The 224344-nt window shown below is 69.6% G+C and carries 212 protein-coding genes, 1 tRNA gene, 2 pseudogenes and 1 riboswitch; of the genes and pseudogenes, 108 read left to right on the plus strand and 107 right to left on the minus strand.

What is annotated here, in order from left to right:
• Positions 1-516 precede the first annotated feature (516 nt).
• The 3 genes from AB0C30_RS06125 to AB0C30_RS06135 all read left to right on the plus strand — a co-directional run bounded on the left by AB0C30_RS06125 (position 517) and on the right by AB0C30_RS06135 (position 4688).
• Entirely contained in the window at positions 517-786 is a 270-nt protein-coding gene (locus AB0C30_RS06125; RefSeq protein ID WP_357940155.1) for a LysM peptidoglycan-binding domain-containing protein, read from the plus strand.
• A 612-nt stretch (positions 787-1398) separates the two neighbouring features.
• Entirely contained in the window at positions 1399-1854 is a 456-nt protein-coding gene (gene nrdR / locus AB0C30_RS06130) for a transcriptional regulator NrdR (RefSeq protein WP_214636146.1), read from the plus strand.
• Positions 1851-4688: a vitamin B12-dependent ribonucleotide reductase gene (locus tag AB0C30_RS06135; protein ID WP_357940157.1), complete on the plus strand. Its 2838-nt coding sequence runs from the start codon at positions 1851-1853 to the stop codon at positions 4686-4688. The genes nrdR and AB0C30_RS06135 overlap by 4 nt, the downstream gene beginning before the upstream one ends.
• Positions 4689-4941: 253 nt before the next feature.
• Here AB0C30_RS06135 and AB0C30_RS06140 read toward each other — a convergent pair whose 3' ends face one another.
• The 3 genes from AB0C30_RS06140 to AB0C30_RS06150 are packed head-to-tail and all read right to left on the minus strand — an operon-like array spanning position 4942 to position 7346.
• Positions 4942-5778, minus strand: a complete 837-nt coding sequence (locus AB0C30_RS06140) for an SDR family NAD(P)-dependent oxidoreductase (RefSeq protein ID WP_357940159.1) — start codon at positions 5776-5778, stop codon at positions 4942-4944.
• On the minus strand, positions 5775-6611 hold the full coding sequence (locus tag AB0C30_RS06145; protein ID WP_357940161.1) for an NAD(P)H-binding protein: 837 nt from the start codon (positions 6609-6611) through the stop codon (positions 5775-5777). The genes AB0C30_RS06140 and AB0C30_RS06145 overlap by 4 nt, the downstream gene beginning before the upstream one ends.
• A 6-nt stretch (positions 6612-6617) precedes the next feature.
• Positions 6618-7346 (minus strand): SDR family NAD(P)-dependent oxidoreductase, encoded by a 729-nt coding sequence (locus AB0C30_RS06150; protein WP_357940163.1) that lies wholly within the window; start codon positions 7344-7346, stop codon positions 6618-6620.
• 75 nt (positions 7347-7421) lie between these two features.
• On the opposite strand from AB0C30_RS06150, the gene AB0C30_RS06155 reads away from it, so the two are divergent.
• Both AB0C30_RS06155 and AB0C30_RS06160 read left to right on the plus strand, forming a co-directional pair.
• Positions 7422-8312, plus strand: coding sequence for a LysR family transcriptional regulator (locus AB0C30_RS06155; protein WP_357940165.1), 891 nt, complete (start codon positions 7422-7424; stop codon positions 8310-8312).
• A 707-nt stretch (positions 8313-9019) separates the two neighbouring features.
• Positions 9020-9499 (plus strand): cupin domain-containing protein, encoded by a 480-nt coding sequence (locus AB0C30_RS06160; RefSeq protein ID WP_357940167.1) that lies wholly within the window; start codon positions 9020-9022, stop codon positions 9497-9499.
• A 29-nt stretch (positions 9500-9528) separates the two neighbouring features.
• On the opposite strand, the gene AB0C30_RS06165 is transcribed toward AB0C30_RS06160, so the two are convergent.
• The 5 genes from AB0C30_RS06165 to AB0C30_RS06185 all read right to left on the minus strand — a co-directional run bounded on the left by AB0C30_RS06165 (position 9529) and on the right by AB0C30_RS06185 (position 17215).
• Positions 9529-12183: a LuxR C-terminal-related transcriptional regulator gene (locus AB0C30_RS06165; protein ID WP_357940169.1), complete on the minus strand. Its 2655-nt coding sequence runs from the start codon at positions 12181-12183 to the stop codon at positions 9529-9531.
• 335 nt (positions 12184-12518) lie between these two features.
• Entirely contained in the window at positions 12519-13139 is a 621-nt protein-coding gene (locus AB0C30_RS06170) for a GAF domain-containing protein (protein ID WP_357940171.1), read from the minus strand.
• Positions 13129-14001 carry a S8 family serine peptidase gene (locus AB0C30_RS06175; RefSeq protein ID WP_357940173.1) on the minus strand — a complete coding sequence of 291 codons (873 nt, stop codon included), beginning with the start codon at positions 13999-14001 and terminating at the stop codon, positions 13129-13131. Before AB0C30_RS06175 ends, AB0C30_RS06170 begins: the two co-directional genes overlap by 11 nt.
• Complete coding sequence (locus AB0C30_RS06180; RefSeq protein WP_357940175.1) at positions 13998-17018, minus strand: AAA family ATPase; 3021 nt, start codon at positions 17016-17018, stop codon at positions 13998-14000. The genes AB0C30_RS06175 and AB0C30_RS06180 overlap by 4 nt, the downstream gene beginning before the upstream one ends.
• Complete coding sequence (locus tag AB0C30_RS06185) at positions 17015-17215, minus strand: aroma-sacti cluster domain-containing protein (protein WP_357940177.1); 201 nt, start codon at positions 17213-17215, stop codon at positions 17015-17017. Before AB0C30_RS06185 ends, AB0C30_RS06180 begins: the two co-directional genes overlap by 4 nt.
• A gap of 182 nt (positions 17216-17397) precedes the next feature.
• Here AB0C30_RS06185 and AB0C30_RS06190 point away from each other — a divergent pair, with 182 nt between their 5' ends.
• The 4 genes from AB0C30_RS06190 to AB0C30_RS06205 all read left to right on the plus strand — a co-directional run bounded on the left by AB0C30_RS06190 (position 17398) and on the right by AB0C30_RS06205 (position 20927).
• Positions 17398-17679, plus strand: a complete 282-nt coding sequence (locus tag AB0C30_RS06190) for a StsA-related sactipeptide RiPP (RefSeq protein ID WP_357940179.1) — start codon at positions 17398-17400, stop codon at positions 17677-17679.
• Positions 17680-17766: 87 nt separating this feature from the next.
• On the plus strand, positions 17767-19209 hold the full coding sequence (gene stsB, locus AB0C30_RS06195) for a StsB family radical SAM/SPASM domain sactipeptide maturase (protein WP_357940181.1): 1443 nt from the start codon (positions 17767-17769) through the stop codon (positions 19207-19209).
• Positions 19210-19221: 12 nt separating this feature from the next.
• Entirely contained in the window at positions 19222-19500 is a 279-nt protein-coding gene (locus AB0C30_RS06200; protein WP_225288903.1) for a PqqD family protein, read from the plus strand.
• On the plus strand, positions 19497-20927 hold the full coding sequence (locus AB0C30_RS06205) for an FAD-dependent oxidoreductase (RefSeq protein ID WP_357940183.1): 1431 nt from the start codon (positions 19497-19499) through the stop codon (positions 20925-20927). Before AB0C30_RS06200 ends, AB0C30_RS06205 begins: the two co-directional genes overlap by 4 nt.
• Here the strand turns inward: AB0C30_RS06205 and AB0C30_RS06210 are convergent.
• The 7 genes from AB0C30_RS06210 to AB0C30_RS06240 all read right to left on the minus strand — a co-directional run bounded on the left by AB0C30_RS06210 (position 20887) and on the right by AB0C30_RS06240 (position 28287).
• The gene (locus AB0C30_RS06210; RefSeq protein ID WP_357940185.1) at positions 20887-21606 is read right to left on the minus strand and encodes a response regulator transcription factor; all 720 of its coding nucleotides are present in this window, start codon (positions 21604-21606) and stop codon (positions 20887-20889) included. The genes AB0C30_RS06205 and AB0C30_RS06210 overlap by 41 nt on opposite strands.
• A gap of 190 nt (positions 21607-21796) precedes the next feature.
• A complete protein-coding gene (locus tag AB0C30_RS06215) occupies positions 21797-22813 on the minus strand; it encodes a methyltransferase (protein ID WP_357940187.1) in 1017 nt (338 codons plus the stop codon).
• Positions 22810-24024: a cytochrome P450 gene (locus AB0C30_RS06220; protein WP_357940189.1), complete on the minus strand. Its 1215-nt coding sequence runs from the start codon at positions 24022-24024 to the stop codon at positions 22810-22812. Before AB0C30_RS06220 ends, AB0C30_RS06215 begins: the two co-directional genes overlap by 4 nt.
• A complete protein-coding gene (locus AB0C30_RS06225; RefSeq protein ID WP_357940191.1) occupies positions 24021-25334 on the minus strand; it encodes a TfuA-like protein in 1314 nt (437 codons plus the stop codon). The genes AB0C30_RS06220 and AB0C30_RS06225 overlap by 4 nt, the downstream gene beginning before the upstream one ends.
• Positions 25334-26491: a YcaO-like family protein gene (locus AB0C30_RS06230; protein WP_357940193.1), complete on the minus strand. Its 1158-nt coding sequence runs from the start codon at positions 26489-26491 to the stop codon at positions 25334-25336. The genes AB0C30_RS06225 and AB0C30_RS06230 overlap by 1 nt, the downstream gene beginning before the upstream one ends.
• Before the next feature lie 21 nt (positions 26492-26512).
• Complete coding sequence (locus AB0C30_RS06235; RefSeq protein ID WP_357648416.1) at positions 26513-27325, minus strand: ABC transporter permease; 813 nt, start codon at positions 27323-27325, stop codon at positions 26513-26515.
• A gap of 20 nt (positions 27326-27345) precedes the next feature.
• On the minus strand, positions 27346-28287 hold the full coding sequence (locus AB0C30_RS06240) for an ABC transporter ATP-binding protein (protein ID WP_357940195.1): 942 nt from the start codon (positions 28285-28287) through the stop codon (positions 27346-27348).
• Positions 28288-28475: 188 nt separating this feature from the next.
• Between AB0C30_RS06240 and AB0C30_RS06245 the strand changes: the two genes are divergently transcribed.
• Positions 28476-30323, plus strand: coding sequence for a BTAD domain-containing putative transcriptional regulator (locus AB0C30_RS06245; protein ID WP_357940197.1), 1848 nt, complete (start codon positions 28476-28478; stop codon positions 30321-30323).
• Positions 30324-30435: 112 nt separating this feature from the next.
• Entirely contained in the window at positions 30436-30687 is a 252-nt protein-coding gene (locus tag AB0C30_RS06250) for a LuxR C-terminal-related transcriptional regulator (RefSeq protein WP_357940199.1), read from the plus strand.
• Between the two features lie 34 nt (positions 30688-30721).
• Here AB0C30_RS06250 and AB0C30_RS06255 read toward each other — a convergent pair whose 3' ends face one another.
• The gene (locus AB0C30_RS06255) at positions 30722-31084 is read right to left on the minus strand and encodes a nuclear transport factor 2 family protein (protein WP_357940201.1); all 363 of its coding nucleotides are present in this window, start codon (positions 31082-31084) and stop codon (positions 30722-30724) included.
• Positions 31085-31206: 122 nt separating this feature from the next.
• Between AB0C30_RS06255 and AB0C30_RS06260 the strand changes: the two genes are divergently transcribed.
• A complete protein-coding gene (locus AB0C30_RS06260; protein ID WP_357941464.1) occupies positions 31207-31566 on the plus strand; it encodes a GNAT family N-acetyltransferase in 360 nt (119 codons plus the stop codon).
• Between the two features lie 25 nt (positions 31567-31591).
• Here the strand turns inward: AB0C30_RS06260 and AB0C30_RS06265 are convergent, their stop codons facing one another.
• Complete coding sequence (locus AB0C30_RS06265) at positions 31592-32191, minus strand: C40 family peptidase (RefSeq protein ID WP_357940203.1); 600 nt, start codon at positions 32189-32191, stop codon at positions 31592-31594.
• Between the two features lie 3 nt (positions 32192-32194).
• Positions 32195-32331, minus strand: a riboswitch (cyclic di-AMP (ydaO/yuaA leader).
• Positions 32332-32442: 111 nt separating this feature from the next.
• On the opposite strand from AB0C30_RS06265, the gene AB0C30_RS06270 reads away from it, so the two are divergent.
• Positions 32443-33216 (plus strand): helix-turn-helix transcriptional regulator, encoded by a 774-nt coding sequence (locus tag AB0C30_RS06270; protein ID WP_357940205.1) that lies wholly within the window; start codon positions 32443-32445, stop codon positions 33214-33216.
• A gap of 18 nt (positions 33217-33234) precedes the next feature.
• Here the strand turns inward: AB0C30_RS06270 and AB0C30_RS06275 are convergent, their stop codons facing one another.
• A complete protein-coding gene (locus AB0C30_RS06275) occupies positions 33235-33876 on the minus strand; it encodes an NAD(P)H-binding protein (RefSeq protein WP_357940207.1) in 642 nt (213 codons plus the stop codon).
• Between the two features lie 58 nt (positions 33877-33934).
• A complete protein-coding gene (locus tag AB0C30_RS06280) occupies positions 33935-34861 on the minus strand; it encodes an EamA family transporter (protein ID WP_357940209.1) in 927 nt (308 codons plus the stop codon).
• 42 nt (positions 34862-34903) lie between these two features.
• Here AB0C30_RS06280 and AB0C30_RS06285 point away from each other — a divergent pair, with 42 nt between their 5' ends.
• Entirely contained in the window at positions 34904-35398 is a 495-nt protein-coding gene (locus tag AB0C30_RS06285) for a MarR family transcriptional regulator (protein WP_357940211.1), read from the plus strand.
• A gap of 97 nt (positions 35399-35495) precedes the next feature.
• On the opposite strand, the gene AB0C30_RS06290 is transcribed toward AB0C30_RS06285, so the two are convergent.
• Positions 35496-36323: a maleylpyruvate isomerase family mycothiol-dependent enzyme gene (locus AB0C30_RS06290; RefSeq protein ID WP_357940213.1), complete on the minus strand. Its 828-nt coding sequence runs from the start codon at positions 36321-36323 to the stop codon at positions 35496-35498.
• 537 nt (positions 36324-36860) lie between these two features.
• Here AB0C30_RS06290 and AB0C30_RS06295 point away from each other — a divergent pair.
• The gene (locus AB0C30_RS06295) at positions 36861-38273 is read left to right on the plus strand and encodes an MFS transporter (protein ID WP_357940215.1); all 1413 of its coding nucleotides are present in this window, start codon (positions 36861-36863) and stop codon (positions 38271-38273) included.
• On the opposite strand, the gene AB0C30_RS06300 is transcribed toward AB0C30_RS06295, so the two are convergent.
• Positions 38215-38706 carry a TIGR03618 family F420-dependent PPOX class oxidoreductase gene (locus AB0C30_RS06300; protein WP_357940217.1) on the minus strand — a complete coding sequence of 164 codons (492 nt, stop codon included), beginning with the start codon at positions 38704-38706 and terminating at the stop codon, positions 38215-38217. The genes AB0C30_RS06295 and AB0C30_RS06300 overlap by 59 nt on opposite strands.
• Positions 38707-38828: 122 nt before the next feature.
• On the opposite strand from AB0C30_RS06300, the gene AB0C30_RS06305 reads away from it, so the two are divergent.
• Together AB0C30_RS06305 and AB0C30_RS06310 are read left to right on the plus strand one after the other, a co-directional pair.
• Positions 38829-40028: an amidohydrolase gene (locus tag AB0C30_RS06305; protein WP_357940219.1), complete on the plus strand. Its 1200-nt coding sequence runs from the start codon at positions 38829-38831 to the stop codon at positions 40026-40028.
• Positions 40029-40108: 80 nt separating this feature from the next.
• Positions 40109-41206: a PrsW family intramembrane metalloprotease gene (locus AB0C30_RS06310; protein WP_357940221.1), complete on the plus strand. Its 1098-nt coding sequence runs from the start codon at positions 40109-40111 to the stop codon at positions 41204-41206.
• Between the two features lie 26 nt (positions 41207-41232).
• Here the strand turns inward: AB0C30_RS06310 and AB0C30_RS06315 are convergent, their stop codons facing one another.
• Positions 41233-42585 (minus strand): MFS transporter, encoded by a 1353-nt coding sequence (locus tag AB0C30_RS06315; protein WP_357940223.1) that lies wholly within the window; start codon positions 42583-42585, stop codon positions 41233-41235.
• Positions 42586-42630: 45 nt separating this feature from the next.
• On the opposite strand from AB0C30_RS06315, the gene AB0C30_RS06320 reads away from it, so the two are divergent.
• Both AB0C30_RS06320 and AB0C30_RS06325 read left to right on the plus strand, forming a co-directional pair.
• The gene (locus AB0C30_RS06320) at positions 42631-43149 is read left to right on the plus strand and encodes a helix-turn-helix domain-containing protein (RefSeq protein WP_357940225.1); all 519 of its coding nucleotides are present in this window, start codon (positions 42631-42633) and stop codon (positions 43147-43149) included.
• Between the two features lie 32 nt (positions 43150-43181).
• Positions 43182-43802 carry a pyridoxamine 5'-phosphate oxidase family protein gene (locus AB0C30_RS06325; protein ID WP_357940227.1) on the plus strand — a complete coding sequence of 207 codons (621 nt, stop codon included), beginning with the start codon at positions 43182-43184 and terminating at the stop codon, positions 43800-43802.
• 10 nt (positions 43803-43812) lie between these two features.
• Here AB0C30_RS06325 and AB0C30_RS06330 read toward each other — a convergent pair whose 3' ends face one another.
• The 3 genes from AB0C30_RS06330 to AB0C30_RS06340 all read right to left on the minus strand — a co-directional run bounded on the left by AB0C30_RS06330 (position 43813) and on the right by AB0C30_RS06340 (position 45482).
• Entirely contained in the window at positions 43813-43989 is a 177-nt protein-coding gene (locus tag AB0C30_RS06330; protein WP_357940229.1) for a hypothetical protein, read from the minus strand.
• Between the two features lie 347 nt (positions 43990-44336).
• Positions 44337-44780: a carboxymuconolactone decarboxylase family protein gene (locus AB0C30_RS06335; RefSeq protein WP_357940232.1), complete on the minus strand. Its 444-nt coding sequence runs from the start codon at positions 44778-44780 to the stop codon at positions 44337-44339.
• A gap of 216 nt (positions 44781-44996) precedes the next feature.
• Complete coding sequence (locus AB0C30_RS06340; protein ID WP_357940234.1) at positions 44997-45482, minus strand: hypothetical protein; 486 nt, start codon at positions 45480-45482, stop codon at positions 44997-44999.
• An 81-nt stretch (positions 45483-45563) separates the two neighbouring features.
• Between AB0C30_RS06340 and AB0C30_RS06345 the strand changes: the two genes are divergently transcribed.
• From AB0C30_RS06345 to sthA, 3 genes are read left to right on the plus strand one after another with little or no spacing between them, the layout of a single operon-like run.
• The gene (locus tag AB0C30_RS06345) at positions 45564-46694 is read left to right on the plus strand and encodes an MFS transporter (RefSeq protein WP_357940237.1); all 1131 of its coding nucleotides are present in this window, start codon (positions 45564-45566) and stop codon (positions 46692-46694) included.
• A gap of 27 nt (positions 46695-46721) precedes the next feature.
• Positions 46722-46970 carry a hypothetical protein gene (locus AB0C30_RS06350; protein ID WP_357940239.1) on the plus strand — a complete coding sequence of 83 codons (249 nt, stop codon included), beginning with the start codon at positions 46722-46724 and terminating at the stop codon, positions 46968-46970.
• A gap of 18 nt (positions 46971-46988) precedes the next feature.
• The gene (sthA, locus tag AB0C30_RS06355) at positions 46989-48401 is read left to right on the plus strand and encodes a Si-specific NAD(P)(+) transhydrogenase (RefSeq protein ID WP_357940241.1); all 1413 of its coding nucleotides are present in this window, start codon (positions 46989-46991) and stop codon (positions 48399-48401) included.
• A gap of 25 nt (positions 48402-48426) precedes the next feature.
• On the opposite strand, the gene AB0C30_RS06360 is transcribed toward sthA, so the two are convergent.
• Positions 48427-49185, minus strand: coding sequence for a DoxX family protein (locus AB0C30_RS06360; protein ID WP_357940243.1), 759 nt, complete (start codon positions 49183-49185; stop codon positions 48427-48429).
• A 35-nt stretch (positions 49186-49220) separates the two neighbouring features.
• Positions 49221-50750, minus strand: a complete 1530-nt coding sequence (locus AB0C30_RS06365; RefSeq protein ID WP_357940245.1) for an MFS transporter — start codon at positions 50748-50750, stop codon at positions 49221-49223.
• 177 nt (positions 50751-50927) lie between these two features.
• Between AB0C30_RS06365 and AB0C30_RS06370 the strand changes: the two genes are divergently transcribed.
• The 7 genes from AB0C30_RS06370 (at position 50928) to AB0C30_RS06400 (ending at position 61692) form a co-directional block, all read left to right on the plus strand.
• Positions 50928-52658, plus strand: a complete 1731-nt coding sequence (locus AB0C30_RS06370; protein WP_357940247.1) for a BTAD domain-containing putative transcriptional regulator — start codon at positions 50928-50930, stop codon at positions 52656-52658.
• Between the two features lie 15 nt (positions 52659-52673).
• The gene (locus AB0C30_RS06375; protein WP_357940248.1) at positions 52674-53570 is read left to right on the plus strand and encodes a haloalkane dehalogenase; all 897 of its coding nucleotides are present in this window, start codon (positions 52674-52676) and stop codon (positions 53568-53570) included.
• Positions 53571-53634: 64 nt separating this feature from the next.
• The gene (locus AB0C30_RS06380; RefSeq protein WP_357940251.1) at positions 53635-55977 is read left to right on the plus strand and encodes an AAA family ATPase; all 2343 of its coding nucleotides are present in this window, start codon (positions 53635-53637) and stop codon (positions 55975-55977) included.
• 112 nt (positions 55978-56089) lie between these two features.
• Positions 56090-57076 carry an ABC transporter permease gene (locus AB0C30_RS06385; protein ID WP_357940253.1) on the plus strand — a complete coding sequence of 329 codons (987 nt, stop codon included), beginning with the start codon at positions 56090-56092 and terminating at the stop codon, positions 57074-57076.
• The gene (locus AB0C30_RS06390; protein WP_357940255.1) at positions 57073-57951 is read left to right on the plus strand and encodes an ABC transporter permease; all 879 of its coding nucleotides are present in this window, start codon (positions 57073-57075) and stop codon (positions 57949-57951) included. Before AB0C30_RS06385 ends, AB0C30_RS06390 begins: the two co-directional genes overlap by 4 nt.
• Positions 57948-59972, plus strand: a complete 2025-nt coding sequence (locus tag AB0C30_RS06395; protein ID WP_357940257.1) for an ABC transporter ATP-binding protein — start codon at positions 57948-57950, stop codon at positions 59970-59972. The genes AB0C30_RS06390 and AB0C30_RS06395 overlap by 4 nt, the downstream gene beginning before the upstream one ends.
• Positions 59973-59994: 22 nt before the next feature.
• Positions 59995-61692, plus strand: a complete 1698-nt coding sequence (locus tag AB0C30_RS06400) for an ABC transporter family substrate-binding protein (protein WP_357940260.1) — start codon at positions 59995-59997, stop codon at positions 61690-61692.
• Between the two features lie 28 nt (positions 61693-61720).
• Here the strand turns inward: AB0C30_RS06400 and AB0C30_RS06405 are convergent, their stop codons facing one another.
• The 4 genes from AB0C30_RS06405 to AB0C30_RS06420 are packed head-to-tail and all read right to left on the minus strand — an operon-like array spanning position 61721 to position 67695.
• Positions 61721-62857, minus strand: a complete 1137-nt coding sequence (locus AB0C30_RS06405; RefSeq protein WP_357940262.1) for a substrate-binding domain-containing protein — start codon at positions 62855-62857, stop codon at positions 61721-61723.
• Between the two features lie 10 nt (positions 62858-62867).
• Positions 62868-63959: an ABC transporter permease gene (locus AB0C30_RS06410; RefSeq protein WP_357940264.1), complete on the minus strand. Its 1092-nt coding sequence runs from the start codon at positions 63957-63959 to the stop codon at positions 62868-62870.
• A complete protein-coding gene (locus AB0C30_RS06415) occupies positions 63956-65425 on the minus strand; it encodes a sugar ABC transporter ATP-binding protein (RefSeq protein ID WP_357940266.1) in 1470 nt (489 codons plus the stop codon). Before AB0C30_RS06415 ends, AB0C30_RS06410 begins: the two co-directional genes overlap by 4 nt.
• A gap of 59 nt (positions 65426-65484) precedes the next feature.
• Positions 65485-67695: a LuxR C-terminal-related transcriptional regulator gene (locus tag AB0C30_RS06420; protein WP_357940268.1), complete on the minus strand. Its 2211-nt coding sequence runs from the start codon at positions 67693-67695 to the stop codon at positions 65485-65487.
• Between the two features lie 357 nt (positions 67696-68052).
• Between AB0C30_RS06420 and AB0C30_RS06425 the strand changes: the two genes are divergently transcribed.
• Positions 68053-68247, plus strand: coding sequence for a DUF5999 family protein (locus AB0C30_RS06425; RefSeq protein WP_357940270.1), 195 nt, complete (start codon positions 68053-68055; stop codon positions 68245-68247).
• The gene (locus tag AB0C30_RS06430; RefSeq protein WP_357940272.1) at positions 68244-68840 is read left to right on the plus strand and encodes an ATP-binding protein; all 597 of its coding nucleotides are present in this window, start codon (positions 68244-68246) and stop codon (positions 68838-68840) included. Before AB0C30_RS06425 ends, AB0C30_RS06430 begins: the two co-directional genes overlap by 4 nt.
• On the opposite strand, the gene AB0C30_RS06435 is transcribed toward AB0C30_RS06430, so the two are convergent.
• On the minus strand, positions 68803-70854 hold the full coding sequence (locus AB0C30_RS06435; RefSeq protein WP_357940274.1) for an AAA family ATPase: 2052 nt from the start codon (positions 70852-70854) through the stop codon (positions 68803-68805). The two genes, AB0C30_RS06430 and AB0C30_RS06435, sit on opposite strands and share 38 nt — an antisense overlap.
• A gap of 251 nt (positions 70855-71105) precedes the next feature.
• Between AB0C30_RS06435 and AB0C30_RS06440 the strand changes: the two genes are divergently transcribed.
• Together AB0C30_RS06440 and AB0C30_RS06445 are read left to right on the plus strand one after the other, a co-directional pair.
• Positions 71106-72314: a crosslink repair DNA glycosylase YcaQ family protein gene (locus AB0C30_RS06440; RefSeq protein ID WP_357940276.1), complete on the plus strand. Its 1209-nt coding sequence runs from the start codon at positions 71106-71108 to the stop codon at positions 72312-72314.
• 282 nt (positions 72315-72596) lie between these two features.
• Positions 72597-73445: a PhzF family phenazine biosynthesis protein gene (locus AB0C30_RS06445; RefSeq protein WP_357940278.1), complete on the plus strand. Its 849-nt coding sequence runs from the start codon at positions 72597-72599 to the stop codon at positions 73443-73445.
• Here the strand turns inward: AB0C30_RS06445 and AB0C30_RS06450 are convergent.
• The 5 genes from AB0C30_RS06450 to AB0C30_RS06470 form a co-directional block, all read right to left on the minus strand.
• On the minus strand, positions 73414-74529 hold the full coding sequence (locus AB0C30_RS06450; protein WP_357940280.1) for a biotin-dependent carboxyltransferase family protein: 1116 nt from the start codon (positions 74527-74529) through the stop codon (positions 73414-73416). The genes AB0C30_RS06445 and AB0C30_RS06450 overlap by 32 nt on opposite strands.
• Positions 74526-75170 carry an allophanate hydrolase subunit 1 gene (locus AB0C30_RS06455; protein WP_357940282.1) on the minus strand — a complete coding sequence of 215 codons (645 nt, stop codon included), beginning with the start codon at positions 75168-75170 and terminating at the stop codon, positions 74526-74528. The genes AB0C30_RS06450 and AB0C30_RS06455 overlap by 4 nt, the downstream gene beginning before the upstream one ends.
• Before the next feature lie 5 nt (positions 75171-75175).
• Positions 75176-75931 (minus strand): 5-oxoprolinase subunit PxpA, encoded by a 756-nt coding sequence (locus AB0C30_RS06460; RefSeq protein WP_357940284.1) that lies wholly within the window; start codon positions 75929-75931, stop codon positions 75176-75178.
• A gap of 121 nt (positions 75932-76052) precedes the next feature.
• The gene (locus AB0C30_RS06465; protein ID WP_357941466.1) at positions 76053-77585 is read right to left on the minus strand and encodes a hypothetical protein; all 1533 of its coding nucleotides are present in this window, start codon (positions 77583-77585) and stop codon (positions 76053-76055) included.
• A gap of 123 nt (positions 77586-77708) precedes the next feature.
• The gene (locus AB0C30_RS06470; RefSeq protein ID WP_225288959.1) at positions 77709-77933 is read right to left on the minus strand and encodes a hypothetical protein; all 225 of its coding nucleotides are present in this window, start codon (positions 77931-77933) and stop codon (positions 77709-77711) included.
• A 155-nt stretch (positions 77934-78088) separates the two neighbouring features.
• Here AB0C30_RS06470 and AB0C30_RS06475 point away from each other — a divergent pair, with 155 nt between their 5' ends.
• The 3 genes from AB0C30_RS06475 to AB0C30_RS06485 all read left to right on the plus strand — a co-directional run bounded on the left by AB0C30_RS06475 (position 78089) and on the right by AB0C30_RS06485 (position 82835).
• Positions 78089-78658 (plus strand): HhH-GPD-type base excision DNA repair protein, encoded by a 570-nt coding sequence (locus AB0C30_RS06475; RefSeq protein ID WP_357940286.1) that lies wholly within the window; start codon positions 78089-78091, stop codon positions 78656-78658.
• 194 nt (positions 78659-78852) lie between these two features.
• Entirely contained in the window at positions 78853-80946 is a 2094-nt protein-coding gene (locus AB0C30_RS06480; RefSeq protein WP_357940288.1) for a SpoIIE family protein phosphatase, read from the plus strand.
• Positions 80947-81188: 242 nt separating this feature from the next.
• Positions 81189-82835 carry an RNA polymerase sigma factor gene (locus AB0C30_RS06485; protein ID WP_357940290.1) on the plus strand — a complete coding sequence of 549 codons (1647 nt, stop codon included), beginning with the start codon at positions 81189-81191 and terminating at the stop codon, positions 82833-82835.
• Between the two features lie 58 nt (positions 82836-82893).
• Here the strand turns inward: AB0C30_RS06485 and AB0C30_RS06490 are convergent, their stop codons facing one another.
• Positions 82894-83358 (minus strand): MarR family transcriptional regulator, encoded by a 465-nt coding sequence (locus AB0C30_RS06490; protein ID WP_357940292.1) that lies wholly within the window; start codon positions 83356-83358, stop codon positions 82894-82896.
• A gap of 93 nt (positions 83359-83451) precedes the next feature.
• Between AB0C30_RS06490 and AB0C30_RS06495 the strand changes: the two genes are divergently transcribed.
• Together AB0C30_RS06495 and AB0C30_RS06500 are read left to right on the plus strand one after the other, a co-directional pair.
• Positions 83452-84858: an MFS transporter gene (locus AB0C30_RS06495; protein WP_357940294.1), complete on the plus strand. Its 1407-nt coding sequence runs from the start codon at positions 83452-83454 to the stop codon at positions 84856-84858.
• A gap of 87 nt (positions 84859-84945) precedes the next feature.
• Complete coding sequence (locus tag AB0C30_RS06500; protein WP_357940296.1) at positions 84946-85767, plus strand: NAD(P)H-binding protein; 822 nt, start codon at positions 84946-84948, stop codon at positions 85765-85767.
• On the opposite strand, the gene AB0C30_RS06505 is transcribed toward AB0C30_RS06500, so the two are convergent.
• A complete protein-coding gene (locus AB0C30_RS06505) occupies positions 85757-86491 on the minus strand; it encodes a peroxide stress protein YaaA (RefSeq protein ID WP_357940298.1) in 735 nt (244 codons plus the stop codon). The genes AB0C30_RS06500 and AB0C30_RS06505 overlap by 11 nt on opposite strands.
• Positions 86492-86642: 151 nt before the next feature.
• Here AB0C30_RS06505 and AB0C30_RS06510 point away from each other — a divergent pair, with 151 nt between their 5' ends.
• Positions 86643-87338 carry a GNAT family N-acetyltransferase gene (locus AB0C30_RS06510; RefSeq protein WP_357940300.1) on the plus strand — a complete coding sequence of 232 codons (696 nt, stop codon included), beginning with the start codon at positions 86643-86645 and terminating at the stop codon, positions 87336-87338.
• A 97-nt stretch (positions 87339-87435) separates the two neighbouring features.
• Here the strand turns inward: AB0C30_RS06510 and AB0C30_RS06515 are convergent, their stop codons facing one another.
• A complete protein-coding gene (locus AB0C30_RS06515) occupies positions 87436-87666 on the minus strand; it encodes a hypothetical protein (protein ID WP_357940303.1) in 231 nt (76 codons plus the stop codon).
• Between the two features lie 274 nt (positions 87667-87940).
• Between AB0C30_RS06515 and AB0C30_RS06520 the strand changes: the two genes are divergently transcribed.
• Positions 87941-90007: a DNA topoisomerase IV subunit B gene (locus AB0C30_RS06520; RefSeq protein WP_357940305.1), complete on the plus strand. Its 2067-nt coding sequence runs from the start codon at positions 87941-87943 to the stop codon at positions 90005-90007.
• A 383-nt stretch (positions 90008-90390) separates the two neighbouring features.
• Here the strand turns inward: AB0C30_RS06520 and AB0C30_RS06525 are convergent, their stop codons facing one another.
• Positions 90391-91137 carry a TetR/AcrR family transcriptional regulator gene (locus tag AB0C30_RS06525; RefSeq protein WP_357940307.1) on the minus strand — a complete coding sequence of 249 codons (747 nt, stop codon included), beginning with the start codon at positions 91135-91137 and terminating at the stop codon, positions 90391-90393.
• 83 nt (positions 91138-91220) lie between these two features.
• Here AB0C30_RS06525 and AB0C30_RS06530 point away from each other — a divergent pair, with 83 nt between their 5' ends.
• Positions 91221-92024 (plus strand): SDR family NAD(P)-dependent oxidoreductase, encoded by an 804-nt coding sequence (locus tag AB0C30_RS06530; RefSeq protein ID WP_357940309.1) that lies wholly within the window; start codon positions 91221-91223, stop codon positions 92022-92024.
• Between the two features lie 649 nt (positions 92025-92673).
• Here AB0C30_RS06530 and AB0C30_RS06535 read toward each other — a convergent pair.
• Positions 92674-93048, minus strand: a complete 375-nt coding sequence (locus tag AB0C30_RS06535) for an ester cyclase (protein WP_357940311.1) — start codon at positions 93046-93048, stop codon at positions 92674-92676.
• A gap of 108 nt (positions 93049-93156) precedes the next feature.
• Between AB0C30_RS06535 and AB0C30_RS06540 the strand changes: the two genes are divergently transcribed.
• Positions 93157-93603: a MarR family transcriptional regulator gene (locus AB0C30_RS06540; protein ID WP_357940313.1), complete on the plus strand. Its 447-nt coding sequence runs from the start codon at positions 93157-93159 to the stop codon at positions 93601-93603.
• Between the two features lie 134 nt (positions 93604-93737).
• Here the strand turns inward: AB0C30_RS06540 and AB0C30_RS06545 are convergent, their stop codons facing one another.
• A complete protein-coding gene (locus tag AB0C30_RS06545; RefSeq protein ID WP_357940315.1) occupies positions 93738-95120 on the minus strand; it encodes a DNRLRE domain-containing protein in 1383 nt (460 codons plus the stop codon).
• A 290-nt stretch (positions 95121-95410) separates the two neighbouring features.
• Positions 95411-95908: a carbonic anhydrase gene (locus tag AB0C30_RS06550; RefSeq protein WP_357940317.1), complete on the minus strand. Its 498-nt coding sequence runs from the start codon at positions 95906-95908 to the stop codon at positions 95411-95413.
• A 153-nt stretch (positions 95909-96061) separates the two neighbouring features.
• On the opposite strand from AB0C30_RS06550, the gene AB0C30_RS06555 reads away from it, so the two are divergent.
• Complete coding sequence (locus AB0C30_RS06555; RefSeq protein ID WP_357940319.1) at positions 96062-96373, plus strand: hypothetical protein; 312 nt, start codon at positions 96062-96064, stop codon at positions 96371-96373.
• Positions 96374-96467: 94 nt separating this feature from the next.
• Here the strand turns inward: AB0C30_RS06555 and AB0C30_RS06560 are convergent, their stop codons facing one another.
• Positions 96468-97031, minus strand: coding sequence for a thioredoxin family protein (locus tag AB0C30_RS06560; RefSeq protein WP_357940321.1), 564 nt, complete (start codon positions 97029-97031; stop codon positions 96468-96470).
• Positions 97032-97103: 72 nt separating this feature from the next.
• Here AB0C30_RS06560 and AB0C30_RS06565 point away from each other — a divergent pair, with 72 nt between their 5' ends.
• Positions 97104-97481 carry a VOC family protein gene (locus AB0C30_RS06565; RefSeq protein WP_357940323.1) on the plus strand — a complete coding sequence of 126 codons (378 nt, stop codon included), beginning with the start codon at positions 97104-97106 and terminating at the stop codon, positions 97479-97481.
• A gap of 73 nt (positions 97482-97554) precedes the next feature.
• On the opposite strand, the gene AB0C30_RS06570 is transcribed toward AB0C30_RS06565, so the two are convergent.
• Positions 97555-100602 (minus strand): glycoside hydrolase family 3 N-terminal domain-containing protein, encoded by a 3048-nt coding sequence (locus AB0C30_RS06570; protein WP_357940325.1) that lies wholly within the window; start codon positions 100600-100602, stop codon positions 97555-97557.
• Positions 100603-100727: 125 nt separating this feature from the next.
• Complete coding sequence (locus AB0C30_RS06575) at positions 100728-103229, minus strand: DNA topoisomerase IV subunit A (protein WP_357940327.1); 2502 nt, start codon at positions 103227-103229, stop codon at positions 100728-100730.
• 127 nt (positions 103230-103356) lie between these two features.
• Between AB0C30_RS06575 and AB0C30_RS06580 the strand changes: the two genes are divergently transcribed.
• Both AB0C30_RS06580 and AB0C30_RS06585 read left to right on the plus strand, forming a co-directional pair.
• Complete coding sequence (locus tag AB0C30_RS06580; protein WP_357940329.1) at positions 103357-104172, plus strand: TauD/TfdA family dioxygenase; 816 nt, start codon at positions 103357-103359, stop codon at positions 104170-104172.
• A gap of 261 nt (positions 104173-104433) precedes the next feature.
• Positions 104434-106521 (plus strand): RecQ family ATP-dependent DNA helicase, encoded by a 2088-nt coding sequence (locus AB0C30_RS06585; RefSeq protein WP_357940331.1) that lies wholly within the window; start codon positions 104434-104436, stop codon positions 106519-106521.
• On the opposite strand, the gene AB0C30_RS06590 is transcribed toward AB0C30_RS06585, so the two are convergent.
• Entirely contained in the window at positions 106514-109291 is a 2778-nt protein-coding gene (locus tag AB0C30_RS06590; RefSeq protein WP_357940333.1) for an ABC transporter substrate-binding protein, read from the minus strand. The two genes, AB0C30_RS06585 and AB0C30_RS06590, sit on opposite strands and share 8 nt — an antisense overlap.
• 86 nt (positions 109292-109377) lie before the next feature.
• The gene (locus tag AB0C30_RS06595) at positions 109378-110268 is read right to left on the minus strand and encodes a sugar kinase (RefSeq protein ID WP_357940335.1); all 891 of its coding nucleotides are present in this window, start codon (positions 110266-110268) and stop codon (positions 109378-109380) included.
• A 169-nt stretch (positions 110269-110437) separates the two neighbouring features.
• On the opposite strand from AB0C30_RS06595, the gene AB0C30_RS06600 reads away from it, so the two are divergent.
• The gene (locus tag AB0C30_RS06600) at positions 110438-113203 is read left to right on the plus strand and encodes a GNAT family N-acetyltransferase (protein WP_357940337.1); all 2766 of its coding nucleotides are present in this window, start codon (positions 110438-110440) and stop codon (positions 113201-113203) included.
• 96 nt (positions 113204-113299) lie between these two features.
• Here the strand turns inward: AB0C30_RS06600 and AB0C30_RS06605 are convergent, their stop codons facing one another.
• Positions 113300-114268, minus strand: coding sequence for a C39 family peptidase (locus AB0C30_RS06605; RefSeq protein ID WP_357940339.1), 969 nt, complete (start codon positions 114266-114268; stop codon positions 113300-113302).
• A gap of 43 nt (positions 114269-114311) precedes the next feature.
• Positions 114312-116786: a hypothetical protein gene (locus tag AB0C30_RS06610; protein ID WP_357940341.1), complete on the minus strand. Its 2475-nt coding sequence runs from the start codon at positions 116784-116786 to the stop codon at positions 114312-114314.
• A 550-nt stretch (positions 116787-117336) separates the two neighbouring features.
• On the opposite strand from AB0C30_RS06610, the gene AB0C30_RS06615 reads away from it, so the two are divergent.
• The 3 genes from AB0C30_RS06615 to AB0C30_RS06625 all read left to right on the plus strand — a co-directional run bounded on the left by AB0C30_RS06615 (position 117337) and on the right by AB0C30_RS06625 (position 120631).
• Positions 117337-117927 (plus strand): DUF5998 family protein, encoded by a 591-nt coding sequence (locus AB0C30_RS06615; protein WP_225288990.1) that lies wholly within the window; start codon positions 117337-117339, stop codon positions 117925-117927.
• Positions 117928-118659: 732 nt separating this feature from the next.
• A complete protein-coding gene (locus tag AB0C30_RS06620; protein ID WP_357940343.1) occupies positions 118660-119787 on the plus strand; it encodes an alkaline phosphatase family protein in 1128 nt (375 codons plus the stop codon).
• Between the two features lie 31 nt (positions 119788-119818).
• The gene (locus tag AB0C30_RS06625) at positions 119819-120631 is read left to right on the plus strand and encodes a sulfurtransferase (protein ID WP_357940345.1); all 813 of its coding nucleotides are present in this window, start codon (positions 119819-119821) and stop codon (positions 120629-120631) included.
• Here the strand turns inward: AB0C30_RS06625 and AB0C30_RS06630 are convergent.
• From AB0C30_RS06630 to AB0C30_RS06645, 4 genes are all read right to left on the minus strand, one after another.
• Entirely contained in the window at positions 120571-123300 is a 2730-nt protein-coding gene (locus AB0C30_RS06630) for a CHAT domain-containing tetratricopeptide repeat protein (RefSeq protein WP_357940347.1), read from the minus strand. The genes AB0C30_RS06625 and AB0C30_RS06630 overlap by 61 nt on opposite strands.
• A 70-nt stretch (positions 123301-123370) precedes the next feature.
• Positions 123371-123817: a hypothetical protein gene (locus tag AB0C30_RS06635; RefSeq protein ID WP_225288994.1), complete on the minus strand. Its 447-nt coding sequence runs from the start codon at positions 123815-123817 to the stop codon at positions 123371-123373.
• The gene (locus AB0C30_RS06640; RefSeq protein WP_357940349.1) at positions 123814-124350 is read right to left on the minus strand and encodes a sigma-70 family RNA polymerase sigma factor; all 537 of its coding nucleotides are present in this window, start codon (positions 124348-124350) and stop codon (positions 123814-123816) included. Before AB0C30_RS06640 ends, AB0C30_RS06635 begins: the two co-directional genes overlap by 4 nt.
• 74 nt (positions 124351-124424) lie before the next feature.
• Positions 124425-125438 (minus strand): S8/S53 family peptidase, encoded by a 1014-nt coding sequence (locus AB0C30_RS06645; protein WP_357940351.1) that lies wholly within the window; start codon positions 125436-125438, stop codon positions 124425-124427.
• 175 nt (positions 125439-125613) lie between these two features.
• Between AB0C30_RS06645 and AB0C30_RS06650 the strand changes: the two genes are divergently transcribed.
• A complete protein-coding gene (locus AB0C30_RS06650; protein WP_357940353.1) occupies positions 125614-126108 on the plus strand; it encodes a DUF3145 domain-containing protein in 495 nt (164 codons plus the stop codon).
• A gap of 200 nt (positions 126109-126308) precedes the next feature.
• On the opposite strand, the gene AB0C30_RS06655 is transcribed toward AB0C30_RS06650, so the two are convergent.
• From AB0C30_RS06655 to AB0C30_RS06695, 9 genes are all read right to left on the minus strand, one after another.
• Positions 126309-127733 carry a carboxyl transferase domain-containing protein gene (locus AB0C30_RS06655; RefSeq protein WP_357940355.1) on the minus strand — a complete coding sequence of 475 codons (1425 nt, stop codon included), beginning with the start codon at positions 127731-127733 and terminating at the stop codon, positions 126309-126311.
• A complete protein-coding gene (fabF, locus tag AB0C30_RS06660; protein WP_357940357.1) occupies positions 127734-128966 on the minus strand; it encodes a beta-ketoacyl-ACP synthase II in 1233 nt (410 codons plus the stop codon).
• Positions 128967-129002: 36 nt separating this feature from the next.
• The gene (locus tag AB0C30_RS06665) at positions 129003-129242 is read right to left on the minus strand and encodes an acyl carrier protein (RefSeq protein WP_357648573.1); all 240 of its coding nucleotides are present in this window, start codon (positions 129240-129242) and stop codon (positions 129003-129005) included.
• 87 nt (positions 129243-129329) lie between these two features.
• Positions 129330-130286, minus strand: a complete 957-nt coding sequence (locus AB0C30_RS06670; protein WP_357940359.1) for a beta-ketoacyl-ACP synthase III — start codon at positions 130284-130286, stop codon at positions 129330-129332.
• Complete coding sequence (locus tag AB0C30_RS06675; RefSeq protein ID WP_357940361.1) at positions 130283-131179, minus strand: ACP S-malonyltransferase; 897 nt, start codon at positions 131177-131179, stop codon at positions 130283-130285. Before AB0C30_RS06675 ends, AB0C30_RS06670 begins: the two co-directional genes overlap by 4 nt.
• Positions 131180-131282: 103 nt before the next feature.
• Positions 131283-132407: a helix-turn-helix domain-containing protein gene (locus tag AB0C30_RS06680; protein WP_357941468.1), complete on the minus strand. Its 1125-nt coding sequence runs from the start codon at positions 132405-132407 to the stop codon at positions 131283-131285.
• 119 nt (positions 132408-132526) lie between these two features.
• Positions 132527-132958, minus strand: a complete 432-nt coding sequence (locus tag AB0C30_RS06685; protein WP_225289003.1) for a DUF350 domain-containing protein — start codon at positions 132956-132958, stop codon at positions 132527-132529.
• Positions 132955-134103, minus strand: coding sequence for a glutathionylspermidine synthase family protein (locus AB0C30_RS06690; protein WP_357940363.1), 1149 nt, complete (start codon positions 134101-134103; stop codon positions 132955-132957). Before AB0C30_RS06690 ends, AB0C30_RS06685 begins: the two co-directional genes overlap by 4 nt.
• A gap of 2 nt (positions 134104-134105) precedes the next feature.
• Complete coding sequence (locus AB0C30_RS06695; protein WP_357940365.1) at positions 134106-134519, minus strand: hypothetical protein; 414 nt, start codon at positions 134517-134519, stop codon at positions 134106-134108.
• 92 nt (positions 134520-134611) lie between these two features.
• Here AB0C30_RS06695 and AB0C30_RS06700 point away from each other — a divergent pair, with 92 nt between their 5' ends.
• The 3 genes from AB0C30_RS06700 to AB0C30_RS06710 all read left to right on the plus strand — a co-directional run bounded on the left by AB0C30_RS06700 (position 134612) and on the right by AB0C30_RS06710 (position 136947).
• Positions 134612-135631: a PHP domain-containing protein gene (locus AB0C30_RS06700; RefSeq protein WP_357940367.1), complete on the plus strand. Its 1020-nt coding sequence runs from the start codon at positions 134612-134614 to the stop codon at positions 135629-135631.
• Between the two features lie 150 nt (positions 135632-135781).
• Positions 135782-136510 (plus strand): YafY family protein, encoded by a 729-nt coding sequence (locus AB0C30_RS06705; protein ID WP_357940369.1) that lies wholly within the window; start codon positions 135782-135784, stop codon positions 136508-136510.
• A 77-nt stretch (positions 136511-136587) separates the two neighbouring features.
• Positions 136588-136947: a VOC family protein gene (locus AB0C30_RS06710; RefSeq protein ID WP_357940372.1), complete on the plus strand. Its 360-nt coding sequence runs from the start codon at positions 136588-136590 to the stop codon at positions 136945-136947.
• Between the two features lie 197 nt (positions 136948-137144).
• On the opposite strand, the gene AB0C30_RS06715 is transcribed toward AB0C30_RS06710, so the two are convergent.
• The 3 genes from AB0C30_RS06715 to aceE all read right to left on the minus strand — a co-directional run bounded on the left by AB0C30_RS06715 (position 137145) and on the right by aceE (position 142301).
• A complete protein-coding gene (locus AB0C30_RS06715; protein ID WP_357940374.1) occupies positions 137145-137888 on the minus strand; it encodes a maleylpyruvate isomerase family mycothiol-dependent enzyme in 744 nt (247 codons plus the stop codon).
• A gap of 15 nt (positions 137889-137903) precedes the next feature.
• Positions 137904-139406 (minus strand): alpha/beta hydrolase, encoded by a 1503-nt coding sequence (locus tag AB0C30_RS06720; protein ID WP_357940376.1) that lies wholly within the window; start codon positions 139404-139406, stop codon positions 137904-137906.
• Between the two features lie 147 nt (positions 139407-139553).
• Positions 139554-142301 (minus strand): pyruvate dehydrogenase (acetyl-transferring), homodimeric type, encoded by a 2748-nt coding sequence (gene aceE / locus AB0C30_RS06725; RefSeq protein WP_357940378.1) that lies wholly within the window; start codon positions 142299-142301, stop codon positions 139554-139556.
• A gap of 500 nt (positions 142302-142801) precedes the next feature.
• Here aceE and AB0C30_RS06730 point away from each other — a divergent pair, with 500 nt between their 5' ends.
• The 7 genes from AB0C30_RS06730 (at position 142802) to AB0C30_RS06760 (ending at position 145936) form a co-directional block, all read left to right on the plus strand.
• Positions 142802-142984: a DUF1918 domain-containing protein gene (locus tag AB0C30_RS06730; RefSeq protein ID WP_357940380.1), complete on the plus strand. Its 183-nt coding sequence runs from the start codon at positions 142802-142804 to the stop codon at positions 142982-142984.
• 9 nt (positions 142985-142993) lie between these two features.
• A complete protein-coding gene (locus tag AB0C30_RS06735) occupies positions 142994-143401 on the plus strand; it encodes a secondary thiamine-phosphate synthase enzyme YjbQ (RefSeq protein WP_357940382.1) in 408 nt (135 codons plus the stop codon).
• Positions 143402-143518: 117 nt separating this feature from the next.
• The gene (locus AB0C30_RS06740) at positions 143519-143947 is read left to right on the plus strand and encodes a DUF3052 domain-containing protein (protein WP_357940384.1); all 429 of its coding nucleotides are present in this window, start codon (positions 143519-143521) and stop codon (positions 143945-143947) included.
• A 37-nt stretch (positions 143948-143984) separates the two neighbouring features.
• Entirely contained in the window at positions 143985-144446 is a 462-nt protein-coding gene (locus tag AB0C30_RS06745; RefSeq protein ID WP_357940386.1) for a peroxiredoxin, read from the plus strand.
• Positions 144447-144457: 11 nt separating this feature from the next.
• The gene (locus AB0C30_RS06750) at positions 144458-144784 is read left to right on the plus strand and encodes a hypothetical protein (RefSeq protein WP_357940388.1); all 327 of its coding nucleotides are present in this window, start codon (positions 144458-144460) and stop codon (positions 144782-144784) included.
• A gap of 121 nt (positions 144785-144905) precedes the next feature.
• Positions 144906-145847 (plus strand): ROK family protein, encoded by a 942-nt coding sequence (locus AB0C30_RS06755; RefSeq protein ID WP_357941469.1) that lies wholly within the window; start codon positions 144906-144908, stop codon positions 145845-145847.
• A gap of 17 nt (positions 145848-145864) precedes the next feature.
• Positions 145865-145936, plus strand: a tRNA-Val gene (locus AB0C30_RS06760).
• A gap of 253 nt (positions 145937-146189) precedes the next feature.
• Here the strand turns inward: AB0C30_RS06760 and AB0C30_RS06765 are convergent.
• From AB0C30_RS06765 to AB0C30_RS06775, 3 genes are all read right to left on the minus strand, one after another.
• On the minus strand, positions 146190-146504 hold the full coding sequence (locus tag AB0C30_RS06765) for a hypothetical protein (protein ID WP_357940390.1): 315 nt from the start codon (positions 146502-146504) through the stop codon (positions 146190-146192).
• A gap of 249 nt (positions 146505-146753) precedes the next feature.
• Positions 146754-147005 (minus strand): hypothetical protein, encoded by a 252-nt coding sequence (locus tag AB0C30_RS06770; protein WP_357940392.1) that lies wholly within the window; start codon positions 147003-147005, stop codon positions 146754-146756.
• Positions 146983-147174 carry a hypothetical protein gene (locus tag AB0C30_RS06775; protein WP_357940393.1) on the minus strand — a complete coding sequence of 64 codons (192 nt, stop codon included), beginning with the start codon at positions 147172-147174 and terminating at the stop codon, positions 146983-146985. The genes AB0C30_RS06770 and AB0C30_RS06775 overlap by 23 nt, the downstream gene beginning before the upstream one ends.
• A gap of 164 nt (positions 147175-147338) precedes the next feature.
• Here AB0C30_RS06775 and AB0C30_RS06780 point away from each other — a divergent pair, with 164 nt between their 5' ends.
• The gene (locus AB0C30_RS06780) at positions 147339-147734 is read left to right on the plus strand and encodes a hypothetical protein (RefSeq protein WP_357940395.1); all 396 of its coding nucleotides are present in this window, start codon (positions 147339-147341) and stop codon (positions 147732-147734) included.
• An 8-nt stretch (positions 147735-147742) separates the two neighbouring features.
• Here AB0C30_RS06780 and AB0C30_RS06785 read toward each other — a convergent pair whose 3' ends face one another.
• From AB0C30_RS06785 to AB0C30_RS06795, 3 genes are read right to left on the minus strand one after another with little or no spacing between them, the layout of a single operon-like run.
• Positions 147743-148723, minus strand: coding sequence for a GntR family transcriptional regulator (locus tag AB0C30_RS06785; protein ID WP_357940398.1), 981 nt, complete (start codon positions 148721-148723; stop codon positions 147743-147745).
• Positions 148723-148869 carry a hypothetical protein gene (locus AB0C30_RS06790; protein ID WP_357940400.1) on the minus strand — a complete coding sequence of 49 codons (147 nt, stop codon included), beginning with the start codon at positions 148867-148869 and terminating at the stop codon, positions 148723-148725. Before AB0C30_RS06790 ends, AB0C30_RS06785 begins: the two co-directional genes overlap by 1 nt.
• Positions 148856-148996 carry a hypothetical protein gene (locus tag AB0C30_RS06795; protein ID WP_357940402.1) on the minus strand — a complete coding sequence of 47 codons (141 nt, stop codon included), beginning with the start codon at positions 148994-148996 and terminating at the stop codon, positions 148856-148858. Before AB0C30_RS06795 ends, AB0C30_RS06790 begins: the two co-directional genes overlap by 14 nt.
• A gap of 623 nt (positions 148997-149619) precedes the next feature.
• On the opposite strand from AB0C30_RS06795, the gene AB0C30_RS06800 reads away from it, so the two are divergent.
• Together AB0C30_RS06800 and AB0C30_RS06805 are read left to right on the plus strand one after the other, a co-directional pair.
• Complete coding sequence (locus AB0C30_RS06800; protein ID WP_357940404.1) at positions 149620-150630, plus strand: XRE family transcriptional regulator; 1011 nt, start codon at positions 149620-149622, stop codon at positions 150628-150630.
• Between the two features lie 271 nt (positions 150631-150901).
• Positions 150902-151645 (plus strand): DUF6193 family natural product biosynthesis protein, encoded by a 744-nt coding sequence (locus AB0C30_RS06805; RefSeq protein ID WP_357940406.1) that lies wholly within the window; start codon positions 150902-150904, stop codon positions 151643-151645.
• A 452-nt stretch (positions 151646-152097) separates the two neighbouring features.
• Here AB0C30_RS06805 and AB0C30_RS06810 read toward each other — a convergent pair whose 3' ends face one another.
• On the minus strand, positions 152098-152226 hold the full coding sequence (locus tag AB0C30_RS06810; RefSeq protein ID WP_357940408.1) for a hypothetical protein: 129 nt from the start codon (positions 152224-152226) through the stop codon (positions 152098-152100).
• Positions 152227-152501: 275 nt separating this feature from the next.
• Between AB0C30_RS06810 and AB0C30_RS06815 the strand changes: the two genes are divergently transcribed.
• A complete protein-coding gene (locus AB0C30_RS06815; RefSeq protein WP_357940410.1) occupies positions 152502-152795 on the plus strand; it encodes a hypothetical protein in 294 nt (97 codons plus the stop codon).
• A gap of 46 nt (positions 152796-152841) precedes the next feature.
• Here the strand turns inward: AB0C30_RS06815 and AB0C30_RS06820 are convergent, their stop codons facing one another.
• The 4 genes from AB0C30_RS06820 to AB0C30_RS06835 all read right to left on the minus strand — a co-directional run bounded on the left by AB0C30_RS06820 (position 152842) and on the right by AB0C30_RS06835 (position 157525).
• Positions 152842-153006: a transposase gene (locus AB0C30_RS06820; protein WP_357940412.1), complete on the minus strand. Its 165-nt coding sequence runs from the start codon at positions 153004-153006 to the stop codon at positions 152842-152844.
• A gap of 135 nt (positions 153007-153141) precedes the next feature.
• Complete coding sequence (locus AB0C30_RS06825; protein WP_357940414.1) at positions 153142-154596, minus strand: multicopper oxidase domain-containing protein; 1455 nt, start codon at positions 154594-154596, stop codon at positions 153142-153144.
• Between the two features lie 1044 nt (positions 154597-155640).
• Positions 155641-156519 (minus strand): potassium channel family protein, encoded by an 879-nt coding sequence (locus AB0C30_RS06830; protein WP_357940416.1) that lies wholly within the window; start codon positions 156517-156519, stop codon positions 155641-155643.
• A 277-nt stretch (positions 156520-156796) separates the two neighbouring features.
• Positions 156797-157525: a LysR family substrate-binding domain-containing protein gene (locus AB0C30_RS06835; RefSeq protein ID WP_357940418.1), complete on the minus strand. Its 729-nt coding sequence runs from the start codon at positions 157523-157525 to the stop codon at positions 156797-156799.
• A 55-nt stretch (positions 157526-157580) separates the two neighbouring features.
• Here AB0C30_RS06835 and AB0C30_RS06840 point away from each other — a divergent pair, with 55 nt between their 5' ends.
• On the plus strand, positions 157581-157952 hold the full coding sequence (locus AB0C30_RS06840; RefSeq protein WP_357940420.1) for a DUF5997 family protein: 372 nt from the start codon (positions 157581-157583) through the stop codon (positions 157950-157952).
• Between the two features lie 80 nt (positions 157953-158032).
• A complete protein-coding gene (locus AB0C30_RS06845) occupies positions 158033-158857 on the plus strand; it encodes a sugar nucleotide-binding protein (protein ID WP_357940422.1) in 825 nt (274 codons plus the stop codon).
• Between the two features lie 50 nt (positions 158858-158907).
• On the opposite strand, the gene AB0C30_RS06850 is transcribed toward AB0C30_RS06845, so the two are convergent.
• Positions 158908-159273 carry a hypothetical protein gene (locus AB0C30_RS06850; protein ID WP_357940424.1) on the minus strand — a complete coding sequence of 122 codons (366 nt, stop codon included), beginning with the start codon at positions 159271-159273 and terminating at the stop codon, positions 158908-158910.
• 538 nt (positions 159274-159811) lie between these two features.
• On the opposite strand from AB0C30_RS06850, the pseudogene AB0C30_RS06855 reads away from it, so the two are divergent.
• From AB0C30_RS06855 to AB0C30_RS06880, 6 genes and pseudogenes are all read left to right on the plus strand, one after another.
• Positions 159812-160108, plus strand: a pseudogene (locus AB0C30_RS06855) (transposase); the annotation flags it as partial.
• Between the two features lie 190 nt (positions 160109-160298).
• Positions 160299-160463 carry a hypothetical protein gene (locus AB0C30_RS06860; protein WP_357940426.1) on the plus strand — a complete coding sequence of 55 codons (165 nt, stop codon included), beginning with the start codon at positions 160299-160301 and terminating at the stop codon, positions 160461-160463.
• Positions 160464-160630: 167 nt separating this feature from the next.
• Positions 160631-160912, plus strand: coding sequence for a hypothetical protein (locus AB0C30_RS06865; protein ID WP_357940428.1), 282 nt, complete (start codon positions 160631-160633; stop codon positions 160910-160912).
• Positions 160909-161202 carry a hypothetical protein gene (locus AB0C30_RS06870; RefSeq protein WP_357940430.1) on the plus strand — a complete coding sequence of 98 codons (294 nt, stop codon included), beginning with the start codon at positions 160909-160911 and terminating at the stop codon, positions 161200-161202. The genes AB0C30_RS06865 and AB0C30_RS06870 overlap by 4 nt, the downstream gene beginning before the upstream one ends.
• Positions 161199-162089, plus strand: a complete 891-nt coding sequence (locus AB0C30_RS06875; RefSeq protein WP_357940432.1) for a hypothetical protein — start codon at positions 161199-161201, stop codon at positions 162087-162089. Before AB0C30_RS06870 ends, AB0C30_RS06875 begins: the two co-directional genes overlap by 4 nt.
• A gap of 78 nt (positions 162090-162167) precedes the next feature.
• Positions 162168-162293, plus strand: a complete 126-nt coding sequence (locus AB0C30_RS06880) for a hypothetical protein (protein ID WP_357940434.1) — start codon at positions 162168-162170, stop codon at positions 162291-162293.
• A 55-nt stretch (positions 162294-162348) separates the two neighbouring features.
• Here AB0C30_RS06880 and AB0C30_RS06885 read toward each other — a convergent pair whose 3' ends face one another.
• Positions 162349-164637 (minus strand): hypothetical protein, encoded by a 2289-nt coding sequence (locus AB0C30_RS06885; RefSeq protein WP_357940436.1) that lies wholly within the window; start codon positions 164635-164637, stop codon positions 162349-162351.
• A 171-nt stretch (positions 164638-164808) separates the two neighbouring features.
• Here AB0C30_RS06885 and AB0C30_RS06890 point away from each other — a divergent pair, with 171 nt between their 5' ends.
• The 9 genes from AB0C30_RS06890 (at position 164809) to AB0C30_RS06930 (ending at position 174604) form a co-directional block, all read left to right on the plus strand.
• Entirely contained in the window at positions 164809-166188 is a 1380-nt protein-coding gene (locus AB0C30_RS06890) for an extracellular solute-binding protein (RefSeq protein WP_357940438.1), read from the plus strand.
• On the plus strand, positions 166185-167051 hold the full coding sequence (locus AB0C30_RS06895) for a sugar ABC transporter permease (RefSeq protein ID WP_357940440.1): 867 nt from the start codon (positions 166185-166187) through the stop codon (positions 167049-167051). The genes AB0C30_RS06890 and AB0C30_RS06895 overlap by 4 nt, the downstream gene beginning before the upstream one ends.
• 5 nt (positions 167052-167056) lie before the next feature.
• On the plus strand, positions 167057-167896 hold the full coding sequence (locus AB0C30_RS06900) for a carbohydrate ABC transporter permease (RefSeq protein ID WP_357940442.1): 840 nt from the start codon (positions 167057-167059) through the stop codon (positions 167894-167896).
• A complete protein-coding gene (locus AB0C30_RS06905) occupies positions 167893-168738 on the plus strand; it encodes an NAD(P)-dependent oxidoreductase (RefSeq protein WP_357940444.1) in 846 nt (281 codons plus the stop codon). The genes AB0C30_RS06900 and AB0C30_RS06905 overlap by 4 nt, the downstream gene beginning before the upstream one ends.
• Before the next feature lie 5 nt (positions 168739-168743).
• Positions 168744-169994: an enolase C-terminal domain-like protein gene (locus AB0C30_RS06910; RefSeq protein WP_357940446.1), complete on the plus strand. Its 1251-nt coding sequence runs from the start codon at positions 168744-168746 to the stop codon at positions 169992-169994.
• A 25-nt stretch (positions 169995-170019) separates the two neighbouring features.
• Positions 170020-171045 carry a LacI family DNA-binding transcriptional regulator gene (locus AB0C30_RS06915; RefSeq protein ID WP_357940448.1) on the plus strand — a complete coding sequence of 342 codons (1026 nt, stop codon included), beginning with the start codon at positions 170020-170022 and terminating at the stop codon, positions 171043-171045.
• Positions 171046-171066: 21 nt separating this feature from the next.
• Positions 171067-172668 (plus strand): FAD-dependent oxidoreductase, encoded by a 1602-nt coding sequence (locus tag AB0C30_RS06920; protein ID WP_357940450.1) that lies wholly within the window; start codon positions 171067-171069, stop codon positions 172666-172668.
• A 152-nt stretch (positions 172669-172820) separates the two neighbouring features.
• Positions 172821-173408 carry a restriction endonuclease gene (locus tag AB0C30_RS06925; protein ID WP_357940452.1) on the plus strand — a complete coding sequence of 196 codons (588 nt, stop codon included), beginning with the start codon at positions 172821-172823 and terminating at the stop codon, positions 173406-173408.
• Between the two features lie 182 nt (positions 173409-173590).
• Complete coding sequence (locus AB0C30_RS06930) at positions 173591-174604, plus strand: M23 family metallopeptidase (RefSeq protein WP_357940454.1); 1014 nt, start codon at positions 173591-173593, stop codon at positions 174602-174604.
• A gap of 96 nt (positions 174605-174700) precedes the next feature.
• Here the strand turns inward: AB0C30_RS06930 and AB0C30_RS06935 are convergent, their stop codons facing one another.
• Positions 174701-175105 carry a PASTA domain-containing protein gene (locus tag AB0C30_RS06935; RefSeq protein ID WP_357940456.1) on the minus strand — a complete coding sequence of 135 codons (405 nt, stop codon included), beginning with the start codon at positions 175103-175105 and terminating at the stop codon, positions 174701-174703.
• A 171-nt stretch (positions 175106-175276) separates the two neighbouring features.
• Complete coding sequence (locus tag AB0C30_RS06940; RefSeq protein ID WP_357941471.1) at positions 175277-175543, minus strand: winged helix-turn-helix domain-containing protein; 267 nt, start codon at positions 175541-175543, stop codon at positions 175277-175279.
• A 140-nt stretch (positions 175544-175683) separates the two neighbouring features.
• Between AB0C30_RS06940 and AB0C30_RS06945 the strand changes: the two genes are divergently transcribed.
• From AB0C30_RS06945 to AB0C30_RS06960, 4 genes are all read left to right on the plus strand, one after another.
• Positions 175684-175857, plus strand: a complete 174-nt coding sequence (locus AB0C30_RS06945) for a hypothetical protein (RefSeq protein WP_357940458.1) — start codon at positions 175684-175686, stop codon at positions 175855-175857.
• A gap of 50 nt (positions 175858-175907) precedes the next feature.
• Complete coding sequence (locus AB0C30_RS06950) at positions 175908-176192, plus strand: hypothetical protein (RefSeq protein ID WP_357940460.1); 285 nt, start codon at positions 175908-175910, stop codon at positions 176190-176192.
• A gap of 63 nt (positions 176193-176255) precedes the next feature.
• Positions 176256-176741, plus strand: a complete 486-nt coding sequence (locus AB0C30_RS06955) for a SigE family RNA polymerase sigma factor (RefSeq protein WP_357940462.1) — start codon at positions 176256-176258, stop codon at positions 176739-176741.
• Positions 176738-177826, plus strand: coding sequence for a hypothetical protein (locus AB0C30_RS06960; RefSeq protein WP_357940464.1), 1089 nt, complete (start codon positions 176738-176740; stop codon positions 177824-177826). The genes AB0C30_RS06955 and AB0C30_RS06960 overlap by 4 nt, the downstream gene beginning before the upstream one ends.
• A 36-nt stretch (positions 177827-177862) precedes the next feature.
• On the opposite strand, the gene AB0C30_RS06965 is transcribed toward AB0C30_RS06960, so the two are convergent.
• The 5 genes from AB0C30_RS06965 to AB0C30_RS06985 all read right to left on the minus strand — a co-directional run bounded on the left by AB0C30_RS06965 (position 177863) and on the right by AB0C30_RS06985 (position 185843).
• On the minus strand, positions 177863-178288 hold the full coding sequence (locus tag AB0C30_RS06965) for a DUF4440 domain-containing protein (RefSeq protein WP_357940466.1): 426 nt from the start codon (positions 178286-178288) through the stop codon (positions 177863-177865).
• A gap of 220 nt (positions 178289-178508) precedes the next feature.
• Entirely contained in the window at positions 178509-178820 is a 312-nt protein-coding gene (locus AB0C30_RS06970; protein ID WP_357940468.1) for a hypothetical protein, read from the minus strand.
• A 289-nt stretch (positions 178821-179109) separates the two neighbouring features.
• Entirely contained in the window at positions 179110-179601 is a 492-nt protein-coding gene (locus AB0C30_RS06975; RefSeq protein ID WP_357940469.1) for a hypothetical protein, read from the minus strand.
• A 38-nt stretch (positions 179602-179639) separates the two neighbouring features.
• Positions 179640-183416 carry a S8 family serine peptidase gene (locus AB0C30_RS06980; RefSeq protein WP_357940471.1) on the minus strand — a complete coding sequence of 1259 codons (3777 nt, stop codon included), beginning with the start codon at positions 183414-183416 and terminating at the stop codon, positions 179640-179642.
• Positions 183417-183605: 189 nt separating this feature from the next.
• Positions 183606-185843, minus strand: a complete 2238-nt coding sequence (locus tag AB0C30_RS06985; protein ID WP_357940473.1) for a glycosyl hydrolase family 28 protein — start codon at positions 185841-185843, stop codon at positions 183606-183608.
• A 260-nt stretch (positions 185844-186103) separates the two neighbouring features.
• Here AB0C30_RS06985 and AB0C30_RS06990 point away from each other — a divergent pair, with 260 nt between their 5' ends.
• Positions 186104-186589: a GNAT family N-acetyltransferase gene (locus AB0C30_RS06990; protein WP_357940475.1), complete on the plus strand. Its 486-nt coding sequence runs from the start codon at positions 186104-186106 to the stop codon at positions 186587-186589.
• 150 nt (positions 186590-186739) lie between these two features.
• Here AB0C30_RS06990 and AB0C30_RS06995 read toward each other — a convergent pair whose 3' ends face one another.
• On the minus strand, positions 186740-187036 hold the full coding sequence (locus AB0C30_RS06995; protein ID WP_357940477.1) for a hypothetical protein: 297 nt from the start codon (positions 187034-187036) through the stop codon (positions 186740-186742).
• Positions 187037-187174: 138 nt separating this feature from the next.
• Between AB0C30_RS06995 and AB0C30_RS07000 the strand changes: the two genes are divergently transcribed.
• On the plus strand, positions 187175-187384 hold the full coding sequence (locus AB0C30_RS07000) for a hypothetical protein (protein ID WP_357940479.1): 210 nt from the start codon (positions 187175-187177) through the stop codon (positions 187382-187384).
• Between the two features lie 369 nt (positions 187385-187753).
• Positions 187754-188086: a YnfA family protein gene (locus AB0C30_RS07005; RefSeq protein WP_357940481.1), complete on the plus strand. Its 333-nt coding sequence runs from the start codon at positions 187754-187756 to the stop codon at positions 188084-188086.
• Positions 188087-188257: 171 nt separating this feature from the next.
• Here the strand turns inward: AB0C30_RS07005 and AB0C30_RS07010 are convergent, their stop codons facing one another.
• The 12 genes from AB0C30_RS07010 to AB0C30_RS07065 form a co-directional block, all read right to left on the minus strand.
• Positions 188258-189358 carry a hypothetical protein gene (locus tag AB0C30_RS07010; protein ID WP_357940483.1) on the minus strand — a complete coding sequence of 367 codons (1101 nt, stop codon included), beginning with the start codon at positions 189356-189358 and terminating at the stop codon, positions 188258-188260.
• Between the two features lie 2 nt (positions 189359-189360).
• Positions 189361-190353: an alpha/beta hydrolase gene (locus AB0C30_RS07015; RefSeq protein ID WP_357940485.1), complete on the minus strand. Its 993-nt coding sequence runs from the start codon at positions 190351-190353 to the stop codon at positions 189361-189363.
• Positions 190354-190376: 23 nt separating this feature from the next.
• Entirely contained in the window at positions 190377-191396 is a 1020-nt protein-coding gene (locus tag AB0C30_RS07020) for a ferritin-like protein (RefSeq protein WP_357940487.1), read from the minus strand.
• Between the two features lie 133 nt (positions 191397-191529).
• Positions 191530-191817 carry a cupin domain-containing protein gene (locus AB0C30_RS07025; protein WP_357940489.1) on the minus strand — a complete coding sequence of 96 codons (288 nt, stop codon included), beginning with the start codon at positions 191815-191817 and terminating at the stop codon, positions 191530-191532.
• A 9-nt stretch (positions 191818-191826) separates the two neighbouring features.
• Positions 191827-192579, minus strand: coding sequence for an SDR family oxidoreductase (locus tag AB0C30_RS07030; protein ID WP_357940491.1), 753 nt, complete (start codon positions 192577-192579; stop codon positions 191827-191829).
• Between the two features lie 72 nt (positions 192580-192651).
• Positions 192652-192879, minus strand: a complete 228-nt coding sequence (locus AB0C30_RS07035) for a helix-turn-helix transcriptional regulator (RefSeq protein ID WP_357940493.1) — start codon at positions 192877-192879, stop codon at positions 192652-192654.
• A 164-nt stretch (positions 192880-193043) separates the two neighbouring features.
• Positions 193044-193682 (minus strand): hypothetical protein, encoded by a 639-nt coding sequence (locus AB0C30_RS07040; RefSeq protein WP_357940495.1) that lies wholly within the window; start codon positions 193680-193682, stop codon positions 193044-193046.
• Positions 193683-193761: 79 nt separating this feature from the next.
• Entirely contained in the window at positions 193762-194676 is a 915-nt protein-coding gene (locus AB0C30_RS07045; protein ID WP_357940498.1) for an RNA polymerase sigma-70 factor, read from the minus strand.
• 42 nt (positions 194677-194718) lie between these two features.
• Positions 194719-195435, minus strand: coding sequence for an alpha/beta hydrolase (locus AB0C30_RS07050; RefSeq protein ID WP_357940500.1), 717 nt, complete (start codon positions 195433-195435; stop codon positions 194719-194721).
• Positions 195436-195455: 20 nt separating this feature from the next.
• Positions 195456-197102: a ferritin-like domain-containing protein gene (locus tag AB0C30_RS07055; protein ID WP_357940502.1), complete on the minus strand. Its 1647-nt coding sequence runs from the start codon at positions 197100-197102 to the stop codon at positions 195456-195458.
• Positions 197095-197325 (minus strand): hypothetical protein, encoded by a 231-nt coding sequence (locus tag AB0C30_RS07060; RefSeq protein WP_357940504.1) that lies wholly within the window; start codon positions 197323-197325, stop codon positions 197095-197097. Before AB0C30_RS07060 ends, AB0C30_RS07055 begins: the two co-directional genes overlap by 8 nt.
• Positions 197259-197897, minus strand: coding sequence for a hypothetical protein (locus AB0C30_RS07065; RefSeq protein WP_357940506.1), 639 nt, complete (start codon positions 197895-197897; stop codon positions 197259-197261). Before AB0C30_RS07065 ends, AB0C30_RS07060 begins: the two co-directional genes overlap by 67 nt.
• A gap of 115 nt (positions 197898-198012) precedes the next feature.
• On the opposite strand from AB0C30_RS07065, the gene AB0C30_RS07070 reads away from it, so the two are divergent.
• From AB0C30_RS07070 to AB0C30_RS07080, 3 genes and pseudogenes are all read left to right on the plus strand, one after another.
• Positions 198013-198921 carry a hypothetical protein gene (locus tag AB0C30_RS07070; RefSeq protein WP_357940508.1) on the plus strand — a complete coding sequence of 303 codons (909 nt, stop codon included), beginning with the start codon at positions 198013-198015 and terminating at the stop codon, positions 198919-198921.
• Between the two features lie 32 nt (positions 198922-198953).
• Positions 198954-199691, plus strand: a pseudogene (locus AB0C30_RS07075) (SDR family NAD(P)-dependent oxidoreductase).
• Between the two features lie 679 nt (positions 199692-200370).
• The gene (locus AB0C30_RS07080) at positions 200371-200793 is read left to right on the plus strand and encodes an antibiotic biosynthesis monooxygenase family protein (protein ID WP_225289055.1); all 423 of its coding nucleotides are present in this window, start codon (positions 200371-200373) and stop codon (positions 200791-200793) included.
• Between the two features lie 193 nt (positions 200794-200986).
• Here AB0C30_RS07080 and AB0C30_RS07085 read toward each other — a convergent pair whose 3' ends face one another.
• Positions 200987-201460, minus strand: a complete 474-nt coding sequence (locus AB0C30_RS07085) for a MarR family transcriptional regulator (RefSeq protein ID WP_357940510.1) — start codon at positions 201458-201460, stop codon at positions 200987-200989.
• Between the two features lie 93 nt (positions 201461-201553).
• Between AB0C30_RS07085 and AB0C30_RS07090 the strand changes: the two genes are divergently transcribed.
• The 6 genes from AB0C30_RS07090 to AB0C30_RS07115 all read left to right on the plus strand — a co-directional run bounded on the left by AB0C30_RS07090 (position 201554) and on the right by AB0C30_RS07115 (position 206636).
• Positions 201554-202522 (plus strand): NmrA/HSCARG family protein, encoded by a 969-nt coding sequence (locus AB0C30_RS07090; protein WP_357940512.1) that lies wholly within the window; start codon positions 201554-201556, stop codon positions 202520-202522.
• 143 nt (positions 202523-202665) lie between these two features.
• Positions 202666-203100, plus strand: coding sequence for a cupin domain-containing protein (locus AB0C30_RS07095; RefSeq protein ID WP_357940514.1), 435 nt, complete (start codon positions 202666-202668; stop codon positions 203098-203100).
• A 423-nt stretch (positions 203101-203523) separates the two neighbouring features.
• On the plus strand, positions 203524-203994 hold the full coding sequence (locus tag AB0C30_RS07100) for a carboxymuconolactone decarboxylase family protein (protein WP_357940516.1): 471 nt from the start codon (positions 203524-203526) through the stop codon (positions 203992-203994).
• 67 nt (positions 203995-204061) lie between these two features.
• Positions 204062-204538 (plus strand): alpha/beta fold hydrolase, encoded by a 477-nt coding sequence (locus tag AB0C30_RS07105; RefSeq protein WP_357940518.1) that lies wholly within the window; start codon positions 204062-204064, stop codon positions 204536-204538.
• Positions 204535-206067 (plus strand): MFS transporter, encoded by a 1533-nt coding sequence (locus tag AB0C30_RS07110; RefSeq protein WP_357940520.1) that lies wholly within the window; start codon positions 204535-204537, stop codon positions 206065-206067. Before AB0C30_RS07105 ends, AB0C30_RS07110 begins: the two co-directional genes overlap by 4 nt.
• A gap of 74 nt (positions 206068-206141) precedes the next feature.
• Entirely contained in the window at positions 206142-206636 is a 495-nt protein-coding gene (locus tag AB0C30_RS07115) for a cupin domain-containing protein (protein ID WP_357940522.1), read from the plus strand.
• An 81-nt stretch (positions 206637-206717) separates the two neighbouring features.
• On the opposite strand, the gene AB0C30_RS07120 is transcribed toward AB0C30_RS07115, so the two are convergent.
• Genes AB0C30_RS07120 through AB0C30_RS07130 form a run of 3 tightly spaced genes read right to left on the minus strand, consistent with a single transcriptional unit; the run spans position 206718 to position 209124 of the window.
• On the minus strand, positions 206718-208205 hold the full coding sequence (locus AB0C30_RS07120) for a sigma-70 family RNA polymerase sigma factor (protein WP_357940524.1): 1488 nt from the start codon (positions 208203-208205) through the stop codon (positions 206718-206720).
• On the minus strand, positions 208202-208540 hold the full coding sequence (locus AB0C30_RS07125) for a YciI family protein (RefSeq protein WP_357940526.1): 339 nt from the start codon (positions 208538-208540) through the stop codon (positions 208202-208204). The genes AB0C30_RS07120 and AB0C30_RS07125 overlap by 4 nt, the downstream gene beginning before the upstream one ends.
• A complete protein-coding gene (locus AB0C30_RS07130) occupies positions 208537-209124 on the minus strand; it encodes a dihydrofolate reductase family protein (protein WP_357940528.1) in 588 nt (195 codons plus the stop codon). The genes AB0C30_RS07125 and AB0C30_RS07130 overlap by 4 nt, the downstream gene beginning before the upstream one ends.
• Before the next feature lie 231 nt (positions 209125-209355).
• On the opposite strand from AB0C30_RS07130, the gene AB0C30_RS07135 reads away from it, so the two are divergent.
• The 8 genes from AB0C30_RS07135 to nirD all read left to right on the plus strand — a co-directional run bounded on the left by AB0C30_RS07135 (position 209356) and on the right by nirD (position 221245).
• Positions 209356-209916: a helix-turn-helix domain-containing protein gene (locus tag AB0C30_RS07135; RefSeq protein ID WP_357940530.1), complete on the plus strand. Its 561-nt coding sequence runs from the start codon at positions 209356-209358 to the stop codon at positions 209914-209916.
• On the plus strand, positions 209913-211229 hold the full coding sequence (locus tag AB0C30_RS07140) for an MFS transporter (protein WP_357940532.1): 1317 nt from the start codon (positions 209913-209915) through the stop codon (positions 211227-211229). The genes AB0C30_RS07135 and AB0C30_RS07140 overlap by 4 nt, the downstream gene beginning before the upstream one ends.
• Positions 211230-211481: 252 nt before the next feature.
• Entirely contained in the window at positions 211482-213575 is a 2094-nt protein-coding gene (gene ligA / locus AB0C30_RS07145; RefSeq protein WP_357940534.1) for an NAD-dependent DNA ligase LigA, read from the plus strand.
• A gap of 184 nt (positions 213576-213759) precedes the next feature.
• Complete coding sequence (locus AB0C30_RS07150) at positions 213760-215070, plus strand: MFS transporter (RefSeq protein WP_357940536.1); 1311 nt, start codon at positions 213760-213762, stop codon at positions 215068-215070.
• Complete coding sequence (locus AB0C30_RS07155; protein ID WP_357940538.1) at positions 215063-217099, plus strand: molybdopterin-dependent oxidoreductase; 2037 nt, start codon at positions 215063-215065, stop codon at positions 217097-217099. The genes AB0C30_RS07150 and AB0C30_RS07155 overlap by 8 nt, the downstream gene beginning before the upstream one ends.
• Positions 217096-218490, plus strand: a complete 1395-nt coding sequence (locus tag AB0C30_RS07160; protein ID WP_357940540.1) for an FAD-dependent oxidoreductase — start codon at positions 217096-217098, stop codon at positions 218488-218490. Before AB0C30_RS07155 ends, AB0C30_RS07160 begins: the two co-directional genes overlap by 4 nt.
• A complete protein-coding gene (gene nirB / locus AB0C30_RS07165) occupies positions 218487-220919 on the plus strand; it encodes a nitrite reductase large subunit NirB (RefSeq protein WP_357940542.1) in 2433 nt (810 codons plus the stop codon). Before AB0C30_RS07160 ends, nirB begins: the two co-directional genes overlap by 4 nt.
• Entirely contained in the window at positions 220916-221245 is a 330-nt protein-coding gene (nirD, locus tag AB0C30_RS07170; RefSeq protein WP_225289070.1) for a nitrite reductase small subunit NirD, read from the plus strand. Before nirB ends, nirD begins: the two co-directional genes overlap by 4 nt.
• An 18-nt stretch (positions 221246-221263) precedes the next feature.
• Here the strand turns inward: nirD and AB0C30_RS07175 are convergent, their stop codons facing one another.
• Positions 221264-221434, minus strand: a complete 171-nt coding sequence (locus AB0C30_RS07175) for a hypothetical protein (protein WP_357940544.1) — start codon at positions 221432-221434, stop codon at positions 221264-221266.
• A 194-nt stretch (positions 221435-221628) separates the two neighbouring features.
• On the opposite strand from AB0C30_RS07175, the gene AB0C30_RS07180 reads away from it, so the two are divergent.
• Positions 221629-222207, plus strand: coding sequence for a nuclear transport factor 2 family protein (locus AB0C30_RS07180; protein ID WP_357940546.1), 579 nt, complete (start codon positions 221629-221631; stop codon positions 222205-222207).
• Between the two features lie 88 nt (positions 222208-222295).
• On the plus strand, positions 222296-222679 hold the full coding sequence (locus AB0C30_RS07185; RefSeq protein ID WP_357940548.1) for a methyltransferase domain-containing protein: 384 nt from the start codon (positions 222296-222298) through the stop codon (positions 222677-222679).
• An 82-nt stretch (positions 222680-222761) separates the two neighbouring features.
• On the opposite strand, the gene AB0C30_RS07190 is transcribed toward AB0C30_RS07185, so the two are convergent.
• The gene (locus tag AB0C30_RS07190; protein WP_357940550.1) at positions 222762-223421 is read right to left on the minus strand and encodes a FadR/GntR family transcriptional regulator; all 660 of its coding nucleotides are present in this window, start codon (positions 223419-223421) and stop codon (positions 222762-222764) included.
• Positions 223422-223502: 81 nt separating this feature from the next.
• The gene (locus AB0C30_RS07195) at positions 223503-224162 is read right to left on the minus strand and encodes an excalibur calcium-binding domain-containing protein (protein ID WP_357940552.1); all 660 of its coding nucleotides are present in this window, start codon (positions 224160-224162) and stop codon (positions 223503-223505) included.
• Positions 224163-224344: the final 182 nt, after the last annotated feature.

Raw genomic sequence — 224344 nt, forward strand, 5'->3', positions numbered from 1 at the left:
CTGCGCGATGCGGGCGTTCGGCCCGGTGAGGCAGGAAGCCGGCCCGGGGGCCGGTCCAGTGAAAAGAGTGGCCGGTCCGAGGGTCGGTCTCGTGAGGCGGAGGGCCGGTCCGAGCTTCGGTCTGGGGAGGCTGCGGTCCGGTCGGAGGGGCGGTCGCGTCGGGTGGGTGGCCGGTCCGAAGGCCGGTCTCAGGAATCTGGTGGCCGGTCCGAGCTTCGGTCTGGGGAGGCTGTGGTCCCCTCGGAGGGGCGGGCGCGTCGGGCGGGTGGTCGGTCCGGTGTGCGGTCTCGGGGTGTCGGTGGGCGTGTCGGGGGTCGGGCTCGGGAAACGGCTGGTCGTTCCGGTGGCCGGGCCCGTGAGGTGACGGGCTCGTACGCACGCCGTCCCCGGCGTAAGGGCGGCCTGCCCGCTGATCGGACCCGCCTCTCCAGGAGGCAGGCCGGCGTCACTCGACGGGGGCGGCGTAATCCTCCCGTACGGCTCACGCGACGGGGGCGGGCCGTACTGGTGATGGCCATGGCTTTGCTGTCCCTGGGCGGTTTCTGGCTCGGCACCCGCGCGGTCAGCCAGGCGTCCGCGGCACCCGCCGTACCGAGTCACGCGGGTCTGCCCTGGGTGACCGTCCACGAGGGGGACACGCTCTGGACGATCGCCGACGCGATGGCTCCCGACGAGGGCGACCCCGGAGCGGTCGTGACCGAGATCAAGCGGCTGAACGGCCTGCCCAGCTCGCTCATCCGCCCCGGCAGCCGCCTGTACGTCCCGAGCGCCCACGCCGTGCCGTAAGCCCCGAATACCCCTAATCGGTGCCGTGCCGCGCCGCGCCGTGCGATCCCGTGCCGTGCCGCGCCGCCCGGTGTCAGTGCCGTAACCGTGTGATGCTCTGTGATGTCGTTCCGTGTCGGGTGGTGCCGTTCCGTTGCGTGGCGTTTAGTCCCGAAACGGTCCGTCCCGACCGGTGGCCGTATAGCCGTACAGTCCGTCCTCCACCGGTGAGCGATACGGTCCGTCCCCAACCCGAAGCGCGGAGACGAGCGCGTACGGATGTGCCGTACGAGATGCCTGTGAGCCGTGTTCACCCACGTGAGACCGGCCAACCAACGTGACCAGCGAGGCGAGGAACACACCCCCACCGGCCGGCGTTGACGACGACACGCCCGAGCCGGACCAAGGCGGCTGCGCTGATCAGCGACTTCGGCGGCAAGCCCCCGTCCAACTTGCGTTCATGGTCGCTCGCTTCTACGGTTGGACCACAACATCTAGTAGTTACACCGATGTAGTTCACCACAAATTGTGTTTCTCTGACCGCACCATGGCGAGCCGTGGGGCGTGCGCGAGCGTACGCAGAAGAGTGCTTTACGCCTGTGGTGACCACACGGTCGAGGAGGGCGAGCAAACGTGCACTGTCCGTTCTGTCGTCATCCCGACACGCGGGTCATCGACAGCCGCTCGACAGAGGACGGCGCGGCCATTCGGCGCCGCCGTACCTGTCCGGAATGCGGGCGCCGGTTCACCACGCAGGAGACCGTACTGCTGATGGTGAGCAAGCGCAGCGGAGTAACGGAGCCGTTTTCGCGGGACAAGGTCGTCGCGGGCGTGCGACGGGCCTGCCAGGGCAGGCCGGTGAGCGAGGATTCGCTGGCTCAATTGGGCCAGCGCGTCGAGGAGGCCATCCGGGCCAAGGGTGCCGCTGAGCTCCCCTCCAACGAGGTGGGGCTGGCGATCCTGGGCCCGTTGCGGGAGTTGGACGAGGTGGCCTACTTGCGATTCGCATCGGTATATCGCGGTTTCGAGAGCCTGGCGGACTTCGAGGCCGAGATCGAACAGTTGAAGGCGGAGAAGGGGGAGTCATGACGGAGACGGCCAGCGGTTCAGTCGCGCGCGGAGGTAAGCGTCCGCGTAAAGGGCTCAAGATGAAGCGCATCTTCACCAAGCCCGGTGTGCACCCATATGACGACATCAAGTGGGAGCGCCGCGACGTCGTCATGACCAATTGGCGCGACGGCTCGATCAATTTCGAGCAGCGGGGCGTCGAGTTTCCCGAATTCTGGTCGGTCAACGCCGCCAACATCGTCACGACCAAATACTTCCGCGGCGCCGTGGGCACCCCGCAGCGCGAGTGGAGCCTGAAGCAGCTGGTCGACCGGGTCGTCGGCGTCTACACCAAGACCGCGGTGGAGCACGGCTACTTCGCCACCGACGAGGATGCCGAGATCTTCGACCATGAGTTGAAGCACGCGCTGACGCACCAGGTGTTCGCGTTCAACTCGCCGGTGTGGTTCAACGTGGGCACCGCGAGCCCGCAGCAGGTGAGCGCCTGCTTCATCTTGGCCGTGGACGACACGATGGAGTCGATCCTCGACTGGTACAAGGAAGAGGGCGTGATCTTCAAGGGCGGCTCGGGCTCGGGGGTCAACCTGTCCCGCATCCGCTCCTCGAAGGAGCTCCTGTCCAGCGGCGGTACGGCCAGCGGGCCGGTCTCGTTCATGCGCGGCGCCGACGCGAGCGCGGGCACCATCAAGTCCGGCGGCGCCACCCGCCGGGCGGCCAAGATGGTCGTGCTCGACGTCGACCACCCCGACATCGTGGAGTTCGTCGAGACCAAGGCCCGCGAGGAGGACAAGGTCCGCGCGCTGCGCGACGCCGGGTTCGACATGGACCTGGGCGGCAAGGACATCGTCTCGGTCCAATACCAGAACGCCAACAACTCGGTGCGCGTCTCCGAGGAGTTCATGCACGCGGTCGAGAAGGGTGACGACTTCGCCCTGCGCGGCCGCCTGACCGGCGAGGTGATCGAGAAGGTCGACGCGCGGGAGCTGTTCCGCAAGATGGCCAAGGCCGCCTGGGAGTGCGCCGACCCCGGCGTCCAGTACGACGACACGATCAACGACTGGCACACCACCCCGGAGACCGGGCGCATCACCGCCAGCAACCCCTGCAGCGAGTACGTCCACCTCGACAACTCCTCCTGCAACCTGGCCAGCATCAACCTGCTGAAGTTCCTGAAGGACGACGACACCTTCGACGTCGCGAACTTCGTCAAGCTGACCGAGCTGATCATCACGGCCATGGACGTGTCGATCACGTTCGCCGACTTCCCGACCGAGAAGATCGGCGAGACCACCCGCGCCTACCGCCAGCTCGGCATCGGCTACGCGAACCTGGGCGCGCTGCTCATGGCCACCGGCCACGCGTACGACTCCGACGGCGGCCGCGCGGTCGCCGGGGCGATCACGTCGCTGATGACCGGTGTGTCCTACCGGCGCAGCGCCGAGCTGGCCGGGGTCGTCGGCCCGTACGACGGCTATGCCCGCAACGCCGAGCCGCACAAGCGGATCATGCGCAAGCACGCCGCCGCCAACGACGACCTGCGCACGGTCGGCTCGATGGACGCCAAGATCCACGCCGAGGCGTCCCGTCAGTGGTCGGAGTGCCTCAAGGTCGGCGAGAAGAACGGCTACCGCAACGCGCAGGCCAGCCTGCTCGCGCCCACCGGCACCATCGGCCTGATGATGGACTGCGACACCACCGGCATCGAGCCCGACCTGGCGCTGGTCAAGTTCAAGAAGCTCGTCGGCGGCGGCTCTATGCAGATCGTCAACCAGACGATCCCGCGCGCCCTCAAGCAGCTCAACTACCAGCAGGAGCAGATCGAGGCCATCGTCGAGTACATCGCCGAGCACGGCCACGTCGTCGACGCCCCCGGCCTGCGCAGGGAGCACTACGAGGTGTTCGACTGCGCGATGGGCGAGCGGGCCATCGCCCCGATGGGTCACGTCCGCATGATGGCCGCCGCGCAGCCGTTCCTGTCCGGCGCGATCTCCAAGACGGTCAACCTGCCGGAGTCGGCCACGATCGACGACATCGAGCAGGTCTACATGGAGGGCTGGAAGCTCGGCCTCAAGGCGCTGGCGGTCTACCGCGACAACTGCAAGGTCGGCCAGCCGCTGTCGGCCGGCGGCAGCAAGAAGGAAGCCGAGAAGGCCGACAAGGCGGCCGAGGTCGCCGAGCCTGAGGTCAGGGTCATCGAGGTCAACCGGCCCACCAGGCGCCGGATGCCCAACCAGCGGCCGAGCATGACCACCCGCTTCACGGTCGGCGGCGCCAAGGGCTACATGACCGCCTCGTCCTACCCCGACGATGGGCTCGGCGAGGTCTTCCTGAAGATGTCCAAGCAGGGTTCGACGCTGGCGGGCGTCATGGACGCCTTCTCGGTGGCGATCTCGATAGGGCTCCAGTACGGCGTGCCGCTCGAGACGTACATGAGCAAGTTCGTCAACATGCGCTTCGAGCCCGCCGGGATGACGGACGACCCCGACATCCGGATGGCCACCTCGGTGATGGACTACATCTTCCGCCGCCTGGCCCTCGACCACCTGCCCTACGACGAGCGGGCGGCGCTGGGCATCTTCTCGGCGGCCGAGCGCGCCGCGCAGCAGCGCGGTGAGGACCCGGCCGCGCTCCAGGAGGCGGTCGACCGTGAGGCGCTCGCCCAGTCGGCGCCGATCGAGGCGAAGCAGGAGGCCGAGCAGGAGGCGAAGCCGGAGCCGGTGCAGGAGTTCACGCTGGAGAACCACCAGCGCATCACCGCCGACGCCCCGCTCTGCATGACCTGCGGCACCAAGATGCGCCCGGCGGGCAGCTGCTACGTCTGCGAGGGCTGCGGCTCGACCAGCGGCTGCAGCTAGAAGAGTCGCGGCGGATGTGACAACTGGGCAAGCGCTCAGCTGGTTCCGTGTTGGTCGTCGGTATGGCGGCTGATATGGCGAGCGCCTGGCCTTGTGTAAGGCCAGGCGCTCGGCGTGATCAGGAAGCTGATGTTCCTGCTCGTGTCAGAACCTGCATGACCTCAGCTTCCGGGTCGCAACGCGAGCGACTCGGAGTGAGGTGAGGGTGCTGAAGAAGGGGTCAGGAAATCGTTCATGGCCCCCTTCGACGAGCTCAGGGATTTCCCTGTGCCTCAAGCGAGAGCTCCTGCCAGTCGGCCCAAGTCTTGAGCCTGTCGGCATAAGCCTGCTGGAGCATCGGATAGAAGCCCACCCCGAACATGACGCGCAGCGGCGGCTTCTCGGAATCGACCAGTTTGAGGAGCGCCTGGGCGGCGGCGGCAGGGTCGCCGGCCGGTTGCTTTCCGGCCATAGCGCCGAGTCGTTGACGGAGCTCCGTATAAGCCGGATCAGGCTGAGCCACGAAACCGTTGTTGAGCGGGTCAGGATTCTTACCGGCCCGGGTCGCGAAGCCGCCGGGCTCGATAATGGTCACCTTGATCCCGAATTCGGCGACTTCGCCGGCGAGGGCCTCGTTCAATCCCTCAAGGGCCCACTTGGACGCGTGGTAGGCCCCGCCGAGCGGCATGGCGATGACCCCGGCGGCCGAGGAGAGCTGGATGATGTGCCCTGAGCCCTGTTCGCGAAGGTAGGGCAGAGCGGCCTGGACGACCCAGACGGCGCCGAACAGGTTCGTCTCCATCTGGTTGCGCAGCTGCTGCTCGGTCAGTTCTTCGACCGCGCCGATCTGGGCGTAACCGGCGTTGTTCACGATGACGTCGAGCCGCCCGAAGTGCGCATGTGCCCGCTTGACGCTCTCGAAGACGGCGGCCCGATCGGTGACGTCGAGCTCCAGCGGAAGCAGCGCATCGCCGTAGGTGGTGATCAGGTCATCGAAGCCCGCGATGCTTCGGGCGGTCGCGACCACCTGGTCGCCCCGGGACAGAGCGGCCTCGACGAATTCACGGCCCAGGCCGCGGGAGGAACCGGTGATGAACCAAATCTTGCTCATGAGGTCTCTCCAAAGGCAGCTGCGTTGTCGCGGGCCCAGTCGGCGAAGGTGAGCGCCGACCGGCCGAGCAGATCGTCGACGGTCGTGGTGGTGGGGCCGGGGCGGTCGGCATAGTCAGCCAGTGAGCCCAGCAGGCGGGCGGGGACCTCCTCTGGCAGGCCCTGGGCGAGCATCGCCCGCCGTACCTGCCCGGCGGGGAGCTCGACGAAGGACAGCTCCCGGCCGAGAGCGGCGCCGAGCAGACGCACCTTCTCGAACTGGTTCAGTGACTGCGGGCCGGTCAACGTGTGGACAGCGCCGGCATGGAGGCCACGCAGAGCCTGTACGGCTACCGCGGCGATGTCGGATTCGTGGATCGGGGAGGTGACGGCGTGGCCATAGGCGCCGCGCACCACGTCACCGTCCCGCAGCTGCGGAGCCCAGGCCAAGGCGTTGGCGGCGAAGTCGGCCAGGCGCAGGATGGTCCAGTCCAGGCCGGAACCGGTGACGAGGTCCTCGGCGAGCTTGAACTGGGCGGCGAAGCGGGCCTCACCCGCCGGATACTGCACAGTGGTGGCCGACAGGAGCACCGCTCGCCGTACACCCCGCTCGACCGCGAGCCTCAGCAGTTCGCCGAGGCCGGGGCCGGTGGCGCGCGGGCTGATCTGGATCGCTTCCACACCCTCCAACTCGGCCTCGATCCACTGGGGGTGGAACAGGTCGCCGCTGACGGGCCGCACGTCGTCGGGGAGCAGGGCCCCGCGCGTGGTGGCGGCGACGGTCGCGCCCTCCTGGAGCAGCAAGTTCATCACGGAGCGGCCGACGACGCCGTTGGCTCCGGTGAGCAGGATCATGGCTGGTCACCAGCCCACGACGCCGAGGCGGTCGATGAAGATCCCGGTCGGCCCGTCAGCGCCCAGCGTCGCGAGCCGGATGAACGGGTCGGTGCCCTCGGTGACGGTCAACTGGCCCATGTGATTGTTCATATCGGTGGCGGCGAACTTGTGGTTGGCGACCTCGCCCGGGGTGAGGGCGTTGAACTTGATGTCAGGATGCGCCTGGGCGTATCTGAGAGTGACCATGTTCAGGGCCGCCTTGGATGAGCTGTAGGCGAGCTCGTGGAGCTGTGTCCCTGGTTGCGCCGGGTCGCTCTGCACCGCGAAAGAGCCGATGGCGCTGGACACCATGACCACCCGCGGATTGTCCGACGCCCGTAGCAGGGGGAGGAAGGCGTTGGTGACCCTGATGGGCCCGTACACGTTGGTGTCATAGACGGAATGGATCTCCTCGATCGTGGTGTCGGCGGGCTTGGCCGCCTTGCCGGGCGCACCCGCGTTGTTGATCAGGACGTCCAACCGGTCGGTGTGCTCGCTGACGAGCCGGACGGCGTCCGCCACCGATGCGTCGCAGGTCACGTCGAGCGGGACCAGGACCACGTTCACGCCATCGATGGCCAGCTTCTCGGCCGCTGTCCGTCCACGACCCTCATCGCGCGAGCCGAGGAAGACCGTCCAACCCTGCTCGCCGAGCCGCCGGGCGGCTTCCAGGCCGAGGCCCTTGTTGGCTCCGGTGATAAGTGCTTTCGTCATGGATCCAGCATCGAGCCAGGTCAAAGGCGGAACAATGTAAGCTTCATTGGGCGATCAATAACATAGGGATTATTTGTGGAGCTAAGGGATATCGAGATCTTCTTGACGCTGGCTGAAGAGCTCCACTTCGGCCGCACCGCCGAACGACTCCACGTTTCCCAGGCCCGGGTCAGCCAGGCCATCAGCAAACAGGAACGGCGCCTGGGCGTGGCATTGTTCGACCGCACCAGCAGGCGCGTGGCCCTGACCTCGGTCGGCAGGCGCCTCGTTGAGGACCTGCAGCAGGCCCTCGACCTCCTCCGCGCAGGGCTCGCGCGCGCCGAGGCCGCGGGGCTGGGCGCGGGGCTGAGCCTACGTGTGGGCGTCTTCGGTTACGCCGGACATGTTCTCGAACCCCTCATCGCTGCGTTCCGCGCCCGTCATCCTGGCGTTGACGTCCAGTTCGGCGAGGTCAACGGCGTCGACCCGTTCAAGGCCGTACGTAGCGGAGACCACGATGTGAACGTGCTGTGGCTGCCCGTCATCGAAGCGGACCTCACCGTCGGACCCGTCCTGTACACCGGGCGCCGCGTGCTGGCGGTGGCGGCCGACCATCCGCTGGTCGAGCGCGGTCACGCGACCCTGGAGGACCTGGCCGACAACCACGTCATCGACTTCGGGGCGGACGCTCCCGAGTATTGGGTGGCGTCCATGATTCCGATGCGCACACCGTCGGGGCGCCGGATTCCGCGCGGGCCGATCGCGCGGACCTTCCACGAGATCGTCTCCCTGGTCTCTTCCGGGCGGTGCGTCCAGCCGATCGGCGAGATCGCTGCCCGCTATGGCAGCCCTCCGGGGATGGTCTTCTTGCCCATGCCCGACGCGCCCGTTCTCCAGTGGGCCATGACGTGGCGCACCACCGCCGACAGTCCCATCATCCGGGCGCTGGCCCAGACCGCCGCCGACCTCGGGCCGATCGTGTTGTGATCAGAGGCCGCCGTCGCGTCGGAGGGTGCCGACGGCGCCGGCCGAGCACCCAGGCCCGATCCCCGGCAAGATCCTGGGCGTGCACGTGGTCAAGGATCTGGACTTGGTTCCAGATCCCTCTCGACGAGTTCGGGCGGGCGGCGGGAACCTGCTGACCCGTCGCACCAACGACTCGGGCCGAGTACCTGACCGCCCACGATGCTATGGTCCGGCCATGGCTCAACAGCGATCAACGGGACCGACCGGCTTCAAGTAGCGCGCCAGGAAATACCTGGCGGTGCTACCCAGGGAGCCTCATGTCCCGCACTGCCCATCACATCGCTCGTCCGGTTCACGGCGGGGGAGCCCCATGGCGATCGGTGGCGATAGTTGATCTCCGTTACAGTGCCGCATGCCTGCGACAGGCACGGCAGGCCGGTCGTCGGCCACGTCCGATGTCCCTCCGCCACAAGGTCGACGTCTACTCCTGGGCCAGGGCCGATCTCCGAGATCGGTGGGTATCAGAGTGGGCCGACATCGAGGAGCGCCGGGCACGCCAACGCCTGCGTCTCAGGCTCGAAGCCATCCGTCAGATGATCAACGCCACAAGCGGTGACTCCCTGGCCATCGATGATCTTGAAGTCCACCCGGCGCGACACCGTCGCAACGCCATCTGGCTGTACTGATCACGGAATACCGCACTCATCAGAGAGAGGCTTCGATGCGCCATGACCTATCCACCACCGACCTATGACGGTGACGCCGGCGAGCTGAGCGCGACGTACCGGCGCCCGGATGCCGTGCCGGAGCTGATCTACCCGAGCGGTAACACGGTGCACTACCTGGCGACCGGCGCGTCGACCAACGGACAGTTCGGGCTGTACCGCTGGGAAATGGGACCGGAGCCCAGTGGCCCCGCGGCGCACTTCCATCGGTCGATCTCCGAGTCGTTCTACATCCTGTCCGGCAGCGTGCGTATCTACGACGGGCGGCGCTGGATCGACACGACGCCGGGCGATTACGTGCATGTCCCGGAGGGTGGCGTACACGCCTTTCGTAATGAGTCGGGGGCGCCGGCGTCGATGCTGCTGCATTTCGCGCCGGGCGCGCCACGAGAGGGCTACTTCGAGGGGCTGCTGACCCTGGCGGGCAAGAGCGAGGAGGAGAGGGCGGAGTTCTTCCGCGAGCACGACACGTACTGGCTATGAATTCGACGAGCCCGACAACAGGCCCGCATTCAGCAGGTGTCACCCTGGGGGAGATCCTCGTCCTCGGCGTCCGGCTGGCCCAGCACCTGCGCGAGTGCGTCGCGCCCGGACACCCCGAGCTTGGCGTACACCCGGCCCAGATGGTTGTTGACGGTTCGGAGCGAGAGGCCGAGGCGGTCGGCGACGGCGCGGCTGGGCAATCCCGCCGCGGTCAGCTTCGCCACCTGCAGCTCTCGAGGAGTCAACGACACATCGAGAGTCCCCGTCAGGTCCGTCAGCGGTGTGCGGGCGCCGTCGCACTCGGTGAGCAGCTCACGGGCGAACACGAGCGCGGCCTTGGCCGCCGTACGCCGGCGCGCCCCGGCATGCAGCCGGTGGGCTGTCGCGGCCGCCTCCGCTGCGGGCAGCAGGTGGCCGAGGCGATGGAGCCGCTCGGCCGCCTCCGCGAGCAGGTGGGCGTCGTCCGTGGCCAGCGCGGTGGCCATCGTGGCGAAGGCCGCCGTCGCGGGTGCGGCGGTGTTCCTGGCGAGTTGGTGCAGCCTGTCGCACACCTCTTTCGCGGCGCCGAACCGCGCGGCGTCGAACAACGCCAGGGCCTCGATCATCGGCACTCCGGCCTTGCCCGCGGTCTTCGCGGCCCCGAGGGCGTGGCCGGCGGCGCTGGAGAGATCGAGCGCGGCGGCGGCGACCCAGGCGCGGTCGCGCTCGATCCAGGCGTCGAAGAGCGCACCTCGTGGTGGGGGGCTGGCGTCCGTTCGGCAGAGCCACGCGTCCGCCTGGACGGTGTCTCCCGCCATCGCGTACGCGCCGGCCAGCTCGGCCAGGTAGACAGCCGGTAATCGCAGCGGATCGTGTTCGCCGAGTAATACGATCGCCTCGCGCAGCGCCTGCTGGGCCGGCTTCACGCGTCCCTGAGCCTTCGCCACGAAGCCACGTACGATCGCCCACATGCCGACCATGGGTGCCGCCTGCCGCGTCTCGACGGCTTCTCGATAGGCGAGGTCCACGGCCTTGGCCGCGGTGGTGAGAGCGCCCGCGAGCGCCAGGGCGACGCATCTGGCGGCGCCGACCTGAGCCTCTGTCCACGGCGAGGCGACCTCCAGACCGGTGGCGCTCGCTCGTTCGACGAGGCGGATGTCTCCCATGAGACCCGCGGCGAGCACGACCGCCGTGGCCGCCCGTGCCGTCGCCTCCGCCGGCAGCCGGGGTCCCGGCCGGGTGAGCAGCGCCGTACCGATGGCGAGAGATCCCGCGACGTGTCCCTCGATCAGCATCGTCCAGGCCCGCACTGCCTCCGCCGCCCGCTCGCCGGTCGGGTTCCCCTGGGCCGGTGCGGCTTCGTGCTGCCAGTATTCGATCTTCTCCCTGACTATCGCCCGCCGGTCGGCGCGTTCTTCGTTGTCGCATTCCCCCGGATCAGGGAGTACGCCGGCCGCGTCGGCGAAGCGGCCCTGCAACGCCAGCACCTCGGCCAGGGTCAGGTTCGCGTCCACCCCGCCGTCGGCGGCACCGGCCGCAGTGGCCAGCCGCTCGGCGACCTCGAGCTCCAACCGTTCGGCGGCGCGTTCGGCGGCGGCCAGCAACTCCTGGCCGGAGGAGCCGAGGCCCGCGGTGCGCCGCCACATGACCAGCTCGAACGCGTCGTCCGCGCGACGGCGTGGCGAGGCGGCCAGGGACCCGGCCAGTCGCGCCCAGATCTCGTGCGCTCGGGCGCGTGGCATGCGTGCCCGGATGACCTCCCCGTACGCGGGTATCGTGAGGCGCGCCTGGTGCCGCGCTCCGGAGGGTTCGACCACCACCAGCCCCTGCCGTTCGGCCCGCACCACGGCGGAGTGCCCGGTGAGCTCCTCGAGCACGGGCTGGCCGAGCGGCTCCTTACAGGCGAGCACCTCGAGTACGGCCAGTACGGCCGGATCGTCGACCTGCATCTGCGCCTCGATCAGATCACCGAGCCGGCCGGTTATCCGCAGCTCGCCACTCAGATGCCAGAGGCCGTCGCGGCGCAGCAGCGCGGATCCCTCCAGCGCGGACTGCGCGAGTTCGCGCAGCACGAGCGGGTTGCCGGCGGACAGCCGACGGAACGTGTGCCGCGTGACGGCGTCCAGCGGACCGCCCAGGCCGCGCTCAAGCAGGGTGTCCACCTCGCTGTCGCTCAGCGGCCGCAGCTCGACGCGGCGGGCCACCCCTTCCTTCCATAACGCCGTCATCACGTCGGGTGCCGTGTGCCCCTGCCGTACGGTGAGCAGCACGAAGGTCCTTGTGTGTACGGCGAGCTGGTACACCAGCGCGGCCGAGACGTCGTCGAGCAGATGGGTGTCGTCCACGACGAACACGGGCCGCTTCCCGGTGGGAACGCTGAAACGTTCCACGATCTGGCCGAAGATGTGCGCGGTGACGGGCTCCGCGGCGTCGTGTGGGAGCGCGAGATGCAGCAATGATCCCAAGGGGATCGCCCCGGCGGCACGGGTCCCCGTCGCCCAGGCAGTCGGGTGACCCGCCGCCGCGAGCCGCGCGACCGCCTCCTTGGCCAGGCGCGTCCGGCCCACTCCCGGCGGTCCCACGATCACCACGCCGCCGACGTCCGCCTGCCTCGCCGCTGACAGGACCGTGCGCAGCGCGGCGGCGCGCCCGACGAGTGGCCAAAGGTTCCCGGGGCGTCCGTCGTGCGGATGGCTGTCTGCCATGTCGTCCCTTCCGGATGTCGTCACACTGCGACGTCGTGCCCTGACCGGAGATGCCCCCAGCGGCGACTCTCATGCCGCGTCCCCCGCCCGAAACTCAGGCAGGTCCTTGATCTTCTCCACGTGAAGCGTGCTCCCCTTTGGCGCCCTTCAAACAGGCTTGGCCGGGCGGTGACCGCGCGTCACGGTGTCCGGACGCGCCAATAGCCACCCGCTTGAGGCCGCTCAGTCCCAAAGGGCCTAAAGGGGTGGTCCGGAAGGCGCGGCGAGCGCCCGCGGAAGAGAACGGAACGGCGCCCCGCGACGGCGGAGGGGTCCGTTACGGTGCGAGGGCTCCGTTACGGTGCGAGGAGTTCGTCGGCGATGGCGAGCAGGCGTACGACTGCCGCGTCCGACGACCGGTCCCTGCCCCGCAGCCTCTCGCCGATCCGCCGCAGCAGCGCGTTCGGGTCGGCGAGAGGCTCCCGGCCATCACTCCGCCGCACGCGGAGCAGGAGTTCCAGGGCGCAGGCGGCCTGCGTGGCGAACATCCCCAGGAGCTCCATGTCGTCCAGATCGCTGCGGGAGGCCGTGCGATCCAGCACCTCCAGAACGCCCACGCATTCCTCGAACCGGATGAGCGGTGCCGCCATGATGGTCCGCGGGACGTAACCGGTGGATTCCGCGGCGTCCTGGGCGAACTGCGTCACGGCCGACACATCATCCGCGACCATCGGCTGCCCGCTCGCCGCGACCCAGCCGGCGATCCCGGTTCCTGCCGGAAAGTGGCTCCCGACCAGCTCTTTCTCGCCTTCGCCCGAGACGGCTTCGAAGACCAGGTCACCGGTGTCGGGGTCCACGAGGAAGATGGAGGCGGCGGCGGCGCCGAACATGTGGCGGGCCACCTCGACGATCGACTGCAGCAGCCTGCGTTCGGTGCCGTCCAGGGAATCGGGAGAGTCAGGGAAGTCAGCGGACATGGGGCTCTCCGTTCTGCGTCATGGTGTTGTCCGCGGCCAGGTAGAGGACCGTCTTGAGCTGGAACGGCGTCAGCCACGGATGCTTGCCCAGGATGAGCGCGCAGATGCCGGTGATGTGCGGCGCCGCGAAGCTGTTGCCGGTGCTGCGGATCTCCCGGCCGCCGGGCCAGGCGACCGGCACCCTGACCCCTCGCGCGAGGAACTCCGCGGGGGGCGCGGGGTTGTAGTAGTACGTCATCGGGTCCGCCTCGTCGTGGCTGGCCACCGAGACGACCGAGGAGAACGTCCACGGGTAGCTGAGCACCGGCATGTTGTGCGCCGCGGCGACCAGGAGGCAACGCCGGAAGTACGCGCGGTCGGCGAGCTCGTGCAGGGATTCGCGCAGACCCGACCTCGTGCTGGAAAGACTGAGATTGACCAGGTCATAACCCTGGTCGATGGCCCAGCGCAGCCCGGTCACCAGGGCGTCACCGGTGCCGGACTTCCCGTCGGTGAGCGCGCGTACGGAGGTGATCGCCGCTCCGGGAGCGACCGACCTGATCACTCCGGCGCAGGCCGTGCCGTGCCCGGCCGGGTCGACGGGAGCGCACTCGGCGACGGTTAGTCTGCCCTCGTCCCCGCTGACGACCTCGACCGACCGGTCAAGGCCGCCGATCTTGGGATGGTCGCCCGCCACGCCCGTGTCCACGACGCACACGCGTACTCCGGTGCCGTCGGACCCACCCCATGCCCACTCCCTGGTCACCCCCGCCAGCGGGCTGATTTGGAAGGGCTCCGGGGGCTGCCGCGTGGTGGCCAGACCCCACGCGGGCACACCGGGGAAGTGCGCGCGCTGGTTCCGGCGCCAGGGCGGCGTGCTCATCGCAGTCCCTTCATCCAGTCGCGGACGCGCCGCGCCGACAGGGTCGCGCCCTTGCTCAGGTACGCGTCGAGCGCGCGCCGGGCGGGTTCGGCCGGGTCGTGGCCGGCGGCCCGCCGGATCCGGGCGATCTCGACCAGGACGTCCCCTCGAAGACAAGGGTCGTCGGTCGATTCGAGCAGCGCCGCCGCACGGTCCGCGGCGCTCATCGCGTCCGCGTGCTCCCCGTCGAACGAGGCGATCGCGCCTCTCATCGCGAGGGCCGTGAGCTCGCCGCGCAGCTGCGGCGGCCCCGCGTCGCCGCGCGCCAGTTCCGCGGCCGCCTGCCGGACGTCTCCCTGCCGGAGGGTCTCCCGCGCCGCGTAGATCTCCAAGGTGACGGCGGGCCCCCCATGGCCTGCCGTACGAAGCGCGGCGGCGGCCCGGCTGAACAGCTCCCTCGCGTCCTGATGGTTGCCGTCCAGGGATTCCACCAGCCCCCGCACCTGGACGACGGCGACCGCCGAGAGGCCGAGGTGCAACTCCTCCGCGTACTGGCCGGCCGTGTCGAGCGACTCACGGGCGCCACCGAGGTCGCCGGCGAGGGCGAGCAGGCGGGCCCTGGTGACGAGCACCGGCACCAGCAGAGCGCGATCACCGGCGAACCGGGCCAGCAGGTCGGCGCAGAGCGCGAGCCCTTCGGGCACCGGGGTGGGCGACCATTGCACCAGTTCGCACAGCCCGCCGAGCAGCCGGTCCTCCTCGTAGCGGTCGCCCATCGGCCGGGCCAGCGCGAGCCCGTCACGCAGCGCGCGGTCGGCGGCGCCGAACCGGCCTTCCTGGATGTGAACCAGGGCTTGGAGCTGGTGGAAGCGGCACCAGCTCAGGTCGTCTCTGGGGTCGAGCGCCAGCCGTACGCGAAGGGGTTCGAGCTCCGGCGCGCGGGCGCCCGAGCGCAGGGCGAGGACCTCCCGCTGGATCACGCAGGTGAGCTGGGTTCGCGGGTCTTCCGGCAGCAGCTCCTCCGCACGGTCCAGGGCCGCGGCCGCCGCGGCGGCCTCTCCCCGTGCCAGCTCGGCGTCGCTGATGCGGACGGCCAGCGACCGGTGCTCGTCCCTGCCCGGGGGCAGCATCTCCCGGCCCTGCTCCAGCAGTGCGATCGCCGCGGGCAGGTCTCTGCGGTGCAACGCCTGGCCGCCGTCCCTGATGAGCTGGTCCGCGGCCCGGCCGGTCAGCTCGGGCAGGAGCGGGTCGCCGGGGCGTACCTGCCGGGTGAGGCGGCAGGCCGCCAGGAGGTGCCGGCTGACGTCTCCGGACGCCGGTCCGAGGAAGGGAGCCTGCTCCGAGGCGTCGCCGGCCCGGTCGCCGAACCAGTCGGCCAGCCTTCGGTGCCAGTCCGCCCGCACCTCCTTGCTCGTCAGCGCGTACACGGTCTCCCGGGTGAGGGTCTGCGCGAACTCGTACGCTCCCGGCAGCGCGCCACGCCGGATGAGGCGCTCGCGCCGCAACCGGCTCAGCGGAGCGGCCGTCATGGCGGGCTCGCCGTCGAAGAGGACCTCCAGCTGTTCCACCGAGAAGGAGTGCCCGATGGTCGCGGCCCGTTCGAGCACCTGGCGCTCGGCCGCGTCCAGCCGATCCAGCCGGGCCCCGAGCAGCGCCTGGATGGTGGGCGGGAGGGAGGCGGCGCCCTCGGCGAGGGTCTCCAGCATCAGCTCGGCGAAGAGCGGGTTGCCGTCCGAGCCGTGGATCACCCGCTGGTACGTGCCGTCGTCGTCGTGGGCGACGACGTCCGCCCGCCCGGCGCGGAGCTCGGCGACGAGCCGGGCCATGTGCGGCGGGCTCATCGGGCCGAGCTCCAGCGCCATGGCGCAGGTCATGCCCCCTCCCCAGGAGGGGCGGGCCTCGTAGAGCTCGGGCCGGGCGACGCAGACGAGGAGGACGGGCACGTCGGCGAGCCACGCCGAGCAGTCCTCGATCAGGTCGAGGAGGGTCGGCTCGGCCCACTGCAGGTTGTCCAGCACCACCACGAGCGGCCGGCGCTGGGCGAGCACCTCGAACAGCGACCGTACGGCCTGCGCGATCTCCGCGACCCCGGGAGTGTCGTCCTGGTACTCCGCGTCACCGCGGCACGCCAGCCCGCGCAGCGCCCGCTCACCTTCCGTGCCCACGGCCTCGGCGATGGTGGGCCAGTCGCCGTTGAGGGCTTCGAGCATCTCCGTGATGGGCCGGTACGTGGCGCCGATGCCGTAGGACGGGCACCGGCCGGCGAGCACGGTCACGTCCTCGGGCAGGTTCGTCAGAAACTCCCTGACGAGCCGGGACTTGCCGATGCCCGGAACACCGAGCAGGGTGGCCATGCAGCACTGCCGCCCGCGTACGACGCGGTCATGGAAACGCGTCAGCTGCTGCAGCTCCTCGGTCCGGCCGATCAACGGGACCGTGTCGGTCTCCGGCGCGCCGCGATCGGGCTCCACGGTGATGAGCCGCCACGCCCGTACCGGATCTCTCTTGCCCTTGAGCGTGAGCGGGGGGACGCCGTCCAGCAGCGCGTGCCGCCTGACCAGGCGGGCCACGTCGTCGCTCAGGAGGATCTCGCCGCCGCCCGCCGCGGACTGCAGCCGGCTCGCGGTGTTGACCGTGTCACCGATCACCCGCACGTTCGAGCCGGACCCGTCGGCGACCATCACCTCGCCGAAGGCGATGCCGCAATGGGCGTCCAGCCGGACTCCGTGGGTGGGGGCTATCTCGGCGCTGAGCCGGTGCACGGCCGTCATCGCCGCGTCCGCGGCCAGGACGGCCCGCAGCGCGTCGTCCTCCCGGCTGACCGGGACGCCGAACACCGCCATGATCGCGTCGCCGATGTACTTCTCCACGGCGCCGCCGTGCTCGAAGATCTCCGTCCGGCACGCGGCGTAGTAGCGGTCGAGGATGCGCAGGAGCAGTTCGGGGTCGAGACGCTCGGCGAGCTCCGTCGACCCCACGATGTCGATGAACAGGACCACGACGTTACGGCGGGTGGGTCGCGGGTCCCTGTCGCTCATACGAGCTTGAGCTCCTGTCCTTCCACCTCGCCGGCGTGGTCGTCCAGACGCTTCTTGATCGAGTTCAGTACGGCGACCTCGGTCTCCGTGAGCGAGGCGAACACGGTTCGCTGCCGCTCATCGAGCAGGTCGATGGGATGCCCGCCCGCCCGCAGCGTGGCCAGCGCGTCGAACCCGCCCGATCCGGTTGCGTTCATGAACCACAAGCCTGAAACGGCTCATCAGGGTTCGCAAGAGATCAGGACACCCACATTCGTGTGGTCTTCGCTCTGCCTGGTGAAAGGCGTTTAGCCCACATTTGTGGGGTTGTGTCGCCTCCGCATCGCCAGCCGATACTCGACCTGCAACGCGTCCCCCCTTAAGACGGAGAGGTGAAGGCATGGCCTTCGATCCGAAGGAAGCCCTGCGCGAAGCCGGCGTCCTGAACGACCCGATCGCCGCGGAAGTCGAGGCGGCGTTCGCCACCTTGACCAAAGAGGAAACCGACCTGCTCATCTCGCTGAAGGACAAGCTTCCCGCCGCACTGCCCGTCGTCATGGCGGGTGGCCAGTGGGCCACGCCCGAGGTCGAGGTGCACAACGAGTCCCCCGAAGCGTCGTGCCTGTGCGGAGCCTGGTCCGGATCCGGGTCCGGGTCCACCCCGACCAAGCCGAACCCCTAGTCCGACGGCCCACGGGTGCGGCCCCGGTCACCTGTCGCCGGACAAGGCCGGGGCCGCGCCTGCCGCTGAGAGCGTGAAGGGAACTGGATGTCTGGGAAGCTGGCCCGGAACCACGCGTTGTTCTACGTACCAGAAGACCTTACCTACTTCGTGCACGCCGGTAATCATCTGGTCGTCAACCCGCATTCCGGCGGTCGGTGTGTCCTCGATTCGCGTGAGTTCGGCGTCCTGCGAGCCTTGACCCGGCCCTACGCGCGGCTCGAAGAGACCGACGAGACCGATCGGGTCCTCGCCAAACTCATTCTGAGCTGGATCGTCTACTACAACGGCAACCATCCGCGGATCAAGCTGAAGGAGCCGCCGCTCCGCATGGCGTACTACGCCATCACCGACGGTTGCAACCTTCGCTGCCCCTACTGTTACGCGTCCTCGGAGAAGTGCCTGCCCGGTGAGCTCAACACCGAGGAGTCGCTCAGCCTGGTCTCCCAGATCGCCGACTTCGGCGCCTCCACCATAGTCTTCACCGGTGGCGAGCCCATGCTCAGGAAAGACCTGTTCCAGATCGTGGAGCATGCCAACCGCAGCGGCCTGACGTCGAACATCATCACCAACGCCACCATGATCAGGACGCCCGCCATGGCGGAGCGGTTCGCCGAGCTGTTCGGCAACGTCACGGTGAGCGTCGACGGCGGCACGGCCGAGACGCACGACCGCACGCGGGGCGCCGGCTCCTTCGCCAAGACCCACCAGGCCCTGCGACTGCTCAACGACGCGGGCGTCGTGCCGATGATCAACCATATCGTCACCTCGGAGAACGTCGAGGAGCTCGAAGGCTTCGCCTCGTTCATGGAGGGGATCGAGGTGAACAGCATCCGGCTGATGTACCACAACAACCTGGGCCGGGGAGAGAGCGACGAGTACGACTTCGGCTGGGACGACCATCTGAGGATCCAGCAGCTCACCTGGACCTCACCCGTCGCCGGCAAGCTGCTCCCGGACGGGCCGAAGACGCTGAAGCTGTGCTCGGTGAAGGCCAACTGCGGGATGGGCGGCAACGAGATCTACATCAACTCGCTGGGCGACGTCTACCCGTGCAAGCTCGTCACGGGACGCTCACACTTCGCGGGCAACGTGAGACGGCAATCCCTGGCGGAGATCTTCGGCAGCCCGGTCCTGTACGACATGCGGACGAGCTCCGTGTTCGGCGGCGACTACCACGCCGACTGCGCGAAGTGCTACATCAAGTCGTCCTGCGGCGGAGGCTGCCGCGCCTCTCACATGGCGGAGTCGGGGGACCTGCGGCGCAACAGCCGTCATCAGTGCAGGATCCTGCGGCACGGCATCGTCACCCAACTCTGGCTGGAATCCGGCGTCGACCCCGCGGAGCTCGCCGAGGATCCCGAAATGCAGACGCCCCGCCTGCTCGTCAACGACGACGTCCATCCGGTCTTCGACGACTGGAAGACCTACGTTCCCCCCTCAGCCGAGGCCGTCAAGGTCCGCGAGCTGCTTCCCATAACGCCGGTATAGAGGAGGTGGAGTGTGTCACTCCAGATCAGTGACTCGGTGATTTGGCAGGAGACCGCGGGGGGCATCTCGCTCTATCACGCCGAAACCGGGGATTTCCACACCCTGAACGAGACCGGTTCCCGGATATGGGAGCTCGTCGCGAGCGACGGGGAGCGGGAGCCGATCGTCGCGAAGCTGTCCCATGAGTTCGCCGGAGACAACCTCGCGATGAGCGTCCGCGTGCTGAAGGACGTGCAGGAGTTCCTCGGCAGCATGATCGAACGGGGTCTGATCGAAGAGCACCCTGCATGACCAGAGCGGTCGTCCTCGGCGGCGGCTTCGCGGGATCGCTGGCCGGCGCCGTGCTCGCCAGGCACGCGGACGACGTGATCGTGATCGAGGACGATCACTATCCGTCCGGTCCCCGTGCCCGGCGGGGACTACCCCAGTCACAGCACAGCCACGTCCTCGTGGCCGGTGGCGCGCGGGCGCTGCAGGAGCTGCTTCCGGGGACGCTCGAAGAGCTCTTCGCGCGCGGCGCGCATCACCGCCGCCTGCCCGGCGACGCGCTGATCCTCGCCGCGGCGGGGTGGTTCCGGCGGCTGGACACCGGGGCGTACCTCATCTCGTGCAGCCGGGGACTCCTGGACCAGGTGGTACGTCAGCGGGCGCTGGGCGCCGTCTCGACCTGGACAGGCACGCGCGCGCTCGGCATGGTGGGAGACGCGAGCCGGGTCACCGGGGTCGCGGTCAGCCGCGAGGGCGCCGCGCCGGAGACGATCGAGGCGGATCTCGTCGTCGACGCGACCGGGCGCAGATCGAAGGCGCCACGGTGGCTGGCCGAGCTCGGCGGGGCGGAGATCGAGGAGACGACCGTCTCCTCCGGGCTGGCCTACTCCACCCGGGTCTATCAGGCGCCCGCCGAACTCGCCGGCGAGATTCCGGCCATCATGCTGCACCCGCGGCCGGTGGCCGGGCGGCCGGGCCAGGGGGCGACGCTGTTCCCGATCGAGGACGGCCGGTGGATCGTCACCCTGACCGGCACCCGGGGCGGCGAGCCGCCCGCGGACGAGCGGGGCTTCGCGGACTTCGCGCGCTCGCTGCGCGACCCGATCGTGGCGGACCTCATGGCGGCGGCCACACCGCTCGGCGGCATCCGGCCGTACCGTGACACCTCGAACCGGCGAAGGTACTTCGAACGAGCGCGCCTGCCCGCCGGCTTCGTCGCGATCGGTGACGCGGTCGTCGCGGTGAATCCCGTTCACTCGCATGGGATGTCGGTCGCCGCGCTGAGCACGCTCCGGCTGGACAGGGAGCTGACGCGGCGCGGGCTCGATCCGGCCGCCTCCGCCGATCTGCAGGCGGCCATGACGGCGGAGGCGGAATCGTCATGGCGGATGGCAGTCGCGCAGGACGCGGGACCCGCCGGGCGGATGGCGGTCGTAGAGGAGGCGGAACCGGCCGGGCGGCGGGAAGCGACCGCGTTCGAGCGCGAGATTCTCGCCCGCAGGACTCGGGCCCTGCTGAGCAGCCCGGAGCTGGCCGCCGAATTCTTCCGCGCTCAGACCTTGATGCCCGCACGGGCCGAGAAAGACGGATCGGCAGTGGCACGGGCGCTGAGAGGAGAACCGGATCCCCTGCTCACCACGCGGGAAGCCGTCATGCAGTACCCCGCGCTGCACGCATGGTGGGACGCGCTCAACCGCGTGCCCGGCGGCCGTGAGCCGAGCCTGCGGTGATGAAGCCGGATTCGTAGGCGATGCCGACCGCGTGCGCCCGGTTCGCCGCCGACAGCTTGGCGAGGATGCGCGCCAGGTGCGAACGGACGGTTCCGGTGCCGATGCCGAGCTTGTCGGCGATGCCGGCGTTCGACAGGCCGGCCGCGACGAGCGCCAGCACCTCGGCCTCGCGGCGGGTGAGCTCCGCGAGCCGGTGATCGACCCCGGTGGTCACGGCGGCGATGCGATCACGCAGCCGCGTGATCATCGAGCTGGAGATGAACGTGTGCCCGGCGGCGACCAGCCGGATCGCGGGCACGATCTCCTCCACCAGCGACGCCCGGTGCACGAAACCGCCCGCGCCCCCGCGTAGCGCCCGCCCGAGCAGCTCCTCGTCCAGCGCTTCGGAGACCACCACCACCCGCATCCCGTTCCTCGCCTGCGCCGCGACGATCCGGGCGAATTCCACGCCGTCCGCCTGCCGCAGCGCCGCGTTCACCACCGCCACCCTCGGCCGATGCCTGACGACCAGATCGCCCAGCCGGTCGGCGGCGCCGGCCTCGCCCACCACGTAGATGCCGTTGCCCATGTGGAGCACGCTCCTGAGCTTGGCGCGCACCACCCGGTCCGGCTCGCCCACGACGACCCGCAGAATGGGCATGGCCTCGCCGGCAGGGCTCGCGTCAATCGGTTGCGCCACCTGACCACCCGAGTTTGAGCCCGTTTGCTCGACCGGCACACTATGCGCGTCCGGTTCCCGGACAGCCAGAGCAGCGGGGTTACTCACGTCGGACAGCCGCATGTGAGAAGTACTCATGACTGTCTGTAGTCCGCGTTGTCGGGACCTCGGGACCTCGGGACGTCGGGGCGGACAACCGGAGGATCGGCCCTCAGGCCGGATCCGCGACGAGGATCCGGATCGCCGAACCCCGCAGCGGCTGCGTGACGTCGGCCAGGTCGAACCCGCCGGCCGCGAGCAGGGCGTGGAACTCGGCCCGGTCGCGTTCCCAGCCGCCGGTGTAGACGAGCATGGCGATGTCGCTCATGACGACGCCGGCCGCCTCCGGGGTGTCGAGCCTGGCCGGCAGCACCGGTTCCAGCACCAGCAGGCGCCCGCCCGTCGCGATCGAGGCGCGGCAGTTACGCAGCAGCGCGGTGCACCGCTGGTCGTCCCAATCGTGCAGGACGCCTTTCAGCAGCATGAGGTCGCCTTCGGGTACGGACTCGAAGAAATCGCCCACCTGCCTGGTGCACCGATCCGACAGCCCCGCTCGCCTGAACGTTTCAGTGGCGGCCGCCCCGCCGTCGGCGGTGTCGTACAGGATGCCCTGGGCGCCGGGCGTGGCCGCCATTACCGCGGCGAGCAGCGCGCCGTTTCCGCCCCCGATGTCGACCACGGTGCGGACGCCGGTGAAGTCGTACGCCTGGGCGACCTCTGACGCGACGCGCTCGGTGCCCTCGCGCATGGCCGTGTTGAAGATCTCCGACAGGTCCGGATGGCCGGCGAGGTAGTCGAAGAGCGGCTGGTCGTGCACGTGGTCGAAGGCGGTCGCACCCGTTCGTACGCTGTGGGTCAACGCCCCCCATGCCTGCCAGGTCGCGGGGTCGCCGAGCAGCAGCACGCTGGAGCGCATCGACCATGGGTGGTCGGCACGCAGCGGCTGACCCAGCTCGGCCAGCGCGAGGTGTCCCGGCGCCACCTCATCGACCACGCCCAGGACCACCAGCGCCCGCGACAGCCGCTCCAGCGCCCGCGGGTCGGCCCCGATGGCGTGCGCCAGTTTCTCGACCGGCAGCGCACCGGCGGCAAGGGCCTCCGGAATGCCCAGGCGGACGGCCGCGTACAGGATCTGCGAGCCGGCGTAGCCGAACGCCATGCGGGACAGCTCCGCGTACCCCTTGATCATGGGCTCTTCTCCAACAGCAGCGGCAGGTGGCGTACACCGTGCAGGAACAGGTCCGGCGTCCACTCCAGGTCGGCCGGATCGACGGCCAGGGCCAGGCCGGGGAAGCGGCGCACCAGCGCGCCGATGGCGGCCCGGGCCTGCAGCCGGGCCAGCGCGGCGCCGAGGCAGAAGTGGATTCCGTGGCCGAAGCCCAGGTGCCGATTCGGGGTGCGGCCGATGTCGAAGACGTCCGGCCGGTCGAACACCGCCGGGTCGCGGTTGGCGGCCAGCAGCACCGGCACGACGATGTCACCCTGGGGGATCACCGATGACCCGATGCCCACGTCGGCCAGCGCGAACAGCGGCCGCGAGTGCCCGACCGGGCCGTTGAACCGCAGCACCTCCTCCACCGCGGAGTCGATCAGCTGTGGTCGGGCGCGGAGGCGTTCGAGCTGGTCAGGATGGCGCAGGAGTTCCAGCACTCCGTTGCCGATGAGGTTGACCGTCGTCTCGTCCCCGGCCAGCAGCAACTGGAACACGCTGGACACCAGCTCGGCGTGCGTGATCTCCGTTGACCGTACGAGCTGGGACAGCAGGTCCTCGCCCGGGTGGGCCCGGCGCTCGTCGAGCTGCTCGTTGACGTAGGCGACGAACGCGACTCCGGTGCGGCGTATCAGTGCCGCGTCCCGGCTGCGCAGCATGTCGTCGCTCCACCCGCGCAGCTGGCCCCGGTCGCCAATCGGGAAGCCGACCAGGTCCGCGACGATCAGGATCGGCAGCGGCAGGGCCAGAAGCTCGATCAGGTCGGCTCCGTCTCCGGCGGCCGCCAGGTCGTCGACCAGCTCGCCGACGACCTGGTCGATGCGCCGCTCCAGCGCCGCCACCGTCCGGGGGCCGAACGCGGGCGCCATCAGCCGCCGCAGCCGGGTGTGGTCGGGCGGGTCGAGGTTGAACATGTTCCGCCGCACCATCGCCAGCGGGTCGTTCTCCCAGCGGCGGTGATAGGCGGCCAGCTCGCCGGGCAGCCGGTCGAGTTGGCGTCCTATGTCCGGGTGGTGGAGCGCGCGCTGCACGTCGGCGTATCGGGTCAGGTACCAGGACACGCGACCGTTCGCCGGGGCGTGGCGGTAGACCGGCTCCTGCTCCCGCATGCGGTGGAAGAGCGGGTGCGGGTCTCGGCGGTGCCGCGAGGCGGTCGGGTCGAACGCCCGCTCAAGTCCGGTCGCGCTCATCGCCCCTTGGCCTTGCGCACGTCTAGGGCGAAGAACCTGGCGGCGGTCTGTCCCAGATCCGCCATGCTGAGGAACCCGCGCCGCGCCAGCTCGACCTCCGCGGTCGTTCCCGGGCCGTTCCAGTGGCGGGAGAAGATCCGTCCGCAGATCGCCGGCGCCGGGATGACCACCCTTCCGAGGCTCTGTTCCGCGATCTCATCGGCACGGGCCACGATGTCGGACCACTCGGGCCAGCGGCTCGATTCCCGGATCCGGTCCAGGACGATCGGCCGCCAATCCTCCGACTGCCAGACCGGCCACACCCGCACCATGACCAACCGGAGTTGCTCGGCGACGGGCAAGGTGGCCCGCTCCGTCTCGGACAGCCACGGCGCGAGGACGTGCGGCAGGTCGGCGCGGCCATCGACGCCGAGCCTGGCGCGCGTGTACGCCTCCAGCTCCAGGCCCCGCGCGGCGGCGAAGTCCGCCAGGAGGCCGGTCAGGACCTCCTCGTGCAGCTTCGGGTAGTCCTGGCCGAACAGCCGCGCCGCGTCCAGGACATCGAGATCGGACATCCACCTGCCCGGCGCGTACTCCCGCATCGACCGCCAGGCCAGCGCCTCATAGTGGGTGATCCCCGTCAGGGCCAGCTCGGCCGCCCACGTGCTGGGCGTTTCGGTTTGGTGCCCGCCGACGGCTCCCAGTGCAGCCATCGCGTCCAGCCGCTTCAGGTCCCACTCACCCGTCCCGATCTTCCGCTCCAGCGTGCTCAGCGCGTCACCGGCGTCCGGGCCCAGGGCCTCTCCCAGCTCGCGCCAGGTCCGGTGGACGAAGGGCCTGGACCGCGCCGCTTCGACGATCCGCTCGGCGGTCGCCGCCGGAACCAGGCCGCTCTTGGCGCCCTCCTGGCAGCCGTAGCGGATGTTGACCATGGCCACCGTGTCAGTGGGATATCCCCGCTCCGCGGGCCCGTGCAGGACCGCCACCTCGTCATCCCCGTCGACCTCGCCGCTCTCGTACATGCGGAAGACGGACCCGACGCCCCGCATGCCGTACGGGCTCAGCTCCGCGGCCCGCAGCGCCCCCATGCTGGCCGCCCCGATGACGTTCACGCCTTCGTTGAGCAGCCAGAGGATCTCCTTGTGGCCCACGGACAGCCGTTCCCGATAATACCCGTCGATGATGACGGCGGTGTCGTCCCGGCTCCACTCCTCCCTGAGGAGATCGCCCCGGGCCACGGGCGGCCGCGCCTGTGCCTCGGGAAGCACGGCGCGGACCTCGTCGTGCGAGATCGTCGGCCCGGCGTAGACGACCGTCTTCTGGCGGCTCACTAGAACACCTCCGGGGTGACGCGGCTGCCCGGTGCCACCACTCTGACCACCGGGACGCCGATCTCGTCCCTCGTCAGATCGATGACGAGCGGGGCGGCGGAGAACGCGGCCGCGGCCCGCCCGACCACGTCCGCCAGGTCATCGACCAGGCTCTGGTGAGCCGTCAGCTTCGGGATCGCTTCGCCGGTGTCCGCCGCAGGTGCGGCCCGGTGCCGCGCGCCGTCGTGGACGCCCGGATGGAGGTCGTCTCTCGCGCCCGAGATGTAGCCGAGCCTGGCCTGCGCGGCCTCGGTGACGGCCCGGGTGAGCGCTATCTCCGAGCCGAGGTGGCAGCCGAATCCCATGAACGCCGGTGGATAGTCGTCGCAGGAGATCCGGGCGAGGAAGCACGGCAACCCGGTGGGCGACGGCAGGGACCTGACCTCGAGACCGACCCGGGCCCGCGTGAGCAGCCCGCACAGCTCGTCGACGACCGGCGACCCCAGCGTCCCCGGATCGACGAGGACGCCCTTGTCGCCGCCGGTCATCGCCGTGGTCACGGCGTCCCGCTCGATCACCTCGTAGAGCGCGTGCAGAACGGCCTCGACCAGCGTGTTCCCGCTCGCCAGGCCATTCGTCGACTCGAAGAACACCGGCGGGTTCCAGCCGGGCTTCCGCAGGAGGGAGAATCCCACCGATTCCCTGGGAACCAGCCGCTCCGAGCCGTCGACCAGCGACCGGCCGGCGACCCAGTCCAACGGCAGCCCGTCATGCAACACGGTCGGCGGGGAGAGCGGGAGGTCGCGGACGTCGTAGCCCAGCTGCCCGCTGACGTCTCGCGGAGGCGCGGTCGTCACCGGCGTCATGGGCTGTTCGGCATGCCAGAGCTCGACGGCCTCCATCATCGCGGACAGTTTCGCCAGCTCGGGCGTGATCCCTTTCCCCTGAGACACGGCGAGCGTCCGGGAAGTCGGTCTGATCGCCTGAAAAGTCGGGATGCCGATGGTGTCCAGCCTGGTGATGTCCGCGACCCTGGTGATCCCGACCATCCGGGCCGCCCGGCCGGCCATCTCCAGCGTGGCCGTCGGGTCGTGAGCTCTGTCCGTGCCCGGCAGCCGGACCTTGGACCGGTCGGACCGCGAGAGAAGCCACGACAGAGAGGAGTTGTCTGTCCGCATCGTCCCCTGCCCTTGACGAGATCAGATGTTGCGGGCGCGCTTGATCAGCGCGCGGCCGCCCACGGTGTAGCTGATGGCCGCCAGGACGGCCAGCACCAGGAGGTCCTGCCACGCGTCGGCGAAACCGAAGAACGCGGCGTTGCGCATACCGTCGATCGCGTACGTCAGCGGGTTGATCATCGCCACCCACTGCAGCACGGTGGGCATGCTGTCGATCGGGTAGAGCGACGGGGCGCTGAACACGAGAACGGGGATCGACACGTTCGACAGCAGCATGAAGACCTGGTAGTCGGTGATCAAGATGGCCGTCGCCAGATACAGCCCGTTGAAGGCCAGGGCGGCCAGCGTGAGCGTCGACAGTAGGCCGACCCAGGCTTGCAGGTCGAACGGCAACGCGAAGATGAGCACCGCCACGCCCAGCGCCAGCAGCGCCTGTCCCAGCACCAGCGACACGCCCGCGATCACCTTGCCGAGCAGGAACCGCGACCGGCGCAACGGGTAGGACCACAGCTGCGTCGCCGCGCCGCTCATCTCCTCCTGGAACACCGCCATGCCGGACGTCCCCGCCGCGCTGACGACCGACATCGCCAGCGTCATGGGCAGCAGGAAGATCGTGAACGGTACGTCGACGCCCTTGTAGTGGACGACCCTGAGGAGGTTGCCCAGCGAGGTGTTCACGAGCAGCAGGTAGATCAGCATCGGGGCCAGGCCGAGGATGAGATACACCCGGTTGCGGGCGAGCAGCGCGTACTCGCGGTAGAGCACCGCGGACAGGTCGGCCGCCTTCGGAGTCCCGGTCGGAGGAGTGTTGTCGAATGCCAGCTTGGCGGCCACATCTGCCCCTTTTGTCGACTTCAGTCCTCGGTATCCGTCATCCTGAGGAAGACCTGCTCCAGCGAGTCCGTGACGGTCGAGACGCCGGAGATCGCGACTCCGTGGTCCAGGCAGTGCCGCGACAGTTCCGGGAGCACCTCCCGCGCTCGCGCACCGTGGATGCGTACGTCCGACTCCTCGGTCGTGGCCCTGAGCCCGGCCAGCTCCGCCCAGGCCGCCACCACCAGGCCGGCCGCGGGATCATCGAGGGTCACCAGCAAGTGGGTGCTGCCGAACTCCTCGACGAGTTCGCGCGGTTTGGCGAAGCGCAGCACCCGTCCGTGGTTGATGACCATCACCCGCTGGCTGTTGCGTTCCAGCTCGTCGATGTGGTGGCTGGTCCACAGCACGGTCACGCCGTGCTCCTCGCGCAGCCAGGTCACGAAACGCTCGATGTGCCGCCGCCCCACCACGTCCAGTCCCGCGGACGGCTCGTCGAGGATCAGCAGCCGCGGAATGGTGAGCAGCGCCCGTACCAGCTGCAACCGTTGCCGCTGACCGCCCGACAGCTGGAAGCAGAAGCGCGGCAGGGCCTCCGTCAAGCTGAGGAACTCCGCCAGCTCGAGCGCCCACGGCCGCACGGCACGCCACTTCAGGCCGCGGAAGCGGGCGGCGATCCGCAGGTTGTCGAGCGCCGGCAGCATCATGTCGAACGGGCCTGACTGGTGCATCGCCCCGATGCCGCTCTTGGCGGCGACCGGCTGGCGCACCGGATCGGCGTCGAAGACGCGGACCTGGCCGGAGGTAGGGGTGGTGACCCCGCAGATCATTTTGATCAGGGTCGTCTTCCCGGCGCCGTTGGGTCCCAGGAGCCCGATCGTCTCTCCCCGCGCGATCTCGAACGAGACATCGTCCACCGCCGGTCTCTCGCTGCGCCGATAGCGTTTGGTCAGCCCCGCGGCCGTCACCACATCGCTCGACACGGCACCACCCTTCACTTGCCACTTCACCAAACGTGCAGGTTGTCGGCTGCTGGAGATGTGTTGCAGGTTGAGTATGGACCGGCGATCAGCGGGTGACACAACCCCACAAACGTGGGCTATCCGGGACGTTATGCCGAACGACAGAGGGCACGTTGTGTGATCTCGCCACGTGTGATCATCATCGGCACATGGACCCGGTTCACTCGCGCATTCCGTACACCCTGCGCATGCCGGCCGGAAGTCCCGGCGTGACCTGGCAGCTCCCGGAGGAGACCGACCCGGCGGCCGCCCTGCCGTGCGTGGTCCTCGTGGACCGTGCGGGGATCAACGAGTTCGCCGTGCTCCAGCGCGGGCTGCGCACGTTCGGCGTGCCGAGCGTGCGGATCGACGCCGGGTCGATCGGCGACCTGCGGATCCTCACCCGGCTCGACGACGGCTCGCTGACGGTGAACGGGCGCCGCATCATCCCCACCGTCACCTGGGTACGGCACTTCTCACCGCGAGCCGTGCGAGGCGAGAACGGCTCGGCGGCGTCCCTGTTCCGGGCCGACTCGTGGGCCGCCCTCATCGACCAGCTGTCGTCGCTGTCAGCCGCCCGGCTGCCCGGTGGCAGTGATCTGGGGCGGCTGGTTCAGCTGGACGACGCGGCGGAGGCAGGGGTCCGTACCCCGCGAACGATCGCCACGACCGACCTGGGGGCGGCGAGCGCGGCGCTGGCCAGCGACCGGGTCATCGTCAAGGCCCTCGACCAGCATTTCGTCGAGACCGAACCGGGCACCCTGCACGGGGTCTTCCCGGAGATCGTGGCCGGTGTCGCGGCCAGGAAGCTGCCCGCGCGGGACGCGCCCATGATCGTCCAGGAGTACGTCGACCACTGGGCGGAGCTGCGCGTCTACTTCGTGGACGGCGAGATCCGGGCCTTTCGCGTCGGCAAACCGTCGCCGGAGGCGATCTGGCGCGACGAGGCGTCGGTCACGGTCTCTCCGGCGGCGGCGCCGGAGCCCGTGGTGGAGGCGGTGCACCGGCTCGCCGGGATCTGGGGCCTGCGCTACGGCGCCTTCGACTTCCTGCTGACCAGGCAAGGGCCGGTGTTCCTCGAAGTCAATCGCGACGGCGATTGGCGGTGGTTCGAAGCGAAGGCCGGTGTCGACGACGTCTCCATCGCCACGCTGTCCACGGTGCGTACGCTCCACCGTCAGGTGGCCAGGGCGGGTTCGGCGACGATCGATCTGGCCGGATTCCTGGCGCTGGGCACCGACCGGATCAAGCGGGCCAAAGCCGTGACCGCGCGCTTGGACGCGCGCGTGCTCGGCGCGCTCGAGGTGCGGGTGGACGGCACGATCGTGCACGTCAGCGCCAGAAAGGCGCGGCTGCTGGCCGCCATCCTGCTCTCCCGCCCGAACCAGGTGGTTCCGACCGACCAGCTGATCGATTCCTTGTGGGGAGAGCGACCACCTCCCACGGCACGCAAGAACCTGCAGGTCTACGTCTCGGCGTTGCGGCGGAGCTTCGGGGATCGGATCTCCTACCAGGGCTGGGGATACCGGCTGGACGCCGGGCCGGACGAACTCGACCTCCTCAGGTTCCGGCGGTTAGCCGGCGCCGGCCGCGACATGCGGCGCAGGGGCGACGCCGATGCCGCGTTGACCGTGCTCGATGACGCCCTGCGCCTGTGGGGCGGTCAGCCGCTCGCGGAGTTCTCGGGTGTCGCCTTGGTCGATGAGGCGGTCGGCAGATTCACCGACCTGTACCTCACAGTCAACGAGGACTGGGCGGAACTCGCGATCGAGCGGGGCGGCCACGTCGAGGTGCTGAACCGGCTCGACGACCTGGTGCCCTTCTTTCCCGCGCGCGAGCGGCTCGTGGCGGCCAGGATGACCGCTCTCGCCGGTTGCGGCCGTGCGCCGGAGGCGCTCTCGCAGTTCGAGACCGTACGCCGGCATCTCGTGGCCGAGCTCGGCATCGACCCCAGCCCCGTACTCAGGAATCTCTACGAGGAGATTTTCCAAGGGCAGCTGGCCAGGGCCGATCCTTAACCGGTCGCATGGTCCGGCCATACCGCTGATTAAGCAGACGCTTCTAGCTTGCACACAGAGGTGCTTTCACCAGAGGCGCCTCTGGCCAAGGCGATCCGAATCGGGACTTGCTATGGATCTTGTTTTCGACGATCTGATCAACGATCGCGACACGCGGCTGATCGTCCTGCTGGCCAGGGGATACACGACGACAAGAATCGCCCGCGAGCTGAAACTCAGCAGGTATACGGTGGCGGAGCGGATCAGCAAGCTCCTCGACCGATTCGCCTGCAGCAACCGGAGCCAGCTCGTGGCGTACTCCTATGCCCACAAGCTCCTGGACGTCGGCATCTGGCCACCGGGCGCCTCCGAGCCCCTTCCTTGAGGACCCCGGTGGCCCGCCGGTTAGGGGAGCCGTGTCAGAACATGCCGTGTGGGACCTGCGCCGGTTCGGGGACCGGCTGGACCACGTCCCAGTGCTCGGCGATCAGGCCGTCCTCGATCCGCCAGAAGTCCGCGACCGCCAGCCCGCGCCCCCCTTCCCGAGGGATCAGGTGATAGTGCATCACCACGAGATCGCCTTCCGCGACGACCCGCTTGAGCTCCAGCCGGGAGGTGGCCAGCGGGGAGTCCCTGATGAAGTCGATGAAGGCGCGCCTGCCTGACGGGTTGCCCGGGCTGTGCTCGATGAAGTCCTCGCTCAGGAGCGTCTGGAGCACCTCGATGTTGCCCGCGGCGAACTCCGCGAAGCCGGCCATGATCAGTTCTTTGCTGCTCGTCATGGGAGAACGCTGACAGCGGCCGCGGGGTGGTGTCGATTACCTGGGATGTAGTTTCCCCGATGCTCAGGCGAAGGAGCAACTCTGGTTGACTAAGTGGAAATTGGTCAACTACGGTTTCCCGCCTGGTCACCCTCCAGGATGCGCGCATGCAGGGCATCTTCGGCCGCCTGCCGAACGCCTGCGTGGAGAACGCGGTGAACACCTACTTCGGCGACGGCACTCTGCCCGCCGCCGACATCACCTGCCACGCGCCGCGGCCGCCGGGGTGGACCGAGATCAGCGCCGTCTGCACCGCCCCCGAGGCACGCGGGCGAGGCCATGCCGCCCGCCTGGTCAGTGCGCTCGTCGCGCGGATCGTGGCTCGTGACGAACGGCCCTTCATCCACGTGGCCGAGGCGAACACCGGCGCGATCGCCCTCTACGAGCGGCTCGGCTTCGAGACCCGCAAGCCCGTGACCTTCCGGGGGTTCCGCACGCCGTGACGGCTTCCGTCACTGAGCCGGGGCGCTACCGGACCTTGATCCGCAGAGCCCCCGCCGTTGGCCGCAGGCCGGTGGTGAGCATGGCGGTCTTGCGTTGCTCGATGGAGAGCCGCACGCCCTTGGGGTCCGGCCGTACGGCGCCCGCGAACGAGTCCCTGCGCCAGTCGGAGAGCTTCTCCTCCTTGACCACGTCTCCGGTGTGCGGCGCGTGCACCATGTATCCGGGTCTCGAGATCATCCCCACGTGCCCGAGCCCGTGGAAGAAGACCAGGTCACCTGGCTTGAGGTGGTCCCAGGAGATCTTCTTGGAGAACGCGGAGTACTGCTCCGTCGTGGTGCGCGGCAACTCGATCCCGGCGTGCTCGTACGCCCTGAGCATGAGCCCGGAGCAGTCGTAGCCGCTGTCGCTGGTCCCGCCCCAGACGTACGGGATACCGCGCTTCTTCATGGCGAACTTGAGGGCGACCTTCCAGGCCGGAGTGGTCTGGCTCGTCTGCTGGACGGGCTTGCTCTCAGTGCTGGCAGGGGTGGTGGGGCCGGTAGGGGTGGTGGGCTCGGCGTGAGCCGGAGCGGCCAGAGTGAGCCCGGCGACGGCAGCCGCCAGGCAGATGGCGAGGGGAGCCACTGCTGTGTCCTTCCATACGGCCTACCGGGTTAGCTGACGGGCTCGGGCCTGGAAGTGGCCCTACGGCGATGCCGATTCGCCCCAGAGGGAACTTGGGTCCCCGGCTCCACGCAGGTGAGTGGATTAGGCGGGACGAACACTAACAAAACGGTCAAAGACTTGTAAACTGCCTAAAATCGGGCGTCAACCAGGCGGGCATGACATGACAGGTAATCGACACCACCCCGGCGGGCCAGGTAGAACCGGCCGGTATGAACATGGATCAGCCGATAGGGGAGTTGCTGCGGGACTGGCGGCACCGGCGCGGGCTCACGCAGCTCGACCTGGCCCTCCAGACCGACGTGTCCGCGCGCCACGTCAGCTTCGTCGAGACCGGGCGGACGATCCCCAGCCGGTCCATGGTGCTGCGCCTGTCCGAGCAGCTCGAGGTGCCGCTGCGCGCGCGCAACCGGCTGCTGCTCGCGGCCGGGTACGCGCCCATCTACCCCGAGCGCCCGCTTGACGACCCCGATCTGGGCAAGGCGCACGAGGCGCTCCAGCGGATCCTGCGCGGGCACGAGCCGTATCCGGCGATGGCCCTGGACCACCGGTGGAACCTGCTGCTGGCCAACGACGCCATGAACGTCTTCCTCGACGACGTGGCCCCGGCCCTCCTGGAGCCGCCGGTGAACATGATGCGGCTTGGCCTGCACCCGGACGGGTTCGCGCCGCGGGTGCGGAACCTGGCGCAGGTCCGCGGCTTCCTGCTGCCCCGGCTCGCCAGGCAGGTCGCCCGTGCGGGGGATCCGGAGCTGAGCGCGCTCTACGAGGAACTGCTGGCCTATGGAGACGATGGCGAGGCGCCGCTGCCCGACCCCGCCGACATCGCGCTGCCCGTACGGATCACGCATCGGGGGGACGAGCTCTGCTTCTTCAGTACGATCACGACGTTCGGCGCGGCATTCGACATCACGCTCGAAGGGGTTGCCGTCGAGGCGTACTTCCCCGCCGACGACGAGACCACCCGGCTGGTCGGGAACCGTTGACGCCGCCGCCGGGTGGCGTCAGTACGCGGCGGTGAACCTGACCCGGTGGTGCCCGGGCCGTTCCGCCTCGTCCAGCAGTACGACCGCGAGGTCCTCCATGGAGATCGCCGAGTTCCCCTCGGCGTCCAAGAGCAGCTCGTCGGCGCCCAGCCGGTAGACGCCGGTACGCTCGCCCGGCGCCAGCACCGCGGCCGGACTCAGGTACGCCCAGTCCACGCCGGTCTCCGCGCGGCAGGCTTCGAGCTGGGCGTTGCAGGCCAGCGCGATGTCGCGGTAGGCGTCGGACATGAAGCGCGGGTCGTCGAGCACGGTACGCCCGCCGGACCCGGGAACGGTCAGCCCGGCCGCCCCGCCGACGAGCAGCAGCCGGACGCCGGTCCCCGCGAGCCCCGCCAGCAGCGCCTTGGCGGTCGTGACGAGATCGTGCTCGCGGCCGGTGGGCGGGCGGGTCGCGCTGATCACGAGGTCCTGACCGGTGCCGAGCCTGGTCACGTCCTCGACATGAGCGGCGTCGCCGACCTGGGGATGGGCGCCGGGGTGCAGTGACGGGAAGCGGGCCGGGTCGCGTACGACGGCGGTGACCTCGTGGCCACGGGACAGCGCCTCGGCGACCACACGAGCGCCGACGCTGCCCGCCGCTCCGAACACGGTGATGCGCATGATTTCTCCTTGATCGGCAGTGAGGGATGAGAGGGATGAGAGGGTGCGGATCGGACGGTCAGGGCGTGGGGATCAGCCGGTCACGAGCGGGCGCGTCCGCCTGACCCGGCGGCTTCTGCTCTGGGCCGCGACGAGGGCGGCTGGTCTGGGCCGCGATGAGGGCCGCCACGACGACGAGCCCGCCCACGATCTGGGCAATGGTGAGCGACTGGCCGAGGGCGAGCCACCCCAGCGCGGTGGCGACCAACGGGCTGAGCAGGCCGAGGAAGGTGACGTGGGTGGGGGACAGGGCGCGGATCCCCCGGAACCACAGCGAGTAGGCGACGGCCGAGCCGATGACGGCGAGGTAGGCGTACCCGGTCAGGTTCGCCGGGGTCAGTGCGACGGGCGGCGGTCCTTCGACGAGGAGGGCCACTGGGAGCAGCAGCAGGCCGCCGGCCACCAGCTGCCAGCCGGTGGTCGCGAGCAGGGGCGCCGGTGAGGTCCACCGCTTGCTGAGGACGACTCCGGTGGCCATGACGATCGCGCCCCCGGCCGCAGCGGCGATGCCGACGGCGTCCAACCGGGCGTCGGCCCGCAGCACCAGGAGGCTGACACCGGCCACACCCGCCACGGCGGCGATCGCCGTACGCGCGGACAGGCGCTCGCCGAGCAGGCCGGAGGACAGGCCGGCGACCAGGAGGGGCTGCACCGCGCCGATGGTCGCGGCCACCCCGCCGGGCAGCCGGTACGCGCCGATGAACAGCAGCGCGAAGAACAACCCGATATTGAGCGCGCCGAGCGCGAACGCGCGCCACCACCACACCCCTTGCGGCAGGCGCCGGGTGAGCAGGAGGAGCAGCAGCCCGGCGGGCAGGGCCCGGACGACCGCGGCCAGGAGCGGGCGGCCGGGCGGCAGCAGTTCGGTGGTGACGAGGTAGGTGGTCCCCCAGATGGCCGGGGCCAGCGCGGTCACCATGATCAGGGCAGGTCGATTTCTTAGCACTAAGACAATGTATCTCACTGCTAAGACATCCGATAGGGTGGGATGGTGACTGATCATGTTGACCGGGTGCTGGAGCAGTGGGCCGAGCAGCGGCCTGACCTGGACGTGTCGCCAATGGCGATCATCGGGCGGCTGTCACGGCTGTCGCGGCTGATCGGCACGGAGCTGACCCGTACGTTCAGCGCTCACGGGCTCGACTCGGCGTCGTTCGACGTGCTCGCCACGCTGCGGCGCAATGGGCGGTCGTTGACCCCGGCCGAGCTCATGAAGTCGGCCATGGTCACCTCGGGGGCGATCACCCAGCGCCTCGACCGCCTCCAGTCCCGGGGCCTGGTGTCCCGTACGCCCAGCGAGAAGGACGGCCGAGTCGTGTATGTCGCCCTCACCGAGGAGGGCCGGGAGCTGATCGACCGGGTGCTGCCCGATCACGTCGAGACCGAGCGCCGCCTGCTCGCCGCGCTCTCCGAGCCCCGGCGCGCCGCCCTCGCCGGCGAGCTCAAGGAGCTCCTGGAGTCACTGGGCGACAGCCTGGACTGAACGGCGTACACCGCCTGCCGGGGGATCGCTCGGACGGGCGGGGTGAGAGTGCCCAGAAGGGTGGGACGAGGGGCTCGGACGGGCGGGAGGAGAGTGCTCAGACGGGTGGGACGAGGGTGAAGTATCGGTCGAGCACGGCCCGGTCGCCGTGCACGTCGAGCCGCTCGTACGGGATGCGGTGCCACAGGAACAGCATGAGGTCCGACGCGGTCCCGACCACCTCCACGTCACAGCCGCCCGATTCCACAAGACTCACGTCGGCGCCTTCTATTAGACTCGCGTCGGCCTCTTCTACGAGGCTCGTGTCGGCCCCGTCGAAACGGATCGTCCACCGCCCCGGCCCGTCGCTCTGCCGGAAGCCGTACGTCTCTCCCGCTCCGGGCGGCGCCGCCGTCAAGGCCCGCCGGGCCGGGGCCATCACCTCGAACGTCTGCCCCACCGCGTCGGCCGCCAGCTCCGCGTCCATCGGCCCGGCGATCCCCGCCACCATTTCGGCGTCCCAGCGGTGGATGGCCGCCTCGATCGTCTGCATCCGCAACCAGAAGCCGACGCTCTGCTCACCCGACCACGTCCACACCGGCACACCCGGATCCGTGGTGGCGAACGCGGCCTCCAGCTTGGCGGCGCCCTCCGCGAACCAGTCGAGCAGCCCGGCCGGCAGCGGCCCGGTCGCCGGTGCGTTCGCCGGATCCGGCCAGCCCACCGGATCGGCCGGCAGATCGAGGAAGGACAGGCCCGCGGGATCCGGCTTCTCGGTGAGACGGTCGCCGATGACCCACACCAGGTAGCGGTGCACACCGCCCAGATGCATGACCAGATCGGGCACGCCCCAGCCCGGACAGGACGGCACCAGACCGGAGTCAGCGGCCCGGCACGCCGCCTCGAACGCGCGGATCTCCCGGCCGAAGTGAGAAAGATGATCCATCCCTTCACTCTGCCCGCCCCACCCGCTCCCCGCCAGCGGCAAGGATCTGACGCGGCGCCCACGGACCCCTGCCGGACATCGCCCCCCGGAGGGGGCGTCCCTCCGTAAGGGCCTCTGCCGGGACGGGCTGTCCGCGATGGGGGTGTCCCTCCCCGGGGGCCTCTGCCACGACGGGCTGTCTTCGTCCACTCCCGCGACGGAGGGTGTCCCTCCCGGGGACCTCTGCCACGACGAGCCGCCTTCTTCCGCTCCTCCGGATGGGGTGTCCGCCCGGTATGTGGTGGCCGCGCACGGCGTACGCGACCTGCTGCTGGTGCCCCGAGGGGGCCCAGCCACGACGGGCCGTTCGTCTTCCCCTCCGGACGGGGTATCCCTCCCGAGGGATCCCAGCCACGACGGGCCGATTCCTCTTCTTCCCCGGAGGGGGTATCTGTCCAAAAGGACCCCAGCCTCAACAGACCGTCACACGGATCAAGAGGGTCGTGAGACGAACCCCCCGGGAAACCTACGGGGGGCCACCCCATTAGCGTGGTTGGAATGAGATTCGGCGGGACGCTGGCCGTGCTTCTGTCCGCCTGGTTCATGGCCCAGTTCGACTTCTTCGTGGTCAACGTCGCCGCGCCGTCCTTCGAACGCGAGCTGCACGCGAGCCCCGCCGCCCTGGAGCTCATCGTGGGCGGCTACGCCTTCACCTACGCGGCGGGCATGATCACCGGCGGGCGGCTCGGAGACCGGTACGGCTACCGGCGGATGTTCATCGGCGGCGTGGTCGCGTTCACGATCGCGTCGCTGCTGTGCGGCATCGCGCTGAACCCGGCCCAGCTCGTCGCCGCCCGCCTGCTGCAGGGGCTGGCCGGTGCGGCGATGGTGCCGCAGGTGCTCGCCATGATCTCCGCGGTCTTCCCGCCGCACGAGCGCCGCCGCGCCGTGGGCTGGTACGGCGCGGCCGGTGGTCTCGGCTCGATCGCCGGCCAGGTGCTGGGCGGGCTGCTGCTGTCGGCCGATCTGTTCGGGCTCGGCTGGCGGGTCATCTTCCTGATCAACCTGCCCGTCGGCCTGGTCGTGGTGCCGCTGGCCGCCTGGCTGCTGCCCAGAGTCGAGCCGGCCGGGCGCGCGCGGCTGGACCTGCTCGGCGCGGCCGGGCTGGCCGCCGGGTTGGCGCTGGTCCTGGTGCCGCTCGGCCTCGGCAACGGCGCGGGCTGGCCCGCCTGGACGTGGATCTGCATCGGTGCGAGCCTGCCCCTCCTGGGCCTGACGCTGCGCTGGCAGTACGTGCTGGGCAGGCGCGGCGGTCAGCCGGTGCTGGACCTGGCGCTGCTCAAGGTGCATTCCTACCTGGCGGGTGTCGGCGCGATCACCGCGTTCATGGCCTACTTCGCCTCGTTCATGTTCACGCTGACGCTGCTGCTCCAGGGCGGGCTGCGGCTCACCGCGTTCCAGGCCGGGCTGGCGTTCGCGCCGATGGGCGTGCTGTTCACGATCAGCTCGCTGCTGGGGACACGCCTGGTCGGGAGGTACGGCCTGATCGTCGTCATGATCGGCGGAATCGTGACCGCGTCGGGTCTGGCGCTGCTGCTGGGCACGGTGGGGGCCGGGCTGCCGTGGATCATGGCCGCGCTGGTGCTCGTGGGGCTCGGTAACGGCCTGGTGATCCCGCAGCTCATCGGGGCGGCGCTGGTAGAGGTCGCGCCGCACCAGGCGGGCATCGGCTCGGGCTTCCTCAGTACGGCCCAGCAGTTCGGCGGTTCGGGCGGGGTCGCGGTGATCGGGGCGGTCTTCTTCGCGGCCGCGAAGGGCGGCGACCACACCGGTGCCATGCGCTGGTCGGCCACCATAGATCTGGCACTCATCCTGGCCGTGGTCGCGGTGGTGGCCTACAACAGGCGCCGGGCTATTCGGCGGGCGGCGCCGGCAGCGACGTCCCGTACAGCCGGGACACCCGGAGCCTGATCACCAGCCGCCGGTCCGCGACCGCCTGACCCAGGAACGCGGCCGCGCCGACCGGGTCTTCGAGGCCCGCCGGCCGTCCCGACCGCATGGCCAGCAGTTCCCGTCCCACCTCGTCGCCCGGCTCGACGCTCACCGGCGACAGCTCGGCCAGGCCCTCGGCCACGGCGTACGACCAGAAGTCGTCGCTGGCCACGTACAGCGCGGCGCGCGGGTCCTTGTGCAGTTGGCGTACTTTGAGCCGGCCGTCGGCCGTCGCGACGCGCACCACCCGCTGGTCGGAGTCCCAGTCGTACACGACGGTCGACAGGTGCGGGCGGCCGTTGGCGCCCAGCGTCGCCAGCGCGCCGAAGCGCTGCCGGCTGAGCAGGTGGGACAGGTCCTCGTCCGGCAGGCTGCTGGGGCCGGGCTCGTAGGCGGCCTGATCCTCGGCCAATTCATTCTCCTTTGCCCTATTGCTGAAGGCCCCTATTGCCGAAACCCTACCCAAGCCCTGGTCAAGGAGCGAAGCGGCCGTACTGCTATATGCCGAAATATCGGTCACGGTAGGTTGCTGTTATGAATCTTGCGATCACCAGCGGATATGTCGTGCCGGTCGATGGTGACCCGATCGAGGGCGGCACCGTGCTGATCCAGGACGGGAAGATCACCGCGGTCGGCCGCGAGGTCGAGATACCGCCGGGGACCCCTGTCGTCGACGCGGCCGGTGGCTGGGTGCTGCCGGGCTTCGTCGAGGCTCACGGCCACCTGGGCGTGCACGAGGAGGCCGAGGGCTGGGCCGGCCAGGACACCAACGAGAAGACCGACCCCAACGGCGCCCGCCTGCGCGCCCTCGACGCCATCAACCCGGCCGACCTGGGCTTCGCCGACGCGCTCTCGGGCGGCGTCACCACCGCCGTGATCAAGCCGGGGTCGGCCAACCCGATCGGCGGCCAGACGGTGGCGGTCAAGTGCTGGGGCCGGACCGTCGACGAGATGCTGGTCCGGGAGCCGGTGAGCGTGAAGAGCGCCCTCGGCGAGAACCCCAAGCGCGTCTACGGCGACCAGAACCGGCTGCCCGCCACCCGCCAGGGCGTGGCGGCGGTGATCCGCGACGCGTTCATGAAGGCGCAGGACTACCGGGCCAGGCGGGCCGCGGCCGACGACGAGGGCAAGCCGTTCGAGCGCGACGCCACGCAGGAGATCCTCGTACGGGTCCTCGACGGCGAGCTGCCCTGGTGCCAGCACACGCACCGGGCCGACGACATCGCGACCGCGCTGCGGCTGGCGGACGAGTTCGGCTACCGGGTGGTGATCAACCACGGCACGGAGGGGCACCTGATCGCCGACGTGCTGGCCGAGCGCGGCATTCCGGTCATCATCGGGCCGCTCTTCACCAGCCGTTCCAAGGTCGAGCTCCGGCACCGCTCGCTGCGCAATCCGGGCATCCTCGCGCGCGCCGGGGTCGAGCTGGCGATCACCACCGACCATCCGGTCGTGCCGATCCACTTCCTGGTCCACCAGGCGACGCTGGCGGTCAAGGAGGGGCTGGACCGGGACGTGGCGCTGCGGTCCATCACCGTCAACCCGGCCCGCATCATGGGCCTCGACGACCGGGTGGGTGCCCTGCGTCCGGGGCTCGACGGCGACGTGGTGATCTGGTCCGGCGACCCGCTGGACATCATGAGCCGGGCGCTGCGGGTCTTCGTCGACGGCCGCGAGGTGTACTCGTACGCGGACGGGGTCGCCGATCCCTACTACCGGGAAGCCGCACGGTGATCAAGCTCGGCAAGTAATCGTCAAGCGTCTGTCGACGGGCCCGATCCATAGTGGGAGCCCGTCCGAAAAGAGGTATGGCGATGACAGTACGGACCCGACCTTCCTCGCTCCCGCAGCGGCCCAGCAAGGCGCTGCTGATCTGCCTGGTGATCTCGAGCGCCCTGGCGGTGATCGTGCTGGTCGCCATGCTGCTGGACGGCGGCCCGATCGGGTTCGGCCTGTCGATGCTGCTGGCGCTGGCGCCCCTGCCGCTGCTGCTCGCGGCGGTGCTCTCGCTCGACCGGCTGGAGCCCGAGCCGGGGCTGCACCTGGGCTTCGCGTTCGCGTGGGGCGCGGGCGTGGCGATCGTGCTGGGCATCGTGCTGACCCTCGCCGGCCAGGCGATGTTCGCCAGGGCCGGCTATGGCGAGCAGGCCGTCGACGAGCTGGGGACGGCCTACCTGGCCCCGGTGATAGAGGAGGCGCTCAAGGGCTCGGCGCTGCTGCTGCTCCTGGTCAGAAGGCGGGAGATCGACGGGCTCACCGACGGCATCGTCTACGGCTCGATGGCCGGCCTGGGCTTCGCGACCGTCGAGAACGTGGGCTACTACGTGAACGCGTTCACCGAGGACGGTGCGGGCGGGACCGTACAGTTGTTCGTGATCAGAGGGCTGATCGACCCGCTCGGCCACCCCGTCTACACCGCGATGACCGGGCTCGGCGTCGCGTACGCGCTCACCCGCCGCGGCCCCGCGCGGTTCGCGGCCATCCCACTCGGCTACCTCGGCGCGGTCCTTCTGCACGGGCTCTGGAACGGCGCCGCCTTGCTCAAGTCGCTCGGCTGGCTGGGCGCGGCCTATCTGGTGATCATGGGAGCGCTCATCGGGCTCGTCCTGGTGACCGTACGCGAGCGCAGGCAGCTGGTGGCCAAGATAGGCACCTACCTGCCCGCGTACCAGCCCACCGGGCTCTTCACCCCACCGGACATCAAGATGCTGAGCACGCTGTCCGCCCGCCGGTCCGCGCGCAAGTGGGCCAAGGGCGCAGGGCTCGGTCGGGCGATGGGCGACTACCAGCAGGCGGCGACCGAGCTGACCATGCTGCACCTGCGCGCCGAACGCGAAGGCGTGGACCCGGCCGGGTTCGCCGCCGAGCGCGACGTGCTGCTCGACGCCTTGAGCCAGGCCCGGCGCTGGTAGCCACTGTCCTCCAAGGGGGGCGTGGCTCAGTGGCGGGTGACGAGTGCGGCCACTGCCGTGACCGCCGTCAGCGCGATGCACGCCGCCACCGCGACCACCACCCCCTGCTGCGCCCCGAGCCCGCCGATGACCCCAGCCACCCCGGCCGCCCCCAGTGAGCTGCCCACGTACCGGGCGGTGTTGTTGGCGCCCGACCCCATGCCGACCCGATGCGACGGCACGCTCTCGATCGCCAGATGGGTGATCGAGGAGTTGATCACCCCGGCCCCGGCCCCGCTCACCGCCAGCCCGCCGACCACGAGCGCGGGCACGAACTCCCCGCCCAGGCCCAGCAGTCCGGCGAAGCCCAGCGCCGTCAGCGCCAGACCGAGCGCCAGCCGCGCGGCCGTGGGCAGCCGCAGGTACCGCGACAGCAGCGAGGCCACGAACGACAGCCCGGACCACAGGACGAACAGCAGCGCGGTCCCGAGCGGTGTCATGCCGTGCGCCGTCTGCAGCACGGTCGGCAGGTAGGTGAGCAGCCCGACCACCGCCGCGCCGACCACCAGCGCCCCACCCGTCGCCACCAGGAACACCGGCCGCCGGAACAGCTCCAGGTCGATCAGCGGCTCCGCCCGCCGCCGCTCGGCCAGCACGAAGGCCGTCACCAGCAGGGCCGCCACCGCGAACGCCACCAGCACCACCGGCCGCGACCAGCCGAGACGGCCCTCGGTCACGCCCGCGAGCAGCGCGGCGACGCCCAGACTGAGCAGCACCACACCGGGCACGTCGAACCGCCTGGGCGTGGGGGAGCGCGACTCCTCCAGCGTGCGCGCCGACACCACGGCCAGGGCCAGCGCGCACGCCGCCATCAGCCAGTACGCCGCCCGCCAGCCGGCCACCTCGGCCAGCACCCCGGACAAAAGCGGCCCCACCATGGTGCCCAGCCCGATCATCGCGCCGTAGCGGCCGGTGGCCCGCACCCGCTCCGTCCCCGAGGGGAAGGCGTGGCCCACGATGCCGAGGCTCGCCGCCAGCATCGCCGCGCTCGCGCCGCCCTGCACCAGCCGGGCCGCCACGAACACCACCACCGCCGTGCTCACCGCGGCCACCACACTGGCGACCGCGAGCACGGCCGTGCCCGCCACCAGCACCCGCTTGCGGCCGTAGTCGTCGGCCAGCCCACCGGAGACCAGCAGCAGCGCCGACAGGCCGAGCGAGATCGAGCCCAGGATCCACACCGGTCCGGTCGGGCCCGCGTCGAGCTCGTGCGCGGTCAGGGGCAGCGTGACCGTCGGCACCGTGAAGTTCGTCAGCACGAGCAGGGGCGCCGACGAGGCCACGGCGAGCGTTCGCCGGAGGGGCGCGATCACCGGCCTTGGTTCAGTGATTGAACTCATGCCGGGCAAGCTACCATAGTTCAATGAACGAACCGATGGGGTCTCATGGCGCTGGGTAAGAACTACGACGCTCAGGACTGCTCGCTGGCCAGGGCGCTGGAGGTGATCGGCGAGCGCTGGACGCTGCTGGTGGTGCGCGACGCGATGTACGGCGTACGGCGCTTCGGCGACTTCCTCGCCCACCTGGACATCCCCCGCGCGGTGCTCTCGCAACGGCTGGCCACGCTCGTCGAGGCGGGCGTCCTCGACAAGCGCCGCTACCAGGACTCGCCGCCGCGCGAGGAGTACGTCCTGACCCCCGTGGGCCATGAGCTCTGGCCGCCGGTCCTGGCCCTGGCCGAGTGGGGCGAGCGCCACCTGTCCGGGACCGGCCCGCGCCGCGTCTTCCACCACTTGGCCTGCGGCTCCCGTATCGACGGCGCCGCCCGCTGCGCCGCCTGTGACGTGCAGGTGCCGATCGGGGAGACGGAGGTACGCCCCGGACCGGGTCTGAAGGGCATCAGGAACGATCCGGTCAGCGTTGCCTTGCGTACCCCTCATCGGATGCTCCACCCGATTCCCTGAGAGAATTGGCCAAACCCTCGAAGGGAGACGGCATGAGCTGGGTGGAGATCGAGTCGGAAGCGGAACTGCGCGAACTACTGGGCGAGGTAATGCCGCGCGCGGCCACCAAGGACCGGCCGAAGCTGCACGAGCGCGACAGACAGTGGCTGGCGAGCTCGCCGTTCTGCCTGATCGCCACCTCCGACGCCGACGGCACCTGTGACGTCTCGCCCAAGGGTGACCCGGCCGGGTTCACGTACGTCATCGACGACACCACGATCGCCATCCCCGACCGGCCGGGCAACCGCCGGGCGGACGGCTTCCGCAATGTCCTGAAAAATCCGCACGTGGGGTTGATTTACCTGATCCCTGGGCGCAACGAGACGCTGCGGATCAACGGCCGCGCCCGGCTGATCAGCGAGGCGCCGTTCTTCGACGACATGATCGTGAAGGGCCATCGCCCGCACCTGGCGCTCGTGGTGGAGATCGAGCAGATCTTCTTCCACTGCGCCAAGGCGTTCCTGCGCTCGGCGCTGTGGAAGCCCGACAGCTGGGAGTCCGACGCGCTGCCCTCGCACGCGACCCTGGTCAAGGACGTGCAGAAGGTCGAGGAGACGCTCGAGCAGCTGGAGAGCTACTACGGCGAGACCTACACCAAGAAGCTCTACGGCTGACCGTCGGGGATCAGGCGGCGGGGGTGGGGCCGTCGGGGAGCCGGATGACGTTGCGGCCACTGTAGGCTTGGAGATCGACGACCTTGGGGTCGTGCTCGCGCACGACGGGCCTGTGGCGCTCTCCCGACCGGATGTCGCGGATCTTGTGCCGGGCGACGTGTGGCGGCACCACCACTAGTCTCTTCATCGTGAGCCCCCCGTGACGTTCTTGTTACCTATGTTATCTACAGCTGCCTCGGTAAGATAGGTGTAAGTGGCGATTCAGTAAGGGAGTCGGCGGCCCGATGGGGACCGCAGGTCCAGGCCCGTGTTCCGGTCCTGTCGCCGCTTCGCCGACTTGACGATCCGCACGCGTCTCATGATCTGCCCCCTCTCGCGCTCGCCTTCGACAGCCTCTATGTGCACTGTGCGCGCCACCGCTTGACGGTGGCTTGGCGGCGAGTTGCAGCCGCCATGTGCCACAACCTAACCGGGGCCGTCCGGCCGTTCCATGCATTTCTACCGGGGGGAGGCGCCTCCCCCCGGCAGAATTACTCAGGCGCCGGGCGTGAGCCTGGCCGTGACGCCGATCCGGTTCCAGGCGTTGATCATCGCGATGGCCACGATCAGCGAGGCGAGCTGCTGCTCGTCGTAGTGTTCGGCCGCCTCCTGCCACACCTCGTCAGGGACGGCCGCCCGGTCGGCCAGCCTGGTCGCCTCCTCGGTCAGCGCGAGCGCGGCCTTCTCCGCCGGGGTGTAGACCGTCGCCTCGCGCCAGGTGGCCACGGACCAGAGCCGCTCGTCGCTCTCGCCCGCCTTCTTCATGGCCCGGCTGTGCATGTCGGCACAGTAGCCGCAGCCGTTGATCTGGCTGGCCCGCAGCTTGACCAGCTCAATCGTGCCGACCGGCAGCCCGCACGCGTGCAGATACTTCTCCACGGCGAAGAACGCCTGGTAGGCCTCGGGGGCGAGCTTCATGACGTTGAGCCGCTGAGACATAGGGACCTCCATCGGTAAGTCGTGACATGGGGAAGACGCGACAGGGCACCGATGTGTGACAACTTCGGCATCGCCCGTACGCACGACATGTCGCTGACCAAGACCGGGGAGGTGGCGGGGACGCCCGGCTACATGCCGCCCGAGGCGTTCACCGGAGGGCCGGGACGCCCGCAGACGGGCCCGTCCGCGCGGCCGGCGCGGACGGGCCGGTGGGGGTCAGCCGGCGCAGTTGCCCCAGGAGCTGCGGCCGCCGCGGGCCTCGACGCGGCCGCTGGGGTCGCGGGTCCAGCCCCAGTACTTCACGCACTTCCAGCTGCCGTCGACGTGACCGGTCTCGGCGTAGAAGCGGTACTTCTGCACGTCCTCGGACCGGCCGCCGCCTCGCACCTCGATGCTGGCGCCCGTGGTGGTCTTGGTGCTGAGGTAGGCCGTCTTGATGGCGGCCACACAGTTCTTCCCGGAGCGCTTGTTATACATGAGGTACACGTGTCCGAACACCGCGCCCTCGCGCGTCCTCATCGCGCGGTGACCGTCCTTGACCCGACGAAAGCCAGGGCCGCACACCCTCTCCGGCGAGTACGGGGCGGCGCTCGCGGAGGCGGCGGCGCTGACCGGAGCGGTGGGGGCGGCAGTGGCGGCTGCGGGGGTAGCGGCGATCCCGGCGGCGGCCAGACTGGCCGCGATGACCGTTCGCGTGAGCACGATAAACCCTTCGATGGAGGATATTTAGGACATTGACGATCTTTACTGGCACACAACCGTAATGCACGGCGAGGGGGGTTGGTGGGGGAACGCGGCATACCGCTGATCGCGGTCAGCGCGGCCTGGGGCGGGTTCTGGGGCTCCTGGTCGGCGCTGCTACCGGCGATCAAGGAACAACTCGGCGCGTCCACGGCCGACCTCGGGCTGGCACTGAGCGCGGTACCGGTGGGGGCGATTCCGGCCATGGCGGTTGCCGGGCGGCTGGCCGGCGGCAGGGAGCGTACGGCGCTGATCGCGGTCACCGTGGCCTTCGCGCTGAGCGTGGCGGCCATCGCGCCCGCCGGCTCGCCGGTGGCGCTCGGGCTGACGCTGCTGCTGGTCGGCATGGCCAGCGGGGCGCTCGACATCGCCCTGAACCTGGCCACCGGCCGGGCCGAGCGGGAGAGCGGGCGCCGGCTGTTCCAGGCGGTGCACGCCGCCTTCCCGGTCGCCGTGATCGTCGCCGCTCCCGCCACCGGGCTGGCCCGGTCGCTGGGCATGAGCACCGGCGCGGTGCTGGTGACGGCGGCGGTCATCGTCATCGCCTCGTCGCTGTCCTTGACCGCCCTGCGCATCGGCCGGGGACTGCCCGCCGCCGGGGGAGCGGGCGGCAGGCGGCGGTGGCGGGTCGCCCTCGTGCTCGGCGCGCTGGCCGCGTGCGTGCTGATCATCGAGAACTCGGTCGAACAGTGGTCGGTGTTACTGCTCGAAGACCACCGGGGAGCCTCGGCACTGGTGGCGAGCGCGGCCCCGGCCGTCTACATGGCGGCGCTCACCCTGGGCCGGATCGTCGCGCACGCGCTGCCCCGGCTCACGCTGCGGACGTTCTACCTGGTGAGCGGGGTGGGCGGCGTTGCGGGCATGGCGCTGGCGGGGCTCGGCGGCTCGGTCCTGGCCTCGATGGCGGGGTTCGCGCTGACCGGGCTCGCGCTCGGGCCGCTGGTGCCCGCCGTGCTCAGCCGCGCGGCGGCCGACGACGCGAGCGGGGTGCTGGTGTCCACGGTCTCCGCGATCTCCTACACCGGGTTCGTCATCAGCCCGCTGCTCGTGGCCGCCCTGACGGCACGGGTCGGCCTGCCGGGCGCGCTCGCCGCGCTGGGACTGCTGGCGGTGCCCCTGGTGGCCGGCTACCTCGGTGTACGGACGGAAAATTGCCGTCCGTTGAGGCAATGAGGAGGGGGAAGCGGGTATTCCCCGGCCATGGCCGTCTGCGAAGCGTGTGGCAACGATTACGACATGTCCTTCGAGGTGCACGCCCAGGGGGCGGTGCACACGTTCGACTCCTTCCAATGCGCCATCCAGTCCATGGCGCCCATCTGCGAGCACTGCGGCACCCGGGTGATCGGGCACGGAGTCCAGTCGGGCGATCACTGGTACTGCTGTGCCCACTGCGCCCGCCAGGAGGGCACCCAGGGAATCGTCGATCGTGTCATGGCGGGGATGTCCTGATAGGTGGACACTTGATGTGTGGCCCCTTTTGATTTTGATGTCCTCGTACTCGGGACCGGCCCCGGCGGGCAGAAGGCAGCGATCGCCGCGGCGAAGCTCGGCAAGCGGGTCGCGGTCGTAGAGAAGACGCACATGCTCGGCGGCGTGTGCATCAACACCGGGACGATCCCCTCCAAAACCCTGCGTGAGGCGGTCCTCTACCTCACGGGCCTCAACCAGCGGGAGCTGTACGGGGCGAGCTACCGGGTGAAGGAAGAGATCACGGTCGCCGACCTCGGCATGCGCACCCAGCATGTGATCGGCCGCGAGATCCAGGTGATCCGCAGCCAGCTCGGCCGCAACCACGTGACGATGCTGCAGGGCACCGGCCGGTTCCTCGACCCGCACACCATAGGGATCACCGGCGACGAGGAGGAGAAGAAGGTCACGGCCGACAAGATCGTGATCGCCACGGGCACCTCGCCGGCCCGTCCGTCCAGCGTGGAGTTCGACGACAAGACGGTCATCGACTCCGACGCGATCCTGCACCTCGACCGGGTGCCCGAGACTCTGGTCGTCGTCGGGGCGGGGGTCATCGGCATCGAGTACGCCTCGATGTTCGCGGCGCTGGGCACCAAGGTGACCGTGGTCGAGCGGCGCGACCGGATGCTGGAGTTCTGCGATCTGGAGATCGTGGAGGCGCTGAAGTACCACCTGCGTGACCTGGCCGTCACCTTCAGGTTCGGGGAGAACGTCGCCGCGGTCGAGCGGCGGCCCCGTGGGGCGCTGACCGTACTGGAGAGCGGGAAGAAGATCCCCGCCGACTGCGTCATGTACTCGGCCGGCCGTCAGGGAAAGACCGAGGAGCTGTGCCTGGAGGCGGCCGGGCTCGCCGCCGACGACCGGGGCCGGATCAAGGTGGACGAGAACTACGCCACGCCCGTCCCGCACATCTACGCCGTCGGCGACGTCATCGGCTTCCCCGCGCTGGCCGCCACCTCGATGGAGCAGGGCCGGCTGGCCGCGCAGCACGCCTGCGGCGAGCCGGTCGAGGAGACGAACGAGCTGCCGCCGATCGGCATCTACACCATCCCGGAGATCAGCTTCGTCGGGAAGTCCGAGGACGACCTGACCCGGGACAAGATCCCCTTCGAGGTGGGCATCTCGCGCTACCGGGAGCTGGCTCGCGGGCAGATCATCGGCGACTCCTACGGCATGCTCAAGCTGCTGGTCTCCTCCGAGGACCGGCGGCTGCTGGGCGTCCACGTGTTCGGCACGGGCGCTACGGAGCTCGTCCACATCGGGCAGACCGTCATGGGCTGCGGCGGCACGGTCGACTACCTGGTCAACGCCGTGTTCAACTATCCGACGCTCGCCGAGTCCTACAAGGTCGCCGCCCTGGACGCGATGAACAAGATGCGGGTGATCGCCCGGCTGACGGCCGAGCTGTGACCCGGTGACCGCCTCCCGGAGGGGGTCACTCGTCGGCGGTCGTGCGGCGGCCGCGGGCCGGGGGCTTCTTACGCCCGGCCACGAGCGTGTCGCCCGACGCGGGCGAGGGAGTGGGCTCGTCCCCGGGCTCGCTCGACGGCCGGCGCGGCCGGGCGTGCGGTGCCGTGTCCTCCAGCGCGGAGCTCTCCGGCTCGCTCTCGGAGCGTGAACTCGACGACGACCGCGTTCCTGACGACTTGCCGCTCGACGAGCCACCAGAGCTCGAGGACCCTGAGGTCCCTGAGGACTTGGGCCGGGCGGGCGGGCGGAACCCGGGAGCGTCCGGGTCGCGCAGCGCCGCGATGACCTCGTCGGCCTCCGTCTCGGCGGCGAACTCGTTCGCCGCCGCCGATTCCCTGCGCCGGATCACCACCAGGTGGTCCACGGAGACCCGCCCGGCCCCCACCACGGCCAGCAGCAGCGCGGCCACGCCCAGCAGGATCAGCTCGTTCGTGGTGATCGGGTTGAGCGGCGGCGCGATCAGGAAGACGGCCAGGGACTCGGCGAAGAGGATCAGCCCCATCACCGACACGATCAGCCCGGCGATCAGCAGTGCCCCGCCGATCAGCTCGGTGAGCATGGTGACCGTGGCCCAGGCGCGCGGCGCGGGCGCGCCCTGCGCGAGGAACTTCGCCCCCGTGGCGTTCAGGCCGTCTTCGAGCTTGGTCCAGCCGTTGGCGAAGCAGATGCCGCCCACGCCGATGCGGGCGACCAGGGAAGCGAGATCATGGAGGGACTGTCTCACGGTTGTTGTCTGCCCTAAGCGGGACATCACACACCTCAATCACGGCGCAGCAGCGTGGCCACGGCGATGGCGGTCAGGCTGAGCAGAACGACGCTCACGACGACGGTCGTGTGCAGGGCATTGACGAAGGCCCACCGGGCGGCGTCGAGCAGCGCACCGCCGGCGCCACCGCCGACCTTGTCGGCGACGTGCGCGGCGCTGGCGAGAGACTGCCTGGCCTCGTCCATGCCACCGCCGGACACTCCGGGAACGGCGGGCAACGCGGGCGCGTAGGCGATCGTGGTGATCGTGCCGAGCACGGCGACCCCGAGCCCGGCGCCGAGCTCGTAGGCGGTCTCCTCGATGGCCGCCGCCCCGCCCGCCTGGGCCTCGGGGGCCGAGGACATGATCGTGTCAGAGGCGGCGAGCAGCGCCACCTGTACGCCGAACCCGACGCCCACGAAGCAGACCGAGAGCATCACGGGATGCGCCTCGACGCCCCAGGTGAGCGTGGGGGTGAGGGCGAGCGCGACGAGGCCGAGCCCGCCGCTCATGGTGGCGCGCAGGCCGATCCGGGGCAGCAGGTGCGCCGCGGCCAGCCCGCCGCAGATCGCCGAGATCACCAGCGGCAGCATCCGTACGGCCGCCAGCAGCGGGGTGTCGCCGAGCACGAGCTGCAGGTATTGCGCCAGCATCAGCTGCAGCCCCACCAGCGCGAACACACCCAGCAGCACCCCGGCGACCCCGGTGCCGAACTCACGCCGCCGGAACAGCCCGACCTCCAGCAGCGGCGAGGCCAGCCGCAGCTGCCGCCGGACGAACCAGACGAGCAGCCCCACTCCGGTGAGGAAGACCAGGACGGAGGCCCCGAACGGGATCAGGCTGCCCGCTCCCGCCTCCTTCAGCCCGAACGCCACCGCCAGGATGCCGAACACGGACAGCGCGGCGCTGAGACGGTCCCACGGCTGCCCGCCACGGTGTCGTGACTCCGGCAGCAGCCGGGCGGCGGCGGGCAGCAGCACGAGCAGGATGGGCACGTTGATCAGGAAGACCGCGCCCCACCAGATGCCGACGAGCACCCCGCCGATCAGCGGCCCCACGGCGGCTCCCGCCGCGGCGACCGCGCTCCAGACGCCCAGCGCGATGGCCCGCTCACGCCGGTCGGGGAAGACCTGGCGGATCAGTGACAGCGTGGCCGGCATGATCATTGCGCCGCCCACCCCGAGCAGCGCCCTGGCCAGGATCAGGACCAGCGGCGTGGGAGAGAAGGCGGCGACGGCCGAGGCCACGCCGAACAGCACGTAACCCGCCAGCACCAGCCGCTTGCGCCCGTAGCGGTCGCCGAGCGTGCCGAACAGGAGCAGCAGTGGCGCCACGACCAGCGAGTAGATGTCGATGATCCAGAGCAACTGCACCGCCGTCGGCTCCAGCGCCGCGGTGAGAGTGGGCACGGCGATGTGCAGGACGGTCGCGTCCACGGTGATCAGGAGCAGACTCAGGCAGAGCAGCACCAGGATGGACCAGCGGTTGTCCCGATTTTGCTGAACCGCGCGCCGGAGGACCGGGGCGGCCTGAGTGACGGTCATGGGGCCTCCTTGCAGGCCGATCCGATCTCACGCAAGGCCCACATGAACTTGCGTGGCAGCTTAGGCCATGCCATCCACTCGGGACAGCGGTATCGGCCGATCCACGGCCTGAGGCACCTCTCTAGAGAGACACAGCCATATGTCCCGGCCTATCCATCTCTGTCCGGTCAGCCGATCATGGGGTCCGTGGGGACCGCCGAAAGTGCCGACAGGACCGACAGATCCCCCCGCGAATGGTGTGAAGAGGCGGTCACCAGACTCCAGGCGGGCCGCCCCGAGGCCGCGCTGGAGGCCGCTCGCACGGCCGCCGACATGGACCCGGCCAACGAGTGGGCCTACCGCCTGATCAGCCTCGCGCTGGAACGCCAGGGCCGCGACGCCGACGCGGTCGCGCCCGCGGAGCAGGCGGTGCGCCTCGCTCTGGGCTCCTGGCCGGCCCGGCTGCGGCTGGGCACCGCGCTGCGCCGCGTCCCCGGCCACTGGGACGAGTCCGTCGAGCAGGCGGCGCTGGCCCGCGCGTACGCCCCCGAGGAGGCCGCCCCTCACGTGCTGCGCGGCGACCAGGCGCTGCTCCGCGCCGAGCACGTGCCCGCCCGGCGCGCCTACCTGACCGCGCTCGACCGGGATCCCGCCCATCCGCAGGCCCGCGTCAACCTCGGATTGACGCTGCTGCGCTGGGACCGCCTCCCCGCCCACCGCGACCCCGCCTGGCCGATCGACCCGCGCGAGAGCGGCCGGGCCAGACGGGCGCTGGAGGTCTGGTCGCGCCAGTCCCGCCTGCTGGTCGCGCTCGCGACGATCGCCATCGTCGTGGCCGCCCTGGGCTTCGACCGAGGCGGCGAGGGCCGGCTCGGCGGCCTCCTGGTGCTGGTCCTGCTCGTCCCGATCACGCTCAGGCAGGTGCGCAGAGTAGGGGTGTGGTCCTACGTCCCCGCCATGCTCGGCCGTGACCCCTGGCTGGGCGCCGCCCTGGCCTCGGCCGTCGCGTCGGTGGCCGCGTTCGCGGGCTGGCTGACGATGGGCGCGCTGCCGGACCTGCCGACGGCGTTCGACCCGGTCTGGGCTGCTCTGGCGGGCGTGGTGGTGCTCGGCTGGCCGGTGACGGCGGGCATGCGCGCGCTGGCCGAGCTCTGGCGCGGCAGCCCGATGCGGGCCCTGGCCCAGTTCGCCCGGGTGCCCGCCGAGCGCACGGCCAGGCGTAACACGGGGGTCACGCTCTGGATCATGCTCGGCAGGACGTGGTCGGTGCTGGTGCCCCTGGTGTGCGGGGCGCTGGCAGTGGAGCCACGGGCCGCCGTGCTCGCGGTGGCGGTGCCGTACCCGCTGCTGGTCTCCTACCGGCGGGTCCGCCATCGCGAGGACAGATGGCTGCCGGTCGCGACCGGCCTGGTCGTGCTGGCGTCCGTGGCCTGCGCGGCGGGCGGCCTGCTGGGGCTGGTCTGGGCCTGGCGGGCCGGGCTCGGCGCGCTCTGCGCGGCGGTGGCGGTGTTCGCGCTGCGCGCCGCGCGCGCCTGGTGGCGTGGCGGGCCGGGGCCGTGGCGCGCGTCACTGATCATGTGCGACCTGCCCACCGGCGACGCCCCGTCCGTCGCGCTCACTCCGGAGGTACGCCAGGCGTTCACGTACGCCAGGAGCGTCGTCCTGTCCTTCGGCGACTCCCTCGGCCCGCGCGTCGTGGGCACGGCGGCGACCGTCACCCCGTCGGGAGAGCTCAGACTGGTCGCCGAGACGCAGGCGCGGGCGGCCGTCGAGGCGGATCCACGGGTGGCGGTCTTCGCCGCCGACCCGCTGCAGCGCAGGTATTGGGTGGAGGTGCGCGGCATCGCCGTGGCCGATTCGGACCTGCTGCGGGTCACTCCCAAGCAGGTGCTCATGGGGGAGTTTCCCGGGCGGCACCAGCGGCGCTAGCTAGAATATCGTTCTATGCGGACCCTCCGTACCCCCGAAGAGCGTTTCGCCGACCTGCCCGACTTCCCCTACGAGCCGCGCTACGCCGAGGTGGCCGACGGCCTGCGCATGGCCTACGTCGAGACGGGCCGCGCCGACGGGGCGCCGGTGGTGCTGCTGCACGGCGAGCCGACCTGGTCCTTCCTCTACCGGCACGTCATGCGCGAGCTGGCGGCGGCCGGGCTGCGGGCCATCGCCGTCGACCTGGTGGGCTTCGGCCGCTCCGACAAGCCGGCCGAACGGGCCGACCACACCTACGCCAGGCACGTCGAGTGGACCCGCGCGCTGCTGTTCGACGCGCTCGGGCTGACCGGCGTCACCATGGTCGGGCAGGACTGGGGCGGCCTGATCGGGCTGCGGATCGCCGGTGAGCATCCGGAGCGCATCGCCAGGATCGTCGCGGCCAACACGGGCTTGCCGACGGGTGACATTCCCATGCCCGAGTTGTGGCATCGCTTCAAAGACGCGGTGATGAACGCTCCCGCGCTGGACATCGCCAGATTCGTCCAGTCGGGCTGCAAGACCGAACTTTCCGCGGCCGTGCGCGCCGCCTACGACGCCCCCTTCCCTGACGAGTCGTACAAAGCCGCCGCGAAGGCCATGCCGGGGCTCGTGCCGATCACCCCCGACGACCCCGCCGCGCCCGCCAACCGCGCCGCCTGGCAGGTCCTCACCACGCTCGATCGCCCCTTTTTGGTGGCCTTCTCCGACGGAGATCCGATAACGGGGGGTATGGCGCCGATCCTCATGAAGTCGATGGCGGGCGCGGCGGGACGCGCTCATCCGGTGATCACGGGCGCCGGACACTTCCTCCAGGAGGACGCGGGCGGCGAACTCGGCCGCCACATCGCACGATTCGTCACCGGCACCTAGCGTGTCAGGTCCGCCCAATCGTCGGTCTGGTGCGGTATAACCAGGGGCGGACCGGGGAGGCGTGATGCGTGAGTCCGGCAGGGCCCAGACCGCAGGGCGGACCGCGGCGCGGGATCTGTTTGAACAGGTGCGGCTGCGCTATTTCCATCTTCCCCCGGCCATGCGCCGGGTGATGCACGTGGTCGTGCTCATCGCCACCGTCGGCGTGGCCGCCGCGCTCGGCTGGGACCTGTTCAAGACCTTTCTCATCACCCTGCTGGTGCTCGCGTTCCTCGCGCTGACGCTGCGCTTCCCGCGCGCCGCCGCGACCGTGCTGGTGCTCATCGGCTGGTGCGCGCTGCTGCCGGTGTTCTACGCGCTCCTCCCGCCGCCCTCACTGGCCCCCACGCTGTTGATGATGCTGGCCGTGCCCGTCGCCGCCGCCGCGCACCTGATCCGCTGGGTGACGCCCTGGCTGAGCGTGCTGATGGCGCTCGTCCCCGCCGGGGCGCTCGCCGCGGCCATTTCCTTCGTCTCCGACGCCGCCGCGGTCTGGGTCGCCTACGTCGCGGCCACCGCCGTCCTCGTCCAGCGCTTCATCGCCGCCCGCCGGGCCAGGAACGCGCTCAGCGCCGAGGAGCAGGTCCGGGTCAGGGCCCGCGACGGCCGGCCGGAGGCGCCGCCCGAGAAGGCCGGCGGGCTGCCCGACATCTCGGTGGAGGAGGCGCTGGCCGAGCTGGAGGGCATGATCGGGCTCGCCCCGGTCAAGGAGCAGGTCCGCTCGATCGCCGCCTCCATCGAGGCGTCCCGCCTGCGGGCCGAGGCCGGCTACAAGGCCGGCCGCCCGACCAGGCACCTGGTCTTCCTCGGCCCGCCCGGCACGGGCAAGACCAGCGTGGCCCGCACGGTGGCGAAGATCTTCTACGCGTTCGGCCTGCTCGAGACGCCCTTCGTGGTCGAGGCGCAGCGGGCCGACCTGGTGGGGGAGTTTCTGGGCGCGACCGCGATCAAGACCAACGAGCTGGTCGACCGGGCACTGGGCGGCGTGCTGTTCATCGACGAGGCGTACGGACTGATCAACTCCTCCGACGGCCAGCCCGACAGGTTCGGCGCCGAGGCCGTGCAGACGCTGCTCAAGCGGGCCGAGGACGACCGCGACCGGCTGATCATCATCCTGGCCGGCTACGAGCAGGAGATGACCTCGTTCCTGTCCAGCAACCCCGGCCTGGCCAGCAGGTTCGCCACCCGGGTGCGCTTTCCGAGCTACTCGCCCGGTGAGCTGGCGGAGATCACCGAGCTGCTCCAGCGGCACCGGGGCGACACGATGGCGCCCGACGCGCGCGCCGCACTGCTCGGCCTGTTCGAGGACGTCCAGCGGCGCGGGCTGGTCGACGAGCTGGGCAACGCCAGGTTCGTCCGCAGCCTCGTCGAGGCCGCCGCGACGGCCCGTGACGTGCGCGTCGTGGGCGCGGGCGGGACACCGACCACCGAGGACCTCGTCACCACCACGACCGCCGACGTCACCAAGGCGTTCGACGAGCTGACCGCCCGCTTCCGCGGCTACGAGGACACCCCCACCATCGAGGAAGCGCTGGCCGACCTCGACCGGATGGCCGGGCTCGAGCCGGTCAAGCGGCAGGTGCACGCCATCGCCGCCCAGCTCCAGGTCGCCCGGATGCGCCAGGAGCGCGGGCTGCCCACGCCGCCGCAGACGCGCCACTTCGTGTTCGCGGGCCCGCCGGGCACCGGCAAGACCACAGTGGCCAGGGTCATCGGCCGCATCTTCGCCGCGCTCGGGCTGCTGGCCAGGCCCGACGTGGTCGAGGCACAGCGGGCCGACCTGGTCGGCCAGCACCTCGGCGCCACCGCGATCAAGACCAACGAGCTGGTCGACCGGGCGCTGGGCGGCGTGCTGTTCATCGACGAGGCCTACAGCCTGGTCAACCCGGGCTACTCCGGCGGCGACGCGTTCGGCGCCGAGGCCGTGCAGACGCTGCTCAAGCGGGCCGAGGACGACCGCGACCGGCTCGTCATCGTGCTGGCCGGCTACCAGCGCGAGATGGACACCTTCCTGGCCACCAACCCCGGCCTGGCCAGCCGGTTCAACCAGCGGGTCGCCTTCCCCAGCTACTCCGCCCGGGAGCTGTCCGAGATCGCCGTGCTGCTGGCCGACAAATCGGGCGACCGCTTCGACGAGGCGGCGCTGCGCGACCTCGACGAGGTCTTCGCCTGGGTCTGCGACGAGCGGCTGATCGACGGGCTCGGCAACGGGCGCTTCGCCAGGTCGCTGTTCGAGCGCGCGGCCATGCGCCGCGACGTACGGCTCGCCGCTCTGGCGGGGGGTGGCGGGTCGGCCAGCTCGGCGGAGCTGACGACCATCACCAGCGACGATGTCCGCATGGCCGTGGACGAACTTTCCGGACGTTAGACAGCGAACTTTCCGGACGTTAAGCAGACTGCAGTTTGGTAGTTCCGTGCGCCCCGATGCTCGCATGGTGTAGCAATATGACTACACATCGTGCGCGCCGAAGGGGAGGGCGATGGCGGGGTTCCTGGCCCGCAGGCTGCTCAACTATCTGGTGCTCGTGGCCGTCGCAGCCAGCCTCGCCTACATGCTCGCGGCCAGCGCCCTCGATCCGCGCTCCAACTACGCCGACCGGACCCCCAAGCCGCCGCCGGCCGTCGTGGACGCCCAGCTCACCGCGCTCAACCTCAACGACCACACGCCGCTGCTCCAGCGCTACGCGACGTGGGCGGGCGGCGTGGTGCAGGGCGACTTCGGCCGTACGGTCACCGGCTCGCCGGTCAACGAGGACCTCAAACGACGCATGGGCGTCACCTTCCGGCTGGTCATGCTCGGGCTGATCTTCGGCAGCCTGCTGGGGGTGGTCGTCGGGGCCGCCGCCGCGGTCAAGCAGTACGGGTGGTTCGACCGGTTGTCGACAGGGATGTCGTTCCTGGTGCTCGCGATGCCGGTGGTCGTGCTGGCCAACATGCTGATCCTGCTCGGCACCCTGGCCAACGATCGGCTCTTCGGGCACCGGCTCTTCCTGGTCAGCGGCGAATACAGCGACGGGCTCGACACCGGCTTCTGGGGGACCGTGAGCGACCGGCTGCGGCACCTGATCCTGCCGACGATCTCCCTGTCGCTGGGGCTTACCGCGGTCTTCAGCCGCTACCAGCGCAACACCATGCTCGACGTGCTCGGCGCCGACTTCGTCCGCACCGCCATGGCCAAGGGGCTGAGCAGGAGCCAGGCGCTCATCCACCACGCCCTGCGCACCGCCCTGATCCCCGTCGCGACCTACTTCGCGTTCACCTTCGGCGCCCTGCTGACCGGCGCGACGTTCACCGAGAAGATCTTCGGCTGGCACGGGCTGGGCGAACAACTGATCAACTCCATCTTCACCAACGACGTCAACACCGTGGCGGCCATCGCCTTCATCGCCGCGATCGCGGTGCTGTGCGCGTCCCTGGCGGCCGATCTGCTGCACGCCGCCCTCGACCCCCGGGTGAGGGCCGGATGACGGCGCTGCTCGTCGGTAGACGGGCTCCCTCGCGGCTGCGGGTGGTCGCCTGGAGGTTCTTCCAGTCCACGCAAGGGCGGATCGGCTTCGGCGTGCTCGTGCTGCTGTTCCTGCTGGCCTTCGCCGGGCCGGCGCTCAGCCCGTGGTCCTACACCGACAAGGACTTCGCCGCCTTCCTCAGCCCGCCGTCGGCCGAGCACTGGTTCGGCACGCTGCAGACCGGCGCCGACGTCTACGCGGTGACGCTGCGCGGCATGCGCAAGTCGCTGATCGTCGGGCTGCTGGCCGCGCTGGTGTCCACCGCGCTGGCCGCCGTCGTCGGGGCGTTCGCCGGCTACTTCCCCGGCTGGACCGACCGGACGCTCACCTGGGGCGCCGACCTGCTCCTGGTGCTGCCCGCGTTCCTGATCCTGGCCGTCATGTCGCCGCTGTTCGGGGCGGGGCAGTGGGTGCTGTTCGTGATCATGCTGGCGTTGTTCCTCTGGATGGTCACCTCGAAGATCGTCAGGGGGATGACGATCTCGCTGAAGCAGCGGGAGTTCATCCAGGCCGCCCGGTTCATGGGCGTCTCGCCGGTGCGCATCATCTTCCGGCACATCATCCCCAACCTGTCGTCGCTGCTGATCGTCGACGCCACCCTCAACGTCAGCGCGGCCATCCTCACCGAGACCTCGCTGTCCTACTTCGGTTTCGGCATCCAGCCGCCCGATGTCTCCTTCGGCACGCTCATCGCCGACGGCTCCCGGACCGCCCTCTACGCGCCGTGGACGTTCTGGTTCGTCGCCGGGCTGCTGGTGGTCACCGTGCTCGCGGTCAACCTCATCGGCGACGCGCTGCGCGACGCCTTCGATCCCGCCTCCCGGAGGCCACGGTGACCCCCGTCCTTGAGGTCACCGACCTCAACGTCTCCTTCGGCGACGTGGCGGCCGTACGCGGCGTCAGCTATGCCGTACGCCAGGGCGAGGTGCTCGGCATCGTCGGCGAATCGGGCTCCGGCAAGTCCGTCACCTCGGCCGCGGTCATGGGCCTGCTGCCGCCGGGCGCCACGGTCACCGGCTCGGTGCGGCTGCACGGCAAGGAGCTGATCGGCGCCCGGCAGCGCGAACTGACCGCCTTCCGCGGCAAGACCATGTCGATGGTCTTCCAGGACCCCCTGTCCGCGCTGACCCCCGTCTACCGCGTCGGCGACCAGATCGCCGAGGCCGTGCGCGTCCACCAGAAGGTGACCAAGAAGCAGGCCGCGGCCATGGCCGTCGAGTTGCTCGACCTGGTCGGCATCCCCAACCCCGCCGAGCGGGCCCTGGCCTTCCCCCACGAGTTCTCCGGCGGGATGCGGCAGCGCGCGGTGATCGCGATGGCCATCGCCAACGACCCCGACGTGATCATCTGCGACGAGCCGACCACCGCGCTCGACGTCACCATCCAGGCGCAGGTGCTCGAAGTGCTGAAGAAGGCCCAGCGGGAGACGGGCGCCGCGATCCTCATGATCACGCACGATCTCGGGGTGGTGGCCGGGTTCGCCGATCGGGTGCTGGTGATGTACGCGGGCCGGCCGGTCGAGGTGGGCAGCGTGGACGACATCTACTACGGGCCGCGCATGCCCTACACCGTCGGACTGCTCAGCTCCATCCCGCGCGTCGACACCGACGGACGGCACCCGCTCGTGCCCATCGAGGGCGCGCCGCCGTCGCCCGCGGCGCTGCCGCCGGGCTGCCCGTTTGCGCCGCGCTGCCCGATGCGCATCGACGCCTGCGAGGCCGCCGAGCCGCCGCTGGTCGACGTCGGCCCGGCGCACCAGGCCGCGTGCATCCGCTGGGCGGACGTACGCCCCCGCGTGGCGGCCAAGCACGCGGTCCCCGTCGAGCCGCGCGAGGCACGGCCGCGCCAGGCCCGGCAGCCGGTGCTGAAGGTCGACGGGCTGGTCAAGCGATATCCGCTGCTGCGCGGATCGGTGTTCAAGCACAGGGTCGGCACCGTGCACGCGGTGGAGGGGGTCAGCTTCGACGTACGCGAGGGCGAGACGCTCGGCCTCGTCGGCGAGTCGGGCTGCGGCAAGACCACGACGTTGATGGAGATCCTGGAGCTGGCCGAGCCGCAGGAGGGCCGCATCGTCGTGCTCGGGCACGACACCGCCCGCCTCGGCGGCGCCGAACGGATGGCGATCAGGCGCGACATGCAGGTCGTCTTCCAGGACCCGCTCGCCTCCCTCGACCCGCGCATGACCGTCTACGACATCCTGGCCGAGCCGCTGCGCACCCACGGCCAGGGCGATCCGGGCGGCCGGGTGGCCGAGCTGCTCGACCTGGTCGGGCTCGACCCCTCCCACGCGGCCCGCTACCCGCAGGACTTCTCCGGCGGACAGCGGCAGCGCATCGGCATCGCCCGCGCGCTGGCGCTCGAACCCAGGTTCCTGGCGCTCGACGAGCCGGTCTCCGCGCTGGACGTGTCGATCCAGGCCGGTGTGATCAACCTGCTCGACGCGCTGAAGGCCGAGCTCGGGCTGTCCTACCTGTTCGTCGCGCACGACCTGGCCGTGGTGCGCTACATCGCCGACCGGGTGGCCGTCATGTATCTGGGCAGGATCGCCGAGATCGGGCAGGTGGACGCCGTCTATGACGCTCCTGCGCACCCGTACACACAGGCGTTGCTGTCCGCGATCCCGCTGCCCGACCCGGTCCGCGAGCGCTCGCGCCGGCGGATCCTGCTCGAAGGCGATCTCCCCAGTCCGGCCGACCCCCCGTCGGGCTGCCGCTTCCGTACCCGGTGCCCGAAGTTCAGGGCCGAGCTGACCGATGACGAACGCGCCGTGTGCGTGGCCGTCGAGCCTTCGGTGCACCTGCTCGACAAGGACCAGGGCGCCGCCTGTCACTACGCCGAGAAGCTCGAAGTCACCTAAGCTAAGCGGGAGGATTCGCTCGATGAAAGCATCACGCCTGATCGTGGTCGCCCTGGCCGGCTCGCTGTGCCTGGCGGGTTGCGGGCGGGGCCCTGGCGGCAGCGATGGCCTCGCGGGCGGCCCGCGGGGGGACGAGCGGAACGTCAAGGCGTACGACATCAACCCGCAGCCGCGTGAGAAGGTCAAGGACGGCGGCACGCTGCGCTGGGGCATCAACGAGTTCCCCACCCAGTGGAACAGGAACCACGTCGACGGCAACCTCGCCGTGGCCGCGGTGGTCAGCAACGCGCTGCTGCCCGCGCCGTTCAGATCCGACGAGAAGGCGGACATCACCGCGAACCCCGACTACCTGATCAGCGCCGAGGTCACCTCCCGCGATCCGCACCAGGTCGTCACCTACACGCTCAACCCCAAGGCCAAGTGGTCCGACGGCAAGCCGATCGACTGGGCCGACTACCAGGCCCAGTGGAAGGCGCTCAACGGCACCAACCCCGCCTTCCACATCGTCTCGTCCACCGGTTACCAGGACATCTCCGACGTACGGCGGGGGCGCGACGACTACACGGTCGTCGTGACGTTCGCCCGGCCCTTCGGCGACTGGAAGTCGCTGTTCAGTCCCTTGATGCCGGCCTCCACCAACAGCACCCCCGAGGCCTACAACACCGCCTGGCTGAACAAGATCCCGGTGACGGCCGGGCCGTTCAAGTTCAAGGGCTTCGACCAGACGGCGAAGACGATCACGCTCGTCCGCGACGACACCTGGTGGGGCGACCGGGCCAAGCTCGACCAGATCATCTACCGCGCCTCCGAGCAGGACTCCCTGATCGGCGCGTTCAGCAACGGCGAACTCGACATCACCGACGTCGGCCCGTCGGCGCCCGACTACGCGCGCGCCAAGACCACCCCGGGCGCGACCGTACGTCAGGCGGCGGGCCCCGACTTCCGCCACATCACCTTCAACGGCTCCAGCGACCTGCTGAAGGACCAGCGGGTCCGGCAGGCCATCCAGCTCGGCATCAACCGCCAGGCGATCGCCCAGTCCGACCTGCAGGGCCTCGACTGGCCGATCGCGCTGCTGAACAACCACTTCTTCATGAACACCCAGGAGGGCTACCAGGACAACGCCGGCGCCCTGGGCGTCTACGACCCGGCCCAGGCCAGGCGCCTGCTCGACGCGGCGGGCTGGCCGCTGGGCGGCGGTGGCGTCCGCCAGAAGGACGGCAAGTCGCTCGACCTGCGCTTCGTGGTGCCGTCGGGCGTGCAGACCGGCAAGTCGGAGGGCGAGCTCGCACAGAGCATGCTCGCGCAGATCGGGGTCAAGCTCACCATCCAGGCCGTGCCCAGCGATGACTTCTTCACCAAGTACGTCATCCCCGGCAACTTTGATATGACGCCGTTCGCGTACATTGGCACGCCTTTTCCGGTTTCGAGCAGTTTTGGGATCTACGCCAATTCGCCGAACGGGCAGACGTGGAACGCCAACTTCGGTCGCGTGGGCTCGCCCGAGATCGACGCGGCGATGAACCAGGCCGGCCAGAGCCTCGACCTGAAGCAGGCGCACGCGGACACCAACGCGGCCGACAAGCTGATCTGGCAGGAGGTCAACGTGCTGCCGCTGTACCAGAGGCCGCAGAACGTGGCGGTCAGCGAGACGCTGGCCAACGTGGGGGCCCGCGGCTTCTACGACCTCCGCTACCAGGACATCGGCTTCACCCGCTGAGGTCGGCGCTCGCCTGAACCCCACTCGGTCAGCCGTGCCAGATCCGCTCGTAGGCCGCGCGATAGCCCGGCGGGTCCCACGAGGTGGCGTCGTCGACGTTGCGTTGCGTGGTCAGATGCACCGGCGCGACGTACCCGCTCGGGGGCCGCCCGGCGAACGCGCGGTTGAACTCGTCGACGATCTGGCTGCCCTGCGCGTTCAACGGCTCGGGAACGGTGGCCTGCTGGAACTGGCGGTCCCGGACGCGCTGGAACGCCGACGGGTCGCCGTCACCCGCGCCGATCGCGTACGGGGGCCCATCGCCGGCCTTGCCCGCGGCGCGCAGGGGCGCCGCCGCGTCGGCGAAGTAGAGGTCGTTGATGGCGACCGAGTAGGTCCATCGATCGCCGAAGCGCGACAGGAGCGAGGAGACCGCCTGAGGCGTGCGGCTGCCCGTGTCGGGAAGCGGGATGTTCTGGTACGACAGCAGCGTGACACCGGAGCAGCTCAGCAGCGTTTTCTTGATCAGCTGTGCCTTGTTCTCCGCGAAGGGGATCGACGAGTCGGTGAAGATGACGACTCCCGCGTGCCCCTTCGACCTGGCGATGATCCAGAACGCGCTGATTCTCGCGACCTCCTCCACCCGGGTGGTGATGTTGGTGAAGAGCCTCGGGTTCGCGCCGGGCCCGGGCCGGCTCGCCGCGTGCCACCCGACGAGCGGGATGCGCATGTCACCGGCCCGCTCGATCTGCTCGGCGGCGGAGTTCGGGTCGAAACCGCCGATGACGATCCCCGACGGGCGCAGGGCGACGGCCTGGCCGAGGGCCTCCCGTACCCCGGCCGGAGTGCCCTGCCCGTCGATCACCCGGACGTTCCAGCCGATGGACTCCCCGGCCTCCCGCACCGCGTTGGCCGTGCCCGCGACGCCGGGGTTGGTCATGGTCGCCGCGACGAACACGAGGTTCTTGCCGCGGACCGCTCGCGGACCGCTCGTGGGACCGTTCCAGGGGACGATCCCCTCGGCCCGCGCGACGGCCGGCCCGGCCACGGACAGGACACCGGGACACGAGCTCGCCGACGGGCCCGGTGCGGGGCCGGGAGCCGAGCCGGCGGAGCCCCGGGAGCAGCCGCTGGCGAGCGCGCAGGCCACCGCCAGCGCCGTCGCGATGCGTGAGAAGCGGTTCACGCTCGGATCCTTACCCCGCAGGTGGGACGGTTCGCGGTGGCGATGGGTCACGGGACGGTGTGGCGGCGGACTCGTACGGAGGCGCGGGCGGTGGCGTGCGGCGTGCCGCGGCCGGTCCCGCGCGCAGCCGGCGCCGGGCCGCGTAGCCGACGAGCCCGACCGCGATGAGCAGGGTGACCCCGTTGAACAGCGGCGTCACCCAGAAGTCCGCCCCCAGCTGACCGATGCCCGACAGGCCGATCGCGAGCACGGCGACGGCGACGACGGTACCCAGAGGGTTGGCCCGTCCGGGTCTGATCGCGGTGGAGCCGAGCAGGGCCGAGACGAACGCCGGCAGCAGATAGTCGATCCCGACGCTCGGATTGCCGATCTGCTGCTGAGCGGCGAGCAGGACGCCCGCGAAGCCGGTGACCAGTCCGGAGCCCACGAAGGCGTAGACGACGTACCGGTGGGTCGGGATGCCGATCAGGTCGGCGGCCCGCGGGTTCGAGCCGATGACGTACAGGTAGCGGCCGACGGGGAGGCGTTCGAGCACGAGCCAGAGCACCGCGGCGAGGATGAGCACGTAGAACGCGGGGACGGGCAGGCCCAGGAACGTCGAGTCGGATATGCCGGTGAAGGCGGGCGGAAGACCTTGCGGGCCGGGCACGATCCTGGCGCCCTTGGTCGTCCAGCCCGTGATGGCGTACAGCACGCTGCCGGTGCCCAGGGTGGCGATGAACGAGTCGATCCTGGCGAACTCGACGAGGAGACCGTTGATCACGCCGACGAGCGCGCCGCCGATGAGCACGCCGAGACAGGCCAGGGGCCATGGCCGGCCGCCGGCGATGATGAGTTGCAAGGTCACGACGTGTCCGAGCCCGAGGCCATAGCCGATGGACAGGTCGAACTTCCCCGTGACGATGGGGATCATCGCGCCCAGCGCCAGGATCGCGGTGATCGAATGAGCCGAGAGGATCGACGTCAGGTTGGCCATCGTGGGAAAGGTGTCCGGCAGGGCGAGTGTGAACACCACGAACAGGACGACCGTCAGAGCGAGCAGTCCATAGCTGCCGACGAAGTGGCCGGCGGTGCGCCGCCGGCGCGGGGCTCTCGTGGTCATCGGGGATTCGCACCTGTGACAGCGGGCGCGACCGACGCGGCGTGGGTGAGGGCGGTGACCGTGAGGGCCGCACCGGCCACCTCGGTGGTCACCGTCCCCCGGACGAACATGAGGGCGCGATCACATACGTTCACGACTTCCTCGAAGTCGGCGGAGACGAGGATGACCGCCAACCCGCCGGCGAGGGCTTCGTCGAGGAGCCGGTAGATCTCGGGTTTGGCGCCGACATCGACACTGGCCGTCGGCTCCTCGAGGATCAGGAGGTGGCGGTTCGTACCGAGCCAACGGCCGATCATGACCTTCTGCTGGTTTCCGCCGGACAGGGTGGCAAGAGGCGCCTCGGCATCGGCGGGGTGGACGCCGAAGCAGGCGACGAGCGCCGCCGCCTCGGCGCGCTCCACACGGGGCCGGATCCAGCTCAGTGGTGATCGGCCGTGTGCCCTGGGGTTCGCCAGGAAGTTCTCGCGGACGCTGAGGCCCGGGGCGGCGCCTTCCTCCTGCCGGTCGCTCGCCACCAGGCCGACACCCGCGTCGACGGCCGCCGACACCGACCGTGGACCATAGGGCCGCCCGTCGAGCAGCATGTGGCCGGCGAGGATGGGATGCGCGCCGGCCAGAGCGCGGCCGAGATCCACGTGCCCGGCACCGGTGAGGCCGACGAGACCGATGGCCTCACCGGCCCGCAGGTCGAGGCTGATCGGGCCGGCCTGCCCGGTGCGTACGCCGGTGAGGCTCAGCACCACCTCTCCGAGGGCGCGGTTCGGGCGCCGGTGGGACGTCGGTTCGCGCCCGACGATGTCACGTACGAGGGTGGTGGAATGGCCGCCGGTGAGGGTCCCCTGGCTGACGAGGCGCCCGTTGCGCAGGACCGCGACCCTGTCGGCGATCTCACGCACCTCGTCGAGCCGGTGGCTCACGTAGACGATCCCGTGACCTCGGTCACGCAGCGCGCGCAAAGCGCCGAACAGGCGGGCGCGGTCGGGCGCGGGCAGGCTCGCGGTCGGCTCGTCGAGGACGACGATCTCGGTTTCGGCGGCCAGCGCGCGGGCGATGGCGACGAGCGACCGCTCGGCGCGGGTGAGGTCGGCCATCCGCTCATCGGGGTCGAGGTGGATCGCGACGGATCGGAGGGCCGCCACGCAGCGCTCGCGCACCCCGCGCCAGGAGATGAGACCGCCGCGCCGGCGATAGCCGGTGCCCAGGGCGATGTTCTCGGCGACGGACATCCAATCGACGAGGCCGAGGTCCTGGTGGACGAACGACATGCGGCGGGAGGCGGCCTGGCTGCCCAGCGGATGGCCGGCCACCTCAACCTCCCCTTCGTCGGCGCGATAGACCCCGGCAAGGATCTTGATCAGCGTCGACTTTCCGGCGCCGTTCTGTCCGAGCAGGGCGAGAATGTCGCCGTGGTGGAGGTCGAGATCCACCCTTTCCAGCGCGGTGGTGCCGCCGAATCGCTTGCTCACTCCACGGATGCGGATGAGTGGCTCCGAGGCGGTCCGTGACGCCGGACCCGCGAGAACGGTCACGGTCTGCCGGCCTGCTGCCGCGAGCTCCAGGCTTTGGCCACCTGCGACCTGGAGGTGAAGCTCAGCTTGCGCAGGATGTTCTCGACATGGCCTTCGGCGGTGCGCTGGGCGATCACCAGGGTCTCCGCGATCTCCTTGTTGCTCAGCCCTTGTGCGACCAGTTCGGCGATCTCCCGCTCTCTGCGGGTCAGGACGGACGCGACATCGGATTCGGGCGGGGGGCTCGCGGTGTCGCTGGCCGGCTTCTCCTCCAGCGCATAGGCGACGGCCTGGTCGAGCGTGAAATCCGAGCCGCGCGTGAAGGCCGCGGTGAACCCTTCGTTCTTGAGGCTCCGTCGTAGCCGGGCCTCGCATCGGCTGTGGAGACCCGCCAGATGTCCGAGTCCGGAGAGCGACGTCCCGATCGACCGCCAGACCATGTGCGCGGCGCCCAGCAGTTGAGCGGCGCGGCCGTCCTGATGCTGGTCGGCGATGATCCAGGCGAGTCCTTCCAGGCCTTCGGCGATGCCGAAATGGTCGTTGCACCGCAGCTTGAACCGCAGCGCGTCGCGCATCATGGCGACGGCGGTGCCCGGATCACCGTGCCGCCACCGGTCCAGGGCTGTGATCCACAACGCGTAGGACACGGACCAGTCCGCGTGCGCCTTCTGGGATGCCTCCAAGGCCTCCTGGCAGAGCGCCGTCGAGCGGGGATCGTTCATGACCACGGCGACCATGCTCAGCTGGAAGAGGGCGACCCACGAATGACCCCGGTGGCCGAGGGCGCGGCGGCGGACCAGGGCCTCTTCCAGGAGAGCGAACGATCGGGCGAAGTCTCCGGCCAGCAGCGCGGAAAATCCGGTGATGTGCAGTGCGCCGGCGAGTTGCGCCTCATCACCCAGCCGCTCGGCCAGAGCGCGGCACTCCAGCAACAGGGGCTGTGCGGCCAAGAGGTCGCCCTGCAGCAGCAGGAGCCACGCGTCGACCCACAGGGCCTTGGCCCGCGCGGCGATGGGGCCGGGCTCCTGGGCCAGCGCCTGCTCCAGCCAGTGGTGTCCTTCGCTGGGGGAGCTCCACGAAAGCCGGTGGCTCCACATCGCGGCGGCGATCTCGAGGGCGGCCCAGGCCTGACTCGGCTCGGTCAAGCAGAATTCCAGCGCCCCCCGTACGTTGGCCTGCTCCTGACGGATCCGGACGAGCCATTCCATCTGGCTCTCGCCGAACCACTCGGCCTCCGCCCGCGCGGCCAGCTCGCGGCACCAGTCGCGATGACGCAGCCGAAGCGTCGTCTCCTGGCGGGAATCGGTGAGCCGTTCCCATCCGTACTGGCGCAGCGTCTCCAGCATCTCGAAACGTACGCCGGTGTCCTGCGTCCTCCGCAGCAGGATCGACTTGTCGACCAGCTCTATCAGGAGACTGGGGATGTCTTCCCGGGCGATCCCGTCGCCCGAGCACACCTCTTCGACCGCTTCCAGATCGCAGCCGCCGGAGAAGACCGACAAGCGTTCCCACAGCAGTCGTTCCTCGGGCGAGCACAGGTCATGACTCCAGTCCACCAGCGCCCGCAGCGTCTTCTGGCGGGGCACCGCGACCGAGCGTTCCGTCGCCAGCAACCGGAACCGGTTGTTCAGCCGTTCGAGGATCTGGTCGACGGACAATGCCCGCATGCGCACCGCCGCGAGCTCGATGGCCAGCGGAATCCCGTCGAGCCGCTGGCACAGCCGCGTCACCGCCACGCTGTTGGCGGCATCGACGGTGAAACCGGGCACGACGGCCGCCGCACGGTCCTCGAACAGTCTCACGGCCTCGTAGCGCGCGTCGGCGGTCGCGACCATCGCCTCGCCCGTCCCGTATACGGTCAACGGCGGCACCTCCAGGAGGTGCTCACTCGGCACCTGGAGCGACTGCCGGCTGGTCGCGAGAATGTGCAGCTCAGTCGTCGCGGAGAGCAGCTTGCCGGACAGGATGGCGCATTCGTTCAGCACGTGCTCGCAGTTGTCCAGCACCAACAGCAAACGCTTGTTGAGCAGATGCTCGGACAACGCGGCCACGGTTGGCTGGCGGCAGCCGACCGTGTCGGCGATGGTCTCCGCGAGCAGCTCTTCGGCCACCAGCGGCGCCAGGTCGATGAACCACGCCCCGTCGGGGAAGGCCCGTGACATCTCCGCGGCGACCCTCAGCGCCAGCCGCGTCTTGCCCACTCCGCCGACGCCGGTCAACGTCACCATCCGGCCAGCGGAAAGCAGACGCTTGGTCTCGGTTAGCTCATGCCGACGACCAACGAAACTCGTCAATTCGGCCGGCAGGTTCCCCGCTTGCCGCCGTGTCATCGTCCCCATGACAATTTCAGGCTAACTCATCTCTGCCGCGCGAGTCCGGTGCGCCCGGGTGTGAGCGGTCACTCAGCTGATGGCGTCCTGACCTGCGATGATAGCCGCCCCGTAGCTACGTGCTCCTTACCTACGTAGGTAGACACAGGTAATTATCCGGGCATTTATCCCGTCCTACTTCCACGGTCCGCATGCGCATGCTGGTGTGGTCAGCAAAGAACGTCGTGACAGCAGCGACCGAACCAAGGAATGATCATGTGTCAGCACCAGCCTCGGTGCCCATCCGCATACGCCGGCGACCGCGAGGCCGCGCGCCTGGTGGCCTTCCATCCCGAGCAGGGGTGGGGTCTGCTGTGCAACGGCGTGGTGGTCTTCGAGGACAACGGTGAGATCCTGCCCGACGGGCGTAGCGTTCCCGCCCACCACAGCCACCTCGGACGGGCGGCATGAACCAGTACTCCGGATCCGCGCTCATGGCCGAGAGCACACTCCGGCAGGACGACCCGGGGGACAGGGCCATGCCCTGGGACGGCCACACGCCGCTCTGGGACCGCCTCAAGGCGGGCATCCGGCGCCTCGGGGAGCTGGTCACCGGCTCCGGCCACCTCCGCGGTATGGAGGTCGCCTCCTGGTCGCTTTCCCCGGGCATGTCCTCGGTGCCGGAGGCGCGACGTCTCACCCGTGCCCGTCTCGCCGCATGGGGGCTCGATGAGCTGGCCGAGGTCGCCGAGCTCCTGGTCAGCGAGCTCGTCACCAACGCGTTGCGCCATGCGCCGGGACCGCACCGGCTCACCCTCTACAGCAGCGACGGCCTGCTGCGCGGCGAGGTCGAGGACGCGGGCACCGCGCCGCTCTGTCTCCAGCAGGCCACACCGGGCGACGAGCACGGCCGCGGACTGGACCTGATCGACCTGCTGGCCTGCTGCTGGGGCAGTGAGTCGACATCCAGGGGGAAGACAGTCTGGTTCGAACTCTCCGCCGCCTGCGCCGCGAAGTCGGACGGGTTCAGTCCTTCACCGCACAAGTCGGCATATCACAGGTGAGCACGCCTTCCACGCCGAGTCGCGTCCCGTCTCGGAAGCTCGCCGCGAACGCTCGGTTCCCCAGCGTCTCGCGGGCCTGCTCCACGCAGCGCTCGTGCCATCTCGCGTGGTACCACAGCCGGGTGGGTGAGGCGTCCGCCGCCTGCCACAGCGAGTGCGCCGCCCCCAGCATCCGGGCGGCCCGTTCATGCTCCCCACGCGCACCGGCGATCCACGCCAGCACCTCCAGGCACTGCGTGAGGCACCAGCGGTCGTTGACCTCTTCGGTCAACTCGGCGGCCGCCCTCACCAGCGCGTCGGCTCGTGGGTAGTCACCCAGGTTCCACACGGCGATGCCGAGTGCCAGCTGGGCGTACCCGCGGGAGACCACCATGTGATGGGTCTCGCACAGCGCCAAGAGCTCCTCGCCCAGCCGGACGGCTCGCTCCGGGTTCTCGATCGAGCCGTACGCCGCCGCGTAGTACAGGTTGAGCACGACGCCGTGAACGTCTCCGGCGGCCCTGAAGAGGGCGAGCGACTCCTCCAGGAGCGCGAGGCCACGCTGGGTGTCACCCGTGGAGAACGCGGCGACACCGGAGGTCCGGATGGCGAACGGCAGGACAGCCTCGTTCCCCGGCTGCCGGGCGATGAGATGGCATTCCCGCAGTCTCGGCACCGCCGCCGCCAGGTCGCCCTGGCGCAGGGCGAGCATGCTGTCCACCCAGAGCGCCGTCGCCCGCGCGCTGTCGGGCGTACGCGTCAGCTCCAGCGCGCGCTCCAGCCAGTAGCGGCCCTCGGTGAGGGCGCCGGCCAGGAGCCAGAAGCACCACAGCCTCGACGCCGTCTCGAGTCCCACGTGAGTCAGGCGCGGCTCACTGAGGCAGAGCTCGAGTGCGACGCGCACGTTGGGCAGCTCCTGCCGCAGGAGCAGGTATCGCTCGACCTGGTCCGGGACGATCTCGTCGATCTGGTGCCGGTCGACCAGATCCCGGTAGTGGTCGATGTAGCGTCGGCACAGTACGCGCTTCTCCGCGGGCGACAACTGCTCGCACCCGTACGCGCGGATGCTCTCCAGCATGCGATACCTGAGCCCGGCCTCCCACCGCTCACAGACCAGGATCGACTTGTCCACCAACCCGGCCACCAGATCGATCACCTCGGCGGGGGAGATCCCCTCGCCCGAGCACACCGCCTCGGCCGCATCCAGGTCGACCCCGCCCGGGAACATCGACAGCCGGGTCCACAGCCGCCGCTCCGCCGGTGAGCACAGGCGGAAGCTCCAGTCCATGGTCGCGCGCAGCGTCTGGTGGCGGGGCAGCGCGGCGGGGCTCCCCGTCGCCAGCACCTCGAAGCGCTCGTCCAGCTCGCGCGCCAGCTGTTCCAGGGGCAAGGCGCGCAGTTGCACCGCGGCCAGCTCGATCGCCAGCGGGATCCCCTCCAGACGCCGGGCCAGCCGTGCCACGGTCGCCGCGTTGCCCGTGTCCAGGGAGAAGCCGGGCGCCGCACTCGCCGCCCGCTCCACGAAGAGGCGCACCGAATCCTGCCGGGCGATGTGGCTGAGGGGGCGGCTGGAGCCCGGCACGGACAGGGACGAGATCTGCAGCACCTGCTCGCCGTACACACTCAGCGTCTGCCTGCTGGTCGCCAGGATCCGCACCCGGGGAGCGCCCCGCAGCAGCCGGGCCACGAAGCGGGCGCAGTCGTCGAGCAGGTGCTCGCAGTTGTCCAGGACCAGCAGCATCCGCTTGTCCGACAGGTGGTCCACCAGCGCGGTCATGGGGTCGGGTCCCGCCTCGCGCAGTCCCAGCGCCCCGGCGACGACCGGCTCCAGCAGGTGGCCGGCCTCCAGCGTGGCCAGCTCGACGACCTCCACGCCGTCCTTGTAGGTGCCCTGAAGGGTTTCCGCGACCCGGTGCGCGAGCCGGGTCTTGCCGACCCCGCCGGTGCCGGTCAGGGTCAGCAAGCGGGCCTGAGACAGCCCCCTCCTGGCCGCGGCCAGCTCGTGCCTGCGCCCGACGAAGCTGGACCCTTCCACGCGAGGACGGGCCCGGATCGTACGACCGCGCGCTGCCTGGATCATGATGCGTTCTGGTCGTCCGAGGCGTGCTGACGCTCGCCGACGTGCGATGCCACCTCAGTCATGACTGCTCCAGCGGCTCAGGCTTTCACTGCCGTCAGGTCTTAGCCGTCATCAATCAGATTATGCCCGGACCGTTTCCGCCGCACCCGGTGGCCTCTCTGGGGGGCTTGGGGGAACTGTCGTAGCTCCGGTGTAGAAGTGATGCCGTGACGATCCAGCTGACCTGGCCGAAGATCCTCGCCTGGCGCCTGCGCAGGCAGTTCGTCAGCGCTGCCGACGGGAGCGACGCGGTGGCGATCACGCGCCGACTGTGCGGCGTGCAGACCCAGGTGGCCTCCTCGGCGCAGCTGGCCGTGGCGGTGCGGAGCGCGCGGCCCGACCCGGGCGGGATCGGCCGGGCGCTGTGGGAGGAGCGCACGCTGGTCAAGACGTGGATCATGCGCGGCACCCTGCACCTGCTGCCCGCCGACGAGCTGGCCGACTACTGCGCGGCGCTGGCCACGCTGCGGACCTGGGAGAAAGGCTCCTGGCAACGCGGCCACGGCGTCACGGCGGCGGAGATCGCCGCGATCATCGAGGCGGTCCCCGAAGCGCTGCGAACGTCCCGTCCCGCGTCCCCGGCCCTGACCCGGGACGCCTCCCCGGTGCTGATTCGAGACGCATCTCCAAGGCCCCCGCTGCCCCAGGACGCATCCCCAAGCTCGGCGCTGACTCGGGAGGAGCTGGTCGAGGCCGTCGTCGAGGTCACCGGTGACGAGCACCTGCGTGCGGCGCTCACCTCGGGCTGGGGCGCCCTGCTCAAGCCGCTCGCCCGCCTCGGCGAGCTCTGCTACGGCCCGCCCCGCGACGGCAGGGTGACCTTCACCGCCCCGCGCGCCTGGCTGCCCGGCTGGCCGTCGGAGCTCCCGCCGTACGAGGAGGCAGGCGTGCGGCTGGCCCGGGCCTTCCTCGGCGCGCATGGACCGGCGACGCCGGAAATGTTCGACACGTGGCTGTTCGGGGGCGTGGCCAGGAAGGCGGTGCTCAAGGGCTGGTTCCGCGACCTGGCTCCGGAGCTGACCAAGGTCGAGACCGATGACGGGCACACGCTGCTCGCCCTGACCGAGCAGCTGGACGAGCTCGCCGCCACCAAGCCGTCCGAGGGTGTGCACCTGTTGCCGGGCTTCGACCAGTACATCCTGGCTGCCCCCCGCACCCTCACACCGCTGCTGCCCACCGCCGCCAAACCCAAAGTCAGCCGCCAGGCGGGCTGGATCTCGCCGGTCATCGTCCACCGGGGGCGAGTAACCGGGGTGTGGGAGGCCAAAAACGGGCGAATCACGACCGACCTGTTCGAGCCCGTCCCCGAGAGCCTGCTCGACGACGCGATCTCCCACGTCCGTTCCCTCCTCGCCACCGCCCCACCTGAGGCCTGATGACGGATGTGGGAGCGATCTCTCGCGCCCGCTCCCTCCTCCTCGCCACCGCCCCGCTTGAGGACTGATGGCGGATGTGGGAGCGATCTCCCGCGCCCGCCCCCTCCTCTTCACCACCACCCGCCCGAGGACTAATGGCGGATGTGGGCCTGGAACACCGGCCGTTCGTGAGTGCGGGTTGGGATCGCTGGCCGTCGAGCCGCACCGCCTGGGCCGGGTAGGCGGTAGGCGGCGAATGCTGCGTGATCAGGACGTTCGGGGTCTTGAGGGGATACTTGACGCATGTTGCGCACCTTCCGCCAAGTCGACGTCTTCACCGCCACGCCGTACCAGGGAAACCCGCTCGCGGTGGTCCTCGACGGCGACGGCCTGAGCACCGAGGAGATGCAGCGGTTCGCCCACTGGACGAACCTGTCCGAAACCACCTTCGTCCTGCCCCCCACCGTTCCCGGTGCCGACTACCGGGTGCGGATCTTCACCCCGACGAGCGAGCTGCCCTTCGCCGGACACCCCACGCTGGGCACCTGCCACGCCTGGCTGGAGAACGGAGGCACGCCCAAGGAGCCGGAGACAGTCGTGCAGGAGTGCGGTGCCGGGCTGGTGGCGTTGCGCAGGACGGACGGCGGGCTGGCGTTCGCCGCGCCCGCGCTGCTGCGGTCGGGACCGGTGGACGAGCCGCTCGTCGAGCGCATCGCGGGCATGCTGGGCATCGGCCGCGACGAGATCGTCGACGCCGAGTGGGCCGACAATGGGCCAGGCTGGGTGGCGGTGCTGCTGCGGAGCGCGGACGAGGTGCTCGCACTGCGCCCCGGCCCGATCGACATCGACCTGGGCGTGGTGGGCCCCTATCCGCCGGGGTCGCCGCTCGCGATCGAGCTGCGGGCGTTCTTCCCGGTCAACGGCAGTACGGTCGAGGATCCGGTGACCGGCAGCCTGAACGCCTCGGTCGCCCAGTGGCTGCTGCGCACCGGCCGCCTCACGGCCCCCTACGTGGCCGGCCAGGGCACCATGCTGGGCCGCGCCGGACGCGTCCACATCACCACCGGCCAGAGCCCCGAGGACGGTCAGGAGCCCGTGGTGTGGGTGGGCGGCTCCAGCGTCACGTGCGTTGTCGGCCGGGTCGAACTGTGAACCGTACGCTGTCACCCGGCCGGAGCTGGGCGGCGATCGGCAGGTCCGCCGACCGCACCACGCCGATCACCGGGTAGCCGCCGGTCGGTGGGTGGTCGGTGAGGAAGACGATCGGCTGCCCGCTCGGCGGCACTTGCACCGCCCCCGTCACCATGCCTTCACTGGGCAACTCGCCCTCACGCGCCCGCGACAGCTCTCGGCCGCGCAGGCGTACTCCCACGCGGTTGCTGTCCTGGCTCACCTCGTACGGCTCGGCGCAGAGCTCGGCGAGCGCGTCCGGCGCGAACCAGTCGTCGCGCGGCCCCGGCACCATCCGCAGTACGGCGGGCGGCGGCTCCCCGGCGGGCGCCAGATCCACCGAGATCTCCACCAGGCCCCTGGAGCCGCCCACCGGGAGTACGGTCCCCTGGCGCAGCGGCGCCGGGCCGAGCCCCGACAGCGAATCCGTGGAACGGCTGCCGAGCACCGGCTCTACGGCGATCCCGCCCCGCACTGCCAGGTAGGTCCGCAACCCCCATTCGGGCGCCCCGAACCGCAACTCACTCCCGGCCGGAACCCAGAACGGCACATTCATCCCGGCCCCGAGGGTGGGCGAGCGCCGGGCCTCCTCGGGAACAGACGCGCGCCCGGCCTCACCGGTGATGGGCGACCGCCCGGCCTCCACTGGGCCGGGCCTTCGCCTAGCCTCGACGGGAACGGGCCTTCGCTCAGGCTCGACGGGAAAGGGCCTTCGCTCAGGCTCGACGGGACCGGGTGAAGGCCCGGATCCCACGGCGTCCGGCGGAGGCTCGGACCCCACGGCGGCCGGTGAAGGTCCGGCTCCCACGGGGATAGGGGAAGGCCCGGATAGCGGGCAGGGGGCGCCCGTGACCGCGACCCAGGCGCCCGAGTGGAACGCCAGCCGCGCCCCTCCGTACGTCAGCTCGATCCCCGCCGCGTCCGCGGGGTTGCCGACGAGCCGGTTGCCCAGCCGCAGGCTCGCCTCGTCGGCCGCGCCGGAGCGGGGCACGCCCAGGTGCGCGTAGCCGGGGCGGCCCAGGTCCTGGATGGTCGCGTACGGGCCCGGCGTGAGCACTTCGATCATGCCGGCTCGAACCGTACGCGGGTTCCGGGCCGGAACAGTGACGGCGGCTCGGCGTCGACGTCCCAGATCCGCGTCGTCGTACGGCCCAGCAGCCGCCACCCGCCCGGCGAGGCGGTGGGGTAGATCGCGGAGTAGGGACCGGCGATCGCCACCGAACCGGCGGGCACCGACGTGCGCGGCGTCGCCAGCCGTGGCAGGTGGAGCGCCGGATCCAGCCCGATCAGATACGCGAACCCCGGCGCGAAACCCAGCCAGCCCACCACCAGCTCCCGCCCGGTGTGCCGCGCGATCACATCGTCCACCGACATCCCGGCCAACTCGGCCACGGAATCGAGGTCCTCCCCGTCATAGACAACGGGAATGGCTACGACCCCCTGCCCGGTCCCGGACAGGGCCCCGCCAGGCTCCCGGGACTCAAGCGCCTCGCCAGGCTCTCCGGGCTTGAGCGCCTCGCCGAGCAGTTCGTCGAGCCGCGACCGCAGCAGGCCCTGGTCCGCCCCCGGCGCCACCACCAGCACCGTCTCGGGCCCCGGTACGATCTCCACCACCCCAGCGGGCCGCGCGGCACGCAGCACCGCGTCGAGCCGGTGCGACACGGCCAGCGACCCCGTCTCCACGAGCAGCCCGTGCTCCCCGGCCATCCGGATCATGCGAAGGCCTGCAGGACCACTCCCGCCTCCAGCAGCCCATCGCGTACGGCCTGCGCCAGTCGTACCGCGTCAGGTGTGTCGCCGTGCACGCAGATGGACCGGGCGGAGACCGACACCGGGCTGCCGTCCACGGCGGTCACCCGGCCCTCGACGGCCATCCGCACGGCGCGGGCCGAGACCGTGGCGACATCGTGGATCACCGCTCCGGGCTCGCGCCGCGAGACCAGCGTCCCGGCGGCCGTGTAGGCACGGTCGGCGAACGCCTCGGTGATCGTCGGCACGCCCTCGGCGGCGGCCGCCCCGTGCACCACCGAGCCGGGCAGCGTGAGCACCGGCAGGGAGGTGTCGTAGTCGGCCACGGCCTCGATCACCGCGGCGGCCTGCTCCTCGTCGCGGCAGATGCGGTTGTAGAGCGCGCCGTGCGGCTTGACGTAGGAGACCCGGCCGCCCATGGTCCGCGCGATGCCGTCGACGGCCGCGAGCTGGTAGAGCACCTCGGCGCAGAGCTCCTCCGGCTCGACGTCCATCTCCCTGCGCCCGAAGTGGGCCAGGTCGCGATAGGACACCTGCGCCCCGATCGCCACACCCCGGTCCACGGCGGCCGCGCAGGTGCGCCTGATCGTCACCGGGTCGCCGGCGTGGAACCCGCAGGCGACGTTCGCGCTCGTGACGATGTCGAGCAGCGCCAGGTCGTCGCCCAGCCGCCAGACGCCGAAGCCCTCGCCCAGATCCGCGTTGAGGTCGATCACCATGCTCCCATCATGGCGGTAGCGGCCACCTCAGCGCGACGACGGGGTCACGGACGCCGACCCGCGGCGAGATGGGCGTACACGGGGCTAGAGGGCAGAGCGGGCGCGGCGGGCGTACATCGCGCTAGATCTCGTCAGGGATGTCGGCGATGTCGTCGAGGGCGGAGGCGAGTTCGTCCGGGTCGCCGCCGATTCGCTCGGCGATCTCGATGAGCACGTGCAGCACGTCGTGGCGGTCGTGGCCGAGGTCGAGCAGCCGCTGGGCCGCCTCCCACAGCTGCGGCGGGTCCCCGTCCCACAGCCGCGCGGCGATCTCCTCGTGCCAGGCCAGGTGCTCCTCGTCGATGGCGCCGACGTGGTCGATCTCCAGGAGCGTGCGCCGGTCGGCCTCGTCGGCCGGGTTGAGCGCGTCCAGGTCGATGCCGCCGTGCACGCCCTGCAGGAACGGGAACGCGAAGGCCCGCCTGGCCAGCGCCGACAGGTCGCCGTCCGGCAGCAGCCGCTCCAGCAGCGGCCGGTCCAGGCCGAACGAGGTCGGATCCCGGTACGCCTCCGGGAACTTGCCGGTCGCCTCCCACACGGCGTCCAGCGTGTCCTTGAGCCCCGTGTCGGGCAGGCCGGTGCGGCGGGCGGCGAAGCGGATCCACGCCGACAGTACGTGCGGCATGGCCTCCTGTTCGGCCACGCTTAACATCACCTTGCGCGGCAGCCAGTCGAGCAGGAACGTCTCGCACTTGGTCGGGCTCACCCGCAGCGGCCGGTTGAAGTCCTGCTCGCAGCCGTAGTCGATGATGTGGTCGGCGCACCGCGAGGCCGCCGACGGGTCGGACAGGTGCTCGGCCGCGTCGGAGGCGAGGAACTCCGCGGCCAGCATCGCCCGCCGCTCGCGGCTGTAGGGAGCCTCGATGTGCAGGGGGGCGGGGCGCTTGCGGCCCGGCGGGAGGGCCTTGAGCCGGGCGCGGGCGAAGGCGTGGTAGGCGCTGTAGCTGTCGCTGACCGGCGGCGGGGTCTTCGGCTCCCTGGTGGCCTTCATGGCCGACTCCAGCAGCGCCCTGGCCTGCTGGGGCTCGATCTCCTCGAACAGCAGCATCGGGTTGCCGGCCGCCTCGACCCGTGCCTTGTCCAGCAGTGTGTCGACCTGGGAGGAGACCCAGGCGTCGCGCGCCATGCCCGACATGTTGTGGTCGACGACCATGACCAGCGCGTGCCGGTCCTGCTCGCGCTCGAAGGTCACCGGCGTCTCGCCGCCCGCCTGCTCGTCGCGGGGGCCCTCGCTCCAGCGGTAGCCGAACGTGCAGATCACGGTGTCCTGGTCGCCGTAGGCGTCGCGGGAGACGTAGCAGCCGGTCGGCTTGACCGCGCCCACCCGGTCGGCCCAGCCGGGCCGGGCCACGCCCGATTCCATCATCGCCAGCGCCGCGCCCTCCGCCTTGGCACCCTGGCGGGCCGTGCCGAGATAGGCCAGGCAGATGAGCAGCGTCAGCGACGCCGGAGTGCCGGCCTTGGCGGCGTAGTCGACCAGACCCTCGCCGAGTACCTGTTCGACATCACCACCCCTGACGCGCCTGCCCCACCAGGCTCCGATCATGTCGGAGACCATCAGCTCCGCGTCAAGAGGGCTGCGCACGGCCAGAAGCTCGCGAGCCGCCTGCACCATCTCCTTGAACACATCGTCTGGTGGGGTGCTCTCCCGGGGATCTCGTCGGTGTCGGCGCACGCCCTCACTCTCTCGCATTCCAGGCCGAAACGGTGCGTAGAACGCGGCCTGGTGACCCCGATGTTATCGGGGAGTCCGGGGCGGCGGTGCGGAGTTCACGATCGCCAGTAGATGTTCGCGGGCGATGCGTTCGATGACATCGGGCGTCGGGGAGATGCCGAGGTGCTGCGCGCAGGCGCAGACGTCGGACACGCAACGGTCGATGGTGTCCACGGGTATGGTCAGGAACTCTTCGGCCAGCCTGAGACTGACCGGCTCCCGTAGGAAGCGTGTGGCCAGAGCGAGCATAGATGTGAGATTCCTCTGGAGCCCCCGGGGCAAACCCCCAGGGAATGGATGCAGGGCGACTTGCGCTCCCATTTCATCTTTTCTCGGCTGAGTGTCAAGCCTCCACAACGCTTGTGTTCGCTTCTTCGGAACCGCATTCGTGCGAAGCTGTTCCCATGCGCATCCAGCTCGCCCAGCGGACGGAAGCCGACGATCTCCTCGGCCGAAGCCCGCTCGCCCTGCTCGTCGGCATGCTGCTCGATCAGCAGATCCCGATGGAATGGGCGTTCACGGGGCCTCACACCATCTCCGAACGCCTCGGGCACGACCTCACCGCGGAGGAGATCGCGGCTCGTGATCCCGAGGAGTTCGCCGCGCTGCTGGCCGCCAAGCCGGCCGTGCACCGCTACCCCAAGGCGATGGCGGACCGGGTCCAGCAGCTGGCCGCCTACCTTGTGGAGCACTACGACGGCAATCCCGAGCGGGTCTGGAGTGACGTCGCCGACGGCAAAGAGTTGCTCAACCGGCTCCTGGGACTTCCCGGCTTCGGCAAGCAGAAGGCTCAGATATTTTTGGCATTGCTCGGCAAGCAAATGGGGGTTCAACCGCCAGGATGGCGCGAGGCGGCTGGACCCTATGGCGAGGAGGGGTCGTTGCGTTCGGTAGCGGATGTGGTCGACGCCGACACACTGGGTCGCGTTCGGGCCGCCAAGCAGGAGGCCAAGCGCGCGGCCAAGGCCAAGTAGCCTGATCTTGCTGCGCAACGTGGAGCGATTTTGACAGGATGCGTTGACCGTATGGCGGCCGGGGCTTCCGTCCGCGCCTGCCCATCGCCGATGATGTACTGCAGAATCCGGTCGCCCGGAGCTGCGCTACGCCGATACACAGTTATGGAGATGTGCCGCGTGGGAGACCCTGGCACGCGACGGAGGTGCCGACCATGAGCGCCGAGACCTCCGTTCCCCGTCCCCGGGAGTCGGATGTGGACATCTCAGACTCCGCCCTCTTCAAGGGCATGCTGTCGGAGGCGGAGTTCGCCTTCGCGTTCTTCGACGCCGCCGGCCACGTACAACTGGTCAACGACGTGTTCACCGAGGTCGTCGGCGTACCCGCCGAGCGGCTGGTCGGCCGCGCGCCCGCCGAGACGCTGACGGCCGACCTCAGCCAGCTCATCACCCATGCGGTCCAGGCCGTCACCGAGAGCGACTCTCCGGTCACCGAGAGCCGCGTACGCGTGCGCTCATCCGAGGGGGAGACCAGGCACTGGTCGCTGTCGTTCTCGCCGGTCCACGACGACGCGGGCGAGTTGCGGGCGATCGCGCTCATCGGCCTCGACGTGACCGAGAGCCGCCAGGTCGAAGAGGACCTGCGCCGCAGCGAGGAGCGCTACCGCTCGCTGGTCGAGGCGCAGTCACAGCTCGTCTGGATCACCTCGCCGACCGGTACGGTGGTGGAGGACGCGCCGCAGTGGCGCGCCATCACCGGCCAGGGGCTGGAGGAATACCTCGCCCTGGGCTGGCTGGAGGCCGTGCATCCGGAGGAGCGCCAGCAGACCGAGGAAGCCTGGAAGGAGGCGCTGCGCGGCCGCACCATGTTCGAGTGGAACTACCGCGTGCGCACCCGGGCCAGCGGTTACCGCCACTTCGAGGTGCGGGCCGTGCCCATCATCAGGCACGGCAGGGTCGTGGAGTGGGTCGGCGCCAACACCGACGTGACGCCGCAGCGCGAGGCCGAGGAGATGCGCGGCAGGCTGACCGACCAGCTCGGCGCCGCGGCCCTGCGCACCGCGCGGCTGCAGGGCGCCACCGCCCAGCTGGCCGAGGCGCTCACCGTCGAGCAGGTGGTGCAGGTCATCATCGACGTCGGCCGCACCGCCCTGGCCGCCGACCGTTCCGCGGTCGCGCTGCTCGACCCCGACCGTGCCGCGCTCAAGCTGATCAACGGCGAGGGCGTTCCCGAGGCGTCCGACACGCTCGGCGAGGAGATCCCGCTCTCCTCCTCCAGCGTGATGACGATGGCGGTCAACAGCCGCCGTCCGGTCTTCGCCGAGTCGCCCGACAGGCTGAAATCCCAGCTTCTCGAAGCCGGTGGCGACGAGCAGGTGCTGACCAATTATCTCACGCACAGTGACGAGCGGGCCTGGGTCGGCCTGCCGTTGCTGGCGGCCGGGCGGGCGCTGGGCGCGTTGCGCTTCTCCTTCACCAGACCGCAGAAGATCTCCCAGGAGGACGGCGTCTTCCTGGAGGCGCTCGCCGGGCAGTGCGCGCTCGCCGTGGAGCGGGCCACGCTGTTCGAACGCGAGCACCGCACCGCCGAGACGCTCCAGCGCAGCCTGCTGCCCGACCGCCTGCCGGTGGTCAAGGGCCTGGTGCTGGCCCAGCGGTTCCGCTCGGGCAGCCGTCACGTGCAGGTCGGCGGCGACTGGTACGACGCGTTCGTGCTGCAGGACGGCCGGGTCGCGGCGGTCGTGGGCGACGTCATGGGCAAGGGCGTCAAGGCCGCGGCGGGCATGGGCCGCATCCGCAACGCCATGCGCGCCCTGGCGCTGACCAACCCGCCGCCCGCGGCCGTGCTCACCGGCCTCGACCGGGTCTTCGACGCCACCGAGGAAGAAGAGCAGGTCACGACCCTCGCCTACATGGTGGTCGAGCCCGTCACCGGCGAGGGCACGCTGGCCCTGGCGGGCCATCCGCCGCCCGTCCTGGTCTCCCCGCAGGGCACCGCGGTCCTGGGCGACGTGGAGCCGGGCACGCCGCTGGGCTGGCCGACCAGCCGCCGGCAGTTCCGGTTCGTGGTGCCGCCGGGACACACCGCCGTGCTCTACTCAGACGGCTTGGTGGAGAACCGGAAACGCGGTTTGGACGCAGGACTCGCAGAGCTTTGCAGTGTTGTGACCGAAGCGCCGCCTGAGGTGGTCAGTAGTCCGCACATGTTGCTGGATTTCCTGGTTGACCGGATGTTGTCTGGATATGAACAGGATGATGACGTTACCGCCCTGGCTATCCATGTGCCGCCCGCCACGAAGAGTGACTGAATGAATCAGTCATAAGGGTTGCTTTCGGGTATCAGTGCCGCGCTTACGTACGCACTACTGTCTGGGTCGGCCTAGGGTGGAGGTCAACCGCCGGGAGGTGGCCGTATGGAGTGCGTGGTCGTGCCAGAATGCTGGACAGGTCCGTCGCGATCCGCACGGCCGCACCGTTCTCCGAGAGAGGCAACAGCCCCCCAGCGGGTATCTGGGTCCATAGTCGCCACGCGTTCGTTCGAGAGGTGTTCGTGTCGCCTGCAAGTTCGACTCGCTCGAAGCCACAAGAGCTGAACGAGCCCGTCATTCAGCGACTGCTCGAGCGTGGGCGCTCGCAGGGTTTCCTCGAGTCTGAGGATGTCCGTCAGGCCTTCGAGGAGGCGGACATCCCCATGTCGCACGCCGCCGCATTTTTGCGGAACCTCAGTAAAGAGGGCGTGACCGTGGTGGTGACCGCCGCGGATTCGGCTGCGCCGAAAAAGTCTCGTGGTCCAGCAAAGCGCCGTACCGCTGCCCCCGTCAAGACCAAGGCCGCAGCGGCCGCCAAAGAGCAGCAGCCTGAGACCGTGACCGCGGTCGTGGGCGCCGTTGAAGCCGAGCCCGCCCCCAAGAAGGCGGCTCCCGCCAAGAAGGCCGCTCCGGCGGCGAAGAAGGCGGCCGTGCCCGCCAAGAAGGCCGAGCCGAAGAGCGCTGGGCCTGCCGAGACCAAGCCGAAGAGCCCTGAGGGCGTCGACGACGACGAGGACATCGAGCTCGAGGGAGACGTCGAGCTCGAGGACCTCGAAGACATCGAGGTCGAGGACGAGGAGATCGTCGCCGCGGACGACTCCGACTCCGAGGGCGACTCCGACGACGACACCGAGGACGAGCCCAAGGCCGCCGACGTGGCAGCCGTCGCCGCCACGGAGAAGACCGAGGACGAAGTCCTCATCCTCTCCGACGACGACGATGACGCGCCGGTCGCGCAGGTGGCCGCCGCCGGCGCCACCGCCGACCCGGTCAAGGACTACCTCAAGCAGATCGGCAAGGTCCCCCTGCTCAACGCCGAGCAGGAGGTCGAGCTGGCCAAGCGCATCGAGGCGGGACTGTTCGCCGAGGAGCAGCTGGGCGGCGGCGAGACCGAGGGTCTGCCGGTCGACGTCCGGGCCGAGCTCGAGTGGATCGCCGAGGACGGCCGCCGGGCCAAGAACCACCTGCTGGAGGCCAACCTCCGTCTGGTGGTCTCGCTGGCCAAGCGCTACACCGGACGCGGCATGCTGTTCCTGGACCTGATCCAGGAGGGCAACCTCGGCCTGATCCGCGCGGTCGAGAAGTTCGACTACACCAAGGGCTACAAGTTCTCCACCTACGCCACGTGGTGGATCCGGCAGGCGATCACCCGCGCCATGGCCGACCAGGCGCGGACCATCCGCATCCCGGTCCACATGGTCGAAGTGATCAACAAGCTGGCCCGGGTTCAGCGGCAGATGCTGCAGGACCTCGGCCGGGAGCCCACGCCGGAAGAGCTGGCCCGCGAGCTGGACATGACCCCCGAGAAGGTGGTCGAGGTCCAGAAATACGGTCGCGAGCCCATCTCGCTGCACACCCCCCTCGGTGAGGAGGGCGACAGCGAGTTCGGTGACCTCATCGAGGACTCCGAGGCCATCGTGCCGGCCGACGCCGTCAGCTTCACGCTGCTCCAGGAGCAGCTGCACTCCGTTCTCGACACGTTGTCGGAGCGGGAAGCGGGCGTCGTGTCGATGCGGTTCGGCCTCACGGACGGGCAGCCGAAGACACTCGACGAGATCGGCAAGGTCTACGGGGTGACGCGTGAGCGCATCCGGCAGATCGAGTCGAAGACGATGTCCAAGCTGCGTCACCCGTCCCGGTCCCAGGTGCTGCGCGACTACCTGGACTAACGGAAGATCGTTTCACCCCTGGCCCCGCACAGCTCCGGCTGTGCGGGGCCAGGGGCGTTCATGCCCCTTTGTTGAGGCGTTCCGCCTGGGCGCGGCCGACCGCGCTGGCCCGGCGCAGGTAGTCGGCGATCACGGCCAGCTCCGCGTCTGTGAACGTCTCCATCATCTCGGCGAACGCCTTGCCCGGCGTCTCCCAGGCATCCCCGATCCTGGCCTCGGCCGAGGGCGCGAGGGCGACCAGCGCCCGCCTGCGGTCCGCCGGATCGGTGTGCCGTACGACGAGACCGGCCTTCTCCAGCCGGTCCACCAGGCGGGTGGCGGAGCCGGGCGTCAGCCCCGTCAGCCGGGCGATCTCCCCGGTGCTCACCGGTCCGGTCTCCAGGTCCAGCAGCGCCACGCACTGCAGGTCTGTCGGGTGAATGCCCAGATGGTCGGCCAGCGCCTGATTGAACAGCACATATGCCGCATAGTGCCGCTGGCTCTCATCGATGATCCGCTTCAGCGTTTCCGCTCGGTTTGACACCAGGTTGCTCCGTACCTCATATTTATGTGCGTCACACAATCTTTGTGTGGCGCACTCTTTGTGTCACGTACGCATTCTATCGAGGGGATCCGCATGTCCGCACTCATCCGCGCCTCACCCGTCCAGGTTGACCGGCGGTGGGCCGTCCTGGGCGTCATCATCGCCGCCGCCGTCCTGGACCTGCTCGACGCGACGATCACCAACGTCGCCGCCCCCACCATCGCGGCCGACCTCGGCGGGGGAGCGGCCCTCATCCAGTGGCTCGGCGCCGCGTACGCGCTGGCGCTCGGGGTCCTGCTGGTGGTCGGCGGGCGGCTCGGTGACCGCTACGGCCGTCGCCGCCTCTTCCTTCTCGGCATCACCGGATTCACGCTCGCGTCCGTCGCCTGCGGGCTGGCGGTCAGTCCCGGTGTGCTCATCGGTGCCCGGCTGGTGCAGGGCGGGTTCGGGGCGCTGATGATCCCCCAGGGGTTCGGGATTCTGGGGGCCGTCTTTCCCCGTGATCAGCTTGGCAAGGCCTTCAGCGTGTTCGCCCCCGCGCTTGGCGTCTCGTCGGTCGCAGGGCCGGTGGTGGCGGGCTTTCTGATCGAGGCCGATCTGTTCGGGCTGGGGTGGCGGGCGATGTTCCTGATCAACATCGTGCTCGGGGGCGCCGCGCTCGTCGCCGCCTCCCGGCTCCTGCCCGCCGATGCTCCCGGTGATCGCTCCAGCGGATCCGGGGTGGACGGCGTTGGTGCCGGGGTGCTGGCGGTGACCATGGTGGGTCTCCTGTACGGCCTGATCGACGGCTCGGCCCATGGGTGGACGCTCGTCCCGATCCTGTGCCTGGCCGGTGGGCTGGTGTTCTTCGGCCTGTTCTGCGTACGCCAGCGCACCGCCACCAACCCGCTGATCGAGCCGTCGCTCCTGCGCAACCGCGGCTTCACCGCCGGCCTGGTCCTGGGCATGGTCTTCTTCGCGGCCGTGTCTGGCCTGCTGTACGTGCTCGTGCTGTTCATGCAGTACGGCCTGCGCTTCACGCCCGTACAGGCGGCGCTCGGCCTGGCCCCGGTGGCGGTGGGCATCGTCATCGCCTCGGTGGCCTGCCACCGGCTCATCGACCGGCTCGGCCGCACGCTGATCACCATCGGCCTGACCATCGCGCTGATCGGCACCAGCTGGCTGCTGGCCGTCGTCTCCGGAGTCGTGGACGGCGCCTGGGCGCTCGTCCTCGCGGCGCTGGTCATCGGGCTGGGCATGGGCACCTGCTTCGGCACCATCTATGACGTCACCCTGGGTGACATCGACCCGCGCGAGGCCGGCAGCGCCAGCGGGTCGCTCTCCGCGGTCCAGCAGCTGGCCAACGCCATCGGCGCCGCGGCCGTGACCACCGTCTACTTCCGTACCGGCGATCAGATGGAGGCCGCGACCGGCAGCCTGCTCGTCGTGGTCGTCGCCGTGATCGCCTGCTGCGGCCTGGTGTGGCTCCTACCGCGCAAGGCCCAGCCGCGCCGCCACTGAGAACGCCATACAGAGCTCAGCCGCAGCATGACCCAAGCGGCCTGCATACATAGCCCAAAATCATCACCCAGAAAGGCATTTCCCGATATGACCACCCTTGTTACCGGTGCTCGTGGCGCCGTCGCCACTGAGCTCATCGCCATCCTGCGCCGACGCGGCCTGCCCGTTCGCCCGGCCTCCCGCCAGCCCGGTGACTCGTCGATCATCACGTGCGACCTCAGCGACCCCGCGACGTTCCCCGCCGCGCTGGCCGGCGTCACCTCGGTCTTCCTGTACGCCGAACCGTCGCACATCGACGCCTTCGTCAAGGAGGCGACCGAGGCCGGAGTCGAGCACATCGTGCTGCTGTCGTCCTCCTCCGTGCTCGGCCCGAACCCCGAGGCCAGCCCCCTGGCCAAGTCCCACCTGGACGTGGAGCGCGCCCTGACCGCCGCGCCCGTCCGCAGCACGCTGCTGCGTCCGGGCTCGTTCGCCGGCAACGCGCTGGCCTGGTCCTGGCCCGTCAAGGCCGGCGAGCCGGTGAGCCTGCCGTACCCCAACTCGCACAACGACAGTATCCACGAGGCCGACATCGCCGAGGCGGTCGCCGCTGTGCTCGCCGACCCGGCCCTGGGCGGCCGGCCGTACCTGCTGACCGGGCCCGAATCGATCACCTTCGCCGAGCAGATCCGCATCCTCGGCCACGTGACCGGCAGGGACATCCCCATCAGGAACGTCACGCGGGAGGAGTGGAAGGCGGAGATGGCCGACTACATCCCCGAGCAGTTCGCTGAGCCGTTGCTGGACTGGTGGCAGTCCAACGACGGCGTGCCGGTCGAGATCACCACGGATGTCGAGCGGTTGATCGGCCGCCCCGGCCGTACGTTCGCGGCCTGGGCGGCGGACCACCTGGGCGACTTCACAGGCTGACGTCGAGGGTCCAGGGGCGGTTGGGCCGGGTGGGCTCGATCAGGTGGACCGTGTGGCCGTGGCCGGTGAGGAGCGCGGCCAGTTCGCCGGGTGTGGCGGGATCCGCCCCGGTCTCCAGCAGGGTGCGGGCGATCTCACCGCGGGTCGCCTTCGCCATGTGGCTGACCACCTTGCCATCGCGGAACACCCGTACCGCCACAGACCGCTCCCCGGGCTGCCAGGCTCCCGCGTAGGTGGCCGAACGCAGATCGACCACCAGCCCGTCCAGGCGCTCCAGCTCCTTGGACACCGTTGGCCGCCAGAACGCGGCCAGCCCGCCCAGCACCGGCAGAGTCACTCCCATCGACAGCCGGTACGGAGGTACGCGGTCGGTGATCCGCAACACGCCCCAGAGGCCGGAGAAGATGAGCACCGACTCCTCGGCCCGCTTCCTGGCCTCGTCCGTCAGGGTGCCGAGACCGAGCTTCTCGTACAGGACGCCGGTATAGAGATCGGCCGCCGGGAGGGCCGGAGCGGTTTGGAGCTCCAGGTTTTTGGCCAGTTCGCCTGCCAGGCCGGGCGACAGACCGAGGACGTCGAGGGCGTCACGCCGTCTGGACGCTCTCATGAGCGCGGTCAGTACGCGTTTGCGCGGTCTGTCCAGGGCGGGGAACGAAAGATCCCCTAGAGGAGGACCGCTGCCTTCACCGGCCTTCCCCTCCGAGGGCGGCAACAAAATCAGCACGCCACAGCATAGTCAATGCTCGCCACCCACCGCCCACAGCCTGCCGCCCGCCGCTCACTGCTTGTGTCTGGGTTGCCCTGCCGGCCGGAATGCGGCCGCCGAGGTTTGGCCGCTTCGCGGGAGGTCTGCGCTGGTTGGGTAGGGTGCGCGAGTGGATTTCGACTTGCTGGTTCATGAAGCCTGGCCTGCCTATGAGCAGCGGACGTACGACGGCTGGATCCTTCGCTACGCCGGTGGCGTGACCAAGCGCGCGAACTCCGTGCTCGCCCTGGGACGGCCCGCCGATCTCGCCGGTGCGATCGAGGCGGCCGAGGCCTTCTACGCCGAGAAGGGGCAGCGGAGCGTGTTCTCCGTTGGGGTGGGGGCGATGCCGGGGCTCGACGACGAATTGGCCGCCCGGGGATATGGGGTCGTCGATCCAACCGTGATCATGGTGGGGGACGGCGTGCCGGAGCCTGTTCGTCAGGTGCGGGTCGAGGAGAGCCCCTGGCCGGGATGGCTGGAGACCTGGTGGGCCGTGGACGGGCGCTACGCCGAGGGTGTCGAGGTGGCTGAGCGGATCTGCCGAGGGGTGCCCGCCTTGTACGCCGCGGTCGAGGAGGACGGTCGAGCCGTCGCAGTGGGCCGGGGTGTGCCGCAGGGGGAGACGATCGGGATCTACTGCATGGCCACGTTGCCCCAGGCTCGCCGCCGTGGGCTGGCCAGGAGCGTGTTGCGTGCTCTCGTACGGCGTAGCGGGGCGCGTACGGCCTATTTGGTGACCACCGCGCCGAACGAGGCGGCTCAGGCCCTGTACCGAAGCGAGGGCTTCGAGGCGCGGGCCCGCTATCACTACAGAGTGAGATGAGACGGCCCGAGACATGACGAAACGGCGGTCCCGGGCCTGCCGGGATCGCCGTTCCGCTCCGTGCAATATGTTGTTATCTCATCACGACCAGCGCCGGTTAGCGCTCGTCGTTGGGGGCCACTGTTGGGGTTTCGCTGAGCCGAGCAGACTCGTCCAGGATGTCGGCGCCCTTATCGCGGAGCGCTGCTATGTGCTGACGCCCGTGATGAGCGCAGAACAGCAGCTCCCCACCCACGGGCAGGGTCGCGCGAATGTAGGCCTGGGCGCCGCAACGGTCGCAACGGTCGAGGGCCGTCAGCGGCTTAACGGGGGCGAGAGCTCCAGTCACGTATCGCCTTTCGGGTCACCCCCGCCGAAGCGAGGATCTGGCGTCAGTCACTTGGACAACATCTAACCGGACGTGGACGTTCCCAATCACTGCCCCGCTACGCCGAGAGCAGAATGTGGCCGGAAGTGATGGAGAGCCGTCGCCTGGTAACACCAAACCTGCCGTCATGGCAAGCTTGTACGCGTGCGTAGGGGAAGAACGATAGGCTACGCACACATGTTCGATGCTCAGTTCGACGCTTAGACGTTCGACGCTTAAACGCAGGGGAGCCGGAGTGACGCTAGTGGAGGCGGGTTACACGGCTCGTCACCTGTCGGTGCTTGAGGGGCTGGAAGCGGTCCGCAAGCGCCCTGGCATGTATATCGGGTCAACCGACAGCCGCGGGCTCATGCACTGCCTCTGGGAGATCGTCGACAACGGCGTCGACGAGGCGCTCGCCGGGCACTGCACCCGCATCGAGGTGGAGCTCTATCCAGACGGCTCCATCGAGGTGCGCGACGACGGCCGCGGCATCCCCGTCGACATCGAGCCCAAGAGCGGTCTGGCCGGAGTCGAGCTCGTTTACACCAAGCTCCACGCGGGCGGAAAGTTCGGCGGCGGCTCCTACGGCGCGTCCGGCGGCCTGCACGGCGTGGGCGCCTCCGTGGTTAACGCCCTGTCCGAGCGCCTCGACGTAGAGGTTGACCGTGACGGCCAGATCCACGAGATCAGCTTCCGCCGCGGCGTGCCCGGCATCTTCGACGGCGACGGTCCTAAGGCCAAGTTCAAGAAGAAGTCCGGCCTGCGTGACGGCGGCAAGCTGCCCAAGCGGACCACCGGCACCCGGGTTCGGTTCTGGGCCGACAAGCAGATCTTCCTGCCCGACGCCGAGGTCTCGCTCGACGAGATCCACGTACGCCTGCGCCAGACCGCCTTCCTGGTGCCCGGCCTGACCCTGACCCTGATCGACAGCAGGCACGAGGAGCGGGTCGAGGAGGAGTTCCGCTTCGACGGGGGAATCTCCGAGTTCACCGAGTTCCTGGCCCGCGACGAGGCCGTCTGCGACGTGCTGCGCCTGCAGGGGGTCGGCCACTTCCACGAGACCGTCCCGGTGCTCGACGACCAGGGCCACATGACGGCCACCGAGGTGCAGCGCGAGCTCACCGTCGACGTGGCCGTGCGCTGGGGCAAGGGCTACGACTCGACCATCCGCTCGTTCGTCAACGTCATCGCCACCCCCAAGGGCGGCACCCACCTCACCGGCTTCGAACGCGGCCTGGTCCGCACGATCAACGAGCTGCTGCGCGAGACCCGCCTGCTGAAGAACGGCGACGACCCGGTCAGGGGGGAGGACATCTCCGAGGGCCTGACCGGCGTTGTCACGGTCCGGGTGCCGGAGCCGCAGTTCGAGGGCCAGACCAAGGAGGTGCTGGGCACCTCGGCGGCCACCCGCATCGTCTCCCACGTGGTCTCCCGCGAGCTCAAGGAGCTGTTCGCCAACCCGCCGCGCGGCTACAAGCAGCCCCTGCGCGCCGTGCTGGAGAAGATCGTCGCCGCGGCCAAGGCCCGCATCGCGGCCCGCGAGCACCGCGACAACCAGCGCCGCAAGAGCGCCCTGGAGAACTCCGCGCTCCCCGCCAAGCTCGTCGACTGCCGCAGCGACGACATCGACCGCAGCGAGCTGTTCATCGTCGAGGGCGACTCCGCGCTGGGCACCGCCAAGCTGGCCCGCGACTCGGAGTTCCAGGCCCTCCTGCCGATCCGCGGCAAGATCCTCAACGTGCAGAAGGCGTCCGTGAGCGACATGCTCAAGAACGCCGAGTGCGCCGCGATCATCCAGGTGGTCGGCGCGGGCTCCGGCCGCTCCTTCGACATCGAGGCGGCCCGCTACGGCAAGGTCATCCTGATGGCCGACGCCGACGTCGACGGCGCCCACATCCGCTGCCTGCTGCTGACCCTCTTCCACCGCTACATGCGGCCCATGGTCGAGGCGGGCCGGGTGTTCGCCGCGGTCCCGCCGCTGCACCGCATCGAGCTCACCAACCCCGGCCGCGGCAAGGAGAAGTACATCTACTGCTACTCCGACGCCGAGCTGCAGAAGGTGCTGCGCGACCTGGAGCGACGCGGCCGGCGCTGGAAAGACCCGGTGCAGCGCTACAAGGGTCTGGGCGAGATGGACGCCGACCAGCTCGCGGAGACCACGATGGACCCGCGCCACCGCATCCTGCGCCGCGTCCGCATCGAGGACGCGGAGACGGCGGAGGGGATCTTCAGCCTGCTGATGGGCAGCGACGTGGCTCCGCGCCGCGAGTTCATCGTCAGCAGCGCCGCTGAAGTCGACCGCGACCATATCGACGCCTAGAACGCCCCTTTTCGTCTGCTCGGTTTTGCCTGCTCGGCGCCGTTTTCGCGGGCTCTTCTTTTACGGGCCTTCTTTTACGGGCTTTCTTTTACGGCAGGCACGGTGAGCCCCAGACGCCGTAGCGGGCTGGGGTCTGTCCAGGGGCACGCTCCTCCGGTGGAGCGGGTCGGGCGCCGTGACGCGCGCATGATTGACCGCGGCTTCCGTGTGGTTGGGCCCGTGGTGCCCGAGAGTCCGCCAGGGCCCGCGTTTCAGGCCGCTCTAACAGGACTTGGCGCCTCAGGCCCGTCTTGAGGCACGCCTGGACCTGGTTAGCACGCTCCAGGGCCGCTCAGGCCCGTTCCAGAGCGCACCAGGACCTGCTCAGCACGCCCAGGGCCGTTTCAGTCCTCAGGCTCTTCGCCCAGGCTCGTTTCGGCTCGCGGCGTTCTCGGCTGTCTGCGCCCATCCCTCAGGGCAGGCGCCGGGGCCGTCAAGACGAGCGGCGTGGGGTTGGGCTCACCGGCCGTGAGCTTGGCCAGGCCCGTGCGTGCGACATCGAGTACGCGGTCGACCAGGGGAAGTAGCGCTTCGGTAGCGGTGTCGCAGTGGCGGGCCTCGTGGGTCATGTACAGCTCGCGCAGGCCGCCCACCACGGTGTACGCGGTCAGGCGCGGCGCCAGCGCGTCGGACGGCAGGCCCACGTCCTTGCCGACGGCGGCGGCGATCAGGCGTTCCAGCTCGTAGTAGCTCGCGCGGGCACGGGCGCGGAGATCCTCGTCCTCGGCTATCAGGGTGGCGCGCTTGATGCGCAGGGACCAGGTCTCGCCCGGCTTGCGGCCCTGGTCGGCGTCGCGTTCGTCGAGGGCGTGCATCGTGTCGCGCATCCACTCACCGACGCCGTCGAGCGCGGCGCCCGGCCGGGTGTCCAGGCGCGCTGCCAGCGATGCCGCGGCGAACGGATCATCCGCGAACAGCAGGTCTTCCTTGGTGGCGAAGTGCAGTGTGACGGTCCGCGTCGCGACGTCCGCGTGTTCGGCGATCGCCGCGATGGTCGTGTTGCGGTAGCCGTGCGACGTGAACAGCTCCAGTGCCGAGGCCTGGATCCGCTCGCGGGTCTGCCGCTTCTTCCGATCTCGTCGCCCCTCCATGCGGCAACGATACTACACACACAATTAATACAGTCCATGCTACTGTTATTATGAGACGTATCGACTAGAGGAAGGTGAAGGCGTTGTCCAAGACGTGGTTCATCACCGGCACGTCGAAGGGGTTCGGCCGTGAGTGGGCGGAGGCCGCCCTCGAGCGGGGCGACCGGGTCGTCGCCACCGCGCGCGACCTTGACCACCTGCGTCCCCTGGCCGAGCGGTACGGCGAGGCCGTACTTCCGCTGCGGCTCGACATCACCGACCGCGCGGCCGTCTTCGCCGCCGTGCGGCAGGCGGCCGAGCACTTCGGTGCGCTGGACGTGGTGGTCAACAACGCGGGCTATGGTCACTTCGGCATGGTCGAGGAGCTGACCGAAGCCGAGATCCGCGCCGAGATGGAGACCAACTTCTTCGGCACGCTGTGGGTGACGCAGGCGGTCCTGCCTGTGCTGCGCGCGCAGGGTCACGGCCGGATCATTCAGGTCACCAGCGAGGGCGGCGTCCGGGCGTTCCCCGGCATCGGCGGCTACCACGCGTCGAAGTGGGCGGTGGAAGGGCTGTCGGAATCGCTCCGGCAGGAGGTCGAGCACTTCGGCATCGACGTCATCTGCCTGGAGCCCGGCCCGTACTCGACCGACTTCGGCGGCGGCAGCGTCCGCACTAGTGCCGAGCACCCGGACTACGCCGAGGTCCGCGCCGGCGCCGAAATCGCGTGGGACCTCGGTGACCCTAGGGCGACCCGCGGGCCGATCCTGGAGTTGGCCGACACCGACGACCCGCCGGCGCGGATCTTCTTCGGCAAGTCGTTGGAGCCGGTCGCGGCCGAGTACGAGGAACGACTTGCCACGTGGCGGAAGTGGCAGCCGGTGGCGTTGGCGGCATTCCGTTGATCGTGCACAGCGGACTGAGGCCCAGGTCTGACAAGTCGGTCAGCGTCGAGGCACGCCGAGCGATCGCGCCTCTCGGCCCCGGTCCGGCCAGCGCGCCCGGTTCCAGCGCGCCCGGTCTCATCGCGCCCCAGCCTGGGCCGCTCAGCGCGCCCGGCCTAGCCCGCGCCCCGCAGCCCGGGTCTGCTCCGTCTAGGCTCGGTCGCTCCCATCCGGTCCGTCCAGGTCCGGTCGTTTCGACCACATCACGTCGGCTGGGAGATGTCCTCGTGGGTGGTGCCCGCTGACGTCACGGATCGGAATCGGGATCGGGGCCGGGCCGGGGCCGGGGCCGGGATCGGGATCGGGATCGGATGGGATTTGGGACGGGGCGGGGCCGGATTGGGATGAGACCGGGACCGACCGAGACCGGGACCGAGGCCGGGACCAAGGCCGGGGCCGGGGCCGAGGTCAGGCTGGGGGCGCAGGCAGGGGTGGCGCCGGGAGCTGGACCGGGGCGGAGGCCGGGGCTGAGGACCAGGCCGGGGCAGGGCTGGGGCGCAGGCGGGGCCCGGGGTGCGGGGCGGGGGCCAGTCCGGTGTCGGGGCTGGAACACAGGCGAGACCCGGGGCCCGGGATTCGGGCGGGGACCGGGGAGGGGTTCGGTCTGTTGTCAGGTGGGGCGCAAGGTGCTGGTGTCCAGGACTGGCCACAGGTTGGTGATCTGGTTGTCCTTGAGTTCGAAGATGACGCAGGCCCTGATCTCCACGGGCTGGTTTGTTGGTGGGACGCCGAAGAACGTGCCGGTGTGGGTGCCGCTCAAGATCCACCTGGTGGCAACTTTGTTGTCTTCTGCGATCATGTCCTGGATGTCGAAGTGCATGTCTGGGAGGGCTGAGCGGATGTGGGTGGAGATCTGCTTGACGCGTTCCGGGCCGGGTGGGTCGTTGGGGGCGGTGGAGAGGGTGCTGGCGATGATCTCGTCGGCTACCTCCAACTTGCCCTGGTTGAGTACCTCGTCGTACAGGCGCATGACGACGTCCTTCATCGGGATATCCTTCCGATTGGCTAGTTGCTAGAGATGCTTATCTCTAGTTTTCCTAGATATTTGAAAAGCTAGAGAATTTGGTGGGCGATGTCAAGACGTGCGACCTTGGTGACCGCGTTGCTCGAAGCGCTGCGCAAGACCAACGTGCTTTCGGTCTCGATGAGTCAGGCGGCTGCGGGGCGCATCGGCATCAACACCACCGATCTCCACTGCCTCAACCTGTTGAGTGAAGGAGCCCTGACGGCCAGCGAACTGGCGCGGCGGGCCGGGATCACCACCGCGTCCGTCACCGGGGTCATCGATCGGCTCGAAGCAGTGGGATATGTGCGGCGGGAGCGGGACGACGCCGATCGGCGGAAGGTCGTGGTGACGCTCGTGCTGGAGCGGGCGGCGGTGGATGTGGCGCCGGTGTTCACACCGCTGATCAAGGCGTGGCGGGCTTCGTTGAGTGATTACAGCGATGAGCAGCTTGAGGTGATCACCGACTTCATGAACAAGACGCAGGCCGTGTTCCAGGACGAGGTCGAGCAGATGCGCTCCGGCCCGACGAGCTGACACCCCCGCCCTCGACTCCTCCAGGCACGCTGAGCCCGTCCGGAGGACGAGCGTGTCCCCACGCGCCGAGTTCGTTCGGACATGCCGAAGGGGGCCGGGGGGAGCCCGGCCCCCTTCGGGGTTTCAGGTGATGGTCAGCGCCAGTAGATGACCGTCAGGGTCGGGGGCTTGACGCCCTCGTCCTTGTTCTCCGACGCGGCGAAGGCGCGCCAGTTGGTGGCCTCCGTCTCGTCGGCGCCCTTCAGCTGTACGCCGTAGTTGGCGGCGCCCGAGGCCCACGCCTTGGCCATGGTGGTCACCGGCCACGACAGGTAGCCGGCGCCCCCGGCGCACGGTGCGGTCCAGGTGCGGCCGCGGCCCGCGCGGTTCGTCGCCTGGCCCTCTGTGGTGGTGGTGGGCTTGTTGTCCCAGTTCAGGTCGGTCTCGTCCCACGAGCTGGTGATCCGCTGGGCGGTGAGGCCGGAACCTACGCGGAGGCCGCAGGCGTTCGTCTCCAGGTTCCACATCGCCATGTTGGCGAAGATGACCCGCTTGCCGGTCAGCTTGTGGGTGTCGAACTTGACCAGGCTGCGCATGACGTCGCCGCCCTGGCCGTTCTCCCAGGGCATCGTGCCCGCGATGATCATCGGGTCACCGGGGTGCGAGGCCCAGGAGGTGGCGACGTCGGTGTCCGTCACGCTCGGCAGCGTGATCACCGGGTCGACGGTCACCGGGTAGACGCGCGCCGGGTCCGCCAGGAACTTGGCGTCCGGCTTGAGCACGAGGACCTTGGTGCCGTTCTGCGTCTCGACCGTGGTGTCGATCTTCGAGAGCGAGTCGCCGCGGGGCTTGCCGTGACCCTTCGAGTCCCACATGACCGGCTGCGGCCCGGCGGCGATCACCTTGTCGCCGGCCGTACTGGTGAGGAGAAGGCGGCCGTCGGCCGACTCGGACAGATCGACGCCTTCGGTCTGTACGGGAATGCGGAGCTCCAGCGGACCGGAGGGCTTCTCGCGCAGAACGACGTCGTGACGGAATCCCGTCGGCAGGACAGTGACGACGAGGTCGGCCCCCGGGCCCGCCGCGTCGGTGAAGGTGGCGACGTTCGCCTTGACGACCGGCTTGGGCAGCGCGGTCGGCCACTTGAGCGAGAACACGCGGCCGTTGTCGTCGGTCATCTTCGCCAGCGTGCCCTCGCCGCCGTTGGAGACCTCGACCTGGGCACGTGAGGCACGCGGCTTCAGTACCGCGCCGTCGGCGACGAGTGAGGTGTCGATGGGCACCCACTGGCCGTTCTGCTGCACCTGGGACGGGCCCGAGGTGATGGTCGCGGTGAAGCTGCCGTCGGGGTTGGCGACGGTGGTGCTGGACTCGTCCGACAGGCTCGGCACGGGTACGGGCTTGCCGTCGGCGGCGGCCTGGGCCGACGCGACGTCCTCCGCGCTCTGGCCGGTGGCGGCCAGAGCGGCCGAAGCCGGGATGGCCGTGGCGGCGGTGAGCACGGTCACGGCGCTGAGCCCGAGGGCCAGGCGGCCCATGGAACGGTTGAGAGACTTACGCAAAATCAATGTCCTAACGATCGATGGGTGTGGAGTAGCGCGCGAATGCGCTGACTTCAGGGCGTCGGGCGGGGGACTGACCCCCGGCGACGATCACCGATCGTTAGGCGGTGCCGGATTGATCGTTGACATGACATCCCCGTTTCTGTCGCGGCGACAAGATCGCCGACGGGTCACAGGGATATCACAGGTAACAGCACGGCAAAGTGGGGGATCGCTTTGGTGCGATATTTCTCACAAAACGTAGAGTTATCGGGTTAGGCGGAGAGTCATACCAGGTCGACCGGCAGCAGTTTGCCCGTGTGCACGTCATAGATCGCGCCGCTCACCGGCAGGCCCGGCGGCAGGAAGGGCGAGGAGCGGATCCGCGTCAGGTCATGGCGCAGGGCCGCGTCCTGGTCGGGGACGGTGTGGAACTCCAGACTGCGGGTGTCGACCCCGTGCCGCTGGGTGAGCTCGTACACATCGGTGTCGGTGACCTTGGACATGCCGCAGTCGGTGTGGGGCATCACCAGGACGCGTTCTACGCCGAGCAGGTAGACGGCCAGGACGAGGGTGCGCAGGACGTCGTCCGTCACGCGCGCGCCCGCGTTCCGCAGGATCTTGGCGTCGCCCGCCTTCAGGCCCAGCAGGCCAAGGGGGTCGATGCGGGAGTCCATGCAGGTCACGACGCCGAGTCCGCGAGCGGCCCGGCCGGTCAGTTCGGAATTCCGGAATTTAGCAGCATATTTCGCATTGGCGGAAATCAGGTCATCGAACTGGCTCATGTGACAGATGATTCCTCACGTCCGTTTCGTAGCGGTTCCCGGGGTGGCGACACGGCGGAAGTTGCCCAAGGTCCCACGCGCGACACTCACTTTGCGTGATGATGTCGTAGCCCAACGTATGAACAGCCCCATGTGTGATCGAAGAAGGTTGTCGTGAGTAGGTCCGAATCGCTCGCCGCGTACCTGCGTACCCATGCCTGGCGCCGCCTCGACCGTGTGGAGACCCGAGACGACGGCCTCAACGCGAGGTGCGCGCTGGCGCTCCTCGACGCGGCCGCCTACGCGGGCGGCCTGCCCGACGACGACCCGCTCATCGTGCTGCTCGACCAGGCAGGCTGCTTCGGGCCGCTGGGTTGTGACGACTTCGACCCCGGAGAGGCCGGCTTCCGGCTGATCCGGGGCTGGCAGGGCGAGCCCCACGAACTCCTGCTCGCCCTGCCGGCCGCCATCGCGACCTCCGCCTGACGTCCCATCACCACTTCCGCCGACGTCCGGCAGGGGTCAGGCCGGCGTGCTCACCTGGCTTCCACCGCCACCCGCGCCTGACATCTGGCAGTGGTCAGGCGGGCGCGTTGCCTGGCTTCCACTTGATGCCGCAGCCGAGTGACGGGTTCTGCTCCTCGCTCACCGGGTCGCCCGCCAACAGGGCGTCGATCGCCGCGCGCAACGAGGCCCCCGTCACCGGTACGGAATTACCGGGCCGGGCATCGTCGAACTCGCCGCGGTACGCCAGCCGGAACGACGCGTCGTACAGGAAGAAGTCAGGCGTGCACGCCGCCCGATACGCCTTGGCCGTCTCCTGCGTCTCGTCGAGCAGATAGGGGAACGGGAAGCCCGCCCGCGCCGCCTGCTCGGCCAGGTGTGTCGGGTCGTCATCGGGGTAGTTCACGCTGTCGTTGCTGCAGATGGCGACCATCGACAGTCTGGGGCCGTAGTCGGTGGCCAGGGTGCTGAGGCCGCGCTCGATGTGCCGTACGTAGGGGCAGTGGTTCGACAGGAACGCCACGAGGATGGCGGGCGAATCCTTGAGATCCGCGAGCGAGACGCTGCCGCCGTGGATCGCGGTCAGATGGAAATCGGGCGCTGGAGAACCGAGTGGGACCATGAACGAGTTGGCAGCCATGGCATCCATTGTCGCTGTTGGCCCCGACGAAACCGTCGGTGGTCATCGGTATGAGAGTCTCGGAGGTAAGTAATGAACGGCATCGCGGAGTTCCGGACCACGGTCCTCGATTGTGCCCATCCGATGGAGCTGGCCCAGTTCTATTCGCGGTTGCTCGGCTGGCCCATCCTGGAGGGGTCCGACGAGGAGTGGGCCGTTGTCACCAATGGAGGCCCGCCCGCGCGGGTGGCCTTCCAGGCCGTCGACGACTACCGGCCGCCGGTCTGGCCCAGTGCGGAGCATCCCCAGCAGATGCACATCGACGTGACGGTCAGCGACATGGACAAGGCCGAGGCCCAGGTGCTGGAGATCGGCGCCACCAAGCACGAGCACCAGCCGAGCGATGACGACTCCTTCCGCGTCTTCCTCGACCCGGCAGGCCACACGTTCTGCCTCTGCAGGGACGTCTGACAGACGAGTGGACCGGCTTCTGGCGTGCTGGCGCCAGAAGCCGGTCCTTGCGTCAGCAGCCCACCGCCTTATGTCAGCGGGCCGCCTGTGTCAGCAGTTCCACCGCCTTGTGTACGTTGCCGGCCGCCAGCTCATGGTCGGCCGACGCCTGCAGGTCGGGCCGTCCGCCGGTGGCCTGGGCGATGTCCCTGGCCACCGAGACGACGGCGTCGTCCTGCGCGTACGCGTCCGTCTTCGAACGGTCGAGCAGCGCCGCCGCCGTGCCGATCGCCCCCAGCACGACGCGGGTCTGCCGCACGGAGCCGTCGGCGTGCCAGTTGTTGCCCAGCAGCGCCACCAGCAGCGCCGCCGAAGCCGCCCTGGAGGCTCCGTCACCGCCGGAGAGCCGGTCGTAGGCCGCCTTGAGCCGGTCGCGGGCCCGGTCGGTGCGCAGCCCCCAGCCGTACGGGTAAAGCGGGTCGTAGGTCGCGTCGCCCACGTTGATCGGCACCTGCTCCGCCGTACGGAACCAGGTGAAGGGCAGCCGCCCCGTGTACGGCACGGCCCCGAACAGTGGGTCGGCCACGCCGGCGCCCTCGGTGCCCGGCAGCCACGACGCCACCAGCGCCTTGACCTTGGACAGGTCGCCCAGCAGCAGCGGGCGGCCGGAGACGACCAGCACGGCGCACTTCATCGCCCCGCACACCCGGTCGATCGCGGCCCGGTCGCCGGCCGACAGGTCGAGCGTGTGCCCGTTGACGCCCACGTCGCCCTGGCCCTCGGCGTACGGTTTCTCTCCCACCACCACGACACCCACGTCATGCCCGGTCAGCGGCGCGGAGGCGTCGGCCGAGTAGGTGACGGAGGCCGCCCGGCCACGGATCGCCGACAGGATCGTGGTGCCCTGCGTGATGGGCCCGGACGAGCCCTGCCAGGTGATCGTCCAGCCGCCGCTCTGGTTGCCGAGGTCGTCGGCGTTGGATCCGGCGACGTACACCTTGGCGTCGCGGCGCAGCGGCAGCAGCCGGTCCTCGTTCTTCAGCAGCACCTGCGACTTCGCGGCGGCCGTGCGGGCCACCGCGCGGTGGGCGGCCGAGCCGACGTCGCCGATGCCGGAACGGTCGGCGTACGGGTGCTCGAACAGGCCGAGCCGGAACTTCTGCGTCAGGATCCTGGAGACCGCGTCGTCGATCCGCGCCATGGGCACCCCTCCGGCCGCGATCTCGGCCTTGAGCGTGCTCGTGAACAGCGGATACGCGTACGGCACCATGATCATGTCGAGCCCGGCGTTGATCGAGGTACGCACGTCGCTCGGGTAGTCGCCGGGGATCTGGTCGATGGCCTGCCAGTCGCTGATCACGAAGCCCTTGAAGCCGAGCCGGCCCTTGAGCACGTCGGTGATCAGCTCCTTGTGCGCGTGCATCTTGAGCGGCCCCTGGCCGAAGTCGACGCTGGAGAACGACGGCATGACGCTGCCCACGCCCCGCTTGACCGCTTCGGCGAAGGGCGCCAGGTGGATGGCCGCCAGCTGTTCCCTGGTGAGCTGGGTGACGCCCTGGTCGATCTTGTAGTCGCCGGTCGAGGAGCCGTACGTGGTGCCGCCGTCGCCGACGTAGTGCTTGGCCGTGGCCAGCACCCCGTTGTCCTGAAGACCGTCGATGATCGTGGTCAGCCGCGAGACCAGTGCCGGGTCCTCGCCGAACGACTCGTAGGCGCGTCCCCACCGGTCGTCCCGTGATACGCACAGGCACGGCGCGAAGTCCCACGGAATGCCCGTGGCCTTGACCTCCTTCGCCGTGACCTTGCCCGCCTGCTCGACCAGGCCGACGTCGCGCGTGGCGCCGAGGCCGACGTTGTGCGGGAAGATCGTCGCACCGACCACGTTGTTGTGCCCGTGAACCGCGTCGACGCCGTAGATCAGCGGGATCTGCAGCCGCGTCTGCTGGGCGCGCAGCTGGAAGCCGTCGATCATGTCGGCCCACGCCTTCGGCGTGTTGGTCGCCGGGGTGGAGCCGCCGCCCGACAGCAGCGAGCCGAGCAGGTAGGTGGCGATGTCGTTCTGCGAGCCGAGCGCGCCGCGTTCGGCCTGCGTCATCTGGCCGACCTTCTCCTCGGTGCTCATCCGGCCGAGCAGGTCGGTGACCCGCTGCTTGACGGGCTTACGAGCGTCGAGGTACGGCAGGCCGTGCGCGTTGATCACGATGGCCGGAGCCTCGGCCGGGGGCCGGGTGCCCGTGCCGGACAGCTCGATCGGGATGGTCTCGGCGACCTCGGCCGCGCCGTCGGCCAGCGTCTTGACCGTGAACGCCTTGGCCGAGCCCGAGGCGGTGCCCGCGGGGAAGGTCAGCGTGCCCTCGACCGGCGTGTAGTCCTGGCCGGGGGTGGCCGTGCCGGTGCCGGTGCGGTAGCCGACGGCCAGGTCGGCGGGGAGCGGGCCGCCGGTGGCGGTGGTGACCGAGACGCGTACCTCGGCCGTGCCCTTCTCGTTCACCGGATAGACCGGCTTGTCCGTGGCCAGGCGTACGGGCCGGGGCGGGGCCGTGCCGTAGACCTGCACATCGTCCCAGAGCAGCGTGCCGGAGGCGGCCGGGAGCCGCATCGAGTAGCCCCACATGGCGACCAGGTCGAGCTGTCCGTCGGTGGGGGCGCCGCCCGGCTGGTAGTCGCCGCGGCGGGTGAAGCCGGAGAACGGCACCTGCACCTGCCGCCATCCGGCCGTGTCATCGGTGAAGGACGACTCGAACAGCTCAGAGCTGCCCGCTCCGCCGCCGCCGTCCTTGATCTCGAAGAACACCTTCTGCCCGGATCCGGTGCCCTTGACCCAGAAGGAGAACCCTTCGTAGGCGGACCAGTCCTGGGCGGTCGTCAGGTCGTGGGACCAGCCGCCCCACTGGCTCACGTTGTAGACCGCTTTGAGTACCCGGTTGGTCGCGGGGGCGCCGGGCCGGGTCGCGTCGGGCTCGACGGTCAGGGCCGGGGTCGAGGCGGCGTCGTTGCCCCAGGCGGAGACGCCCGCGGGCAGGGTCGTGGCCTCGAAGTCGGTGACGGTCAGCGGCTCCGCGGCGGCCTGAGCCGGGGGTGCGGTGACCAGCGCGGCCACCAGGGCCACCGCCGCCCACAGCGGGGTCCTTAATCGGAACATGGATCCTCCCAAGAGCAGAGAGAGCGCTCTCTCCTAGAGGGGATCGTGTCACGGGAGCGATTTATAACAACCCCCGTCAACCTGTGTGATGCCGCCCGGCTGTCCTAGGCCGGGCGGCCCGCACGTTAGTCGTCTTCCGGCTGAGCGGGTTCGGCCGAGTCGTCGGCCGGGCCTGCCGCCAGGGCGCCGCCGACGGCCCCGATGGTGTTGGTGAGGCGGACGCCCGAGCCGTCGCGGCGCCCGATCTCGTCCGGCAGCGGCACCGGCTTGCCCACCGAGGACACCGCCTTGGCCGGCGCGGGCCCCGCCCAGGCCAGCAGCAGCACGTCTTCGCCCTTGAGGAAGCGCTGGGCCCGTACTCCGCCGGTGGCCCGCCCCTTGGCGGGGAACTCCGCGTAGTCCGACACCTTGCCGCCCCCGACCTGGGTCCCCGGCAGGGCGGTGGACGAGCCCGCCACCGTCACCACCTGGGACGGACGCGACGGATCGACCACGCCGAACCAGATGACCCGGGCCGCGTCGTCGAGCCGGATGCCCGCCATGCCGCCCGCCGGACGTCCCTGCGGGCGTACCTGCGAGGCCGGGAAACGTAGCAGTTGCGCGTCGGAGGAGACGAACACCAGGTCGTGCTCCTCGGATTCGAGCTCCACGGCGCCCACCACGGTGTCGCCCTCCTTGAGGGTGATCACCTCGAAGTCGTCGCGGTTGGCCGGATAGTCGGGGACCACCCGCTTGACCACGCCCTGCGCGGTGCCCACGGCCAGGCCGGGACCGTCGGGGTCGAGCGAACCGAGCCCGACGACCGTCTCGTCCGGTTCGAGCGCGACGAACTCGGAGACGGGATGGCCGCCCGACAGCGACGGCGGGTTGGCGGAGGGCGGCAGCGTGGGCAGATCGACCACCGCGACGCGGATCAACCGGCCCGCCGACGTCACCACGCCGACCTCGCCTCTGGCGGAGGTGCGGACCACGGAGACCAGCACGTCGTGCGCGGATCGCTCGTCGCCGCCCGACAGCGGCGAGGCGTCGGAGGTGCGGGCCAGCAGCCCGGTGGAGGAGAGCATCGCCAGGCACGGGTCGTCGGCCACCTGCAGGTCCACCGCCGCCGTGCGGGTCACGCCCGACGCCTCCAGCAGGACCGTACGGCGCGGCGTGCCGTATTTCTTGGCCACGTCGGCCAGCTCGCCCGAGACCACCTGGCGCAGGCGGGCGTCCGAGGACAGGATCCCGGTCAGCTCGGCGATCTCGTCGGAGAGCGTCTGCTTCTCGCGGTCGAGCTCCAGCTTGTCGAAGCGGGTCAGGCGGCGCAGCGGCGTGTCGAGGATGTAGGCGGCCTGGATGTCGCTCAGGTCGAAGACCTCCATCAACCGGGCGCGCGCCTGCGCCGAGTCGTCGGAGGTGCGGATGACCTGGATGACCTCGTCGATGTTGAGCAGCGCGATGATGAGGCCGTCGACCAGGTGCAGGCGCTCCTCGCGCTTGCGGCGGCGGAACTCCGAGCGGCGGCGCACGACCTCGAGCCGGTGTTCCACGTAGACGCGCAGCAGCTCACGCAGGCCCAGCGTGCGCGGCTCGCCGTCGACTAGCGCCACGTTGTTGATGCCGAAGGTCTCCTCCATCGGCGTCAGCCGGTAGAGCTCCTCCAGCACGGCCTCGGGGATGAAGCCGTTCTTGATCTCGATGACCAGGTGCAGGCCCTTGTGCCGGTCGGTGAGGTCCTTGAGGTCGGCGATGCCCTGCAGCTTCTTGCTGGTGACCAGCTCTTTGATCTTGGCGACGACCCGCTCGGGGCCGACGTTGTAGGGCAGCTCGGTGACGACGAGGCCCTTGCGGCGCGGCGTGATCTGGTCGACCCTGCACTTGGCCCGCATGCGGAAGGTGCCGCGGCCGCTCTCGTAGGCGTCGCGGATGCCCTGCAAACCGATGATCGAGGCGCCCGTGGGCAGGTCGGGGCCGGGCACGAAGCGCATGAGCTCGTCGAGCCCCGCGTCGGGCTTCTTGATCAGGTGACGGGCGGCGGCCACGATCTCGGCGAGGTTGTGCGGCGCCATGTTGGTGGCCATGCCGACCGCGATGCCGGTCGTGCCGTTGACCAGCAGGTTGGGGAACGCCGACGGCATGACCGTGGGCTCGGTCTCCTGCCCGTCGTAGTTGGGCTTGAAGTCGACGGTGTCCTCGTCGAGCGACTCGACCATCAGCATGGCCGCCGGGGCCAGCCTGGCCTCGGTGTAACGCATGGCGGCCGGCGAGTCGTCGGGGGAGCCGAAGTTGCCGTGGCCGTCGGCCAGGGGCAGGCGCATCGAGAACGGCTGCGCCAGCCGGACGAGGGCGTCGTAGATCGCGCCGTCGCCGTGCGGGTGGAGCTTGCCCATCACGTCGCCGACCACCCGCGAGCACTTGACGTGGCCGCGTTCGGGACGCAGGCCCATCTCGCTCATCGAATAGAGGATGCGCCGCTGCACGGGCTTGAGACCGTCGCGCGCGTCGGGCAGCGCGCGCTGATAGATCACCGAGTAGGCGTACTCGAGATAGCTTGCGCGCATTTCCGAGGAGACGTCGATGTCGACGATCCGCTCCTCGAAGTCCTCGGGTGGGGGTGCAGTCGTACGTCGGGCCATGTCGAACATTGTGCCGAAGAAAGTTGAGTGCCCGCGACGCATCGGCCGCGCCGGTCCGTAATAGTGCGCTTGACCAAGCAATTGCTTGGGGCTTACGTTCGGAAATGAAGGCGGCAGACTCGCTTCCGGAGGCGTCATGATCGAATTCCATCCCGTGACCAAGCACATCGGCGCCGAGGTGACAGGCGTGGACCTGCGCAAGCCGCTGTCCCAGGAACAGGTGGAGACCCTGCGGGCCGGTTGGCTCAAGTACCTCGTGCTGTTCTTCCGGGACGCGGAAATCGACGACGAGCAGCACCTGCAGTTCGCCCTGAACTTCGGCACGCTCAACCATCCGGCCTTCAAGAAGGACAGCGCCAGCCCGATCCACGTACTCGACCAGACCGACCCCAAGGGGGAGGGTGGCGACGAATGGCACAGCGACAACACCTTCGAGCCGACGCCGCCGATGGGGTCGCTGCTGCGCTGCGTCCAGCTGCCGAGCGTGGGCGGCGACACGTGCTGGGCCAACACGTACCTGGCCTATGAGACGCTGTCCCCGCCGCTGCAGCGGCTCTGCGACGAGCTCACGGCGGTGCACGACATCACGATGTCGATGAAGAAGGCCATCTCCAAGGGGCATCCGTTCGACCTGGCGGAGGTCCAGGCGAAGTGGCCGCCGCTCGAACGCCCCGTGGTACGGGTACACCCCGAGACCGGCCGCAAGGCGCTGTTCGTCAACCGGGCGTCCACGACCCGGCTGGTGGGGCTGTCCGACCGGGAGAACGAGGCGCTGCTGCCTATGCTGATCGACCACATACGGTCGCCGGAGTATCAGCTCAGGCTTCGCTGGCGTCCGGGCACACTGGCCTTCTGGGACAACCGCCCGACGCAGCACTATGCGGTCGCCGACTACACGGAGCGCCGCCGCATGCACCGCGTGACCATCAACGCCTTCCCAGAACACCAATAAACCGTCGCCTTTCGTTACGGCAAGCCGCCCCACCGGCCGAGCCGCTGGGGAACCACCGGCTGAACCACTGGCCGCCACCGGCCAAGAATGCGCACGTAACGGCGCCCGGCCCTGTGCGGGGTCAGCGGGCGTTTTCCTGGAGGCCCTCAGCCATGTGCGGCGGGTGGCGGTGGGTGTGGCTTGCCGTAACGGATGGAAAGGGGTTGTCCGGACCGTACCAATGGGCGCCAATGGTCGGTGGGAGCTGGTAACAAGGACTTCATGATTGACGCCCCAGACGCCGAGATGCTGCGTGAAGAGGCCGAGACCCGGTTGCGAGCGCTCGCCGGTGAGCACGCTCGGCTGCGCGATGACCAGTGGGCCGCCATCGAGGCGCTGGTCATCGACCGGCGGCGGTGCCTCGTCGTCCAGCGCACCGGCTGGGGCAAGTCGGCCGTCTACTTCGTGGCCACCGCCCTGCTGCGCGAGCTCGGCGACGGGCCCACCGTCATCGTCTCGCCGCTGCTCGCCCTGATGCGCAACCAGATCGCCGCCGCCGAGCGGGCCGGGATCCGGGCCGTCACCATCAACTCGGCCAACCCCGAGGCGTGGGAGGAGATCTACGGGCAGGTGGCCGACGGGGAGATCGACGTGCTGCTCGTCAGCCCCGAGCGGCTCAACAACCCCGACTTCCGCGACAACGTGCTGCCCGAGCTGGCCGAGAGCGCCGGCCTGGTCGTGGTCGACGAGGCGCACTGCATTTCCGACTGGGGCCACGACTTCCGGCCCGACTACCGCAGACTGGCCACGCTCTTCAACGAGCTGCCGCCGGGCATCCCGGTGCTCGCCACCACCGCCACCGCCAACGCGCGGGTCACGCGGGACGTGGCCGAGCAGATGGGTGAGGGCACGCTGGTCCTGCGGGGGCCGCTGGAGCGGGAGAGCCTGCACCTGAGCGTGGTGCGGCTGCCGACCGCCGAGCAGCGGCTGGCGTGGCTGTCCCAGGCGCTGCGCGAGCTGCCCGGCTCCGGGATCGTCTACACGCTGACCGTTGCCGCGGCCCACGAGATCGCCGGATACCTGCGTGACCAGGGATATGAGGTGGCCTCCTACTCCGGGCAGACCGATCCCGCCGAGCGGCTGGCCGCCGAGGAGGCGCTGCTCAACAACAAGATCAAGGCGCTGGTGGCGACGAGCGCGCTCGGGATGGGCTTCGACAAGCCCGATCTCGGGTTCGTCGTCCACGTGGGCGCGCCGCAGTCGCCCGTCGCCTACTACCAGCAGGTCGGCCGGGCCGGACGCGGTGTCGAACGCGCCGAGGTGATCCTGCTGCCCGGCACCGAAGACCGCGACATCTGGGCCTATTTCACCTCGCTGGCGTTCCCGCCCGAGCCGGTGGTGCGAGCCACGCTCCAGGCGCTCGAAGAGCGAGGCGTGCTCTCCACCCCCGCGCTGGAGTCGGCCGTCGATCTCAGCCGGAGTCGGCTGGAGATGATGCTCAAGGTTCTCGACGTCGACGGTGCCGTCCGCAGGGTCAAGGGTGGCTGGGAGGCGACCGGTGAGTCGTGGGACTACGACGCCGAGCGCTACGCCCGCATCGCCGGCGAGCGCAAGGCCGAGCAGGAGGCCATGCTCGGCTACCTGACCACGACCGAATGCCGCGAACGCTACCTGCGCGGCCACCTCGACGACGAGACGGCCGGCCCGTGCGGCAGATGCGACAACTGCACCGGGGAGCACCGCTCGCCGCAGATCGCCGAGCAGGCCGTGGCGGGCGCCCGCGAGCGGCTGACCAGGCCAGGCGTCGAGATCGACGCGCGCAGGCAGTGGCCGACCGGCCTGGCCGACCTGTCCGGCCGCATCAAGCCTGAGCTCGGCGCCGAGCCGGGCCGGGCGCTCGGGCGGCTCACCGACATCGGCTGGGGCAACCGGCTGCGCGAGCTGTTCAACGGCGCCGACGGGCCGATGGCCGACGACATGTTCAAGGCCGTGATCCAGGTACTGTCCGCGTGGGACTGGCGGGAGCGGCCCGTCGCCGTGGTCAACGTGCCGTCCACGTCGCGGCCCCTGCTCGTGCGCGGCTTCGCCGAGCGGCTGGCGCAGGTCGGGCGGCTGACCTACCTGGGCGAGCTCGGCTATCGCGACGGCTCGCCGGGCAAGCAGTTCAACAGCGCCAAGCGGGTTCAGGCGGTGAGGACGACGCTGGCCATGCCGAAGGAGGTCGGCGCCGCCGTGGCGGCGTGCGGCGGTCCGGTCCTGCTGATCGACGACCGCATCGACACCGGCTGGACGATGACGCTCGCCGCCGCGCTCGTCCGCCACGCGGGCGCCCCGGCCGTGCTGCCGCTGGCCCTGGCGACGGTCAGCTGACGCCCATTGTCACCAGGTCATAGCCGCCGTAGACCGGGCTGACGTGCACGTTGGTCGCCTTCAGGCCGCGTACGAGTAGTGACCGCTCCCAGGAGAGCGGCACCAGCACGGCCTCGTCGGCGATCTTCTGCTCGACCTCGGTCCAGCGCCGGGCGCGCGTGGTGGCGTCGAGTTCGCGCTTGGCCGTGTCGATGAGGGCGTCGAGCGCGGGCAGGCGGACGTTCACGTTGATCGAGTTACCCTTCTCCAGGATCTCCCTGCTGTCGGCCAGCGGGGAGACGAACGTCTCCACATCCGGCCAGTCAGGCGCCCACGCCCTGGCGATCAGGCCGACACCCGCCTTCTTGAGATATTCGGGATTACCCCCGTACTTCGCGTGGAAGTCCGCGATCGGGTAGCCCCGCAGCTGCACCTTGATGCCGATCTTGGCCAGTGACGCCTGCACGGCCTGCGCGGCGGCGGACTCCCCGAAGGTGTCACGGTAGATGTAGGTGGTGCTGAACCCGGTGGGTTTGCCGCAGGCGGCGAGTGACTCCTTGGCGGCGGTCGTGTCGCCCGAGGCGGTGAGGCCCGGCAGGGGCGCGTGCGTGCCGGGGATCAGCGGCGGCACGAGCGAGGTCGGTATCTGGCCGCCCTGGTTCAGCCCGCCGACGACGGCCCGGTTGATCGTCGACAGGTCCAGGGCGCGGATCACCGCGCGGCGGCAGTCGACCTTGTCGAACGGCGGTACCTGCGGATCGATCGCCAGATAGCGGATCCGGGAGCCGACGGGGGCGTCGGCGCGGCTCTTGTACGCGGGATTGTCGTAGATCTTGGTCGAGTCCAAGGTCGCGATCGGCGAGCTGACCTCCGCCTGGCCGATCAGCAGTTTGGCGCTCGCGTCGGCTGCGGCCAGCTCGAATTGGAGCTCGTACCGGTCCGGGAGGGCCTTGCGGTTCGGGTCGGTCGCGGGGTCCCAGTTCGGGTTGCGGACCAGGACGATCTTGTTGTCCGTCGCGCTCTCGAACTTGTACGGTCCCGACGAGATCACCGCGTACCGATACTTGGCGGCGGTGTCCTTGGCCTTGGGTACGGGGACGGTCTCGGGCAGCTGGGCGAGGTTGTCGAAGGCCCCGTACGGCTGCTTGAGATGGAACACGATCGTGCGGTCGTCCGGCGTCTGGATGGCCGAGTCCGTGTTCGCGTCGGGCGACTTGTACGGTCCCTGGTAACCGGCGGGCAGGTCGAGCATGGTGTCGAAGTAGGTGGGGCCATTGCTCAAGGTGACCTTGTCCATGCTCCGCAGCACCGCGTACTTCACGTCCGCCGCGGTGATCGGCGTGCCGTCCTGGAACTTCACGCCGTCGCGCAGCCGGTAGGTCCACGTCTTCCCGCCGTCGCTCGCCTGCCCCAGGGACTCGGCCAGGTCGGGAACGAGCTGGGTGCCGGCCTGACCGGGGACGGGCTTGAACATCGTCAGCGACCGGCCGTAGAGGCGGATGGCGTTCATGGCGTCGGGGTAGTAGGTGTTGCCCGGATCGGAGGAGTCCAGGCTGTAGGCCGAGGCCAGGTGGAGCGTGCCGCCGGTCTTGGCGGACGGGTTGGCGACTGCCGCGACGGCCGCGTCGAAGCCGGTGGGCGCCGTCGTGGCCGGGGTCGTCGGCCCGCCATTCGGTCCCGTCCCGGGGAGGTTGCGGATGAAGATCCACGCCGCGAGGCCCACCACGAGCGCCGTGGCCACCGCCCCCACGGACACCAGCACACCGCGCCGCCGGACGCCGGGCGCGGTCACGGGCGTGACACCACCGGGATCCGTGGGTCGCGGGTACGGCCCAGGCACCTGAGGCCCGGATTCCCAGCGAAGCCCACCAGGCGCCTGTGGCCCGGAACTCCCGTGCGGCCCGGCCGGGGGTGCGGCCCCTGGGTACGCCGCCGCAGGTGGTGCGGCCTGTGGGTAGGCGGTGGCCGGTGGCGGAGGAGGAGGGGCGCTCGTCCGGATGAGTTCTCCCAGCACCTGCTCCGCCGTCGGCCGCCGCCGGGGATCCTTGCCCAGCGCCGTCCACAGCAGCGCTCCGAGCGGCTCTGGCACTCCCGAAAGGTCCGGATCCATGCTCAGGATCCGGTGCATCACCACCGGCAGCGCCCCGAACCCGAACGCGCTGTGCCCCGTGGCCGCGTACACCATCGTCCCGGCCCACGCGAACACGTCGCTGGCCGGTGACGGCTCGCCGTGGAACTGCTCCGGCGCCATGTACGCGGGCGTGCCCACCACGCTGGTCGTCAGGCTCTGGCTCACGTCCAGCGCCCGCGCGATGCCGAAGTCGATCACCCGGGGCCCGTCGGGAGCCAGCAGCACGTTGCTCGGCTTGAAGTCGCGGTGCATCACCCCGGCCCGGTGGATCGCGGCCAGCGCGGTGGCGGTCGCGATGGCCAGCCGTACCAGTGCCTGGCCCCGCAGCGGGCCGTCCCCGGACACCTGGCGCTGCAGCGACGGGCCGTCCACGTACTCGCCGACGATGTACGGCTGGTCGTTGACGGCACCCACCTCGAGCACCCGAGCCGTACAGAACTCCGCCACCCGCCGGGCGGCCTCAGCCTCGCGCCGGAAGCGTCGTACGGCCTGCTCATCATCGGCGAACCTGGCGTGCAGCAGCTTGATCGCCACCCGCTCGCCGCTCGGGGAGGTCCCCAGATAGACGCTGCCCTGGCCGCCCTCGCCGAGGAACCCGGTGACCTGATAGGAGCCAACCGACACGGGGTCGCCTGGCCGTAACGGACGCACGCCCAGCATCCGGCTCCTTATCGTCCTTATCGAGGGCTCTTGCGATAAAACTTACGATAAGGATTCTTACGATAAAGGGCGCCGGAAAGATCGCACTAGAGGCGCGGGCGCGCTCCCAGATGAACAATCGCCTGTGCCGCCAGGTGGCAGCCGGCCGTCAGCGCCTCGGACGGCGGCTTGCCCTCCAGCCACGGCGGCAGGAACCCGGCGCAGAACGCGTCGCCCGCTCCCGTGCCGTCGACGATCCGCTCGACCGGCTCGGCGTCGACCCGGACCGGCTCGGATCGGCTGTTGCCGAACCAGAGCGCTCCCTCGTCGTTCATTTTGATCACGACCTGCGGGAACCAGGCGGTGAGCACCTTGGCCGCGGCCTCGGGATCGTCGCGGCCGGTCAGCACCTTCGCCTGATCGACGTTGGCGAACAGCAGCTTGACCCCGTTGGTCCACTCGAGGAACGGCTCCGCCCCCGTACGCTCCAACGGCGCGGACGACGAGCAGTCGACCGAGATGGACATCCCGGACCGGCGAGCCATATCGAGCGCGGCCAGCCCCGCGTCGCGGGACCCCTCGTTGATCAGGGTGTAGCCGGACAGATGCAGATGACCGCCGCCGAACAGGTCGCGCGGCAGATCCTCCGGCGAGAGCGCCGCGTTGGCGCCCGGGTCGGAGAGCATGGTCCGCTCACCCTTGTGCGTGACGAGCACCACGCAGGTGCCGGTCGGCCGCTCAGGATCCATGACAAGCCGGGCGTCGACCCCGTAACCCATCAGCTCCATGTCACGGTTGCGACCGGTGATGTCGGCGCCCCGGCGGCCGATGAAGGCCACCTCGGCACCCTCGACGGCCAGCCAGGAAGCGATGTTCGCCCCTGATCCACCGCCGTGCATCGTCACGATCGCCGGAGTGTCGCTCGCCCTGGCGAGCGCATAACGGGCGCGAGCGACCGCGTCGGTCATGAGATCGCCCACCACGACGACCCGCGTCATGATGCCACCACCTTGCTGCCTTCAGAACGAGCCTGGCCACGGCAAAACTAACAGCTTCCGGCCTACCCGTGGGGCGGACCCCGGACACAGGGGGGCAGTCGATGCACAAGCGTTGCCCAATAGGCCCTGCCGGGCGTGGCATTCGGGACACGGGTCTACGCTCGGGACTGTGGAGGCTCCGTACCCGGCTCACTGGGAGGCCGACGTCGTCCTGGCGGACGGCGGCACCGCCCATGTGCGTCCCATCAAGCCCGCCGACGCCGACAGACTGCGCGCCTTCTACTCCCGCCTCTCCGACGAATCCATCTATTTCCGCTTCTTCGGCCCCAGGCCACGGCTCTCCGACAAGGAGGTCTCGTGGTTCACCACCGTCGACTACGTCGACAGGGTCGCGCTGATCGCCACCATCGGCACCGAGATGGTGGCCGTGATCCGCTACGACAAGACGGGGCCCGGTGAGGGCGAGGTGGCCTTCCTCGTCGAGGACGCCCACCAGGGCAGGGGAGTGGCCTCGGTGCTGCTGGAGCACCTGGCCGCCACGGCCCGCGAACGCGGCATCGAGCGCTTCGTCGCCGACGTGCTCCCGGCCAACATGAAGATGATGGGCGTCCTGCGCCAGGCCGGATACACGGCCGAGAGCTCCTTCGCCGACGGTGTCGTCCGCATGACGCTCGACCTCACCCCCACGCAGACCTCGACCGAGGTGACGACCGCCCGCGAACACCGCGCCGAGGCCAGGTCCATCGCTCGCCTGCTCGCGCCCGGCTCGGTGGCGGTCATCGGCGCCTCGCGCGAGCCGGGGGGAGTCGGTCACACCGTGCTGCGCAACCTGCTCGCCGCCGACTTCAGCGGTCCCGTCTATCCGGTTCACCGTGAGGTACGCGCCATGGCGGGCGTACGCGCCTATCCGAGCGTGGGCGCCATCGACGACCAGGTGGACCTGGCCGTGGTGGCAGTGCCCGCCTCCGGCGTCATCGAGGTGGTCAAGGAATGCGCGGAGAAGGGCGTGCACGGGCTGGTCGTGGTCTCCTCCGGGTTCGGCGAGACGGGCGCCGAGGGCCGTGAGCGGCAGGACGAGCTGGCCCGCATCGCGCGCGCGTACGGCCTGCGCGTGGTCGGGCCCAACTGCCTCGGCATCGCCAACACCGACCCGGCCGTCAAGCTCAACGCCACGCTCGCCGCGACCGTGCCGGGCCGGGGCCGGGTCGGCTTCTTCAGCCAGTCGGGCGCGCTCGGCACCGCCCTGCTCCAGCGGGTGGCGCAGCGGGGGATGGGCATCTCGTCGTTCGTCTCGGCGGGTAACCGGGCCGACGTGTCGGGCAACGACCTGCTCCAATACTGGGAGGAGGACGCCTCGACCGAGGTGATCCTGCTCTACCTGGAGTCACTGGGCAATCCACGCAAGTTCACCCGCCTTGCCAGGCGCCTGGCCCGCAGCAAGCCGATCGTGGTCGTCAAGAGCGGCGGCACGCCCGCCGGTCACTCCGCCGAGGCGCTCGGGCTGCCCGACTCGGCGGTCAGCTCGCTGTTCTCGCAGGCGGGGCTGATCCGGGTGGACGACCTCATCCAGCTGTTCGACGTGGGCCAGCTCCTGGCCTATCAGCCGCTGCCCGCCGGTCCTCGGGTCGGGCTGGTCACCAACTCCGACGCCCTGGGCCTGCTCGCCGCCGACGCCTGCGTCGCCGCGGGCCTGGAGCCCCTGCCGCCGGTCAACCTGGGGGCGGGCGCCGGGGCCGTCGCCTTCGGTACGGCCCTCGCGGACCGGCTCGACTCGCCGTCGGTGGACGCGGTGGTGGTGATCTACATGCCGCCGATCCCCGGCGAGGACTCGGCGGTCGCGGCCGAGCTGCTGCGGGTGTCGCGGGACTCGGCCAAGCCGGTGCTCGCCACCTTCCAGGGGCATCTCGGCATGCACCCCGACCTGCTGGTGGGCTCGGTGCCCTCGCGGGGGTCCATCCCGTCGTACGCGGCGCCGGAGGAGGCGGTCAGGGCACTGGAGTACGTGGTCCGCTACGCGAGATGGCGCGCCCAGCCGTCACTACCACCCCCCGAACTCCCGGACATCGACTCTCAGCGCGCCCGCACTTTGATCCACCACGCCCTCCACCAGGCCACCACCACCACTGCCCCGGCCGATGACGCGGCTTCCGTATCCACGGCACCCGCTTCTGCGGCGTCCGCCTCCGCGTCTTCCGCCTCCGTTGCTTCTGCTTCCGCGTCTTCCGCGGCCGCGCGGAGCTTCTTCGCCGAGCCCGGCCCGCCGGTCGAGGCCGACGCCGCCGACGTCGCCGAGCTGCTCGCCTGCTACGGGCTGAGCGTCTGGCCGGCCGAGGTGGTGCGATCCCCGGACGAGGCGGTGGTGGCCGCCGAACGGCTGGGCTGGCCGGTGGTGCTCAAGGTGGCCGGCGCCGAGGCCGCCCGCCGGGCCGGGACCGTACGCCTCGGGCTCGCGGGGCCTGACAGCGTGCGGCATGCCCACGCCGAGTTCGTCGCCCAGTTCGGCGAGGACGTGGAGCTGGCGGTCCAGCGGATGGCGCCGCAGCCCGCCGTACCGACCGTGGTGAGTGTCACCGAGAACCCGGCGTTCGGCCCCGTCGTGTCGTTCGGGCTGGGCGAGGTGACGGCGCGACTCCTCCTCGACCAGGGCTTCCGGCTCGCACCACTGACGGGCGAGGACGCCGCCGGGCTGGTGCGTTCGGTCCGCGGGGCCCCGCTGCTGTTCGGCGAGTACGGCTACCCGCCTGTCGCGGTCGACGCCCTGGAGGACCTCCTGGTCAGGGTGGGCCGCCTGGCCAACGACCTGCCGGAGGTGGCCCGTCTCGAGCTCGACCAGGTGCTGGTGGGCCGGGAGGGCGTCATCATCCTGGGCGCCCGCGCCACGATCCGCACCCCACCGGGCCCCCGCCCGGACGGCGGCCCCCGCAGGCTGGCCTGATCGTCCCTGCTCGGCCTTCGGGGAGGCGGACGGGCCGTCCACCTCCCCGAAACCGTCCGCCGCCCTCGGAGAGCCCGAGGGCGGCCAAGGGCTCGGTCAGCCGTGCACGATCGCGACGTTGTCGATCCAGTTCCACGCCGTGCCCGCGTTGTCCAGGACGAGGTTCAGCGCGTCGATGGAGTGTTCGCTCGCGTCCGCCGGGTCGGCGACCTTGAACGTCGTGGGATAGAAGGACCCGTCGGTGTAAAAGCCGCCGTATCCGTGAATGACGAGGTAGTGCCGCAACAGAGAGGCCTGGTTGTTCCACGGCAACGCGCCGGGTTTCACGATGATCATCACTGGATTGCCGCGGGACAGGGAGGTGATGATCCGGTCGAAGACGATCTTGCGGGTCTGGTCGATGCTGACGTCCAGCCCTTCGAACGAGTACTGCCAGTCAGAGGCCGACAGGTATTGGTTGATGACGCCCGGGATCCGTCCCGGCCAGGTGATGCCGTAGATCGCCTCGTCGGTGCCCAGCTTGTCGGCCAGTTCGGACTGCGGCGGAGCCGAGTAGCCCATCGTGGCGAGCGTCATCTGCACGGCGGCGGGCCCGCACCAGTTCGACTTCTCCTGTTGCTTGAGCGAAAGCCTCATATCCAGGGCCCGGACGGTCGGCCGCCAGGTTCCGGCGATGCCGAAGGTGGCATCGGCGACGGCGTAGGGACGTCTGAGATCGGTGAACGCCGTGTAGCAGGCCCGGCTGGCGTTCGTGGTCATCGTCGGGCACGAATCGGCGATGGTCGGGCCGCCCCCGCCGAACTTCAGGGTCAGGTTGACCTGGAAGTTGGTGTACGCGCCGGGGTTGATGAAGGCCACCGCGCGTACCTGCGTACGGGGGGCGTTGAACTCCAGGCACACCTGGTAGGCGGTCCCGTTGTACGTCTGGGTGTCATTGCAGGTTCTGTTGGCCGCGGACGGATACTCATGCCAGATTCCGGCCTGGGCGGGGAGGGCGGGCACGGCGACCACCGCGAGTGCCACGCCTGCCAGCAGCGAGAGTAACGCCGAAAGCAGTCTTTTCACGGGCTCAAGTCCTTCTCTGGGACGTGGTGCTGGGGGAGATCGGTTATGGCGCCGTCACCGTGAGCCTGTGCAGCCGTTCGTTGATCTTGTAATAGAGGTTGCCGAACCTGTCAGCCGTCAGTCCCTCCATCCCCGGGTCGGTCAGCAGCACCGTCATGGCCTTGGTCGACTTGTCGATCCGGAAGAGCTGGTCGCCTGAGGTGCCGTACACACCGCCCGGATCCTTGTCCACGGTCAGCAAAACCCCATCGCGCCAGGCCAGGCTGGGTTTGGCGGTGTAGTCGGGGTCGGCGAACAGCCTTTTCACGGTGATCGCGTCGGGGCTGGCCGGGTCGAGCGTGAACAGCGACCCACCGGCCAGGCCCCAGAGCCCGCCGTCCACCTCGGTGAGGGCTGTCACGGCCTTGGGCGCGGTCAGCGGCAGCGGGTGGGTGCGTACGGCGCCGGTCGCGGGATCGTAGGAGAACAGGGTGGCCGAGGCTCCCGGGGCGTAGACGGGGTCGACGCCCAGCGCCCCGCGCGTGGAGGTGCCGCCGAACACCTTGCCGCCCGCGTAGGCCAGCGAGACGACGGCCTGGTCCCGCACCACGCACACGGTCCGGCCCGCCGTGCCGTCCTTCCAGATGGTGAGCGCGCCGCTGCGTTTGCCGTACTTGGGCACCGTGCCCATGTACACCGTGCCGTCGGGGCCGCCGGCCAGCGCGTACGGGCGGTCCTGCGGCGGCGGCCCGTTACCGGGCTCGCAGTCGTCGGCCTTGTCGCCCACCGCGCCGCCGGTGTACCTGAGCGTGGGCGGCCACGGCCCCGCCGGGTCGTAGCTGTAGAGCTTGGCCGAGGGATAGGCGCCGATGTAGAGCCGCCCGTCGTGGGCCAGCAGGCTGTCGGTCTGGCTGAGTCCGGTACGGGTGGGCGTGTCCGGGCTGCCGTCGTCGGCGTCGCCGCGCAGCGGGTCGTACACGCCGGTGCCACCCGTCAGGTAGCCGCCGGTGTAGATCTTCCCGTCGGGTCCGGCGCCGAGCGCGTTGATCGCGGCGGGCAGGACCGGGGTGCCGCCGACGACCCGGCTGCTCCACTGACCGGTCGCGGGCGCGTACTTGAAGATCCTGGTGCCGTCGCCGGCCGCGCCGAGACCGATGAGCGTGCCGTCCGCCCAGGTGTAGCCGGTGACGTCCAAGCCGGGCTGTACGGTCGTCGCCCGCACGGTTTTGGCAGCCAGATCGTAGGACTGCAGCAGGCCGTCCTTGACCAGCCAGACCTTGCCGTCGGCGGCCGGTGAGTGGTGCAGGTCCACATCGGTGATCGTGGCGTCGGTGACGGCCCGGTAGGAGCCGTCGGCGTTCTTGATGATCTGCAGGACGAGCAGCGTACGGTCGATCCAGGCGAACAGCCTGCCCCCTGTCCAGGTGAGGCCGCCCACCATGGAGTTGTCCGCGTAGGCGGCGGGCAGGAGGCTGTCGGTCCGCCCTGTGACGTTGTCGAACCTGACCAGCGCGGCGTTCGTCCCCGTGCCCAGGTAGGTGGCGTTGGCGACCGGGTCGTGGGCGAGGCTGCGCACGTACTGCGCACCGGCCACGATGGGCACGCTGCCGATCGTGGTGAAGGCGCCGTTGTCGTACTTGAAGTAGCGGCCGTCGTTGTAGGTGCCGCCGTAGACCTTCCCGCCCGCTCCCGCCTCCAGGTCCCAGATGAAGGAGTAGCCGCCCTCCGCCCTGCCGAGGTCGGTCACCGTCGTCTGGCCGGGGATGTGCCGGTAGAGCTTGGAGTTGGGGTAGGTGCCGAGGTAGACGCTGCCGTCGGTGGCCGTGGTCGCCGCCCAGCCGCCGACCGTGGGCGTGGCGGCGCTGTCCGGGATCGTGATCTTCTTGGTCACCTTCTCGGTGGCCAGGTCGATCTCCGCGAGCTGCGGGTTGGCGTCCGCGGTGCCGGTGTAGATCGCGTACGCGTCGCCGCCCGCGAACGTGGTGGCGTTGGGCACGCTGCTCTCGAGCTGCACGCCGAGATCGGTCGTGTCCTTGGTGATCAGCACCTCGTCCCAGTAGGCGGTGCCCACATTGGCGACGCCCGAGTAGATGAGCGCCGAGACCGAGGCCGTGCCGGCGGGCGCGACGCCGGAGGCCGTGACGTCGTTCCACCGCTTGCCCGTGACCGAGGCGTTCGCGCTGCCGAGGAGCTGGCCCGAGGTTCCCCTGAAGCGCAGGTACAGCTCGGCGCTACCGCTGTCGGCCCAGACCTGGGCGTAGGCGGTGTAGCGCGTACCTGCGGTGGCGGGCAGGCCCGGCAGGCTCTCCCTGCCGTACGCGTTGCCCGGCTCGGCGTCGGCGACGCGCGCCGTGCTGCGGCCGTCCCAGGTCACGGCCGTGACACCGCCCGGGCTGTGCGATCCACTCCACCCGGTCAGTCCGTCGTCGAAACCGCCGTTGACGATCCGCAGATCGGCGGCCTGCGCCGGCGCGAGCGGGACGGTGAGCAGCGCCGCCAGCAGAGCCGCCGACAGCGCCCCTGCCAGCAGGCGCCTCATAACGTCCCCTTCGCGGCGAGACGGCGCTCATCGGGCCTGAGTCCGGCCGGGTTCCGGCCGTCGACCTCAGGCAGTGGCGGTGATGACAAGCGTGGGATGAACCCGGCCAGGGTTACCAGAGGGGATCGCGTCATGTCCGTACCTCCAGCGAGCGTGTTCGATTATGCTCGGTTTCGGCCCTGACCGTAACTTTTGGCGCAGGCCTCGTCAATAGGACCCAGCGTGCTCTGCTATGGAGATGACTCGTTGCGGGAAAATTTGGGTCTTGACCGTAACTGGCCGCTTCTGAGAGCTTGTGATCGTTTCACTGTTCGCGAACTTGGGACCCCCAGGCGTTCGGCTGGACGGTGGTTCTCGGAGGGCCGCCAAACCTCATTTCTATGAAATTTCACCATTTGTCACTCGAGTGGTCGGCACGGCGACAGTGATGAGGCGCAATGGCACGTCCGGTAATTGCGCATGGCCGTACGCGTAGATAACGGATAAAAGACGTTATAGAGCGTTATGTCTGGTGGGTGAGTGCACTGCGCGGTCCTGGCAGGATGGACCCATGAGGGAAACCCGAGTCTCAGCCGCGGGCCTGCGTGAAGCGATCGAGCGCAGCGGCTACTACCCCGACCTCGTCACCGATGCGGTCGAATCCGCGCTGGGCAAGGAGGCTGTGACCGCTTTCGTGGTCCATCATGAGGCCACCTTCGATCCCGCGATGGAAGTGCGCAGGCACGTCACCGTCCTGGTGCTGTCGACGACGAGGCTGCTGGTCTGCCACACCGACGAACACCCGGCGGTGGAAGGCGTCTCGACCTCACACGCCTCCACGACGACGGAGGCGGTGCGCCTGAGCCGCGTCCAGTCGGTGGCGGTCACCCGTGTCGTCCCCGACCCCGCCTCCTACGTGCCCGGCGTCCCTCCCACGGAGGTCACGCTCACGATCGGCTGGGGCGCCATCTCCCACGTCGATCTTGAGCCGGCCACCTGCGGCGACGAGAACTGCGAGGCCGACCACGGCTACACGGGCGCCATCACCGCGGACGACCTCTCGCTCCGGGTGAGCGAGGCGGCCGACGGCCCCGACGCGGTCAACCACGTCCTCGCCTTCTCCAAGTCCCTCTCCGAGGCCACCGCCCGCGCCACGACCTGACAAACCACTCCCAGGCGCCCACCCTCTCGGCGCCACCAGGGCAAGAGGCATGCAGACAACGCGCACTCCGGTCCATGGGACCACGCCCAGGAGGGAACCTCGGCGACAGCGCACGGCGCTCTCGGGCGGGGTCGATGAGCCACGCCCAGCTACTAGCGTCCCGGCGGCGGCGTCCGGCCCACGGCGGCCGTGCGCCTGCGATGGTGGCTGCCCCAACTGGCCCACACCATCTACGGGATCCACCGCGTCCACCGCGTCCACCGGATCCACCGGATCTGCCGCGTTCACCAAATCTGCCGCGACCACCGGATCTACCGGATCCGCGGTGCCCATGCGGCCGCGCTTGAGCGCGCCGCTCCAGCCGGACATTCCTCACGAACAGTCCCGCACCATATGTACGGCGCCCAGCCGATCAAGCGAAGAAGACGGCCAAGAATACGCACGTAACGTCGCCCAGCCATGTGCGGGCTCAGCGGCCGTTTCCCTGGAGGCCCCTAGCCATGTGTGGTGGGTGGCGGTGGGTGCGGCTTGCCGTAACGGATGGAGGGGGTCTGTTGGAGAGACCGCCCGCCGGGCTCAGCGGCCGTTTTCCTGGAGGCCCTCAGCCACGTGTGGCGGGTTGCGCCTACTTGGCGGTGCCGTACAACAAGATCCGCTTTTGGGTTTGCGGCGACCAAGCGGGTTTGGCGGCGATCATGTGATCGAGTTGTCGGACGAACGGAATGGAGCGTCATGGGCGGATACGCGCCACTGATTCCCAGCTACGGCACCGCGTCGCTGGCCGAGCTGCCCGGGGCGCTGCTCGCGGCGCTGGGCATGGCCGAGCCGAACACCCTCCAGCTCGCCCCCGCCGACCGCGTCTGCCTGTTCCTCGTGGACGGGCTCGGTGACGAGCTGCTCCAAGCGCACGCCGACCGGGCGCCCTTCCTCGCCGCCGCCACCCGGACCACGCTCACCGCCGGGTTCCCCGCCACCACCGTCACCAGCCTGTGCTCGCTGGGCACCGGTGTGTCGCCCGGTGAGCACGGCATGCTGGGTCTGATGCTGGCCGTGCCGGGCGCCGGGCACCTGTTCAACTGCCTGCGCTGGACGCTGCCCGGCGGCGCCTTCATGGAGCCGAGCCGATGGCAGCCCGCCGAGACCGTCTTCCAGCGCGCCGCCGCCGCGGGGATCGTGCCGAGTTATGTGGCTCCGGCCCAGTTCGAGGGGAGCGGCCTGACCGAGGCCGTCTACCGCGGTGTGCGCTACCTGGCCGCCGACAGCGTCGACGAGCGCGTGGCCAGGGTACGCGCGGCGATGGCCGAGCCGAGAGCCCACGTCACCGTCTACTACGGCGACCTCGACGCGATGGGCCACATGACCGGCTGGGGCAGCGAGGAGTGGCTCGACCAGCTGGAAATCGTCGACCGGATGGCCGAGCGCATGGCCGCGGACCTGCCTGCCGGCTCCGCCCTCTACATCACCGCCGACCACGGCATGGTCAACGTGACCGACAAGGTCGACGCCGAGGCCGACCCGGCGCTGAGCCGGGGCGTGGCGATGCTCGGCGGGGAGGCGCGGGCCAGGCACGTGTACGCCGAGCCGGGCGCCGCCTCCGAGGTGCTCGACGCGTGGCGTGAGACCCTGGCGGGCAGGGCATGGGTGGTGTCGAGGCAGGAGGCGGTCGAGTCCGGCTGGTTCGGGCCGCGCGTGCGGTCCGAATGGCTGGAGCGCATCGGCGACGTCGTGGCCGTCCCGTACGCTGACCTGGCGCTCACCGCGCCGACCGCGCATCCGATCGAGGCGCTGTTCACCGGCTACCACGGTTCGATGACGACGGCCGAACAGCACGTACCACTCTTGGAGGTAAGCAGCCGATGAGGTCATTCATGGCAACTGAGGTGAGCACCCGATGAGCCCGTTGATCACGCCCGAGGAGCTCGCCGCGCTGGACGGCGTGACCCTGCTCGACGTGCGGTGGCGGCTCGGCGGCCCGCCGGGGATCGAGATGTATGCCGAGGGGCACCTGCCGGGCGCCGTCTTCTGCGCCCTCGACGCCGACCTCGCCGCGCCGGCCGGAACGGCCGGGCGGCATCCGCTGCCGGAGCCGGACGACTTCGAGAGCGCGATGCGGCGGCTGGGGGTGTCCGGCGAACGGCCGGTGGTCGTCTACGACGACACGGGCTCGATGGCCGCCGCGCGGGCCTGGTGGACGCTGCGTTACTTCGGTCACCCAGACGTCCGGGTGCTGGACGGCGGCCTGTCCGCCTGGGCCGACGCGGGTTTGCCGGTCGTCAAGGAGACGCCCGAGGTGGCGCCCGGTGACTTCGTCGCCAGGCCGGGCGGGATGCCACTGCTGAGCGCCGCCGAGGCCGGGGCGCTCGCGACATCGGGAGTGCTGCTGGACGCGCGGGCGGGTGAGCGTTATCGAGGTGAGGTGGAGCCGATCGACCCCGTTGCCGGGCACGTGCCCGGTGCCGTCAGCGCGCCGACCACGGAGAACATCGGCCCCGACGGCCGGTTCCGTCCCGCGGCCGACCTGCGCGAGCGGTTCGCCGCCCTCGGGGTGGGTGCGGGGGTGCCGGCCGGAGCCTACTGCGGCTCCGGCGTCACGGCCGCGCACGAGCTGCTGGCCATGGAGGTGGCGGGCCTGCCCGCGGCGCTCTACGTGGGCTCATGGTCGGAGTGGGTCGCCGACCCCACCCGGCCGATCGCCACCGGCTGAGCCTCCGCCACCGGCTGAGCCTCCGCCGCCGGCTGAGCGCCGATCGCCATCGGCTGAGCGCCGGCGTCGGTCGTCACCGGCTGAGCTCCCGCCCGGTCCCCGGCGCGCTGAGCCCCTGCCCGGCCCCTGGTGAACCGCCGGTTTCCCGCGCCGAAGCACACGAAGCCGAGCACTCCCGTCTTGGCCGAGGCCGATGCCAGGGCCGAGGCGGGAGCCTGGCCCTCGGCGAGGAGCCTGTGGAAGGCGGACATCACCGCCAACGCCTCCTCGTCGCGCACCGGCACCATTCCCGCGACGACGCAGGACGTACCCCTGGCCAGGAACGTTCCGGCCAGCCCGAGCGGTGCTCCGTCCGTGGGCGTGTGCGCCATCCCCGAGTCGCACGCCGACAGCACCACGAGCCCGGCCGTCCGGGACAGCCCGAGCAGGTCGTACGCCATGAGCTGCCCGTCGGAGAGCGTGATGCCCGACAGCAGCGGGCTACGCGCGTGGAACACCCCGTGCGCCGCCAGATGCAGCACGTCGGCGCTGGTCAGCGCCGCCAGCACGGCCCCGGATCGGGCGGGCACCTCGCGTCCCCCGGGATGACAGGCGAGCACCTGTGCGACCTCAGCGCGCGCGTGCGCCAGCCCCGGCCCGGCCGCGGCGATCATCACGGGCCGTTCGGCGGGTACGGTGGCGCGCCGCCCGGCCGCCAGCCAGGCGGACGCGCTCGCGGCCACGGACACCGGCCGATCACGCAGGCTCGGCAGCGCCCCCCACGGCACCGTGTGCAGCGGGCCGGCGGGCACCAGGACCAGTGGCCGGTCGGCGAGCTCGGTGTGCAGGGGCCGGAGCAGCAGGCGTTCGAGCTCCGCCGCGGCCGGCTCGACCCGGGCCGCGGCGGCGGCGCCGCCGTCGCCGAGCGCGGCCCGGCGCAGTGCGTAGCGCAGGCGGACGAGCGCCTCGCGAATCGACCGCACATCGCCCAGCCGCCGCAGCGTGAGCCGTTCGCCGGTGATCAGCACGGCCAGCAGCGAGGAGCCTTCGACGACGAACTCGACCAGCGCCGCGCCGCCCAGCCCGGCCCGCACGGCGTCGGGATCGGCCAGCCCGCAGGCGTGCGCGGGAGCGGCCACCGCCCGCCAGCGTTCGGCCCAGTCGAACACCTCCCGGGGGCACCCGTCACGCACCGCCATCGTCAGCCCGAACGCCGCCAGCCGCTCACCCGCCCGCGCCGCGTGGGCCCGCAGCGAAGGATCCTCGAAGGAGTCCATGCTGCCGCCCATGTCGGCCAGCCCGTCGTGGACCGCGCGGAACGCCTGGGCGACGTCCTCCCGCAGCGCCGCCTCCAGCGCGAGGGCGTGCTGACGCACCAGCACCGGGATCTGTGACACCTGCTCGAGGTGCTTGGCCTGCAACTCCGAGGCCAGTGACGTGAGGCGGGTCCCGGCGGGAACCCAGCGTTCGACGCGCTGGGCGTGCACCGTGAGGCGGGCCAGCTGCGCCGACGCCGTCGGGTGGTCGTCGAGCGCCAGCGCCGCCTCCGCGGCCACCAGGCGCAGCGCGGCGGCGCCGGCCAGGAAGGCGGGACCGTTCTCGAGGTCGTCGGCGCACGCGATCAGCTGGTCGAGCAGCTCCGGGGAGGACCCCTCCAGCGTGAGGCGGGCCCGCAGCACCACCTCCGTGGCCAGCGGCAGCCAGGAGAGGCGGTCCTGCTCGGCCAGCTCGACCGCCGCCTGCTCGGCCACGGCCAGCGCGCGGCGCGCGTCGCCGGTGAGCAGCTCCACCTGGGCCAGCTTCAGCCGCGCCTCGGCCAGCGCCACCAGCGCGGCCGACGATTCCAGATCGGGTACGGCCAGGCTGAGCAGCGCTCTGGCCTCGCCGGGGAGGTGCGCGGCGAGCAGGGCCCCGGCGAAGTCGGCCCGCATCGTGGCCAGCCGCTCGGGGAAGCCGAACAGGGTGTTCTCGGCCGCCCGGTAGTGGGCGAAGGCTCCGGTGATGTCGCCCTGACGGACCGCGAGGAAGGGCAGGTTGGCGGCGGCCAGGCGGGCCAGGTGGTCGAGCCTGGCGTGACGGGAGATCTCCAGGCAGGCGGTGATGTCGCGGGTCGCGGCGTCCCAGTCGCTCCGGTAAGCGTGGACGAGGCCGCGGTTGAGCAAACCGCCGGCCAGGAAGCGGCGGTCGTCGATGGTGCCCGGCGCGGCCACGAGCGCCTGGAGCGCGCGGTCGCACGAGGCGATGGCCTCCTGGTAGCGGCCCAGGTGGGCGAGCGCGACGGCGCGCTGGGTGTCGAGCTTGGCCCGGTCGAGCGGGGAGAGGTAGGCCCAGGCCAGGGCGGCGACCCGGAGCGCCTGCAGGGGATGGCCGCGTTCGGTGCGTACCGTCACCAAGGACAGCCGGGCCTGGGCCAGACGCTGTCGCGTGGCGCCGGGAGTGCCGATGGCCAGCCGGAGGTGGTCTTCCGCGGCCTCGAGATCGCCGAGCTCGCGGGCGGCCAGGGCCATCGCTCTGTGGGCGACCACCGCGGCTTCGGCGCAGTCCGCCGCCCGGGCGGCGGCCAGGACGGTGCGCCCGGCGTGCAGCGCCTGCTGGGGATCGACCACCGAACGCAGCACCGCCGTCTCGGCCGCCACCACCAGCGGCCCGATGGTGTCGGGGGCGGAACGGTCGTCCGACGTTGCGATCATGGCGCCTTGAGCTTCGTAGAGGAGGGGTTGGGAGCCAGGGGGTGGGACGCGGTGCCTGGCTCCCGGCTGGTCATGGGCGGATCCGCACCCACCTGGTCTGGACGGGTGCGAAGCCGGGCCGGTGGCAGACCACGCTGAGCCAGCCCGGAGGCAGGCCGGTGACCGCGAACTGGCCCGAACGCGCAAGACGCCTGGTGAGCGTCAGATGCGGGGTCCTCACATCGACGTGGCTGCCCTCGCCGGGATGCGGGAACACTTGTCCCGCGACGTCGATGAGTCCGTCGCCCACCGTCACCTCCAGATCGAAGGTGAGGCCGGCCGCGACGAAACGGATCATGCCGGGACCGTCGCCACCTCGTACGCCACGGGGTGCGGCGCAGTCGGCGGGCGGAGCGGTAACGGCTTGAGAGACCCGGAGTCCGAAGGCATCGCGTGCGGCGGCGGAAACATGCCCAGGGATCGGATCGCTCCCGGCGGCGAGCCGGAGAGCCGCCAGGAAATACTCATCGTTGATCATTGCACCGTCTCCTGTAGTGAGAGCAGGGTGCGCAGTTTTTCCAGGCACCGGATCCTGGTTGGACCCACGGTGCCCACGGGCATGCCGAGCCGCATCGCCACCTGCTGGCTCCCCATATCCGTCGCCACCAGCTGGAGGAGGGTACGGCAAGGCTCGTGCATGGCGGAGACCGACTTCCAAAGCAGGTGCCTGCCGTCGGCCTCCAGGACGGCAGACGCCGGATCAGGGTCGTGTACGACGTCGAAGGAGGGAAATCCGGGTGGTTCCTTCCTGATGATCAGAAGCGCCTCGCGACGCGTGGTCGTCGCCAGCCACGCGCCGACGCCTGATGGTTCCCTGATGGTGTGGAGGTTTTCGAGCAGCCGCAGCCAGGCACCCTGGACCGCGTCCGCCGCGTCGGCTTCGTTCAGCCCGCACGCGCGGGCGACAGCCCACATGCGCGAGCCGAACCTGGACTCAAGCTGATCCCAGGCCGTGTGGTCGTCTTCGGCCGCAGCCTTGAGCAGCTCCGCAGGATCGCGTGGCTCGTGCATGCGGCCTCCTTCGCCGTGACGGACGAGGAGGCCACCCTGCCTCCTCGTGATTGGCCGAGGACTGAGCGTAAACTCTACAGACTCGACCTGATGAGAACTCCCAGATCGGGAATTTGCCGGGTCGTCTCAGGGTCAAGGACTCGCCCGGCCGCCTCCTTGACGGGCAGATCCTTGGCGGCGCTCGCGATGGCGCCCGCGACCAGGGCCGTGGCGAAGGAGGTGCCGCTCCAGACGGCGTAGCCGGAGAAGTCGTCGCGCTCCAGGAAACTGCTGGCCAGCCACTCGCCACGGGCGCACGCGTCGACCCAGGAGCCGTAGGCCGAGAACGGCGCCCGGTGCTCCTGTGCCGCGTCGACCGCGCCCACGCCGACGACCTCCGACAGCGCGGCCGGCCAGAACGGCCGTTCGCTCGCGGTGTTGCCCGCGCAAGCCACCGCGACGGTGTCGGTCAGGCTCCGCAGCGCGTCGGCCAGGAGGGGCGGCGGCCGGTCGTCGAAGGTGTGGCAGCCGAAGGACAGGTTCAGGACCTGCGGCGGGCGCTCGCGCAGCCGGTTGAGGGCGCGGACCACGCCCGCCTCGTCGCCGACGCCCTGCCCGTCGAGCACCCGCCACGCCCGCAGCGACACGCCCGGCGCCTGCCGCAGCAGCAGCCCGGCGAGGAAGGTCCCGTGGCCCGCCTGGGGGCCTTCGAGCATCTCGGCGTCGTCTCCGGGCTGCTCCTTGTACCAATCGCTGTCGGCCCACCACGGGTGCGGGGCGATCCCGGTGTCGAGCAGGCCCACGACGACGTCCGAGCGCGCTCTGCCCGGTCTGTACGACACGGCCGAGGTGGGGAACGGCCGGGACGCCGGCCCGCCCCAGAACAGCGGCTGCCCCGTGAGCAGATGGTTGGGGGAGGCTCTGAAGCCGCGCTCCCGCAGATCCATGGTGATCTCGATGGGGTCGACGCCGGGTGACAGGTGGATCACGCAGACGCCGTCGGCGTCGGCGACGGCCTGAGTCCAGCGAGCCGCGGCGGACAGCGCGCCCCGGTCGGTCAGTATCTGACCTGGCCGGATGAGCGACTCGCCGACAGATTGGATGTCCATGAGCGGGTATCTTTCCGCGCTCACCCGCGTGTCACACGCCACTGCGGCACCAAGTTGGTATGGCCCCCCTCTGGTGCGCAGTAGCGACCGACGGTAGTCTCTCCCTAGTCACTTGTGATCATCCCGGGGCGAGGCCGTTGGGGAAGGCGCACCTCGTACCGAATCGGGAGGTCCGGTGTCTGCTTGTGGCGTGCTCTACGTCCACTCAGCTCAGCCCGCGCTGTGCCCTCATATCGAATGGGCGGTCGCGGGTGTTCTTGGCGTACCCGTGGACCTGACGTGGACGCCGCAACCCGCTGCGCCCAATGTCGTGCGGGCGCAGGCGGAGTGGGAGGGTCGTCCGGGCATCGCGGCGGCCATCACCTCCTCCCTCATGGGCTGGCAGCGGATCCGCTTCGAGATCACCGAGGACGCCTCACCGGGTGTCGACGGGTCCCGGCATGCCTATACGCCGACGCTCGGCGCCTTCAGCGCGGTCGTCGGGGCCGCGGGCGACATCATGATCCCCGAGGACCGGCTCCGCACCGCGATGATGATGGCCGCCCAGGGGCGCGCGGTGCTGGAGGACGAGCTGGACAAGCTGCTCGGCCGGCCGTGGGACGAGGAGCTGGAGCCGTTCAGGTACGCCGGCGACGGCGCGCCCGTCCGCTGGCTGCACGCCGCCGTCTGAGACCCGCACGAGGCCGCCTGAAGCACACACAACCGCCACAACGCCTGTGGCACACACACGCCAGCGCCCGTCTGAGGCACACACACGCCAGCGCCCGTCTGAGGGACACCCGCCAGAACGTCCGAGGAACATCCGCCTGAACGTGAAAGGGCCCCGCACCCAGGAGGTGCGGGGCCCTACTCAGGTGACCGCGGGGGCGGCTACAGCGGGATGTTCCCGTGGGCGCCCCTGGCCGGGGTGGCCTGAGCGAGGACCTTGGCGATCGCCCCCCGGGTCTCCTCCGGCTTGATGACCTCGTCGATCACGCCCAGCTGTCGCGCCCGCTCGAGCCCGCCGGCCAGCTTCTCGTGCTCCTCGGCCAGCCGCTGCTCCAGCTCGGCCCGCTCCTCTTCGGGAGCCGCGGCCAGCTCGCGCCGCTTCAGGATGCGCACCGCCGCGACCGCGCCCATGACCGCGACCTCGGTCGTCGGCCAGGCGAACACCTTGGTGGCGCCCAGCGCGCGGGAGTTCATGGCGATGTACGCGCCGCCGTACGCCTTGCGCGTGACCAGCGTGACGCGCGGCACCGACGCCTCGGCGAAGGCGTGCAGCAGCTTGGCGCCGCGGCGGACCACGCCGTCGTGCTCCTGCCCGACACCAGGGAGATAACCGGGCACGTCGACGAGGACAACCAATGGGACGCCGAAAGCGTCACACATACGAACGAAGCGGGCAGCTTTCTCGGCGGACGTGGCGTCGAGGCAGCCACCCAGCCGCATCGGGTTGTTGGCGATCACGCCGACCGTCCGGCCACCGAGGCGGCCCAGCGACGTGACGATGTTCGGTGCCCACTTGGGGTGCAGCTCGATGCCCGGCTCGTCGAGCAGGCCGTTGACCAGCGGCTTGACGTCGTATGCCCGCCGCGCCGACTCCGGCAGCAGCGTGGAGAAGTCGACCTCGTCGATGCCCGTCGTGCGCACCCGGCCCTGGTGGCCGAGGAGCACGGCCAACTGCCGGGCGCGCAGCAGCGCGTCGGTCTCGGACTTGGTGACGACGTGCACGACGCCGCTGCGCTTGCTGTGCGGCTCGGGGCCGCCCAGCGCGGCGCTGGTGACGTCCTCACCGGTGACGCTGCGGACCACGTCGGGGCCGGTGACGAAGATGCGGCCGGAGTCGGCCAGGATCACCAGGTCGGTCAGCGCCGGGCCGTAGGCGGCGCCACCGGCGGCGGGCCCGACGACCACGGAGATCTGCGGCACCACGCCCGAGGCCTTGGTCATCGCGGCGAAGACCCGGCCGACGGCGTGCAGCGACTCGACGCCTTCGGCGAGTCGCGCACCGCCGGAGTGCCAGATCCCGATGACCGGCACCCGTTCGCGGACGGCCACGTCGTAGGCGTGCACGATGTGCTCGCAGCCCTCGCCGCCCATCGCGCCGCCCTGGAAGCGGGCGTCACTGCAGAAAGCGACGACGGGCACACCTTCGACGCGGCCCATGGCGGCGAGTACGCCGCTCTTGTCTTCAGGAGTGATTAACCGCAGCGTGCCCTCGTCGAGCAGCGCGGTCAGCCTGACGACCGGATCGCGGGGATCGGCGGGCTCCTGATCGGACTCCTGCGGCGCCACTCGATTGTCGAGCACAGTCATCTAAGCCCCCTTGAACACGACTGCCACGTTGTGACCACCGAATCCGAACGAGTTGTTGACCGCGGCGATGTCGCCTTGCGGCAGCGGGCGGTTCTCGCCGTAGACGAGGTCCACCTCGATGCCGTCGTCGAGGTTGTCCAGGTTGATGGTGGCCGGCACGATGCGCTCCTGGAGCGCCTTGATCGTGAAGACCGACTCGATGCCGCCCGCGCCGCCCAGCAGATGGCCGGTCATGGACTTGGTCGAGGTGACCAGCGGGTGCGTGCCGATGGCCTTGGCCACCGCCTGCACCTCGATGACGTCGCCCGCCGGGGTGGAGGTGGCGTGCGCGTTGACGTGCTTGACGTCCTGGCCGGTGATGCCCGCGTCGGTGAGCGCCTGGGTCATCGCCATGCTGATGCCCCGGCCCTCCGGCTCGGGCTGGGTGATGTGGTGGGAGTCGGCGGAGTAGCCGACGCCCGAGGCGTAGGCGTAGATCCGCGCGCCGCGCGCACGGGCGTACTCCTCGGACTCGAGCACGATGATGCCCGCGCCCTCGCCGAGCACGAACCCGTCACGATCGCGGTCCCACGGCCGCGAGGCGCCCGCGGGGTCGTCGTTGCGGGTGGACATGGCGCGCGCGGCGGCGAAGGCGGCCACGTTGAGACCGTGGATCGCCGCCTCGGTGCCGCCCGCGATCACCACGTCGGCGCGGCCGGACCTGATCATGTCCATCGCGTAGCCGATGGCCTCCGCGCCGGACGCGCACGCCGACACGGTCGCGTGCACGCCGGCCTGGGCGCCGCGATCGAGACCGATCCAGGCGGCCGGGCCGTTGGGCATCAGCATCGGCACGGTGAAGGGCGAGAGCCGGTTCCAGCCCCGCTCCTTGTAGGTGTCGTAGGCGGACAGCGTGGTGGTGATGCCGCCGATGCCGGAGGACACCACGACGCCGAGCCGCTCGGGCGCCACCTCGGGGGCGCCCGCGTCCTGCCAGGCCTCGCGAGCGGCGACCATGGCCAGCTGCTCGCTGCGGTCGAGGCGACGGGCCTCGGGCCTGGGCAGCACCTCGGTCGGATCGACGGCGGCCGTCCCCGCGAACTTCACGGGGACGGTGTCGATCCAGTCCGCGTTGATGGTCTCGACGCCCGACTGACCGGCGAGGAGCGCCGACCAGGTCGAGGTGACGTCTCCACCGACGGGCGTCGTCGCGCCGAGCCCGGTGACCACGACACGTACCCGGTTTGCACTCACGTTTCGCGCTCCTTGTCGATCAGGTTGGGTGTGAGATCAGTTCTGGATGAAGGTAAGGACGTCCTTGACCGTCTTCAGGTTCTTGAGCTGGTCGTCGGGAATCTCGACGCCGAACTCGTCCTGGGCGGCCACGGCGATCTCGACCATGGACAGGGAGTCGATGTCGAGGTCGTCCACGAAGTTCTTCTCGGGGGTGACGTCGCTCACCGGAATGCCGGTGATCTCGTTGATGATCTTGCCGAGGCCCTCGAGGATCTCCTGCTCGGTGGCAGCCATGTCGCTATTTCTCCTTTGGTGTTTTCTGGTTCTGTACGGCTCAGGCCGTACAAGCACTGATGGGTACGGCATGAGCCGTACCGGATCCTACGGAATCTCGATGACCTGACCCGCATAGGTCAGGCCGGCGCCGAAGCCGAGGATGAGCGCGAGCTGACCCGAGCGCACCTCGCCGCGCTCCAGCATGCGCGAGAGCGCGAGCGGGATGGACGCGGCGGAGGTGTTGCCGGCGGTCACGATGTCGCGCCCGATGACGGCCTGGTCGGCGCCGATCTTACGGGCGATGGCCTCGATGATGCGCAGGTTGGCTTGGTGAGGTACGAAGGCCGCCAGCTCCGAGGGGTCGACCCCGGCGCGCTCGCAGGCCTCCTTGGCCACCGGGTGCAGCGCGGTGGTGGCCCAGCGGAACACGGTCTGACCCTCCTGGTGGAGGGAGTCATGACGGTCGTTGATGATGATCGCGTCGGACTTGTCGCCCGAGCTGCCCCAGACGACCGGCCCGATGCCGGGCGCGTCGGAGGGGCCCACCACCGCGGCGCCCGCGCCGTCGGCGAAGATCACGGCGGTGGACCTGTCGGTCCAGTCGATCCACTGGGACAGCTTCTCGGCGCCGATGACCAGCACGTGCCGGGCCGAGCCGGCGCGGATCGCGGAGCTGGCCACGCCGAGCGCGAAGCAGAAGCCGGCGCAGGCGGCGTTCACGTCGAACGCGCCGGGCGACTTGATGCCCAGGCGGTGGGCCACGACGGCCGCGGCGTTGGGGATCTGGCTCTCCAGCGTGCAGGTGGCGACGATGACCAGGTCGATGTCACCGGCCGACAGGCCGCTGGCGGCCAGTGCCTTGCCGCCGGCCTGCACGGCCATGTCCTCGACGGACTCTTCGGCGCCGGCCACCCGGCGTTCCTTGATGCCGACGCGGGACTGGATCCACTCGTCGTTGGTGTCCATGGTCTTGGCCAGGTCGTCGTTGGTGACGACGTTGGACGGCTGGTAGTGGCCGAGGGCCAGCACCTTGGCGCCCGGGGCGATGTCGGGAATCCTCACTTGGTCAGCTCCCTGGCCGCGTCGAGATCGTCGGGGGTCTTCAGCGCCACGGTTCGTACGCCCCGCAGCGCGCGCTTGGCCAGGCCGGTCAGCGTGCCGCCCGGCAGCAGCTCGATCATCCCGGTGACGCCCAGGTCGGCCATCGTGGCCATGCAGCGGTCCCAGCGGACGGGGCTGCTGACCTGGTCGATCAGGCGCCGCATCAGCACGGTGCCGTCGGTGACGACCGCGCCGTCGGCGTTGGACAGCAGCTTGACCCGCGGGTCGGCGGGGGCGATGCCCTCGGCGGCGACGCGCAGGTGGTCGACGGCCGGGGCCATGTGCACGGTGTGGAAGGCACCCGCGACGGAGAGCGCGATCTGCCTGGCACGGGCCGGGCCGTCCTCCTTGAAGGCGGCCAGCTGCTCCAGCGTGCCGCCCGCGACGATCTGGCCGGCGCCGTTGACGTTGGCGGGGGTCAGGCCGTGCTTGTCGATGGCGGCCAGCACCTCTTCCTCCACGCCGCCGAGCACCGCGGTCATGCCGGTCTCGGTGACGGCGGCGGCCTTGGCCATGGCCTGGGCGCGCTCGCGCACCAGCGACAGCGCCTGCTCGGGGGTCAGCACGCCGGCCAGCGCCGCCGTGGCGAACTCGCCGACGCTGTGGCCGGCCAGCAGGTCGGGCGCCACGCCGAGCGCCTCGGCGGAGGCCATCGCGGCGGCTACGAGCAGCGGCTGGGCGACCGCGGTGTCGCGGATCTCGTCGGCGTCGGCCTTGGTCCCATAGGTGATCAGATCGAGGCCCACGACCTCGGACCACGCGGACAGCCGATCCGCGAAGCCGGGGAGTTCGAGCCAGGGTGTCAGGAAGCCTGGAGTCTGGGCACCTTGGCCCGGGGCGACGAGTACAAGCACGAAATCCACACTGCCCTGTAGAGGTTCGACACGCGGATAAGGATCCGTACGAACTTCGTCCCAGGGGTTTTGTAGGAACCCTACAGTGGGGGTTTCGGGGTTATTACGTTAGGGCGCGCCAGGTGACAGCGCTCTCCGAAAGCCTGCCGAGAATCAGCCCCACCTGCAAGGTGAAGGCCGACCTGCCTTCGGTCGGCTGGTAGCCGGTCAGCTCGGTGATCTTCTTGAGCCGGTAGCGCACGGTGTTGGGGTGGACGAACAGCAGCCGGGCGGTGGCCTCCAGCGAGGTGCCCTGCTCCAGGTACGTGGCCAGCGTATCGAGCAGCGGGGTGCCGGCCAGCGGGAGGTAGACGCTCTCGATGAGCTGCTCCCTGGCGTCGTCGTCGCCGTCGAGCGCCCGCTCGGCGAGCAGGTCGTCGGCGTGCACCGGGCGGGGCGCGTCGGGCCAGCCGGAGGACGCCTTCAGCCCGGCCAGCGCCGCCTTGGCCGATCTGGCGGCGGCGTGCAGGTCGGGCACCTCAGGCCCGATGACGATCGACCCCTCCCCGAAACGGGCCACGACCTGCTTGGCGGCGGCGTCCACGCTGTCGGCGCCGCCCACGATCACGATCAGCCGGTCGGCCTGCACACCGGCGAGCAGGTCCATGCCGATGCGGCGGCCCTTCTCGCGCAGCCCGTCGATCACCGCGCGCGGGTCGCCCTCAGGGGCGCGGCCCGCGATCACGACGACGGGGGAGGAGGTCCAGCCCAGCGCGGCGGCCCAGGAGTGCAGCCCGTCGTCCACCTCGCCGCGCACCAGCGCGTCGACGATCAGCGCCTCCAGCCGGGCGTCCCACGAGCCCCTGGCCTCCGCTTCGCGGGCGTAGACGTGGGCGGCGGCGAAGGCCACGTCGCGGGTGTAGCGGAGCATGGCCTGCTCCAGCTGGTCCTCGCCGCCCGGCGCGGCCAGCTCGTCGGTCTGCGCCTCGACCACCTCCACGACGACCCTGACGATGTCGACGGTCTGCTGCAGGGAGATCGACCGCTTCAGCTCACGTGGCGCGGTGCCGAAGAACTCGATGCTGGGCGTGGGCCGGTTCTCGCCCGCGTGCTGGAACCACTCCACGAACGCGGCGATGCCGGCCTGCGCCACGAGTCCCACCCAGGAGCGGTCCTCTGCGCTGAGGGCGCGGAACCACGGCAGCTGATCGTCCATGCGCGCCATGGCCGCAGTGCCGAGCGAGCCCATGGCCCGCTCCAGCCTGCGCGTGGTGTCCTCCCGGGTCCGATCTGTCACGCCTCCTAGAGTGCCAGGTGGAGTCAGATGACCGCGACGCGAGCACGGCCGAGGTCATGGCAGGGTCTGGGTCAGATGACCGCGACGGCGGTGATGAGCCCGATGGCGACGTGGGTGACGGCGAGCAGGCGCGCGCCGGGCTGCAGCTCGGGCTCCTTGACCAGATCGCGTACCGAGATGCCGACCAGCTTGTCGAAGACGAGCATGGCGACGGTCTGCACCACGATGCCGACCAGCCCGAAGACCACCGTGCCCGCCAGGCCCTCGGTGAGCCGGCCGCCCGAGGACCAGATGGAGGCCGCGACGATCAGGCCAACCGCGGCCAGCGCCGAGGTGGCCAGCAGCGTGGCGTTGGGGTTGCGCTCGGTACGGATGACCGAGCTCAGCTTGCCCGGCGTGGCGAGGTCGATCACGTAGAAGCCGACGATGAGCAGCACGACGCCCACGGCGGCGTAGGCGGCGATGGCGCCCGCGCCGCGGGCGAGGGTTTCCAGCAGGGTCATGGGTGCTCGATTCGGTGAGGGACGAAGGAAGAGGTGTCGTCGGTGATCAGGCCAGTAGTCTCCCTGATACCCATTCCGGCGGCCTCGTCGGCGATCACCCAGGCGCCGAGCACCGGCCGCTCGCCTTCGAAGTCGGGCAGGGCGTCGAACCCCTGGTAGACGTAGCCCTCCTGGCCGTAGGAGCCGGGCGTCTCCTGGGTGCCGTCCGGCGTAACGACGCGCATCGACGCGCCCTCCCTGCCCAGGAGCGGCTTGGCGATGTAGGAGTCCAGGTCACGGGGGCCGTCGAGGTAGGCGGGCAGCAGGTTGGGATGGTCCGGATAGAGCTCCCAGAGGACGGCCAGCAGCGCCTTGTTCGACAGCAGCGTCTTCCACAGCGGCTCGATCCAGGTCGCGTGCCGGACGGCGTGCCGCCCGAACGGGTCGGCCAGCATCCACTCCCACGGGTAGAGCTTGAACGCCGAGCGGATCATCCGCTCCTCGACGTCGACGAAGCGGCGGTTGAGCGCGTCCCAGCCGATGTCCTCCATGGCGACGGCGACCGTGCCCAGCCCGGCCTGCTCGGCGGTCTCCTGGAGGTAGGCCAGGGTCATCGCCTCCTCGCCGGTCTCGTCCATGTTCGTCCAGGCGAAGTGGACGGGCCCAGCGGGCAGGGTCAGCTCCCGCCAGCGGTCCACGAGCCGCTCGTGGATGGAGTTCCACTGGTCGTCGGCGGGGTGGACGTCCTTGAGCCAGAACCACTGCGCCACCGACGACTCGACCAGCGAGGTGGGCGTGTCGGCGTTGTACTCCAGCAGCTTGGCCGGGCCTGTGCCGTCGTAGCGCAGGTCGAAGCGGGCGTACAGGTGCGGGTCACGCCGCTCCCAGGAGCGCGCCACGTCCTCGTGCGCCCAGTCGGGGATGGCGAAGTCGGCGTAGCGGGCGGTCGAGACGACGTGCTCGACGGCGTGCAGGCACATCTCGTGGAGCTCCTCGACCTGCTCCTCCAGCCCCTCCACTTCCTCCATGGAGAAGACATAGTGGATGGACTCGTCCCAGTAGGGCCGGGTGAGCCCTTCCGGATGGGCGGCCCGGTGATAGGCCAGCCCATGGCTCTCGATCGTCTTCTCCCAGCCGTCCCGGGGAGTGCCGTGTTCGCGCCGCACCGTCAGCCGCCGCCGCTCCAGTGGCTGCCGAAGCCGCCGCGCTGGATGTCGCGGCCTTTGCGGCTGGAGATGTTCACGTCGGAGGGGCGGTAGCTGGTGCCGGCGCGGACGCGCGTGCCGATCCTGGTGCCGCCGTAGTACCAGTGGTAGGCGCCGCGTGAGCCGCCGTAGAAGTGGGAGGTGCCGTCGTCGTCATCGTCGCAGAGGGACTCGTCGACGACCTCGTATGAGCCGTCGCTCAGCTGGTTGTTCATGTCGACGCAGTCGGCCGTCACGTCGTCGTCGTTCTGGGCCGAGCAGTAGCCCACCAAGAGAACGGACACGATGCCGAGGACGGACAGCGTGACCACCTTCGACGCCTTCGACCGCTTGGGGGCCTCCGGCATCGGAGGCGGCGCGGGCGGCGAGTAACCCATCAAGCTCCTGCTTTCGTTGGCCGAACAGCCTATCGGCGCACGTCGTAAGGCTTCAATGGCCCCTTGGCATCGGCTTGGGTACGTATCAGCACATGACACCCGTCGAGGCGCTGCGCGAGATCGCCTACCTGCTCGAACGGGCCGGCGAGCCCACCTACCGCGTGCGGGCCTTCCGCAACGCCGCCGCCGTGGTCGCCGACCTGCCCCCCGACGAGCTGGTACGGCTGGCACGGGTCGGCGGCCTGACCGATCTGCCGGGCATCGGCAAGGTCACCGCGTTGGCGATCACCGAGGCACTGGACGGCGACGTGCCCACGTACCTGCGCAGGATGCGCGCCACCGAGGGCGCCGACCTCGACGACGAGACCGCGGCGCTCAGGGCGGCGCTCAAGGGCGACCTGCACAGCCACTCGGACTGGTCCGACGGCGGCTCGCCGATCGAGGAGATGGCCGAGGCGGCCGAGGCGCTCGGCCACGCGTACTGGGCGCTGACCGACCACTCGCCCCGCCTGACCGTGGCCAACGGACTGTCGGCCGACCGGCTCAAGAGGCAGCTCGACCAGGTCGAACGGCTCAACGAGCGGTTGGCGCCGTTCAGGATCCTGACCGGTGTCGAGGTCGACATCAACCTGGACGGCACCCTGGACCAGGACCCCGAGCTGCTGGAACGGCTCGACGTGGTGGTGGCCAGCGTGCACTCCAAGCTGCGGATGAGCGGCCACGAGATGACGCGCAGGATGGTGACGGCGATCTCGAACCCGCACGTGGACGTGCTCGGCCACTGCACCGGGCGGGTCGTGCAGGCGGGCGGCCGGCGGGGCCGGGTGCGGCCGGAGTCGGACTTCGACGCCGAGCTGGTCTTCGAGGCGTGCCGCCGGTTCGGGGTCGCGGTCGAGATCAACTCGCGGCCCGACCGGCTCGATCCGCCGAAACGGCTGCTGCGGCTGGCCTATGAGATGGGCTGCGACTTCGCGATCGACTCCGACGCGCATGCGCCCGGCCAGCTCGACTGGCAGCGCCATGGCTGCGAGCGCGCGGCCCAGTGCGGCATCGGGGCGGCGCGGATCGTCAACACCTGGCCGCTCGCCGATCTGCTGGCGCGTCACGCTTGAACCCAGGCCGGCGCGTCACGCTTGGACCTCTGCTGGCGTGTCATGTGCTGGCGTGTCATGTGCTGGCGTGTCACGCTTGAACCGGGATCGCCTGCCTGGTAAGGGGTTTGCGACCCGCGATTGTCGGTGGCGCGGCGTAACGTCACGAGTGTGAACCGTACCGACCGGCTCTACGCGCTCGTCGAGGACCTGCGCGCGATCTCGCCACGCTGTCGTTCCGCCCGCGAGCTGGCCAAGCGGTTCGAGGTCAGTGCCCGCACGATCGAGCGCGACATCATCGCGCTGCAGGAGTCAGGGGTGCCGATCTACGCCCATCCGGGGCGCAAGGGCGGCTACGCGATCGACAAGAAGATGTCGTTACCCCCGCTCAACTTCACCCCCGCCGAGGCGGTCGCCATCGCCGTGGCGCTGAGCCGGGCGGGCGACCAGCCGTTCGGCAGGCAGGCGCGCAGCGCGCTGCGCAAGGTGGTCGCGGCCATGCCGGGACGGGAGGGCGAGCTGGCCAGGGAGCTGGCGCGCCGGGTGCGGATGGTCACCCCGGCCTCCGAGCCGGGCGCCGAGATCCAGCCGCTGGGCGGCGAGGGCATCTCCCGGGCGATCGAGGAGGCCCTGCAGCGCCGGCGCGTGCTCAGGATCGACTACGCCGACGCCAAGGGGGCGCTGACCTCGCGCGACGTCGAGCCCGGTGTGTTCCTGGGCGGTCGTGGTGGTTTCTGGTATCTCGTGGCGTGGTGCCGCCTGCGCGATGACGTACGGGTCTTCCGCCTCGACCGGATCGCCTCGGCCTCGGTGATCGCCGAGCGCTGCCCCGACCGGCCGCTGGAGAGGTTCTCCACTGATATCCCGGACATGTTCGTACACGGCACGGTGCTCGATTAATCATTCGAAAACACCGACATAAGGTTGTCGCCCACCCGTTAGATCGTTGACTTGTTCGAGAAATTAGGGAGACAACGATGGACAACACGGTTACCTGGTTCGAGGTCGCGACCGACGACCCCGAAGGTGCCCAGCGGTTCTATGGCGGGCTGTTCGGCTGGACGTTCGGGGCTTCCGACGGCGGCCCGATCGACTACCGGACGATCGGCTATCCGGGTCGTGAGCAGCCCGGAGGTGGCCTCTACAACACCAAGGGCGAGTTCCCCGCCCACGCGATCTTCCATGTAGAGGTGGCCGACGTGGAGCAGAAGTGCCGCGAGACCGAGTCGCTCGGCGGCAAGGTCGTCACGAAGGTCATCGACGATGGCGTGGGCACCGACTTCGCCTATCTCCAGGATGGTTCGGGCAACCTCTTCGGGGTCTTCCACCGCAGGTGACCTGGGCGGGCGTGCACCCGGGAAGGCACCTTCCCCGCCGATCGGGGCACGCGCGCGAGCCGCTCCGGCGAGCGGTCACCCGCCCTGGACACGCCGCCGACCGCCGAGTGGCGGCGCGTCCAGGGCCTCACCGTTGATCACCGCGAACGCGGCTTGAAACAGTGGACTGATCACCGCGGCTTGATGCGGCGGGTTGATCACAGCGCGGCGGTCGCGAGCCAGCGGTCCAGGAAGGCGCGGTCGCCGTGGACGGTCAGCGCGTCGGGGGAGCGCCTGCCGTACAACATCAGCAGCAGGTCGCTCACCGGGCCCTGGACGGCGGCGTCGCCCTTGGCGTGGCCGCGCGCCCAGCTGATCCGGCCCGCCGGGCCCTGGGTGAGGGTCCATTCGCCGTCGGCGTCGCTCGCGTGGAGGTGGATCGTGGCCCCCTCCGCGTCGAGCGCCGCCAGGCGCTTGGCCACCCAGAACGCGTGCGGCAGGGCCTCCAGGAACTCCTCGATCCCGTCGATCGCGACGGGTGCCTCCACGACGGGCGCCACGCCCACCGCGAGCTCGGCGTCGCAGCGGTGGACGACCAGCTCGAACAGCATCCGGCGGGCCCACCAGCTCACACGCTGGTCGCCGCCCCAGGTCCAGACGGGCGTGTCCGGGTCGGTCGCGCGCAGCGTGGCGACCAGCTCCCGAGCGCCCGCGCCCAGCCAGGCCGCATCGCCGCGCTGCCCCTCGGCCAGGCCGTTGGGCACCTGGCGCGACCAGATCGGCTCCTGCCGGCCCGTCTCCACGATGTGCACCACCCACCGGTGCAGCGTGCCGACGTGCGTGATCAGGTCCGCCAGGGTCCAGCCGGGACAATGTGGCACCGGGATGCCGGGATCGGCGCCGATGGCCAGCTCGGCCAGCCGCGCGCTCTCGCTCTCCACCAGCCGGGGATAGTCCGTCACATGACCGAGACTAGATCAGACCGACTTGCAGGTGGCACCCCGCTCGGGCATCTTCCCGGCCAGCAGGTAGGAGTCGACGAACCGCTTGACGCACTTGTTGCCCGACAGGTACGCGCCGTGCCCCTCGCCCTCGAACGTGACCAGCGTGGCCGTCTTGAGCTGCGCGGTCAGCTTGGGCGCCCACTCGTACGGCGTGGCGGGGTCGCCCGTGCCGCCCACCACCACGATCGGCGCCGAGCCGGTCGCGTTGACGTGCTTGGCCTCGTCGTTGCCCTTGACCGGCCAGACGGAGCACAGCCCGCCGGCGCCCTCACTGCCGAACAGCGGCGAGATCTTCACGGCCGCGTCCTCGGTGTGCCGCAGCGTGGCCAGGTCGGGCCGTTCGGAGGTGTCGGCGCAGGTGATGGCCGGGAAGCTGGTCATCTGCGTGGAGTACGTGCCGTCCTGCGCCCTGCCGGTGTAGGAGTCGGCCAGGTACATCAGCGCCTGCCCCTGTCCCTTGAGCGCCGCGCCGAGCGCGTTGCCCAGGAACGGCCAGGCGAACTCGGAGTAGAGCGCGGCGGCGACGCCGGTGGAGGCCAGCCCCTGGGTCAGGTCGCGCCGGCCGACCTTGAGCGGCTTGGCGGCGAGCTGGTTCATCAGCCGGTCGACGTTCGCGGCGGCGGTCGGCACGTCCTTGCCGACCTCGCAGCGGTCCTTGACACAGGACTTCAGGAAGCTCTGGTACGCGTGCTGGAAGCCGCGGGTCTGGGCCACGGTGCGCTGCTCGAAGGTGACCGTGGGGTCGAGCGGGGCGTCGAGCACCATCCGGCCCACGTTCTGGGGGAACTTGGTGGCATAGACGGCGCCGAGCTGCGTGCCGTACGACATTCCGACGAAGTTGAGCTTCTCGTCGCCCAGCGCGGCGCGCAGCCGGTCCATGTCGCGGGCGGCGTTGACCGTGCCGACGTACGGCAGGATCTTGCCGGAGTCCTTCTCGCAGTGCTGGGCCAGCTGCTTGTTGGCCGCGTCGCCCTCCGCGCGGGTCTGCTCGTTGTCGGGCAGCGTGTCGAGGGCCATGTACTTGTCCAGCGCGGCGCTGTCGCCGCAGCGCACCCCCGAGCTCCGCTCCACGCCGCGCGGGTCGAAGCTGACCAGGTCGTAGCGGGAGCGCAGGCCGGTGAGCGACTTGGCGGCCTGGTCAAGAGTGTCGACGCCGGAGCCTCCCGGGCCGCCGAAGTTGAACACCAGTGAGCCCAGCCGCTTGCTCTGGTCGGTGGCGGGGACCTTGATGAGCGCTATGTCGATCTTGTCGCCGCTGGGATCGGCGTAGTCGAGGGGCACCGCCAGCTTGGCGCACCGCACCGAGGTGTCCTGCCTGGCCGGCCGCTGCCCGTCGGGCCGCTTGAGGTCCGTGCACGGACCCCAGGCGATCTGCTGGGCGGCGCCGGTGCCCCCATCCACGGCCGGTTTCGTCGGCGCACTCATGCAGGATGCGGCCGATACGGCCAGTGTGACAACGGCAAGGACGCGTCGCATGTCCATCTCCCCCTCGATATCTCAGGGGGAAGTTTTCCCCACAATACGCGAGTGCGTATCAAGGGAGCGAGGCGGCACGTACCACTCCTGAAAGTCGATGGCGCCCCCGCGGAAGACCTTCCGCGGGGGCGCCATCAGATTGTGCGCTCAGACGCCCATCGACTGGGTGTCGTTGCTCTCCGCGCCACCGGCCTCGGTGACGCCGTTCTTGAGGTGATAGCGGGCGATCGCCTCGCGCAGCACCTCGCCGTCGAGCTCGCCACGCTTGACCAGGCTGGTCAGCACGGCCAGCGTGATCGAGGCGGCGTCGACGTGGAAGTGGCGGCGCAGCGCGGAGCGGGTGTCGGACAGGCCGAACCCGTCGGTGCCCAGCGAGGACCAGTCACCCGGCACCCACTGCGCGATCTGGTCCTGCACGGCCTTCATGTAGTCGCTGACGCCCACGAACGGGCCCGTGGCCTGGGAGAGGGCCTGGGTGACGTACGGCACGCGCGGCTCGGCCTCGGGGTTGAGCAGGTTGTGCTCCTCGCAGGCCAGCGCGTCGCGGCGCAGCTCGGTCCAGGAGGTCGCCGACCACAGATCGGCCGACACGCCCCAATCCTCGGCCAGCAGCCGCTGGGCCTCGACGGCCCACGGCCCCGCTACGCCCGACGACAGGATGTTGGCCTTCGGTCCCTGCGTCTGTGGCCCCGCGGCGAACCGGTAGAGGCCCTTGAGCAGGCCCTGCACGTCGAGGTCCGCGGGCTGCGGAGGCTGCGTGTAGGGCTCGTTGTAGACGGTCAGGTAGTAGAAGACGTTCTCGGGCTGCTCGCCGTACATCCGGCGCAGGCCGTCCTTGACGATGTGCGCGACCTCGAACGCCCACGAGGGGTCGTAGGAGAGGGCGCCCGGGTTCGTCGAGGCGATCAGCGGCGTGTGGCCGTCCTCGTGCTGCAGGCCCTCGCCGTTGAGCGTGGTGCGGCCGGCCGTGGCGCCGAGCAGGAAGCCGCGGCCCATCTGGTCGGCCATCTGCCACATCTGGTCGCCGGTGCGCTGCCAGCCGAACATCGAATAGAAGATGTAGATCGGGATCATGTGCTCGCCGTGCGTGGCGTAGGCCGTGCCCGCCGCGATCGCCGACGCCATCGAACCCGACTCGCTGATGCCCTCGTGCAGGATCTGGCCCTGGACGGCCTCCTTGTACGACAGCAGCAGCTCCCTGTCGACGGCCTCGTACGTCTGGCCGTGCGGGGAGTAGATCTTCGCCGTCGGGAACATCGCGTCGAGGCCGAACGTGCGAGCCTCGTCGGGGATGATCGGCACGAACCGGTGGCCGATCTCCTTGTCGCGCATCAGATCCTTCAGCAGCCGCACGAAGGCCATCGTGGTGGCCACCTGCTGCTTGCCCGAACCCTTGCCGAACTGCTCGTAGACGTTGTCGGCGGGCAGCTTGACCGGTTTGGCGCGCATGACGCGCTTGGGCAGCACGCCGCCCATGGCCGCGCGGCGCTCGCGCATGTACTCGATCTCGGGGTCGTTCTCGCCCGGATGGAAGTAGGGGGGCAGCTCGCCCTCGAGCGCGGAGTCGGGGATCGGCAGGTAGAGCCGGTCGCGGAACTCCTTGAGCTCGGCCTTGGTGAGCTTCTTCATCTGGTGCGTGGCGTTGCGCGCCTCGAAGTCCTTGCCGAGCGTCCAGCCCTTGATGGTCTGGGCCAGGATGACCGTCGGCTGGCCGACGTGCTCACGGGCCGCCTTGAACGCCGCGTAGACCTTGCGGTAGTCGTGGCCGCCGCGCGACAGCTTGCGGATGTCGTCGTCGGACATGTGCTCGACCATCTTGCGCAGGCGCGGGTCGCCGCCGAAGAAGTTGTCGCGGATGTAGCCGCCGGACTCTACGGAGTAGGTCTGGAACTGGCCGTCGGGCGTGGTGTTCATCTGGTTGACCAGCACGCCGTCGACGTCGGCCGCGAGCAGCGGGTCCCAGTCGCGGCCCCAGACGACCTTGATGACGTTCCAGCCGGCGCCGCGGAAGTAGGACTCCAGCTCCTGGATGATCTTGCCGTTGCCGCGTACTGGGCCGTCGAGCCGCTGCAGGTTGCAGTTGATGACGAAGGTGAGGTTGTCGAGCTCCTCACGGGCCGCCAGGCCGATCGCGCCGAGCGACTCGGGCTCGTCCATCTCGCCGTCGCCCAGGAAGGCCCATACGTGACTGCGGCTGGTGTCCTTGATCTGGCGGTTGAGCAGGTAGCGGTTGAACCGCGCCTGGTAGATCGCCCCGATCGGTCCCAGGCCCATGGAGACGGTGGGGAACTCCCAGAAGTCGGGCATGAGCCGCGGGTGCGGATAAGAGGGCAGGCCGTGGAAGCCGTGCGAGAGCTCCTGCCGGAACGCGTCCAGCTGCGCCTCGTTGAGGCGGCCCTCCAGGTAGGCGCGGGCGTAGATGCCCGGCGCGGCGTGGCCCTGGAAGAAGACCTGGTCGCCCGACTCGCCGTGGTCCTTGCCGCGGAAGAAGTGGTTGAAGCCCACCTCATAGAGCGAGGCGGCCGAGGCGTAGGTGGCGATGTGGCCGCCCACGTTGGTGCGCGCGTTGGCGCGGGACACCATGATCGCGGCGTTCCAGCGGATGTAGGCGCGGATCCGCCGCTCGACGTGCTCGTCGCCGGGGAACCAGGGCTCGCGCTCCGGCGGGATCGTGTTGATGTAGTCGGTGCTGCGCAGGCCCGGCACGCCGACCTGGTGCTCGCGGGCGCGCTCCAGCATGCGGAGCATCAAGTAGCGAGCTCTGCTGCGGCCCTCCGTCTTGACGACGTTGTCGAGGGACTCGAGCCACTCGTTGGTCTCACTGGGGTCGACATCAGGCAGTTGGCTGGGTAGGCCGTCGCTGATGATCGAGAATCGCTGGCGTCCGGAAGCCACTGGGTCTCGCCTTCCGAGGATGACTGATGTCTGGTCTGGGTCGCCTTCCATCCTGGTCGCTTACCGTAGAAAGTGCATCTCTACTGGCCGGTAACCAGTGTGTCCCTGCTGGCAGGGTCACGATCGGTGGCCTAGACCACCGATGGTAGGACGAATCCCGGCCAAGGTTACCTTGGCCCGTCAATTTAACAAGACCGGAAAAGCTACGAAATTTCGCCGGGCGTGGCGTAGGGGTCTCCCAAAGGGGTCACCAAGGGCGCGATGCGCCGCGCGAGTCTAGCCGCAAGCCTCTGACCACTCTGGTCGGCGGTGGGCAAAGGCCGCCGATCATGGCCTTGACCAGCGTGGATGCGGTGTCGGTGTGACAGAGTCGGCCGCCCGATTGGCGCGATGTGTCACATCCGGGCAGCGTAACGTTTCGGTCAGGATTCTCCCTCTCCCTGCGGAGGGGGGAGTGTGTCCCTCTTTCCGAACGGAGCTCACCGTACGAGTCTGGAGATATGAACGCGACGATAGGCGACCGGCTGCTGGTGCACGGCAACACGGTCGGCGAGCGGGATCACGGTGGCATCATCATCGAGATCCACGGCACCGACGGTGGGCCCCCGTACATCGTGCAGTTCGACGACGGGCACACCGGGCTGGTGTTTCCCGGCCCTGATGCGGTCGTCGTACCTAAGTAGAATTCGTGTGTGAGATCTCAGATCATCTCCGTGGCCACGGGTTCACGGGAGACGGTGCACGACATCACCTCGGACTGCGCGGACTTCGTGCGGACGCTGGGGGAGGACGGGCTGCTGCACGTCTTCGTACCGCACGCCACGGCCGGGGTGGCACTGATCGAGCTGGGGTCGGGCAGTGATGACGATCTCGTCGCCGCCTTGCGCGATCTGCTTCCGGCCGACGACAGGTGGCGTCACGCCCACGGGTCGCACGGCCATGGCAGGTCACACGTCATGCCCGCGCTCATTCCGCCGTACGCGACCATCCCCGTACTTGGCGGGCGTCTGGCGCTGGGCACCTGGCAGTCCATCGCAATCGTCGACCTCAACGTCGACAACCCGCAACGCCAGGTACGCCTGTCGTTTTTGTCGGATTGATGCGGCCCGTCTGCGGCCGTACCCGTGGCGACCGTTGACGACTAAGGGTCACAGCGTGTGGACTGTCCCGAAGCGATAAACCGCATATGCGGGGCCACTCAAGCAGGAGGGATAAACGTGAGCGCGACCGCGGGTCAGGCGCAAAGTGAGCGCGGCCTGGCCGAACGGCTCGGCCTCAAGCCGGGTCAGGTGGTGCAGGAGATCGGTTGGGACGAGGACGTCGACGACGAGCTTCGCGACTCCATCGAGGACCTGACCGGTAACGAGTTGCTGGACGAGGAGACCGACGACGTAGTCGACGTGGTGCTGCTGTGGTGGCGCGACGGCGACGGCGATCTCTTCGACGTCCTCACCAACGCCATGCGATCACTCGCCGACGCCGGCCAGATCTGGCTGCTGACTCCCAAGGCCGGGCGCGACGGCCACGTGGAGCCGAGCGACATCGGGGAGGATGCCACTACGGCGGGTCTCTCGCAGACCAGCAGCATCTCCGCCGCGCCTGACTGGTCAGGGACCAGACTGGCCTCACCGAAGGGCCGACGCTAGGGGGTCTGAGCGCCTGCCATACGGCAGGATGGCGTGTGTGAACGAACGTCCTGCCGAGGTCGGCGCGCTTGCTCCAGACTTCGAACTGCGGGACCAGCACGGCACTCCGGTGAAGCTGTCGGGCTTCCGGGGGAGGAAGGTCGTGCTGGTCTTCTATCCGCTTGCCTTCAGCGGCGTGTGCCATCGGGAGCTGTCGGCGCTGCGCGATGCCCAGGATTCCCTGGCTGACGCGGAGCTCCTCACCGTCTCGGTCGACTCCATGTTCACCCATCGCGCCTGGGCGGACGTGGAGGGTTACGCGTTCCCGTTGCTCTCCGATTTCTGGCCACATGGACAGGTCGCGCGGGCGTACGGTGTGTTCGACGACGAGAAGGGGGTTTCTCTGCGGGGGACCTTCATCATCGACGGCGAGGGCGTGATCCGGTGGTCGGTGGTCAATCCGACCAGCCAGGCACGTGACGTCGCCGATTACGTCAAGGCACTCGCCGACATTTCTTAACGGAGGAAACGATGCCCTGCTATCGCTGCGGGGCCCGGCAGACGGACCCCGTCCGTGGCGCCAGCCCGTGGAAGCGGGGGGTACGCCGCGAGACGCAGGTGCTCATCTGCCCGGACTGTCAACTGCTGCACGACCTCGATCTCGACGCGTGCGGCACATGCGGGTCCACGGCGCTGATCTGCCGGCTGGGCGAGGTGGAGTGCAGGGGCTGCGGGGCCGTGCGACAGGCGCGGGCGGACGCGTTCGTGGGGTCGGACGCGATGGCGGGCTCGGGCGCCCCGCCGGGCCTGTCGGCCGAGGTCGAGGCGGCGCTGAACCGGGTACTCGGCCGGGCCTGACCTGGGGCGGCGGGGGCGCCGTGCTGGGTGGGTCGGGGGTGCAGTGCTGGGTGGGCCGGGACGCAGGCCGCCTTTATCCAGACATTTGCTGAGCTGCGCTATCGTCTCCTGCGTGTCTGCAATGAGTTCGTTCGTGGTGGCGCTCGACGTCGGTGGCACGTCCATGAAGGGCGGCCTGGTCAGCGAGTCCGGCGCGGTGCTGCTGAGCGAGCGTTGCCCGACCCCCCGCTCGGAGGGCCCGGAGGCCGTCGTGGCCGCCATCCGCGAGTTCATCGGCCACCTGGCCGCCTCCGGTGACGGCATTCCGGCAGGCGTCGGCCTGGCCGTGCCTGGGCTGGTGTCCGAGGACGTGGCCGTCTACGCGGCGAACCTCGGCTGGCGTGACGTCCAGGCCTCCGACTTCACCGCACTCGACGTGCCGGTCATGCTCGGTCACGACGTACGAACCGGGGGCCTGGCGGAAAGCGTCCTCGGCGCGGGGCGCGGCGTATCCGACTTCCTCTTCCTGCCCATCGGCACGGGCATCGCCGGCGCCATGATCGTCCACGGCGAGCCGTACGGCGGCTCCTCCGGCTGGGGCGGCGAGATCGGCCACATCCCGGTCTTCCCCGACGGCGAGCAGTGCGCGTGCGGCCAGTTCGGCTGCCTGGAGACGTACGCGTCGGCGGCCTCGGTCGGCCGGCGCTACAGCCTCCGCTCCGGCCTGGAGGACATCCGCGCCGAACAGGTGGTCTCCTCGGACGACCCCTTGGCCGTAGAGGTGTGGGACGAGGCGGTAGAGGCCCTCTCGCTGGCCCTGGCCACGTACACGCTGCTCCTGGACCCCTCGATGATCGTCCTGGGTGGCGGCCTGGCCGAGGCGGGCCCGGCCCTCTTCGACCCCGTCCGCACCCGCCTCGTCAAACGCCTCGCCTTCCGAGACGCCCCACCCCTGCTGCCCGCCGCTTTGGGCGTGGACGCCGGCATGCTGGGAGCGGCCTTGCTGGGCTGGCGCGCGGCCGGCAGAGAAGAGCTGGGGGCCGGGTGGGTGGTGGATGTGCGATCGGAGCCGTTGGTGTCGTAAGGTGTAGTGCCGATCAGGGGCGGTTAGCTCAGCGGTAGAGCACTCGCCTTACAAGCGAGGGGTCACTGGTTCGAACCCAGTACCGCCCACCTGTGGAAAGCCCCGTCTCCGATCATGGAAACGGGGCTTCGTGCCATTAGCCTGCGCCGTGGCTCTCTTTCGAAGATCCGTTGGCGTCTTTGGTGATCTTGTCATTCATCGCGTCGGCGATCTTCCGGCCAGCCGCGGCCGTGCTGTGCTGGTAGATCAGCGCGGCCCGGACCGAGTCTCTAGTGATGTGCGGTCAGGGGAGAACCGAGGGGCCGCCGGAAGTTGCCGCTTCCAGCGGTCCCGCTTCGTGTGTCAGGCCGCCGTGTCGGTGGCGTCCTCGGCCGGCTCTTCGGCGTGCAGCAACTCGCAGTCGGCCAGGTAGCGAGCGGCGGCGTTGAAGATCTCGCGGGCGATGCTCAGGTCGGCGTCGGTGACCGGCCCGGACCCGGTGGTGGAGATGTGGACGTTGGCCTCGTGAGAGGCGAACTCCAGGTACGGGCGCGGATTGCTGACCAGCAGTCCCGCGCGGATCTGCAGGCGCGGCGTGTGGAAGGAGGCACCGACGTGCGGGTCGGAGTCGGGTCGCATGGACAAGGTGACGTAGGTGTAGGGCCGGTGCTCGCTCACGCCGCCACCCCCTGACCGCCGGGCAGGCCGTAGAAGCTGCGTTCCATGGAGCGGGCGAAGCGGTGGGCCTCGCGGGCGAACTCCAGGTCCTCCGCCGTCACGGGACCGTTTGTGGTGACCAGGACGGAGGTGGCGCCGAAGTCGAGCGCCAGGACGGGCTCACGGCGGGTGAACGGGTGGTTGAGCGTGCGGGCGGCGTTTCCGTGGTCAGCCGGATCACGCTGTTGCGTGGGGTACGGCGGCAGGTCATCAGGCGGCGTCCTTTCCGGCCTTGGCCTGGGTGGGCTGGGCGGTCTGGCGGGGACCGTGCATGTCGCGGACCTTGATGGAGCAGGCGAGGCGGCCGTTGCCGTTGACGTACGGCGTGACCGAGATGGCGTCGAACTCGACGGGTGCGAACGGCAGCCCCGGCATCGGGGACGGCGGCACCGGCTGGACCGGTGCGAGGATCTTGACCGCCACCGTCTTCTGGGCGGATTTAAGGGTCGGGTCGCCGTCCATGACCGCGACCTGCCAGACCAAGCTCTGCGGGCTGCTTGTCGCGGGCCTGCACGAACCGGCTGTTGGCGGAGGCGTCGAAGTCCTTGACGGGCTCGACCTCGCCGACGATGTAGCAGCCGTGCGGGAAGACCATGGCGAAGGTGACGGGGATGGGGCCTTGCAGAGCCATAAGGCTCTTCCTCTCTTGACTGGCAGTCACTTAACCTATCAAGTGATGCTATGAGATTAGGCAGCTCAAACTTGCTAGGTCAAGTGTCTAAGAGAATTTTTGGTGCGGAATCGTGAATCTCTCGTGCTTCATTCACCGCAGAACTGGACGAAATAGTCTTAATCGTGGAGGCAGATACGGAGCCAGTGAAGGTCAGCGGTGTAGTTCTCTGCCTCCTGGCACTCATCTGGTTCATCGGAGTACCGCTGTGTTTCTGGCACTCGCTTGAAGCAAGCCTGGAGTTCCCCGAAGTCGACAGTGAGAAAGTGAACGCGTGGACGACCGCAGCAGCGGTGATCTTCATCGCCGCGCCCGTCCTGTCCACCGGCATCTGTGTCTTCACCCGCAGAGTGACGGGCGCTTGGATCTTCGGTCTCATCGCAGTGGCGTGCGTAGTTTTCGTCCAGGGGAGCGTGTACATGAACGCACGCCAGGTGGAGCTGCGACGCCCTCCGCCGCCTCCGCCATCCGGCTACTGCGCCGAGTACAGCGGCGGAGACAGTGACTGTCCCGGCGGATGAGCGTGGCCTCAGGCGATCGGGTAGGCGTCTTCCAACTCGTGCCGGTCGGCGGGCAATAGAACCTCTACGACTGCCAGAGGCCGGCCGGAGGCATCGCGAACCGCACCGAAGACGGCCAAAAGTGGCTGGTTCTTCGGCATGGCAAGCTGCTTGACCTCGTCAGCAGAGGGCATGCGAGCGGTGATCTGCTCCACGATGTGATCGAAACGCACGCCCTTGCGCGCCTGGAGATGCTCGCGGAAGCCCTGCCGCAACGGCTCGCCGCTGGTTAGATCCGTCCCCTCGGACAGTTCCAACGGCAGCCAGAGCGACACCAGCTCAGTCGGCTCGCCTTCTCGCGTGATCAATCGTCGCCGAACGAACGCCTTACTCTTGGGCCGCACATCGAGCAGCACGCCGACCCGATTCGGTACGGCGACCGCGCCGACTTCGACGACCTCGCCCGCGGATTCGGTCTCCGGCTTGGTCAGGTACGCCTGTCCTGGACGCTTCTGCTCAACAGAAGCCATCGCCGGACGACCGCGCACGAAGCGGCCCTTGCCCTGCTGAGACTCGATCCAGCCCTGCTCACGCAGAACGCGAAGGGCCGCGACCACCGTGGGACGGGAGACACTGAACTCTTGGATGAGCTGGTTCTCGCTGGGGAGCATCGTGCCCGGTGGGTAGTCTCCCGCCTCGATGCGCCTCTGAAGAGTGTGCACAAGCTGCGCATACTTAGGCGGCACGGACTCTAGCGACATCTTGACCGTCCAACAGCCGACAGGTTGTTTTACTAAGTTTGAGCGTATCCGGCTCGTCGCCGACTGTCCACGTAGTTGCCGACAGCGGGAGCCGAACGCGAGAAGTCCGGCAGGCAGTGCAGTGACCGGGGCGGGAAGGTTGCCACGGGGGCGCCACTGCATCTGCCTGCCGGGGGAGGCGCGACGAGACCAGGCCACGGCCCCCACCCCCTCCGGAAGGGACCAAGCTCGCCGCGCCGCGCCCGTCATCACCTGGCGATGTACTCAGCCAGGACGTTCGCCGCACCCTCCACATCACTGGTTGGGTGCCGCCTTTCGGCGTTCTGCCACGAGTAGTAGGCCCCGCCGTACCCGACGAACACCCACACCGGCATCCCCGGCTCACGTTTGTGCACTGTTGTTGTCCCGCAGCTCGGCGTTGACGCCGAGGTTCGTGAGCTGGTCACGCAGCCGGACGAGCATGTCGCCCTCTTCCTGGCCCTGCAAGAAGCCGGTCACCGCTGCTTGAATGATCGAGTTCATCTTTCGCTCCCTTCGGCCCGGCCGTCTCCGAGGCAGTCGAGACACTCCCGCTCCTCACTCGAGATCTGATCTCTGTCGGTGTCGCCGATGAGGAGCGCACGGCGCGAGTCGCGCAGCTTGATCCCGCGCCCCCGGCAAGCAGGGCGGGGCGACGTCTTGCTTGTCTCGTCTGGCCGGATCACCGTCGCCATCTCCTCGTTCATCCGGCGTTCCCTGTGGCGGGAGGCGCGTGACGTACCGTGGTTGATTGATGACAGGTCCACCGGCTACCGCGTCTGAGCAGGACCCCTGAACGGCCCCCTTGTTCTCCCCTTTCGAGCCTCCAGCCGGGAGGAAGACCCGCAGATGCCCGACTACATCCCGAACGTTCGCCTACGCGCCTGGCGCAACCAAGAGCAGCTCAGCCGCGCAGATGGCCGAAAAGCTCAATGCCACGCCCATTGGTGTCGCTAAAAGGTTGGCCTGCGACGAGGAGCGGATCCGGCGCTGGGAAGCAGGCGAAGTCCGGTGGCCGCGCACCGAATACCGGATCGCGCTGACCCAACTGACCGGGAAGGCACCGGAAGAGCTCGGGTTCTCGCAGGGGGAGGCAGAACGAGAGCCGTCTCATCGAAGCCCAGGTCATGCCCGTTGACGCACTACGCGCCGAAGCCGACCTGTACGGGACGATGCAGCTTGCTCAGCAACTCCAGGCATCAGACGTCGGAACGGGCACCTTGGAGGCACTCGCGGAAGCCGTCGATCTGCTGTGTCGCGCCTACCCTGTCGTACCCGCAGGCACCCTACGAGATCGCACCCAAAAGCGGCTGGCGCAGATTAACCACCTGCTTGCCGGACGCCTCACCCTGGACCAGCACCGCGAACTGCTCGTGACTACCGGCTGGCTTACTGCCCTGTTGGGCTGTGTCCACTACGACCTGGGGGAGAGGGAAGAGGCCGAAACGGCCCGACGCGCCGCCTTCGAGATGGGCCGCCAGGTCGGACACGGCGAACTCATGGGCTGGGCATATGAGATGTCAGCGTGGTTCGCCCTCGTCGAAGGCCGCTACGAAGACGCCGTCACCGCCGCCCGCATGGGCCAAGCCGTGGCCGGCACGAGCAGCGCCATGGTCCAACTCACCCTGCAAGAGGCTCGCGGCCTGGCCCGCGTCGGTGACCGCCGCGAAGCCGACCGTGCCCTGACTTGGGGAGCTGAGGTGCTCGGCAATCTGTCCATACCCGACCGGTCAGACCACCACTTTGTCTTCGACCACGCCAAGTGGGTCTTCTACGCCGCTACCTGCTACACCTGGCTCGCTGACAACGATCGGGCTGAAGAACACGCCCGCGAAACCATTCAGATGCACACTCGACCGGACGGTACCTCCAACGCTCCCATGCGTGTGGCAGACGCCCATATAGACCTCGGCATAGTTCACGCCCGGCGTGGCGATCTCGACATGGCGGTTGCTGAGGGTCTGGCCGCGTTCGACATCGACCGACGCTCCCTTACGGACTTGGTCAACCGCGCAGGAGACCTGGACCGCGTTCTACGGCAGCGCTACCGCCGCGCAGCGCTCGCAGAGGAGTTTCACGAACGGTTTGTCACAGCTCGTGGAGCTCTCACCAGTCGACGTCCGGAACTGCTCGATTAATCGTAGCTCAGGAGTATCGGTCAGTTGTTCTAGTGCAGGCATTCTAGGCTATCTCCGGCTCCAGGATCGGGCCGTACTGGCCGAACGCTTCGGCCGGGGTTGCCGCGCCGCCGCACAGATGGGGCCCTTACGATCGCCACGCGTGGCTGGCCGCCGTCGTGGTTGGGGGCGATTGACGGTCCAGGGCTTCGTTCCTCAGCCCTGGCCCACCGGATTGCGTGGGATCTCTCTGTGCCACCCAAAGGCGGACGGTCGCTGGCAGACTCGGACCGTGACGACGTTCCCAGACCCGGCTGATCTCTATCCCAATGTGGCGGCTCTGGGGAGTCTGGCTGCGGCCCTGCTGAAAGCGGCCACAGAGCAAGGGTTCGAACTCGGCACCGTGACAGCCCACGAGCGGCAGCCCCTGCTCTACGCCAGTGTCCCTAGCACGACACCGCTTCGCGACGCCCTTGAAGTCCGTGCCGGACACGTTGAGCGGTATTGGTCGATCAACGGCTGGGGACAAGGCATTGAGCTGGTCTCAGGCACCGCGCAAGAACTGTCCGAGATCGCCAAGGCGGCAAAGGAGTGGCGGGATAAGACACCGCTACGCGTAATCCAACGTTCTGTGCCCTTCGTCGAACTGTGCCGGTTGGCCGAGGCGGCCGAGCAGGGCCCGGCTCAAACAGCGTCGGCGCAGTGGCAGTGGATGCGGCAGGACGCGGAAGAAGCGCCATGGCCCGAATACCGCGCACTGATCGAAGCCGCCTATGCCGAGCCCCAGCTACGGCAGCTCTTTCCCTATACGAGCCACTGGTCGTTGCGGCTCTCAACGATCGCTGGCTTCCGGTTCTCGGCCGACGTGTTGTGCCTGGAAGCCCACAGGGGCGGAGGTTACGTCGTAAAAGCGTTGTGGCGAGGAGCAGTGCTGGGGGAAACCACGACAGCACAGGATGCAGTATCGCTGGCCGTCAGCCACCTGCCAACCGACATCGGGCCAGCTGCGGCCGGCACACATGAGGACTACCGGTAGAGTCCGCCGTTGAATCATGATCCGGAACATGCACGGAACGATCTTCGAGGCTAGTGATTCGCCATTCGACTGCACCGCAGGTTCAGAAGCTGTGCATAGCCGGATCTGGTGACGCCCTGTAAAACCGTCGGCAGTTCGCCCCATGCGGGTGGATCGCCCGTAGGGGTGCCAGGTTCGCTTTCGTGCCATCTGCATGCCGCAAGGCCGTGCCATGCCGTGCCAGATCTCGCAAGCGAGCCCCACATCAGAGGCATGATCGCTGTGCCATTTGCGTGCCATTCGACTGAACCGATCATGGCGTATCAAGCGCCCCCCAGGTATGGGGGTGCAGGTCCAGACGTACAGCCAAGAGATCATGGCTCCCTACACGCGAGTGGTCACTGGTTCGAACCCACTACCGCCCACCTGTGTGAACACCCTGTTTTCGATCATGAAAACGGGGCTTCGTGTCATTAGTCGGCGCCGGAGGGTCCATCGGCGTCCCGGGCGATCTTGGAATTTATCGCGTCGGCAATCTTCCGGTCGGCCTCCGCCGTGCTGTGCGGGTAGACCAGCGCGGCCCGGACCGAGTCATGTCCCATGTGCTGCATGAGATCTTTGGGGCTCGCGCCGGAGCTGGCAGCGATGGTGTTTCCGGTATTCCGTAGATCATGGAAGTGCAGACCAGGAAAGCCGACCTTCCTGGTGGAGCTGTCCCACCTGGCCGCACGCCGGAAGTTGCTCCGGACCGGACAACTTCACTGACTCAGCAGCACCCAAACCGATCCACAGGTATTGACTATTGCTCTTGACGATTGCTCGTAGCCGGTGATCACCTGAAGGTGTTCTCCTTCCCGAATGTGAGGAGTCACCAACAATGAAGATCCGCCGATTACATTCCGCTGTACTCGCCGTGGCGCTGGGCGCCAGTTTCCTGGCCAGTACCGCACCCGCCCTCGCCGCCACCCAGACCAGCGCGGCCGTGGCCGCCGCGGGCTGGCCGACCCCGGACTGGTACCTGCAGGGCCCGTACCAGACCATGGCTGACTGCGACCTCGCCTTCCAGGACGCTGCGCAGAACGGTCAATACACCGGGCTCGCCTACTGCCACTGGTTCCGCGGAGGTGGCCCTTATCCGGCGGGCTTCTACTACGAGGTGTACATCCCCTGATCAACAGGCGCGCTGGGCAGCGATCAGATCGTCGGGAATCTCATAGTCAGTGATCAGTCGCGATCCGATGCCGACTGACCCAGCTGCCCAGAGTGCTCGCGTTGATCCCGAGCTCGTGCGCAACCGACGCGACCGTCCGCTCACCCTCCAGCACCATGGGGGCGGCTTCTTCCTCGAACTCCGGCGAGAACTGTCTACGACGCCTCGTCACGCACCTACCTCTTCCAGACTTCTCTCATCTTATGTAGCCGAATGTCCGGAATTTTCTGGGCACCTCACCTTGTAGCGCGTCGTGAGACTGGGAGAACCCGGTGGCCTCCAGGCTGGAGGGCCACCGGGTTTCTTTCTATGGCCGGCGTATCAACTCGTCGAGTTGGACCTGGTCGTGGACCAGCGGCAGTTGGGTTTGCGGCTTGTTGCCGATCACCAGCGGCCGCATCATCTCGATTGCGCCGCCCGTGCTCGCTCCGTCCTCGTGGGACATGATGTGGCAATGCCAGACGGATGACCCACCGACAGTGAACTTGCTCGTCCAGACGGTGATGAAGTCGGGCGGGGACACGAACGTTTCCTTCGGGCCGCTTTCGTAAGGAGCCGGTGGCACGAACTGTCCGATCTCCAACGGTATCTGGTTGCCGGTGTCAGGGTCGGGGTCGCTCCACTTGGTGACGGGCCAACGGCCGATCAGCCGCATTTCGACGAGATGCAGATGGATCGGATGAGCGTCTGGGCTGTGGTTGCGCATGGCCCATGCCTCCGTTGAGTTCAGCTGCGGTGTCTCGGTGGCCGTGTCGGCCGGACCGTAGTTCAGCAACTGGACCTTGTCCCCGAGCTGCGGGGCGCCGGGGATGACCTCGCCGGCCTGCACGGTCCGCAGTCTGGCTTTGGCGAGGAGGGCGGCGGGTGGGAGCTGGTTGTTGGTCTCCGGCAGCGTACGCGGAACTCGGGAGCGGTCTGGCCAGCGGGTCGAAGGGCCGACGTCGAACCGCATGAGCTGTGGAATCCCAGCCCCGGTGGGATCCACGCCATCCAGCGCGCCGAAGGGCGCCGGAGCGTTGTTGGCCAGCACCCAGTTCTGTGAACGGTGGCCCGTGAAGTCGATGACCACCTTGTACCGTTCGCCTGGGGCGACAAGCAGCTCGGTGACCACAGCGGGGTGAAGTAGGTAACCCGAGTCACCGGCCACCACGGTCATCTTGGGAGCAGAGGCCGTCGAGCCGCTGGTTTGCCTCAGGCTCAGGCGGTAGAAGCGGGAATCTGACCCATTGATGAAGGTAAAGGTGTACCGCCGCGGTTCCACCGTCTGCTTCGGCGCGACGATACCGTTGACCACGGGGAGGTCGCCGAAGAATTCGGGATCGGCGTGGCTGTAGCACAGCGTCTTGTCGGCGTTGAAGGACTTGTCCTGCAGCACGTAAGCCTTGGCGAAGGCGCCGGTGGGCAGGCCGAATTGGCGCTCCCGCCGGTCGGTGTTGGGGATGAACCCTGCCAGCCCCTCGTACGCGTGGTACGAGGTCTGCGCGTCAATGTGATCGTGGTACCACAGGGGTGCTGCGGCCTGGTTGTTCGGATAGTGCTGGGTCTGCGAGCCGCCGGGTGGGACTTCCACTCCGATGGGGGCGGGTGCTCCGTCGCTTTCTGCCCGCTGCAGGCCGCCGTGACGGTGCAAAGTGAGCCTGTTGTCGTTGTTCGGCTGGTCGAACGGGAATATCTGGGTTCCCGCCGCTGGCAAGGCGTTGATCACCTTCACGTCGACCGGCCGGTTCTCTCGCGTGACGATCGTCGGGCCGAGGAAGTCCATCTCGACGTCACCGCCACCGCCACCGCCACCGCCACCGTCACCGCTGCCGCCGTCGGCGCTGCTGCTGGCACTACTACTGGCGCTACTGCTGCTACTACTACTACTACTACTGGCGCTGCTGCTACTGCCGCCTCTGCCACTGCCGCTGCCACCGGAAGCGCTGTAACCCAGTGTGGTTACTTCAGGCCAGTCGTTCGCTGGAGAGAACGAATGCCTACCCACGTGGGCGGTGAGGGTGTAATGGTCATGGCCATACCGAGTGTTGTCAGGCGTCGCCACCTTCGGCTGCGGGACCTCATCCTGGTAGAACTCCACCTCCGGAGATGGGCCGCATGGTGTGGATGGCTGTGCGGCTTGCCGGGTCGAGAATCCGGCGGCAACTGGCGGTCCGGCCCAGACCGGTGACCCGGTGCCCGTCATCGCCACGCTGGTGAGCCCCATCACCAGACTCACCCGTAGCGGACGTTTGGCAGGTCGCCTGACCTGTAGACGCGCTGTCGTGTTGAGCAAAGTACTTCCCCCGTAGACGCGAGCATGTCCTGCGTTCCGCAGAACTTCGGTGGCGGCCGCTGATCGTCGGGCCGCGTCGCTGATCTGATTTTGGGCAAGTGGCAGGCGCGGCGCGTCCACGCAACGCCGGGGGAACGTGAGTGACCTACGAGGCTTGACTGTCTTGGTGCCGCCCTTTCGCCGGATGGATCGCCAGACGTAGACCGCGAAGTCGTCTTGCTGCCAGCCCGCATGCGGTCGCCGCTCTGTTCCGCCTGTGCGAGGACGGTGAACCTGTTGGGGTCGGCAAGACCTCCGTGGCAGGAGAGATCTTCGGTCAGTTGATCGCAAGAGACATCTCGCCCGCTGTGCCGACATTGTCGTCCGCCGACTCGTGGCCGAAAAACAGAAACTGCTCGACAGGGGTCGCCCGATGGGAAGCGGACTTCTCGCGGGATGCGCTGTCGCGCCCCGTGCTGGAACTTGCCGACAGCTCTGACAAAGAGCGATGTCGTGCGTAAGCACCGACGGTCGCGAGCTCACCGGGCAGGGCGCTCAGGCCCCGGTGAGGGCGCGACCGTGGTCGGCCGCGTACGCGGCGAATACCTCAGCGGGTGTTCCATCCGTGTGGAGGAAACGCTGGTCAAGGATGGTGGCAAGGTCTTCCAGCGCACCAGCGAGCAGGGTGGCCATCAGACGCACATCTGCCCGTCGGGCTGCCTGCCCGCGCTGGGCGAGGTGAGTGGCATAGCCGATCGTGGCCGCCAGAGACGAGTGGTCCTCACCGTCATGGAAGTAGTACGCCTCGGCGTACTGGGTGAAGTCGATGCGGACGCGTACCACCTCGGTGGCCAGGCTTGCCAGCAATGACGCACCTGCAGCGCAGTCGAGCTGCTGCATGGATGGGTCCGAGCGGTACAGCAGCGCCAACCGGATCGCGAGCACCCGTCGGCGGGTCAGCGTCGGATAGATCTCCAGCACCCAGGAGACGGTGGCCGTCAGGAGGACGAAGCCGATGACGGCTTCCAGGGGCGAGGCCACGCGGAGCCAGCCTTCGGCGGGCACGATGTCTCCGAGCCCGAGGGTGGCCACCATGACGAGCGACAGATAGACGGAGTTGAGCAGTTCCGGCTCCTGCGACAGTGCGGAACCGGGCGCGAAGGCGAACGCCTCCGGCATGTGGGGCCAGTAGACGATGGCCCAGCCCAGGATGATGGTGACGGCCCACATGCCGACCACCGTGACCATGGCGAGCGGCCCGACGAGACCCACCACACGCTTGCGCGCTCGGAGATGCCGGGCCAGCTTCCACAACGCGGCCATGACGAGCCGGCTCAGACCTCCATGGCGGGTGGGGTGCCAGAGCGTGTGGAAAAGATCTCGTAGGGCGGCCATGATGAGCGTGGCCCCGAGCAGCGAGACCAACCACCCCATTCATCTCTCCCGCGGTGAGTGTCGTGTGGAGCGGCGAGGCGACCCGTGCAGCCAAGGCCGGAGTGATCTGCCGCCCGAGCCGGGCTGCGCATGGAGCCTAGGCCGCAGGCACCGCTGGTGAACGCAGACTCGCCGTATCGCAGGTGTACCAGACTGTCCTAGTGGCAGAACGAGTACGCGTCCACGAGATCGATGACGGCGAGGGGCAGCGTGTCGGCATGAGCCTGGAGGAGAGCGCCGGGCGGCCGGGCCTCTCACCAGGTCACGGGGACGCAGGTCACCGAGGTCGGTTGCCTTTCCTTTTGCGGCCGGCCGGTACGGCCCGGCGGCCGGAGCCATTCTTGGCGGATTTCTGCCCCTGCCGCTGTGCCGGTTTCTCCGCGGGGGAGGCGGGCGTACGGCCTCGTGAGCTGTTCACTGTGCGGCCGCGGACGATGCCGATGAAATCTTCCACCAGGTCAGTGGTCGCGTCCTTGGGCCAGGCCAGTGCGACCTGGGACTGCGGCGCGTCCGGCACCGGCCGGTACGTGACGTCCCTGCGGTGGTGGAGGCGTGCCAGTGACTGCGGAACCAGGAGCAGTCCGGTGCCTGCCGCTACCAGCTCAACCGCGTTCGCCGTTGTGGGTGGGCGGGTGAACGCGGGTTGCCCGGGCCGGACCGCCCACTCGATGGCGTCGTCCAGAGGGTGCAACACCTCGTCGTCGGTCAGGTCGGCGAGGGCCACCTCGTCGGCGGCGGTCACCGCGTGGTCCTTGGGTACCACGACCACTGTGGTCTCCACGTAGAGAGGGATCACGCTGAGCCCGTCACGGTCGACCGGCAGCCTGACGAATCCGGCGTCGGCGCCGCCATCCCGCAGGAGTGCCACCACCTCGGCGGCGGGAACCGCGACGAGGGTGATCGGGACGTCGGGCATCCTCTCGGTCCAGACGTTGACCCACTTCGCGGGTGTCACCCCGGGCACGTACGCCAGCCGGAACACCCTGCCGGTCTCCCCATCAGTCACTTCCACAGACTACCGATGTCAGGGGAACCCGTTCCGACTGACTACGCTTGGCGCCATGACCTCGTCCAAATCGAAGAGCATCCAGACGATGAAGCCCGAGACCGCGGCCAAGAAGCTGGGTGTCCTCCTTTCGGCCACTCCCGCCGAGTTCCAGGCGGGTGTCGTCTCCAGGGACGAGCTGAACGAGTTGCAGTCGACGCCACCCGCCTGGCTCGCTGACCTGCGCCGCAACGGCCCGCACCCCAAGCAGGTCGTCGCCGCGAAGCTCGGGGTCTCCATTTCCGGCCTGACCAGAGGCGGGATCACCGAGCCGCTCACCACCGCTGAGATCGATGCGCTGAAGGCGGAGAACCCCGCGTGGCTGGAGCGCGAGCGGTCCGTCCAGGCCGAGGCTCGCAAAGAAGCACTCCGCCTCAAGCAACGCTAGACAATTTTCCCTTTGGGGGTACGGGCTCTTGTGCGTCCGGTGGGCGTCTGGGAGTGGCTGATCGGCTAGGGTGACCGGCCGTGAGGATCCTCATCGTCGGTGGTAGTGGGCTTCTCGGGCGTGAGCTGGCTCGGCAGTGTTCGCTGGCGGGGCACGAGGTTGCCGCGACGTATCTGACCCGGTCCGGGGAGATCCTCGGCGTTGAGTGGGTGCCGCTCGATGTGCGCCGACGAGAGGACGTCGAGGTGCTGATCGGCGCCTTCCGGCCTGAGGTGGTCATCAACGCCGCGTACCGGCAGGCGGATTGGACCACCACGGCGATCGGTGCCGTGAATGTGGCTCTGGCCGTCTCCACGGTGGGTGGGCGCCTCGTCCATGTGTCCAGCGACGCGGTCTTCTCCGGCGCGGCGATTCGTTATGACGAGACGTGCCTCCCTGACCCGATCAGCCCGTACGGCGCGGCCAAAGCCGCCGCGGAGACGGCGGTGAACGCGATCGTGCCAGCTGCGGTGATAGCCCGGACATCCTTGATCATCGGCGACGGCGGCTCTCCGCACGAGGCCCTGGTGCATGCATTGGCCACCGGGAGGGCGGGAGGAGTGCTGTTCACCGATGACGTGCGGTGTCCCGTGCATGTACGTGACCTTGCCGCGGCGCTCCTGGAACTTGCCGCAGCTGAGTATCGCGGTGTCCATCATGTCGCTGGAGCCGATGCGGTGAGCCGGTACGAGCTTGGGGTGCTCATCGCTCGCCGCGATGGCCTGGACGCGGACCAGTTGCCTTCGGGTCGGCGGGCGGACACCAAGTTGCCCGGTCCTCTAGACGTGCGCTTGGACTGTGCCATGACTCAGCAGCGGCTGCACACCAAGCTGCGCGGCGCCCGGCAATTTCTGGGTCGCGGCTAGTTTTTCGGTGATGGTCAGCCGCCGGACGTTGGTCAACCGCCGGACGTTGGTCAACCGCCCGGGTGACGGTCAACCCTCCGGTGACGGCTGGTTTCTGGGTGGCGGGCAGCGGTGATCGCGACATCAGTCTGAGAGGCGAGGTCTAGAAGGCGAGGGTTGCGGCCAGTACGCAGGTCGCCTGACGTCCTGAATGTTTCGTCGGTGTTGTCGCGCGAGGCGTCCTGAGGTATCTCGGCCAGCAGCGCCAGCGCGCCCAGGTCATCGTAGTGGACGACCGGCTGGCGCAGGGTGGTGAAGCGGAGGGCGGTGCGGGCTTGGCGCCAGGATCGGCTGGGGCTATCGGCGGCGCCGATGCCCGCGCGTACGCCCGCGGGAAAGCGGGCCGGGTCCAGGGTGGTGGCCAGGATGACGCCCACGTCGGCGAGCGGTGCCGCCTTGACGAGGCGGTCCGGGCAGATCAGGCCGCCGACCTGGTCGAGCGGAAGCCGCGCGTGTACGGCGGCGACGCGGACCGGCAGGTCGGCGGGGAAGCCCAGGAGGCGTAGCGCTTCGCCGCTGCTGTCATCCTGCAGCTCATCGGCGCCCTCGCGGGCCTGGCGCCGCTGCCGGCTGTCGTCGAACTGGGCCGTACGTTGCTGTCGCCCGGCCTGATCGACCCCGCTCCGGCTCGGCGATCATCTGGCCCATTTGCCCCTTGGCCGGTACAGCGCCGACCGGGTCGGCGAGGTGTTCTTCATGGCCGGCCGCGGCCTCCTGCAGGTGATGAGCGTGGCGGCGCATCTGCTGGCACCGTCCATCTCCGCCTGTGTAATCCCCCTGACGATCGTCATCGTCATGCTCGCCTTCGATTGGCGCATGAGGCTCCCAACCAGGCGAAGACCACTCGGGTAGCAGCTCCGCCATGAGCGAGCGAAGCCGTACCCGAGCGACCTATCCGACGCCCGCTGGGCGTTAATCGAACTTAACCGCCTGGCGCCAAGCATCGACTGGCCGGCCCGCCTCGGGTGAATTGTGGGACGTCTTCAACGCGATCCTGTATATCAACCAAACGGGAATCGCCTGGAAATACCTGTCCGTCGTACAGCACCGTCTACGCCTACTACGCAGCCTGGCTGGACGAGCAAATCTTCGCCCAGCTCAACTACGAGCTGACCGGCCTGGCCCGTGTCAAACAAAGCCGAACCAACCGCGTACGTGATGGACACCCAGAGTGTGAAGACCTCCACCAACGTGCCTCTCCCCAGCCAAGGGGTCCCGGTAGCAATGAAGAAATTCCCCACTGATATAGCGCCGGCCTGTGGTGATAGAGAGACTCTGTGATCGAGGTCTCGGTTCGCTGACGTCCGGTCCGTGAGCGACGACAAACCGGAGGTCAGGTACGGCGTGCGGGCCGCCGGCCCCTGTGGACGTGCGAGATCGGGGCGCTGAGGTTATCTGGACGGTGCTGCGCAAAGCGGGACGGCGGGAGTTCAGCGAACGCCATGACGGGTTCGTCGTCGAGGGCGGGGACGATGCGGCGCCGTTCCTGATCGCCTGCACCGAGGAGGCCGAAGGTTCCGCGCCGGAGCTCACGCGGTATCGGGTCGATCTGGTGAAGGCCAGGTAACGAGACGAGCCCGACCCAACGATGATCAGGTGCTACTGGTGTGGAATAGCTCGTGACCCGGTGGTCTCCCTGGTGGCGTGGGGATCAGCGGGTACGGCGACGCTGGACGGGGTCGGCTTCGGCGGTGGTGCGGGTGGATAGACTCTCGAAGATCATAATTTGCGGAGGTGCAGGTGGACGAGCCGGTGACGGCGGAGGTGGGCGAGGACGGGCTGCTGGCCGCCCTCCACATCGACCCGCGGGCCATGCGGCTCGGCTCGACGGAGCTGGCCAGACGGGTTGTGGAGGTCGTGCGCGCCGCGCAGCGTGGGCACGAGCAGCCGCCCCGGGACTCCTCCGGCCTCGACGCACTCCTCCAGCGGCTGGACGAGTTGGAGGCTCAGGCGGACAGGGACTTCGATTACGTGAACAGCAGGCTTGACGACACTCTCAGGAGGATCACGGAATGACCGAGATCTCGACCGGCATCACGATCGACGCCAGCGGGCGGGCCTCCTCGGGCCGGGCGTTCGGCGCGCTGGCCGACGAGTACTCCGGGCTCGCCGGCGGGTGGGGCCGAGGCGAGACGCCGCTGCCGTACGAGGAGTTCTCGGTCGGCTACCACGAGCTCACGGCCGGCCTCCGCGCCGCTTGTGAAGGGCTGTCCGGCTCGCTCGACCAGGCCGGAACGGGACAGGTCGCCATGGCCGCCATCAATACGAGCACAGAACTCGCCAACTCGCGTGGGCGGGACGTGTGACGGAACAGGCATTGGCGGCCGGGCTGGCGCTGCTCGGCGTCCCGCCACTGCCCGACCTGGACGGCGTCGACAGGCACATCGCCGATCTGGACGCGGCGGCCGCCCATCACCGGGAACTCGCCGCGGAGAGCGGACGCGCCCACCGGCTGGCCGGGGCAAACAGCGGGCCGGCCGCCGACGCGGTGGATGACCATGTGAACGGCCGCGACGGCATCGCCCTCACTGCGGGCGACCTCGCCGACCGCCTCTCCAACGTGGCCGGCATGTTGCGAGTCACCAGGGAAACGCTGGTCTGGGTGGGCGGTCTGCTGGCCGGGCTGGCCGCCCTCGCTGTGGCGGCCGTCGCGTACGCGCCCCACCTGCTGCCCCGGCTGAGAGCCATCGCCGCCAGAGTCTCTGGCAGGCTGCGCGAGATCACCGCCCGCCTCGGGGCGTTGATGCGCGGCATGTCCACGACCCTGACCAACCGCAGGGTCGACAAAGTCGCCGGCCGCTTCCACGACGCGTGGCGCGCTCCGCGCAAGCTGCCCGACGGCACGTATGAGCCGAGGGTGAAGACCACCAGCGACCCGGCCTGGATCAAGAAGCACGACACCGACCAGGTCGACATAGCTAACACGCGCTATCGCGACCTGCCAGCCGACTGGAAGCGCGAGAACCAGGAGTCCGCGCGCATCGGGGTACAGCTCGTCGATGAGGCGCGGACGAGCGGCGTGGACGTCAGAAGCGAGCGGTTCATGGAGGAGGCGAGCTCGGTGGTGCACGACAAGTGGCTCGTCCGCAACCGGGACTGGGCCCCCGAAGAGCAGCGCCGCCCCTACGAACTGCTCTCCGAAGCCGAAAAGGAGAAGGATCGCGACGTCATCCGTATGGTCCTCGGGATCTAGCGGGCCGGCCGCCATGGCGGCCGTTACGCCGATTTCTGGTGCATTTCCCTGCTCGGATCGCGCACCGCGACCCAGACGGTGCTCGACGGTGACGGCAAGCAGAAGAGCGCCAAGGCCCACTACGCCGGCGATCAGATCAACGACGCCACCCTGATGAGCAAGCTCGAGCACGACCTGAAGCTGATCTTCCCGCATCTCGCCTAGGTGGTCAGAGGCGGTCCCGGTTCCTTGGCGGGAGCCGGGACCGCCGCTGAAGGCCTCAGGGCAGTTGGTCAGGGGCTGCCGTGAGGCCGTAGTAGATGCGTGGGGCGCCGTCCAGCCGGACCTTGACCTTGCCGTCGCGGGCGGTGAGCAGCCGTTCCCTGCCGAGGCAGTCGAGCTCCCGCACCGAGCGCCCGGCGGCGGCCACCTTCAGCTCCGTCTTGGTCGGCCAGTCGTCCACCCACGGTTCCGGCGCGGCGAACCACGTGGCGCCCGGCGCGTGATCGGTGTTGAGCAGGTACCCGTCCTTCCTGCTCCACAGGATCGAGACGGGTCCTTCCGGCGTGTCGAACAGCAGTCCCTTCAGGTCGGGGTCGGCCGGCTTCAGCCAGCGGACGAACGTCGCCCGGTCCAGCACCTGCGCGGCCGTGGCGTAGGCGAGCATGGACGGCTTGGCGCTGAGGTCGCGGTTCATGAGCCCGTAGTGGTACTCGGGGTTGGCCGGGTCGGCCATCTGCGGCTTGCCCAGGACACTGTCGTGCAGCTGGTACCAGTTCACGCAGTTCACCCCCTCGGCCATGGCCAGCGCCAGGGTGAGCAGGACGTTCTCCGCGGCCTGCCGGTAGGTGTCGTGCCACCAGCTGTTCGGCTTCGTGCAGGCGTAGGCCTCGGTCAGCCACAACTCTTTGTGCCCGTACTCCGCGATCGTCTCGCGGGCCTTGCGCAGGCCGCCGAGGAAGTTCCAGTAGGAGCCGTTGGTGCCCTGCGTCCACTCCTCCGGAGGCGGCGCGTAGTCCGGGGTGAAGTTGCCCCGGCCCGGGTGGAAGGCGAACCCGTCGATGAGGTCCCAGCCGCCGGCGTCGTGGAAGTTCTTGGTCCAGACGTGATCCATGCCGGCCAGCCCGGCGTTGAGCACCTTGGTGGGCGCTCCCGCGGCGGTCAGCCGGTCGCGTACCGGGCGTAAGCCGTCCCGTACGTACGCGGCGGCGGTCTCGCCGCTCATCCACGGCTTGTTCACCTCGTTGGCGACCTCGAAGTAGTCGGCACCCGACCCGATCGCCTTCTGCGTGTTCGTGTCGGCCCAGGCGGCGACCTCGGCGGCCGTTCCGCCCAGGGGGATTCCGGCGAGTTCGATGTTGTGGCTGATCCCCGCCGCGTCGAGGGCGGCGGGCGGCAGGCCCGGCCCGCCGTCGTAGGAGATACGGACGCGCTGGATGCCTATGCGCCGCATCAGTCCCACGACGGCGGCGGTGTCGGGCTTGAGCAGCCAGGGGTAGTTGGCGATGCCGAACATGCTGTCGGCGCCGGCCTGATAGGTGTGCGGCGGCAGGACGGCGAGGTTGGTGCGGGCGAACGCGCTGTCGGTGCCCGCGGTGGCGCGTACCTCGGTGAACACGATCCCGCGGGGTGGCGAGGTGACGGTGAAGGTCTGCCTCCAGGCGGCTCCCGCCGCGACCGTGCCGGTCACGCTGCCGCCGGCCAGCGTCTTGCCGTCGAAGTCGCGCGCCCACCACGACAGCTTCACGCTGCGGGCGGCGCTTCCCCCGTTGGCCACCTCCGCGTGCAGGGCCATGGCCTGGCCGCCGGCGTCCCAGAGGGAGAAGGGCTGGTCGGTCCAGACCTCCACGCCGAGGGGCAGGCCCGCGCCCATGGTGCCGCCCGCGGCCGGTCGCATCGAGCCGAGCACGAGGTCGGCCTCCGTCACGGCCGCGCTCGCGGTCCCGGTGCCCGGCGCGTGGATCCAGGTGGCGTTGGTCCAGGCCGGGGTGGTGGTGGCCAGCCGGAAGTAGGCGCGGGTGTCGGCCCAGGTCTCCTGGTAGACGACCCCGGCATTGGTTTCGTACGGCACTCCGCCCCCGGCGTCGCGGTTCCACGTCGTCAGCGCGGCGAAGGACTCGGGGGCCGAGGGGGAGACGACGGCGCGGCCGAGCATGAAACCGGCCGGGATCAGCGTGGTCGAGCCGCCGACCTCCCAGCGGAGCTTCGCGCGGTGCGCCGCGACGCGGAAGACGCCGCGGACGGTGATTCCTCCGGCCGCGGCGGGGAGTGTGTAGTCGACCTGGATGGCCTGCGTGCCGTCCGGGAGCGTGACGAGCGACGGCGTTCCGCCGGTGGTGCGCTGGATGCCGGTGACGGAGTCCTTGGTCATGAACCCGGTGAGCCTGATCCGCTCGACGCCGCCGCCGTCGCGGACGGTGATGCCGCCGTCGGTGCCGGCGGTCAGTGTGATGCCGTCGGCGGAGATCGAAGGGGTGTCGGCCCGGGCTTGTGCCGTGGGGAGCAACGCTCCGGCGAGCCCGGCGGCCACGGCTCCGCCGAGGAAGCGGCGTCGGGGGATGTCAGACATGAAGATCTCTTCCCTGTCGACCTAATGCGGATTAGGGAGATGTGTAGTACGGCCCGAACGAGAGTGTCAAGGGTGATCTGTGCGCATCACGTAATCTGGCCGTAACGCCTTGACACCTTCTCCTAATGCGGATTAGATGCCACCTAATCCGCATTAGGTAGAGGAGTGGCCATGGATGTATCAGCCTCCAGGAAGTGGATGGCGGGGGCGCTCGTGCTCGCCGCCGCGACGGCGGGCTGCGCGTCCGGCTCGTCGGGTGAGGACTCGGGCACGACCACCATCACCGTGGCGGGCATGCCTCCCACCACCGCCGCCAAGACCCGCAAGCAGTTCCTCGACGCGGTCGCCGCGTTCGAGAAGGCCAACCCCGCCATCAAGATCAAACCGACCGACACGCAGTGGGACGCCAGGACGTTCGCGACCAGGCTGGCCGGCGGAAACGCGGAGACGGTGCTGACCGTGCCGCTCACCGAGCCGCCGGGGCTCATCGCCCGGCGCCAGGTCGCCGACCTCAGCGCCGAGATCAAGAGCCTGCCGCACGCCGGAGACTTCGACCCCCGCGCGCTGGCCCCCGCGACCGGCGCGGACGGCAAGGTCTACGGCCTGCCCGTCACCGAGTACGCGCTGGGCCTGGTCTACAACCGCGCCCTGTTCACCAAGGCAGGGCTCGACCCCGACCAGCCGCCGGCCACGTGGGACGAGGTCAGGGCGGCCGCCAAGAAGATCGCCGGCACGGGCGTGGCCGGCTACACCCAGATGACGGTCAAGAACACCGGCGGCTGGATCCTGACCGCGATGACCTACTCCTTCGGCGGGCGGATGGAGAAGCAGGAGGGCGTCAAGCAAGAGGGCGACAAGTACGTGTCCGCGCTCCTGGACGGCCCGGCGGAGCAGGCGCTGCGGCACCTGTCCGCGATGCGCTGGCAGGACGACTCCATGGGCGCCAACCAGCTGCGTACCCAGCAGGACGCGGAGCGCGACTTCGCGGCCGGCAAGATCGGCATGCTGATCGGCACCGTGAACAGCTACAACCGCTACATCACCCTCTACTCCGGCAAGCCGGACGACTTCGGCATCGCGGCGCTGCCGCAGCAGGGCGCGGGCAAGGCGACGCTGCTGGGCGGGCTGGTGGCGGCTGTCAACGCCAAGGCCACGGCCGCGCAGCGGGCCGCCGCGGTGAAGTGGATCGACTTCTACTACCTCAAGCCCAACTATGACCCGGCCGCCGCCGAGCAGCTGGCCGTGGCCAACGCGGCGGACAAACTGGCCGTCGGCCTTCCCACGCTGCCGTTCTACGGCACCTCGGTGGCTGGCCCGGTGAACACCGCGATCGCCAAGCACGCCAACATCCCGGTGGCGAACTTCGCGCCCTACGTGAAGGACACCGACAAGCTGGAGTACGTCGTCGAGCCCCCGGTCGCCGCCCAGGACCTGTACGGCGCGCTCGACACCGCCGTACAGGCCGTGCTCACCCGCAAGGACGCCGACCCGCGCGACGAGCTGACCAAGGCGGCGGCCCGAGTCGCCCCGCTGCTTGAGAAAGCACAGTGACCCGGGGCAAAGGCGTCGCGGCCGCGCTGTTCCTCATCCCGACGGTGCTGGTCTTCGGCCTGTTCTCGTGGTGGCCGATCATCCGCAGCGTGGTGCTCGGCTTCCAGCGGACCAACCTGGTCGAGGCGGCGACGTTCGCGGGCCTCGACAACTTCCGCACCCTGCTCGCCGACCCCCTGCTGGGCCTGGCGGTGCGCAACACGCTGCTGTTCACCGGCCTGGCCCTGGTGATCGGCTTCCCGCTGCCGATCTTCCTGGCGGTGCTGATGTCGGAGCTGCGGCGCGGCTCCGGGCTGATGCGGGTGCTGGTCTACCTGCCGGTGGTGGTGCCGCCGGTGGTGGCCGTGCTGATGTGGAAGTGGTTCTACGACCCGGACTCCGGCCTGTTCAACCAGCTGCTCGGATTGGTCGGGCTGGGACCGTACCCCTGGTTGCAGTCCACGGGCATGGCGATGCCGAGCCTGGTGCTGGAGGCGACCTGGGCGGGTGCCGGCGGCGCCGTGCTCATCTACCTGGCCGCGCTGTCCAGCGTGCCCACCGAGCTGTACGAGGCGGCCGAGCTGGACGGCGCGTCCATCTCGCGCAGGCTGTGGCACGTGACACTGCCGCAGCTGCGGCCCATCCTGTTGATCATGCTGCTGCTCCAGGTGATCAACACCTTCCAGGTGTTCACCGAGCCGTTCGTGCTGACCGACGGCGGGCCGGAGGACTCGACGGTCACGGTGCTGCTGCTGATCTACAGGTACGCGTTCGTCAACGGCGACTACGGCACGGCCGCGGCGTTGAGCGTGAGCCTGGCCGTGGTGCTGGCGGCGCTGTCGGCCGTGTACCTGCGGCTCACCAGAACTTGGGGGACGAAGTGAGGGGAGTGATCTCCGAGACCGAACGGCGCGGGATGCGCCTCGGACTGGGCACCACCCAGGTGCTGCTCATCGTGGCCCTGCTCCTGGAGGGCGCCGGGCCGATCTACTGGATCTTCAAGGGCGCGATCTCCTCCACCCAGGAGTCGCTGCGCAGCCCGCTGGCCCTGTGGCCGGCGGACGTTCGATGGTCGAACCTGACGGAGGCGTGGACGACCCTGGAGGTCGGCCACTACCTGACGAACACCGTCGTCCTCGTCGCCGGTTCCTGGTTCACCCAGCTGTTCGTCGCGACGACCGGCGCCTACGCGCTGTCGGTCCTACGACCCTCCTACGGCAAGTACATCTACGGCGCGGTCCTCGCGACACTGTTCCTGCCCGGCACGGTCTCGATGGTCTCGCTGTACCTGACCGTCCTGGACCTGTCCATCGCCAACACCCCGCTGGCGGTGTGGCTGCCCGCCGGTGCGCACGCCTTCAACGTCCTGCTGGTCAAGCAGTTCTTCGACGGCATACCCAAGGAGCTGTTCGAGGCGGCGCGCCTCGACGGCGCCGGGCCATGGCGGATCTTCACCCGGGTGGTCCTGCCCATGTCGCGGCCGATCTTGGCCGTGGTATCACTGCTGGCTGTCATGAACGCGTGGAAGGACTTTCTCTGGCCCATGATCGCCATCACCGACACCGAGAGCCAGCCCCTGGCGGTGGCCCTGCCCCGGCTGGCCGACACCTCGGACCAGGCCCTGCTCATCGCCGGGATGCTGATCGCGATCATCCCGCCGGTCCTGGTGTTCCTGCTGTTCCAGCGGCAGATCATCCGGGGCATCGCCTTCACGGGGCTGAAGGGATGAGAGTCCTGGTCACCGGCGCGGCCGGCCGCCTCGGCTCCGCCGTACTGGCAGAACTCGCCTCACGCGACATCGCCGTGACCGCGCTCGTCGAGCGGGATCCCGGCCCGCCGGCGGCGGAGCGGGTCGTCGTGGGCGACGCCCGCGACCCGGCCGCCGTCCGCGCGGCCCTCAACGGGGCCGACGCCGTCGTGCACACGGCGGCGCTGGCCTCGCCCGAGGTGGCGGCGCCCGAGGTGGTGTTCGCGGCCAACACGCAGGCGACGTTCGTGGTGCTGAACGAGGCGGGAGAGCAGGGGGTACGGCGGACGGTGATCGCCAGCAGCCTGTCGATCACCGGCCTGCCCTTCGCCAGGTCGCGCCCCAGCCCGCCGTATCTGCCGCTGGACGAGCACGTGCCGTTGCTGATCGAGGACCCGTACGCATTGTCCAAGCAGGTGGACGAGGCCACGGCGGCGATGATGCACCGGCGGCACGGCATGACCGTCGCCGCGCTGCGCTTCCCCTTCCTCGGCGACCAGAACAGGCTCGCCGCGCGCGCGGAGCGGCTGGCCGGCGATCCCGCGGCCGGGGCCACGGAGATGTGGAGCTACCTCGACCTGCGCGACGCCGCGCGGGCCTGCCTGCTCGGGCTGACGGCCCCGCTGTCCGGCGCGCCGGTCATCTTCGTCGCCGCGTCCGACACGCTCATGACGACGCCCACCGAGGAACTGCTCGCGGCGCACCACCCCGGCGTGCCGTGCCGTACGGCGTTGCCCGGCAGGGCGGTGGCCATCGATCTCGAACCGGCCAGGCGGCTGCTCGGGTTCACCGCTGTGCATCCGTTTCCAGAGGAGCGACAATAATGATCATGCCGGAGACGCAGGCGCCGTGGCAGGCCAGGGACGGGCTGCGCATCACCGGTGTACGCACGATCGTCACCGCGCCGGGCGGCGTCCCGCTCGTCGTCGTGCGGATCGACACCTCAGAACCCGGCCTGTACGGCCTGGGCTGCGCCACCTTCACCCAGCGCTTCCACGCCGTGGTCGCCGCGATCGAGCACCACATCGGGCCCATGGTCATCGGCCGGCATCCCGCCGACATCGAGGACATCGGCCGGATGCTGCACTACTCCTCGTACTGGCGAGGCGGGCCGGTGCACAACAACGCGCTGTCCGGCATCGACCAGGCATTGTGGGACATCGCCGGCAAACGTTTCGGCGTGCCGGTGTACGAGCTGCTGGGCGGGCGGGTCAGAGCGGCCGCCGCCGTCTACACCGGGGCCCGCGGTGGCGAGGTCGAGGAGTCGATCGAGCGGGCCGCCGCGCTCGCCGAGCAGGGCTACCGCTACGTACGCCTGCAGGCGGGCGGGCCGGGGCTCGGCACGTACGGCGGCGTCGGCACGCCCGGCGGATACCCGGACAGCCCCCACCCCGACGGCTGGGACGTCGGCCACTACCTGCGGAGCACGCCGAAGTTGTTCGAGCGCGCCCGCGAGGTCCTCGGTGACGAACTCGGCCTGCTGCACGACGCGCACAACCGGCTCACGCCGAAGGAGGCCGTGGTGCTCGCGCGGTCGCTGGAGCCGTACCGGCTGTTCTTCCTGGAGGACCCGCTCGCGCCCGAGCACTTCGACCGGCTGCCCGAGGTGCGGGCCGCGGCGCCGATGCCGATCGCCTCCGGCGAGCTGGTCTCCTCGGTGACCGACGCGGCGCGGCTCATCACCTCCGGTGGCGTCGACTACCTGCGCCTGCACGTCTCGGCCGTCGGCGGGCTGACGCCCGTGCGCAAGCTCGCCGCGCTGTGCGAGCTGACCGGCGTGCGGACGGCCTGGCACGGGCCGCCGGACGTGTCGCCGGTGGGCGCGGCGGCCAACGTCACGCTCGACGTCACCAGCCCCGCGTTCGGGATCCAGGAGGCGCACGTCTACCCGGAGACCGTGCACGAGGTGTTCCCGGGCACGTTGCGTACGGTGAACGGCTACATCACCCCCTCCGACCGGCCCGGCTGGGGCATCGACCTCGATGAGAGCGCCGCCAGGCGGTACCCGCCGGAGACACACCTGCACGAGCGGTGGGCCGCGCGGGTGCGCAGGCCGGACGGCGGGCTCGAAGCTCCGTGATCTACTACTTCTTGGGGGATATGCCATGAGACCCAGCGGTCGTCCTCGTCAGGCGGACATCGCTCGCCTGGCCGGCGTCTCACAGCCGACCGTGTCGCTGATCCTCGGCGGCGGCGCCGCCGCCATGGGCATCGCCGAGGAGACCCAGCGCAAGGTCATGGCGGCCGCCGAGCAGCTCGGCTACGTGCCCGACCCGATCGCCACCCGCCTGGCGGCCGGTCAGAACAACCTGCTCGGCCTCTACACCTTCACCTCGACCTTCCCCACGGAGATGTCGCACGCCTACTACCCGTTCCTGGTGGGCATCGAGGAGGAGTCGGCGGCGCAGGGCTACGACCTGCTGATGTTCATCGCCTCCAGCGTCACGGGGGAGCGCCCGCACGCTCAGGTGCTCAACCGGGTACGCCTGGCAGACGGCTGCCTGTTCCTGGGCAGGCACCTGCCGGTGCCGGAGATGGACCGTCTGCTGGCCACCGATCTGCCCGTCGTCTATATAGGGCGGCACGACGAGTTCGGCGACCGCCTGCCCTACGTCGGCGCCGACTACGTCTCCGCCGGCGCCGCCGTGGTGCGGCACCTGGCCGGGCTGGGGCATGGGCGCATCCTGTACGTACGCGAAGCCGACGAGGCGATCACCTCTGTTGACAGGGAGGCGGGCTTCCGACGCGGCATGGACGAATGCGGGCTGGCCGCCGAGGTGGTGCGCACCGACGGCGCCGACCTGACCCCCGACCGGCTGCGCGCCTGGCGCGATCAGGGCGTCACCGCGCTGGTCACCGAGGCCACCGACACCGACGCCGCCCACCGCGCCCTCCTGGCGGCCGCCGAGGGCGCGGGGCTTCGCTTCCCCGACGACCTCTCCCTGGCCACGCTCGGCGACCCCGCCGACCGCCCGGAGGGTCTGACCGGCTTCGCCGTACCCCGTCGCGAGATGGGGGCCGCGGCCGTCCGGCTGCTCACGAAACTCATCGCGGGAGACCGTACGGTCCCCAGGCACCAGCTCATGACCTGCGAGCTGGAGCCGGGCGAGACCGCGGCACCTCCCCATTAGCCCTCTCGAAAGGCAGCACCCATGACCGACATCCTCATCGTCGGCGGTGGGCTCGGCGGCGTCGCCGCGGCCCTGGCCGCCTGCCGCGCGGGCCACGACGTCGTCCTCACCGAGGAGACGGACTGGATCGGCGGCCAGCTCACCGCGCAGGCCGTACCTCCTGACGAGCACCCGTGGATCGAGAGCTACGGCGCCACCGCCACCTATCGTGAGGTGCGCGGCTCCATCCGCGACTACTACCGCCGCTGGTATCCCATGACCGGCGGTGCGCAGCGCTGGCGCGAGCTGAACCCTGGTGCCGGATATGTCAGCAAGCTGTGCCACGAACCACGCGTCTCCCTGGCGGTTCTGCAGGCCATGCTGGCTCCCCACGTGGCCGCCGGGCGCCTGCGCGTCCTCCTCGAACACCGCCCCGTCGAGGTCGAGGTGGACCGTGACCGCGTCAGCGCGGTCACGCTGCTGGACCTCCGCTCCGGCGACTCGCGCACCATCGCCGCCGCCTACGTCCTCGACGCGACGGAGACCGGTGAGTTGCTGCCGCTGGCGAAAACGGAGTACGTCACGGGCGCGGAGGCCCGCGGCGAGCACGACGAGCCGCACGCGCCGGACGAATACCAGCCGCTGAACATGCAGGGCATCACCTACTGCTTCGCCGTCTCTCACCACGAGGGCGAGAACCACGTCATCGACCGGCCCGCGGACTACGGATTCTGGCGCGATTACCGGCCCGACTTCTGGCCTGGCCCACTGCTCGGCTTCAGCGCGCCGGACCCCCGCACCCTGGAGCCCGAGGCCCGCTGGTTCGACCCCAACCCGACCGGTGACCCCCGCGCGGTGCTGGCCGACCAGAGCGCCCAATCAGGGGACAAGGACCTGTGGATGTTCCGCAGGATCCTCGCCCGGGACCTGTTCGAGCCCGGCTTCGCCGCTTCCGACATCACGTTGGTCAACTGGCCGCTGAACGACTACTGGCTGCGCCCGATCATCGAGGTGGACGCCGGCACGGCGGCGCTGGCGCACAAGGAGGCCAAGCAGCTGTCGTTGTCGGTGCTGTACTGGCTCCAGACCGAAGCGCCCCGCCCTGACGGCGGCACCGGTTTTCCCGGGCTCCGGCTCCGCCACGACGTGGTCGGCACCGCCGACGGGCTGGCGAAGTCCGCCTATGTCAGGGAATCGAGGCGGATCCGCGCGGTCACCACCGTCACCGAGCACCACGTCTCCAGGGCCATCCTCGGCGGCCGGGGCACGCTGCGGCACCATGACTCCGTCGGAGTCGGCGCGTACCGCATCGACCTGCACCCGTCGACCGGCGGGGACAACTACATCGACATCGCCAGCGTGCCCTTCGAGATCCCGCTCGGCGCGTTGCTGCCGGTCAGGATGCGCAACCTGCTGCCTGCGGGCAAGAACATCGGCACCACGCACATCTCCAACGGGTGTTTCCGCCTGCATCCGGTGGAGTGGAACGTGGGCGAGGCGGCGGGCCGGCTGGCCGCGTACTGCCTGCGCCGGGGGGTGGAGCCGCAGGAGGTCAGGGAGAAGGAGACCTTGCTGGAGGAGTTCACCGGGGAGCTGGACAGGACCGGGGTCGAGCGCCACTGGCCGGCACTGGCGGGCTACTGATCCTCTCCGCACGATGTTTTTTGTCGGACCGGTGGCTCACACTCGCCAGGGACACCACCCATCGAGGAGGGGCACCCATGGCGAGGGGATCCAGACAGGGTAGAAGAAAGTCACGGAGCAGACAGGACATATGGGTCCTGGGGATCGCGGGTGTGGCCATCGCTGGGGCGGTCGTGGTCTCGTTCGTCCGCGACCATCCGGTCTGGGCGGCGGCGATCGTCTGCCTGGTCCTGGCGGTGCTCGGCGGCGGGCTGCTCCTGCGCTACCAGGCCATCGAGGCACGCAGACGGCAGTTCCTGGCGGCCAACGTCGAGTTGGAGAAGATCGACCGGATGTCCGGATCGCAGTTCGAGCACCTGGTCGCCCAGCGGATGATCGCCGACGGCTTCCGGCAGGTCCGCGAACGCGGCCGTAGCGGCGACGGTGGGGTGGACATCACCGCCGTCGCTCCCGGACACGGGAAGTACGCCATCCAGTGCAAGCGCTACAGCAAGACCGTCGGCGCGCCCGACGTCCGCAACTTCCTGGGCGCGCTCGCCAACACCTTCGACGGGCACATCGGTGTCCTGGTCACCTCGGGGCAGCTGACCCGTCAGGCCCGGCTGGAGGCGCTCGGCGCCCGGGAGCCGCTGATCCTGGTCGAACGCGATCGGCTGGCGGACTGGCTGCTGGGCACGGTCTCGCTCCTGCCCGCACGGCCGAAGGGGGTCCTGATCGAAGGAGAGGAGCCCGCGGGCTGAAGTGCTGCACGTCGCAGGTCGAACTACGCTTCCCGGCCGGCGTGTGCTCGGCGCGGATGGCGCTCTATGCGGCTTCTGGATGTTCTCTGTATGGCTCATCCGCACTCTTGATCTCCAGCAAGAGCGCTTGGAACGACCCCATAGACCCATGCGCGGCTCCGGCACGCGTTGAAAGGATTGGTATGAGACCCAAAGCTGTGCTCACGGCGGGGTTCGCCCTGTTCATCTGTCTCGCGTCCGGCCAGGGCGCGTTAGCGAGCACGACGGGGGCCGAGGCCACTCCGACACCGTCCGCCACGCCCACTGCCACCCCCACCCCCACGCCGACCTCTGGGACGGACAACAACGACCCGCCGAACCAGGTGGAGGGGCCGCAGGTGTCGACCCTGGCCGCCCCGCGCTTCCAGCTCCCCTTCCCCTGCGGCCAGAAGTGGACCGGCAACTCCAGCGGCAGCAGCGCGCACCGGTCGTATGAGATCGACTTCAACCGGGGCAGCACGGCGAACGCCGACCTCGGCGACACCGTGGTCGCCGCCGCGGCGGGCACCGTGGTCATCTCGGCCCACCAGGGCTCGACCAACGGCTACGGGAACCTGGTCAAGATCGACCACGGCGGTGGCTACACGACCTTCTACGCGCACCTGAACTCGCGCGCCGTCGCCGCCGGCGCCAAGGTCACCCAGGGCCAGAAGATCGGCGCCGTCGGCAACACCAGCAAGCCGGGCAACGGCATCTCGCCGCACCTGCACTTCGAGGTGCGCAAGGGCAGCAGCTACCCGTCGAACATCCAGAAGGCCGTCTTCAACGGGGCCACGTTCGGCTACCCGAACCAGACCCTCACCTCCAAGAACTGCGGAGGCGGCAGCGGCGGCAACCCGAACACCGCCGAGTCGGTGTGCGGCAGCGGCTACAAGGTGATCGACTCGGCCGCCCTGGGCACGGCCGGCAAGGTCTACCTGCTGTTCAACTCGGCCAACGGCAAGAACTGCGTGGCCACCATCAAGTCGACCTCCCTCGGCAAGGCCACCGCCACCAGCGCCTACCTGGAGGTGAAGGGCAAGACGCGGGCCACCGACACGGGCAATTTCACCTACTACGCGGGCCCGGTAGTCGCCAGCGCGGCGGACAAGTGCGTCAAGTGGGGCGGCAAGGCCGGTGCGTCCACCTACAACAGCCCCTTCGAACACTGCACCTGACGTGCACCGCACCTGACGTTTGAGCCATGAGCGCCGCCGCCCTTTCATGGGTGGCGGCGCTTTTTCTGGCGCCTGGGCTGATGCAACTATGGTGCGTTATTCGCCGTACTTCTTCGCATAGAGGGTTATCAGCGTGGAGGTGCTGACCCGGCTGCCGCCGGCAGGGGATTGCCGGGTGACGACCCAGTTGCGGTCGTACACCTGGAAACGGTTCTGGCCGGTGGCGTCCTTGTCGTTGAGGATGTAGAAGCCCGCTGCTTGCAACCTGTCTTGGCCTGCTTGGAGGTTCATGCCGACGACATTCGGCAGCTTCTTCTTCGACGCCTTCGCCTCTGTGGTCGGGCTGGGTTTTTTCGCTTTGGTGGCCTTGGTTGCGGTGGCGGTGGGTGCTTGATCTGACCCGGCGACCGTCTTGCCCGGTGCGGGCAAGTTGATGGGCCCACACGCGGTGAGGCAAATGATGACGAAGAGGGCGGGGAGTGCTGGGCGAAGTTGCCGCATCGGTGTGTCCTCAGATCGCGAAGAAACGGAACGCACCGTTAGACGATCAAGCGTGAGAGATGGTTTCGGCAATCGGCCCGCTACGTGCAGGCCATAAGGCGCCTAGCCGCTAAGGGCTTTCGACCACAAAACTAAGTGGTGGTCTATTCGAACTCCAAGAAGCTGGCTGTCTCAGGATTCGTTGTCATCGCGGCGTACGACGACGGATCCCCTGCCGGGCTTGGTGATGATCAGCTGACGTTCGCGAAGGATGGCGAACGCTTTGCGGATGGTGTCACGGCCGACGGCGAAGTAGCCCTGGAGTTGTACCTCGGACAGCACAGTACGCGGCGGGTAGTCGCCGGCTTGGATGCGCTCTCCAACCCAGTCGGCTATCTGCTCGTATCGGTAGAACTCGGGGTTCCAGTCGTCGGAAGTCCAGGGCGTGTCAGGCAACATCACAGGCGGACCCTAGACCGTCACCTACTTACATACATAGACCAAACAGTACAGGTCGCGTCCAGGCTAGTCCTAGACAGGTGGGTATAGGTGAGCCTAAGGTTGTGCCACAACGGAGGCAGGCGAAAGGAGTTCAGGCGATGGAGCTGTATGGCGGTTATCTCGGGGAGGTGTCGTTCGGCGGGATGCGCGGTGGCGATCAGGGCGAGGAGGAGGGCGAGAGTTGTGTTCTGATCGTCTCGATTCCTGACATAGAGGACGCCGGAGCTCTGCATGGCTCGAAGGCCTCGGCCAGTACGGGAGCGCCTGAGTAAGTCCATCCCGTGTCCGGAACTTGATGACGCGATCCTCCTTGGAGATCAGCATGATCATGGAGGAATTCCATGGCCCGCACCTGAAGCCCCTACGAAAGGGGTACACCGCGATCGACTGGTCCGACTCGGTGGCCAGAAGCAACTTCGTCAGGGTCCGAAGCCACACGTGCGAATGCTTGATCACGGTGTACGAGTTCTGCGTGGCGGGCGGACTCGGCCACATCCGCCGTACGGAGAGGTCGTCGGAGGGCATCCGTCTCAGTGAGAGTCCTTGGCTTCGGGTCGCCGACGCGAAGCGGCTGTGGGAACGGCTCCTTCAGGGGCACGCCCAGTAGTGCTGGTGGCCCTATGTAAGCGAGCATTCCAACTTCGGAGTCTTCCCCGGAGTTCTTAAGAGCATGGACCGTTTTGAGGGGTTCCAGGAGTTCGTGCGTGCCCGTCAGCAATCGCTGATGCGGACGGCGTACCTGCTCACTGGAGACACCCATCTCGCCGAGGATCTGTTGCAGACGGTCCTCACCCGTGTCGCCTCACACTGGCCCAAGCTCACCAAGGGCGGTAATCCCGAGGCGTACGCCCGTAAGGCCCTGGTCAACCAGAACATCTCCTGGCGCAGACGCAAGCGGGTCGAGCTGCCGGGAAGCGAGTTGCCGGAGGTCGGCCAGTCGCACGACGAGGCGACCGTGCGGCGGCTCGCCTTGCTTCAGGCGCTCGCCCAGCTCACCCCGAAACAGCGGACGGTGATCGTGCTGCGTTACTACGAAGATCGCACCGAACACGAGACCGCCCAGCTCATGGGCGTCTCGCTGGGCACGGTCAAGAGTCAGACGCATTACGCGCTGTCGAAGCTGCGCGCGCTCACCCCGCAGGAGGTGGACAGATGAACACGCTCCGTGATGATCTGCACGAGCTGGCCGCCCACGTTCCCGACGTCGACCTGGCCGACCTGGCGATCAGGGGAGCGCGCCGCCGCAGCCGTGTGGTCCGCCTGTCGCTGGCCGCCGCAGCCGCGGTGGTCGTCGGGATCGCCGGCGGCTCCGTCATACTGCTCCAGCAAGAGGTACGGCGGGTGCCGCCGGTCGTACTCACACCACCGGAGACCAAGGCGCTCCCGCTGCCCGAGAAGGGGGTCGCGCCGGTACAGCAGGCTTATCGGCCGTCCTGCGCAGAAGGGTGTAAGCAGGACGGGTGGCGCATCGTCACCCAAAGCGGCGAAATCTACCAGCTACCCGCCGGACCGGGGCCGGTGACGGCCACGGCTGACGGTCGCCGGATCGCCTACTACAGCGTGCAGAGCCGCGGCATCGTGGTGCGCGACCTGGCCAGTGGCCGGATCTGGAAGTCACCGCTGAAGCAGCCGAAGGAGGACTTCGCCGACGAGTACGCCCTTCGGATGTCACCCAACGGGTTGCGTTTCATCGTCTCCGGTTGGGGTGGCCGGCGTCAGCCGAAAATGCTCGTGGACGTCGAGCAGGGGACAGTGGAGGAACTGGACAAGGGCTGGTGGCCGGTGAGCGTGGCAGATGGTGACGGCCCGGTGGTGCTGGCCAAGCCGTACGACAACACCACCCAGGTCTGGGTGCGTGGCCATAAGCCGGTCACCATCCCCGACTTCACCTACGCTTTCAGCGCCTTGAACCTCGATGGCCGCACGCTCGTTCGAGTGGGGCAGGTCCTGCGCCGTACGGCGCCCATGGTGCGGAGAGACGGAACGATCGTCATCTTCGACGCCCTCACCGGGGCCACCCAGAAGCGGGTGGCGGTGTCCGGCCTTCCGGAGAACATGCTGCCGGACAAGCTGGGCGGTTGGTTGACGGCCGACGAGATCACGCTGATCGCCGTCGAGCAGTCGTCCACGAGCGGTGCGTCAGAGGTGGCCTACGCGGTGAATGTGCGGACGGGGAAGGCCCGTGAGCTCTTCCCGCTCCACGCGGAAGGTAAGTCCGCCGTGCCCGGCGTGGTGGGTTGATCCGGCGGCTGCGGATCAGTCGCCGGTATTGCCTGGTCATCTGTATCGCTGGGGGATGACCAGGCCGGGGCGTTCATCGTCCCAGGCCATGGAACTCATCTTCCACTCGCCCGCCAACCGGACGAACTGAGTTGAGATGAGGCCTTCTACGGTGAACCGCGCCCCGTTCAAGACGCCCTCTTTCCGGTAGGTGCTGAAACGATGAGCCACGTTGCCGAATGTCTCCGTTGTCGCCGCCGACTCGGTTTCGCGGAAGGCCGTGAGCTCGCCCGCCTCGAACAGCTTGCCGCGAGAAGTCGCGAATTGGGCGACGGTGAGGATTTCCGGGTCGCCGGGACCGCTCCTGATCAGCCTGCCGTCCATGATGAAGAGATCGTGGATCGCGGCGTAGGACGGCCGGCCACCCTTGTCGAACGAGACCGCCTTGAAGAAGGATTCGATCAATTCTCTAAGCTCGTCCATGAACGAGACCCTTTCACTGGATCAGCAGCTAGTCACCAGGGGTTCGCGAGATCCTGGCCTCGGTGCGGCGGAAACTTCCCGAAATCACCTGATCGGGATGGGTTTGGGGTTCTAGAGTCTGTCCGTGGTTCATGAGGACGAGGCGACGGTGGTCTGGGTGACCGAGGCGGAGGCGGCGGCCAATGTGCAGGCCGTTTCCGCCAGCATGATGGGGTGTGCCTCATTGAGGCGCATTCTCCGATCTAATCCTCTGTGCCACCAACCACAACCATATATAGCCGCCGAGGCATACCAGTTGAAGCGGGATCAGAGCCAGCACCAGCCAGCGAGGAAAGTCGAAGAAGGCAATGCTAGCCATGGCCATCAGAAACACCGCTAGCAAGCAGGCGGCCTTGGCAATCAGTTGGCCCGCTCTGATTCCACCCCGGTGACGCTGCCATCGTGCATGCAGCAGCTTAGTGTTCAGCGCCAGCAAACCGAACGCCCCGACCGCGCAGGCCATGACGAACGCTGCCCAGTGAAGTACGCCCATCCATGCATTCCAGGTCATCCGCCGGGGCCTTCCTGAAGAACTGGTTGCGAGGGCGGAGTAGTTCCACCCAATTGGGCGTTCTGCCGAACTGTCACTGTAGATCAAGGACGCCACCCCCGCTTCACATCGGCGTGATAGGCCATAGAAAGCACCCCTTGAGGGCCTTTCGCTCCGTCTGCTCGACGTGGCCGTCATCGCGGCTGCTGAGCGCCGTCGAGTACTCCCGAAGCTCACCGTGATCGACGGTCCTTCTTCTTGAGCATGTAGTGCGGGTACTTCAGTCGTGGCTCTACCAGTGACACCACGACTTCGGCGTATGTATGGCGGCTCCCCCGGCGGAATTTTCGGGGTATCCGGGCCGGCCCAGGTCGATGAGGTGGCGCAGCTTCCGGCGACTGTCACTGGCGATGGTCAGGGTAGCGCGTAGGCAGTCCTGGAGCTCTCGACGGAAAGCCTTTGAACCGAGCGCTGGATCATCGCCGAACAGACGCTCGACCGCATGCCGTTGCCAGTCGACCGCCGACTGGGAGAGCACCCGGCGGTCGACCCAGGTGCCGGCCAGTGGAGCTCCTCCAGGGTGAAGAAAGAGCTGACGTCCCGGAGCCGGCGAGGCCAGGGTGTCCTTAGGCTGCTGAAGTCCAGCATGCGTGTCGCGACGTGCAGCGCGGGACATGACAAGGTCGTCATGCTCGCGAACGTCGACCGTCGCGCCGTTCTCGGGCTCAAATTCGCTGCCATTGTGCCGGAACGGCTGGCACTGGACATGTGGGTAGGCGGCCACGGAACGCGAGCATCCCGTGGCCGCCGAAGCCGAAGAGGTTACTTCAGGCCGTACGCGCGGTCGACGGTCTGGGTGACCGTGCCGCCAGTCTTGTCTTCAGCGTTCACCCGCAGTGATACGAAGCCGCTGGTGGCGGCCAGTGCTGGGTGGAGGATGCGCACTCGGAAACGGCCGTCGCCGAGCTTGCGCACGTTCTCGGCCTGGCGCCAGGTGGTGCCGTCGTCGACGGAGTACTCCACCCGGGCCGAGCGTGCCTCCGAAGCCGAACGCGCCGCCGGGCGGGCGGTCAGCTCGAAGGTGAAAGGCCGCCCGGAAGAGGCCCGGTTGAGCAGGTCCACCGGCAGGTCGTACCTGAGTACCAGAGCAGGCTGGAACGCGCAGGCGGGACCGAAGCTGCACGTATGGTCGCGCGGCTTGCCGGACGGCGCTCCCGTCGAGGTGAACCGCCAGCCGGAGGTCACCTTGGGGGACAAGGTCCGGTAGGTGGTGTCCACCGTGTCCAGCCGGTACGCCGACGGTCCAGCGGGCACGGTGAACGAGCGGGGGCCCCAGCCTTGCACCGGGATCTCGGTGCCGCCCGCCACCAGACGGGGAGCGGAGGAGACCGTGCTCAGGTCGCTGTAGTGGCGCGGGTCCGAGTCCAGCCACTGCTCGGCGGGTACGAACCGGTCTCCGTCCCGGCACAGCGCGCAGGGCGCCGGCCCGACGGCGGCGCCGGGCACCAGCGGGGCCTTGAACCAGTCCTCGTCCGTACGGCCCGCCCTCCCGAACGTGTCCTGCGACCTGAGCTCCAGGCCCTGGTTGCCGATCGCGCGTGACCAGCGCACGTCGTCGCGGACCGGGCCGTAGTACTCGGTACGTTCGAAGGGCATCGTCACCCACTGGCCGAACGACAGCTCGGCGGCACCGGCGGACGTCGTCACCAGCAGGTGTCCCTGGGCGTTCGGCTGGTCGGCGTGGTAGCGGGTCTCGACGCGGGCCAGGCGGTCCCGGTCCAGCTTCTCCGGCTTGCGGGGGATCTTCCCCTTCGAGTCGTACCGCAGCCGGTAGAAAGAGGGCTCCCCGGAGTACGGCGTGAGCCGCAGCGAGGTCGCCCCACGCTGGACGACGGCCCGCAGCGCGCGACCCTGCGCCGCGTCCAGCCCGAACCGCAGGAACCTGGTGTCGGCGAAGCCCGGCAGCCGCGTCCCGGCCCCGTCGGCGTCGTAGAAGCCGATGAAACCGGCGGCGCCGCCCTGTTTGGCCAGCGCGGACGCCTCGTCCATCCTCGGGGTCGCGTCGCTGTACGGCGTCGGGCCGGCGCCCAGCGGCACTCCCACCAGGGCCAGCTTGCCGGTGAGGTCCAGGCCCTCGAAGTCCGCCGGCCTGCCCTGACCGGCGTAGACCAGGGGATAGGCGGTGGGTTTGGTGATGAGCGAGCGGACCGTGTCGACCTCGTAGGACGGGTCGAGGGTGAGCCGGCCCGCCGTGGCGCCGGCCAGCACGCCGGGCTCCATCTGCCACATGTGCGACAGGCTCATCGTGCCCGCCTTGACCGACGACACCGGCGTGGCGTACAGGTCCACGTGCCTGCCGTTCTCCGTGCTCGCCGTGATCGTGACGGGGGAGGGGCGGTCGGTGAAGGTCCGGACGTACTGGACCTTACCCTCGGCGTCCATGGGGGTGCGCGAGGTCGGCTTGAGCGGGACGGTGTCGCGGGCGTCCAGCTCGAGGGTCTGGTCGTCCTTCAGAGTCACGTCGCGGATGACCAGGGAGGTGCGGGTCCTCATGTAGGTCTCGTTCGCGACGGCGATCACCTCGTAGTCGCCGTCCGGGAGGTACTGCTCGCCGTTCCCGGTCAGGTCGAGGCGGCCGTAGTAGTACGCGTACGGATGGAAGGGGTCATCCGGGCTGTTGCTCCGCCGCAGCGGGACGATGTAGACCAGCGGCCCGAGCCGCCCGCCCTGGCCGGGACGGGAGGAGAACTCCTTGGCGCCGTACGAGTTGGTCAGGGAGATCTTCAGCAGGTGCGTGTCCGGGCCGGTGTAGTAGCTGAAGGGCGTGGCCAGCCGGGCGTCGCCCGCGGTCGCGGTGACCCAGCCGCCGTAGGCGCCCTCGGGGCCGAGGGCCGGGTTCACGGTGAGGTCGACGGTGGCGGTGCCGTTCGCGGGGACGGTGACGGTCTCCGCGCCCAGGCGGATCGCGCCCGCCGGGGTGGGGCCGCCGCTCCAGGCGCGGGTGTCGGCCTTCAGCGCGAGCGTGACGGGCGCGGCGCCGGTGTTGCGGTACGTGACCTTCTTGGTGACGCTGCCCTTGTCCCGTTCGAGGCGGAGGAAGTCGACGACCGGGTCGGCGAAGACGCTCTGGGTGACCGCGCGCCCGAGGTCCAGCCGTCCGCCGCCCTCCTCGAACCAGTTGTGCTCCGCGTTGCGCGCCGAGGTGGAGACGAGGGCGGCGCTCAGCTCGTCGGCGTCCCAGTCGGGATGCTGCTGGGCCAGCACCGCCGCGGCGCCCGCGACGTGCGGGGTGGCCATCGAGGTGCCGCTGAAGGAGGTGTAGCGGTCGTTGCCCGGAATGGACGGCTGGCCGGAGGTGCCGGAGCGGGCGGCGACGATGTTGACGCCGGGAGCCACGATGTTCGGCTTGACCGCGGCGTCATCGAGGCGGGGCCCGATGCTGGAGAAGGGGGCCAGGGTCGTACCGGTGACCTTGTCCACCGCGCCGACCGCGAGCGCCTTGTCGGCGGCGGCGGGGACGCTCACCGTCTGGGGCTCGCCCTCGTTGCCCGCGGCGGCGACGAACAGCGTGCCGTACTTCTTCGTCAGCTCGTTGACCGCCTGGCTCGTCGGGTCCGTGCCGTCTCCGCAGCACACGCCGAGACTCATGTTCACCACGTCGGCGCCCTGGGCCGAGGCCCATTCCATGCCCGCGATCAGCCAGGACAGCTCGCCGTAGCCGTCGTCGTCGAGCACCTTGCCGACGAGCAGCGACGCGGCGGGCGCGACTCCCCGGTACTTGCCGTTGGAGGCCGCGCCGGAGCCGGCGATGGTGGAGGCGACGTGGGTGCCGTGGCCGACCACGTCGGTGGTGTCCGGGGTGGTGGAGAAGTTCTCGGTGGCGAGGATGCGGCCGGCGAAGTCGGGGTGCCCGGCGTCGATGCCGGTGTCGAGGACCGCCACCTTGGTGCCGGCGCCGTCGAAGCCCTTCTGCCACGCGGTGGGGGCGCCGATGAGCGGGACGCTCTGGTCGAGGGACGCCTTGACGCGGCGGTCCAGCCAGATCTTGGAGATGCCGCTCTTGAGCGTGGCTCCTGGTTGGAGCGCTGACCACAGCTTGCCGGACTCGGTGGTCCGCACCGTCACGGCCGCGCCGTGGATGATGTCGAGCGTCCGGGTGCGCTCGGTGCCGGGCAGGGCTTCGGCGGCCTTCGCGCCGGGGTTGCCGCTGTACGTGATGATCAGGGGGATCGCCTTGGCGCGGTTCTCCCGTACGAGTGTCTCGACGTCGAACAGCTCCTCGTCGAGCGTGTCCGCGGCCACCAGGTCGGCGGCGTCGGACGGCATGACCAGGGTGCCTCCGTCGCGGTGGGGCAGCGTGGCGAACGTCACCGTCGAGCCGTCGGGCCGGGGCGCGGCCCGGGTGGCTAATTTCGGCGGCTCGCCGTTCTCGCCCGGCGTGAAGTCGACGACGTCGCCGGTGATCAGGGTGACGGTGCTGGGCTTGGTGGGTTCTGCGGGGTTGGTCGTGGTGGGCGGGGTCGCCGAGCTGGGTGTGGCGGCGGTGCAGAGCACGAGTGCCATACCGGTGAACACCGCGGCGATGCGGTTGTGGAACAAAAGAGAGGTCCTTTTGGTCTTTTGGGAGCGCTCCCAAGCGGCGCGCCTTGCTTGGTGATCTTTATATCGCGCGCCGTTGCCGCCGAGCCGCCGGGCTCCCGGTACCTCTTCACGAAGCCGCCGCCCCGCCGGTGGAGGCGGGGCGGCGGTCCGTTCCGCCCGCAGGAAGGCGGAAGGGGGAAGGTTCGCTCAGGCGACCGAGATCTTGTCCAGGTTCGGGCCGCCGCCGGCCGTGGTCGAGGTCGCCCGGATCACGTTGGCACCCGCGTTGAGCGGGACGGTCACCGTGGCGGTGCTCCAGGTCGTCCAGGCGCCGGTGGCGGGGAAGGCCAGCTCGTCGGAGGTCAGGACACCGTTGACCGTGATGTCCATCGGCCGGTTGGACGTGGTGCCGTTCGCGAAGCGCAGCACCACCGTGGCGTTGCCCGCCTGGGCGGCCGTCACCGCGAACTCGACATAGCTGCCGACGAGGTTGTCATAGTTCACGAACCCGGTGCCGGTGAAGCCCGCGTGGTTGGACTCGACCACGCCCTGGGAGATCGTCGCGTTCTCCGCCTGGTACTCCGTGGGCGCGGGCCCGGCCACCTCGGTGTCGAGGTAGTCGAGGTTCGGGCCGCCGCCGGCCGTGGTGGAGGTGGCGCGTACGGCGTTCGCCCCCGCGTTGAACGGCGCGGTCACCGTCACGGACTGCCAGGTGGTCCAGTCCCCGGTCGGCGGGAACGGGAACTCGTCGGCGACCAGCACGCCGTTGACCGTGATGTCCATCGGCCGGTTGGTCGTGGTGCCGTTGGCGTAGCGGAAGGTCAGCGTGGTGTTGCCCGCCTGCGTCGCCGGCGCGCTCCACTCCACGTAGCTGCCGACCAGATTGTCACCGTTGACGAAGCCGGTGCCGCTGAAGCCCGCGTGGTTGGACTCCACGACGCCCTGGGAGATCGTGGCGTCCTCCGCCTCCAGGAACTCGGTGCCGGGGTTGCCCGGCGTACAGTTGTCGGAAGAGCCGGTGGCGCTGACCCGCAGGGCCCCGCCGGCGGTGTTCTGGCTGTTCTGGACGCAATAGCCGGTGATCGTCTGGAAGACCATGTCATTCGGGCTGTTGCTGCCCCGCTCGGCCGTGAACCGGTCGAAGGTCACCGTGCTGCCCGTGTTGGCGATCACCGCGGGCCGGCAGTCGTTGGAGTTGAACTGGACCGAGCTGTCGACGAACTTGATGTCGTGCGCGTTGTGGATGTACCACCCGTACGCCGGCCGGGTGCCGATGCTGTTCGGGTTGTAGTTGGTCGCGTCGTTGCTCGGCACGCCGGTGCCCATGCAGCCGTTGCCGCCGGGGACGGTCAGGTCGACGTTGGTGAACGTGACGTTGCGGATCCGGTTGCTGGTGTTCGACTCGCCCCACAGGGTGGCGGTGAAGTTGTTGCCGCTCTGGCCGGAGGAGGTGACGTTCTCGTAGGTGATGTTCTCGATGCGGCCAACGCCGGGGCTGCCGCCGCATCGTCTGCGGGTGCCGATCTTCTCGGTGATCGCCGCCCGTACGTTGGTCATCGTGATGTCCTTGTAGTGGACGTCGGAGATGACCGTGCCGTCCATCGACACCATGCCGAGCCCTGACTTGTTCGAGCCGTTGATGGAGATGCGCTCGAAGTGGTAGCCGGTGAAGTTGCCGCAGGTCTCCGAGCCGAACATCAGCGCGTTGCAGCACACGGCCGAGAGCTGGGCGTCGGTGACGGTGACGTTCCCGTTGGCGTAGGTCTGGCCGAGTGCCCAGTCGCTCTTGAAGACGAGGGCGTCGTCGTTGGCCGCGATGTTCGGGCGGCGGATCGTGACGTTCTGCGCGCTGATGACGTTCCAGCCGTCACGGTCGCTGGCGGTGTCGATCCGCAGGTCGTCCGAGGTGATGTTGTTGCAGGCGTTGGTGAGCATCGCGAAGTGGCCGCCGCGCCGCAGGCGGATGCCGCTGACCGTCAGCCCGTCGCACCGGGTGAGCGAGATGATCTTGTCCGCCTCGCCGGAGTTGGGGTTGCCGGTGATGAGGTTGCCGCCGCCGTCGATGGTGCCCGTCCCGACGAACCCGATGTTGGTGAGGCGGTCGCCATAGATCATCGCGTTGTGGAAGTGGCTGTGCCCGTAGTCCTGGTAGTTGTCGTTCGGGTTCGACTCCGGCGCGTCATAGTCGTCGTTGGAGGCGCCCATGATGGTGGAGCCGGCGTCGAGCTGGAGGGTGACGTTGCTCTTCATGTGGATGGTGTTGGCGGACTTGTAGGTGCCCGACGGGAACTGTACGGTCCCGCCGCCGGCGCTGTTGGCCGCCGTGATGGCCGAGTTGATGGCGGAGGTGTCGTTCGTGGAGCCGTTGCCGGTGGCTCCGTAGTCCTTGACGTTGAACACCGCCAGCGCCCCCGCGGGCTGAGCGGGGATGACGATCGAGAACATCGCCAGAACGACGGCGGCAACCCATGCGGCTGCTCTTGGTAAGGCGGATTCGCTCATGGGGGTGTGTGCTCCTGCCTGACAGTCGGTTGCAGACCTGACGCTCAAGCTAGGCTCAAAGGTCGGATGTGACAAGGGATAGGATTTGGAAACATCCAGATCGAGGGGTTATCGGACATAAAACATCGGGTCTATAAGCGCCGAAATCACTGCAACCGGTTCCGGTGTTCTGGCGTTTGCCTCCCCCTACTACTCTGAGGCCCATGATTCGCCGCGCCACTGTTGACGACGTCCCCGCGATGCTCCAGCTCGTGCACGAACTGGCCACGTACGAGAAGGCCGCGCATGAGGTGCGGGCGACAGAGGAGCAGCTGCGCGAGGTGCTCTTCGGCGCTGAGCCTGCCGTGTTCGCGCATGTCGTCGAACACGACGGTGAGGTGGCCGGGTTCGCGGTGTGGTTCCTCAGCTTCTCGACCTGGCGGGGGACGCACGGGATCTATCTGGAGGATCTGTACGTCCGCCCCGGGATGCGCGGGTCCGGCTACGGCAAGGCACTGCTGGCCGAGCTGGCCCGGATCTGCGCCGAACGCGGCTACCACCGGCTCGAATGGTCGGTACTCGACTGGAACGAACCGGCCATCGGGTTCTACAGGAAGCTGGGCGCCGTACCGCTCGACGAGTGGACGATGTTCAGACTGACCGACGAACCGCTCAAGCAGCTGGCCGCGTACGCAGACGAACCGCGCTAGATCTCTCTGTCGCTGGGCTTCTCTCGAGGGCCCGCCTTCTCACGTGCGCCGGCCTTCTCACGTGCGCTGGCCTGTCTCTCGACATCGGACCGCAGGCCGCTTCGGTGAGAGGCGGCCTGCGGTCGGTTCGCTCCATGTGTCCAGCGCGCGTTACGTGCCCGCGTGCGTCCGTGGGCGCACACCGCCGGACGAGCGGTCGAACATCTCCACCTTCGCTTCCTCGTCGATCTCCATGTGCGTCTCCTCGATGCGGAGCGCGACACCCAGGGCGATGAACGTGGGCGCCCACTGGCCGACGAAGATCCCCCAGCGATCCGCGCGGGCGAGGCTGGCCTTCTCCAGGTTCCTCGACATCATCCAGGACGCGATGGACGCACCGATCGACGCGACCCCGGCCGCGTACATGTAACTGGACCGGATGCCCATTTTGTGGAGCATTTTGATCATGATTCCCCCTTTGTTCTGGTCCTGTTACCCAAGGTCAGGAGGGGTAATCACGCGCCTTCGGCGTCGGCCAGGCGTCACTCAGGTCTCGGTGAGACCAAGTCGCCGCGATCTGTCGGTGGCGGCTGCGATAGTGGGGTCGTGCTTCACTCCTCTCTCCTCCTGCCCTGCCATGTCCGCGAGCTACCCGGCGACGCCATCGAGCTGATGCCCATCGTGCTGCCCATGACCTTGACCAGCTCTCAGCGCCGCCAACTCGCCGAAATCCTCCTGGCCGGGCTCGACGAGCCCGACGCGTGTCCCGCCGTCCTCCCCACCCGCCGCGGGCACTTCGTCCACGTGGCCACGTGACCTCCGTCCCGATGCTTTTGTCCCTTCTTTTACGGCACCGCCGGGCCGGCGCCACCCGCCGTACAGGGCCGGTGGCCTCCAGGGAGACGGCCTCTGACCCGTACGGGGCTCGGCGCCGTTACGGCGCATCGCCGGCCGTGGCCTTCCTGAAACGCTCGCTGTGACGGTACGGACAGCGGCAACCGGCGTTGACCGCACACCTCAGCCCGTAGCCGGATCCACCTGGCCGAGCCCCGGTCGGCGGGTCCGCCGCGGTCGGAAGCTGCGGATGCAGCGGGAACGGCTGCGGATGCTGAACACCCGCCACGCTGCACCAGCCCCGGCAGACCGGTGAGGGGCTGGCCGCTGGGATGCGTTGTACTGCCTGTCATGACGATCGTCCGTTCCCTGGTGTTGTTCGCCCTGGCCGCACTCGCCGAAATCGGCGGGGCCTGGCTGATCTGGCAAGGCGTCCGCGAGCAGCGCGGCCTGGCTTGGGTCGGCGCCGGCGTCATCACCCTGGGGTTGTACGGGTTCGTCGCCACGCTGCAGCCGGATGCGAACTTCGGCCGCATCCTGGCCGCCTACGGCGGCGTCTTCGTCGCCGGATCGCTGGCCTGGGGCATGGTCGTCGACGGCTTCCGGCCCGATCGCTGGGATGTCATGGGCGCGCTGGTCTGCCTGGCCGGCGTCCTGGTGATCATGTACGCGCCGCGCGGCTGAGCCGCCTGGCGTTCTCAGAAATGAGTCATTTCTGAGAACACAAACAGTCACGACCGCCTTCGCGGGGGAGGTCACTCCCCTCCGCCTCCCTCCGGCCGCCCCTGTAGGAGGACAAGAGCGGTGCGCTGTCCGCTGGCAGGACCGCGTGCGGGACGATCTCGAATGGCTCGCTCATGCGGGGTGGCCGGGGCTGAGCTCGTCATGGAAGGCGGTGCCGTGCAGGTAACGGTCGTAGACCGCGCCCAGCAGCTGGCCGGCGGCCACCCGCACTTGCCAGCCCGCGACCTCGTCGATCCGCTCGCGTGTCAGTTCGACCGGGCGCAGGCCCATCGTCAGCATGTCGGCCACGTGCCCGGGGGCGCCGTAGGGGTGAGGCTGGCCGGGCTGGACGACCAGCAGCGGATAGATCACGTTGTGGTGGCGGACACGGCTGGAGGTGAACCAGTCCGGCTCCCGCCCGGCGTCCAGTCCCTGCGGCGCCGGATCGTCCCCCCAGATGGGCAGCCCGGCATCGCGGGGAGCCGCGTTCAACGCGGCCTGCGCCCAGACGCGCGCCCGCCCACAGGACGGATGCGTCCAAGCCGGGATCACCAGATCGGGAGACTGCGGCCCGCCGGTTGTCGAGATCACCAGTCCCAGGTTGACCTCGGCCGTCACGGCGACGCCGATCGGCTTGTCACACAGCGCACAACGCAGCGGCCACTCGCCGCTCGCGATGCCTTCGGCCTGTGCGAGCAACTCGCTGACGTTCTCCTGGCTTAGCAGCACGTCTATGCCGGCGGCCACATGGTGGATCGCCAGTTCCGCGCTCACGGTTGAGGCGGTTTCTGGGCCCGGCTCTCCTGCCGGCGCATCACCGGATTCGGTCTCGGAGCCTGCGCGCATTTCTCGCAGGGTGTCGATGAGGACTGGCACGAAATCGAGCACGTCTTCCAGCACATCGGCCAGCACCGCACGATCCAGTCCTTCCAGGTGAGCCACCATCGCGCGGACACCGTCATTGCTGTGATCGGTGGCCAGCCTGTAGGTGGCCGCGGTCGCGTCACTGGAGGGCTGGCCGACAGGGCCGGGCAGCAGAGACAACACCGACCCGATGAGGCTCGCGGCCACCACCCGGGAGCACATGGGCGAGCGCGCGCCGTTGGCCGAGATGAAGGCGAGCCCGGTGATCCAGGGGGGCAACGACCTCCCGGAGAGCAGGAAGTCGAGGCTGCTGGAGACTCTCCTTCGCGCGGCCACCCCGACCAGCAGGACCATCGCGAAGTAGACCAAGATCAGCGCGTGGTCGACAACACCGGCGCCGATTCTCGCCGAGATTCTCCGGCTTTCAAGGCGGTCTTGAGGACGTCGATGGCCTGGGCCATGGCGGCGCTGGTGGCCTCGGTGGCGCGGAGGGGGTTGAGCATCATGAAGTCGTGCAGCGTGCCGTTGTAGCGGACGCTGGAGGTGGGCACCCCGGCCGCGATCAGCTTGCGGGCGTAGGCCTCGCCCTCGTCACGCAGCACGTCGTTCTCGTCGACGATGACGAACGCGGGCGGCAGGCCCTCGAGGTCGGCTAGGGAGGCGCGCAGCGGCGAGGCGGTGATCTCGGCGCGCTGGGCGGGGTCGCTGGTGTAGGCGTCCCAGAACCAGGCCATCGCCTTGGCCGTCAGGTACGGCCCGTCGGCGAACTCGCGGTAGCTGTTGGTGTCCTGGCCGGCGTCGGTGACCGGGTAGTACAACGACTGGTGCACGAAGTGCACGTCACCGCGCTGCTTGGCCAGGATGGTCAGCGCCGCGGTCATGTTGCCTCCGACCGAGTCGCCCGCGACGGCCAGCCGGGAGGGGTCCAGCCCCTCCTCGGCGCCGAACTTCACGATCCACTGGGCGGTGGCGTAAGCCTGCTCGATGGCCACCGGGTAGCGGGCCTCGGGCGAGCGGTCGTACTCGACGAAGACGACGGCCGCGCTCGCGCCGACGGCGAGCTCGCGCACGAGCCGGTCGTGGGTGCTCGCGTTGCCGATGACCCAGCCGCCGCCGTGCACGTACAGGACGACGGGGAGCGTGCCCGTCGAGCCGGCCGGCTTGACGATCCGCACCCGCACGTTGCCGACCCCGGCGGGGACGACGATCCACTTTTCGTCCACGTCCGGCTTGGCGATCGGGGCGGCCTGCAGGTCGTCGAGGATCTTGCGGGCGCCCTCGGGGCCGAGCTCGTACAGGAACGGCGGCTTCGAGGTGGCCTGCGCCACCTCCCAGGCGGCGGGCTCGAGGATGTGCTTGTTCATGATGTGCCTTCTTTCGGTATGGATCAGCTACGTGCTTCGCGCGGCACGTAGGCGAAGGTGGGACCGGCGCCGCCGGGCAGCGCCATCAGCGCCTGCGCCTGGGCCTTGAGCGTGAACATGGTGCGGGTGGCGTCCGTGAGCCGCTTCGGGTCGCCGTTGAATGCCTGCTCCAGTAGGGACAACAGGGTGCTGTAGGTGGTGTCGAACAGATCCTGCGCCGCCCGTACGGCACTGCCCTGCGCGGCGGGCCCCGGGTTGGGTGTCATCGGGAGCACGCCGTCCGGATCGACGCCGACCTCCTCGCCGGTCGGGCCGGTGTTCGGGGTGTCGCCCCGCTGGTAACGGCGGCCGAGCTTGAGCTCCTGGAAGCGGTAGTAGTGGGCGACCTCGTCCCGCTCGGGGCGGAGGACGTCCTGGTCACCGTCCCAGACCTCGCTGCGGGCGTTGCCTTCCCCCTGCTCGACGATCTCCTTGAGCGCGCCGAGCGCGGACTCCAGATCCTCGACGGCGAACAGCGATCCGGCAGTGTGACGGAAGCGGGCGCCGCTCACCTGCCGGGCCGGGTCGCCGCAGAAGACCACCCTCTCGCCAAGCGTGTCGCACAAGTAGCGCACCCCCTGCTCGATCGCCGCGTAGAACTGCCCGATCGTCTCGTAGCCCTCGTCCTCCGGCGGCGCGCTAGGTGCCGCCGGCTGCTCCAGGCGCAGGAACATCTCCAGCGCCTCCGCGCCGAACGGCACCAGCGACACCTCCAGATCGCTGTGCGGCAGCTTGCGCGGGTGCGGCGGCAGCATCCCCGGCATGTCCAGGCGCGGCGTGCCGCCGACGGCGTTGAGCAGGTTCGCCGCCAGCGCCAGATGCAGCATCTCCTCCACGAAGACGCCGCTCAGCACCTCGACGGCCGCCGGGTTGCGCTCCGGGTCGAGGGAGTACAGCGCAGTCAGGTACGGCGGCAGCGTCGCGTGCTCCAGCTCGATCGCCCACTGCAGGTGCTCGCGGAGGCTGCCGAGCGTGTCGATCCGAACCGGTCGTTCGTGGTTCATTCGTGTCATACCTCGGGTTGTTGGCATGGCGGATCGGACCGCCGGCCGATAGGCCGGCTGCCTGGTTCGATCCAGGGATCAGGCAGCGATGACGGCAGCCGGTGCCGTCACGCTGCGGGTACTTCGCCGGGGTTCAGGACGGGCGTGGCGCGCGGCGGTCCTTGCGCTGGGCCGGCTCGGCCTCTTCCACCAGCGTGAACATCGGCTTGCCCGGCTCGCACAGCATGGTGACCGTGTTCTCGCCCTCGAGGACGACGCCGAAGGCGGGACCCGGGTGGCGATGCGGCGGTGCGCCCGGGTCTCCGGGCGGGTACTCGATGACCACGGTCATCGCGTGCGCGCCCTCGGGGATGAACGGAGGCTGTGCCTCCTGCAGCACGGTCAGCGCCGTCTGCCACGCGGTCGATCGCGGCTTGTCCATCGCCCGGCCCTACTTCGCGGTGGACTGGTCGAGCCAGTCTTTGTAGGTGATGGTGCCGAGCTGCGCGCCCTCACCGGGCACCAGCGACCGCTCGCCGAGCACACTGCCGAAGTAGCGCGCCTGCGGGTCGGCGAGAACCTCGCGGGTGTCGCCCCAGGCGGCCAGCGCCTTGCGGAAGAACTCGTCCATCTTGTACTGGGTCGGTCCGGCGATCTCGATCCGGCCGTTCAGCGGCGTCCCCACCGCGGTCCTGCCGACCGCCTGGGCCACGTCGTCGCCCGCGATCGGCTGGAACAGCACCGGCGCGATGTGCACCTTGCCGTCGACCGTGCTCTCGTCGGCGATGCCGCGGGCGAACTCGAAGAACTGGGTGGAGTGCACCAGCGAGAACGGGATGCCCGACTTCTCGATCAGCTTCTCCTGGGCGATCTTCGCCGCGAAGTAGCCGTTTTCCGGCATCCGCTCGGTCCCCACGATCGACACCGCCACGTGGTGGCCCACGCCCGCGGCCGCCTCGGCCGCCAGCAGGTTGCCGGTGGAGGTCTGGAAGAATTTCATGACGGCCTCGCGCTCGAACGAGGGCGAGTTCGACACGTCGATCACGACCTGGGCGCCCTTCAGCACCTCGGCCAGGCCCTCGCCGGTCAGCGTGTTGACGCCGGTGTTCGGCGACGCGGCCACGGCCTCGTGGCCGTGCTCGCCCAGCTTCTTCACCAGCTTCGACCCGATGAGCCCGGTCCCGCCGATCACCACGATTTTCATTGTGGGCACCCTTCTGGCTTTCGGGGCGCTGTGGTGCGCCCCCCGTCGTCAGCTAAGACAAGGCAGCCCCTCTCAGTTGTGACAGGCTGCCTCCTGTTCGAGGACGAGCCTGGTGAGCGCGACGCGCGAGCTGATCTCGAGCTTGGTTAAGGCGTGCCGCAGGTGGGTGTTGACCGTGTGCGGCGACAGGTAGAGCCGATCGGCGACCTGCTTGTTGGTGGCGCAGCCCGCGACGAGCCTGACGATGTGCAGCTCGGAGGCGGTCAGGCTGTCCCAGCCCGTGGTCGGCCTGCCGGACACCGCGCGCGAGCGGCGCTCGCCCAGCCGCCGTCAGCGGATCTGGCCTGGCCGCTCGCCCATCCGTGTAAGGAACCGCCGCCGGTCACGGCGACGGGCGTGGAGTAGAGCGGCTTGAATTCCGCCCCGTTGTAGTCGTGGTCAGTGGAGAGGATCTGGTATGCCCTTCAGCGCCAACGCTGGAGTTTGTCGGGGTTGAGGATGATCCATACCGCCGTGACCTCGGCTCCGGCCACGCTCACGCTGACCACCGCCACGGCCCTGCCCGCCCGCCGCAGGACGAGCCCCGTCCTGCCGTTCACCGACCCGATGGCCGGCTCGGTTTCTGGCTGGTCGATCAGCAACGCCGTGACGACCCGCGTGACCGCCTCCGCGCCGTAAGTCGGCCGTACGGCGACGCACACCTTGCCGCCGCCATCGCTGACGACGATCGCGTCGGCGGCCAGGACTTCCCGCAGCGCCTCGGTATCGCCTGCCTGGCAGGCCGCGGCGAACCTGCGGGCCACCCGCTCGTGCCTGGCGAGCATCGCCTGGCCGTATCCGGCCTGGTGCGAGGTCGGACCGGGCACGGGCTGGGCCGGAGTCACCGGGCCGCCGGGCACGTGGTCGGGGTCGGCGAGGAGCTCCAGGCAGATGCTGCCCGCTGTCCGCGTCAGCCAGGCGCGTGGCACCGCGATGGCGGCGCGCTCCTCCTGGTCAAGGGCGTACCAGCGGCGATAGGTCTCCTGGACGACGTGGTCGGCCGTGGTGTCCGAGCCGAACATCCACAGGGCGATCTCGAGCAGGTGCTGCCGTTCGTCAAGCATCTCCGCCAGCGACTCGGGCCCGCCTCGGTCATGGTCTGCCGCCTCCTTCGTTGTTGGCAGATAAGACCGGATGGCCCCCTTACGTTGTGACAAAGCGGCTACGAGACCGCTCGAAGGCCTCGATCTTGGCCGGGTTGAGGATCCACAACAGGTGGTGGATCCCCTCCCTGGAGGCCTCGATGGCGAGCAGGGCGACGCCGCTGCCGCCCCGGGTGACGAGCACGCCTGGCAGCCCGTTCATCTCAACCCACGTGATGGCGGTGCCCGGCCAGAACCGCGGTGAGAACGCGGCCACGAACCTGGCCACCCGCTCATTGCCCAGCACGGGGAACTTGGCCGATCCCCTGATGCCGTCGCCGTCGGAGGAGCTGACGACGTCGGCGGCGAAGAGCTCCTCCAAGGCGCCGACATTTCCCGTCTGGGCGGCGTCGAGGAACGTCTCCAGAATGCGCCGGTGCTGGAGCCTGTCGATGGGCTTGTGGCGTACGGCGGTCAGGCGCCTGCGGGCACGGCTCACGATCTGCCTGACATTGACCGGGGTGAGCCGCAGGATCTCCGCTATCTGCGGATAGGGGTAGTCGAAGGCCTCGCGCAGGACGTAAGCGGCGCGCTCGGTGGGATTGAGCCTCTCCATCAGCAGCAGGAAGGCCGGCTCCAGCGCTTCGCCGCGTTCGGCGCCGACGGTGGGGTCCAGACTGGTGTCCACGGGTTCCGGCAGCCAGGGGCCGATGTAGGACTCGCGCCGCACGCGCGCGGACCGGGCCAGGTTGATGGCCAGCCGGGTGGTGACCAGCGCGAGGAAGGCCGGCGGGTTCTCGACTGTCTCGCGGTCGGTGCCCTGCCAGCGCAGCCACACCTCCTGGACGATGTCCTCGGCCTCGGCCGCGCTGCCCAGCATCCGGTAGGCGATGCCGAACAGCCGCGGGCGCAGCTCGACGAAGGCGGACGCCGCTCGATCGAGAGCGTTCGCCTGTTCCGGGGATTCCGCGTTCATGTGCCCCACATCGATTCGCCCGTTGGCCTGGGCAGGGGTTCGTCAGCCTCGCGCGTGGGCGGCAGCGTCGAGGATGGTCGCTGTCACGGCGTCGGGCTGGGAGGCCGCGAGCGCGTGGGAGGCGCCGGCGACCTCGCGGGTGCCGCGAGAGTCCGCACGCTCGGCCATGAAGCGCAGTGCGGCGGCCGGGATGTTGAGGTCCTCGTCGCCGTGGACGAACCAGGACGGGATGGTGCGCCAGGGCGCCTCGTCGACGGCGAGCCCGTCGGACAGGGCGCGCTCGGTCACCGGCCGCTGGGTCGCGGCCATCAGCGCGGCCTCCTCGGTGTCGAGGTCGGCGCAGAACTGGCGGTGGAACTTCGCGGGGTCGATGCGGAGCTCGTTGCCGCCGGAGGCCACCGGGTAGGCCTGCAGCGCCTGGCCGAGCGTGCTGCCCTCGAACTTGCTCGACAGCAGCAGCGCGCTCTCGCCGGGCTCGGGAGCGAAGGCGGCGACGTAGACCAGGGCGCGCACGGCTGGGTTGCCCGCCGCCGCCTGGCTGATCACCATGCCGCCGTAGGAATGACCGGCCAGGACGACAGGGCCGCCGATGCCGTTGATCACGTCGCGCAGGTAGGCGGCGTCGCCCTCCACGCTGCGCAGCGGGTTGGCCACGGCGACCGTGGTGAGCTGGTTGCTGCGCACGCGCTGGATGACGCGGTTCCAGCTGGCCGACTCGGCGAAGGCGCCGTGGACGAGGAGGACGACGGGTTGGTTCATAGGATTGCCTTTCTGGTTGTTCACTCGTGGAAGCCGATCTCGCGGTGGGTGCCGTCGCACAGCGGTTTGTTGCCGGAGTGGCCGCAACGGCACAGCGTCATCCGGTTCCTGGTCTCCACGGGCCGGCCGTCTGACCGGGTAATGGGTATGCCGCCGGTCACCCACAGCGCGCTGGCCAGGCCGTCCTCCTCCTTCAGCACCGAGATGGCGCGCGGGAGGTCGGCTTCGATCGTCTCTCCGCCGCGTTCGAGTGCGTAGCTGTAGGAGCCGGAGGGACAGTGATCGATGCGGCCCATGACGTCGGAGCGCACGTCGCTGTCGGCGGTGTCGTCGAGCATCTTGGCGATGGGCCTGGCGCGGCCGATGCAGAAGGCGGCGTGGACGCACAGCTCGCCGACCCGCTGCGCGGAGATGCCGACGCCGTCGTGTACGTGCTGCAGCTCCTGGTAGGGCCGCATCGGCGCGGCCTCGGTGCCGTCGAAGCCGATCGCGGCGTGGGTGCCGTCGCAGAACGGCTTGGCGCCCGAATGGCCGCAGCGGCACAGCGCATAGGTCTCCTCGGTCTCCAGCGGCTCGCTGGTCTTCCAGGTGAGCGCGTTCTTCTGCTCGGCGGAGACGATCTTCCGCTTGCGCCGCAGGGGGATGCGGCCGTACACGACGTACGGCCCGTTGCGGAGCACGACGATCCGCTGGTGGTCGCCCGCGCTCCAGCGGCGCAGCTCGGGCGGGACGTACTCGAAGGTCGGGCCGCCCCGCCGCATCAGCTCCTGCGCCTGGGCCTTGAGCGCGTACATCTCACCGGTGGCGACGGCGAGCATCCTCGGGCTTCCGTTGAAGGCGAGCTCCAGCAGATGGAGGATCGCGCAGTAGGTGTGGTTGAACTCCTCCTGCGCGGCGCGGTCCGCAGGGTTGGGCGTCATGGGGAACACCCCGGTGAGATCCACCGAGAGCATCTCACCGGTGGGCCCGGACTCAGGGGTGTCCCCGCGCCGGTAGCGGCGGCCGAGCTTCAGCTCCATGAAGCGGTAGTAGTGGGCGACCTCGTCCTGGTCACCGTCCCAGACCTCGCTGCGGGCGGTGCCCTCTCCCTGCTCGACGATCTCCTCAAGCGCGTCCAGCGCGGAGGCGAGGTCGGTGACGGCGACCAGCCTGCCGCCGGTGTGGCGGAAGTGGCCGCCGCTCACCTGCCGGTCCGGGTCGCCGGAGAAGACCTCCTTCTCGCCGAGCGTGTCGCACAAGTAGCGCAACCCCTGCTCGATCGCCGCGTAGAACTGCCCGATGGACTCGTAGTTATCGTCTTCCGGCGGGGCTCCGGGCGGTGCGGGCTGTTCCAGGCGCAGGAACATCTCCAGCGCTTCCGGGCCGAACGGCACCAGCGACAGCTCGAGGTCGCCGTGGGGCAGCTTGCGGGGGTGAGGCGGCAGCATCTCGGGCGTGTCGAGCCGCGGGGCGCCGCCGACGGCGTTGAGCAGGTTCGCCGCCAGCGCCAGGTGCAGCATCTCCTCCACGAAGACGCTGCTCAGCACCTCGACGGCCGCCGGGTTGCGCTCCGGGTCGAGGGAGTACAGCGCAGTCAGGTACGGCGGCAGCGTCGCGTGCTCCAGCTCGATCGCCCACTGCAGGTGCTCGCGGAGGCTGTCGAGCGTGTCGATCCGTGGCTCAGGCAACGTCGCCACCCGGCCGCGAGCCGTCCTCCAGCACCACGACCGCGTCGCGCAGCACCCGCAGAGCGATCTCCTCGCGCTCGACGTCCGCCGGGTCGTACAGCCACTCGGTGACCGGCCGCTCCATCTCCTCCTCCGGGTGGCTGGCTTCGGCGATGATCAGCTCCTCCTCGATCTCGACGTGGAGCTGGTACAGGACCTCGTTCTCACCGTTCGGGGTGCACATGTCTCCTCCATGGGTTGTACGGCCGGCCTGCTGACCGCGTGGATCAGCCGGACGGCGATCTGGCCGGTGGCGAACAGGCGGGCGAAGCGCTCGCCCTGGCGGGCAGCGAGCGCGTAGGCGGGATCAGCCTGGTGGCGGCGGGCGACTACCGCGGCGACCTGGTCGGCGCGCCGCGACCACGACAGAGGCGCCCGGCCGGGCTGGTCGAGTTGCTCGAGAACCTCGAACCCGGCGCCTTCGAGCAGCGCGTCGAGCTCCCGGCAGGTGGGAAAGTGGTTGCCGTCGGGGGCCTGGAGAACCTGCGGGGCGGTCGGCATCGGCTCGATCAGGATTGGCCGGACCCCGAACCGCTCGGCCGCCCAGGCCGCCGGCCCGCCGACTCCCGCGCCCACATCGAGCAGCCGCATCCCGGGCGCCAGCTCGCACGCCTCGGCCAGCCATGCCAGCGCCGCGGGGCTCGCGCTGCCACGGCAGGCAGCCGGTACGGCATGCCGCTTCCCGAGCAGCTCGACGGCGTCGGCGGTCCAGCCCGCGACATCGTCGAACTCGGCGACCATCGCCAACGCGGTCACAACAACTTCCCCCGTTCAGTGATGTGGCCCGATCGCCAGCTAAGACAGGACAGCCCCGGCATTTGTGACAAGATCCGGCTACTGGACGAGCTTTCCCACGGTCGAGACCTCGCGCATGAGCGCCGCGATCTCGGCGGGAATCGGCGGGATGCTCTCCCGGCGAGGGGTCGCCGACCGGCTCGGCCGCCGCGACCAGCAGGAGCAGCCGGGTCTGCGCGGGCAGGCCGTCCATCCTGTCCAGGAAGCTCTGCTCGATCCGGCCAGGCAGCGTCTCGGCATCCAGGAGGCCGAACCCGCCCGCCAGATCACGCGGCAGCTCCAGCAGGGCCAGCGGGGTTCCCCTGGTCTCGGCCACGAACCGGTCGCGGACGTACTGATCGATCTGGACGTGCGTCACCGAGGTCAGCAGGGCGTGCGCGTCTTCCGCTGTCAGGCCTGTGACCTCGAGCTCCGGCAGTCCGAGCAGGTCCTGGGACCGCTCGCGAGAACCGAAGACGAGGGCGACAGACTCCGCGAGGAGCCGCCGGGCGACGAAGCCGAGGACCTGCCTCGAGGCCCGGTCCATCCACTGCGCGTCGTCGACCACGCAGAGCAGGGGACCCTTCTCCGAGGCGTCAGACAGCAGGCTCAGTACGGCCAGCGCGACCAGGAAGCGTTCGGGCGGCGTTCCCCCTCGTATCCCAAAGACCGTCTCGAGGGCGTCGCGCTGCGGTGCCGGAAGGGCAGCTGTCACAGGCCTGGAGGCTGTCCGGTCTTAGCTGGCGACCGGGCGCAATCAGGTGGCCCGGCGGATGAAAGGGATCCCGATGAAGATCGGCGCCGCCGCACCCGCACTCCTGGTAGTGACGTGAGCCGTTATCAAGACGGCGACAACCGCGAGGACTCCCGGTCCGTTTCACGGCCACCATGCTGTGTGGCCCCGGCAAGCCGGTGCTCGTCCTGGTGGACGACGAAGAGCTCGCTCAATGCAAGTACCGCCGCGCTCCTCGCCCGTCCTGAGCACGGCCGAGCTATTGCGGCATGACGAAACCTGTGAACCCCTCCGGAAAGGAAGCCATGAGCAACACGTTGAATGGACTGGTCGTCCTCGTCACTGGAGCGTCGTCGGGCATCGGCGAGGCCACTGCGCTGGCCCTCTCAGCGGAAGGGGCACGTGTCGCGGTCGGGGCCCGGCGTGCCGACCGGTTGGAGTCGCTGGCGCGCAAGGCGCCCGGTGAGGTGCTGGCCCTCGAACTGGACGTGACCGACCAAGAGTCGGTGCGGGCCGCGGTCGCGGCGACCGTCGAGCGCTTCGGCGCCCTGGACGTCCTGGTGAACAACGCCGGGGTGATGCTCAACGGCCCGATCGTGGGTGCGGACATCACGCAATGGACCCGCATGGTCGAGACCAACCTGCTCGGCTCGATGTAGATGGTCCATGCGAGTCTGCCCCACCTGTTGGAGCGCAGGGGCACGATCGTGCAGGTCTCCTCGACCTCGGGCCGGATCGCGTCGGCCTACGCCGGTGTGTATGCCGCGACGAAGTTCGGCATCACCGCCTTCTCCGAGTCGCTGCGGCAGGAGGTCACCACCCGGGGTGTGCGTGTCGTGGCCATCGAGCCCGGCTTCGTCGCCACCGAGCTGACCGGCCACAACACGGACCCCACGATGCGGGCCGCCGCACAGAACATGGCCGCCTCCATGCGCACCCTGCAGCCCGAGGACATCGCCAACGCCGTCGTGTACGCGGTCACCCAGCCGGAGCACGTCGCGGTCAACGAGATCCTCATCCGCCCGACCGACCAGATCCAATAGGGGAGTGACACCGGCCCTCGGCGGTCTGCTCGGATTGCTCAGCGCGGGCGGTCGCCGTCGTCCGCGCGAGCGAGTGCTTCCCAGGCGACGGCGTCCGCCTCCTCCCACTCGGCCAGGGCTGTACGCATGCGCTGCTGGGCGGCGGAGGCGCGGATGGCTTCAACCTCAGCCGCGGGGATGGTCCCTCGACCGGCTCATTGGCACGCATTACGTGCCCGTGCCCCCCGCGCACGCAGGGACGGTCCATGGCCGCTCCCGTCGTCCCCCGCGAGGCGGCGGGTGTGACGCGGTCACTCCAGCGATCACGCACGTGAGGGCGTACGTGCGCGCTCCCCCTATTAGAAGGAGAGGCCATGCGGCGCAACCGGGATGCCACCAAGCCGTGGAGACTTGGCCGCGTACCCACGCCCGCCCCAGGATCTTGAAGATCAGCGCCATCTGGCCCTGGAAGAGCGCGTTCCTCACCTGCCCGAAAAGCCTTTGTGCGCTCCCAGCACCCGGCTGACCAGCGCAAAGACACCCCGCCGAGCACGGAAGGAGTGACCACACCGCCCTGGGCCCATGGAAGCCGACGCCCACCCAAGCGCCTCGGGCGTCCACGACACGCCGTACGGAAACACAAAACGGATGGTCAGGCGAAAACCACCGCCAAGCGGAGGCCCTCACCCGAGTCGGCTTGATGGCTGAGGCATCGAGGTCAACAGCCGGCTGGTGTCACAAATTCGAGGCGTCGCCGGTCTCCATGGGTATGAGTCAATCCCTGGAATCGAAGACCGGCGTTGACGGGCCAGTAACTGTGATCAAGAGCTACACCGTGCCGGCGGACGAAGCCGACTATTTCGTCGAGGTGTACCAGGAGAACGCCCGGATCATGTCGACCCAGCCCGGCTTCCTCCGCTCCCGCCTGCACAGGCCACTCGCCGACGCCCCTGAGGCGCGGTTCGTCCACATCGCCGAGTGGACCTCGGGCACCGCGCTCGACAAAGCCACCGGCAATCCCGAGTGGCATGCCTCGCTGCAGCGCATGTTCGACGATCCGGGCCTTCACATCACCTCAGAACCTGCCAGCTATCGCGTCGTTGTCGAACTTCACCCCTCCTGAAGAGACGAGCACAACCAACCGCCGCACGTTCTTGAGGCGCACGTCGGTCGCCGCCGCAGTTCCCACCGCCGCCTCGCTGCTCGGCGGTTCTCGGGCACCGCTGCCGCGACCGACTCGCCCGGCCTTCCGGACTACGCGCCGGTCCCTTCCGCGTCGGGCGGGCCCGTGCCCAACGCCGACGGCTACTTCGTGATCACAACGAGCAGTCCCGCTCCCGGTGCTCGTCGAGTGCGCGGAGCACGTCGGCGCAGGCCTGCGCGAAGCCGGCCAGCCGTTCGGGCCCCAGCACGTCGACGACCAGGGCGTGAACCATCTCGGTGTGCTCGGGGACTGCCTTGTTGATCGCTGTGTAGCCCTTGTCGGTGAGCCGCACGTCGGGGTAGCGGCGGTCGTTGGAGTCCACTCGCTCGACCAGCCCGCGTTGCGCCATCCGGGTGAGCTGGTGGGACAGACGGCTCTTCTCCCACTGGGTCGCGGCGGCCACCTCCGCGACGGGCATCTCCCGCCGCTCCGACTCCGTGAGCCGGACCAGGACCTCGAAGTCGGCCGCGGACAGGTCGCACTCGCGCTGCAGGTGCTGCTGCAGGTGCGAGCCGAGGTGCTTGGCCATTTCGATGTACGTGCGCCACATCCGGTCGGTCTCGCCGAGTTCCTGCTCCCATCCCATGACGCCCACTCTACCCGTTGCTTGACGTATCAACCTGGCGCTGTATGGTGGCCGGGTTGATACATCAACCTGAACACGTGAGGGTTTGTCTCTATGAGCGAGCAGCAGATCATCGCCGTGGTGGGCGCGACCGGAGCGCAAGGGGGCGGGCTGGTCCGCGCGATCCTCGACGACCGCAGTGGGCGGTTCGCCGCGCGAGCCCTGACCCGGGACCCGGGTTCGGCGCGGGCCAGGGAGCTGGCCGCGCTCGGGGCCGAGGTCGTCGGGGCCGATCTCGACGACGCGGGCAGCCTGCGCAAGGCGTTCGACGGCGCCCACGGCGCCTTCGTGGTGACCAACTTCTGGGAGCCTCGCACGCCCGAGGAGGAGCGGGCGCGGCCCGCGACCATCAAGGAGCGGGAGCAAGCCGGCAACGCGGCGCGGGCGGGGCAGGAGACCGGCGTACGGCATTTCGTCTGGTCCACGCTGTCCGACACCCGCGGCTACTTCCGGCCGGGCGACGGGACGCCGAGCTTCGAGGGCTCGTACAAGGTGCCACACGCCGACGGCAAGGCCGAGGCCGACCGGTTCTTCCTGGAGTCGGGCGTGCCCACCACCTTCCTGCAGGCGAACGTCTACTACGAGGCGTTCCGGGACATGTTCGCGCCCCGGCGTGACGAGACGGGCGCGCTGGTGCTGCCGCTCGGGTTCGGCGAGGCGCGGGTGGCCGCGCAAGCTGCGGAGGACGTCGGCAGGACCGCGCTGGGGATCTTCCGCCACGGGATCGGGATGGCCGGCAGGCGGGTGAGCGTCGCCGGGTCCGTGCTCACCGGCGAGCAGTACGCCGCCGCGCTGAGCCTGGCGCTCGGCGAGCCCGTCACCTACCAGGCGGTCAGCCCCGACATGATCCGGGCCGCGGGGTTCCCGGGCGCGGGCGAGGTCGGCAACATGCTCCAGTACCTGATCGCGGCCGCCCCGGACATCGCCGAGCTCATCGACTTCGAGCTGCTGCGCAAGCTCAACCCGAGGCTGCAGTCGATCGACACGTGGCTGGCCGCCCACCGCGACACCATCCCGCGCTGACCGGCACCCGTCCCTCCCCGCGCGTGGTCGCCCCCGGGTAACGTCGCGGAGCCGTGTCACAAGATCGGGAGCTGCCCTGTCTACAGGGACGAACCGGCGGTCGCCCCCCAAGCGCACGGCGGCCACGCCCCAGAAGGGACGAGATGAACAAGCTCCATCGCATGGGACTCGCGGCGACCGCCGCCGCCACGAGCCTCGCCCTGCTTCCCGGTACGGCGAACGCCACCCCGAGCAGCGGCGTCAGCGCCACGGTCCTCTTCCAGAAGACAGGGGGTGAGCAGGACTACATCCTGCGCGAGATCACGGTCGAGCCGGGCGGCAGCACCGGCTGGCACTACCACGACGGCACCCTCTACGGCGTCATCCGCAAGGGAACGCTCAGCCACTTCGACTCCACCTGCGAGTCCGACGGCGTGTACCAGGCCGGGCAGACCATCGTCGAGCCCAGCGGCTCCGACCACGTCCACATCGGCCAGAACCGGGGCGACAAGCCCGTCGTCATGGAAGTGCTGTACGTGATCCCGCACGGCGCGCCGCTCTCGGTGGACGCGCCGAACCCGGGGTGCGACTTCCAGTAGGAAACCACCCCGCACCAGCCCTGACGGAGTGACGCCAGCCACTCCGCCGAGGAGGCCAGAGCATCACTCCAAGTGTTGAAATGATCACCAATCGTAAGTGGAAGTCCAGAACGATCCAGCGCGCGTGCCCCACGACACGGGAAGAACCGCGCTGGCCGCGGTGGGGCAAGACCAGCACGATGAAGCATCGGCGCTGCTGAGGGCGGCTGCTTATCGACCTGGACGGCCGCGGTCGCCGGGCCGAGGGCCTTCGCCCACGCGTTCGATGCCAGCAGCTGCACACGTCGGTGGTTCTCGAGGTCGGGGCCGCAAACACAGGTTGTCTTCACACGTGTTCCGTGCCGGCGTACGCGCGGGTTGTCACAGATTCGGGAGGCTCCCGGTCATTAGGTGGTAACTATTCCGTACCCAGGGAGATCCGTCATGGAAGCGCGTATCGACTACTTCGGCAACGCCCTCGCCGGCAAGGTCATGAAGCACCTCAGCTCGACCGGCGCGGCGGTGCGGACGGCCCTCCCGGTCGCTACTCAGGAGCTGGTGAAGATCCGTGCCAGCCAGATCAACGGCTGCGGTTTCTGCACCGACATGCGCACCAAGGACGCCCTCGCCGCGGGTGAGGAACAGCAGCGTCTGAACCTGGTGGCCGTGTGGCGCGAGGCCACGATCTTCACTGACGCGGAGCGCGCGGCGCTGGAGCTGACCGAGCAGGGCACGCGCATCGCGGACGGCGCGGGCGGCGTGTCGGACAAGGCATGGGCGAACGCCGCGAAGCACTACGACGATGACCAGCTCGCCGCTCTCATCTCGCTGATCGCCGTCATCAACGCCTACAACCGCATCAACGTCATCAACCGGCAGCCCGCCGGCGACTACACACCGGGCATGTTCGGCTGAGTCGGCCGCTCCGACCCGCCCGGACACATACCGTCCGTCCCACGGGCAACAGAATCCAGAGGCTCGCATGTCCGAACACCACACACTTGCGCCGCTCCGCCGGATCCGCACCGACGTACTCGAAGTTGCCTACTACGAGACGGGCTCTGCGGCGAACGACACCGTGCTGCTCCTGCACGGTTTTCCCTACGACATCCACAGCTACGTGGCCGTGGCCCCGCTGCTCGCGGAGAGCGGGTTCCGGGTCGTCGTCCCCTATCTGCGGGGCCACGGGCCCACGAGGTTTCTTTCCGATTCGACTCCGCGCTCGGGTCAGCAGGCCGCCCTGGGCGTGGCCGACGGCAACTTTCCGGCCACGGACGGTTCTCCGACCACCCATCACTTCACCGGCCTCCGGCTCCACCGCACAGTGGCGGGGGCCGGCCACAACCTTCCGCAGGAGCGTCCCGCGGCATTCGCGACGGCCGTTCGTGACGTGCGCGAACTGCGGCGGGAGAACACCGGCCGCGAGCGCTTCGTCGGACGACGCCAGGACACACCATGACTCACTCCCCCGCCACAGACGGCGCCGCCTCCCTCCGCGTCAGCAGTGCCCGTGGCCGGTGGACCCTGCTGGCCACCGTGCTGGGGTCCAGTGTCGTACTGCTCGGATCGACCGTCACCAACGTCGCGCTGCCGCATATCGGCGACGACTTCGGAGCTGACCTCGCCGTCCTCCAGTGGACGGTGAACGCCTACATGCTGACCCTGGCGGGCCTCATCCTGCTGGGCGGGTCCCTGGGCGACCGTTTCGGGCGGCGGCGCATCTTCGTCGTGGGCATCGTGTGGTTCGCGGCGGCCTCCCTGCTGTGTGGCCTGGCTCCGGACGCCACCACGCTGATCGCTGCCCGGGCCCTGCAGGGCGTCGGCGGCGCACTGCTCACCCCCGGCTCACTGGCGATCATCGAGGCATCCTTTCACCCGGACGACCGGCCGCGCGCGATCGGCCTGTGGTCGGGCTTCGGCGGTATCGGCGCGGCCCTCGGGCCGTTCTTGGGCGGGTGGTTGGTGGACGGCCCCGGCTGGCGTTGGACCTTCCTGCTGAGCATCGTCCCGGCGCTGCTGTGTGTGCCCGTCGCGCTGCGCCATGTCCCCGAGTCCGTGGGCACGCCCCCGGACGCCATCTTCGCGGCTGGCGCGGAGGTCCGACGGCGGCTCGGTTTCGACGTACCCGGCGCCGTCCTGGGCGCCCTGGCGCTCGCTCTGGCCACCTACGCGCTGACCGAGGCGCGCCACGGCGGTCTGGTGGCCGTCATCGCGGCCGTCGGCGGCGTGGTGGCGGGAGCCACCTTCCTCGCCGTGGAACGGCGCAGCGCCGACCCGATGATTCCGCCGGCCATCTTCTCGTCCCGGCAGTTCACCGCCGTCAACCTGATCACCCTGTGCGTCTACGCGGGCACGGGCGGGTTCTTTTTCCTGACCGCTCTGCAACTGCAGATCGTCGTCGGCTACTCGGCGCTGGCAGCCGGTGCGGCGATGCTGCCCAGCACCTTGCTGATGCTGCTGTTCTCCTCCGGCTCCGGGGTGCTCGCCCAGCGCCTGGGGCCGCGGATCCCGCTCACCATCGGCCCGCTGGTGTGCGGGGCGGGCATGCTGATGATGCTGCGGGTCGGGCCGGGCGCGTCCTACCTGACCGACGTTCTCCCCGCCCTGCTGGTGATGGGAGCCGGGATGGTGGTCATGGTCGCTCCGCTGACCGTGACCCTGCTGTCCTCGGTGAGCGCCTCGAACGCCGGGCTGGCCAGCGGCATCAACAACGCTGCGGCCCGGGCGGCCGGGCTAGTGGCTGTGGCGGCACTGCCGCTACTGGTCGGGATGGGACCGGACGCCTACCGTTCGGACGCAGCCTTCGATACGTCGTTCAGCCGGGCCATGCCGCTGTGCGCGGGCCTGATGGCCATCGGTGCGTCGATCGCCTTCGGCATGCTGCAGCAGACCGCCGCGGCCTCGCACCGGCTGCACGGGTGGACCCACAGCTGGCTGATGGACCCGCCGCTGGTGTCCCGCTTCGCCCATCACCAAACCATCGACTGAGACCCGGCGGGGGACTCCCGGCCGTCACACCGGTGGATGCCCACCGGTCCTGCCGTACAGGAAAGGATCAAGACATGTCGAACCCGTACCCGGAGAAGAAGTACTGGGGTGAGGACGGTGAGGTCAGCGCCATCTTCCGTCCGGCCACCGCACCGCCGGACATCGGTGAGAGCGGTAGCGGGAAGGACGCCCTCCACTATCTGGCGACCACCGGCACCACGCGGGGTGAGTTCGGGCTATACCGGGTGGAGATGCGGCCCCGGGCGGGCGGCCCCAAGAAGCATTTCCACAAGCGGATCTCGGAATCGTTCTACATCCTGGACGGCACGGTGCGCGTGTTCGACGGTGTGCGGTGGGTCGACGCCCGCAAGGGAGACTTCCTGCACGTGCCCCAGGGCGGGTTGCATGCCTTCCGGAACGACTCCGACGCTCCGGCCGACATGCTGCTGCTGTTCACCCCGGGAGCCCCGCGCGAGGAGTACTTCGAGCAGGTGTCGCACCTGGCACACGCTTCGGAGGAGGAGCGTGCCACGTTCTTCGACAAGCACGACTCGTACTTTGTGGAGTAGGAGCGGTTGGCGCCCAGCGCCGCGCCGCTGGAGATGAGGAATCCCCGTACCAGGCGCGATCAGTGGTAGAAGGCGCTCGGTTCAGTCTGAGGCCGGATTCACCGCCAGAGCCGCACGGTGCAGGAAGGCGCGTTCGGCCGCGTTGCCGCTGCGGGCGATCGCCGCCTCATACGCCTGTGCCGCCTCCGCCCCACGGCCCAGGCGGTGGAGCAGGTCAGCGCGGATCGCGTGATAGAGGTAGAAGCCGTCCAGGTCGAGGTCGTCGACCAGGGCGAGTGCCGCTGACGGCCCGTTGACCTCGGCCACCGCCACCGCCCGGTTCAACGCGACCACCGGGCTCGGGGCCACGGCGGCGAGCTGGTCGTACAACTGGAGGATCTGCCCCCAATCGGTGGCCTCAGCCGTCGGCGCGTCACTGTGCACCGCGTTGATCGCGGCCTGGATCTGGTACGGCCCGGGCCGGCCACGTCGCAGGCAGGCTCGGACGATGGCCTGGCCTTCCGCGATCAGGGAGGGCTCCCAGTGAGCCCGGTCCTGGTCGGCCAGGAGCACCAGGTCGCCGTCTGGAGTGGTGCGGGCGGCCCGTCGCGACTCGATCAGCAGCATCAGCGCGAGCAATCCGAGGACCTCGGGCTCGTCGGGCATCAGCGCGGCCAGCAGGCGGCCCAGCCGGATCGCCTCGGCGGCGAGGTCCTCGCGGGTCAGCCGCTCGCCGGAGCTCGCGGTGTAGCCTTCGTTGAAGATCAGATACACCACGGCCAGCACGGATCGCAGCCGGGCCGGAAGGTCGGCGTCGGCGGGTACGCGATAGGGGATGCGGGCGTCGCGGATCTTGCCTTTGGCCCGGACCAGGCGCTGGGCCATGGTCGGCTCGGGGACCAGGAAGGCACGGGCGATCTCCGCGGTGGACAGGCCGCCCAGCAGCCGCAGGGTGAGGGCGACCTGGGCGGCGGTGGCCAGCGCGGGGTGGCAGCAGGTGAAGATCAGACGCAGCCGGTCGTCGCGCACGGGACCCTCCTCGGCCGGTTCATCGGGGCTGTGCAGCCGGGCGGCCTCGGCGTACCGCCGGTTGCGGCTCGCCTCGCGGCGCACCCGGTCGATGGCCCGGTTCCGGGCCGTGGTGATGATCCAGCCATCGGGGCTGGGCGGCAGGCCGGTGGACGGCCACCGCTTGACCGCCTCGGCGAAGGCCTCTTGGACCGCTTCCTCGGCGAGATCGATGTCACCGAAGACCCGCACCAGGACCGCCACGGCCCGCCCATACTCCTCCCGGAACACACTCTCGATATCCGGCGTCATCGGGTCCCGCGTGGTCGAGTCCCGCGTGGTCGGGTCCGTCGGCGTCGGGTCGGGCGTGGTCTGGTCGGGCGGTGCCGGGCCCCGCGCGGTCAGTTCGGGTGGCGTCGGGTTCCGCATGGTCGGGTTCGGCGTCATCGGGTCGGGCAGTGTCCGGTCGGGTGGTGCCGGACCTGGCGTGGTCGGATCAGGCGGTGCCGGGTTCTGCATGATCGGGTCCGGCGGCGTTGGGCGGGGCAGGGTCCGGTCGGGTGTGGTCGGGTCCGGTCTCATCGGATTGGGCGGACCTCTACGGGCAGGGTGGTGGCCTGGGCCATTTTGCCGGCCCAGATGAGGGCCGCGTCCAGGTCCGGGGCCTCGACAACGGTGAAGCCGCCGACGTGTTCCTTGCCTTCGGTGAAAGGGCCATCGGTCATCAGTACGTCGCCGTTCTGGGCGCGGAGCACCGTGGCCGTGGTCGGTGGGTACAGGCCCACGCTGAAGACCCACGCACCGGCGGCCCGCAGCTCCTGGTTCAGTGCTTCGAGGTCGTCCATGATCTTGTTGAGGATCGGCGGGGCCGGTGGTGGCCCGTCCGGCTGGTACACACTGAGCAGGTACTCGGTCATCGGGTCTCCCTCTGGTAGGTGGCGATCACTACGCCGGTGGTGGTCGTTACGCTGTCCGTCAGTCGCAGTGGACGGGAGGCGCTGTCGTCGGCGAAGAGCCGGCTGCCGGTGCCCAGCACCAGCGGATGCGTCAGCAGGACGTACTCGTCGATCAGATCACGGCGCGCCAGCTGTCTGACCAGGTCCAGGCTGCCGATGACGCCCAGGGTCGGGCCTGGCTGCGCCCGCAGCCCGGCCACGGCCTCGACCGCGTCGCCGTCCAGCAGGGTCGAGTTGACCCACGGCAGCGGCTGGGACGGCGTCCGCGATGCCACGTACTTGTGTGTCCGGTTGAGCACCTCGGTGAACGGGTTGCCGTCGTTCTGTTCGGGCCAGTAGCCGAACAAGTCCTCGTACGTGCGGCGGCCCAGCAGCAGGCTGCCCTCCTCGGTCATCCGGCGCCCCATGACCGCGCCCATGATGTGGTCGCTGTAGGGCAGGGCCCAACCGCCATGGCTGAAGCCGCCGCGCGGGTCCTCGTCCGGCCGGCCCGGCGCCTGCGCCACCCCGTCGAGTGTCACGTTGGTGGTCACGACAATCTTCATGGCGAACTTCTCCTGTCGGATTTTGGCGCTGTTCTCGGGCCGGCGTCTCACCCTTCACACGAATCGCGATGGCCCGGATCGACACGTGAGCGCAAAATTTCTCAGATGAAGTCGCCGACCTCTTCGGGGAAGGTCCAGCCGATGTTGTGCGGGCGCCCTACACCTACCACCTACTTGCGCCTAAAGCACAAGAGATATTGCACAATGACTCTTGTGTATTAAGGTGGGGTCATGTCCCAGATCACCGACTCCAGGGTGCTCGCAGCCATGGCGCACCCGGTGCGCCGGCGCCTGCTGGACCTGTTGAAGATCCACGGCCCCGGCACCGCGAGCGCACTGGCCCAGCGCACGGGCGAGGCGGTGGGCAATGTCAGCCACCACCTGCGCGCCCTGGCCGGCGCCGGGCTGATCGAGGAGGCGCCCGAGCTGGCCCGCGACCGGCGCGAGCGCTGGTGGCGGCGCACCTCGGAGAAGCTGTGCTGGTCCTCCACGGACTTCGCCGAGGACGCGGCGGGCGAGGCCATCGCCCGCGCCCTGGAGTCGCTCAATCTGGAACGACAGGTCGGCCACGTACGGCGCTGGGCCGACCAGCCCCAGTCCGAGCAGGAACGCTGGCAGCGTGGCCCGTTCTCCACCGAGACCTGGATCCAGGCGACCGACGACGAGTTGGCGCAGTTCGCCGCCGAGATCATCGCCGTCATGGACAAATGGGCCGAGCGCGATATCCCCGACGACGGCCAGGAACGCGCCACCGTCTTCACCTTCGCCCGTGGCGTCCCGGGGCGGCCATGACGGCCGAGACGCTTGCCAAGCCCAGGTTCGGCCTGCTCCGGCAGCGCGACTTCCGGCTGCTGTGGATCGGCGAGAGCGCCAGCAGCCTGGGCAGCGCGGTCACTGGAGTCGCGCTGCCCCTGGTCGCGGTGACCGTGCTGCACGCCTCCGCGTTCGCCGTCAGCGTGCTGGCGGCGGCCGTCTGGCTGCCGTGGCTGCTGGTCGGCCTGCCCGCGGGGGCCTGGGTCGATCGGCTCTCCCGGCGCAGGGTGATGCTCGCCGCCGACTGGGTGTCGATGGCGGCCTTCCTCAGCGTTCCGGCCGCGGCCCTGCTCGGCGTTCTGACCACCGGCCAGCTCGTCGCGGTCGCGTTGGCCGCCGGGACGGCGAAGGTGTTCTTCGCGACCGCCTATCGGGCGTACCTGCCGTCGCTGGTCGAGGACCGCGAGCTGCTGGAGGCCAACGCGAAGCTGCAGGGCAGCGAGCAGGTGGCCAATCTGGCCGGGCCTGGTGTGGCCGGGCTCCTCGCCCAGTTCGCCTCCGCGCTCGGCGGTCTGGTGGTGGACGCGGTGAGCTTCGCCGTCTCGGCGCTCTGCCTGATGCGCGTCAGGCACGTCGAGATCGTGCAGCCGCGGCCCCGGCGGCGGCTGCGCAGCGAGATCAGGGACGGGCTGCGCACGGTGATGGGCGACCCGTTGCTGCGCGGCAACATGTTCTACGGCTGCGTGGCCAACCTGGCGCTGACCGGCTACCAGTCGCTGCTCGTGGTCTTCCTGGTCGGCGACATCGGCCTGTCCGCGGGCACGACCGGTGCGCTGCTCGCGGCCACCAGCGCGGGCGGCGTCGCCGGCGCCTTCGCCGCCCGGCCGCTGGCGGCCCGGCTGGGCAGCGCGCGGGCCGTCCTGCTCGGCAAGGCCGGCCTGGCGCCGCTGGGCCTGCTGATCGCGTGCGCGGATCGCGGCGTCGGGTTGGTGCTGTTCGTGGCGGCCAGCATCACGATCATCGGGGGGATCGTCGCCGGGAATGTGATCTTCAGCGGGTTCACGCAGTCGTACGTGCCCGGCGAGCTGATGGGCAGGGTGAGCACCAGCATCCAGGTGGTCAACTTCGGCGCCATCCCGCTCGGCGCCCTGCTGGCGGGCACGCTGGCCGAGGCGTTATCCGTGCGCGCGGCCCTCTGGGTGATGCTGGGTGTCTTCGCGCTGAGCGGCCTCATCCTGCTGGCGAGCCCGCTGCGCCGCCTGCGCGATCTGCCCGCCGGCCGGATGCACGCGCCCTCCGGCCGGATGCACGCGCGGACCGGCTCGGCGGTCGGCTCGGCTGTCTCGGACTGAGCGGCGGGCTCGGCTGCCGCGAACTGGGTGTCCCGCGCTGATCGGCGTCGCGGCGTCCGCGAGGGCCACCGGCCTGGCCGGGCGCGGCACGGCACCGGTGAGGCGGATGCGGGCAGGCCAGTTCAAGCGTCACCGGCCTGGCCAGGCGCGGCACGGCGCCGGTGAGGCGGATGCGGTCAGGCCAGTTCAAGCGCAGCTCAGGCCCCAGATCTCCGGCCCAGAACTGTCGGTGCCGGCGGGCATGATTGGACCATGAACGACGAGCCCCCGATCACACACCTGGCCGACGAAACGGCCTACGCCGAAGCCGTCCAGCTTGCTGTCGACTCCGCCGCCGCCTACTACACCGACGGCACCTCCACCCGCGACGACGACACCTACGACCGGCTGGTCCGTGGCATCGAGGCATATGAGGCCGAGCATCCCGACCAAGTGCTGCCCAACTCGCCGACCGGGAAGGTGGCCGGCGGGGCGGTGGTCGGGGATGTGCCGCATACCGTGCCCATGCTGAGTCTGGACAACGTGTTCGGTGCCGAGCAGCTGGCTGAATGGGCCGCCGGGCTGGAGCGGAGGCTGGGGCGGGCGGTGGCCGCCTGGAGCGTGGAGCCCAAGCTCGACGGCCTGGCGATCTCGGCACGTTACCGGCACGGTCGCCTGACGCAGCTGGTGACCCGGGGAGACGGCGTCGCCGGCGAGGATGTCTCCCACGCTATCGGCACCATCGTCGGCCTGCCCGACCGGCTGGCCGAGGCGGTCACGGTGGAGCTGCGCGGTGAGGTGATGATGACCGCCTCGCAGTTCGAGGACGCCTGCGCGAAGCGGCAGGCGCACGACGGCACCACGTTCGCCAATCCGCGCAGCGCGGCGGCGGGCACGCTGCGGGCACAGGACCGGCCATACGCGTGCGAGCTGACGTTCTTCGGCTACGGCGCGCTGCCCCACCCCGACGACAGCTCCGAGCTGGCCCTGCGCCTGCGCGAGCTGCCGCACAGCGAGATCATGGAGTGGGTGGCCGGGCAGGGAGTGCAGACCACGGCGGCCACGCCGGTCGCGGGCATCACGACCGAGTCGCTGGAGCGGGTGCAGGAGCGCGTCGGGGAGATCGCCGCGGCCCGGCCGGAGCTGCCGTTCGGCATCGACGGCATCGTGATCAAGTGTGATCTGGCGGTCGACCAGGTGGCGGCCGGGTTCAGCTCACGGGCGCCGCGCTGGGCGATCGCCTACAAGCTTCCCGCCACCGAGAAGATCACCAAGCTGATCGGCGTGGAGTGGAACACCGGCCGCACCGGCATCATCGCCCCCCGGGCCGTGCTGGAGCCGGTCGAGCTCGACGGCAGCACCGTCACCTACGCCACCCTGCACAACGTCGCCGACATCACCCGCCGCGGCCTGATGCTCGGCGACAGCGTGACCGTCTACAAGGCGGGCGACGTCATCCCGCGCGTGGAGGCCCCGGTGGTGCACCTGCGCACGGGTGACGAGCGGCCGATCGAGATCCCGCAGGTCTGCCCGTCGTGCGGTGACGCCATCGACTCCTCGCAGGAGCGCTGGCGATGCGTGCGCGGGCGCCAGTGCCGGGCGATCGCCTCCATCGCGTACGCCGTCGGCCGTGACACCCTCGACATCGAGGGCCTCGCGGAAAACCGGATCCAGCAGATGCTCGACGCCGGGCTGATCGTCGACTTCGCCGACCTGTTCTTCCTGACCCGCGAGCAGTTGCTGGGCCTGGAGCGGATGGGCGAGACCAGCACCGACAACCTGCTGGCCGCCATCGAGCGGGCCAAGGGCCAACCGCTGAGCAGGGTCTTCTGCGCGCTGGGGGTGCGTGGCACCGGGCGGTCCATGTCCCGCCGCATCGCCCGTCACTTCGGCACGATGGACGCCATCCGCGCCGCCGGGGCCGACGGGGTGCAGGAGGTGGAGGGCATCGGGCCGGAGAAGGCCGCGCTGCTGGTCGCCGAGCTGGCCGAGCTCACCGACCTGATCGACAAGCTGGTGGCCGCGGGGGTCAACATGACCGAGCCCGGGGCCGCCACGCGTCTGCCGGCGGGCGAGGAGCCGAATGGCGAGCCGAAGGAGGCACGGCCGCTGGACGGGATGTCGGTGGTGGTGACCGGTGCCATGAGCGGGACGCTGGCGGAGCTGACCCGCAATGAGGTCAACGAGCTGGTCGAGCGTGCCGGGGGCAAGTCGTCGTCAAGCGTCTCAGCCCGGACGTCACTCCTGGTAGCCGGGGAGAAGGCGGGGTCGAAGCGGGCCAAAGCCGAGCAGCTCGGGGTGCGGATCGTCACCCCTGAGGAGTTCGCCGAGCTGGTCGCCGCCTACACCAGTGAAAGCCTGGATTAACAGCAGGTTTCCTCAGTGACACATGTGTATTGCCCGTTACGCCAGTGAGTTACATGTAACGAACGCACAGCCACGGATCGTCAAAGTGCGTAACGCGCGATTCCTACATTCGAGTTCGAGCCGCCGAGTGGCCAAGTGGGCCAAGTGAGCCGAGCGGCCGAGTGAGCCGAGTGTAGGAGGAACGATGGCGCGCTGGATCGCCGAGTGGCACCCCGACGACAAGGCTTTCTGGGAGAGCACCGGCAAGCGGATCGCCCGGCGCAATCTCGCCTTCTCGATCCTGGCCGAGCACCTCGGGTTCACGGTGTGGACGCTGTGGAGCATCGTGGCCGCCAAGATGGGCGCCTACGACTTCTCCACCGACCAGCTCTTCTGGCTGGTGGCGCTGCCCAACCTCATCGGCTCCGTGCTGCGCGTCCCCTACACCTTCGGGCCGGCCAGGTTCGGCGGAGCCACGTTCACCACGGTCAGCGCGTTGTTGCTGGTCATCCCCGCGGTGCTGCTCGGGCTGGCGGTCAGCGATCCGGGCACGCCGTACTGGATGTTCCTGGTGATCGCGGCGCTGGCCGGGGTCGGCGGCGGCAACTTCGCCTCAAGCATGGCGAACATCACCTACTTCTACCCGCGCTCGCGGCAAGGCGTGGCCCTCGGGCTGAACGCGGCCGGCGGCAACATCGGGGTCAGCTCCGTGCAGCTGGTCATGCCGCTGGTGATCGGCGGGTTCGGGCTGGCCGCCGCCGGGTGGTTCTGGGTGCCGCTGGCCGTCGTGGCCGCCGCCTGCGCGTGGTTCTTCATGGACAACCTGTCGAGCGCCAGGGCCAAGCCGCGCGAGCAGCTGGCGGTGGCCGGGCGGGCGCAGACGTGGATCATGTCGTTCCTGTACATCGGCACGTTCGGCTCGTTCATCGGCTACTCCACGGCCTTCCCGCTGCTGGCCAAGAGCCTGTTCCCCAGCTCGCCGTGGGCGGCGGTGGCGTTCGTCGGCCCGCTGCTCGGCTCGCTGATCAGGCCGGTGGGCGGCTGGCTGGCCGACAAGAAGGGCGGCGCGCCGGTGACCCTGTGGAACTTCGCCGCCATGGGCGTCGGTGTGGTCCTGGTCTGGCTCGGCAGCACCTCGGGCGACTTCTGGCTGTTCTTCCTGGCCTTCCAGATGCTGTTCCTCACGGCCGGCGTCGGCAACGGCTCCACCTACCGGATGATCCCCGCGATCTTCCAGGCCAAGGCGGTGGCCGAGCGCGGCACCGGCGAGGAGGCCCTGATGCACGGCAAGCGGCAGGCGTCCGCCGCCATCGGGATCATCTCCGCGGTCGGGGCGCTCGGCGGCTTCCTCATCAACCGCGCGTTCGGGATGTCGTTCGCCGAGACGGGCAGCCCGGCCACCGCGTTCGTCGGGTTCGGCGCCTTCTACGTGGCCTGCTTCGCGCTCACCTGGTGGTGCTACACGCGCAAGGTCGGCGTCTCGCTCGTCGGCAGTCTGGCCCACGCTCGTGTCTGAGGACCGCACGACAGAGACCCACTGCCCGTACTGCGCCCTCCAGTGCGGCATGACGATCACCGCCACGGGGACCGACATCACGATCACCCCGCGCACCGACGTACCGGCCAACTCCGGCGGCGCCCTGTGCCAGAAGGGCTGGACCGCGGCCGACCTGCTGACCAACGGCGAGCGCCTGACCACGCCGCTGCTCCACGGCCGGCCCGTGGCCTGGGACACCGCCCTCGACTACGTCGCCGACCGGCTGACCGCCATACGCGCCGTGCACGGCCCCGACGGAGTGGCCGTGTTCGGCGGCGGCGGGCTGACCAACGAGAAGGCGTACCAGCTCGGCAAGTTCGCCAGGGTCGCGCTCGGCACCAGCCAGATCGACTACAACGGCCGCTTCTGCATGTCGTCGGCCGCGGCCGCCTCGCTCAGGGCGTTCGGGCTGGACCGCGGCCTGCCGTTCCCCATCACCGACCTGGCCGAGACCGACGTCGTCCTGCTGGCCGGCGGGAACGTCGCCGAGACCATGCCGCCCTTCGTCCGCCACCTGACCGGGCCGCGGCTCATCGTCATCGACCCCCGCCGCACCGCGACGGCCAAGCTGGCCTGGCTGCACCTGCAGCCCACGCCGGGCACCGACCTGGCGCTCGCCCTCGGGCTGCTGCACCTGGTCATCGCCGAAGGGCTCGTCGACGAGGACTACGTCGCCGCCAGGACCTCGGGCTTCGAGCAGGTCCGTACGTCGCTCGCGTCCTGGTGGCCCGAGCGGGTCGAGCGCGTCACCGGCGTGCCGGTGGCCAGGATGCGCGAGGCCGTACGCGCGCTCGCCTCGGCCGGACGGGCCGCCGTGCTGACCGGACGGGGGGCCGAGCAGCACGCCAAGGGCACCGACACCGTCACAGCGTTCATCAACCTGGCCCTGGCGCTGGGGCTGCCCGGCCGCCCCGGCTCCGGGTACGGCTGCCTGACCGGCCAGGGCAACGGCCAGGGCGGCAGGGAGCACGGTCAGAAGGCCGACCAGCTGCCCGGCTACCGCAAGATCGACGACCCGGCCGCCCGCGAGCACGTCGCCGCGATCTGGGGCGTACGACCCGAGGAGCTGCCCGGCCCGGGACGCTCGGCCTACGAGCTGCTCGACGCGCTCGGGACGCCCCAGGGGCCGCGCGCCCTGCTGGTCTTCGGCTCCAACCCGGTGGTCTCCGCGCCGCGCTCCGCGCACGTAACCGAACGGCTCGACGCGCTGGACCTGCTGGTGGTCTGCGACATCGTGCTGTCGGAGACGGCCGCGCGGGCCGACGTGGTCTTCCCCGTGACGCAATGGGCCGAGGAGACCGGCACGATGACGAACCTCGAGGGCCGGGTCCTGCTGCGCCGCCAGGCCGTACCCGCTCCCGAAGGGGTCAGAAGCGACCTGGAGATCGTCCGGGAGCTGGCCGCCCGGCTCGGCCACCGGTTCTCGGCCGAGCCGCGAGAGGTGTTCGAGGAGCTGGGCCGCGCCAGCGCGGGCGGGGTGGCCGACTACGCGGGCATCACCTACGAGCGGATCACCGAGGAGACCGGCGTGTTCTGGCCGTGTCCGTCGCCGGACGACCCCGGACGGCCGCGCCCGTTCCTCGACTCCTTCGCCACCCCTGACGGGCGCGCCAGGTTCGTGCCCGTCGAGCACCGGCCCGCGGCCGAGGAGCCCGACGACGACTACCCGGTCTACCTGACCACGGGCCGCGTGCTCGCCCAGTACCAGAGCGGCGCGCAGACCCGCAGGATCGCCGCCCTGTCCAAGGCCGCGCCGGAGCCGTTCGTCGAGCTCCATCCCGACCTCGCCGAGCAACTGGCCATCACCGCCGGAGATGTCGTCCGGGTGCTCAGCCGGCGGGGCGAGAGCACGGGGGTCGCCAGGGTCAGCGACTCGATCAGGCGCGACACCGTCTTCATGCCGTTCCACTGGGAGGGAGCCAACCGTCTGACCAATCCCGCGCTCGATCCGTCATCGCGGATGCCGGAGTTCAAGGTCTGCGCCGTCAGGGTGGAGAAGGTCGCATGAGGCTCGTCGTAGTGGGGAACGGAATGGCCGGATCGCGGCTGGTCGGCGAGGTGCGGGCACGTGATCCGCACATGCCGGTCACCGTGTTCGGCGCCGAGACCTGGCAGCCCTACAACCGGGTGCTGCTGTCCAACGTCCTGGCCGGGAGCTCGGGGCCCGACCAGGTGCGGCTGCTCGACCCGAGCTGGTACGCCACGCACGGCGTCGAGGCCGTCTTCGGCACCGAGGTGGTGCGCGTCGACAGGAACGCCCAGACGGTGATCACCGCCGACGGTCGGAGCACGCCGTACGACGTGCTGGTCCTGGCCACCGGCAGCGAGGCGGTCGTCCCGCCGGTGCCGGGAGCCGAGCTGGCGATCCCGTTCCGCACGCTCGACGACTGCCACCGCATCCTGGCGGCGGCCGAACACGGACGCAGGGCGGTGGTGGTCGGCGGCGGCCTGCTCGGCATCGAGGCGGCGCGCGGGCTCGCCGGGCGCGGCCTGCCCGTGACGCTGCTGCACCTGGCCGGCCATCTGATGGAGCGGCAGCTGGACGCCGAGGCCGGGCTGGTGCTCGGCGAGACGCTCACCGGGCTGGGCGTGGACATCCGCACCGGCGTGACGGCCGAGGCCATCCTGGAGGAGGGCGTACGGCTGGCCGACGGCGAGCTGGTCGAGGGCGACCTCGTCGTGCTGGCCTGCGGCGTGCGGCCCATGACGGCCCTGGCCAAGGAGTCAGGCCTGAACGTACGGCGGGGCATCGTCGTGGACGACGAGATGCGTACCGAGGACCCGGCGGTGTTCGCCATCGGCGAGTGCGCCGAGCACGACGGCACCGTCTACGGCCTGGTCGCCCCCGCCTGGGAGCAGGCGGCGGTCGCCGCGGAGGTCATCACCGGCGGCAAGGCGCTCTACCGGGGCTCGCGGCTGGTGACCAGGCTCAAGGCCAGGAGCGTGGAGCTGGCCGCGATGGGCGAGACCCACCTCACCGAGGAGCACGCCGAGGTGGTCCGCTTCACCCACCGGGCCCGCGGTACGTACCGCAAACTCGTCATCCGCGACGGCCGGCTGGTCGGCGCGATCCTGCTGGGTGACACCGACGCCGTCGGCACGCTTACCCAGCTGTTCGACCGCGGCGGGCCGCTGCCGGGCGATCGGGCCGGGCTGCTGTTCCCCGGCCTGGGGGCGGTCACCGTGGCCGACAGCCCGGTGCTGATGCCCGACGCGGCCAAGGTCTGCCAGTGCAACAACGTGACCAAGGGTCAGATCAGAGCGTGCTGGGAGGCCGGCGCGCGGGACGTGGCCGGAGTGGCGGCCGCGACCAGGGCCACGACCGGGTGTGGGACGTGCCGGGATGCCGTGGAGGGCATCGTCGGCTGGCTGTGTGAGCAGGAAGGGATCTCGGCATGAGCAAGATCGTTGTCGTCGGTTACGGACCCACCGCCCACCGGCTCGTCGAAACGCTGCACGAGCGGGGCTTCGGCGGCCAGGTCACGGTGATCGGCGAGGAGCCCCGCCCCGCGTACGACCGGGTGGCGCTGACCTCCTACCTGTCGGGGACCAGCGTCGAGGACCTCACCTACCCGGTGCCGCCGGGCACGGTGACCAGGCTCGGCGGGCGCGTCACCGGGATCGACCGCGCGGCCCGCACGGTCACGCTGGCCGACGGGTCGGCCGAGTCGTATGACGTGCTCGTGCTGGCGACCGGGTCGGCGCCGTTCGTGCCGCCGGTGCCGGGCGCGGAGCACGCCTACGTCTACCGGACGATCGACGACCTCGACGCGATCAGGATGGCCGCCAAGGACGCGACCGACGGCGTGGTGGTCGGCGGCGGGCTGCTCGGTCTGGAGGCCGCCGACGCGCTGCGCGGGCTCGGGCTCAAGACGCACATCGTGGAGATGAGCCCCTGGCTGATGCCCCGGCAGGTCGACGAGGGCGGCGGCTCGGTGCTCAAGAGCCACATCGAGGGGCTCGGGCTCAGCGTGCACGCGGGCGCGGGCGTCCAGGAGATCGTCGCGGGCGAGCGCGGCGTCACCGGGCTGCGCAAGCCCGACGGAACGCTGCTCGACGCCCAGATCGTCGTCTTCTCCGCCGGGATCAGGCCGCGCGACGAGCTCGCCCGCGCCAGTGGGCTGGAGGTCGGCGAGCGCGGCGGCATCGCGGTGGACACCGGGATGCGCACCTCGGACCCGGCGATCTACGCGATCGGCGAGTGCGCGCTGGCGGGCGGCATGGTGTACGGGCTGGTCGGGCCGTGCTTCACCATGGCGGAGGTGGCCGCGGACCGCATCCTGGGCGGGGCCGCCACCTTCGACGGGGCCGACATGTCCACCAAGCTGAAGCTGCTCGGCGTCGAGGTGGCGCAGTTCGGCGCGATGGACGGGGCGCTCGACGTCACCTACATGGACCCGGTGGCCGGCGTCTACAAGAGGCTGTTCATCAGCGACGACGCCAAGACGCTGCTCGGCGGCATCTGCGTCGGCGACGCCTCGCCGTACGGGTCGCTGCGGCCCTTCGTCGGCAAGCCGCTGCCCGCGGCGCCGTCCGACCTGCTGTTCACCGGGTCGGGGGCGGAGCTGGAGCTGCCCGACGACGCGCAGGTGTGCTCGTGCAACAACGTCAGCGCGGGGACGGTCCGCACCGCCATCGCCGACAAGGCGCTCACCGACGTGCCCGGGGTCAAGGCGTGCACGCGGGCGGGCACCACCTGCGGGAGCTGCGTGCCGATGCTCAAGCAGCTCCTGGAGAAGTCCGGGGTCGAGCTGAGCAAGGCGCTGTGCGAGCACTTCGCCTACTCCAGGGCCGAGCTGTACGACATCGTCAGGGTGCGCGGCATCACCACCTTCTCGGAGCTGGTCTCCGCGCACGGGCAGGGCAGGGGCTGCGACATCTGCAAGCCGGCCGTGGCCTCGATCCTCGCCTCGCTGCACAATGGGCACGTTCTGGACGGCGAGCGGGCGGCCCTGCAGGACACCAACGACGCCTTCCTGGCCAACATCCAGAAGAACGGCACCTACTCGGTCGTCCCGCGCATCCCAGGCGGCGAGATCACCCCCGACAAGCTCATCGTGATCGGCGAGGTGGCCCGCGACTTCGGCCTCTACACCAAGATCACCGGAGGGCAGCGGATCGACCTGTTCGGGGCCCGCGTCGAGCAGCTGCCGCAGATCTGGCGGCGGTTGGTGGACGCCGGGTTCGAATCGGGCCACGCGTACGGCAAGGCGCTGCGGACGGTGAAGTCGTGCGTCGGCTCGGCCTGGTGCCGCTACGGCGTCCAGGACTCCGTCGGCCTGGCCATCGACCTGGAGCTGCGTTACCGCGGCCTGCGCGCGCCGCACAAGCTCAAGTCGGCCGTGTCCGGCTGCGCCCGTGAGTGCGCGGAGGCCCGCTCGAAGGACTTCGGGGTCATCGCCACCGAGCAGGGCTGGAACCTGTACGTCGGCGGCAACGGCGGCTTCAAGCCGCGCCACGCCGACCTGCTGGCGGCGGATCTGACCACCGAGGAGCTGATCAGGACGATCGACCGGTTCGTCATGTTCTACATACGGACGGCCGACCGGCTGCAGCGCACCGCCGCCTGGCTGGAGTCGCTCGACGGCGGGCTCGACTACCTGCGGCAGGTGATCATCGACGACTCCCTGGGGATCTGCGCCGAGCTGGATGCCCAGATGGAGCACCACGTCGCCACGTACGTGGACGAATGGCAGACGACCATCGATGACCCGGACAAGCTCGGCAGGTTCGTGAGCTTCGTCAACGCGCCCGGGGTCCCTGACCCGTCCATCGTCTTCGAGACCGAACGCGACCAGATCAAGCCCGTGGAGGTGGCTGCGCGATGAGTGGTTGGATCCCAGTCTGTGGCTATCAGGGACTGCTGCCGGAGCGCGGGGTGTGCGCTCTGGTGGACGGTCGGCAGGTGGCCGTCTTCCGTACCTTCGACGGTACCGTCCACGCGATCGGCAACCTGGACCCGTTCAGCGGGGCGCAGGTGCTGTCGCGGGGTATCGTCGGCACTCGGCAGGGGGAGCCGACTGTGGCGTCGCCCCTGCACAAGCAGGTGTTCTCGCTGGTGAGCGGGGTGTGTCTGGATGAGCCGGAGTTCTCTGTCCCGGTTTATCCGATACGGGTGGAGGCCGGGCTGGTGCAGGTGGGTACGGGCGCCTAGCGAACGCCCGGGTCGCTTCTATGGTTCGGCCAATACGTCCGCCGGTGGGTACACGTGGGCGGCCTGATGTCCCACCGGCAGGACACAGCGCCGATCGGAGTCGACGCTGTCGCAGCGCTCCGCGTCGTCGCGTTGCGGCAGGGGCTCGGGTTCGGGGGTAGTGCTCAGGATGGTCTCCAGGTGCGGCACTCGTTGGACGCTATCGGCGAGGCGGCGGCCGTTTGGTCGCGGCCCGGCAACGATCCAACCTCTGAACGATCTCATCAACTCCTGTGAAGGTTACTGTGAGCAATCCCAGGGGCTGAGGCGGCAGCTGGTAAAGGGGTCGTCCGAAGTGGACAAATGGCGCATTCGTGACGGCTTTTGCGGGGAATCACCCCGCTATGAGCACAAAATCCCAGGCCAGAGCACTCCTGCTGGCGGCAGTCGTCCCGGCGTTGCTCGTCACGGGCTGTGCCGCAGGCGGTAACGATATGCGACTCATGGGCGCGGTGGCATCGCCGATGCCCTCCGAATCAGGCCCGACACCGTACGAATCGGAGTCGGGCAACATGAGCCCGATGCCGTCCGAGTCGGGCAACATGAGCCCCGAACCATCCGAGAGCGCGTCCATGGCGCCGATGACCACGCCGCGCGCGGCCGTGATGGCGTTCTTCGACGCCGCCAAGGCCGGAGAGCCGGACAAGGCCGTCGAGGCGTTCGCCACCGACGGAATGGCGGCCGTGGAGGGCAAGCCGACCGCCCAGGGCACCGACGCGCTGACCACACTGTTCAAGGAGCTGTTCAAGGCGAAGATGATCGCCACGCACACCATCGACGAGACCCGCATGATGGGCGATGTGGCCTTCGTCCGGACCACCAGCACCGAGGGCAGCGAGAAGTACCGGGAGTTCTTCCTTCTCAAGAAGTCCGGCGGTGAGTGGAAGATCGAGCGCTACATCAACAACACCGTGTCGGAGTGAGCGGGCCGGGTCAGCGCTCGTAAGCCCCTGACGGAACCAGCCCCCAGCGAGACCATGGCCGCCACAGTGGCGGCCATGGCCATGCGCGGTGGCCGTCACGGTGGTGCGCGGGCATGGCGGTTCGTTGCCGTACGAGGCCGGGTCGTTCGACGCGGCCGTGGTGTCGCTGGTGCTGTGCTCCGTCCCCGACTCGGGCGTGCTGCTGGCCGAGCTGCGCAGGGTGCTCAGGCCGGGTGGCGAGTTGCGCTTCTTCGAGCATGTACGCTCGGCGAACCCGGTCCGGGCCGTGCTGCAGGATCTCATCACTCCGCTGTGGCGGCTGATGGCCGGAGACTGCCGCCCCAACCGGGACACCGGGGCGGCGATCAGGGAGGCGGGGTTCGTGATCGAGGACGCCGACCGGTTCGTCCACCGGGCTACGCCGGGGGCGCCTGCCCTGACCCACATTCTCGGACTGGCCCGCAGACCTTAGCCACCGCCCGCCGGTGATGTGGATCGGGCCGATCTTCGCCGGGCCGTCAGCGGCCGCCGGGCCGTCAGTGTTCGCCAGGCTGTCAGAGGTCGCGTTCCTGCTGGTCGAGGATGGCGACGGAGATCGCCACGGCGGCGCCGGGATCGCCGTCCTCGATCGCCCGCAGCAGCTCCTCGTGCGACCCGTCGAGCACCAGCGCCGCCTGCTCCATGTGGCGGACACTGTCGCGCAACGCCTCGCTCATGCTCCGGTAGAGGTCGCCGAGCAGCGGGTTGTGCGCCGCGTCCGCCACCCGCAGGTGGAAGTCGACGTCCGCGTCGGCGAACGCGTCCACGTCGCCCGCCCGCCCGGCCGCGTCCCGCCGCACGAGCGCCTCCCGCAGGCCGGTGAGGTCCTCTTCGGTCCGCTTCCCGGCGGCCAGCCGGGCGGCCACCATGTCGAGGCCGCGCCGCACGTCGATGATGTCCATCGCGGCCGCCTTGGCCAGCCGCCTGCCCAGCGCGACCTGCGACTCGTCGACCGCCGTGACGTAGGTGCCGTCGCCCTGCCGGGTGGTCAGCAGCCCGGAGTGGGCCAGCACGCGTACGGCCTCCCGCACCGAGAGCCGGCTCATGCCGAGGGTCTCCGCGAGCCGGAGCTCGGACGGGATCTTCGTCCCCACCGGCCACGCGCCGCTGGTGATCTCCCCCCGGAGCTCCTCGATCGCGGCGTCCACGAGGGAGGTCCGCGCCACGTTTCGCATGAGCCGTTCGCCGCTTCTCAGTGATTGCCTAAAGGAAACCGTATCCTAAGCGGCCGCCAGGTGATCGGTCATCGGCCGGGGTCAGCGCTCGCAGACGAGGCCGTCGCCGTCGCGGTCCTGGTACCAGGCGTACTCGGGGTCCACACCCTTCCGGTACGGGCCGTACCCGGCGGCGTTGGCGTCACCGCAGGTCCGGTAGCGCGGGTCGTTGGCGCCAGAGGTCGGAGTGGGAGTCGGGGTGGGGGTCGTGGTGCCGGTGTCGCACTTGCCGGACCAGATGCGCAGCTTCTGCCGCTTGGCCACGGCCTCCTCGCTCCGCATCACCTTGATGAAGCGGTCGTTCGGTGTGACCAGGACCGCCTTCGCGTAGCCGTACCGGACGAGGTTGCGGTTGACGTGCACGCCCTTGGCGTTCCACACGTAGAACAGTCGGCGGCCGAAGCCGTCCACGGGCTTCTTGTCGGCGAGGACGTACGCGAGCCGGCCGACCGGCAGCAGCCCCGCCGTCCGCTGGGTCGCGGCCTTGCCCCAGCACTGGCCGCGCTCGGGAGCGTCCGACTCCAGGAACATGACGCGCGTCTTCTTGCCATCGCTGGTCGTGACGTCGATCGTGTCGCCGTTCACGATCTTGGCCACGCGTACGCTCATCGCGCCCTTCGGCACTCCGGCGGGAGGTCCGGCGGCGTACGCGGGAGCGGGAACAGCGAGCAGGACGACAGCGGTGAGGCTGATGATGCGCATGGGCCCTCCATGTGGTCGGGAAGGAGAGGACGCCTCATCGCTCACGCAGGTGCACTCACGTCACTGGCCGGATGCGGCCAAATCCGCCCGACACGCCCCTGCACGTAGGTGCACCGGATCTTGTCAGGCCCCCTGCCGGGTGAGAGATTGCGGGTACTTTGGCGCCCATCGTCTCGGAGGAC

The sequence above is a fragment of the Nonomuraea sp. NPDC048901 genome, from assembly GCF_040649695.1.
Classification (GTDB): Bacteria; Actinomycetota; Actinomycetes; order Streptosporangiales; family Streptosporangiaceae; genus Nonomuraea.

What these genes read in the sequence shown, in the direction of transcription:
- AB0C30_RS06320 (WP_357940225.1), top strand. Translation starts at nt 42,631, where the DNA reads ATGGCGCTGGGTAAGAACTACGACGCTCAGGACTGCTCGCTGGCCAGG.
- AB0C30_RS07045 (WP_357940498.1), bottom strand. Translation starts at nt 194,676, where the DNA reads ATGAACGCGGAATCCCCGGAACAGGCGAACGCTCTCGATCGAGCGGCG.
- AB0C30_RS06380 (WP_357940251.1), top strand. Translation starts at nt 53,635, where the DNA reads ATGCGTGAGTCCGGCAGGGCCCAGACCGCAGGGCGGACCGCGGCGCGG.
- AB0C30_RS06770 (WP_357940392.1), bottom strand. Translation starts at nt 147,005, where the DNA reads ATGGACGGCGACCCGACCCTTAAATCCGCCCAGAAGACGGTGGCGGTC.
- AB0C30_RS06940 (WP_357941471.1), bottom strand. Translation starts at nt 175,543, where the DNA reads ATGTTGCCTGACACGCCCTGGACTTCCGACGACTGGAACCCCGAGTTC.
- AB0C30_RS06590 (WP_357940333.1), bottom strand. Translation starts at nt 109,291, where the DNA reads ATGCTGGGCGTGCGTCCGTTACGGCCAGGCGACCCCGTGTCGGTTGGC.
- AB0C30_RS06365 (WP_357940245.1), bottom strand. Translation starts at nt 50,750, where the DNA reads ATGACCGTCACTCAGGCCGCCCCGGTCCTCCGGCGCGCGGTTCAGCAA.
- AB0C30_RS06915 (WP_357940448.1), top strand. Translation starts at nt 170,020, where the DNA reads ATGAGACCCAGCGGTCGTCCTCGTCAGGCGGACATCGCTCGCCTGGCC.
- AB0C30_RS07135 (WP_357940530.1), top strand. Translation starts at nt 209,356, where the DNA reads ATGTCCCAGATCACCGACTCCAGGGTGCTCGCAGCCATGGCGCACCCG.
- AB0C30_RS06475 (WP_357940286.1), top strand. Translation starts at nt 78,089, where the DNA reads ATGCGCATCCAGCTCGCCCAGCGGACGGAAGCCGACGATCTCCTCGGC.
- AB0C30_RS06710 (WP_357940372.1), top strand. Translation starts at nt 136,588, where the DNA reads ATGGACAACACGGTTACCTGGTTCGAGGTCGCGACCGACGACCCCGAA.
- AB0C30_RS06685 (WP_225289003.1), bottom strand. Translation starts at nt 132,958, where the DNA reads ATGACCCTGCTGGAAACCCTCGCCCGCGGCGCGGGCGCCATCGCCGCC.
- AB0C30_RS06470 (WP_225288959.1), bottom strand. Translation starts at nt 77,933, where the DNA reads ATGCTCGCTCTGGCCACACGCTTCCTACGGGAGCCGGTCAGTCTCAGG.
- AB0C30_RS07090 (WP_357940512.1), top strand. Translation starts at nt 201,554, where the DNA reads ATGAGCGAGCAGCAGATCATCGCCGTGGTGGGCGCGACCGGAGCGCAA.
- AB0C30_RS06500 (WP_357940296.1), top strand. Translation starts at nt 84,946, where the DNA reads ATGACCACCCTTGTTACCGGTGCTCGTGGCGCCGTCGCCACTGAGCTC.
- AB0C30_RS06810 (WP_357940408.1), bottom strand. Translation starts at nt 152,226, where the DNA reads ATGGGACATGACTCGGTCCGGGCCGCGCTGGTCTACCCGCACAGCACG.
- AB0C30_RS07180 (WP_357940546.1), top strand. Translation starts at nt 221,629, where the DNA reads ATGAGCACAAAATCCCAGGCCAGAGCACTCCTGCTGGCGGCAGTCGTC.
- AB0C30_RS06285 (WP_357940211.1), top strand. Translation starts at nt 34,904, where the DNA reads ATGGTGACTGATCATGTTGACCGGGTGCTGGAGCAGTGGGCCGAGCAG.
- AB0C30_RS06755 (WP_357941469.1), top strand. Translation starts at nt 144,906, where the DNA reads ATGAGTTCGTTCGTGGTGGCGCTCGACGTCGGTGGCACGTCCATGAAG.
- AB0C30_RS06535 (WP_357940311.1), bottom strand. Translation starts at nt 93,048, where the DNA reads ATGAAGGACGTCGTCATGCGCCTGTACGACGAGGTACTCAACCAGGGC.
- AB0C30_RS06585 (WP_357940331.1), top strand. Translation starts at nt 104,434, where the DNA reads ATGATTGACGCCCCAGACGCCGAGATGCTGCGTGAAGAGGCCGAGACC.
- AB0C30_RS06465 (WP_357941466.1), bottom strand. Translation starts at nt 77,585, where the DNA reads ATGGTGCAGGCGGCTCGCGAGCTTCTGGCCGTGCGCAGCCCTCTTGAC.
- stsB (WP_357940181.1), top strand. Translation starts at nt 17,767, where the DNA reads ATGTCTGGGAAGCTGGCCCGGAACCACGCGTTGTTCTACGTACCAGAA.
- AB0C30_RS06310 (WP_357940221.1), top strand. Translation starts at nt 40,109, where the DNA reads ATGACAGTACGGACCCGACCTTCCTCGCTCCCGCAGCGGCCCAGCAAG.
- AB0C30_RS06815 (WP_357940410.1), top strand. Translation starts at nt 152,502, where the DNA reads ATGAAGATCCGCCGATTACATTCCGCTGTACTCGCCGTGGCGCTGGGC.
- AB0C30_RS07095 (WP_357940514.1), top strand. Translation starts at nt 202,666, where the DNA reads ATGAACAAGCTCCATCGCATGGGACTCGCGGCGACCGCCGCCGCCACG.
- AB0C30_RS06325 (WP_357940227.1), top strand. Translation starts at nt 43,182, where the DNA reads ATGAGCTGGGTGGAGATCGAGTCGGAAGCGGAACTGCGCGAACTACTG.
- AB0C30_RS07100 (WP_357940516.1), top strand. Translation starts at nt 203,524, where the DNA reads ATGGAAGCGCGTATCGACTACTTCGGCAACGCCCTCGCCGGCAAGGTC.
- ligA (WP_357940534.1), top strand. Translation starts at nt 211,482, where the DNA reads ATGAACGACGAGCCCCCGATCACACACCTGGCCGACGAAACGGCCTAC.
- AB0C30_RS07015 (WP_357940485.1), bottom strand. Translation starts at nt 190,353, where the DNA reads ATGAACAAGCACATCCTCGAGCCCGCCGCCTGGGAGGTGGCGCAGGCC.
- AB0C30_RS06885 (WP_357940436.1), bottom strand. Translation starts at nt 164,637, where the DNA reads ATGTCTGACATCCCCCGACGCCGCTTCCTCGGCGGAGCCGTGGCCGCC.
- AB0C30_RS07195 (WP_357940552.1), bottom strand. Translation starts at nt 224,162, where the DNA reads ATGCGCATCATCAGCCTCACCGCTGTCGTCCTGCTCGCTGTTCCCGCT.
- AB0C30_RS06700 (WP_357940367.1), top strand. Translation starts at nt 134,612, where the DNA reads ATGACACCCGTCGAGGCGCTGCGCGAGATCGCCTACCTGCTCGAACGG.
- AB0C30_RS06220 (WP_357940189.1), bottom strand. Translation starts at nt 24,024, where the DNA reads ATGAGCGCGACCGGACTTGAGCGGGCGTTCGACCCGACCGCCTCGCGG.
- AB0C30_RS06420 (WP_357940268.1), bottom strand. Translation starts at nt 67,695, where the DNA reads ATGGTGACGTTGACCGGCGTCGGCGGAGTGGGCAAGACGCGGCTGGCG.
- AB0C30_RS06330 (WP_357940229.1), bottom strand. Translation starts at nt 43,989, where the DNA reads ATGAAGAGACTAGTGGTGGTGCCGCCACACGTCGCCCGGCACAAGATC.
- AB0C30_RS06175 (WP_357940173.1), bottom strand. Translation starts at nt 14,001, where the DNA reads ATGAGCACGCCGCCCTGGCGCCGGAACCAGCGCGCGCACTTCCCCGGT.
- AB0C30_RS06135 (WP_357940157.1), top strand. Translation starts at nt 1,851, where the DNA reads ATGACGGAGACGGCCAGCGGTTCAGTCGCGCGCGGAGGTAAGCGTCCG.
- AB0C30_RS07160 (WP_357940540.1), top strand. Translation starts at nt 217,096, where the DNA reads ATGAGGCTCGTCGTAGTGGGGAACGGAATGGCCGGATCGCGGCTGGTC.
- AB0C30_RS06370 (WP_357940247.1), top strand. Translation starts at nt 50,928, where the DNA reads ATGGGGTCCGTGGGGACCGCCGAAAGTGCCGACAGGACCGACAGATCC.
- AB0C30_RS06450 (WP_357940280.1), bottom strand. Translation starts at nt 74,529, where the DNA reads ATGATCGAAGTGCTCACGCCGGGCCCGTACGCGACCATCCAGGACCTG.
- AB0C30_RS06990 (WP_357940475.1), top strand. Translation starts at nt 186,104, where the DNA reads ATGATTCGCCGCGCCACTGTTGACGACGTCCCCGCGATGCTCCAGCTC.
- AB0C30_RS06545 (WP_357940315.1), bottom strand. Translation starts at nt 95,120, where the DNA reads ATGGGCCGCCTGGCCCTCGGGCTCAGCGCCGTGACCGTGCTCACCGCC.
- AB0C30_RS07190 (WP_357940550.1), bottom strand. Translation starts at nt 223,421, where the DNA reads ATGCGAAACGTGGCGCGGACCTCCCTCGTGGACGCCGCGATCGAGGAG.
- AB0C30_RS06995 (WP_357940477.1), bottom strand. Translation starts at nt 187,036, where the DNA reads ATGATCAAAATGCTCCACAAAATGGGCATCCGGTCCAGTTACATGTAC.
- AB0C30_RS06960 (WP_357940464.1), top strand. Translation starts at nt 176,738, where the DNA reads ATGAACACGCTCCGTGATGATCTGCACGAGCTGGCCGCCCACGTTCCC.
- AB0C30_RS06965 (WP_357940466.1), bottom strand. Translation starts at nt 178,288, where the DNA reads ATGGACGAGCTTAGAGAATTGATCGAATCCTTCTTCAAGGCGGTCTCG.
- AB0C30_RS06750 (WP_357940388.1), top strand. Translation starts at nt 144,458, where the DNA reads ATGCCCTGCTATCGCTGCGGGGCCCGGCAGACGGACCCCGTCCGTGGC.
- AB0C30_RS06575 (WP_357940327.1), bottom strand. Translation starts at nt 103,229, where the DNA reads ATGTTCGACATGGCCCGACGTACGACTGCACCCCCACCCGAGGACTTC.
- AB0C30_RS06630 (WP_357940347.1), bottom strand. Translation starts at nt 123,300, where the DNA reads ATGATCGCAACGTCGGACGACCGTTCCGCCCCCGACACCATCGGGCCG.
- AB0C30_RS06140 (WP_357940159.1), bottom strand. Translation starts at nt 5,778, where the DNA reads ATGAGCAAGATTTGGTTCATCACCGGTTCCTCCCGCGGCCTGGGCCGT.
- AB0C30_RS06445 (WP_357940278.1), top strand. Translation starts at nt 72,597, where the DNA reads ATGTTGCGCACCTTCCGCCAAGTCGACGTCTTCACCGCCACGCCGTAC.
- AB0C30_RS06495 (WP_357940294.1), top strand. Translation starts at nt 83,452, where the DNA reads ATGTCCGCACTCATCCGCGCCTCACCCGTCCAGGTTGACCGGCGGTGG.
- AB0C30_RS06595 (WP_357940335.1), bottom strand. Translation starts at nt 110,268, where the DNA reads ATGACGCGGGTCGTCGTGGTGGGCGATCTCATGACCGACGCGGTCGCT.
- AB0C30_RS06905 (WP_357940444.1), top strand. Translation starts at nt 167,893, where the DNA reads ATGAGAGTCCTGGTCACCGGCGCGGCCGGCCGCCTCGGCTCCGCCGTA.
- AB0C30_RS07020 (WP_357940487.1), bottom strand. Translation starts at nt 191,396, where the DNA reads ATGAACCACGAACGACCGGTTCGGATCGACACGCTCGGCAGCCTCCGC.
- AB0C30_RS06145 (WP_357940161.1), bottom strand. Translation starts at nt 6,611, where the DNA reads ATGATCCTGCTCACCGGAGCCAACGGCGTCGTCGGCCGCTCCGTGATG.
- AB0C30_RS06430 (WP_357940272.1), top strand. Translation starts at nt 68,244, where the DNA reads ATGAACCAGTACTCCGGATCCGCGCTCATGGCCGAGAGCACACTCCGG.
- AB0C30_RS06840 (WP_357940420.1), top strand. Translation starts at nt 157,581, where the DNA reads ATGACCTCGTCCAAATCGAAGAGCATCCAGACGATGAAGCCCGAGACC.
- AB0C30_RS06525 (WP_357940307.1), bottom strand. Translation starts at nt 91,137, where the DNA reads ATGGAGGGGCGACGAGATCGGAAGAAGCGGCAGACCCGCGAGCGGATC.
- AB0C30_RS06410 (WP_357940264.1), bottom strand. Translation starts at nt 63,959, where the DNA reads ATGACCACGAGAGCCCCGCGCCGGCGGCGCACCGCCGGCCACTTCGTC.
- AB0C30_RS06910 (WP_357940446.1), top strand. Translation starts at nt 168,744, where the DNA reads ATGCCGGAGACGCAGGCGCCGTGGCAGGCCAGGGACGGGCTGCGCATC.
- AB0C30_RS06970 (WP_357940468.1), bottom strand. Translation starts at nt 178,820, where the DNA reads ATGGGCGTACTTCACTGGGCAGCGTTCGTCATGGCCTGCGCGGTCGGG.
- AB0C30_RS07070 (WP_357940508.1), top strand. Translation starts at nt 198,013, where the DNA reads ATGAGCGCCGCGATCTCGGCGGGAATCGGCGGGATGCTCTCCCGGCGA.
- AB0C30_RS06350 (WP_357940239.1), top strand. Translation starts at nt 46,722, where the DNA reads ATGGCCGTCTGCGAAGCGTGTGGCAACGATTACGACATGTCCTTCGAG.
- AB0C30_RS06890 (WP_357940438.1), top strand. Translation starts at nt 164,809, where the DNA reads ATGGATGTATCAGCCTCCAGGAAGTGGATGGCGGGGGCGCTCGTGCTC.
- AB0C30_RS06125 (WP_357940155.1), top strand. Translation starts at nt 517, where the DNA reads ATGGCTTTGCTGTCCCTGGGCGGTTTCTGGCTCGGCACCCGCGCGGTC.
- AB0C30_RS06185 (WP_357940177.1), bottom strand. Translation starts at nt 17,215, where the DNA reads ATGAACGCAACCGGATCGGGCGGGTTCGACGCGCTGGCCACGCTGCGG.
- AB0C30_RS06785 (WP_357940398.1), bottom strand. Translation starts at nt 148,723, where the DNA reads ATGACGGGCGCGGCGCGGCGAGCTTGGTCCCTTCCGGAGGGGGTGGGG.
- AB0C30_RS06645 (WP_357940351.1), bottom strand. Translation starts at nt 125,438, where the DNA reads ATGGACATCCAATCTGTCGGCGAGTCGCTCATCCGGCCAGGTCAGATA.
- nirB (WP_357940542.1), top strand. Translation starts at nt 218,487, where the DNA reads ATGAGCAAGATCGTTGTCGTCGGTTACGGACCCACCGCCCACCGGCTC.
- AB0C30_RS06375 (WP_357940248.1), top strand. Translation starts at nt 52,674, where the DNA reads ATGCGGACCCTCCGTACCCCCGAAGAGCGTTTCGCCGACCTGCCCGAC.
- AB0C30_RS06720 (WP_357940376.1), bottom strand. Translation starts at nt 139,406, where the DNA reads ATGCGACGCGTCCTTGCCGTTGTCACACTGGCCGTATCGGCCGCATCC.
- AB0C30_RS06920 (WP_357940450.1), top strand. Translation starts at nt 171,067, where the DNA reads ATGACCGACATCCTCATCGTCGGCGGTGGGCTCGGCGGCGTCGCCGCG.
- AB0C30_RS06165 (WP_357940169.1), bottom strand. Translation starts at nt 12,183, where the DNA reads ATGGCAGACAGCCATCCGCACGACGGACGCCCCGGGAACCTTTGGCCA.
- AB0C30_RS06230 (WP_357940193.1), bottom strand. Translation starts at nt 26,491, where the DNA reads ATGCGGACAGACAACTCCTCTCTGTCGTGGCTTCTCTCGCGGTCCGAC.
- AB0C30_RS06170 (WP_357940171.1), bottom strand. Translation starts at nt 13,139, where the DNA reads ATGTCCGCTGACTTCCCTGACTCTCCCGATTCCCTGGACGGCACCGAA.
- AB0C30_RS06295 (WP_357940215.1), top strand. Translation starts at nt 36,861, where the DNA reads ATGAGATTCGGCGGGACGCTGGCCGTGCTTCTGTCCGCCTGGTTCATG.
- AB0C30_RS06305 (WP_357940219.1), top strand. Translation starts at nt 38,829, where the DNA reads ATGAATCTTGCGATCACCAGCGGATATGTCGTGCCGGTCGATGGTGAC.
- AB0C30_RS06730 (WP_357940380.1), top strand. Translation starts at nt 142,802, where the DNA reads ATGAACGCGACGATAGGCGACCGGCTGCTGGTGCACGGCAACACGGTC.
- AB0C30_RS06825 (WP_357940414.1), bottom strand. Translation starts at nt 154,596, where the DNA reads ATGGACTTCCTCGGCCCGACGATCGTCACGCGAGAGAACCGGCCGGTC.
- AB0C30_RS07150 (WP_357940536.1), top strand. Translation starts at nt 213,760, where the DNA reads ATGGCGCGCTGGATCGCCGAGTGGCACCCCGACGACAAGGCTTTCTGG.
- AB0C30_RS06275 (WP_357940207.1), bottom strand. Translation starts at nt 33,876, where the DNA reads ATGCGCATCACCGTGTTCGGAGCGGCGGGCAGCGTCGGCGCTCGTGTG.
- AB0C30_RS06460 (WP_357940284.1), bottom strand. Translation starts at nt 75,931, where the DNA reads ATGGTGATCGACCTCAACGCGGATCTGGGCGAGGGCTTCGGCGTCTGG.
- AB0C30_RS06985 (WP_357940473.1), bottom strand. Translation starts at nt 185,843, where the DNA reads ATGTTCTCGATCGTCATCCCCGCTCAGCCCGCGGGGGCGCTGGCGGTG.
- AB0C30_RS06955 (WP_357940462.1), top strand. Translation starts at nt 176,256, where the DNA reads ATGGACCGTTTTGAGGGGTTCCAGGAGTTCGTGCGTGCCCGTCAGCAA.
- AB0C30_RS06695 (WP_357940365.1), bottom strand. Translation starts at nt 134,519, where the DNA reads ATGGGTTACTCGCCGCCCGCGCCGCCTCCGATGCCGGAGGCCCCCAAG.
- AB0C30_RS06570 (WP_357940325.1), bottom strand. Translation starts at nt 100,602, where the DNA reads ATGTTCCGATTAAGGACCCCGCTGTGGGCGGCGGTGGCCCTGGTGGCC.
- AB0C30_RS07050 (WP_357940500.1), bottom strand. Translation starts at nt 195,435, where the DNA reads ATGAACCAACCCGTCGTCCTCCTCGTCCACGGCGCCTTCGCCGAGTCG.
- AB0C30_RS07110 (WP_357940520.1), top strand. Translation starts at nt 204,535, where the DNA reads ATGACTCACTCCCCCGCCACAGACGGCGCCGCCTCCCTCCGCGTCAGC.
- nirD (WP_225289070.1), top strand. Translation starts at nt 220,916, where the DNA reads ATGAGTGGTTGGATCCCAGTCTGTGGCTATCAGGGACTGCTGCCGGAG.
- AB0C30_RS06270 (WP_357940205.1), top strand. Translation starts at nt 32,443, where the DNA reads ATGAACATGGATCAGCCGATAGGGGAGTTGCTGCGGGACTGGCGGCAC.
- AB0C30_RS06160 (WP_357940167.1), top strand. Translation starts at nt 9,020, where the DNA reads ATGACCTATCCACCACCGACCTATGACGGTGACGCCGGCGAGCTGAGC.
- AB0C30_RS06775 (WP_357940393.1), bottom strand. Translation starts at nt 147,174, where the DNA reads ATGGCTCTGCAAGGCCCCATCCCCGTCACCTTCGCCATGGTCTTCCCG.
- AB0C30_RS07120 (WP_357940524.1), bottom strand. Translation starts at nt 208,205, where the DNA reads ATGAGACCGGACCCGACCACACCCGACCGGACCCTGCCCCGCCCAACG.
- AB0C30_RS06400 (WP_357940260.1), top strand. Translation starts at nt 59,995, where the DNA reads ATGAAAGCATCACGCCTGATCGTGGTCGCCCTGGCCGGCTCGCTGTGC.
- AB0C30_RS07005 (WP_357940481.1), top strand. Translation starts at nt 187,754, where the DNA reads ATGACGATCGTCCGTTCCCTGGTGTTGTTCGCCCTGGCCGCACTCGCC.
- AB0C30_RS06610 (WP_357940341.1), bottom strand. Translation starts at nt 116,786, where the DNA reads ATGAGGCGCCTGCTGGCAGGGGCGCTGTCGGCGGCTCTGCTGGCGGCG.
- AB0C30_RS06335 (WP_357940232.1), bottom strand. Translation starts at nt 44,780, where the DNA reads ATGTCTCAGCGGCTCAACGTCATGAAGCTCGCCCCCGAGGCCTACCAG.
- AB0C30_RS06930 (WP_357940454.1), top strand. Translation starts at nt 173,591, where the DNA reads ATGAGACCCAAAGCTGTGCTCACGGCGGGGTTCGCCCTGTTCATCTGT.
- AB0C30_RS06190 (WP_357940179.1), top strand. Translation starts at nt 17,398, where the DNA reads ATGGCCTTCGATCCGAAGGAAGCCCTGCGCGAAGCCGGCGTCCTGAAC.
- AB0C30_RS06250 (WP_357940199.1), top strand. Translation starts at nt 30,436, where the DNA reads ATGGATCTTGTTTTCGACGATCTGATCAACGATCGCGACACGCGGCTG.
- AB0C30_RS06385 (WP_357940253.1), top strand. Translation starts at nt 56,090, where the DNA reads ATGGCGGGGTTCCTGGCCCGCAGGCTGCTCAACTATCTGGTGCTCGTG.
- AB0C30_RS07025 (WP_357940489.1), bottom strand. Translation starts at nt 191,817, where the DNA reads ATGGACAAGCCGCGATCGACCGCGTGGCAGACGGCGCTGACCGTGCTG.
- AB0C30_RS06945 (WP_357940458.1), top strand. Translation starts at nt 175,684, where the DNA reads ATGGAGCTGTATGGCGGTTATCTCGGGGAGGTGTCGTTCGGCGGGATG.
- AB0C30_RS06255 (WP_357940201.1), bottom strand. Translation starts at nt 31,084, where the DNA reads ATGACGAGCAGCAAAGAACTGATCATGGCCGGCTTCGCGGAGTTCGCC.
- AB0C30_RS07140 (WP_357940532.1), top strand. Translation starts at nt 209,913, where the DNA reads ATGACGGCCGAGACGCTTGCCAAGCCCAGGTTCGGCCTGCTCCGGCAG.
- AB0C30_RS06620 (WP_357940343.1), top strand. Translation starts at nt 118,660, where the DNA reads ATGGGCGGATACGCGCCACTGATTCCCAGCTACGGCACCGCGTCGCTG.
- AB0C30_RS07130 (WP_357940528.1), bottom strand. Translation starts at nt 209,124, where the DNA reads ATGAAGATTGTCGTGACCACCAACGTGACACTCGACGGGGTGGCGCAG.
- AB0C30_RS06800 (WP_357940404.1), top strand. Translation starts at nt 149,620, where the DNA reads ATGCCCGTTGACGCACTACGCGCCGAAGCCGACCTGTACGGGACGATG.
- AB0C30_RS06950 (WP_357940460.1), top strand. Translation starts at nt 175,908, where the DNA reads ATGATCATGGAGGAATTCCATGGCCCGCACCTGAAGCCCCTACGAAAG.
- AB0C30_RS06795 (WP_357940402.1), bottom strand. Translation starts at nt 148,996, where the DNA reads ATGAACTCGATCATTCAAGCAGCGGTGACCGGCTTCTTGCAGGGCCAG.
- AB0C30_RS06315 (WP_357940223.1), bottom strand. Translation starts at nt 42,585, where the DNA reads ATGAGTTCAATCACTGAACCAAGGCCGGTGATCGCGCCCCTCCGGCGA.
- AB0C30_RS06625 (WP_357940345.1), top strand. Translation starts at nt 119,819, where the DNA reads ATGAGCCCGTTGATCACGCCCGAGGAGCTCGCCGCGCTGGACGGCGTG.
- AB0C30_RS06565 (WP_357940323.1), top strand. Translation starts at nt 97,104, where the DNA reads ATGAACGGCATCGCGGAGTTCCGGACCACGGTCCTCGATTGTGCCCAT.
- AB0C30_RS07105 (WP_357940518.1), top strand. Translation starts at nt 204,062, where the DNA reads ATGTCCGAACACCACACACTTGCGCCGCTCCGCCGGATCCGCACCGAC.
- AB0C30_RS06640 (WP_357940349.1), bottom strand. Translation starts at nt 124,350, where the DNA reads ATGCACGAGCCACGCGATCCTGCGGAGCTGCTCAAGGCTGCGGCCGAA.
- AB0C30_RS06390 (WP_357940255.1), top strand. Translation starts at nt 57,073, where the DNA reads ATGACGGCGCTGCTCGTCGGTAGACGGGCTCCCTCGCGGCTGCGGGTG.
- AB0C30_RS06205 (WP_357940183.1), top strand. Translation starts at nt 19,497, where the DNA reads ATGACCAGAGCGGTCGTCCTCGGCGGCGGCTTCGCGGGATCGCTGGCC.
- AB0C30_RS07040 (WP_357940495.1), bottom strand. Translation starts at nt 193,682, where the DNA reads ATGCTTGACGAACGGCAGCACCTGCTCGAGATCGCCCTGTGGATGTTC.
- AB0C30_RS07080 (WP_225289055.1), top strand. Translation starts at nt 200,371, where the DNA reads ATGGCTGAGGCATCGAGGTCAACAGCCGGCTGGTGTCACAAATTCGAG.
- AB0C30_RS06180 (WP_357940175.1), bottom strand. Translation starts at nt 17,018, where the DNA reads ATGAGCGACAGGGACCCGCGACCCACCCGCCGTAACGTCGTGGTCCTG.
- AB0C30_RS06550 (WP_357940317.1), bottom strand. Translation starts at nt 95,908, where the DNA reads ATGAGCCAGTTCGATGACCTGATTTCCGCCAATGCGAAATATGCTGCT.
- AB0C30_RS06830 (WP_357940416.1), bottom strand. Translation starts at nt 156,519, where the DNA reads ATGGGGTGGTTGGTCTCGCTGCTCGGGGCCACGCTCATCATGGCCGCC.
- AB0C30_RS07125 (WP_357940526.1), bottom strand. Translation starts at nt 208,540, where the DNA reads ATGACCGAGTACCTGCTCAGTGTGTACCAGCCGGACGGGCCACCACCG.
- AB0C30_RS06455 (WP_357940282.1), bottom strand. Translation starts at nt 75,170, where the DNA reads ATGGCCGGGGAGCACGGGCTGCTCGTGGAGACGGGGTCGCTGGCCGTG.
- AB0C30_RS06635 (WP_225288994.1), bottom strand. Translation starts at nt 123,817, where the DNA reads ATGATCAACGATGAGTATTTCCTGGCGGCTCTCCGGCTCGCCGCCGGG.
- AB0C30_RS07115 (WP_357940522.1), top strand. Translation starts at nt 206,142, where the DNA reads ATGTCGAACCCGTACCCGGAGAAGAAGTACTGGGGTGAGGACGGTGAG.
- AB0C30_RS06560 (WP_357940321.1), bottom strand. Translation starts at nt 97,031, where the DNA reads ATGGCTGCCAACTCGTTCATGGTCCCACTCGGTTCTCCAGCGCCCGAT.
- AB0C30_RS06215 (WP_357940187.1), bottom strand. Translation starts at nt 22,813, where the DNA reads ATGATCAAGGGGTACGCGGAGCTGTCCCGCATGGCGTTCGGCTACGCC.
- AB0C30_RS07030 (WP_357940491.1), bottom strand. Translation starts at nt 192,579, where the DNA reads ATGAAAATCGTGGTGATCGGCGGGACCGGGCTCATCGGGTCGAAGCTG.
- AB0C30_RS06665 (WP_357648573.1), bottom strand. Translation starts at nt 129,242, where the DNA reads ATGGCTGCCACCGAGCAGGAGATCCTCGAGGGCCTCGGCAAGATCATC.
- AB0C30_RS06935 (WP_357940456.1), bottom strand. Translation starts at nt 175,105, where the DNA reads ATGCGGCAACTTCGCCCAGCACTCCCCGCCCTCTTCGTCATCATTTGC.
- AB0C30_RS06870 (WP_357940430.1), top strand. Translation starts at nt 160,909, where the DNA reads ATGACCGAGATCTCGACCGGCATCACGATCGACGCCAGCGGGCGGGCC.
- AB0C30_RS06425 (WP_357940270.1), top strand. Translation starts at nt 68,053, where the DNA reads ATGTGTCAGCACCAGCCTCGGTGCCCATCCGCATACGCCGGCGACCGC.
- AB0C30_RS06150 (WP_357940163.1), bottom strand. Translation starts at nt 7,346, where the DNA reads ATGACGAAAGCACTTATCACCGGAGCCAACAAGGGCCTCGGCCTGGAA.
- AB0C30_RS06680 (WP_357941468.1), bottom strand. Translation starts at nt 132,407, where the DNA reads ATGGGCTCGCTCGGCACTGCGGCCATGGCGCGCATGGACGATCAGCTG.
- AB0C30_RS06290 (WP_357940213.1), bottom strand. Translation starts at nt 36,323, where the DNA reads ATGGATCATCTTTCTCACTTCGGCCGGGAGATCCGCGCGTTCGAGGCG.
- AB0C30_RS06655 (WP_357940355.1), bottom strand. Translation starts at nt 127,733, where the DNA reads ATGACTGTGCTCGACAATCGAGTGGCGCCGCAGGAGTCCGATCAGGAG.
- AB0C30_RS06480 (WP_357940288.1), top strand. Translation starts at nt 78,853, where the DNA reads ATGAGCGCCGAGACCTCCGTTCCCCGTCCCCGGGAGTCGGATGTGGAC.
- AB0C30_RS07085 (WP_357940510.1), bottom strand. Translation starts at nt 201,460, where the DNA reads ATGGGATGGGAGCAGGAACTCGGCGAGACCGACCGGATGTGGCGCACG.
- AB0C30_RS06580 (WP_357940329.1), top strand. Translation starts at nt 103,357, where the DNA reads ATGATCGAATTCCATCCCGTGACCAAGCACATCGGCGCCGAGGTGACA.
- AB0C30_RS07060 (WP_357940504.1), bottom strand. Translation starts at nt 197,325, where the DNA reads ATGTGCACCCCGAACGGTGAGAACGAGGTCCTGTACCAGCTCCACGTC.
- AB0C30_RS06615 (WP_225288990.1), top strand. Translation starts at nt 117,337, where the DNA reads ATGAGGGAAACCCGAGTCTCAGCCGCGGGCCTGCGTGAAGCGATCGAG.
- AB0C30_RS06245 (WP_357940197.1), top strand. Translation starts at nt 28,476, where the DNA reads ATGGACCCGGTTCACTCGCGCATTCCGTACACCCTGCGCATGCCGGCC.